228 protein-coding genes, 1 pseudogene and 1 riboswitch (2 of these 230 running past the window's edge) are annotated in these 221,318 nt (G+C 67.6%); of the genes and pseudogenes, 98 read left to right on the top strand and 131 right to left on the bottom strand.

Annotated elements, in window-relative coordinates:
- The 9 genes from ATO6_RS09335 to ATO6_RS09295 all read right to left on the bottom strand — a co-directional run.
- Positions 1-436, bottom strand: partial view of a gamma-aminobutyraldehyde dehydrogenase gene (locus ATO6_RS09335; protein WP_088623719.1) — the 5' end (the start) only. It extends 989 nt beyond the left edge of the window; the window shows 436 of its 1,425 coding nt (coding positions 1-436); it begins with the start codon at positions 434-436; the stop codon falls past the left edge of the window.
- 23 nt (positions 437-459) lie between these two features.
- Positions 460-1,266 carry an ABC transporter permease gene (locus tag ATO6_RS09330; RefSeq protein WP_088623718.1) on the bottom strand — a complete coding sequence of 269 codons (807 nt, stop codon included), beginning with the start codon at positions 1,264-1,266 and terminating at the stop codon, positions 460-462.
- Complete coding sequence (locus ATO6_RS09325; RefSeq protein ID WP_088623717.1) at positions 1,256-2,194, bottom strand: ABC transporter permease; 939 nt, start codon at positions 2,192-2,194, stop codon at positions 1,256-1,258. Before ATO6_RS09325 ends, ATO6_RS09330 begins: the two co-directional genes overlap by 11 nt.
- A complete protein-coding gene (locus tag ATO6_RS09320; RefSeq protein ID WP_088623716.1) occupies positions 2,191-3,183 on the bottom strand; it encodes an ABC transporter ATP-binding protein in 993 nt (330 codons plus the stop codon). Before ATO6_RS09320 ends, ATO6_RS09325 begins: the two co-directional genes overlap by 4 nt.
- 57 nt (positions 3,184-3,240) lie before the next feature.
- A complete protein-coding gene (locus ATO6_RS09315; RefSeq protein ID WP_088623715.1) occupies positions 3,241-4,398 on the bottom strand; it encodes an ABC transporter substrate-binding protein in 1,158 nt (385 codons plus the stop codon).
- Between the two features lie 225 nt (positions 4,399-4,623).
- Positions 4,624-5,538 (bottom strand): LysR family transcriptional regulator, encoded by a 915-nt coding sequence (locus ATO6_RS09310; RefSeq protein WP_088623714.1) that lies wholly within the window; start codon positions 5,536-5,538, stop codon positions 4,624-4,626.
- A 46-nt stretch (positions 5,539-5,584) separates the two neighbouring features.
- On the bottom strand, positions 5,585-5,932 hold the full coding sequence (locus ATO6_RS09305) for a hypothetical protein (RefSeq protein WP_141101957.1): 348 nt from the start codon (positions 5,930-5,932) through the stop codon (positions 5,585-5,587).
- A 140-nt stretch (positions 5,933-6,072) separates the two neighbouring features.
- Positions 6,073-6,909, bottom strand: coding sequence for a VCBS repeat-containing protein (locus ATO6_RS09300; protein ID WP_088623712.1), 837 nt, complete (start codon positions 6,907-6,909; stop codon positions 6,073-6,075).
- Positions 6,909-7,232, bottom strand: coding sequence for a 2Fe-2S iron-sulfur cluster-binding protein (locus ATO6_RS09295; protein ID WP_088623711.1), 324 nt, complete (start codon positions 7,230-7,232; stop codon positions 6,909-6,911). Before ATO6_RS09295 ends, ATO6_RS09300 begins: the two co-directional genes overlap by 1 nt.
- Positions 7,233-7,363: 131 nt before the next feature.
- On the opposite strand from ATO6_RS09295, the gene ATO6_RS09290 reads away from it, so the two are divergent.
- From ATO6_RS09290 to ATO6_RS09280, 3 genes are all read left to right on the top strand, one after another.
- Positions 7,364-7,774, top strand: a complete 411-nt coding sequence (locus ATO6_RS09290) for an OB-fold nucleic acid binding domain-containing protein (RefSeq protein WP_088623710.1) — start codon at positions 7,364-7,366, stop codon at positions 7,772-7,774.
- Between the two features lie 47 nt (positions 7,775-7,821).
- Positions 7,822-8,412: a peptidoglycan-binding domain-containing protein gene (locus tag ATO6_RS09285; RefSeq protein ID WP_088623709.1), complete on the top strand. Its 591-nt coding sequence runs from the start codon at positions 7,822-7,824 to the stop codon at positions 8,410-8,412.
- A 263-nt stretch (positions 8,413-8,675) separates the two neighbouring features.
- A complete protein-coding gene (locus tag ATO6_RS09280) occupies positions 8,676-8,915 on the top strand; it encodes a calcium-binding protein (RefSeq protein WP_088623708.1) in 240 nt (79 codons plus the stop codon).
- A 90-nt stretch (positions 8,916-9,005) separates the two neighbouring features.
- On the opposite strand, the gene blaOXA is transcribed toward ATO6_RS09280, so the two are convergent.
- Together blaOXA and ATO6_RS09270 are read right to left on the bottom strand one after the other, a co-directional pair.
- Positions 9,006-9,818 (bottom strand): class D beta-lactamase, encoded by an 813-nt coding sequence (gene blaOXA, locus ATO6_RS09275; protein ID WP_217898991.1) that lies wholly within the window; start codon positions 9,816-9,818, stop codon positions 9,006-9,008.
- Positions 9,815-10,432 (bottom strand): trimeric intracellular cation channel family protein, encoded by a 618-nt coding sequence (locus ATO6_RS09270; protein ID WP_088623706.1) that lies wholly within the window; start codon positions 10,430-10,432, stop codon positions 9,815-9,817. The genes blaOXA and ATO6_RS09270 overlap by 4 nt, the downstream gene beginning before the upstream one ends.
- Before the next feature lie 226 nt (positions 10,433-10,658).
- Here ATO6_RS09270 and ATO6_RS09265 point away from each other — a divergent pair, with 226 nt between their 5' ends.
- Together ATO6_RS09265 and ATO6_RS09260 are read left to right on the top strand one after the other, a co-directional pair.
- Entirely contained in the window at positions 10,659-11,078 is a 420-nt protein-coding gene (locus tag ATO6_RS09265) for a VOC family protein (RefSeq protein ID WP_088623705.1), read from the top strand.
- A 413-nt stretch (positions 11,079-11,491) separates the two neighbouring features.
- Positions 11,492-12,280, top strand: coding sequence for a phytanoyl-CoA dioxygenase family protein (locus tag ATO6_RS09260; protein ID WP_088623704.1), 789 nt, complete (start codon positions 11,492-11,494; stop codon positions 12,278-12,280).
- A 78-nt stretch (positions 12,281-12,358) separates the two neighbouring features.
- On the opposite strand, the gene ATO6_RS09255 is transcribed toward ATO6_RS09260, so the two are convergent.
- From ATO6_RS09255 to ATO6_RS09210, 10 genes are all read right to left on the bottom strand, one after another.
- Positions 12,359-13,792 carry a Do family serine endopeptidase gene (locus ATO6_RS09255; RefSeq protein ID WP_088623703.1) on the bottom strand — a complete coding sequence of 478 codons (1,434 nt, stop codon included), beginning with the start codon at positions 13,790-13,792 and terminating at the stop codon, positions 12,359-12,361.
- A 261-nt stretch (positions 13,793-14,053) separates the two neighbouring features.
- Positions 14,054-15,418 (bottom strand): metallophosphoesterase, encoded by a 1,365-nt coding sequence (locus ATO6_RS09250; protein ID WP_088623702.1) that lies wholly within the window; start codon positions 15,416-15,418, stop codon positions 14,054-14,056.
- Positions 15,419-15,461: 43 nt separating this feature from the next.
- Positions 15,462-15,659 carry a DUF2065 domain-containing protein gene (locus tag ATO6_RS09245; protein WP_088623701.1) on the bottom strand — a complete coding sequence of 66 codons (198 nt, stop codon included), beginning with the start codon at positions 15,657-15,659 and terminating at the stop codon, positions 15,462-15,464.
- Positions 15,656-16,789, bottom strand: coding sequence for a protease modulator HflC (hflC, locus tag ATO6_RS09240; protein WP_088623700.1), 1,134 nt, complete (start codon positions 16,787-16,789; stop codon positions 15,656-15,658). Before hflC ends, ATO6_RS09245 begins: the two co-directional genes overlap by 4 nt.
- Positions 16,789-17,985, bottom strand: a complete 1,197-nt coding sequence (gene hflK, locus ATO6_RS09235) for an FtsH protease activity modulator HflK (RefSeq protein WP_088623699.1) — start codon at positions 17,983-17,985, stop codon at positions 16,789-16,791. Before hflK ends, hflC begins: the two co-directional genes overlap by 1 nt.
- A 77-nt stretch (positions 17,986-18,062) precedes the next feature.
- Positions 18,063-19,424 (bottom strand): glutathione-disulfide reductase, encoded by a 1,362-nt coding sequence (gor, locus tag ATO6_RS09230; protein ID WP_088623698.1) that lies wholly within the window; start codon positions 19,422-19,424, stop codon positions 18,063-18,065.
- A gap of 223 nt (positions 19,425-19,647) precedes the next feature.
- Positions 19,648-20,028, bottom strand: a complete 381-nt coding sequence (locus ATO6_RS09225; protein WP_088623697.1) for a hypothetical protein — start codon at positions 20,026-20,028, stop codon at positions 19,648-19,650.
- Positions 20,029-20,137: 109 nt separating this feature from the next.
- Positions 20,138-20,926 (bottom strand): ribose-5-phosphate isomerase RpiA, encoded by a 789-nt coding sequence (rpiA, locus tag ATO6_RS09220; RefSeq protein ID WP_088623696.1) that lies wholly within the window; start codon positions 20,924-20,926, stop codon positions 20,138-20,140.
- Positions 20,927-21,043: 117 nt separating this feature from the next.
- The gene (locus ATO6_RS09215; protein WP_088623695.1) at positions 21,044-21,661 is read right to left on the bottom strand and encodes an NAD(P)H-dependent oxidoreductase; all 618 of its coding nucleotides are present in this window, start codon (positions 21,659-21,661) and stop codon (positions 21,044-21,046) included.
- A 98-nt stretch (positions 21,662-21,759) separates the two neighbouring features.
- On the bottom strand, positions 21,760-22,311 hold the full coding sequence (locus tag ATO6_RS09210) for a 2OG-Fe(II) oxygenase (RefSeq protein ID WP_088623694.1): 552 nt from the start codon (positions 22,309-22,311) through the stop codon (positions 21,760-21,762).
- Positions 22,312-22,436: 125 nt separating this feature from the next.
- Between ATO6_RS09210 and ATO6_RS09205 the strand changes: the two genes are divergently transcribed.
- On the top strand, positions 22,437-22,829 hold the full coding sequence (locus ATO6_RS09205; protein ID WP_088623693.1) for a metallopeptidase family protein: 393 nt from the start codon (positions 22,437-22,439) through the stop codon (positions 22,827-22,829).
- Between the two features lie 198 nt (positions 22,830-23,027).
- On the opposite strand, the gene ATO6_RS09200 is transcribed toward ATO6_RS09205, so the two are convergent.
- Positions 23,028-24,686, bottom strand: a complete 1,659-nt coding sequence (locus ATO6_RS09200) for an NAD+ synthase (RefSeq protein WP_088623692.1) — start codon at positions 24,684-24,686, stop codon at positions 23,028-23,030.
- 192 nt (positions 24,687-24,878) lie between these two features.
- On the opposite strand from ATO6_RS09200, the gene ATO6_RS09195 reads away from it, so the two are divergent.
- From ATO6_RS09195 to ATO6_RS09165, 7 genes are all read left to right on the top strand, one after another.
- Complete coding sequence (locus ATO6_RS09195) at positions 24,879-26,264, top strand: MORN repeat-containing protein (RefSeq protein ID WP_088623880.1); 1,386 nt, start codon at positions 24,879-24,881, stop codon at positions 26,262-26,264.
- A gap of 213 nt (positions 26,265-26,477) precedes the next feature.
- Complete coding sequence (locus ATO6_RS09190; protein WP_088623691.1) at positions 26,478-27,101, top strand: TetR/AcrR family transcriptional regulator; 624 nt, start codon at positions 26,478-26,480, stop codon at positions 27,099-27,101.
- Positions 27,101-27,715 carry a dihydrofolate reductase family protein gene (locus ATO6_RS09185; protein WP_088623690.1) on the top strand — a complete coding sequence of 205 codons (615 nt, stop codon included), beginning with the start codon at positions 27,101-27,103 and terminating at the stop codon, positions 27,713-27,715. The genes ATO6_RS09190 and ATO6_RS09185 overlap by 1 nt, the downstream gene beginning before the upstream one ends.
- Before the next feature lie 4 nt (positions 27,716-27,719).
- Entirely contained in the window at positions 27,720-28,184 is a 465-nt protein-coding gene (locus ATO6_RS09180; RefSeq protein WP_254919103.1) for a VOC family protein, read from the top strand.
- Between the two features lie 256 nt (positions 28,185-28,440).
- Positions 28,441-29,535: a TRAP transporter substrate-binding protein gene (locus tag ATO6_RS09175; RefSeq protein WP_088623688.1), complete on the top strand. Its 1,095-nt coding sequence runs from the start codon at positions 28,441-28,443 to the stop codon at positions 29,533-29,535.
- A 150-nt stretch (positions 29,536-29,685) separates the two neighbouring features.
- Positions 29,686-30,264: a TRAP transporter small permease subunit gene (locus ATO6_RS09170; protein ID WP_088623687.1), complete on the top strand. Its 579-nt coding sequence runs from the start codon at positions 29,686-29,688 to the stop codon at positions 30,262-30,264.
- Positions 30,264-31,655 (top strand): TRAP transporter large permease subunit, encoded by a 1,392-nt coding sequence (locus ATO6_RS09165; protein ID WP_088623686.1) that lies wholly within the window; start codon positions 30,264-30,266, stop codon positions 31,653-31,655. The genes ATO6_RS09170 and ATO6_RS09165 overlap by 1 nt, the downstream gene beginning before the upstream one ends.
- A gap of 45 nt (positions 31,656-31,700) precedes the next feature.
- Here ATO6_RS09165 and ATO6_RS09160 read toward each other — a convergent pair whose 3' ends face one another.
- Genes ATO6_RS09160 through ATO6_RS09140 form a run of 5 tightly spaced genes read right to left on the bottom strand, consistent with a single transcriptional unit; the run spans position 31,701 to position 35,482 of the window.
- A complete protein-coding gene (locus ATO6_RS09160; RefSeq protein WP_254919102.1) occupies positions 31,701-32,618 on the bottom strand; it encodes a VOC family protein in 918 nt (305 codons plus the stop codon).
- The gene (locus tag ATO6_RS09155) at positions 32,615-33,580 is read right to left on the bottom strand and encodes a glutathione S-transferase family protein (protein ID WP_088623685.1); all 966 of its coding nucleotides are present in this window, start codon (positions 33,578-33,580) and stop codon (positions 32,615-32,617) included. The genes ATO6_RS09160 and ATO6_RS09155 overlap by 4 nt, the downstream gene beginning before the upstream one ends.
- 12 nt (positions 33,581-33,592) lie before the next feature.
- The gene (gene ygiD, locus ATO6_RS09150) at positions 33,593-34,417 is read right to left on the bottom strand and encodes a 4,5-DOPA dioxygenase extradiol (RefSeq protein WP_088623684.1); all 825 of its coding nucleotides are present in this window, start codon (positions 34,415-34,417) and stop codon (positions 33,593-33,595) included.
- Positions 34,418-34,465: 48 nt separating this feature from the next.
- Positions 34,466-34,885 carry a DoxX family protein gene (locus ATO6_RS09145; RefSeq protein WP_088623683.1) on the bottom strand — a complete coding sequence of 140 codons (420 nt, stop codon included), beginning with the start codon at positions 34,883-34,885 and terminating at the stop codon, positions 34,466-34,468.
- A 21-nt stretch (positions 34,886-34,906) separates the two neighbouring features.
- Positions 34,907-35,482 carry an NADPH-dependent F420 reductase gene (locus ATO6_RS09140; protein WP_088623682.1) on the bottom strand — a complete coding sequence of 192 codons (576 nt, stop codon included), beginning with the start codon at positions 35,480-35,482 and terminating at the stop codon, positions 34,907-34,909.
- Between the two features lie 142 nt (positions 35,483-35,624).
- Between ATO6_RS09140 and ATO6_RS09135 the strand changes: the two genes are divergently transcribed.
- Both ATO6_RS09135 and ATO6_RS09130 read left to right on the top strand, forming a co-directional pair.
- Positions 35,625-36,527, top strand: a complete 903-nt coding sequence (locus ATO6_RS09135) for a LysR family transcriptional regulator (RefSeq protein WP_088623681.1) — start codon at positions 35,625-35,627, stop codon at positions 36,525-36,527.
- Positions 36,528-36,647: 120 nt separating this feature from the next.
- Positions 36,648-37,205 carry an ester cyclase gene (locus ATO6_RS09130; RefSeq protein WP_088623680.1) on the top strand — a complete coding sequence of 186 codons (558 nt, stop codon included), beginning with the start codon at positions 36,648-36,650 and terminating at the stop codon, positions 37,203-37,205.
- A 100-nt stretch (positions 37,206-37,305) separates the two neighbouring features.
- On the opposite strand, the gene proS is transcribed toward ATO6_RS09130, so the two are convergent.
- Positions 37,306-38,643, bottom strand: coding sequence for a proline--tRNA ligase (proS, locus tag ATO6_RS09125; protein ID WP_088623679.1), 1,338 nt, complete (start codon positions 38,641-38,643; stop codon positions 37,306-37,308).
- A 648-nt stretch (positions 38,644-39,291) separates the two neighbouring features.
- Between proS and ATO6_RS09120 the strand changes: the two genes are divergently transcribed.
- The gene (locus ATO6_RS09120; RefSeq protein WP_088623678.1) at positions 39,292-40,659 is read left to right on the top strand and encodes an FAD-dependent oxidoreductase; all 1,368 of its coding nucleotides are present in this window, start codon (positions 39,292-39,294) and stop codon (positions 40,657-40,659) included.
- 248 nt (positions 40,660-40,907) lie between these two features.
- Here ATO6_RS09120 and ATO6_RS09115 read toward each other — a convergent pair whose 3' ends face one another.
- Complete coding sequence (locus tag ATO6_RS09115; protein WP_088623878.1) at positions 40,908-41,732, bottom strand: helix-turn-helix transcriptional regulator; 825 nt, start codon at positions 41,730-41,732, stop codon at positions 40,908-40,910.
- A gap of 160 nt (positions 41,733-41,892) precedes the next feature.
- On the opposite strand from ATO6_RS09115, the gene ATO6_RS09110 reads away from it, so the two are divergent.
- From ATO6_RS09110 to ATO6_RS09095, 4 genes are all read left to right on the top strand, one after another.
- The gene (locus tag ATO6_RS09110; RefSeq protein ID WP_088623677.1) at positions 41,893-42,984 is read left to right on the top strand and encodes an AI-2E family transporter; all 1,092 of its coding nucleotides are present in this window, start codon (positions 41,893-41,895) and stop codon (positions 42,982-42,984) included.
- Between the two features lie 9 nt (positions 42,985-42,993).
- The gene (locus ATO6_RS09105; RefSeq protein ID WP_088623676.1) at positions 42,994-43,683 is read left to right on the top strand and encodes a DnaA/Hda family protein; all 690 of its coding nucleotides are present in this window, start codon (positions 42,994-42,996) and stop codon (positions 43,681-43,683) included.
- A gap of 57 nt (positions 43,684-43,740) precedes the next feature.
- The gene (locus tag ATO6_RS09100) at positions 43,741-45,918 is read left to right on the top strand and encodes an RNA degradosome polyphosphate kinase (RefSeq protein ID WP_088623877.1); all 2,178 of its coding nucleotides are present in this window, start codon (positions 43,741-43,743) and stop codon (positions 45,916-45,918) included.
- 83 nt (positions 45,919-46,001) lie between these two features.
- Positions 46,002-47,546 carry a Ppx/GppA family phosphatase gene (locus tag ATO6_RS09095; protein ID WP_088623675.1) on the top strand — a complete coding sequence of 515 codons (1,545 nt, stop codon included), beginning with the start codon at positions 46,002-46,004 and terminating at the stop codon, positions 47,544-47,546.
- A gap of 39 nt (positions 47,547-47,585) precedes the next feature.
- Here ATO6_RS09095 and ATO6_RS09090 read toward each other — a convergent pair whose 3' ends face one another.
- The 6 genes from ATO6_RS09090 to ATO6_RS09065 form a co-directional block, all read right to left on the bottom strand.
- Entirely contained in the window at positions 47,586-47,960 is a 375-nt protein-coding gene (locus tag ATO6_RS09090) for a hypothetical protein (protein ID WP_088623674.1), read from the bottom strand.
- A gap of 36 nt (positions 47,961-47,996) precedes the next feature.
- Positions 47,997-49,022: an endonuclease/exonuclease/phosphatase family protein gene (locus ATO6_RS09085; protein ID WP_088623673.1), complete on the bottom strand. Its 1,026-nt coding sequence runs from the start codon at positions 49,020-49,022 to the stop codon at positions 47,997-47,999.
- Positions 49,022-49,711: a molecular chaperone DjiA gene (locus tag ATO6_RS09080; protein WP_088623672.1), complete on the bottom strand. Its 690-nt coding sequence runs from the start codon at positions 49,709-49,711 to the stop codon at positions 49,022-49,024. Before ATO6_RS09080 ends, ATO6_RS09085 begins: the two co-directional genes overlap by 1 nt.
- A 31-nt stretch (positions 49,712-49,742) precedes the next feature.
- Positions 49,743-50,240: a GNAT family N-acetyltransferase gene (locus tag ATO6_RS09075; protein ID WP_088623671.1), complete on the bottom strand. Its 498-nt coding sequence runs from the start codon at positions 50,238-50,240 to the stop codon at positions 49,743-49,745.
- A gap of 219 nt (positions 50,241-50,459) precedes the next feature.
- A complete protein-coding gene (scpA, locus tag ATO6_RS09070) occupies positions 50,460-52,592 on the bottom strand; it encodes a methylmalonyl-CoA mutase (RefSeq protein ID WP_088623670.1) in 2,133 nt (710 codons plus the stop codon).
- Entirely contained in the window at positions 52,555-53,508 is a 954-nt protein-coding gene (locus ATO6_RS09065) for a hypothetical protein (RefSeq protein ID WP_088623669.1), read from the bottom strand. The genes scpA and ATO6_RS09065 overlap by 38 nt, the downstream gene beginning before the upstream one ends.
- A gap of 184 nt (positions 53,509-53,692) precedes the next feature.
- On the opposite strand from ATO6_RS09065, the gene ATO6_RS09060 reads away from it, so the two are divergent.
- Positions 53,693-54,145 carry a DUF4174 domain-containing protein gene (locus ATO6_RS09060; protein WP_088623668.1) on the top strand — a complete coding sequence of 151 codons (453 nt, stop codon included), beginning with the start codon at positions 53,693-53,695 and terminating at the stop codon, positions 54,143-54,145.
- A 153-nt stretch (positions 54,146-54,298) separates the two neighbouring features.
- On the opposite strand, the gene ATO6_RS09055 is transcribed toward ATO6_RS09060, so the two are convergent.
- From ATO6_RS09055 to ATO6_RS09035, 6 genes are all read right to left on the bottom strand, one after another.
- Complete coding sequence (locus tag ATO6_RS09055) at positions 54,299-56,344, bottom strand: acetyl/propionyl/methylcrotonyl-CoA carboxylase subunit alpha (protein WP_088623667.1); 2,046 nt, start codon at positions 56,342-56,344, stop codon at positions 54,299-54,301.
- Positions 56,345-56,485: 141 nt separating this feature from the next.
- A complete protein-coding gene (locus tag ATO6_RS09050) occupies positions 56,486-56,692 on the bottom strand; it encodes a hypothetical protein (protein ID WP_088623666.1) in 207 nt (68 codons plus the stop codon).
- A gap of 370 nt (positions 56,693-57,062) precedes the next feature.
- Positions 57,063-57,413 (bottom strand): hypothetical protein, encoded by a 351-nt coding sequence (locus ATO6_RS09045; protein WP_088623665.1) that lies wholly within the window; start codon positions 57,411-57,413, stop codon positions 57,063-57,065.
- Positions 57,414-57,485: 72 nt separating this feature from the next.
- Positions 57,486-57,626, bottom strand: coding sequence for a hypothetical protein (locus ATO6_RS25040; RefSeq protein WP_176440873.1), 141 nt, complete (start codon positions 57,624-57,626; stop codon positions 57,486-57,488).
- 214 nt (positions 57,627-57,840) lie between these two features.
- A complete protein-coding gene (locus ATO6_RS09040) occupies positions 57,841-58,233 on the bottom strand; it encodes a DUF6497 family protein (protein ID WP_088623664.1) in 393 nt (130 codons plus the stop codon).
- Between the two features lie 22 nt (positions 58,234-58,255).
- Complete coding sequence (locus tag ATO6_RS09035) at positions 58,256-59,788, bottom strand: acyl-CoA carboxylase subunit beta (protein WP_088623663.1); 1,533 nt, start codon at positions 59,786-59,788, stop codon at positions 58,256-58,258.
- 143 nt (positions 59,789-59,931) lie between these two features.
- On the opposite strand from ATO6_RS09035, the gene ATO6_RS09030 reads away from it, so the two are divergent.
- Both ATO6_RS09030 and ATO6_RS09025 read left to right on the top strand, forming a co-directional pair.
- Complete coding sequence (locus ATO6_RS09030; protein WP_254919101.1) at positions 59,932-61,191, top strand: multidrug effflux MFS transporter; 1,260 nt, start codon at positions 59,932-59,934, stop codon at positions 61,189-61,191.
- A 72-nt stretch (positions 61,192-61,263) separates the two neighbouring features.
- Entirely contained in the window at positions 61,264-62,661 is a 1,398-nt protein-coding gene (locus ATO6_RS09025; RefSeq protein WP_088623661.1) for a short-chain fatty acyl-CoA regulator family protein, read from the top strand.
- Here ATO6_RS09025 and ATO6_RS09020 read toward each other — a convergent pair.
- A complete protein-coding gene (locus ATO6_RS09020; RefSeq protein WP_088623660.1) occupies positions 62,646-62,897 on the bottom strand; it encodes a YdcH family protein in 252 nt (83 codons plus the stop codon). The two genes, ATO6_RS09025 and ATO6_RS09020, sit on opposite strands and share 16 nt — an antisense overlap.
- 152 nt (positions 62,898-63,049) lie before the next feature.
- Here ATO6_RS09020 and ATO6_RS09015 point away from each other — a divergent pair, with 152 nt between their 5' ends.
- Entirely contained in the window at positions 63,050-64,162 is a 1,113-nt protein-coding gene (locus ATO6_RS09015; protein WP_088623876.1) for a mandelate racemase/muconate lactonizing enzyme family protein, read from the top strand.
- Positions 64,163-64,231: 69 nt separating this feature from the next.
- Here ATO6_RS09015 and ATO6_RS09010 read toward each other — a convergent pair whose 3' ends face one another.
- The 4 genes from ATO6_RS09010 to ATO6_RS08995 form a co-directional block, all read right to left on the bottom strand.
- Positions 64,232-65,194 (bottom strand): ABC transporter ATP-binding protein, encoded by a 963-nt coding sequence (locus ATO6_RS09010; RefSeq protein ID WP_088623659.1) that lies wholly within the window; start codon positions 65,192-65,194, stop codon positions 64,232-64,234.
- On the bottom strand, positions 65,191-67,074 hold the full coding sequence (locus ATO6_RS09005; protein ID WP_088623658.1) for a dipeptide/oligopeptide/nickel ABC transporter permease/ATP-binding protein: 1,884 nt from the start codon (positions 67,072-67,074) through the stop codon (positions 65,191-65,193). Before ATO6_RS09005 ends, ATO6_RS09010 begins: the two co-directional genes overlap by 4 nt.
- Before the next feature lie 25 nt (positions 67,075-67,099).
- Entirely contained in the window at positions 67,100-68,047 is a 948-nt protein-coding gene (locus ATO6_RS09000; RefSeq protein ID WP_088623657.1) for an ABC transporter permease, read from the bottom strand.
- Between the two features lie 135 nt (positions 68,048-68,182).
- Positions 68,183-69,766, bottom strand: coding sequence for an ABC transporter substrate-binding protein (locus ATO6_RS08995; protein ID WP_088623656.1), 1,584 nt, complete (start codon positions 69,764-69,766; stop codon positions 68,183-68,185).
- A gap of 104 nt (positions 69,767-69,870) precedes the next feature.
- Between ATO6_RS08995 and ATO6_RS08990 the strand changes: the two genes are divergently transcribed.
- The 3 genes from ATO6_RS08990 to ATO6_RS08980 all read left to right on the top strand — a co-directional run bounded on the left by ATO6_RS08990 (position 69,871) and on the right by ATO6_RS08980 (position 74,373).
- On the top strand, positions 69,871-70,578 hold the full coding sequence (locus tag ATO6_RS08990) for a DUF1028 domain-containing protein (protein WP_088623655.1): 708 nt from the start codon (positions 69,871-69,873) through the stop codon (positions 70,576-70,578).
- A 167-nt stretch (positions 70,579-70,745) separates the two neighbouring features.
- Positions 70,746-73,880 carry an error-prone DNA polymerase gene (locus ATO6_RS08985; RefSeq protein WP_088623654.1) on the top strand — a complete coding sequence of 1,045 codons (3,135 nt, stop codon included), beginning with the start codon at positions 70,746-70,748 and terminating at the stop codon, positions 73,878-73,880.
- 76 nt (positions 73,881-73,956) lie between these two features.
- Positions 73,957-74,373, top strand: a complete 417-nt coding sequence (locus ATO6_RS08980) for a cytochrome c (RefSeq protein ID WP_254919100.1) — start codon at positions 73,957-73,959, stop codon at positions 74,371-74,373.
- A gap of 84 nt (positions 74,374-74,457) precedes the next feature.
- Here the strand turns inward: ATO6_RS08980 and ATO6_RS08975 are convergent, their stop codons facing one another.
- The 3 genes from ATO6_RS08975 to ATO6_RS08965 all read right to left on the bottom strand — a co-directional run bounded on the left by ATO6_RS08975 (position 74,458) and on the right by ATO6_RS08965 (position 76,610).
- Positions 74,458-75,021, bottom strand: a complete 564-nt coding sequence (locus ATO6_RS08975; RefSeq protein WP_088623653.1) for a hemerythrin domain-containing protein — start codon at positions 75,019-75,021, stop codon at positions 74,458-74,460.
- Complete coding sequence (locus ATO6_RS08970; protein ID WP_088623652.1) at positions 75,018-75,923, bottom strand: DMT family transporter; 906 nt, start codon at positions 75,921-75,923, stop codon at positions 75,018-75,020. The genes ATO6_RS08975 and ATO6_RS08970 overlap by 4 nt, the downstream gene beginning before the upstream one ends.
- Before the next feature lie 69 nt (positions 75,924-75,992).
- Entirely contained in the window at positions 75,993-76,610 is a 618-nt protein-coding gene (locus ATO6_RS08965) for a LysE/ArgO family amino acid transporter (RefSeq protein ID WP_088623651.1), read from the bottom strand.
- Between the two features lie 87 nt (positions 76,611-76,697).
- Between ATO6_RS08965 and ATO6_RS08960 the strand changes: the two genes are divergently transcribed.
- A complete protein-coding gene (locus ATO6_RS08960) occupies positions 76,698-77,606 on the top strand; it encodes a LysR family transcriptional regulator ArgP (RefSeq protein WP_088623650.1) in 909 nt (302 codons plus the stop codon).
- Here the strand turns inward: ATO6_RS08960 and ATO6_RS08955 are convergent.
- The 6 genes from ATO6_RS08955 to ATO6_RS08930 form a co-directional block, all read right to left on the bottom strand.
- On the bottom strand, positions 77,591-78,160 hold the full coding sequence (locus ATO6_RS08955; protein WP_088623649.1) for a DinB family protein: 570 nt from the start codon (positions 78,158-78,160) through the stop codon (positions 77,591-77,593). The two genes, ATO6_RS08960 and ATO6_RS08955, sit on opposite strands and share 16 nt — an antisense overlap.
- Positions 78,161-78,232: 72 nt before the next feature.
- Complete coding sequence (locus ATO6_RS08950) at positions 78,233-78,973, bottom strand: YebC/PmpR family DNA-binding transcriptional regulator (protein WP_088623648.1); 741 nt, start codon at positions 78,971-78,973, stop codon at positions 78,233-78,235.
- An 84-nt stretch (positions 78,974-79,057) separates the two neighbouring features.
- Positions 79,058-79,321, bottom strand: a complete 264-nt coding sequence (locus ATO6_RS08945) for a hypothetical protein (protein WP_088623647.1) — start codon at positions 79,319-79,321, stop codon at positions 79,058-79,060.
- On the bottom strand, positions 79,318-79,731 hold the full coding sequence (locus ATO6_RS08940; RefSeq protein ID WP_088623646.1) for a hypothetical protein: 414 nt from the start codon (positions 79,729-79,731) through the stop codon (positions 79,318-79,320). The genes ATO6_RS08945 and ATO6_RS08940 overlap by 4 nt, the downstream gene beginning before the upstream one ends.
- A gap of 66 nt (positions 79,732-79,797) precedes the next feature.
- Positions 79,798-80,283 (bottom strand): hypothetical protein, encoded by a 486-nt coding sequence (locus ATO6_RS08935; protein WP_088623645.1) that lies wholly within the window; start codon positions 80,281-80,283, stop codon positions 79,798-79,800.
- A gap of 79 nt (positions 80,284-80,362) precedes the next feature.
- Positions 80,363-82,765: a DEAD/DEAH box helicase gene (locus ATO6_RS08930; RefSeq protein WP_088623644.1), complete on the bottom strand. Its 2,403-nt coding sequence runs from the start codon at positions 82,763-82,765 to the stop codon at positions 80,363-80,365.
- Positions 82,766-83,033: 268 nt separating this feature from the next.
- Here ATO6_RS08930 and ATO6_RS08925 point away from each other — a divergent pair, with 268 nt between their 5' ends.
- Both ATO6_RS08925 and ATO6_RS08920 read left to right on the top strand, forming a co-directional pair.
- Positions 83,034-84,806, top strand: a complete 1,773-nt coding sequence (locus tag ATO6_RS08925; protein WP_088623643.1) for an SLC13 family permease — start codon at positions 83,034-83,036, stop codon at positions 84,804-84,806.
- A 218-nt stretch (positions 84,807-85,024) separates the two neighbouring features.
- On the top strand, positions 85,025-86,263 hold the full coding sequence (locus tag ATO6_RS08920; protein ID WP_088623642.1) for an Hsp70 family protein: 1,239 nt from the start codon (positions 85,025-85,027) through the stop codon (positions 86,261-86,263).
- A 161-nt stretch (positions 86,264-86,424) separates the two neighbouring features.
- On the opposite strand, the gene ATO6_RS08915 is transcribed toward ATO6_RS08920, so the two are convergent.
- The 4 genes from ATO6_RS08915 to ATO6_RS08900 all read right to left on the bottom strand — a co-directional run bounded on the left by ATO6_RS08915 (position 86,425) and on the right by ATO6_RS08900 (position 90,546).
- Positions 86,425-88,209, bottom strand: a complete 1,785-nt coding sequence (locus ATO6_RS08915; protein WP_088623641.1) for an SLC13 family permease — start codon at positions 88,207-88,209, stop codon at positions 86,425-86,427.
- A gap of 39 nt (positions 88,210-88,248) precedes the next feature.
- Positions 88,249-89,184 carry a DMT family transporter gene (locus ATO6_RS08910; protein ID WP_254919099.1) on the bottom strand — a complete coding sequence of 312 codons (936 nt, stop codon included), beginning with the start codon at positions 89,182-89,184 and terminating at the stop codon, positions 88,249-88,251.
- Positions 89,181-89,996, bottom strand: a complete 816-nt coding sequence (locus ATO6_RS08905; RefSeq protein WP_088623639.1) for a TIGR00282 family metallophosphoesterase — start codon at positions 89,994-89,996, stop codon at positions 89,181-89,183. Before ATO6_RS08905 ends, ATO6_RS08910 begins: the two co-directional genes overlap by 4 nt.
- 64 nt (positions 89,997-90,060) lie before the next feature.
- Positions 90,061-90,546, bottom strand: coding sequence for a flavodoxin family protein (locus ATO6_RS08900; RefSeq protein ID WP_088623638.1), 486 nt, complete (start codon positions 90,544-90,546; stop codon positions 90,061-90,063).
- A 93-nt stretch (positions 90,547-90,639) separates the two neighbouring features.
- Positions 90,640-90,787: riboswitch (FMN riboswitch) on the top strand.
- A gap of 79 nt (positions 90,788-90,866) precedes the next feature.
- On the opposite strand from ATO6_RS08900, the gene ATO6_RS08895 reads away from it, so the two are divergent.
- Positions 90,867-91,301 (top strand): 6,7-dimethyl-8-ribityllumazine synthase, encoded by a 435-nt coding sequence (locus ATO6_RS08895; protein WP_088623637.1) that lies wholly within the window; start codon positions 90,867-90,869, stop codon positions 91,299-91,301.
- Between the two features lie 43 nt (positions 91,302-91,344).
- Here the strand turns inward: ATO6_RS08895 and ATO6_RS08890 are convergent, their stop codons facing one another.
- Positions 91,345-91,617 carry a DUF4242 domain-containing protein gene (locus tag ATO6_RS08890; protein WP_088623636.1) on the bottom strand — a complete coding sequence of 91 codons (273 nt, stop codon included), beginning with the start codon at positions 91,615-91,617 and terminating at the stop codon, positions 91,345-91,347.
- Between the two features lie 139 nt (positions 91,618-91,756).
- Between ATO6_RS08890 and ATO6_RS08885 the strand changes: the two genes are divergently transcribed.
- On the top strand, positions 91,757-92,713 hold the full coding sequence (locus ATO6_RS08885) for a LysR substrate-binding domain-containing protein (RefSeq protein ID WP_176440872.1): 957 nt from the start codon (positions 91,757-91,759) through the stop codon (positions 92,711-92,713).
- Positions 92,714-92,726: 13 nt separating this feature from the next.
- Here ATO6_RS08885 and meaB read toward each other — a convergent pair whose 3' ends face one another.
- Positions 92,727-93,704, bottom strand: a complete 978-nt coding sequence (gene meaB / locus ATO6_RS08880; protein ID WP_088623634.1) for a methylmalonyl Co-A mutase-associated GTPase MeaB — start codon at positions 93,702-93,704, stop codon at positions 92,727-92,729.
- 98 nt (positions 93,705-93,802) lie between these two features.
- On the opposite strand from meaB, the gene hrpB reads away from it, so the two are divergent.
- Positions 93,803-96,244 carry an ATP-dependent helicase HrpB gene (hrpB, locus tag ATO6_RS08875; protein WP_254919111.1) on the top strand — a complete coding sequence of 814 codons (2,442 nt, stop codon included), beginning with the start codon at positions 93,803-93,805 and terminating at the stop codon, positions 96,242-96,244.
- Here the strand turns inward: hrpB and ATO6_RS08870 are convergent, their stop codons facing one another.
- The 9 genes from ATO6_RS08870 to ATO6_RS08830 all read right to left on the bottom strand — a co-directional run bounded on the left by ATO6_RS08870 (position 96,245) and on the right by ATO6_RS08830 (position 107,261).
- Positions 96,245-97,405 carry an acyl-CoA dehydrogenase family protein gene (locus ATO6_RS08870; RefSeq protein ID WP_088623632.1) on the bottom strand — a complete coding sequence of 387 codons (1,161 nt, stop codon included), beginning with the start codon at positions 97,403-97,405 and terminating at the stop codon, positions 96,245-96,247.
- 213 nt (positions 97,406-97,618) lie between these two features.
- Complete coding sequence (locus ATO6_RS08865; RefSeq protein ID WP_088623631.1) at positions 97,619-99,157, bottom strand: AMP-binding protein; 1,539 nt, start codon at positions 99,155-99,157, stop codon at positions 97,619-97,621.
- The gene (locus ATO6_RS08860) at positions 99,157-100,314 is read right to left on the bottom strand and encodes an acyl-CoA dehydrogenase family protein (protein ID WP_088623630.1); all 1,158 of its coding nucleotides are present in this window, start codon (positions 100,312-100,314) and stop codon (positions 99,157-99,159) included. The genes ATO6_RS08865 and ATO6_RS08860 overlap by 1 nt, the downstream gene beginning before the upstream one ends.
- Positions 100,315-100,398: 84 nt before the next feature.
- On the bottom strand, positions 100,399-101,562 hold the full coding sequence (locus ATO6_RS08855; RefSeq protein WP_088623629.1) for an ABC transporter substrate-binding protein: 1,164 nt from the start codon (positions 101,560-101,562) through the stop codon (positions 100,399-100,401).
- Between the two features lie 30 nt (positions 101,563-101,592).
- The gene (locus ATO6_RS08850; RefSeq protein WP_088623628.1) at positions 101,593-103,422 is read right to left on the bottom strand and encodes a long-chain fatty acid--CoA ligase; all 1,830 of its coding nucleotides are present in this window, start codon (positions 103,420-103,422) and stop codon (positions 101,593-101,595) included.
- Positions 103,413-104,174 (bottom strand): ABC transporter ATP-binding protein, encoded by a 762-nt coding sequence (locus ATO6_RS08845; protein ID WP_088623627.1) that lies wholly within the window; start codon positions 104,172-104,174, stop codon positions 103,413-103,415. The genes ATO6_RS08850 and ATO6_RS08845 overlap by 10 nt, the downstream gene beginning before the upstream one ends.
- Positions 104,175-104,520: 346 nt before the next feature.
- Positions 104,521-105,291 (bottom strand): ABC transporter ATP-binding protein, encoded by a 771-nt coding sequence (locus ATO6_RS08840; RefSeq protein ID WP_088623626.1) that lies wholly within the window; start codon positions 105,289-105,291, stop codon positions 104,521-104,523.
- A complete protein-coding gene (locus tag ATO6_RS08835; RefSeq protein WP_088623625.1) occupies positions 105,288-106,382 on the bottom strand; it encodes a branched-chain amino acid ABC transporter permease in 1,095 nt (364 codons plus the stop codon). Before ATO6_RS08835 ends, ATO6_RS08840 begins: the two co-directional genes overlap by 4 nt.
- 3 nt (positions 106,383-106,385) lie before the next feature.
- The gene (locus tag ATO6_RS08830) at positions 106,386-107,261 is read right to left on the bottom strand and encodes a branched-chain amino acid ABC transporter permease (RefSeq protein WP_088623624.1); all 876 of its coding nucleotides are present in this window, start codon (positions 107,259-107,261) and stop codon (positions 106,386-106,388) included.
- A 141-nt stretch (positions 107,262-107,402) separates the two neighbouring features.
- On the opposite strand from ATO6_RS08830, the gene ATO6_RS08825 reads away from it, so the two are divergent.
- Genes ATO6_RS08825 through ATO6_RS08805 form a run of 5 tightly spaced genes read left to right on the top strand, consistent with a single transcriptional unit; the run spans position 107,403 to position 113,331 of the window.
- Positions 107,403-108,023: a TetR/AcrR family transcriptional regulator gene (locus ATO6_RS08825; protein ID WP_088623623.1), complete on the top strand. Its 621-nt coding sequence runs from the start codon at positions 107,403-107,405 to the stop codon at positions 108,021-108,023.
- Positions 108,024-108,048: 25 nt separating this feature from the next.
- Entirely contained in the window at positions 108,049-109,257 is a 1,209-nt protein-coding gene (locus ATO6_RS08820) for an acetyl-CoA C-acetyltransferase (protein WP_088623622.1), read from the top strand.
- A 20-nt stretch (positions 109,258-109,277) separates the two neighbouring features.
- Positions 109,278-111,425: a 3-hydroxyacyl-CoA dehydrogenase NAD-binding domain-containing protein gene (locus ATO6_RS08815; protein ID WP_088623621.1), complete on the top strand. Its 2,148-nt coding sequence runs from the start codon at positions 109,278-109,280 to the stop codon at positions 111,423-111,425.
- On the top strand, positions 111,422-112,549 hold the full coding sequence (locus ATO6_RS08810; RefSeq protein ID WP_088623620.1) for a CaiB/BaiF CoA-transferase family protein: 1,128 nt from the start codon (positions 111,422-111,424) through the stop codon (positions 112,547-112,549). The genes ATO6_RS08815 and ATO6_RS08810 overlap by 4 nt, the downstream gene beginning before the upstream one ends.
- A gap of 11 nt (positions 112,550-112,560) precedes the next feature.
- Positions 112,561-113,331 carry an enoyl-CoA hydratase/isomerase family protein gene (locus tag ATO6_RS08805; protein WP_088623619.1) on the top strand — a complete coding sequence of 257 codons (771 nt, stop codon included), beginning with the start codon at positions 112,561-112,563 and terminating at the stop codon, positions 113,329-113,331.
- Between the two features lie 22 nt (positions 113,332-113,353).
- On the opposite strand, the gene argF is transcribed toward ATO6_RS08805, so the two are convergent.
- From argF to ATO6_RS08790, 3 genes are all read right to left on the bottom strand, one after another.
- Complete coding sequence (gene argF, locus ATO6_RS08800) at positions 113,354-114,280, bottom strand: ornithine carbamoyltransferase (protein WP_088623618.1); 927 nt, start codon at positions 114,278-114,280, stop codon at positions 113,354-113,356.
- 67 nt (positions 114,281-114,347) lie between these two features.
- Positions 114,348-115,523 carry an aspartate aminotransferase family protein gene (locus ATO6_RS08795; protein WP_088623617.1) on the bottom strand — a complete coding sequence of 392 codons (1,176 nt, stop codon included), beginning with the start codon at positions 115,521-115,523 and terminating at the stop codon, positions 114,348-114,350.
- A gap of 233 nt (positions 115,524-115,756) precedes the next feature.
- Positions 115,757-116,209: a GFA family protein gene (locus tag ATO6_RS08790; RefSeq protein ID WP_088623616.1), complete on the bottom strand. Its 453-nt coding sequence runs from the start codon at positions 116,207-116,209 to the stop codon at positions 115,757-115,759.
- 121 nt (positions 116,210-116,330) lie between these two features.
- Between ATO6_RS08790 and ATO6_RS08785 the strand changes: the two genes are divergently transcribed.
- Positions 116,331-116,912: a peroxidase-related enzyme gene (locus ATO6_RS08785; protein ID WP_088623615.1), complete on the top strand. Its 582-nt coding sequence runs from the start codon at positions 116,331-116,333 to the stop codon at positions 116,910-116,912.
- 136 nt (positions 116,913-117,048) lie between these two features.
- Here the strand turns inward: ATO6_RS08785 and ATO6_RS08780 are convergent, their stop codons facing one another.
- From ATO6_RS08780 to ATO6_RS08765, 4 genes are all read right to left on the bottom strand, one after another.
- Entirely contained in the window at positions 117,049-117,720 is a 672-nt protein-coding gene (locus ATO6_RS08780) for an MBL fold metallo-hydrolase (RefSeq protein ID WP_088623614.1), read from the bottom strand.
- A complete protein-coding gene (locus tag ATO6_RS08775; protein ID WP_088623613.1) occupies positions 117,710-118,216 on the bottom strand; it encodes a MarR family winged helix-turn-helix transcriptional regulator in 507 nt (168 codons plus the stop codon). The genes ATO6_RS08780 and ATO6_RS08775 overlap by 11 nt, the downstream gene beginning before the upstream one ends.
- 289 nt (positions 118,217-118,505) lie before the next feature.
- Positions 118,506-120,695: a primosomal protein N' gene (locus ATO6_RS08770; protein WP_088623612.1), complete on the bottom strand. Its 2,190-nt coding sequence runs from the start codon at positions 120,693-120,695 to the stop codon at positions 118,506-118,508.
- Positions 120,696-120,744: 49 nt separating this feature from the next.
- Positions 120,745-121,245 carry a DUF6653 family protein gene (locus ATO6_RS08765; RefSeq protein ID WP_088623611.1) on the bottom strand — a complete coding sequence of 167 codons (501 nt, stop codon included), beginning with the start codon at positions 121,243-121,245 and terminating at the stop codon, positions 120,745-120,747.
- Positions 121,246-121,359: 114 nt separating this feature from the next.
- Here ATO6_RS08765 and fsa point away from each other — a divergent pair, with 114 nt between their 5' ends.
- The 5 genes from fsa to ATO6_RS08740 all read left to right on the top strand — a co-directional run bounded on the left by fsa (position 121,360) and on the right by ATO6_RS08740 (position 124,930).
- Complete coding sequence (fsa, locus tag ATO6_RS08760) at positions 121,360-122,013, top strand: fructose-6-phosphate aldolase (protein WP_088623610.1); 654 nt, start codon at positions 121,360-121,362, stop codon at positions 122,011-122,013.
- Positions 122,014-122,028: 15 nt separating this feature from the next.
- Entirely contained in the window at positions 122,029-122,400 is a 372-nt protein-coding gene (locus tag ATO6_RS08755; protein WP_088623609.1) for a YigZ family protein, read from the top strand.
- A gap of 102 nt (positions 122,401-122,502) precedes the next feature.
- Positions 122,503-123,210 (top strand): DUF484 family protein, encoded by a 708-nt coding sequence (locus tag ATO6_RS25415; protein WP_088623608.1) that lies wholly within the window; start codon positions 122,503-122,505, stop codon positions 123,208-123,210.
- Between the two features lie 2 nt (positions 123,211-123,212).
- The gene (locus ATO6_RS08745) at positions 123,213-124,127 is read left to right on the top strand and encodes a tyrosine recombinase XerC (protein ID WP_254919110.1); all 915 of its coding nucleotides are present in this window, start codon (positions 123,213-123,215) and stop codon (positions 124,125-124,127) included.
- A gap of 110 nt (positions 124,128-124,237) precedes the next feature.
- The gene (locus tag ATO6_RS08740) at positions 124,238-124,930 is read left to right on the top strand and encodes a phosphatidylcholine/phosphatidylserine synthase (protein WP_088623606.1); all 693 of its coding nucleotides are present in this window, start codon (positions 124,238-124,240) and stop codon (positions 124,928-124,930) included.
- A gap of 8 nt (positions 124,931-124,938) precedes the next feature.
- Here the strand turns inward: ATO6_RS08740 and ATO6_RS08735 are convergent, their stop codons facing one another.
- From ATO6_RS08735 to ATO6_RS08725, 3 genes are all read right to left on the bottom strand, one after another.
- On the bottom strand, positions 124,939-125,658 hold the full coding sequence (locus ATO6_RS08735) for an alpha/beta fold hydrolase (RefSeq protein WP_088623605.1): 720 nt from the start codon (positions 125,656-125,658) through the stop codon (positions 124,939-124,941).
- Positions 125,659-125,772: 114 nt separating this feature from the next.
- Positions 125,773-126,522 (bottom strand): alpha/beta fold hydrolase, encoded by a 750-nt coding sequence (locus ATO6_RS08730; protein ID WP_088623604.1) that lies wholly within the window; start codon positions 126,520-126,522, stop codon positions 125,773-125,775.
- Between the two features lie 48 nt (positions 126,523-126,570).
- Complete coding sequence (locus ATO6_RS08725) at positions 126,571-127,845, bottom strand: MFS transporter (protein ID WP_088623603.1); 1,275 nt, start codon at positions 127,843-127,845, stop codon at positions 126,571-126,573.
- 124 nt (positions 127,846-127,969) lie between these two features.
- Here ATO6_RS08725 and thrS point away from each other — a divergent pair, with 124 nt between their 5' ends.
- A complete protein-coding gene (gene thrS / locus ATO6_RS08720; protein ID WP_088623602.1) occupies positions 127,970-129,916 on the top strand; it encodes a threonine--tRNA ligase in 1,947 nt (648 codons plus the stop codon).
- Between the two features lie 97 nt (positions 129,917-130,013).
- On the opposite strand, the gene ATO6_RS08715 is transcribed toward thrS, so the two are convergent.
- Both ATO6_RS08715 and ATO6_RS08710 read right to left on the bottom strand, forming a co-directional pair.
- A complete protein-coding gene (locus tag ATO6_RS08715; RefSeq protein WP_088623601.1) occupies positions 130,014-130,655 on the bottom strand; it encodes an NrsF family protein in 642 nt (213 codons plus the stop codon).
- Positions 130,652-131,197, bottom strand: a complete 546-nt coding sequence (locus tag ATO6_RS08710) for a sigma-70 family RNA polymerase sigma factor (protein ID WP_088623600.1) — start codon at positions 131,195-131,197, stop codon at positions 130,652-130,654. The genes ATO6_RS08715 and ATO6_RS08710 overlap by 4 nt, the downstream gene beginning before the upstream one ends.
- 161 nt (positions 131,198-131,358) lie before the next feature.
- Between ATO6_RS08710 and ATO6_RS08705 the strand changes: the two genes are divergently transcribed.
- The 4 genes from ATO6_RS08705 to ATO6_RS08690 all read left to right on the top strand — a co-directional run bounded on the left by ATO6_RS08705 (position 131,359) and on the right by ATO6_RS08690 (position 133,927).
- Positions 131,359-131,670, top strand: a complete 312-nt coding sequence (locus tag ATO6_RS08705; RefSeq protein ID WP_088623599.1) for a DUF2282 domain-containing protein — start codon at positions 131,359-131,361, stop codon at positions 131,668-131,670.
- A gap of 66 nt (positions 131,671-131,736) precedes the next feature.
- Entirely contained in the window at positions 131,737-132,591 is an 855-nt protein-coding gene (locus ATO6_RS08700) for a DUF692 family multinuclear iron-containing protein (protein ID WP_088623598.1), read from the top strand.
- Entirely contained in the window at positions 132,588-133,328 is a 741-nt protein-coding gene (locus ATO6_RS08695) for a DNA-binding domain-containing protein (protein ID WP_088623597.1), read from the top strand. Before ATO6_RS08700 ends, ATO6_RS08695 begins: the two co-directional genes overlap by 4 nt.
- Positions 133,329-133,333: 5 nt before the next feature.
- Positions 133,334-133,927 (top strand): DoxX family protein, encoded by a 594-nt coding sequence (locus ATO6_RS08690; protein WP_088623596.1) that lies wholly within the window; start codon positions 133,334-133,336, stop codon positions 133,925-133,927.
- On the opposite strand, the gene ATO6_RS08685 is transcribed toward ATO6_RS08690, so the two are convergent.
- Both ATO6_RS08685 and ATO6_RS08680 read right to left on the bottom strand, forming a co-directional pair.
- The gene (locus ATO6_RS08685; protein ID WP_088623595.1) at positions 133,878-134,246 is read right to left on the bottom strand and encodes a hypothetical protein; all 369 of its coding nucleotides are present in this window, start codon (positions 134,244-134,246) and stop codon (positions 133,878-133,880) included. The genes ATO6_RS08690 and ATO6_RS08685 overlap by 50 nt on opposite strands.
- A 29-nt stretch (positions 134,247-134,275) precedes the next feature.
- Positions 134,276-134,590: an arsenate reductase family protein gene (locus ATO6_RS08680; protein ID WP_088623594.1), complete on the bottom strand. Its 315-nt coding sequence runs from the start codon at positions 134,588-134,590 to the stop codon at positions 134,276-134,278.
- A 172-nt stretch (positions 134,591-134,762) separates the two neighbouring features.
- On the opposite strand from ATO6_RS08680, the gene ATO6_RS08675 reads away from it, so the two are divergent.
- A complete protein-coding gene (locus ATO6_RS08675) occupies positions 134,763-134,969 on the top strand; it encodes a cold-shock protein (protein WP_088623593.1) in 207 nt (68 codons plus the stop codon).
- A gap of 27 nt (positions 134,970-134,996) precedes the next feature.
- Here ATO6_RS08675 and ATO6_RS08670 read toward each other — a convergent pair whose 3' ends face one another.
- From ATO6_RS08670 to thyX, 5 genes are all read right to left on the bottom strand, one after another.
- Positions 134,997-135,281 carry a hypothetical protein gene (locus ATO6_RS08670; RefSeq protein ID WP_088623874.1) on the bottom strand — a complete coding sequence of 95 codons (285 nt, stop codon included), beginning with the start codon at positions 135,279-135,281 and terminating at the stop codon, positions 134,997-134,999.
- Positions 135,282-135,361: 80 nt separating this feature from the next.
- Complete coding sequence (locus ATO6_RS08665) at positions 135,362-135,655, bottom strand: hypothetical protein (RefSeq protein WP_088623592.1); 294 nt, start codon at positions 135,653-135,655, stop codon at positions 135,362-135,364.
- 108 nt (positions 135,656-135,763) lie between these two features.
- Positions 135,764-136,162, bottom strand: a complete 399-nt coding sequence (locus ATO6_RS08660) for a DUF2177 family protein (protein WP_088623591.1) — start codon at positions 136,160-136,162, stop codon at positions 135,764-135,766.
- 292 nt (positions 136,163-136,454) lie between these two features.
- Positions 136,455-137,288 (bottom strand): DUF4238 domain-containing protein, encoded by an 834-nt coding sequence (locus ATO6_RS08655; RefSeq protein WP_088623590.1) that lies wholly within the window; start codon positions 137,286-137,288, stop codon positions 136,455-136,457.
- On the bottom strand, positions 137,289-138,194 hold the full coding sequence (gene thyX, locus ATO6_RS08650) for an FAD-dependent thymidylate synthase (RefSeq protein WP_088623589.1): 906 nt from the start codon (positions 138,192-138,194) through the stop codon (positions 137,289-137,291). It lies immediately after the preceding gene.
- Positions 138,195-138,411: 217 nt separating this feature from the next.
- Here thyX and ATO6_RS08645 point away from each other — a divergent pair, with 217 nt between their 5' ends.
- From ATO6_RS08645 to ATO6_RS08625, 5 genes are all read left to right on the top strand, one after another.
- The gene (locus tag ATO6_RS08645; RefSeq protein WP_141101955.1) at positions 138,412-139,482 is read left to right on the top strand and encodes a hypothetical protein; all 1,071 of its coding nucleotides are present in this window, start codon (positions 138,412-138,414) and stop codon (positions 139,480-139,482) included.
- A 4-nt stretch (positions 139,483-139,486) separates the two neighbouring features.
- Complete coding sequence (locus ATO6_RS08640; RefSeq protein ID WP_088623587.1) at positions 139,487-140,857, top strand: tetratricopeptide repeat protein; 1,371 nt, start codon at positions 139,487-139,489, stop codon at positions 140,855-140,857.
- A gap of 75 nt (positions 140,858-140,932) precedes the next feature.
- Positions 140,933-141,361: a VOC family protein gene (locus ATO6_RS08635; RefSeq protein WP_088623586.1), complete on the top strand. Its 429-nt coding sequence runs from the start codon at positions 140,933-140,935 to the stop codon at positions 141,359-141,361.
- On the top strand, positions 141,328-142,080 hold the full coding sequence (locus ATO6_RS08630; protein WP_088623585.1) for a DUF1194 domain-containing protein: 753 nt from the start codon (positions 141,328-141,330) through the stop codon (positions 142,078-142,080). The genes ATO6_RS08635 and ATO6_RS08630 overlap by 34 nt, the downstream gene beginning before the upstream one ends.
- Positions 142,077-142,955, top strand: a complete 879-nt coding sequence (locus tag ATO6_RS08625) for a DUF1194 domain-containing protein (RefSeq protein ID WP_088623584.1) — start codon at positions 142,077-142,079, stop codon at positions 142,953-142,955. Before ATO6_RS08630 ends, ATO6_RS08625 begins: the two co-directional genes overlap by 4 nt.
- A gap of 40 nt (positions 142,956-142,995) precedes the next feature.
- On the opposite strand, the gene ATO6_RS08620 is transcribed toward ATO6_RS08625, so the two are convergent.
- The gene (locus ATO6_RS08620; RefSeq protein ID WP_088623583.1) at positions 142,996-143,496 is read right to left on the bottom strand and encodes a winged helix DNA-binding protein; all 501 of its coding nucleotides are present in this window, start codon (positions 143,494-143,496) and stop codon (positions 142,996-142,998) included.
- Positions 143,497-143,590: 94 nt separating this feature from the next.
- Entirely contained in the window at positions 143,591-144,064 is a 474-nt protein-coding gene (locus ATO6_RS08615; protein WP_088623582.1) for a GNAT family N-acetyltransferase, read from the bottom strand.
- Positions 144,065-144,154: 90 nt separating this feature from the next.
- On the opposite strand from ATO6_RS08615, the gene ATO6_RS08610 reads away from it, so the two are divergent.
- Positions 144,155-145,384, top strand: coding sequence for an MFS transporter (locus tag ATO6_RS08610; RefSeq protein WP_088623581.1), 1,230 nt, complete (start codon positions 144,155-144,157; stop codon positions 145,382-145,384).
- 10 nt (positions 145,385-145,394) lie between these two features.
- Here the strand turns inward: ATO6_RS08610 and ATO6_RS08605 are convergent, their stop codons facing one another.
- Both ATO6_RS08605 and ATO6_RS08600 read right to left on the bottom strand, forming a co-directional pair.
- Entirely contained in the window at positions 145,395-145,655 is a 261-nt protein-coding gene (locus tag ATO6_RS08605; protein ID WP_088623580.1) for a succinate dehydrogenase assembly factor 2, read from the bottom strand.
- On the bottom strand, positions 145,652-146,047 hold the full coding sequence (locus ATO6_RS08600; RefSeq protein WP_088623579.1) for a helix-turn-helix transcriptional regulator: 396 nt from the start codon (positions 146,045-146,047) through the stop codon (positions 145,652-145,654). Before ATO6_RS08600 ends, ATO6_RS08605 begins: the two co-directional genes overlap by 4 nt.
- Before the next feature lie 88 nt (positions 146,048-146,135).
- On the opposite strand from ATO6_RS08600, the gene ATO6_RS08595 reads away from it, so the two are divergent.
- From ATO6_RS08595 to ATO6_RS08585, 3 genes are read left to right on the top strand one after another with little or no spacing between them, the layout of a single operon-like run.
- Positions 146,136-147,338, top strand: a complete 1,203-nt coding sequence (locus ATO6_RS08595; protein WP_088623578.1) for a pyridoxal phosphate-dependent aminotransferase — start codon at positions 146,136-146,138, stop codon at positions 147,336-147,338.
- 4 nt (positions 147,339-147,342) lie between these two features.
- Positions 147,343-147,753, top strand: a complete 411-nt coding sequence (locus ATO6_RS08590) for a bleomycin resistance protein (RefSeq protein ID WP_217898990.1) — start codon at positions 147,343-147,345, stop codon at positions 147,751-147,753.
- The gene (locus ATO6_RS08585; RefSeq protein ID WP_088623577.1) at positions 147,750-148,163 is read left to right on the top strand and encodes a hypothetical protein; all 414 of its coding nucleotides are present in this window, start codon (positions 147,750-147,752) and stop codon (positions 148,161-148,163) included. The genes ATO6_RS08590 and ATO6_RS08585 overlap by 4 nt, the downstream gene beginning before the upstream one ends.
- A gap of 6 nt (positions 148,164-148,169) precedes the next feature.
- Here the strand turns inward: ATO6_RS08585 and ATO6_RS08580 are convergent, their stop codons facing one another.
- The 3 genes from ATO6_RS08580 to ATO6_RS08570 form a co-directional block, all read right to left on the bottom strand.
- Entirely contained in the window at positions 148,170-149,534 is a 1,365-nt protein-coding gene (locus ATO6_RS08580) for an MATE family efflux transporter (RefSeq protein WP_088623576.1), read from the bottom strand.
- Between the two features lie 84 nt (positions 149,535-149,618).
- Complete coding sequence (locus ATO6_RS08575; RefSeq protein WP_088623575.1) at positions 149,619-150,584, bottom strand: nickel/cobalt transporter; 966 nt, start codon at positions 150,582-150,584, stop codon at positions 149,619-149,621.
- Positions 150,581-151,228 (bottom strand): DUF1007 family protein, encoded by a 648-nt coding sequence (locus ATO6_RS08570; protein ID WP_254919098.1) that lies wholly within the window; start codon positions 151,226-151,228, stop codon positions 150,581-150,583. The genes ATO6_RS08575 and ATO6_RS08570 overlap by 4 nt, the downstream gene beginning before the upstream one ends.
- 217 nt (positions 151,229-151,445) lie before the next feature.
- On the opposite strand from ATO6_RS08570, the gene ATO6_RS08565 reads away from it, so the two are divergent.
- Positions 151,446-152,414, top strand: coding sequence for a cyclase family protein (locus ATO6_RS08565; protein WP_176440871.1), 969 nt, complete (start codon positions 151,446-151,448; stop codon positions 152,412-152,414).
- Positions 152,415-153,148: 734 nt separating this feature from the next.
- On the opposite strand, the gene ppk2 is transcribed toward ATO6_RS08565, so the two are convergent.
- On the bottom strand, positions 153,149-154,114 hold the full coding sequence (gene ppk2, locus ATO6_RS08560) for a polyphosphate kinase 2 (protein ID WP_088623573.1): 966 nt from the start codon (positions 154,112-154,114) through the stop codon (positions 153,149-153,151).
- Positions 154,115-154,267: 153 nt separating this feature from the next.
- On the opposite strand from ppk2, the gene ATO6_RS08555 reads away from it, so the two are divergent.
- The 7 genes from ATO6_RS08555 to ATO6_RS08525 all read left to right on the top strand — a co-directional run bounded on the left by ATO6_RS08555 (position 154,268) and on the right by ATO6_RS08525 (position 157,727).
- Positions 154,268-154,609 carry a helix-turn-helix transcriptional regulator gene (locus tag ATO6_RS08555; protein ID WP_088623572.1) on the top strand — a complete coding sequence of 114 codons (342 nt, stop codon included), beginning with the start codon at positions 154,268-154,270 and terminating at the stop codon, positions 154,607-154,609.
- Entirely contained in the window at positions 154,606-155,031 is a 426-nt protein-coding gene (locus tag ATO6_RS08550) for an SRPBCC domain-containing protein (RefSeq protein WP_088623571.1), read from the top strand. Before ATO6_RS08555 ends, ATO6_RS08550 begins: the two co-directional genes overlap by 4 nt.
- Positions 155,032-155,260: 229 nt before the next feature.
- A complete protein-coding gene (locus tag ATO6_RS08545) occupies positions 155,261-155,467 on the top strand; it encodes a cold-shock protein (protein WP_088623570.1) in 207 nt (68 codons plus the stop codon).
- Positions 155,468-155,572: 105 nt separating this feature from the next.
- Positions 155,573-155,833, top strand: a complete 261-nt coding sequence (locus ATO6_RS08540) for a DUF982 domain-containing protein (RefSeq protein WP_369597063.1) — start codon at positions 155,573-155,575, stop codon at positions 155,831-155,833.
- A gap of 50 nt (positions 155,834-155,883) precedes the next feature.
- The gene (locus ATO6_RS08535; RefSeq protein ID WP_088623569.1) at positions 155,884-156,123 is read left to right on the top strand and encodes a hypothetical protein; all 240 of its coding nucleotides are present in this window, start codon (positions 155,884-155,886) and stop codon (positions 156,121-156,123) included.
- 84 nt (positions 156,124-156,207) lie between these two features.
- Complete coding sequence (locus ATO6_RS08530) at positions 156,208-157,077, top strand: alpha/beta fold hydrolase (RefSeq protein ID WP_088623568.1); 870 nt, start codon at positions 156,208-156,210, stop codon at positions 157,075-157,077.
- Entirely contained in the window at positions 157,062-157,727 is a 666-nt protein-coding gene (locus ATO6_RS08525) for a DUF2461 domain-containing protein (protein WP_088623567.1), read from the top strand. Before ATO6_RS08530 ends, ATO6_RS08525 begins: the two co-directional genes overlap by 16 nt.
- Here ATO6_RS08525 and ATO6_RS08520 read toward each other — a convergent pair.
- The 5 genes from ATO6_RS08520 to hisC all read right to left on the bottom strand — a co-directional run bounded on the left by ATO6_RS08520 (position 157,724) and on the right by hisC (position 162,981).
- On the bottom strand, positions 157,724-158,191 hold the full coding sequence (locus ATO6_RS08520) for a DUF4188 domain-containing protein (protein ID WP_088623566.1): 468 nt from the start codon (positions 158,189-158,191) through the stop codon (positions 157,724-157,726). The two genes, ATO6_RS08525 and ATO6_RS08520, sit on opposite strands and share 4 nt — an antisense overlap.
- A gap of 90 nt (positions 158,192-158,281) precedes the next feature.
- Positions 158,282-159,466 (bottom strand): alpha-hydroxy acid oxidase, encoded by a 1,185-nt coding sequence (locus tag ATO6_RS08515; protein WP_088623565.1) that lies wholly within the window; start codon positions 159,464-159,466, stop codon positions 158,282-158,284.
- A 247-nt stretch (positions 159,467-159,713) separates the two neighbouring features.
- A complete protein-coding gene (locus tag ATO6_RS08510; RefSeq protein ID WP_369597062.1) occupies positions 159,714-160,982 on the bottom strand; it encodes an extensin family protein in 1,269 nt (422 codons plus the stop codon).
- On the bottom strand, positions 160,979-161,896 hold the full coding sequence (locus ATO6_RS08505) for a prephenate/arogenate dehydrogenase family protein (protein WP_088623564.1): 918 nt from the start codon (positions 161,894-161,896) through the stop codon (positions 160,979-160,981). Before ATO6_RS08505 ends, ATO6_RS08510 begins: the two co-directional genes overlap by 4 nt.
- On the bottom strand, positions 161,896-162,981 hold the full coding sequence (gene hisC / locus ATO6_RS08500) for a histidinol-phosphate transaminase (protein WP_088623563.1): 1,086 nt from the start codon (positions 162,979-162,981) through the stop codon (positions 161,896-161,898). Before hisC ends, ATO6_RS08505 begins: the two co-directional genes overlap by 1 nt.
- 179 nt (positions 162,982-163,160) lie before the next feature.
- Here hisC and ATO6_RS08495 point away from each other — a divergent pair, with 179 nt between their 5' ends.
- Together ATO6_RS08495 and ATO6_RS08490 are read left to right on the top strand one after the other, a co-directional pair.
- Positions 163,161-163,466: a putative quinol monooxygenase gene (locus tag ATO6_RS08495; RefSeq protein ID WP_088623562.1), complete on the top strand. Its 306-nt coding sequence runs from the start codon at positions 163,161-163,163 to the stop codon at positions 163,464-163,466.
- 12 nt (positions 163,467-163,478) lie between these two features.
- Entirely contained in the window at positions 163,479-164,237 is a 759-nt protein-coding gene (locus tag ATO6_RS08490; RefSeq protein ID WP_088623561.1) for an AraC family transcriptional regulator, read from the top strand.
- Between the two features lie 48 nt (positions 164,238-164,285).
- On the opposite strand, the gene ATO6_RS08485 is transcribed toward ATO6_RS08490, so the two are convergent.
- Both ATO6_RS08485 and ATO6_RS08480 read right to left on the bottom strand, forming a co-directional pair.
- Complete coding sequence (locus ATO6_RS08485; RefSeq protein ID WP_088623560.1) at positions 164,286-165,707, bottom strand: homospermidine synthase; 1,422 nt, start codon at positions 165,705-165,707, stop codon at positions 164,286-164,288.
- Positions 165,708-165,903: 196 nt separating this feature from the next.
- Positions 165,904-166,746 carry an SDR family oxidoreductase gene (locus tag ATO6_RS08480; RefSeq protein WP_088623559.1) on the bottom strand — a complete coding sequence of 281 codons (843 nt, stop codon included), beginning with the start codon at positions 166,744-166,746 and terminating at the stop codon, positions 165,904-165,906.
- A 127-nt stretch (positions 166,747-166,873) separates the two neighbouring features.
- Between ATO6_RS08480 and ATO6_RS08475 the strand changes: the two genes are divergently transcribed.
- Positions 166,874-167,233: a helix-turn-helix domain-containing protein gene (locus ATO6_RS08475; RefSeq protein WP_088623558.1), complete on the top strand. Its 360-nt coding sequence runs from the start codon at positions 166,874-166,876 to the stop codon at positions 167,231-167,233.
- A gap of 78 nt (positions 167,234-167,311) precedes the next feature.
- On the opposite strand, the gene rpsD is transcribed toward ATO6_RS08475, so the two are convergent.
- From rpsD to ATO6_RS08445, 6 genes are all read right to left on the bottom strand, one after another.
- Positions 167,312-167,932 (bottom strand): 30S ribosomal protein S4, encoded by a 621-nt coding sequence (rpsD, locus tag ATO6_RS08470; protein WP_088623557.1) that lies wholly within the window; start codon positions 167,930-167,932, stop codon positions 167,312-167,314.
- A gap of 242 nt (positions 167,933-168,174) precedes the next feature.
- Entirely contained in the window at positions 168,175-169,245 is a 1,071-nt protein-coding gene (locus ATO6_RS08465; RefSeq protein WP_088623556.1) for a Hint domain-containing protein, read from the bottom strand.
- Between the two features lie 131 nt (positions 169,246-169,376).
- A complete protein-coding gene (locus ATO6_RS08460; RefSeq protein WP_088623555.1) occupies positions 169,377-170,288 on the bottom strand; it encodes a lipid A-modifier LpxR family protein in 912 nt (303 codons plus the stop codon).
- Positions 170,285-171,649 (bottom strand): MATE family efflux transporter, encoded by a 1,365-nt coding sequence (locus tag ATO6_RS08455; RefSeq protein ID WP_088623554.1) that lies wholly within the window; start codon positions 171,647-171,649, stop codon positions 170,285-170,287. The genes ATO6_RS08460 and ATO6_RS08455 overlap by 4 nt, the downstream gene beginning before the upstream one ends.
- On the bottom strand, positions 171,646-172,164 hold the full coding sequence (locus ATO6_RS08450) for a PaaI family thioesterase (protein ID WP_088623553.1): 519 nt from the start codon (positions 172,162-172,164) through the stop codon (positions 171,646-171,648). Before ATO6_RS08450 ends, ATO6_RS08455 begins: the two co-directional genes overlap by 4 nt.
- Positions 172,164-172,586, bottom strand: coding sequence for a PaaI family thioesterase (locus ATO6_RS08445; RefSeq protein WP_088623552.1), 423 nt, complete (start codon positions 172,584-172,586; stop codon positions 172,164-172,166). The genes ATO6_RS08450 and ATO6_RS08445 overlap by 1 nt, the downstream gene beginning before the upstream one ends.
- 138 nt (positions 172,587-172,724) lie before the next feature.
- On the opposite strand from ATO6_RS08445, the gene ATO6_RS08440 reads away from it, so the two are divergent.
- From ATO6_RS08440 to ATO6_RS08410, 7 genes are all read left to right on the top strand, one after another.
- Entirely contained in the window at positions 172,725-173,105 is a 381-nt protein-coding gene (locus tag ATO6_RS08440; protein WP_088623551.1) for a MerR family DNA-binding transcriptional regulator, read from the top strand.
- Between the two features lie 259 nt (positions 173,106-173,364).
- Positions 173,365-173,766 (top strand): MerR family DNA-binding transcriptional regulator, encoded by a 402-nt coding sequence (locus tag ATO6_RS08435; RefSeq protein WP_088623550.1) that lies wholly within the window; start codon positions 173,365-173,367, stop codon positions 173,764-173,766.
- A gap of 34 nt (positions 173,767-173,800) precedes the next feature.
- Positions 173,801-175,579, top strand: a complete 1,779-nt coding sequence (locus ATO6_RS08430) for an acyl-CoA dehydrogenase C-terminal domain-containing protein (protein WP_088623549.1) — start codon at positions 173,801-173,803, stop codon at positions 175,577-175,579.
- A 125-nt stretch (positions 175,580-175,704) separates the two neighbouring features.
- Complete coding sequence (locus ATO6_RS08425; protein ID WP_088623548.1) at positions 175,705-175,917, top strand: hypothetical protein; 213 nt, start codon at positions 175,705-175,707, stop codon at positions 175,915-175,917.
- A 314-nt stretch (positions 175,918-176,231) separates the two neighbouring features.
- Positions 176,232-176,870: a glutathione S-transferase family protein gene (locus tag ATO6_RS08420; protein ID WP_088623547.1), complete on the top strand. Its 639-nt coding sequence runs from the start codon at positions 176,232-176,234 to the stop codon at positions 176,868-176,870.
- A 17-nt stretch (positions 176,871-176,887) separates the two neighbouring features.
- Positions 176,888-178,099 (top strand): acetyl-CoA C-acetyltransferase, encoded by a 1,212-nt coding sequence (locus ATO6_RS08415; protein WP_088623546.1) that lies wholly within the window; start codon positions 176,888-176,890, stop codon positions 178,097-178,099.
- Positions 178,100-178,111: 12 nt separating this feature from the next.
- Complete coding sequence (locus tag ATO6_RS08410; protein WP_088623545.1) at positions 178,112-180,292, top strand: 3-hydroxyacyl-CoA dehydrogenase NAD-binding domain-containing protein; 2,181 nt, start codon at positions 178,112-178,114, stop codon at positions 180,290-180,292.
- Between the two features lie 96 nt (positions 180,293-180,388).
- On the opposite strand, the gene ATO6_RS08405 is transcribed toward ATO6_RS08410, so the two are convergent.
- Together ATO6_RS08405 and ATO6_RS08400 are read right to left on the bottom strand one after the other, a co-directional pair.
- Entirely contained in the window at positions 180,389-181,078 is a 690-nt protein-coding gene (locus tag ATO6_RS08405) for a Hint domain-containing protein (RefSeq protein ID WP_088623544.1), read from the bottom strand.
- Positions 181,079-181,260: 182 nt separating this feature from the next.
- Complete coding sequence (locus ATO6_RS08400; protein ID WP_088623543.1) at positions 181,261-181,905, bottom strand: sulfotransferase family 2 domain-containing protein; 645 nt, start codon at positions 181,903-181,905, stop codon at positions 181,261-181,263.
- Positions 181,906-182,004: 99 nt separating this feature from the next.
- Here ATO6_RS08400 and ATO6_RS08395 point away from each other — a divergent pair, with 99 nt between their 5' ends.
- Both ATO6_RS08395 and ATO6_RS08390 read left to right on the top strand, forming a co-directional pair.
- The gene (locus ATO6_RS08395) at positions 182,005-183,636 is read left to right on the top strand and encodes an AMP-binding protein (protein WP_088623542.1); all 1,632 of its coding nucleotides are present in this window, start codon (positions 182,005-182,007) and stop codon (positions 183,634-183,636) included.
- An 85-nt stretch (positions 183,637-183,721) separates the two neighbouring features.
- Positions 183,722-184,747 carry a hypothetical protein gene (locus tag ATO6_RS08390; protein WP_088623541.1) on the top strand — a complete coding sequence of 342 codons (1,026 nt, stop codon included), beginning with the start codon at positions 183,722-183,724 and terminating at the stop codon, positions 184,745-184,747.
- Positions 184,748-184,825: 78 nt separating this feature from the next.
- Here the strand turns inward: ATO6_RS08390 and ATO6_RS08385 are convergent, their stop codons facing one another.
- The 6 genes from ATO6_RS08385 to ATO6_RS08360 form a co-directional block, all read right to left on the bottom strand.
- Positions 184,826-186,085: an SPOR domain-containing protein gene (locus ATO6_RS08385; RefSeq protein ID WP_141101954.1), complete on the bottom strand. Its 1,260-nt coding sequence runs from the start codon at positions 186,083-186,085 to the stop codon at positions 184,826-184,828.
- Positions 186,086-186,153: 68 nt separating this feature from the next.
- Positions 186,154-186,786: a uracil phosphoribosyltransferase gene (upp, locus tag ATO6_RS08380; RefSeq protein ID WP_088623539.1), complete on the bottom strand. Its 633-nt coding sequence runs from the start codon at positions 186,784-186,786 to the stop codon at positions 186,154-186,156.
- A complete protein-coding gene (locus ATO6_RS08375) occupies positions 186,783-187,772 on the bottom strand; it encodes an adenosine deaminase (protein WP_088623538.1) in 990 nt (329 codons plus the stop codon). Before ATO6_RS08375 ends, upp begins: the two co-directional genes overlap by 4 nt.
- Positions 187,769-188,980 carry a phosphopentomutase gene (locus tag ATO6_RS25410; RefSeq protein ID WP_088623537.1) on the bottom strand — a complete coding sequence of 404 codons (1,212 nt, stop codon included), beginning with the start codon at positions 188,978-188,980 and terminating at the stop codon, positions 187,769-187,771. Before ATO6_RS25410 ends, ATO6_RS08375 begins: the two co-directional genes overlap by 4 nt.
- The gene (locus ATO6_RS08365) at positions 188,980-190,284 is read right to left on the bottom strand and encodes a thymidine phosphorylase (protein WP_176440869.1); all 1,305 of its coding nucleotides are present in this window, start codon (positions 190,282-190,284) and stop codon (positions 188,980-188,982) included. Before ATO6_RS08365 ends, ATO6_RS25410 begins: the two co-directional genes overlap by 1 nt.
- Positions 190,284-190,676, bottom strand: coding sequence for a cytidine deaminase (locus tag ATO6_RS08360; RefSeq protein ID WP_088623536.1), 393 nt, complete (start codon positions 190,674-190,676; stop codon positions 190,284-190,286). The genes ATO6_RS08365 and ATO6_RS08360 overlap by 1 nt, the downstream gene beginning before the upstream one ends.
- 162 nt (positions 190,677-190,838) lie before the next feature.
- On the opposite strand from ATO6_RS08360, the gene ATO6_RS08355 reads away from it, so the two are divergent.
- Positions 190,839-193,118: an NADP-dependent malic enzyme gene (locus ATO6_RS08355; RefSeq protein ID WP_088623535.1), complete on the top strand. Its 2,280-nt coding sequence runs from the start codon at positions 190,839-190,841 to the stop codon at positions 193,116-193,118.
- Positions 193,119-193,121: 3 nt separating this feature from the next.
- On the opposite strand, the gene ATO6_RS08350 is transcribed toward ATO6_RS08355, so the two are convergent.
- Complete coding sequence (locus ATO6_RS08350; RefSeq protein WP_088623534.1) at positions 193,122-193,643, bottom strand: hypothetical protein; 522 nt, start codon at positions 193,641-193,643, stop codon at positions 193,122-193,124.
- A 492-nt stretch (positions 193,644-194,135) separates the two neighbouring features.
- Between ATO6_RS08350 and prpE the strand changes: the two genes are divergently transcribed.
- Entirely contained in the window at positions 194,136-196,034 is a 1,899-nt protein-coding gene (gene prpE / locus ATO6_RS08345) for a propionate-CoA ligase PrpE (RefSeq protein WP_088623533.1), read from the top strand.
- 66 nt (positions 196,035-196,100) lie between these two features.
- On the opposite strand, the gene ATO6_RS08340 is transcribed toward prpE, so the two are convergent.
- The 3 genes from ATO6_RS08340 to ATO6_RS08330 all read right to left on the bottom strand — a co-directional run bounded on the left by ATO6_RS08340 (position 196,101) and on the right by ATO6_RS08330 (position 198,137).
- Entirely contained in the window at positions 196,101-196,298 is a 198-nt protein-coding gene (locus tag ATO6_RS08340; protein WP_088623532.1) for a CsbD family protein, read from the bottom strand.
- A gap of 82 nt (positions 196,299-196,380) precedes the next feature.
- Positions 196,381-197,316, bottom strand: coding sequence for a helix-turn-helix domain-containing GNAT family N-acetyltransferase (locus ATO6_RS08335; protein WP_088623531.1), 936 nt, complete (start codon positions 197,314-197,316; stop codon positions 196,381-196,383).
- A 59-nt stretch (positions 197,317-197,375) separates the two neighbouring features.
- The gene (locus ATO6_RS08330) at positions 197,376-198,137 is read right to left on the bottom strand and encodes an NAD kinase (RefSeq protein WP_088623530.1); all 762 of its coding nucleotides are present in this window, start codon (positions 198,135-198,137) and stop codon (positions 197,376-197,378) included.
- A gap of 183 nt (positions 198,138-198,320) precedes the next feature.
- On the opposite strand from ATO6_RS08330, the gene glyA reads away from it, so the two are divergent.
- Complete coding sequence (gene glyA, locus ATO6_RS08325) at positions 198,321-199,604, top strand: serine hydroxymethyltransferase (RefSeq protein WP_088623529.1); 1,284 nt, start codon at positions 198,321-198,323, stop codon at positions 199,602-199,604.
- A 138-nt stretch (positions 199,605-199,742) separates the two neighbouring features.
- Here glyA and ATO6_RS08320 read toward each other — a convergent pair whose 3' ends face one another.
- Positions 199,743-201,041, bottom strand: a complete 1,299-nt coding sequence (locus ATO6_RS08320; protein ID WP_088623528.1) for a hypothetical protein — start codon at positions 201,039-201,041, stop codon at positions 199,743-199,745.
- Between the two features lie 246 nt (positions 201,042-201,287).
- Between ATO6_RS08320 and ATO6_RS08315 the strand changes: the two genes are divergently transcribed.
- Complete coding sequence (locus ATO6_RS08315; protein ID WP_088623868.1) at positions 201,288-202,169, top strand: DUF817 domain-containing protein; 882 nt, start codon at positions 201,288-201,290, stop codon at positions 202,167-202,169.
- On the opposite strand, the gene ATO6_RS08310 is transcribed toward ATO6_RS08315, so the two are convergent.
- Positions 202,120-202,494, bottom strand: a complete 375-nt coding sequence (locus ATO6_RS08310) for a hypothetical protein (RefSeq protein WP_088623527.1) — start codon at positions 202,492-202,494, stop codon at positions 202,120-202,122. The two genes, ATO6_RS08315 and ATO6_RS08310, sit on opposite strands and share 50 nt — an antisense overlap.
- Positions 202,495-202,616: 122 nt before the next feature.
- Between ATO6_RS08310 and ATO6_RS08305 the strand changes: the two genes are divergently transcribed.
- Positions 202,617-203,378: an alpha/beta fold hydrolase gene (locus ATO6_RS08305; protein WP_088623526.1), complete on the top strand. Its 762-nt coding sequence runs from the start codon at positions 202,617-202,619 to the stop codon at positions 203,376-203,378.
- 17 nt (positions 203,379-203,395) lie between these two features.
- Here ATO6_RS08305 and ATO6_RS08300 read toward each other — a convergent pair whose 3' ends face one another.
- From ATO6_RS08300 to ATO6_RS08285, 4 genes are all read right to left on the bottom strand, one after another.
- On the bottom strand, positions 203,396-203,578 hold the full coding sequence (locus tag ATO6_RS08300; RefSeq protein ID WP_088623867.1) for a hypothetical protein: 183 nt from the start codon (positions 203,576-203,578) through the stop codon (positions 203,396-203,398).
- Between the two features lie 96 nt (positions 203,579-203,674).
- Positions 203,675-204,550 carry a DUF1353 domain-containing protein gene (locus tag ATO6_RS08295; RefSeq protein WP_088623525.1) on the bottom strand — a complete coding sequence of 292 codons (876 nt, stop codon included), beginning with the start codon at positions 204,548-204,550 and terminating at the stop codon, positions 203,675-203,677.
- A gap of 130 nt (positions 204,551-204,680) precedes the next feature.
- On the bottom strand, positions 204,681-204,893 hold the full coding sequence (locus tag ATO6_RS08290) for a hypothetical protein (RefSeq protein WP_088623524.1): 213 nt from the start codon (positions 204,891-204,893) through the stop codon (positions 204,681-204,683).
- Positions 204,894-204,977: 84 nt separating this feature from the next.
- Positions 204,978-205,190 carry a dodecin gene (locus tag ATO6_RS08285; RefSeq protein WP_088623523.1) on the bottom strand — a complete coding sequence of 71 codons (213 nt, stop codon included), beginning with the start codon at positions 205,188-205,190 and terminating at the stop codon, positions 204,978-204,980.
- A 563-nt stretch (positions 205,191-205,753) separates the two neighbouring features.
- Here ATO6_RS08285 and ATO6_RS08280 point away from each other — a divergent pair.
- On the top strand, positions 205,754-206,206 hold the full coding sequence (locus tag ATO6_RS08280) for a hypothetical protein (protein ID WP_088623522.1): 453 nt from the start codon (positions 205,754-205,756) through the stop codon (positions 206,204-206,206).
- A 561-nt stretch (positions 206,207-206,767) separates the two neighbouring features.
- Here ATO6_RS08280 and lepA read toward each other — a convergent pair.
- Positions 206,768-208,570 carry a translation elongation factor 4 gene (lepA, locus tag ATO6_RS08270; RefSeq protein ID WP_088623520.1) on the bottom strand — a complete coding sequence of 601 codons (1,803 nt, stop codon included), beginning with the start codon at positions 208,568-208,570 and terminating at the stop codon, positions 206,768-206,770.
- Positions 208,571-208,680: 110 nt separating this feature from the next.
- Between lepA and ATO6_RS25035 the strand changes: the two genes are divergently transcribed.
- From ATO6_RS25035 to ATO6_RS08255, 3 genes are all read left to right on the top strand, one after another.
- Entirely contained in the window at positions 208,681-208,824 is a 144-nt protein-coding gene (locus ATO6_RS25035; RefSeq protein ID WP_088623519.1) for a hypothetical protein, read from the top strand.
- A gap of 98 nt (positions 208,825-208,922) precedes the next feature.
- Complete coding sequence (locus ATO6_RS08260; protein ID WP_088623518.1) at positions 208,923-209,702, top strand: MBL fold metallo-hydrolase; 780 nt, start codon at positions 208,923-208,925, stop codon at positions 209,700-209,702.
- 236 nt (positions 209,703-209,938) lie between these two features.
- Positions 209,939-210,247, top strand: coding sequence for a hypothetical protein (locus ATO6_RS08255; protein ID WP_369597061.1), 309 nt, complete (start codon positions 209,939-209,941; stop codon positions 210,245-210,247).
- Between the two features lie 4 nt (positions 210,248-210,251).
- On the opposite strand, the gene ATO6_RS08250 is transcribed toward ATO6_RS08255, so the two are convergent.
- On the bottom strand, positions 210,252-210,701 hold the full coding sequence (locus ATO6_RS08250) for a low molecular weight protein-tyrosine-phosphatase (protein WP_088623865.1): 450 nt from the start codon (positions 210,699-210,701) through the stop codon (positions 210,252-210,254).
- A 43-nt stretch (positions 210,702-210,744) separates the two neighbouring features.
- Here ATO6_RS08250 and ATO6_RS08245 point away from each other — a divergent pair, with 43 nt between their 5' ends.
- The 10 genes and pseudogenes from ATO6_RS08245 to ATO6_RS08200 all read left to right on the top strand — a co-directional run bounded on the left by ATO6_RS08245 (position 210,745) and on the right by ATO6_RS08200 (position 219,948).
- Positions 210,745-211,449 (top strand): NAD-dependent deacylase, encoded by a 705-nt coding sequence (locus tag ATO6_RS08245; protein ID WP_088623517.1) that lies wholly within the window; start codon positions 210,745-210,747, stop codon positions 211,447-211,449.
- Between the two features lie 142 nt (positions 211,450-211,591).
- A pseudogene (locus ATO6_RS08240) lies at positions 211,592-212,640 on the top strand (rod shape-determining protein).
- Positions 212,641-212,704: 64 nt separating this feature from the next.
- Positions 212,705-213,610, top strand: coding sequence for a rod shape-determining protein MreC (mreC, locus tag ATO6_RS08235; protein WP_088623516.1), 906 nt, complete (start codon positions 212,705-212,707; stop codon positions 213,608-213,610).
- Positions 213,603-214,151, top strand: coding sequence for a rod shape-determining protein MreD (locus ATO6_RS08230; protein WP_088623515.1), 549 nt, complete (start codon positions 213,603-213,605; stop codon positions 214,149-214,151). The genes mreC and ATO6_RS08230 overlap by 8 nt, the downstream gene beginning before the upstream one ends.
- Positions 214,148-216,091 carry a penicillin-binding protein 2 gene (gene mrdA, locus ATO6_RS08225; protein ID WP_088623514.1) on the top strand — a complete coding sequence of 648 codons (1,944 nt, stop codon included), beginning with the start codon at positions 214,148-214,150 and terminating at the stop codon, positions 216,089-216,091. The genes ATO6_RS08230 and mrdA overlap by 4 nt, the downstream gene beginning before the upstream one ends.
- 10 nt (positions 216,092-216,101) lie before the next feature.
- Entirely contained in the window at positions 216,102-217,250 is a 1,149-nt protein-coding gene (rodA, locus tag ATO6_RS08220) for a rod shape-determining protein RodA (protein WP_088623513.1), read from the top strand.
- On the top strand, positions 217,250-218,185 hold the full coding sequence (locus ATO6_RS08215; RefSeq protein WP_088623512.1) for a glyoxylate/hydroxypyruvate reductase A: 936 nt from the start codon (positions 217,250-217,252) through the stop codon (positions 218,183-218,185). The genes rodA and ATO6_RS08215 overlap by 1 nt, the downstream gene beginning before the upstream one ends.
- A 497-nt stretch (positions 218,186-218,682) precedes the next feature.
- Positions 218,683-218,973, top strand: coding sequence for a 50S ribosomal protein L28 (gene rpmB, locus ATO6_RS08210; RefSeq protein ID WP_088623511.1), 291 nt, complete (start codon positions 218,683-218,685; stop codon positions 218,971-218,973).
- A 103-nt stretch (positions 218,974-219,076) separates the two neighbouring features.
- On the top strand, positions 219,077-219,421 hold the full coding sequence (locus ATO6_RS08205) for a hypothetical protein (protein WP_088623510.1): 345 nt from the start codon (positions 219,077-219,079) through the stop codon (positions 219,419-219,421).
- 35 nt (positions 219,422-219,456) lie between these two features.
- Positions 219,457-219,948, top strand: coding sequence for a copper chaperone PCu(A)C (locus ATO6_RS08200; protein WP_254919097.1), 492 nt, complete (start codon positions 219,457-219,459; stop codon positions 219,946-219,948).
- A gap of 42 nt (positions 219,949-219,990) precedes the next feature.
- Here ATO6_RS08200 and ATO6_RS08195 read toward each other — a convergent pair whose 3' ends face one another.
- Positions 219,991-221,318: the 3' portion of a thiamine pyrophosphate-binding protein gene (locus ATO6_RS08195; RefSeq protein ID WP_088623509.1), read on the bottom strand. The gene runs 334 nt beyond the window's last position; 1,328 of the gene's 1,662 nt are visible here — the last part of the coding sequence; its start codon lies off the right edge, out of view — the gene reads right to left on this strand; the stop codon is at positions 219,991-219,993.

The raw sequence follows: 221,318 nt of genomic DNA, 5'->3' as shown, positions 1-221,318 counted from the left end.
CGATTGACGCGACCACGCCGATCGGGTCGCGCCGGATCATCGAGGTGTGCCCCGCAAGGTATTCCCCCGAGACCGGGCCGTGCACGTTGCGCACGGCACCGGCGAAATAACGGTAGCAGTCGGCGATGGCGGGGATCTCGTCATTGGTGACGGCCCCGATGGGCTTGCCGCAGTTCAGCGCCTCCAGCGCCGCGAACTCGGCGGCGCGCGACTCGACCGCGTCCGCGATGGCCAGCAGCAGGGCCGAGCGTTCGCCCGGCGTGGTGCGCGACCATGTCCGGAACGCCTTGCGGGCGGCCGCGACGGCGCGGTCGACCTGGCCCGCATCCGCCTCGGGCATCGCGACGATCAGTTCGCCGGTGCGCGGGTTCAGCACCTGCTCCTCGGTTTCGGTGCCGGCCTCTCTGGCGCCGCCGATCAGCATCTTCGTCTGCATGGTTATCCTCCGAACCTTTGTCGTCATTTGCCCTGCCCGGCCACCGTGTCGGTGCCGCGGGTCAGGTAGTAGGCACCCAGGATGGGCAGAAGGGTGACCAGGACCACGACCATGGCCACCACGTTTGTCACGGGCCGCTGACGCGGCCGCACGAGTTCCTCGAGCATCCAGATCGGCAGCGTCTGCTGCTGCCCGCTGGTGAAGGTCGTCACGATCACCTCGTCGAACGACAGCGCGAAGGCGAGCATGCCTCCGACCACCAGTGCCGTCGCGATGTTGGGCAGGATGACGAAGCGCAGCGTCTGGAAATACGTCGCGCCCAGATCCATCGAGGCCTCGATCAGGCTGCCGCTGGTGCGACGGAACCGGGCAACCGCGTTGTTGTAGACGATCACCACGCAGAAGGTCGCGTGGCCGAGCACGATGGTCCATGTGCTGAACGGGACATCCGCCAGCGAAAACGCCGATCGCAGCGCGATTCCGGTGACCACCCCCGGCAGGGCAATCGGCAGGATGACCAGCAGCGACACGGTTTCCCGGCCAAAGAATTTCGACCGGCTGACCGCGGCGGCGCAGAGCGTGCCCAGAACCATCGCCACCAGCGTGGCGACGGAGGCGACCTTGAGGCTCAGCATCAGCGCCTGCCAGACGTCCGGCCGGTTCCATGTCACCGCGAACCACTTCAGCGTCAGCCCCGGCGGCGGCCACTGATAGGACTTCTCCTCGGTCGTGAAGGCGTAGACGAAGATCAGCAGGATCGGCAGGTGCAGGAACGCCAGCCCCGCCGCTGCGGCGATCTTCAACCCGAGCGGTGCGCGGTCAGAGTGCATTGAATGCCCCCATCCGTTTCGCGCCCCACAGGTAGAGCCCCATGATCAGGATCGGCACGACCGCGAAGGCCGCCGCCAGCGGAATGTTTCCGGCAACGCCCTGATGCTGGTAGACCGCCTGCCCGATGAACAGCCGCGAGGTGCCGATGATCTGGGGAATGATGTAGTCGCCGAGCGTCAGCGAGAAGGTAAAGATCGACCCCGCCACGACCCCCGGCAAGGCCAGCGGAAACAGGACATGGCGGAAGGTCTGCCCCGGTTGTGCGCCCAGATCGCCCGAGGCTTCGAGCATCGAGACGGGCACACGCTCCAGCGCCGCCTGCATCGGCAGGATCATGAACGGCATCCAGACGTAGACAAAGACGATGAACGTCCCCGTCGGGCTGACCGACAGGGAGTTCCCGCCCACCACCGGCAGCGACAGGTAGGCGTCCAGCACCCATTGCAGGTGAATCCCGTCCAGCGCCCAGTTCAGGATGCCTTCCTTGGCGAGGATCAGTTTCCACGCATAGACTTTGACCAGATAGCTCGACCACAGCGGCATCATGATCCCGAGGTAGAAGGCCGCCCGCCAGCGGCCCCGCGCGTAGCGGGCGGCGTAGTAGGCGATCGGAAAGCCGATGATGGCCGAAGCCAGCGTCACGCAGGCCGCCATGGTGACGGTGCGGACGATGATGTCGAAATTCGCCGGAGTGAACAGCTCGGCATAGGTGCGCAGGGTGAACTCGCGCACCACCATGCCGGTAAAATGGTCGATGGAGAAAAAGCTCTGCAGCAGCAGGGCGAAGAGCGAGCCGAGGTAGATCACCCCCAGCCACAGCAGCGGCGGCCCGAGCAGGATCGCCAGCAGCAGCCGCGGGCTGCGCCACAGCGCATCCGACAGGCGGGCCAGCGGCCCGCCGGCGGCGCTATGCGCGGCGGTGCTCATGCGCTCCCCCGCATCAGGTGCAGATCGGACGGCGCCCATTCAAGGCTGACGGTGTCGCCCTCTGCCGGGCGCGGGGCGTCCTGCGGCAGCAGTGCCGTCAGGCGCGTGTCGCCCGCCTTGAGGGTGACGCGGGTGGTCAGGCCCAGAAAGCTCAGCCCCGTGACCTGCGCGCTCAGCGCGCCGCCGGACCCGGAGCCGAGACGCAGGCGTTCGGGACGGATCGCGGCGGGCTGGCGCCGGCCTGTCAGAGTCTCCACCAGGGCGGCGGGCAATACGTTGGACGATCCCACGAAATCGGCCACGAAGGGCACATCGGGGCGGAAATAGACATCCTCGGGCGTGCCGACCTGCTGGATCCGGCCCTCGTTGAAGACCGCGATGCGGTCAGCCATCGACAGCGCCTCGCCCTGATCGTGGGTGACGAAGACGAAGGTGATTCCAAGCTGGCGCTGGAGGCTCTTGAGTTCCTCCTGCATCTGTTCGCGCAACTTGAGGTCCAGCGCGCCAAGCGGTTCGTCCAGCAGCAGCACGCGGGGGCGGTTCACGAGCGCACGGGCCAGCGCGACACGCTGCCTCTGGCCGCCCGACAGTTCGGAGGGTTTGCGCTGGCCGTAGCCCCCGAGCCGCACCATCTCCAGCGCCGCCGCGACCTCGCGGTCGCGTTCGGCCCTCGGCCGGCCCGCGATCATCAGCCCGTAACCCACGTTGTCGCGCACGTTGAGATGCGGAAACAGCGCATAGTCCTGAAAGACCGTGTTCACCTGACGGCGGTAGGGCGGCAGGTCGCGCACGCTGTCCCCGAACAGCCGGATGTCGCCCGCGGTCGGCCTCTCGAATCCGGCGATCAGCCGCAGGCAGGTGGTCTTGCCCGACCCCGAGGGGCCCAGCATGGCAAAGAACTCGCCCTCGCCAATGTCGAGGTCGACGCCATCCACCGCCCGCACCGAGCCGAAATGGCGCGAGACCTTGTCGAAGCTTACCGCTGGCATGGAATGTCCCGTGTCCGGTCCCGCGCCACCACTGGCGGCGCGGGTGGTTGCATCAGATCAGCGACCGCCGATCACGCCGATGTAGTCAGAGACCCAGCGATAGTAGGGCACGCACTGGTCCTGGCTTTCGCACTGGGCGACGGGGGTCTTCCAGAACTTGATCTCTTCGAACTGCGCCAGACCGTTGGCATCGCAGCCCTCCTGGGTCTGCATGCCGCGCCCGTCCGAGCAGGCCGCCGGAACGGACGGCACCGCACCGAACCAGACCGACAGGTCGGACTGCAGGTTCGAACTGAGCTGATGTTCGAACCACTTGTAGGCGCAGTTGGGATGTTCGCTGTCGGCATGCAGCATGGTCGTGTCGGCCCAGCCGGTCGCGCCTTCCTGCGGGATGACCGAGGCGACGGGCACATTGTCGGCCTTGAGCAGGTTGACCTGGAACGGCCAGGACCCCGAGGCGACCACACCCTCGTTCTTGAAATCGTCGATCTGGATGAAGGCATCGTGCCAGTAACGGCTGACCAGCGTCCGCTGCTGGCGCAGCAGGTCGAGCGCGGCGGCGTACTGGTCGGCGTTCAGCTCGTAGGGGTCCTTGATGCCAAGCTCGGGCTTGTGGAACATCAGGTAATTGGCCGCATCCGCAATGTGGATCGGGCCGTCATAGGCCTGCACCCGGCCCGCGTTGGTCTGCCCGTCCGACAGGGTCGTCTCCTCGAACACCACGGACCACGAGGTCGGCGCCTCGGCAAAGGCTGTGGTGTTGTACATCAGCACGTTCGGACCCCACATGTAGGGCACGCCGTAATGCACGCCGTCCACGGTGTGCCACGGTGCGTCCTTCAGCCGGTCGTCCACGGTGCCCCAGGACGGGACGAGATCGACGTTGATCGGCTGCACGCGCTTGCCCGCGATCATCCGCAGCGACGCATCGCCCGAGGCCGTCACGAGGTCGAAACCGCCCTCGTTCATCAGCGCCACCATCTCGTCCGAGGTGTTGGCGGTCTGGATCGAGACCATGCAGCCCGTGGCTTCCTCGAACTTGGTCACCCAGTCGAAGGCGGCATCGGTCTCGCCGCGCTCGATGTAACCGGCCCATGCGACGATCGACAGGGCGCCCTCGCCCTCTCCGATTGCCGTCATCTGCGCCACCGCGCCCGTCGCGACCGAAGCGGCGGTGATCGCGGTCACCACGGCGGTGATGAAATTGCGTGTCATTGCGGTCTCCCTCTGGCGGGCGCACGGATCCGCTGACCGCGCGGCGGCGCGGTCCGGGACAGGCGGCAACCCGGTTCTGTGTTGGTGTTGATCCCCGGCACGTCTCGGCCGTGACTGGGCGGACGGCACTGATCCGTCCGCTGCACCGGAACTATGGAAAGCGTCCGAAGCGTTCGCAAATCCATAATTCAGAAAAACCCGTTCGGAAAAACCGATAGCCCGGACCTAGTTTCGCAGGTGACGGTCGCTTTGCCCCATGCGCGCAAGGGAAATGAAGTCATGCGCCGCCGGGGATAGCGGAAGCCCGCGCCGCCAGACCATTCCGACTTGCACAATCGGCAGGCTTCCCGACACGTCGCGGCTCTCGATCCGGTCGCCGTCCAGCGACCACGGGCGGTAGACGAGGTCCGGCAAAAGGGCGACTCCGGCCCCGGTGGCGACAAGGCTGCGCACCGCTTCGACCGACCGGGTGCGAAAGGCGATATGCGGCCGCCGCCCGAAGGCCGAGAGCAGCTTGACCGCCTCTTCCTCCATCTCGTCGACGTTGAGCATGATCAGGGGCTCCTGCGCGACCTCGTCCAGCCCGATGCTGTCGCGCGACGTCAGCTTGTGTTCCAGCGGCAGCCACAGACGGAACGGAGAGATGTCGAGGATCTCGCTCTGCAGCGCCATGCGGTCGCGCAGGTTCGACGTGACCATCACCGCCACGTCCAGTTCCCCGCCGATCAGCAGATGTTCCAGATAGTCGCCCGGCTCTTCCAGCGCGGACACCTCGACCGCCGGGTTCATCCGTCGATAACGCGACAGCAGGTCCGACATCACATAGCCCGACATCAGCGAGGTCACCCCGATGTTCAGCCGCCCCTGCGTGGTGCCCGGCGGCTGTTCGAAAGCCCGGCGCGCGCCCGAGACATCCGACAGGATCTTAGTGGCGTGCCGCAAGAACTGGTGCCCGCTGTAGGTGATCGCGAGCCCGCGGGCATGCCGTTCGAACAGCGTCACACCCAGATCGGCCTCCAGCGCCTTGAGCGCCTCGGTCACCGAGGACTGGGATATCGACAGCGTGCGCGCGGCACCGACGACCGATCCCTTTTCGGCCACCGCGACGAAGTAGTGCAACTGCTTGAGGGTAAAGGACATGCGCGTCGCTCCCGGTGCTCTGCCGATAGGACATCGCATTGCGCCGTCAGACAAGTGCGCCCTGCCGGCCTGCCGGCCCGTCGCGGAACCGATGCCCGCGCATTCGGCGGCCGCACGGCCTGTTCCGTCGGGTGGCGGTCTGCACCCCCGGCAAGGCTTTCAGGCCGGGCATGCGAGCACGGGCTTGCGGTTCCCGGCTGGCTGTGTTCCAGGTGCCCGCCGAAAAGCAGATCACGCCATCGGCAAGGTAGAAATCGCGCCCCGAGGCATAGATCCCGGCCCCGCCCCTCTCGAGGTCGTGGCTCGCGATCCCGACGATCTCGCCACCCTCCGGCAGGCCGCCGTTCTCCGGCAGTGCGCCACCGGATATCGACCATAACATTCTGCCGGTCACGCCCTGCACCTGCTCCGGTCGGTCTTCTGTCCTGCCTTCGACCAGAGGTGAAAGGAACGGCTGCGGTCATGGCGCAAGGGTTATCGCGATCGACCGGACACAGGATAACAATGTGCCGCGGCTGCGCTGCCCGCCTGCCGCTAACGGCAGTCCAGGGCGCGGTCCATGGCGCGCGCGGAATAGGCGCCGAGGTCCCGCGCCACGATCCGTCCGTCCCGGAGACGCGTTGCCAGCAGGCGCGACCATGCGCCGTCCGCCGTCAGCACCTCGGCCCCCTGCCCGCAGTCGCGGACGCCGCCGTGGATCACGCGATCGCCGATCCGGTGGTTGGTGAACCCCTCTGCCGCCGCGACCTCGCGCAGCCGCCCGCCCTCCAGCCGCCAGATCCGCAGGACCTTGGCCAGATGGGGCCGGTCGACATAGGCGATCTCGATCCGCCCGTCGCCGTCCAGATCGCCGAAGCCCGCCGGCGCCAGCCAGCGGTTCGCCTGCCCGATCGGCGGGGTCATCGCGACCAGCCGCCCGCGCCGGTCGTAGACTGCCAGCGCCGCGCCGCGCGTCACGCTGCTGACCACAGTGACCACCTCGGGCAGGCCGTCGCCGGTCAGGTCCACCAGCCGGGGCGCGATGTCCTCGAAGACCTGCCCGTCGGGCAGCACCACCCCAGCCGGGCAGGTGATCCGCGCTTCGCCCGGAACGCGGACATGGATGGTCAGCGACTTGCCATGCGCCAGCCCGCCGAAGACATCATGCCCGTATTCACGGCTGAACGCCTCGAAGCCCGCATGCATGACAAGCCGGGTGCCACGCGGCACCCAGTTCTCGTGCCGCCCGCCGCCGGGCGCGCTGTTGGTGAATTCGGCTTCCGTGCTGCGGCCGGACTGGCCATGGCCGCCCGTCACCGCCTCGCAGGCGATGGCCGCCCCCGCACCGAGGGTCAGGAGCGCGGCCGCGATCAGGCGGGCCGCGCCGCGCATCAGATCTGGCGCTCGGGCATCTGGACGACCAGACCGTCCAGCTCGTCCGTGACCTTGAGCTGGCAGGTCAGACGCGACCGTTCCGGGTTCGGCTCGAACGCGAAATCCAGCATGTCCTCTTCCATGTCGCCCTTGGGCGGCAGCTTGTCGAGCCATGCGGGATCGACATAGACGTGGCAGGTCGAACAGGCGCAGGCGCCGCCGCAATCGGCTTCGATGCCGGGGATCCCGTTGTCGCGGGCGCCTTCCATCACCGTCATGCCGTTCTTGACGTCGACGACGTGCTCGGTGCCGTTGTGCTCGATATAGGTGATCTTCGCCATAGCTTCCCCGTAGGTCTCCCTGCCTGTCTCCACGTCTGATCTAGCCGTGCCCCCGCGCCCATGCCACCCCCATTTTCGCCGCAGCGGGGAACGGGCTTGCGACCGGCGCGGAATGTTCTACAATTGTTCTCATGACGCAGCGTCCGCCCCACTGGCCCCGGCCCCCCTCGGCGATCCCCGCCGAGTTGCTCGACCTGCCGCCGGGCAATGCCCGCGTGACGGTCGCGGGGATCGTGATCCTGCGCCAGCGGCCCGGCACGGCCAAGGGGGTGATCTTCGTCACGCTCGAGGACGAGACCGGGATCGTCAACGTCATCGTCTGGCGCAAGATGTACGAACGCTTCCGCCGCGCGGTGATCTCGGGGCGGATGCTGCGGGTCACGGGCCGGGTCCAGCGCGACAACGGCGTGACCCATATGATCGCCGAGGATATCGAGGATATCTCGGCCATGCTCGACGCCCTGCCCGGCCTCGGGGTCGACAAGCTGTGCCTGCGCGCCGACGGTCCGGCGAGGGTTCCGCGCTACGGAAAAAGCGGGTAGAGTGCCGCAAAAGCGGACAACCGCCACGAGCAGACCAAGAGCCTTCCATGCGCCTTTCCCGTTCGACACCGGCCTTCCGGGCCGTCCTGCCGACGCTGACCCTCCTTACCCTCGCCGCCTGCGGCGGCACGGGCACGGCCTCGGACCCGATCGCGCTCGGCGCGCCGGAAATCACCCGGATCCGGGCCGAGGCCCCGCCGGGTGCGACGCCCGGCACCTGCTGGGACCGTGACGCGACGCCTGCGGTGATCGAGACGGTGACGGAACAGATCCTCGTCGAGGCGCCGCAGATCAACGACGACGGCACGGTCGTGAAACCGGCCAGCTACCGGACCGAGACCCGCCAGCAGATCGTCAAGGAACGGCACGAGATCTGGTTCCGCACCCCCTGCGAACCCGAGATGACGCCGATCTTCATCGCCTCGCTGCAACGCGCGCTTGAGGCGCGGGGCCTTTATTCCGGCCCGATCACCGGCGAGATGGACGCCCCCACCCGCCGCGCCGTCCGCGCCTACCAGCGGCCCGAGGGGCTGGACAGCGGCGTGCTGTCGCTGGCCGCCGCGCGCAGGCTGGGCCTTGCGGTGGTCGAGGTGCCGGGTGCGGACGAGGACATGGTGCCCGTCCCGGCAACCGGCTGATCTGGGTCCGATTCCGGCGCACGCCAAGTCCGGCCGTCGCGGTCGGGCGGCCCGCCGCCCAAACACGCCACACGTGCAAGAGCCGTTCCGCCGACCCGCGAGGCGGGCATTTTTCGCGCCATAACCCGCCCACGCCGGACCCCGGTTTTCGCAGACCGGCGCCCAAAACCGGCTGTCCGCATCCTCTCCGGTGCACGCCGTTCCAAGGCATGGCCATATCGGGTCAGCGCCACGCAACGGCGCGCAACAACCGGAGACAATCCATGAAATACGCACTCTTCGCCGCCACCGTCCTCGCCGCGTCCGGCGCCCACGCCATGACCATGGCCGAGGTGGACACCGATGGCGACGGCAGCCTGAGCCTGACCGAGATCCAGGCGGTGCAACCCGAATTCACGGCGGACAGCTTTGCCGTGGCGGACACCGATGCGGACGGCATGCTCAGCGAAGAAGAGGTCGCGGCGGCTCAGGAGGCAGGGGTCTTGCCGGCAGAGGAAAGCTGATCCCCCAGTCAGAACCTCAACAAGACATCCCCTCGTGACGGCGGGCGGCGCGCAATGCGCCGCCCGTTTCCGTGCGTGCCGTCGCTCGGCTCAGCGCCCCAGCCGGGCCGCCAGCCCCGGCCAGTCCGCCAGCAGCCCGTCCCGCGTGACCAGCCCCTGCGACCGCCCGGTCCGTCCCTCGGCCTGCGTCAGCCGGACGAAGATCAGCGCCTCGCGGCCTGTTCCAGCCCAGCCGACATACCAGCCCCAGCCGTGCGCCCTGTCGAAACTGCCGTCCGCGCGGCGGGGATAGGCCGAGCCGGTCTTGCCGTGGATCACCCACTCCCCGGCCTCGCGCCGCTCGGTGATCTCGCGCGTCTTCGCCATCGCCTCGGGCCGCACCGGCAGGGTGTCCATGATCAGCCCGCGCAGGAAGGCCGCCTGCTCCACCGGCGCGATCCTGAGCGAAGACGACAGCCATGCCCGCTCCAGCCCGTTGCCCTTGCCCGGATCGCCCGAGACATCCGCGTTGCCGTAGCCGAACCGGCGCACGTAATCGGCAAAGGCCGCCTGCCCCAGCTCCCGCGTGATCCGCTGCGAATACCAGACGACCGAATGCTGCAACCACGCGCGCGGGCCGGTGTCCCGCCGCCACGCCGCGCCACCCCAGTCCGGATCGCCCGGCTGCCACGACAGGACCGGCGCGTCCGGCCCCTTCAGGATACCCGCGTCGAATCCCATCACCGCCAGCGCCAGCTTGAAGGTCGAGGCCGGCGTCACCCGCGTCCGGCAGTCGCCCTCCTCCAGCAGGATGCGGCCCGTCGCGGCCTCCGTCACCAGCGTGCAGAGCGTCCCGCTCGCCGCCGCACCGGCCAGCGCCAGCCAGACTGCACCTGCGGCCAGAACCCTGTGCAGCACGCTCACTCGCCCCGCGCCCGTGGCAGGCGCCAGCCATAGCGCACGCTGGCCAGCCGCAGCCCGACCGCCAGCAGCACCGATCCCCCGACCGCCCATGTGTAGGGCACGCCGGACCGGAAGCTGACCGCATAGACAGCCGCCCCGCACAGGGCTGCCAGCGCATAGACCTCCTCGTGCAGGACGCGGGGCACCTCGGCGGCCATGATGTCGCGCAGCATGCCGCCGCCGACCGCCGTCATCACGCCCAGCAGGACCGCGCCCGGCGTGTCGAGGCCGTAGAACATCGCCTTGTGACAGCCCGCGACGGCGAACACGCCCAGACCGACGGCGTCCAGCACCATCACCGGGCGCTTCATCTTTTCGATGAGCGGGCCGAAGAAGAAGGCGCAGACCCCGGCCGAGGCGGCGATGGTCATGGGCCACAGGTTCCTGAGCGCCTCGGGCGGCGTGTCCCCGAGCAGCAGGTCCCGGATCATCCCGCCCGCGACCCCGGTGGCCGCCGCCAGCACGAGGATCCCGAACAGGTCCAGCCGCCTGCGGATCGCCACCAGCGCCCCGCTGAGGCCGAAGACGAAGGTCCCCAGCACGTTGAGCGTGACCAGCAGCGTGGCGACGGACATTCCTGGCCTCCATTGTTCCGCCGGGGACCATAGGCGAGGACCGCGCGGGGACCAAGCGCCCTTGACCTGCCGTGCTGGCGCGATACCCTTGGCGCTGTCTGAAACAGGTCAGGTGCGGGACGGTTGGCCCGGCCCCCGCTGCGGCGGGTCCTTCCACTGCAACGGCAGCGGCCCGAGACACTTCCGGCGCAGGCATCCCGCTCGCGCCAGCAGTGAGGGCATTCAGATGCAACACCAGATTTCCGTCATCACGCTCGGCGTCGCCGACCTTGCCGTATCGGCCCGGTTCTACGGTCAGGGCTTCGGCTGGACCCCGGTCTTCGAGAATCCCGAGATCGCGTTCTACCAGATGAACGGCCTCGTCCTCGGCACGTTTCTGAAACCCGCGCTGGAAGAGGATATGGCGCGCCGGGCCACGGGCCACGCGGCCTGCGCCCTGGCCCACAACGTGGGCGACAGGACGGAGGTGGAGCCGCTCATCGCCCGTCTCGCCCGCCACGGCGGCACGGTGCTGCGCCCGGCGGATGCGCCCCCGCACGGCGGCTATCGCGGCTATGTCGCGGACCCGGACGGCCACGCATGGGAAATCGCGTGGAACCCGGCGTGGGAGATCGACGCTGACGGCCACGTGCGGTTCGGGGTCTGACCGTGAGCCGCCGACGGGCGGCGGATGAGGCCCGGTCGGAGATGCTCCGGAGGCGAGCGAAGGCAGAGACCGTCATTACCAGCCCCGCCGCGCGCGGGTGTGGAGGCGGATCATCACCGGGGCGATGAACTCCAGCGCACAGGACAGGTCGATCACCGCGGACAGAGCGACCGGCCCGGACGGACGCCACGCCGTTACGCCTCGCGGGCTGGCAGCACCTCGGCGGCCACCGACCCTGACCGCAACGACGCCGGACGCGCTTGCCGTCGGTCCCGGCACGACTTACGTTTGCCGCATGATGTTCATGTCGACATTCTTCCCGCTGGTCTGAACGGCCCGACCCGTTCCGGCGCACCCGCGCCACCAGATCAGACAGGGCCCCGCACAAGCGGCGGCCCAAAGGAGACCATGACATGTCCCCCACCCATCCGAACGGCCTGAGCGCGGCTCAGGTCGAGAGCTTCATCACCGACGGCTTCGTCCGGCTGGACGATGCCTTCAGCCGCGCCGACGCGGAGCGCTGCACAGACGCCCTTTGGACCCGAACCGGCCTGTCCCCCGACAGGCCCGAGGACTGGACCGCGCCCGTGATCCGGGTCGGCTTCCAGTCCGCGCCGCCCTTCGTCGCCGTGGCGAACACCGCCCGGCTCCACCGGGCCTACGACCAGCTGGCCGGGGCGGGCCGCTGGATCCGGCCCGCCGGACTCGGCACGATCCCGATCCGCTTCCCCTCGGACAGCGCGCCGGGCGACGACGGCTGGCATATCGACGTCAGCTTCGGGACCGACCATCCGGACTTCATGCAATGGCGCGCCAATGTCACCAGCCGGGACCGCGCGCTGCTGATGCTGTTCCTGCTGTCCGATGTCGGCGCCGAGGACGCCCCGACGCGCATCCGCAAGGGTTCGCACCACCAGATCGCGCGCGACCTGCTGCCCCATGGCGAGGCGGGCGCGACGCTGGCCCAGCTGTCAGCCGACGGCTACCGCTCGACCGAGAACTGCGAGACCGTCTTGGCGACCGGACCGGCGGGGACGGTCTATCTGTGCCATCCCTTCCTCGTACATGCCGCGCAGGCGCATCGCGGGAGGAACCCGCGTTTCATGGCGCAGCCTGCCCTGCTTCCCACGGGGCCGTTCGATCCGGCGCTTCCGCCCTCGCCGGTGCAGATCGCGATCCGCAGGGCCTGCGGGCTGGCGTGACGGCCCCACGACAACACCGCACATGAAAAGGGCCCCGCGATGCGGGGCCCCCTCCACGTCCACGATCTGGAGGATCGCTTACTTCGTGCCTTCTTCCACCGGCAGCGCGACGAAGCGCGGATCGCCGGCGCGGCGGACCAGCAGCAGGATCGACTTGCGACCTGCGTCACGCGCCTCCTGCATCCGGGCTTCCAGCTCGGCGAAGGTCGAGACCTTCTGCTGGCCGGCCTCGGTGATCAGGTCGCCCGCGCGCAGGCCCTTGTCGTAGGCGTCGGACATCTCGTCCACGTCCACTACGACCAGACCTTCCGCATTGGCGCCCAGCTCCAGCTTCTCGACCAGCTCGTCCGTGACCGGCGACAGTGTCAGCCCCATGAGCTCCTGCTCTTTCGGAGTCTCGTCCTCGGTCGTTTCGGCGGATGCCGGAACGGCGCTCGCCTCGTCGGTCTCGCGGCGGCCGAGGGTGACTTTCAGCACCTTCTCGGCATCCTCGCGCAGCACCACCACGCGGACGGTCTTGCCGACCTCGGTGTTGCCGACCTGACGGACCAGACCACGGGTGTCGTCGACACGGCGGCCGTCGAACTCGATGATCACGTCGCCAGCGGCCATGCCCGCTTCCATCGCCGGACCCTCAGGCACGTCGGTGACCAGCGCGCCCTTGGCTTCCTTCAGGCCCATTGCCTCGGCCATGTCGGGGGTGATGTCCTGGATGCGGACACCCAGCCAGCCGCGGCGGGTCTCGCCGTATTCCTTCAGCTGGTCGACCACCCGCTTGACCACGTTCGACGCCATCGAGAAGCCGATGCCGATCGAGCCGCCGTTCGGGGACAGGATCGCGGTGTTCACGCCCACGACCTCGCCGGTCATGTTGAACAGCGGACCGCCCGAGTTGCCGCGGTTGATGGCGGCGTCGGTCTGGATGTAGTCGTCGTAGGTGCCGCTCAGCGCGCGGTTCCGGGCCGAGACGATACCGGCCGAGACGGAAAAGCCCTGTCCCAGCGGGTTGCCCATGGCCAGAACCCAGTCGCCCACGCGGGCGGTGTCGCTGTCGCCGAAGCTGACGAAGGGCAGCGGCGCATCGGCCTCGACCTTCAGCAGGGCGATGTCGGTCTTGGGATCGGTGCCCACGACCTTGGCGTCGAGCGTGGTGCCGTTGAAGAACTCGATCGTGATCTCGTCCGCGGATTCGATCACGTGGTTGTTCGTCACGACATAGCCGTCCTCGGAGATCACGAAGCCCGAGCCGAGCGCGGAAGACCGGCGCGGCCGGTTCTCGCCGCGGTTGCGGTCCTGGAATTCGCGGAAGAAGTCCTCGAAGGGCGAGCCTTCGGGAACGATCGGGTTCGGCCCGGCGTTGCCGGCCACGGTGGTGGCGGTGGTGATGTTCACCACGGCGGGGCTGAACTTGTCGGCCAGATCGGCAAAGCTCGACGGCCGGGTCTGGGCCGAGGCCATCTGCGCGGCAACGAGCAGCGCGGTGACCATGGCGGTGAAAAGCGCGCGCAGCATCCACACGAACTGCGCCTCACGTTCTCGGGGTTGAATGGCTCTAGCCTGTGTATTCACTCCCGGTCTCCTCTCTCTTGCATGATGACCGGACCGGGCCTGTCCGGTCCGCATCCGAAACCTGGGGGACGCCAGTGTCGCTGGCGCGGCGTGTCGCCCCTCACCTTCGTTATGTGCAATGTAGGCGCTTTCCTGCGCAACTCAAAGCCCGTCGCGGTGCGTCAAGACGGCGTGAGAGGATTGTAACCTGCGCGCCGCGCACAGTCAGGCGGCGCCCGCGCCGGAATGCGCGATGCCGAGGCCCGTGCCCCGGAACGGCTCGCGCCCGCCGGGCCGCGCGCCGAGATGCCAAGTCGCGGGCCAGTCGAGCCGCTCCAGCCCCCATGAGGCCGCCGAGACGCAGGACGACCACGCGCCTTCGCCCTGTCGCCAGAGGATGCCGCCCGGCCCCATGCCGCCATGCAGGGCAAGGGTCAGATCGAAAGCCCCCTCCAGATCGGGACCGAACCAGTAGTGCGGACTGCGCCCCGCCTGCGGCTGCAGCGTGATCGTCAGCCGCCGGGACGCGCCCGTCAGGCCGATCCAAAGCGGGTCCCACCCGGCCCCGTCGCTGGCGGCCAGCAGGGTCTGCCGTGCGGGGCCCGCATCCGGCGTGACCTCGCCCCGGAGCCGCAGGTGCATCATCCGCGGCGGGTCCGCCGCCGCATCGCAAGGCCCCGAGATCGGCGCGGCCTGTGCGCCCTCCACCAGCGGCGTCCAGCCGTCCGGCCCGGCCAGCGGCCATGCCAGCCGCTCGCGCACCGCGCCTTCGGTGTCGAGCACCTGATACCGCATTCCGCCCGCATCCAGCGCCACCTGCACCGCGTGCAGATACTCGATCCCCTCCGGCATCCGGTGCGCCGTGCCCGCGCCCGCCGTGGTGATCTGGAGCACGCCCTCGCGCGCCTGCACGTCGAAGGCGAGGATGTGGCTGCACAGGTAGGCCGTGACGCCCGCATCCCGCAGTATGCGCCAGAACGGCTCCACGTAGTCCGGCCCGATGGTCCGGGCGTAGGCCCCGGCAAAGCCGTTGACCGTCAGCGCCGGGTGATGGCCGATCACGAACTTCCACCGCGCGTCGTCATGTTCGGCCAGCGCCCGCGCGACCCAGCCGGTGTCCAGATGCCCCTCGCCCCCCAGTCCGCTGTCGAGCGTATGGACGAAGACCATCACCAGATCGCCGCGCCGGACGACATAGGACAGGCCCGCCTGCCCCTCCGGTCCGTTGCGCGGCAGGTGCGGCAGCATCTCGGCAAAGACCGCCTCGCTCTCGGCGCTGTAGGTCGTGTGGTTCCCGGTCGCGTGGTAGACGGGACAGCGCGCGCGGTCGAGCCAGGCCATCTCGTGATCCAGCCAGTGACGCCACTGCGCCCGCAGCGCGTCCATGTCGTCGGTCAGGCCGATGATCTCGTCGCCGGGAAAGACGATGAACTCCGGTGCGGGCCGCAGGCGGGCGACGACGGCGTTCACCGCCCGGTGCGTCGCCTCGTGCGGGGCGCCCGGCACGCCGGAACAGGCGTCGCCATAGAGAACGAAGCTGTGTCCCGCCCCGTCCGGCACCAGCGCCGGTATCTCCGCATCATCCGTCATGTCCCAGCATAGGCCGCAGCCCCTGCGGAACGCCAGCGCGGCCTCAGGCGCCGATCGCCTTGGCCATCCAGACCAGCAGCAGGCCGGACACCAGCGCCAGCAGACCGATGTTGCGGCGGGCGGCCTCGGGCACCTGTTTCAGCGCCTCGAGCAGACGCTCCACAAGCGAAGGGGCCAGCGCATAGGCCAGCCCCTCCACGATCAGCACCAGCCCGAGGGCCAGAAGCGTGTTTGCGATCATTCCGTCGCCGTGCCGGCCGGGGCGGTGCCGTCGGCCGGGGCCGCCGCATCGCCGCCGGTCGTGTTCGACCCGGCGTCATTGGCGGCACCGTCTTCGCCGTTGGTCCGGCCTTCGATCGCGCGCTCCGATTCCTGGTTGCTGCGCTCGATCTCTTCCCGTGCGCTGTCGGGCAGATCGGGCGAAACCTGGCTCTCGGGCGCCAGTTCGCGCAGGCGTTGCACGTCGGTGTCCGAGATGTTGACCGAGGTCAGGCCATCCGCACGGATCGCATCGAACAGCGGGCCGATCAGCGGGCTGTCCGGCGCGATCACCAGCGTCGAGGTATCCTCGGCCATCAGCCGTTCCAGAGCGGACAGCGACCGGTAGAAGGCGAAGAACTCCGGGTTGTCGCCAAAGGCTTCGGCATAGACGCGGTTCCGTTCCGCATCGGCTTCGCCTCGGATGATCTCGGCCTCGCGGTCGGCGTTCGAGGTCGTCTCGACCACGGTCCGGTCCGCTGCGGCACGCACCCGCTGCGCGGCTTCGTTACCACGCGCGATCTCGTCCGCCGCCTCGCGTTCACGCTCGGCCCGCATCCGGGCGAATGTGGCCTCGAGGTTCTGCTGCGGCAGGTTGGTCTGCTTCAGCCGGACGTCGATGATCTCCAGCCCGAGCGATTCAGCGCTGGTGCGCGCCTGGCTCAGGATGCGGGTGGCCAGCGACCGGCGCTCGGTCGACAGGATCGTGTCGGAGGTCACCTGATCCGCACCCAGAACCTCGCGGATCTGCGCGTTCAGGATCGAACTCAGCCGGTCCTCGGCGGCGCGGATGCCGCCGACGCCGACCGCCTGCCGGAACCGCACGACGTCGGCAATCCGGTAACGGGCGAAGGCGTCGACAACCAGACGCCGGTCATCCGACGGCGTGACCTCGATCGTCTCGGTGTCGAGCGACAGGATCCGGCCATCGTATTTCACGACCTCCTGGATGATCGGCATCTTGAAGCCGAGACCCGGTTCCTCGCGCACCTGCCGGATCTGGCCGAACTGCAGGACCAGCGCCTTTTCACGTTCGTCGACGATGAAGATCGACGAGAACAGGACCACGAGCGCCACCACGACGATGACGAGAAGAGCATATGCCTTGCGCATCAGTTCGACCCTCCGTTGCGTCCCGGCTGGCCGTCACGGGACCGGTTCAGTTGATCGAGCGGCAGATAGGGCACGACGCCCTGCCCTGCGCCTGTAGCGGTTTCGTCGATGATGACCTTGTCGACGCGGCTCAGCGTGCGCTCCAGCGTTTCGAGATAGAGACGGCGCTGCGTGACCTCGGGGGCCTGGTTGAATTCGCGCGCGACCGAGATGAAGCGGGATGCCTCACCGATGGCCTCGTTGACGACCTGCGCCCGGTAGGCTTCGGACTGTTCGAGCGTCTGCGCGGCCTGACCGCGGGCTTCTGCCAGAACACGGTTGGCATAGGCGTCCGCCTGACGCTGCAGCCGGTCGCGTTCCTGTTCCGCCGCCTGCACCTCGCGGAAGCTGTCGATCACCTCGGCGGGCGGGTCCGCTCGGTCGAGGTTGACCCGGACGACGTTGATGCCCGAGTTGTATTCGTCCAGCGTCTCCTGGATGTTCTGCAGCGCGGTGTCGGCGATGATGCCCCGGTCGCGGTTGAGGATCGGCGCGAGGTTCGACGCCGCGATGATCTCGCGCATGACGGATTCGGACACTGCCTCGACCGTCAGCTGCGGATCGCGGATGTTGAACAGGGTCTGCGCCGGGTCCTTGATGTTCCAGACGACCTGGAACCCGATGTCGACGATGTTCGCATCGGTGGTCAGCATCAGGCCGCCGCTGTCGTTGTTGCGGCGCACGCCCACGTTTTCCGTCCGTTCCGAGGTGACGTTGATCACTTCGTAGGTGACGAAGGGCCAGGGCGCGAAGTTCAGGCCGGGGCCGCCGGTCGACGAATATTCGCCGAGGAACAGTTCGACCGACTGCTCTTCCGGACGCACGGTGTAGAGGCTGGAGAACAGCCACAGCGCAACGGCGCCGAGGCCGGCCAGAACCAGCGTCGTGCGGGTCAGCAGCGGACCGCCGCCCCCGCCCTGGCCGCCACCGCCGCCATTGCCGTTCGGCTGGCGCGGGCCGCCACGGCCGCCCATCAGGACGCGCAGCTGGTCCTGTCCCTTGCGGACAAGTTCGTCGATGTCGGGGATCTGGTTCCCGCCCTCTGGCCTGCGGCCACCGCCGCCATTGCCACCGGGCCTCTGCCCATTGCCGCCGCCCTGGTCGTCGCCGCGTCCACCGCCGCCTCCGCCCCAGGGCCCGCCGGAATTCCCTGCCATGTCTGTCCTTCCCTTAGTCTCCGGTCCCTTGCCGGATCTCCCCTCTAGCTGGGCAGATCGGGCCGGGGATTCAACCCTTATGCGCTGCGCACGGGCGCCCGCGTGGTCACAAGTTCCTCAGCCATCGTCGGATGGACCGCGACCGTCCGGTCGAAATCCTCCTTGGTGGCACCCATCTTTACCGCGATACCGGCCATCTGGATCATCTCGCCCGCCTGCGGGGCGACGATGTGACAGCCCAGCACCCGGCGCGTCGCCTTGCTGACCACCAGCTTCATCAGCACCCGGTCGGCCCGGCCCGCGAACGCCTGCTGCATCGGCTTGAACGAGGTCGAATAGACCTCGATCGCCTCCTGCTCGCGCGCCTCTTCCTCGGTCAGGCCCACGGTGCCCAGTTCCGGCTGTGTGAACACGGCCGAGGGGATCAGGTCGTGATCCACCGGCGTCGGCTCGCCCTTGAAGACGGTGGCGACGAAGGCCATCCCCTCGCGGATCGCGACGGGGGTCAGGTTCACCCGGTCGGTCACGTCGCCGATGGCATAGACCGACGGCACAGGCGTCTGCGAATAGCGGTCGACGAGGATCTCGCCCCGCCGCCCCAGTTCGATGCCAAGCTCCTCGAGCCCCATGTCGTTCGAATTCGGATCGCGCCCGATCGCGAACAGCACTTGGTCGAAATGCGCCTCGGTCCCGTTCGACGCCTTGACGCGAATGCCGTCGGCGTCGCGCTCCATCTCGAGGATGTTGGTGCCGCAGTGGATCGCGATCCCGCGGCTCTGCATCTCGTCGGCCACCAGCCCGCGCGCCTCGTCGTCGAAGCCCCGAAGGATCTGCGCGCCACGGTAGAACTGCGTCACCGCGCAGCCGAGGCCATGCAGGATGCAGGCGAATTCGCTGGCGATATAGCCGCCGCCGACCACAAGAACCCGCTTGGGCAGTTCCTTGAGGTGGAAAATCTCGTTGGACGAAATCGCCAGTTCCCAGCCCGGAATGTCCGGCACCACGGGCCGTCCGCCGGTGGCGATCAGGATGTGCTTGGCGGTGAATGTCTCGCCCGTCGACAGCTCGACCGTATGCGCGTCCTTCAGCCGGGCGCGCGCGTCATAGGTCGTCACGCCCGCGTTCTTCAGCAGGCTGCGATAGATGCCTTCCAGCCGGTCCAGTTCCGCCTCCAGCTTGGTGCGGAACTTGGTCCAGTCGAATTCCGGATCGTTCAGATCCCAGCCATAGGCGCGGGCGTCCTCGACCATGCCGGGGTATTCGCTGGCAAAGACCATGAGCTTCTTGGGCACGCAGCCCCGGATCACGCAGGTGCCGCCATAGCGGTCCTGTTCGGCCAGCGCGACCTTGGCCCCCGCCTCGCCCGCCGCCACGCGCGCCGCGCGCACGCCACCCGAGCCGCCACCAATGACGAAGAGATCATAGTCGAAGTCGCTCATGCCCGGCTCCCCGTGAAAGGTCGCGGTCCATAGACCACAGGCCCGGACGGATTGCCAGTGCCGAGCGGTCCGCGCGCACGCTGCGTAAAGCGGGCTGGATACCGACGGGACGAACGACCCGTTACCCGAAGCCGGAGAGTCGGTCCCGAGCCCTTTGTCACAGGCTCAGCGACGCCGATTCGCGGCGCGGCCCGTCCGCAGTCCCCGCCGTCTCCTTAGCCCCTCAGGCCGCGTAGCTTGACCGCGCCTGCACGCCCCAGCGTCCGCCGATCCGGGTCACGATCCACAGCGAGGGATAGACCCCGATCACCGAGCCGTCCTTGCGATACCGGGTGAACTGCACGTCTACATGCGCCTTGTTGTCGTCCGCATGCACGATCCGTTTGTGGTCCCACGCACTGTGGTCCCACTCCCCGGTGTCCGCGCGGTTCTTGAAGACCTCGATCCCGTAATCATCAGCCGTTTCATAGACTTGCACGCCGGAGGTCGACAGCCGGTAATGCGGGAAATGGAACGTCGCCTGCATCCCCGCGCTGTCCTGTGCGTTCAGCGCCGCCATGAAGGCGTCCAGCACCCCGAACACGTCCCGTTCCACATCCGCCATCACGCACCTCCCTGCCCTTGCATTGCCCAGACTGCCGCCGGACCGCGCCCGCCGCAAGAATATGCCCGATATTTCAGAGATGCAGGACGGGGGTCACCCCGCCGCCCGTTCAGTCGCCCAGATCGCGGAACAGGTTGTCGTCCTCGAGGAAGTCCAGACGATCCTCCTCGATCGAACCGTCGTTGATGTCGCGCACCTCGACCCGCCCGTCACCGAAGCCGACCACCACCTTGTCACAGATGTCGATGAACAGCCCGTTTTCGACAACGCCCGGTATCTGGTTGAGAACCATGGACAATTGCCGCGCGTTTCCGATCCGGTTCAGGTGCAGGTCGAGGATGTAGTTACCTTCGTCCGTCACGAAGGGCGCCGGACCGTTCATCCGTAGCGTCGTGTTCCGCCCCAGCACATCCATCGAGATCAGCATCTCCTCGATCAGCGCCTGCGACGTCTGCCAGCCGAAGGGAATGACCTCCAGCGGCAGGGGAAACGCGCCCAGCGTCTCCACTTCCTTGCCCACGTCCGCGATCACGATCATCTGGTCCGACGCGGTCGCGACGATCTTTTCCTGCAACAGCGCCCCGCCGCCGCCCTTGATCAGGTTCAGGTCCTGGTCGAATTCGTCCGCGCCGTCGATCGTCAGGTCCAGCCACTTGGCCTCGTCCAGCGAAATCACGGTGATCCCGCAGTCCCGCGCCAGTTCGGCCGTGCGGGTCGAGGTGGGGATCCCCTTGATCTTCAGCCCGTCGTTGCGGACCAGCTCTCCCAGGCAGCGCACCATCCATGCGGCGGTCGACCCGGTGCCCAGCCCCACGCGCATTCCGTCCTCGACGAAATCGACCGCGCGCTTGGCGGCGACGAACTTGGCTTTGTCGATGGGGGAAAGCTCACCGGCCATGGTGCGACTCCGTAACTGCGTCATGCTCTCTATAGGCAAGCGCGGCCCGGAGTCATAGGTCCGTCGGCCCCGAAAGACGGTGTTCCGCCGTCCGGGGCCGGGATTTGTCGCAGCAGGTCAGGCCGCCTTGGCGGCATCGGCCCCGGCGACCAGCTGCGCGGTCAGCGACACCAGCCGCTCGGCCTGGTGCTTGACCGCGGCCTTGCCCTTGTCGTCGAACTGGCCGGCATTCGCGGAATAACCGTAGGGGTTGCCGCCCGCGCCGCTCACGGCCTCATGGGTGTAGCCCGGCGTCACGATGACCGACCCCCAGTGCATGGTCGAGGTGTAGAAGCTCAGCAGCGTCGATTCCTGCCCGCCATGCGCATTGCCGGCCGAGGTCGTGGCGGTGACCGTCTTGTTGGCCAGCTTGCCCTGCTGCCAGATCGGGCCCAGCGTGTCGATGAAGGCCCGGACCTGGCTCGGCGCGCTGCCGTAGCGGGTCGGGAAGGAAAAGAAGTATCCGTCAGCCCAGATCATGTCGTCATGGGTCAGTTCGGGGATGTCCTGCACCTTCTCGACCTGCGCCTTCCAGGCGTCCTGCCCGGCCACCACCTCGGCGGGGGCGGTTTCGGCAAAGCGGCGCAGGCGGACCTCGGCGCCGGTGGCGCGCACGGCCTCGGCGGCGGCTTCGGCGATGGCATGGTTGGTGCCATAGGTGGAATAGAACGCGATGGTGATCTTCGGTTGGGTCATGGGAACCTCCTGTTGTCTGGCAACGGAGAGATAGCCAGCCGGTTCCGGAATGCAGCCTTCACAAAGGCGCAGGTTCTGTGCGCAAACGCGAAGGCACCTCAGCGAAACGCGGGACCGTGCGCCCAGACGGTCAGCGACCGCCGCCGCCCCTGCGTCACCGGCGTGACCCGGTGCAGGGCAAAGGCCGGGAACAGCGCTGCGGTGCCCCGCTCACGCCGCGCGGTCAGCACGGCCGAGGTCGGCATCACCTCCAGCACACCGCCCTCGTAATCCCCGGGCTCGGACAACTGAACCACCAGCGTCAGCTTGCGCCGCGCCGCCAGACGCCCGTCGCCGATATCGGCATGCCAGTCGAAATGCCCGGCCTTTTCAGCGCCGTAGCTGGCGATCTGCGGGCTTTCGCTGAAGTCCGTCAGCGCGAAGTCGAAGACATCCCTGTTCGCTACGCGCACCACGTCGATCAGCCGGTCCATGACCCAGCCGGTGTCCGGCAGATCGTCCAGCCAGACAAGGTCCGCCCGCCGGATGTTGTGATCGCGCTGCGCCCCGACCAGCCGCGCCTCGGCCGACGGCGCGGCCTCGGCCAGCGCGCAGAGACGGTCGCATTCCGCTGCGGAAAAGGCGTCGGGGACAGAGTGAAGGGTCAGCATTGCAGGCTCTCGCAAAAGGGTCCGCGGCCACTAGGGCCATCCCGCGCGCCCTTCGCGCCGGATTGCGACACCCCGGTCGCTTTCCGCCCTTCCAACCGCGCCCGCCCCGCGCCATATCGGCGGACATGAGCAAGGACCCCTCCCTCGACCATTTCGAGACAATCGCGCTGCGCACCATCGCCGCCCTGCCCGCCCCTTTCGCCGCACGCGCGACGCAGGTCCTGCTGCGCATCGCCGACTGGCCGGACGACGATATGCTGGACGACCTCGGCATCGACGACCCGCTTGACCTCACCGGCCTCTACGACGGCATCCCGCTGACCGAGAAGTCGGTCTTCGACATGCCCGCGCAGCCCGACACGGTCTGGATCTTCCGCGAACCGATCCTGGACGAATGGCGCGACCGGGGCGACGTGGATCTCGACGATCTGATCGCGCACGTCGTGGTCCACGAATTCGCGCATCACTTCGGCTGGTCCGACGATGACATCGCCGAAATCGACCCGTGGTGGGAATGACGCGGACCATTCAGCCGCCGCGCAGGTCCCCTGCTTCTTCTGGTCTCAAATACTTTCGGGGGTGAATTGCGGGCACAGCCCGCAAGAGGGGGCAGACAGCCCCCTTCCCTTCCCGACCTGCAAGATCACCGCAGCACGGGACGGCGGGCGGGGCGTCGTGCCGCAGGCACGCGCGCCGTCCCCGTCAACCCGGTCCAGTCAGCCCGGATCGCGCCAGCGGTTCACGATCGGATAGCGGCGGTCCAGCCAGAACGCCCGCTTGGTCAGACGTGTCCCCGGCGCGGACTGGAAGCGCTTGTACTCGCTGATGTAGAGCAGGTGCTCCACCCGCTTGGCATCCTCGCGCGAATACCCCGCCGCGACGCAGTCCGACACCGAACCATCCAGGTCCACGAGGATATGCAGGATCGCGTCCAGCACCGGGTAATCGGGCAGCGAGTCGCTGTCCTTCTGGTCCTCGCGCAGTTCCGCCGAGGGCGGCTTGGTGATGATCCGCTCGGGGATCACCGCACCTTCCGGCCCCATCATCCAGTCCCGGTGATTGGCGTTCCGCCAGCGGCACTGCTCGAAGACCCGCGTCTTGTAGAGATCCTTGATCGGATTGTAGCCGCCCGCCATGTCGCCATAGATCGTGGCATAGCCGACCGCGACCTCGGACTTGTTGCCGGTGGTCAGCAGCATCTCGCCGAACTTGTTCGACATCGCCATCAGCAGCAGACCACGCAGGCGCGACTGGATGTTCTCCTCGGTCAGGTCCGGCCTGGTGCCCTCGAAGACCGGCGCCAGCGCCTCCGTCACCGCCTTGCGCGGGCCCGAGATCGGCACGTAATCGTAATGGCAGCCGAGGTTCTTGGCGACCTGCTCGGCATCTTCCAGCGAATGCTCGGAGGTGTATTCCGACGGCAGCATCACGCAGCGCACGTTCTCCGCCCCGAGTGCATCCGCCGCGATCGTCGCCACGATGGCGCTGTCGATCCCGCCCGACAGCCCCAGCAGGACCTTCCTGAACCCGGTCTTGTCGCAGTAGTCGCGCAGCGACTGCACCATCGCCCGGTAATCCTGTTCCCAGTCGTCGGGGATATGCGCCTTCTCGCCCTCGAGGATGCGCCAGCCCTCCGGCCCGCGCTCCAGGTCGACATGGGCGATTTCCGTATCGAAGACCGGCAGGTGAAACGCCATCCTGCCGCCGGGGTTCAGCCCGAAGGACCCGCCGTCGAAGACCTGGTCGTCCTGCCCGCCCACCATGTTGAGGTAGATCAGCGGCAACCCGGTCTCGACCACGCGGGACACCATGTGGTTGAACCGCGTGTCCATCTTGCCCCGGTAGTAGGGCGAGCCGTTGGGGACCAGCAGGAACTCCGCCCCGGTCTCGGCCAGGGTCTCGCTGACCTCGGGGTGCCAGGCATCCTCGCAGATCGGCGATCCGACCCGCGTGTTGCCGACGGCATAGGGCCCGCCGAGCGGCCCGCTGTCGTAGAGGCGCACCTCGTCGAACACCGTCTCGTTCGGCAGGTTGTGCTTCAGCACCCGGCTAACGACCCGCCCGCCGTTGCAGATGTGATAGGCGTTGTAGAGCGACGCGCCCTCGATCCACGGACCGCCGATGGCAAAGGCCGGACCGTCCGCCAACTCCACCGCCAGGTCCTCGATCGCGGCGATGGCGGCCTGGTGAAAGGCCGGCTTCTCGACCAGGTCCTGGGTGTTGTAGCCGCAGATGAACATCTCGGTGAACGCCACCAGGTCGGCGCCCGCCGCCTTGCCCGCGGCCCAGGCCTCGCGCGCCTTGGCGGCGTTTCCGGCGATGTCCCCCACCGTCGGATTGAGCTGTGCCAGCGTGATACGGAACCTGTCGGCCATGTGCGCGCGTCTCCTCGCTTCCCGGTTCTCATAACTTCACCAGACCGCGAGGGAAAGGCGATTTGGGCGAAAGACATTGCCCGGTCGCGGACGCTCCTTTACGGTCGCGGCACGCCGCCGGGACCACACCGCACGCGGCACGGGAACAACGGGGCAAGAGGGCACGGCATGGTCGTCAGGTGGAACGCAGGCATGGGCACCGGTCTGCGCGGCGCGCTTTTGGGAGCGGCGCTCGCGCTGCCCGCGATGGCGCAGGACGGCGACGTCCGCACCAAGCAATACGACGACGGCGGCGTCTACGAGGGCACCTTCAAGGACGGGTTGCAGCACGGCCGGGGCACCTACCGCCTGCCGAACGGCTACGAATACACCGGCGACTGGGTCGATGGCGAAATCCGCGGCAAGGGCATCGCACGCTTCCCCAACGGCTCGGTCTACGAGGGCGAGTTCCAGAAGGGCAAGCCGCACGGCGTGGGCAAGATCGTCTTTTCCGACGGCGGCACCTACGAGGGCGAGTGGGAAGACGGCAAGATCATGGGCCAGGGCGTGGCGCAATACGCCAACGGCGTGCGCTACGAGGGCGGCTTTTCCAACGCGATGCACCACGGGCGCGGCCGGATGGAGAGCCCCGGCGGCTATGTCTACGACGGCGAGTGGGTGAACGGCGTCAAGGAAGGCCGCGGCACCATCACCTATCCCGACGGCGCGGTCTACGAGGGCGAGATCGTGCGCGGCGCGCGCGAGGGTCAGGGCACCCTGACCATGCAGGACGGGCTGGTCTACGAAGGCACCTGGAAGGACGGCCAGATCAACGGCTCCGGCACGCTGACCCAGCCGAATGGCGACGTCTACGAGGGCGAGCTGGTGGCCGGCCGCCGCGAGGGGATCGGCAAGGTCACCTATGCCAACGGTGATGTCTACGAGGGCGAGTTCAAGGACGACCAGCGCCACGGCCAGGGCGTGTTCACCGGCTCGGACGGCTATCGCTACGACGGATCGTGGATCGCGGGCCGGATCGAGGGCCAGGGCAAGGTCGTCTATCCCGACGGCTCGGTCTACGAGGGCGATTTCCGCGAGGATCTGGCCGACGGCACCGGCAAGATCACCTATCCCGACGGCGCCACCTACGAGGGCGACTGGAAGGCCGGCGTGATCGAGGGCAAGGGCGTGGCCACCTACCCCAACGGGCTGGTCTACGAGGGCGAGTTCAAGAACGCCAAGAACGACGGCTTCGGCGTGATGACCTACCCCGACGGCTACCGCTACGAGGGGGACTGGGTGGCCGGCCAGCGCGAGGGCACGGGCAAGGCGACCTATCCCGACGGCACTGTCTACGAGGGCGACTTCAAGGCCGGTCAGCGGGACGGCACGGGCAAGATCGCGATGCCGGACGGGTTCACTTACGAGGGTGAGTGGAAGGACGGCGCGATTTCCGGACAGGGTATCGCGACCTATGCCAACGGCGATGTCTACGAAGGGCAGTTCCGCGACGGGCGGCGGCAGGGCGAAGGCACCATGCGTTACGCCTCGGGCGAGGTTGCGACCGGTCAGTGGGAAAACGGTGCGCTGAACCAGTAGGTCGGCGACGGACGGCGCCTGCGGCGCCCCGGGGGGCTCTCCCCCCCCGCCGCGGCCCGGGGCCGCGCCCCCCGAAGTATTTGAGACCAGAAGAAGCAGGGGACGTGGATCCCGGACCGGCGGCGTTTCGTGCATCCGGAATGGCGGGGATTTTTTCGGCTTGATTACATACCGACTGGTTGGTATGTAATTTGAAATTGAGGAGAGATGTCCATGTCCGCGCGCGCAATCAGGGGAACGGCCCGCACCGCACTGCTGGATGCCGCGCTCGGCCTGATCCGCACGCGGGGGTTCGCCGCGACCAGCGTCGATGATCTCTGTGCCGCGGCGGGCGTGACCAAGGGGGCGTTCTTTCATCACTTCAGCAACAAGGAAGCCCTGGCCGTCGCGGCCACCGAACACTGGACCGAGGTCACCGGCGCGGCCTTCAACGATGCGCCCTATCACAGGGCCGACGATCCGCTGGAGCGGGTGATCGGCTATCTGGAGTTCCGCAAGGCGATCCTTCAGGGCGAATTGCCGGACTATACCTGCCTGCTGGGCACCATGGTGCAGGAAACCTATGCCGACAGCCCGGCGATTCGCGCCGCCTGCCACACCGGCATCACCGCGCATGCCGCCACGCTGGAGCCGGACATCGCCGCCGCGATGGCCGCGCATGGGGTGACCGGGATCACGCCCGAAAGCTTTGCCCTGCACACCCAGGCGGTGATCCAGGGCGCCTTCATCCTCGCCAAGGCGAAGAACGACACCGCGATCGCCGCCGAGACGATCGACCACCTCATCCGTTACACGCGGTTGCTCTTTGGACAGCCCGCATCACAGGGAGAAAACTGATGCGCACTCTGGATCTTGCCGTTTTCCTGTCGCTCGACGGCGTCATGCAGGCCCCCGGCGGCCCCGGGGAAGACCCCGATGGCGGCTTTGCCCACGAAGGCTGGTCCGTCACCTTCTGGGACGAGGTCATGATGGGCAAGATGGGCTCAAAGATGGGCCAGCCCTTCGACCTCGTCCTGGGGCGCAAGACCTACGACATCTTCGCCGCGCACTGGCCCAAGGTGCCGGACGACCCGATGGGCAAGCTGATCAACGGCGCGACGAAATACGTGGCGACCCACCATGCCGACACGCTGGACTGGGGCCCGGCCGAGGCGCTCGGCGATGATCCCGTCGCGCGGCTCAGCGCGCTCAAGGCCGAGGACGGTCCGCCGCTGCTGGTGCAGGGCAGCTCGACCATGACGCAGCTGATCCTGAACGCCGGGATCTGGGACACGATGCAGGTCTGGCACTTCCCGGTCCTGCTGGGCCGCGGCAAGCGGTTCTTCGGCGATGTCGCCAAACCCGGCGCGCTCAGGCTTACCGACAGCGCCACCTCGGGGACCGGGGTTCAGATGAATGTCTACGAACCGGCGGGCGAGGTTCCGATCGGCACCTTCCGGCTGGAGGAGTGAGGCCGTGCAACCCAACGCGATACGGACCTGCCTGTGGTATGACAACGACGGGCACGAGGCGGCGGAGTTCTACGTCTCGCTCCTGCCCGACAGCGAGATACGGGGACGCTTCGCCCCCGACCCGACAAAGCCGCCGCTGATCGTGGAGTTCACCCTGATGGGCGCGCCCTACCAGATCCTGAACGGCGGCCCGCAGTTTCCCCATACCGAGGCCGCCTCGATCTGCATCACCACCGAGGATCAGGCCGAGACCGACCGGATATGGGCGGCCATCCTCGCCGCCGGCGGAACCGAGGTGCAGTGCGGCTGGATCCGTGACCGCTGGGGCCTGTCCTGGCAGATCGTCCCGGCCGAGGCCGTCACGCTGATGTCGCGCGGCAATGCCGGGGCACAGGCCGCGATGGCGGCCATGATGCAGATGGTCAAGATTGACGTCGCCGCCATGCGCGCGGCGGCCGAGGCGGCATGAGCACGCGCCACCAGGGCGGCCCGGCGCGCTTGCGCGGGCCGAGTCGCTGACCCAGCGGCAACCCCAAAATCGGGTAGGAAAGGAAATTTCGCGGGCAGGATTGCAACCCCTCCCCGCGAAAAATTGATTGCCACGATCAACAGTTCACCTTTGCAACGATGTTGCATGGACTTTCGGCTTTCCGCCCCAGTACGTGCGCTGCGGACGACTGTCTTTCGACTGTCGCGACAGGACGAACACCAAGGGGAGGATATCTATGGATCGCCGTTCATTCATTCGCACGGCTGGCACGCTCGGTGCCGGTGCAGCCGCCAGCACGCTGGCCGCACCCGCGATCGCGCAAGGCAATGTCACCTGGCGCATGGTCACCACCTGGCCCAAGAACTTCCCCGGCCTCGGCGTCGGCGCGCAGCGTCTGGCCGACCGCATCACCGCCGCTTCGGGCGGCCGCCTGACCGTTCAGGTCTATTCCGCAGGCGAGATGGTTCCGCCGCTGCAGTCGCTGGACGCCGTGATCGACGGCACCGCCGAGATGAGCCACGGCGCCGCCTACTACTGGCAGAACAAGTCGCAGGCGCTGTCGTTCTTCACCGGCGTGCCCTTCGGCATGACCTCGCGCGAGCTGACCGCATGGGTCCGCTACATGGGCGGCCAGGAAATCTGGGACGAGATCTATGACCAGTTCGGCGTGCAGGGCTTCCTGTCCGGCGACACCGGCACGCAGGCCGGCGGCTGGTTCCGCAACGAATTGACCGGCGTGGCCGACGTGCAGGGCCTGCGCTTCCGCACCCCCGGGCTGGGCGGCCGTGTGTGGGAGAAACTGGGCGCCACCGTGACCAACATGGCCGCGGGCGAGATCTTCCAGGCGCTGCAGTCCGGCACGCTCGACGCGGCCGAATTCGTGGGGCCCTACAACGACCTCGCGCTCGGCTTCTACCAGGTTGCCAAGAATTACTATTTCCCCTCCTTCGTGGAGCCGGGGCTGGCCACCGAGCTGGTCGTCGACAAGGCCAAGTACCAGGCCCTGCCGTCCGACCTGCAGGCGCTGGTCAAGGACATCTGCCAGGCCGAATACGACCAGGTCGCGTCCGATTTCTACGCCAACGACCCGCGCGCGCTGCAGACCCTGATCAACGATCACGGCGTCAACGTTATGCAGTTCCCCGAGGAAATCCTGCAGGCCGGTGCAGAAGCCGCCAAGGAAATCATGACGGGCCTGCGCGATTCGGACGATCCGCTGGTGAAGAAGACGGCCGAGAGCTTCATCTCGTCGCTCAACATCGTGCGGACCCGCTCCCGCGACACCGACGGCGCCTTTGTCCAGGCCCGCGAGAAGTTCTTCACGATCTGATCGTCGAAGATCGATGCGTGTGGCCCGGCGATTGCGTCCGGGCCATTCCGCATTCTATAGGGCTGCGATATCCCCTGCCCCGCGACGCGGCCATCGCGGCCCGGCGGGACAGCGCGGGATCACGAGACAGCCGCAGGAAAGGGAGAAGCGATGCGCGTTCTAGCCAGGGTGGCCGCCCTGATCTGCGGTCTGAACCTTGTGATCGGCAAGGTGTTCTCGTGGCTCGCCCTCGGCATCGTGCTGGTCTGCTTCACCGTCGTCGTCCAGCGCTACGTCTTCTCGATCAGCTACGTCTGGATGCAGGACCTCTACATCTGGATGAACGGCGCGATGTTCACGGCGGTCGCGGGCTTTGCCCTGCTGCGTGACGATCACGTTCGCGTTGACATATTTTACCGCCCGGCGCGTCAGCGCACGCGGGCGATGGCCGACCTGCTGGGCGTGGTCCTGTTCCTGCTGCCCTTCTGCTGGGTCGTCTTTACCTATTCCATCCCCTTCGTGAAACGGGCCTGGGGCTATGGCGAGGCGTCGGCCAACGTGGGCGGGATGCCGGGGCTCTACATCCTCAAGACCTTCATCATCGCCTTTGCCGTCCTGATCGCCCTGCAGGGGATCGCGATGGCCATCCGGTCGATCCTTGTCCTGTCCGGCCGCGCCGATCTGGTGCCCGAGCCGATCCGCTATTCGCCCGACAAGACCCCGGTCGGCACCCCAGAGGAGGCCGTCTGATGGATCCCGTCCTGCTTGGCGAGATTCTGTCCGCCCTGATGTTCTTCGGCGTGATCGGCTTCCTGCTGATCGGCTTCCCGGTCGCCTTCTCGCTGGCCGGCGTGTCGCTGCTGTTCGGGGCGGCGGGCATGTGGTTCGGGGTGTTCGACCCCTCCAACTTCGGCTCGCTTCCGAACCGCTACATCGGCTTCATGACGAACGAGGTGCTGGTCGCCGTGCCGCTCTTCATCTTCATGGGGGTGATGCTGGAACGCAGCCAGATCGCCGAACAGCTGCTGATGACCATGGGCAAGCTCTTTGGCAACCTGCGCGGCGGGCTCGGCATCTCGGTGATCCTCGTCGGCGCGATGCTCGCGGCCTCGACCGGCGTGGTCGGCGCGACCGTCGTCACGATGGGCCTGATCTCGCTGCCCGCGATGCTGCGGGCGGGCTATGATCCCAAGCTGGCCACAGGCGTAATCTGCGCCAGCGGGACGCTGGGCCAGATCGTGCCGCCCTCGACCGTGCTGATCTTCATGGGCGACATGCTGTCCGGCATCAACAGCCAGGTCCAGATGGCCAAGGGCAACTTCGCCCCCGTCCCCGTCTCGGTCGGCGACCTCTTCGCGGGCGCGCTGCTGCCGGGCGTGCTGCTGGTCGCGCTCTATCTCGGCTGGGTGATCTTCAAGGCGGCCACCGATCCGCAATCCTGCCCCGCCACCCCCGTGGCCCCCGAGGACCGCAAGACGCTGTGGCGCGAGGTGCTGGTCGCCCTCGTCCCGCCGCTGCTGCTGATCCTCGCCGTGCTCGGCTCGATCCTCGGCGGCATCGCCACCCCGACCGAGGCGGCCTCCGTCGGCGCGGTCGGTGCGATGATCCTCGCAGCCCTGCGGCTGCGGCTCAGCTTCGAGGTGCTGAAATCCACCGTCATCTCGACCGCGACCATCACCAGCATGGTCTTCGTCATCCTGCTGGGCGCCTCGGTCTTTTCCGTCGTCTTCCGGATGATGGGCGGCGACAACCTCGTGCACGAATTCCTGTCCAGCCTGCCCGGCGGGCGTCTGGCCGCCGTCGCCGTCGTGATGCTGATCATGTTCTTCCTCGGCTTCATCCTCGACACGTTCGAGATCATCTTCATCGTGATCCCGATCACCGCGCCGGTTCTGCTGGCGCTGGATATCGACCCGGTCTGGCTGGGCGTGATCGTGGGGGTGAACCTGCAGACGTCGTTCCTGACGCCACCCTTCGGCTTCGCGCTGTTCTACCTGCGCGGGGTGGCCCCGGACGACATGCCGACCTCGGCGATCTACAAGGGGATCATCCCCTTCGTGATGCTGCAGCTCGTGGCGATCGCCCTGCTCTTCGCCTTCCCCGGCATCGTCACATGGCTGCCGAGGGTCTTCGCGGGCTAGGCCCGGAACGAATGAGGGGACGGAACCCGTCCCCTCGCCACCTTGTCAGACTATCCGGATCTCGGTGCCCCAGTCGTCGGTCCACCGCCCCGGCGCACCGCCGCCGCTTCGGCGCAGTTCGACGAAGTCGAGCCCCGTCGCCCCCTCGGACCGCCGCCCGGCCCCCGCGCTCATCCATTCGTTGACGGCGATGTGGTGATGGTAGCCGCCGGTGGACAGGAACACCGCCTGCCCACGCGACCGGACGGGATCGAACCCCAGCGTGTCCACCCACCACCGCGCCGCGCGCTCGGCCTCGCCCACCTTCAGGTGCACATGCCCGACGACCGTGCCCGCAGGTGCGCCGGTCCACGGCAGCCGGATGGGGCCGAGCGTGCCGAGGATACCCTCCACGTCCAGCGGATCGGTCGCCATCTCGACCTGCCCGCCGCGCCATTGCCACGTCTCCTGCGGGGTGTCGGCGTAGATTTCCACGCCGTTGCCCTCGGGATCGGTCAGGTAGATCGCCTCGCTCACCAGGTGGTCCGCGACGCCGTCCACCGGCACCTCCTCGTCGATGGCCATGTCGATCCACCGCGCGAGGTCCTGCCGCGACGGCAGCAGGAAGGCCGTGTGGAACAGCCCCGCCTCGCCACGCGAGGCCAGCAGCAGCCCCTCCTGCTGGGTCAGCGTCAGCAGGGGCACGTCCCCCGCGCCCAGCCGGATTACCGCGCCGTCGCGCGACAGTTCGCGCAGGCCGACGGCGGTCTGGTACCAGCGCGACACCCGTTCCGCGTCCCGCACCTTGAGCCCCACCGTCCCGATGTGGATCGGCGCGGACATCGGCAGCGCGTTGGCGGCAGCGGCGGCACGCGGCAGGCCCGTGGCCAGCGCCATGGCACCCGCCCCCTTCAGCAACGTGCGGCGGTGTATCAGCCTGCCCCACGCCCCGTCCTGCGCGGCGGCCTCGTGTCTGCGGTTCATGCGGCGGTCTCCAGCAGCTTCAGGATATGGCCCGGCCCCTCGGGCCGGATGCGCTTGGGGTTCAGCGCCTTGATCGAATAGTAGCCGCGCGTGATGTGATCCATGTTCACGGTCCCGGCCACGCCCGGCAGGCGATAGATCCGCTCCATATACGCCTGCAGCCGGGGATAGTCCGCGATCTGGCGGCGGTTGGTCTTGAACAGCCCGTGATAGGCCGCGTCGAAGCGGATCAGGGTGACGAAGGTGCGGATGTCGGTCTCGGTCAGCCGGTCGCCGAACAGGAAATCGCCGGTCAGCATCGCCTCAAGCTCGTCCAGCATCGCGAAGACGCCCGCGTTGGCCTCGTCATAGGCCTCCTGCGTCGAGGCGAACCCGGCCTTGTAGACGCCGTTGTTCAGCAGGTCGTAGATGCGCGGGTTCAGCGCGTCGATCTCCGCGGCCAGGTCGGCGGGATAGAGCCGCAGGTCCGACGGCACGATCCCCTCGAACGCCGTATCGAGCATCCGCAGGATGTCGGCGCTTTCGTTGTTCACGATCGTCCCGGTCTTTTCGTCCCAGAGCACCGGAACCGTGGCCCGGCCCGACACATGCGGATCGGCCCGCGTGTAGAGCTCGTGGATATGCCGCACCCCGAACAGCGGATCCTCGTCCGCGCCCGGATAGCCGCCGAAGGACCAGCCCTCGTCATCCAGAACCGGGTTCACGACCGTCACCGGAATCACCTCCGTCAGCCCCTTGAGGCTGCGCGCGATCAGCGTGCGCGAGGCCCAGGGGCAGATGAAGGCGACGTAGAGCCGGTAGCGCCCGGCCTCGGCCTTGAACCCGCCCTCGCCCGTCGGGCCGGGCGCGCCGTCGGGCGTCACCCAGTTGCGGAAGGTCGAGACCTGGCGGACGAAGCGCCCCTTCTCGTCCGCCTTCTGCACCGGGTCCCAGTTCCTGGACCACTTACCGTCGACCAGCATCGTCGTCCCTCCTCAGGCCGCGTGGAACACGTAGGACCGCATGGACACCGACCCGAGGTCGATGGCGTCGGTCATGAAGGTCAGCTCGTCACGGGCGTCAGACGCGCCAGCCACGGTCAGCGCGGGCATGTAGTGATCGACCGACGGATGCGCCATCTGCAGCAGCGATCCCAGCTTGGGCCGGTCCGCCAGCGCCGCGAGATCACGCGCCTCAAGCCGGTCGGTGAACAGCCGGTCGAACTCCAGCGCGAAGTCTTGGGGCCGCCCGCCGGGCCGCATGGCGCGCAGGTTGTGCACGACGTTACCCGAGCCGAGGATCAGCACCCCGCGGTCGCGCAGTTCGGACAAAGTGCGCCCGATCTCAAGCTGGTGCGCGAGGTCGCGGCCCATGTCGATCGAGATCTGGAACACCGGCACGTCGGCCTCGGGGTAGAGGAACTTGAGCACCGTCCACGCCCCGTGGTCGAGACCCCAGGTGTCGTCCACGTCGGAATGGTGGCTGGCCAGCAGGGTTGCCACCGTCCGCGCGAGGTCGGGATCGCCATGCGCCGGATAGGTCTGGTCGTAAAGCTCCTGCGGGAAGCCGTAGAAATCGTGGATCGTCTTCGGCATGGCCGAGACATCGACCAGCGTCGTGCCCCGCGTCATCCAGTGGGCCGAGACGACGAGGATCGCCTTGGGCCGCGGCAGGGATTTGCCAAGATCGGACCACGCGCGGCTGAAGGCGGTGTCCTCGATGGCGTTCATCGGGCTGCCATGCCCGAGAAAGACCAGCGGCATCCTGTCGGAGGGCGCCAGCCGGGCACGCAGGCTCTGCAGGTCGTGTGCGATACTCATGTCCGTTGTCCTTGAAGGGGGCCGCGCCGTCAGGCGCGGCCCGGAGGGTTACGCGAACTTGCCAAGGGTGTTCTGCACCACCGGAATGCGCAGGGCAAAGGCCCCTGCACCCAGAAGCGCGACAGAAACCTGCGCGACGGTCCAGAACACCGGGTATTCCCAGCCACCGCCCGCGCCCGAGAAGCTCCAGCCGTTGCCGCCATGCGCCCATGTGGCGCCCAGCAGGACGGGGATCAGCGCGATCGCCACCAGCCGGGTCGCGACCCCGAGGATCAGCAGCAGACCGCCGCCGATCTCGGCCAGGATCACGAGGTAGGCCAGCACACCCGGCAGGCCGAGGCTTTCGAAAAAGCCGACGGTGCCGGGGACGGTGAAGACCATGACCTTCATCAGCCCGTGCGCGAGGAACAGGATGCCCGTGCTGACGCGGAGCAGGAAGGCGGCGAAGTCGGTGCTGGTGGTGTTCATCGGTCAGGTCCTTTCAGGATGTCAGGCGGCAAGCCATTGCGGTGCGACGGTCGGGCCCATGCCCAGCACGTAGCCGAACTGGATGTTCATGAAGCCGAGCGGTTCGAGGTAACGGGCGTTCTTCAGCGGCCCGGCGCTGACGGGGGCGAGGCCGATGTCCTTGGCCAGCGCCATCACCGTGTCCCGCGCCGCGTCGTCGTCTGCGGCGACATAGGTCTGGATCGGCGTCCCCGCGACCTTGAGGCCCGAGGCGTAGTGCTGGGCGAAGACCGTGTTGAAGGCCTTGACCACCGTCGCGCCCGGCAGCAGCGCTGCGATGCTTTCGGCGGCCGAGGTGTCGTGGCCGACCAGCAGGCCCGAGAAATCGGCGGTGATCGGGTTCGACACGTCCACGACGGTCTTGCCCGCGAAATCGGCCAGCCCGGCGATGTCCGCCGCGGCGCCATAGGGGGTGGCGAGGATCACGACCTCTGCGCCTGCGACGGCGGCGGCGATGTCGTCGCCCTGATCGACCGTCGTGACATTGTGGCCGGCCCCGGCGAGGGCACCGGCAAGGCCGGATCCGATGTTTCCGTTTCCGATGATGGTGAGTTTCATGGCTTTTCCAGTTCTGCCGCAACGTGGCGGCCGTTGTGTTGTCTGGAGCCAATCTAGGGCTTGCCATTACCGCCATAAATGGAGGATTTATTCAGTCACTATCTCCGATACGTTCTCAATTGACGCAGGCACGGACACCCGCATGGACATCGTCGACGAACTCAGGGCTTTCGTGGCCACGGCACAGACAGGCTCCTTCACCGCCGCCGCCGATCAGCTGGGCATGTCGAACCGGCTGACGTCGAAATACGTCGCCGAACTCGAAGCCCGGCTGGGTGTCCGCCTGTTCCAGCGCACCACCCGCCGCGTCGGCCTGACCCCGGCGGGCGAAGACCTGCTGGCCCGCGCCCCCGCCCTGCTGGACGACCTCGACGACCTGCTGAGCGGCGTCGCCGCCGAGGAACGCGAACTGTCGGGCGTGATCCGGGTTTCGGCCTCGATCACCTTCGGCGAACTCTACCTCGCCGGAATGCTGGGCCGGTTCGCCGCCGCGCATCCCGGCCTCAAGATCGACCTGCGCCTGTCCGACAGTTATGTCGACCTCGCGCGCGACGGCATCGATCTCGCCTTCCGGCTGGGCCAGTCTGAGATGCTGTCGCTCAAGTCCCGCAGGCTGGGGCGGTTCGCCTCGGTCGCCGTCGCCAGCCCGGCCTATATCGCGGCGCATGGCGGCCCGGCGACGCCGCAGGACCTGACCGGACACGCCTGCATCGTCGACACCAACCGGCGCGTCCCCCGGCGCTGGACCTTTCGTCAGGGCGACACGGAACACGCCGTGACGGTCGACGGCCGGTTCCGCGTGAACTCCGCCCGCGCGGCGCTTGAACTGGCCTCGGCCGGCCTCGGCATCGCCTACGCGCCGCGCTTCGCGATCGGCGAGCGGCTCGACAGCGGCGAACTGGTGCCCGTCCTGCCCGATTACGAAAGCGAGACCGGACCGGTCAGCGCCGTCTATCTCGAAGGGCGGTCGGTCCCGCGCAAGATCCGCACGCTAATCGACTTCGCTTTGGCGGACATCCGGGCGACCTGCGTTCTGGATCAGTGATTAAGAACATTTTGACGAAATTCACTCCATAAAACCAACATTTCGCAGAAAATAAATCCCTCCTAGCTTGAGCCCATCACAGCGCATCCCCGCGCTGAGGGATCAGAAGGAGACACCGCAATGACCCGCACCACCCTGCTCGCCACGGCCCTCGCCGCCGTGATGTCCACCCCGCTCATGGCGCAGGACAACGCCGCCGTGACCGCCGCCCTCTCGGAACTCGCCACCCGGCAGGCCGAGGACGCGCGCATCGCCAGGAACCTCGACACCTTCGACACGCTCGACTTCGAGGTCTTCACCGGCCAGCAATGGGACCGCCTGCACGAGAGCCATGCCGACGACATCAAGGTCCACTGGCCCGACGGCCGCGTCAGCGAAGGGCTGGACACGCATATCGACGATCTGAAGTTCTTCTTCTCCTTCGCCCCCGACACCCGGATCGAGACCCACCCGATCCGCATTGGTCAGGGCGAATGGACCGGCGTGGTCGGCGTGATCGAAGGCACCTTCTCGCAGCCGATGAACATCGGCAACGGCCAGGTCATCGAACCGACCGGCAAGGCCTACAAGCTGACCATGGCCACCGTGGGCCACTGGACCGCAGAGGGCGTGATGGACGAGGAATACCTGTTCTGGGACAACCAGACGTTCTATCGCCAGATCGGTCTGGCCGAATAAGCCGGACCCCGGCTGGCACCGGGGCCTGCGATCCCGGTGCCGTCGGGCGCCAGAGAATACAGATCAGGCGGAGCGGGTCACCCCCTCCGCCATTCGCATGTCAGTGGTCCGCGTAGATCGCCGCGATCCGGGCGACGGCATCCTCGGGCGTCATCTCCTCGCTCTCGCCGGTGCGGCGCGAGGTCAGTTCGACCACCCCGTTCTTCAGCCCGCGCGGGCCCACGGTGATCCGCCACGGCAGGCCGATCAGGTCCATCGACGCGAACTTGCCCCCTGCCCGCTCGTCGGTGTCGTCATAGAGCGGCTCCAGCCCGAGCGCGGTGAAGCTCTTGTAGAGCGCATCACAGGCCGCATCGACCTCGGCATCGCCCTGCCGCAGGTTCACGATGCCGACGTGGAAGGGCGTGACGCCCTCGGGCCAGATGATGCCCTTGTCGTCGTGGCTCGCCTCGATGATCGCGCCCAGCAGACGCGACACGCCGATCCCGTGCGAGCCCATGTGAACCGGGGTCTGCTTGCCGTCCGGGCCCTGAACGGTCGCGCCCATGGGCTCGGAATACTTGGTGCCGAAGTAGAAGATCTGCCCCACCTCGATCCCCCGCGCCACGCGGCGGCGCTCTTCGGGGATCTGGTTGAAGACCGCCTCGTCATGCGTCTCGTCCGTGCGGGCGTAGAGCGAGGTGAATTCCTCCAGCACCGCCTGGCACTGGGCGACGTCGTCATAGTCGATGTCCCGCTTGCCAAGGCTGATGTCCGTCACCGCGCTGTCGTAGAACACCTCGCTCTCGCCCGTATCGGCCAGCACGAGGAACTCGTGGGTGTCGTCGCCGCCGATCGGGCCGCTGTCCGCGCGCATCGGGATCGCCTGCAGGCCCATCCGTTCGTAGGTGCGCAGGTAGCTGACGAGGTGCCGGTTGTAGGCGTGCAGCGCGTCTTCCTTGGTCAGGTCGAAGTTGTAGCCGTCCTTCATCAGGAATTCGCGGCCGCGCATCACGCCGAAACGGGGGCGGACCTCGTCACGGAACTTCCACTGGATGTGGTAGAGGGTCAGCGGCAGGTCCTTGTAGCTTTTCACGTAGGACCGGAAGATGTCGGTGATCATCTCTTCGTTGGTCGGGCCGAACAGCATGTCGCGGTCGTGCCGGTCGCGGATGCGCAGCATCTCGGGACCATAGGCATCGTAGCGCCCGCTCTCGCGCCAGAGGTCGGCGGATTGCAGGGTCGGCATCAGCAGCGGGATATGGCCCGCGCGCTGCTGTTCCTCGTGCACGATCCGTTCGATGTTCTTGAGAACCTTGAAGCCGAGCGGCAGCCAGGAATAGATGCCCGCCGACTGCTGCTTGATCATCCCGGCGCGCAGCATCAGCCGGTGGCTGGCGATCTGCGCCTCGGCGGGGGTTTCCTTGAGAACGGGCAGGAAGTAGCGGGACAGGCGCATTGCGGACCTTGCTGTGGATTGCGGCGTTTCGGGCGGTTTAGGCGAAACGGTGCGGGCAGGCAATCGGGGTTGCGCGGTTGGGCCGTGCTGCGGGTGGCTGTGACCCCGCAGGGTGCTTTGTCCGACCCGGCGCGGAGTCAAGGCGAAGCCGCCGCGCCGAGCGCCTGCCCGTCCCGGCGGGTAGGCGCTGTGTCACCCGCGCCCTGACCTTGGGCAGAAGATGTATGTGGCCGGGATCAAGCGCGCCGTTCCATCGGCGGCTGCGCCCACCCACGGGCACGCTTGCCCGGCCTGTGCGCTTGCGGTGAAGGGCCAGGGCGCGACCGCGTGCCTTCTCCGACGCCGCAACCTTATCCCGGTCGCCCTTCCCGGCCGCGTCCCCTGCCCCGACCGCGCGGAATCAAGGGCGAAGCCCGCCGCGCAGCGCCTGCCCGTCCCGAGGGCAGGCGCTTTGTCACCCGCGCGCAGACCTGTGGCAGAAGCGGTATGTGCCCGGCATAAATCACACCGTTCAGTCGTTCCGCGCGCCTCCCCACGGGCAGGCTTGCCCGGCCAGGGCGCGCGCGCCCACCCCGACCCGAACGTAACAGATTGACGACACCCCCACCCCCGGCGCAGCGTCGCGCGACCGCAACCGCCGAGGCCACGATGACCCGCTCGATCTCCGAACCCGCCCGCCAGACCCCCGTGATCCACGAGACCGACGTGCTCGTCGTGGGCTCCGGCCCCGGCGGGCTGTCCGCCGCGCTGGCCGCCGCGCGGGCCGGTGTCCGGGTCGCGCTGGTGGAACGGTTCGGCTGCTTCGGCGGCAATATCACCGCCGTCGGGGTCGAGGGCTTCGCATGGTATCGCCACGAGCAGACAGTCGAGGCCGGCGGCATCGGGCGCGAGTTCGAGGATCGCGCGAAGGAAATGGGCGCGGCGGTCCCCGAGAGCCAGTCGCTCAGCTACGAGCTGGACAGCGAGGGCTTCAAGCTGGTCGCCGACCGGCTGATCGAGGAGGCGGGCATCCACCCTATGCTGCACCGCCAGTTTGCCGCCCCCATCCTCGACGGTGACGCGATCACCGGCGTGATCGTGGAATCCAAAGCCGGGCGCGAGGCGATCCTCGCCCGCGTGGTGATCGACGCCACCGGCGATGCCGACGTCGCGCACCGGGCGGGCGCGCCAACCCGCAAGACCCCGGTCGAGCACATGCAGGGCGCGTCGGTCATGTTCCACATGGCGGGCGTCGACAAGGCGAAGTTCCTCGAGGGCATCCGGCAGGATCCGCAGACCTATGCCGACTGGCGCGGCTCGGGCGAATGGAACGTCGAGACGGACGGCAAAGAGGACGCGATGTTCTCGCCGTTCCTCGCCAAGCCCTTCGCCCGCGCCCGCGACGAGGGGCTGATCCCCGCCCATCTCAAGACCATCGCGGGCACATGGGGCGCGATGCACGATTCGGGCGAGCTGACCTACATGAACGTCATCCACCTCGACGGCTGCGACGGCACCGACCCCGACAGCCTGACGAAGTTCGAGATCGAGGGCCGCAGGCAGGCGATGCACGCGATCGAGGCGCTCAAGGCCTTCACGCCGGGCTGCGAGGGCGCGCGACTGCGCAACTTCGGCATGACCATCGGCATCCGCGACACCCGCAAGATCGACGCGATCTACAACATGACCGAAGAGGATGTCCGCCACGAGGGCCGTTTCGACGACAGCATCGGCATCTACCCGGAGTTCATCGACGGCTACGGCGTGCTGATCCTGCCGACGACCGGGCGCTACATGCACATCCCCTATCGGTCGATGCTGCCGAAGGGGGTCAGGAACCTGCTGGTCGCGGGCCGGTCCACCGGCGGAGACCGGATCGCGCATGCGGCGACGCGCAACATGTCCTGCTGCGCCGTGGCCGGACAGGGCGCGGGCGTGGCGGCGGCACTGGCGGTCAAGACGGGGCGGGATGCGGACGCGGTCGACATCGGCGCGGTGCAGGCCGAACTGACCCGGCAGGGCGTGCGCATTCACTAGCGAATGGGGCGGCGGCCCGGCGCGAGACCGCGACCGCCACCCCGGACCGGCCGGCGTATGGGGATACTGTGCCGACCGGGGATCGCACGGGGCGAAATCACCCGCGCGCGGACCGGACTGCCCGTGCGGCCGAAATCGCGACCCGGACGAACCCTGCCCCGGTCCGGGCAGAACCGGTCCGGGGTTGCCGGACCCTGCACCGCCGCGCGTCGCGCGGAAAGTGCGGAAACCCGCACCTGTTGCCCGGATCACTCGGCCTCGAAGCAGCCGCGCACGAAGATCTGGTTCAGGAAAGCCGCCTTGGCCACCGCCTGCGCCGTCGTCTCGACCATCAGCGCCTCGCGCGCCCGGCGCAGGGTCTTTTCTATCGCGGAGACGGACCGCCCGGTGATGACCCCGATGTCCTGCAACGTCTTGCCGTCGGCGATCCATTCCAGCAGTTCGCGCTGCCGGACCGTCAGCGCCGCGCGGGCCGAGGGCACCGGCAGGTGCGTCAGCCGGGCATGGGCCGCATGCGCCAGCGCCATGATCCGCGTGCCAGACACCTCCCAGAGGACATCGCATTGGGCCTGCGTCACATCCGGACCGGCGGCGAGCCCCATGGCCCCCTTGGAACGCGGCGCGCCTTCGGGGAACGAGATCGTGTAGCCCGCCCTGCCCCGGCCCGTTCCCATCTCTTCGAGGGTCCGGCATTCCTCGGCCGACAGCCGCCCCGCCGCGCGCTCTTTCCAGACCCAGTCCCACGGACATGCGCCCACGTTCTCGCGCACCCAGCGGTAGTCGGCGCTGCGCAGGTAGACACCGCTTTCGTGAAAGGCCCGGACCCGGTCGAGCGCATGAGTCGACAGGAACAGGACATCGTCGGGGTCACCGATCGACGGACCGGACCGGAACCGGGTGTATCCATAATTGACCCGCTCGAACCCGAACCCGGCCAGCATCCGGGTCAGCAGATCCCACACCTCCTGCACCGTCGCAGCCTCGGGGATCCGGCACAGCGCCTGCATCACGGCGTCGTCGTCCGGATGCGGGGCGGCCCTGCGGACGGTGGGCGCTACGTCCCGATCCGGCATCGGCATCGGCCCGCGCGGTGGCATTCGGTCTTGCAGATCATGCTCCTTCCGATCGTGGCAGTCACTCTGGACCGGCGGCGCGCGGGTGTCGAGACGATGCTGGGGACTTGAATTTCATCGCCGCGGGCGCGAGATAGGCAGGGAAACACGGGATAAGCGCATGACCCTGCCGGTTCGCGACCAACTGAAATACTGGGGGATCGCGGCGGCGATCTTTCTGCTGACGCTGTGGTGGCTGGGCGATGTCATCCTGCCCTTCGTGCTGGGCGGGGCCGTGGCCTATTTCCTCGATCCCGTGGCCGACCGGCTGGAACGGGCGGGCTTCAGCCGGGCGGCGGCGACGGCGACCATCACGCTTTCCGCGATCCTGATCTTCATCCTGATGGCCCTGCTGGTGGTGCCGACCCTGATCAACCAGGCGGTCGCGCTGTTCGACATCGCGCCGCAGGTGTTCAAGGATCTGCAGGCCTTCCTGACGGCCCGCTTCCCCGAACTGCTCGACCAGGGGTCGACCCTGCGCCAGTCTCTGACGGCGGTCGGAGAGACGATCCAGGCCAAGGGCGGAGAGTTGCTGAACACCGCGCTCAGTTCCGCCGCGACGCTGATCAACATCGTGATGCTGTTCGTCATCGTGCCGGTGGTTGCCTTCTACCTGCTCTACGACTGGGACCGGATGGTCGCGCAGGTCGACGAACTGCTGCCGCGCGAACACGCGCCGACGATCCGGCGGCTGGCATCCGAAATCGACCAGACGCTGGCCAGCTTCATCCGGGGCATGGGCACCGTGTGCCTGATCCTCGGCGCCTATTACGCCGTCGCGCTGATGATCGTCGGGCTGCAGTTCGGCCTGATCGTGGGTGCGATCGCCGGACTCGTGACCTTCATCCCCTATGTCGGGGCGGTCTTCGGCGGGGCGCTGGCCATCGGCCTAGCCCTGTTCCAGTTCTGGGGGGACTGGGTGTCGATCGGGCTGGTCGCAGGCATCTTCGTGCTGGGACAGGTGATCGAGGGCAACGTGCTGACCCCCAAGCTGGTCGGCAACAGCGTCGGGCTGCACCCGGTCTGGCTGATCTTCGCCCTGTCGGTCTTCGGCTCGCTCTTCGGCTTCGTGGGCATGCTGGTCGCGGTTCCGGTCGCCGCAGCGCTCGGCGTGATCGCGCGCTTCGTGATCGCCAGCTACAAGGACAGCCGCCTCTACCGGGGCGATCCGACCGAGATGACGCGGATCGAAGCCTCGATCGGGGACGACTGAAGGCCCGTCATGGCACAGCAGCTCAGCTTCCAGCTTCCGGCCCGCCCGGCGCTCGGGCGCGAGGATTTCTATGCCGCGCCCGCCAACGCCGTGGCGCTGGCCGCCGTCGACCGCTGGCCGGACTGGCCCGGCGGCAAGCTGATGATCACCGGCCCGGCCGGTGCGGGCAAGACCCACCTCGCCCATGTCTGGGCCGCCAGGTCCGACGCCCGGATCGTGCCCGCCCGGACGCTGGACACGGCGGATATCGACGCGCTGGCGACCGGCTGCGTCGCGGTCGAGGACGCGCAGCAGGTCGCCGGGAACCGCGCGCTGGAAACGGCACTGTTCCACCTGCACAACCACGTTCTGGCCGAGGGCGCGTCGCTGCTCATCACCGCGGACCGCCCGGCCTCACGCTGGGGCACCGCCCTGCCCGACCTGCTGAGCCGGATGCAGGCCGCCACCTCTGTCGCCATCGACCCGCCCGACGACCAGCTGCTGACGGCAGTGCTGGCCAAGCACTTCGTCGACCGCCAGATCACCCCCGCGCCGGACGTGATCCCCTACCTGCTGACGCGGATGGACCGGTCCTTTGCCGCCGCGCGCGATGTGGTGGCGCGGATCGACGACCTGTCGCTGGCGGAACGCCGCACAATCACCCGACCGCTTGCCGCAAGGGCACTTACGGAACTGGAAGCGCGGGGCGAAGACACGTAGACTGATACGGGCCGAAACCGTCATCAGGTTGTCATGAACACACACGAAAAGGCAGCCATGACACAGGCTGACTTTCTCCACTCGGAACCCGACTCGGGTCAGGATCTCCCCGATCTGGACCTCACCGGCCCCGCACGCTTCTTCAACCGCGAGCTCAGCTGGCTCGGCTTCAACTGGCGCGTGCTGGAGGAGGCCGAGAACACCCGCGTGCCCCTGCTGGAACGCCTGCGGTTCCTGTCGATCAGCGCCACCAACCTGGACGAGTTCTATACCGTCCGCGTCGCCGGCCTGCGCGAGCTGGCGAAGGAAGGCAACACCACCCCCGCCGCCGACGGCCTCAGCCCCGCCGATCAGCTGGTCCTGATCAACGACGACGCCCGCCGCCTGATGGAACATCAGCAGCGCGTCCTCGGCACGCTGACGGCCGAGATGCAGACGGCCGGGATCTCGATCCTGAACGGCGCAGACCTGACCGAAGCCGACCTCGACCACCTCGGCGAAGTGTTCCTGGACCAGGTCTTTCCCGTGCTGTCGCCGCTGGCCGTCGACCCGGCGCATCCGTTTCCGTTCATCCCGAACCTCGGCTTTTCGCTGGCCCTGATGCTGGAGCGCAAGAAGGACCGGCGCACGCTGATGGCGCTGCTGCCGATCCCGCACCAGATCGCCCGCTTCGTCCGCCTGCCCTCGACCCCCGGCAACGTCCGCTTCCTGCCGCTCGAGGAACTGCTGCTGGTGCATATCGAAAGGCTCTTCCCCGGCTACCGCACCATCGGGCACTGCACCTTCCGCGTGCTGCGCGACAGCGATCTGGAGGTCGAGGAAGAGGCCGAGGACCTCGTCCGCGAATTCGAGACCGCCCTGAAACGCCGCCGCCGCGGCGAGGTCGTGCGGATGAAGATCTCCACCGGCGCGCCAAGGGCGCTGCGCGAGGTGATCGAGCGCGAGCTGCACATCCGCGGCGACGAGGTGATCGAGGTCGAGGGGCTGATCGGCATTTCCGCCCTGTCCGAACTGGTGCTGGACGAACGTCCCGACCTGCTCTGGCCGTCCTTCAGCCCGCGCGTGCCGGAACGGGTGCAGGATCACGACGGCGACATGTTCGCCGCGATCCGCCAGAAGGACATGCTGCTGCATCATCCCTACGAGACCTTCGACATGGTCGTCCGCTTCCTCAAGCAGGCCGCCGTCGATCCGAACGTCGTGGCGATCAAGCAGACGCTCTATCGCACCTCGCGCAATTCGCCCATCGTCGAGGCGCTGTGCGAGGCGGCCGAGGAAGGCAAGTCGGTCACCGCGCTGGTCGAACTCAAGGCCCGTTTCGACGAGGCCGCGAACATCCACCAGTCGCGGCGGCTGGAACGGTCCGGCGCGCACGTGGTCTATGGCTTCGTCGACTGGAAGACCCACGCCAAGATCTCGACCGTGGTGCGCCGCGAGGGCGACCGGCTGGTGACCTACACCCATTTCGGGACCGGCAACTATCACCCGATCACCGCCCGCATCTACACCGATCTGAGCTATTTCACCTGCGATGCGGGGCTGGGGCGCGACGCGACCAAGGTGTTCAACTACCTGTCCGGCTACGCCATGCCGGAGGAACTGGAAAAGCTGTCGATCTCGCCCCACTGGCTCAAGGCCGACCTGATCCGCATGTTCGAGGCCGAGGCGGAGCATGCCCGCGCGGGCCGTCCGGCGCGGATCTGGGCCAAGATGAATTCGCTGATCGAACCCGAGGTGATCGACGCGCTCTATGCCGCCAGCCAGGCGGGCGTGCGGATCGACCTTGTCGTGCGCGGCATCTGCGGGCTGCGCCCCGGCATCAAGGGCCTGTCCGAGAACATCCGCGTCAAGTCGATCATCGGCCGGTTCCTGGAACATTCGCGCATCGTCTGTCTCGGCAACGGGCACGGCCTGCCCCACGACAAGGCCCGCGTCTTCATCTCGTCCGCCGACTGGATGAGCCGCAACCTGAACCGCCGGGTCGAGACGCTGGTCCCGATCGAGAACGCGACCGTCAAGGCGCAGATCGTGCGCCAGATCATGGCCGCGAACCTCGCCGATACGGCGCAGAGCTGGGTGATGCAGCCGAACGGACGGTTCCTGCGCGCGACGCTGCCCGCCGATGGCCCCGCGTTCAACTGCCACCGGTTCTTCATGGAGAATCCGTCGCTCTCGGGCCGGGGGTCGGCAGGCGCGAAAGACGTGCCGGAACTGACCCACGACGACAGCCAGTGACGCCACGTGAACCGGTCGAAGGTTGACGCTGCCCCGCAGCGCTGCAAATAAAGGCGCGGAAGTTGCAGCCGCAAGCAGAGCTCATGGACGCCACACCCGACGCCGAAGCGCCTGACTGGGGCCCCTTTGGCCGCCCGCTGTTCGAGGACCCGGAGGCGCGCGCGCTCAGCCGTGTCGGCGTCGTTGACGTCGGCTCCAACTCCGTCCGGCTTGTCGTCTTCGACGGCGCGGCGCGCAGCCCGGCCTATTTCTACAACGAAAAGATCATGTGCGCGCTCGGCAAGGGCCTGTCCGACACCGGCCGCCTGAACCCCGAGGGCCGCAAACGCGCGCTGGCCGCCATCCACCGCTTTCAGCTGCTGGCCCACGGGATGGAGGCGACACCGCTGACCGCGGTCGCCACCGCCGCCGTGCGCGAGGCCGAGGACGGCGCGGAATTCGTGGCCGATGTCGAACGTGTCACGGGGCTCAAGATCCACGTCATCGAGGGCAATCAGGAAGCCCTGCTGTCCGCGCAGGGCGTGCTGCTCGGCTGGCCGGGCTCCTACGGGCTGGTCTGCGACATCGGCGGCTCCTCCATGGAACTGGCCGAGATCGCGGGCGGCACCGTGGGCAAGCGCGAGACCTCGCCGCTCGGGCCGCTGAAGCTCGCGGATGTGCCGGGCGGCAAGAAGGGCCGCAAGGCGTTCATCAAGGAACACGTCGCCAAGCTGCACGAGAAGCTGGGCGAACAGCGCAACCGCCTGTTCCTCGTCGGCGGGTCGTGGCGCGCCATCGCCCGGATCGACATGGACCGGCTGGGATACCCGCTGCACGTGCTGCACGAATACCGCATGTCCGCCAAGGCGATCCGCGACACCGCCGCCTATATCGCCGAACAGGACCCGGATGCGCTGCGCGCCCGCTGCGGCATCTCCAAGGACCGGATGTCGCTGGTCCCGCTCGCCTCCGAGGTGCTGACCGAGGTCGTCCGCAGCTTCCGCCCCCACGACATCGCCGTGTCGTCCTACGGCATCCGCGAGGGCATGCTCTATCGCCAGATGCCGCAGAAACTGCGCGACCGCGATCCGCTGATCGAGGCCTGCCGCTTTGCCGAACGCAAGGACGCCCGCCTGCCCGGCTTCGGCCGGACGCTCTACGAGTTCATCCAGCCGCTGTTCCGCTCGGCAAAGCCGGAACGCATCCGGCTGGTCAAGGCGGCCTGCCTGCTGCACGACGTGACGTGGCGCGCGCATCCCGACTACCGGGCCGAGGTCTGCTTCGACAACGCCACGCGCGCCAACCTCGGCGGGCTCAAGCATTCGGAACGCGTCTTCCTCGGGCTCGCCCTGCTGCACCGCTACCGCAACAAGCGCGAGGGCACCCATTTCGAGGACCTCTACGACCTGATCCCGCCCGAGGACCAGCTTCAGGCCGAGGTGCTGGGCAAGGCGATGCGGTTCGGCGCGATGCTGTGGCTTGACCGGAACGCCGATATCGGCGAATTGCGCTGGTTCCCGAAGAAGAAGGTGCTGGAACTGCGCCTGACCGAAGCCGCATGGCCGCTCTTCGGCGAGGTCGCAGCGTCGCGCTTTGCATCGCTTGCCGCATCGCTCGGTGCGCAGACCGACATCCGCCTGCGCGCCTGATCGTCACTCTGCGGCGACCGCGCCGGAGTCCAGCCCGGTTCAGATCTCGATTTCGGTTCCCGGTTCGACCGTTTCCGGCGTCGCGTCGGGTGGCAGAGGCTCTTTCCGCCGCATGATGATGTCGCCGTTCGGCAGGATCTCGGGCGGGTGGTAGGCGCTGAAGTCCTTGATTTCCTTCATCAGATCGCTCAGCGCCGGTCCCATTTCCCGGACGAAGCTGCGCAGCGCCGGCCCGACCTCCTCCGCCATTTCGCCGAGGTCCCTCAGCGCCGGCTCCATCTCGGACATCAGACCGCGAAAGAACAATTCCGCCCCGCGCTCCATAAGGCTGCGCCCGCCCTCGTCCTGGGCCGCGACCGGTACCGGCGCGGCAAGGGACAGTGTCAGGACAAGGGGCAGCAGAACGCGTAACATGACGTCAATATAGGCGATCGGTCGGCGCAGCCCAAATCACAAGTCGATGTCGATGGTCACCGGGAAGTGGTCCGACGCCGTCAGCAAGGCGTCCCTCAGTTCCGGCTTCTCCCAGCAGGCCGGGTCGTCGAACGGATGCCAGATGCGCCAGACTGGCGCCCGCGCGGCGATGTCGGGCGACACGAGGATGTAATCCAGCAGCGCCTGCAGATACCGCCCCTGCGGCCCGATCAGGAACCGGGCCGAGGTCGGCGCGGCCGCCAGCTTGCTGCTGAGCGCCTGCATGGCATGAGGGTCGGTCAGCGGCACCTCGCCCTCGCCGCCCATGATGATCTCGACCGAGGACCGCCCGAACAGGTGCTCGTATTCATCCAGCCCCGGACCGTCGTTCAGATCGCCCATCAGGATCAGCGGCTCGCCCGCCTCCAGATGCGCCGTCAGCCGCTCGCGCAGCCAGATCGCCTGCGCCAGCTGCTTGCGCCGGTTGGCGATGGACAGGCGCATGATCTCGTCCCGGCCCGTCGCGCCATGCGGGGCCTTCGACTTCAGATGCGCGCCGATCACGCGAAAGGCGAAGCCCTTTGCCGTCGATATCGCAAGCTCGAGCGGCGGCTTGGAAAACCGCACGAGGTCCTCGGTCGCGTCGATGTCGAGGTCGATGCGGAACACCCCGTCGAACCGCGGCGCGGCGCCGGACCCCTTCTTGCCGGTCGGATCGCCCTGCGGATCGTGCCGGACGGTCAGCCGGTCCGGATCGTAGAGAAAGGCGATCTCCTGCTGGGTGTCGTTCGGGAAACCGATCAGCGCCCGCCGCGCCCTCAGCCCGAAGGCCACGGCAAAGCCCTCCAGCGCCGGCACGGTCGCCCGGCGCCCGTTGTGGTCCGGCGCCTCGATGATCATGATCCCGTCCGGATCGAGCGCGGTCATGACGGTCGCGATCGCCTCGGACTGCTGCGACCGCGTGATGTCGCGCCGCGCCGACCAGCGGTCATCCATGTAGAGCTGACCGGCATCGTCGAACAGCGAGTTGAACCACTCGACGTTCCAGGTCGCGAGCCGCATCAGGCCGCCGCGCCCCGGTCCACGCGGATTTCCTCCCACGCCCGGTTGATGTCCGCCATCCGCTTCTCGGCCATCTTCACCGCCTCTTCGGGCAACCCCTGCGCGATCAGGCGGTCCGGATGGCTCTCGCGCACCGCCGCGCGATAGGCCGAACGGATGTCGTCCATCGCCGCATCGCGCTCGACCCCCAGCACGTCATAAGGATCGTGTTCCGCCTCGGGGACGAAACGCGCCCGCAGCCGCCGGAAGGCCCGGTCGTCGAGGCCGAAGATCTCGGCCACGCGCTGCAGGAAGGCGTCCTCGGCCGGATGAAACTCGCCATCCGCCATCGCGATGTAGAACAGGCCCTCGATCAGGTTGCAGAGCATGCCGGGGTTCTGCCCGAACATCTTAACGACCCGTTCGGCATAGACCTCGAAGCCCGCGACGTCCTGCCGGGCGAGGTTGAAGACCCGCGCGGCCTCGCGCTCGTCCTCGGGCGCGATCTGGAAAACCTCGCGGAAGGCACGGACCTCGATGCGGCTGACAGTGCCGTCCGCCTTGGCCATCTTGGCGCCGAGCGCAATGACGGCGATGGCGAAACCGACGCTCTGCTCGCGCGGGCCGCGCAGCTTGTCGAAGACGGCCGCCAGCCCCTCGCCCTTGGCGAGGGCGGCGATGGCTTCGGCGATGCGGGTCCATATCGACATGCGCGCGCACTCTATCCGCTGCGGCGCGGAATCACAGGAGTTTCTGCATCAGGATCAGGTCGATCCACTGTCCGAACTTGCGCCCGGACTGCGGCATACGCCCGCAGGCGGCGTATCCGATGGCCGCGTGAAAGGCGACGGCGGCCGGATTGGCCCCTGAAATGCCCGCCACCATCGTATGCGCGCCTGCCGCGCGGGCATGATCCTCGATCGCCGTCATCAGCGCCCGGCCGACACCCCGCCCCCGCGCCGCTTCGGCCAGGATGACGGTGTGTTCCATGGCATGGACATATCCATCGCCGCCCCGGAACTGGTCGTAGGTGGCAAAGCCCAGCACGGTGTCGCCGTCGACCGCGACGAGAAACGCGCGTCCCTTCGCCACCCGCCCGTCGACATAGTCGGCCAGCGTCTCAGGCGTCTTCTCGACACTGGCGAAGGTCACCAGCGTGTCGCGAAAGATCGGATTCCAGAACGCCAGTATCTGCGGATGATCAGCGGCCACAACGGGCCGGATGGAAAAGCCGGACATCGCCCCTCGCACACGGTTCTGCCCGACTTTCCCGCTTCGCGCGCCATTGGCAAGGGGCACCGGACCGCCTGCTTCCCCTGGCCGCAAATATCCTCGGGGGGAGGCGCCCGAACGGGCGACGGGGGGCAGACGGCCCCCCGACCCGGTCCGCCACCGGGCGCTCTCCGCGCCCTGACGCGCGCGGCTCGCGAGGCCCGCGCGTCAGGGCGGGACGAGCGGTCAGGCCGCCCGCGCCGCGCGGATCAGCTTCAGGATGTCCTGCGCCGCCGTCGGGATGTTGGTCCCCGGCCCGAAGATCGCCTTGACCCCGGACTTCTGCAGGAACTCGTAATCCTGCTGGGGAATGACCCCGCCGCAGATCACGATGATGTCGCCCGCGTCCTTGGCCTTCAGCGCCTCGATCAGCTGCGGCGCCAGCGTCTTGTGCCCTGCCGCCTGGCTCGAGATGCCGACCACGTGCACGTCGTTGTCCACCGCGTCCTGCGCCGCCTCGTCCGGCGTCTGGAACAGCGGCCCCACGTCCACGTCGAACCCGATGTCGGCAAAGGCCGTCGCGATCACCTTGGCGCCGCGGTCGTGGCCGTCCTGGCCCATCTTGACCACCAGCATCCGGGGACGGCGGCCTTCTTCCTCGGCGAAGTCCTCGACCGATTTCTGGATGGCCGCGAAGCCCTCGTCGCCCTCGTAGGCCTTGCCATAGACCCCGGCCAGCGTCTTGACCTCGGCCCGGTGACGGCCGAACACCTTTTCCATCGCCATGCTGATCTCTCCCACCGAGGCACGTGCACGCGCCGCTTCCACCGCGGCGGCCAGAAGGTTGCCGCCCTCCTTCGCCACCCGCTCAAGCTCCGCGAGCGCCGCGTCGCAGGCCGCCCCGTCACGGGTCGCGCGGATTTTCTCCAGCCGCTCGACCTGGCTCTTGCGGACGGCGACGTTGTCGACATCGAGGATGTCGATCGGGTCTTCCTTGTCCTTGCGGTACTTGTTGACGCCGACGATCACCTCTTCGCCCCGGTCGATCATCGACTGCCGGATGGCCGCGCTTTCCTCGATCCTGAGCTTCGGCATGCCCGAGGCGACGGCCTTGGTCATGCCGCCCATCTCGTCGACTTCCTTGATCAGCGCCCATGCGGCCTCGGCCAGTTCATGGGTCAGGCTTTCGACGTAGTAGGAGCCCGCCAGCGGATCGACGACCCGCGTCACATGGGTTTCCTCCTGCAGGATCAGCTGGGTGTTCCGCGCGATCCGGGCCGAGAAATCCGTCGGCAGTGCAATGGCTTCGTCCAGCGCGTTCGTGTGCAGCGACTGGGTGCCGCCGAGAACCGCCGACATCGCCTCATACGCCGTGCGGATGACGTTGTTGTAGGGATCCTGCTCCTGCAGGGAGACGCCCGAGGTCTGGCAGTGGGTGCGCAGCATCTTGGAGCGTTCGTCCTTCGCCCCGACCTCGTCCATGATCCGGTACCACAGCAGGCGCGCGGCGCGCAGCTTGGCGGCCTCCATGAAGAAGTTCATGCCGATGGCGAAGAAGAACGACAGCCGGCCCGCGAACTTGTCGACGTTCATGCCCGCGTCCATCGCGGCCTTCACGTATTCCTTGCCGTCGGCGAGGGTATAGGCCAGCTCCTGCACGAGGTTCGCGCCGGCCTCCTGCATGTGGTAGCCGGAGATCGAGATCGAGTTGAACTTCGGCATGTAATCCGATGTATACCCGATGATATCCGAGATGATCCGCATCGAGGGTTCGGGCGGATAGATGTAGGTGTTGCGGACCATGAACTCCTTCAGGATGTCGTTCTGGATGGTCCCGGCCAGCACCGACTTGTCGTGCCCCTGCTCCTCGCCCGCGACGATGAAGCTCGCGAGGATCGGGATCACCGCGCCGTTCATGGTCATCGAGACCGACACCTTGTCGAGCGGGATGCCGTCGAAGAGGATCTTCATGTCCTCGACGCTGTCGATCGCCACGCCCGCCTTGCCGACGTCACCGACCACGCGCGGGTGGTCGCTGTCATAGCCCCGGTGGGTGGCCAGGTCGAAGGCGACCGAAACGCCCTGCTGACCGGCGGCCAGGTTGCGGCGGTAGAAGGCGTTCGATTCCTCGGCAGTCGAGAACCCGGCATACTGCCGGATGGTCCAGGGCCGGCCCGCGTACATCGTCGCCTTGACCCCGCGGGTGAAGGGCGCCTTACCCGGCAGGCTGCCCATGTGCGGCAGGCTGGCCGTGTCCTCTTCGGTATAGAGCGGCTTGACCTCGATCCCCTCCAGCGTCTGCCAGTTCAGGTCGCTGACCGCGCGGCCACGCATTTCCTTTTCAGCGATGGCCGACCATTCGTCCCACTTCTTCGTCATTTCGTCGTCCTCTCTCACCAATACCGGGCGGCGGCTGTGTCCCGTCCTGCCCGCTGTTCCATCCTGTCGTGTCGGCCAGCCGTGCCAGCCCGTCCGCCCCGGCGCGCAGCCAGAACAGATCGTCCGCATAGCGTTCCTTCAGTTCGGCCTGTGCGGCGCGGGCAAACGGCATCCACCTGCCCGTTCCCTCGGGCAGCAGATCCGGATCCTCGCCCCGTTCGCCCAGGAACGCCCGGAGCGCGCCGAGGCCCGGCGACCGGTTCAGCCATTCCCGCGCATGGGTGTCCGGCGGGTCCGCCCGCCGTCCGGTCATGTGCCACAGCCTGAGCTCCGGCAGGCTGCCGAATTCCTCGTGCGTGAGGATCATCAGCGGCACGCCCGGCGCGGCACAGGCGATGTCCGCGATCACCTCGCGCCAGCCGCGCGGGCTGTCGGTCAGCCGGTTCAGCGTCGCGGCCGAGGGCACCGCATGGCCGCGCATCACCGCGAAGGCAAAGCACGAGGCCCAGTATAGCTCCGGCGAGCGGATCGAGAGCGCGATCTGCGTCACGCCCCCGCCGAAGGCGTCCAGATAGCGCCGCACCCGCGCGCCCGCCTGCGGATAGAGGCTGTCGGCCCTGAGGTTGGCCCGCGGCGCGCCGATCATGTTCTCGTCGCTGACCACCAGCTGCCGGATACCGGCCCGCGCCGATTTCTCGCAGGCCAGCGCGATCCGCCCCGAGGCCCGCAGGTACTGACGTTCGGCAGGGCCCGCGCCCCGGACCGGGATCACCCCGGTCAGCAGCCCCCCGCGCGTGCGCTGCGGCCCCCAGAAGCCGATCCCCTGCCCCTGCAGGACCCGCGTGTTGCCCCGCATATAGGCCTGGAACGAGGTCGAGGCGGTACGGTGCGCCCCGAGGTGCAGGATAACGTCCATGTGCGCGGCTCCCCGCATGGTTCACGCCGGCCGCCGCGCGGCTGCGCGGGGCGAGGGCTGTGCGACGCATCATTGCAAGCCCTCCGTGACCATGTGGTTAAGCTGCGGATTTGCTGAAAATATTTGCGGAACGCAGGTGAATGCCGGGCCGGTGCCGCCTATATTGAACGGGACTGGAGGACAGATGACGCCCATGCTGCGGATCGCACTGATCGCCCTTCTGGCCTGGCCCGCCACGGCCGTGGCCGCGACGGAACCCGAGGAAACGCCCCTGTTCATGGAGGCCGGGGAGCTGACGCTGGACGAGTTCCTGTGGCTCAAACGGCCGGTTATCGTCTTTGCGGACACCCCGGCGGATCCCCGGTTCCAGATGCAGATGAACGCGCTCAGAGACCGGCCCGACGACCTGCGCCTGCGCGATGTCGTCGTCATCACCGACACCGATCCGCGCGCGTCCAGCCCGATCCGCCGCGCACTGCGTCCGCGGGGATTCATGCTGGTGATCGTCGGCAAGGACGGGCAGGTCAAGATGCGCAAGCCGCAGCCCTGGGATGTCCGGGAAATCTCGCGCTCGATCGACAAGTTCCCGCTGCGGCAGGACGAAATCCTGGAGCGCCGCGCCGCGCCCGCCCGGTAAGCACGGGCGACGGCGCGCCCGCCCTGCCGGGTTGCGACGTAGGACGAGTGGTCTCCGGTTGCGGAACATCCGGCCAAGCGCGGCAGGTGACGGACGCCATGGCGCCCGCCCCGCTCGACAGTCCGGAAGATATCCGCGCCCGGCAGGGTCACGTCATTCGAACTCCATGATGATCTCGTCGACGGCCAGGCTCGACCCCGGCTCGGCGTTGATCTTGGACACGACGGCCTTCTTTTCGGCGCGGAGGATGTTTTCCATCTTCATCGCCTCGATGGTGCACAGCGCCTGCCCCTCCTGCACCTCGTCGCCGACCTGGACGTCGATCTTCACGACCAGACCGGGCATCGGGCAGAGCAGCATCTTGGAGGTGTCGGGCGGCAGCTTTTCCGGCATCAGCTTGGCCAGCTCGGCCTGACGCGGGTTGCGGACATGGACCTTGAGGTCCGCGCCACGCGACCGGACACGGAACCCGCCCGAGATCTTGCCGACCTTGATCACCAACGGCGCGCCATCGACTGTCATCGTGGCCAGCGACTTGCCGGGGGTCCAGTCGCCCTCGACCCGCAGGCTGGCGCCGTCGTCAAACTTGACCATCGACCCATCGTGGTCGGCTTTCACGGTCACCGGGAAGTCTACGCCCTGCAGAGTGACGACCCATTCGTCGCCGACCATGCGTTCGTGGTTGTCCATGGTGCCCGAGATCCGGGCGCGGCGGATTTCGCTGACCCGGTTCATCGCGGCGCATGCCGCGGCGATGCCACGCAGCGAGGTTTCGGGCAGTTCGACGCCCTCGAAGCCCTCGGGATACTCCTCGGCGATGAAGGCCGTCGTCATCTCGCCGTTCACGAACTTCGGATGATCCATCACGGCGGCGACGAAGGGCAGGTTGTGGCCGATCCCCTCGACCTCGAAGGTATCCAGCGCCACGCGCATCGCCTCGATCGCCTCGGCCCGCGTCGGGGCCCAGGTGCAGAGCTTGGCGATCATCGGGTCGTAATACATCGAGATCTCGCCGCCTTCGTAGACGCCGGTGTCGTTGCGCACGGCCGTCTTGCCCTCGGGCGCGGCGCCCTGCCACTTGCCGTTGGTCAGCAGCGGCCCGGCGGCCACCTCCATCGGCGGGCGATAGGCGGTCAGGCGGCCGATCGACGGCAGGAAGTTGCGATAGGGATCCTCGGCATAGAGCCGGTTCTCGATGGCCCAGCCGGTCAGCTTGACGTCATCCTGCGTGATGGTCAGCTTTTCGCCGTTGGCCACGCGGATCATCTGTTCGACAAGGTCGATCCCGGTGATCAGTTCGGTGACGGGGTGTTCCACCTGAAGACGGGTGTTCATCTCGAGGAAGTAGAAGTTCTTCGACCCGTCCACGATGAATTCCACCGTGCCGGCGCTGGCGTAGCCGACGGCCTTGGCCAGGGCCACGGCCTGCTCGCCCATGGCCTTGCGGGTCGCTTCGTCGAGGAACGGGCTCGGCGCCTCTTCGACCACCTTCTGGTTCCGGCGCTGGATCGAGCATTCCCGCTCGCCCAGGTAGATGCCGTTGCCGTGGCTGTCGCAGAGCACCTGGATCTCGATGTGCCGGGGCTGGGTCACGAACTTCTCGATGAAGATCCGGTCGTCGCCAAAGCTGTTCGCGGCCTCGTTCTTGGACGACTGGAAACCCTCGCGCGCCTCCTGATCGTTCCACGCGATCCGCATCCCCTTGCCGCCGCCGCCGGCGCTGGCCTTAATCATCACGGGGTAGCCGATCTCGCCCGAGATCTTGACCGCTTCGTCCGCATCCTCGATCAGGCCCATGTAGCCGGGAACGGTCGAAACGCCCGCCTCCTGCGCGATCTTCTTCGAGGTGATCTTGTCGCCCATGGCCTCGATCGCCCCGACCGGGGGGCCGACGAAGGCCACGCCGGCTGCCTCGAGCGCCTGCGCGAATTTCGGGTTCTCGGACAGGAAGCCGTAACCGGGGTGCACCGCCTCGGCGCCGCTTTCCTTGATCGCAGCCATGACCTTGTCGATCACGATATAGGACTGGTTCGCGGGGGGCGGACCGATGTGGACCGCCTCGTCCGCCATCTTGACGTGCAGCGCGTTGCGGTCGGCGTCCGAATAGATCGCCACCGTCGAAATGCCCATCTTGCGCGCCGTCTTGATGACCCGGCAGGCGATCTCGCCCCGGTTGGCGATCAGGATCTTCTTGAACATCAGCTGTCCCTTTCCCGTCCTCCGGCGGTCGTTCCTGCCGCCGGTGATTTCAAAACAAAAGAACCACCCCGGCTGTCCGCCGGAATGGTTCCGTGAAGTCCAGTGTCCGCCTGCGCGGTCAGCCGCGCGGGACGTGCCCTATCAGTTGCAGCGGCTCGGATAGCTGCGGCAATAGACGACGTTGGCCGCTGCCCCCACGACCGCGCCGGTCGCGACGCTGCCGCCGACCGCGGCAGAGGTGAGCGCGCCGCCGCCGGCGCCGATGACGGCCTGTTCGCCAAAGTTCTGCCCGCAGGCCGCAAGTCCGCCGAAGAGGGCTGCTGCGAGGGCAAAGTTACGGATGAGCATGATGTCGTTCCCCTGACATTCTGTTGACTGCTGGGGCCAACATCCGCCAGACCGGCATGTTCCCGCAAGCTCTCATTTCCGTGCGGAACCGTGACTGCAACGCAACGCCGGAAAACGGCAGAAAACCGCCGAGTCTCAGACGCTTGGGGCGTGTGACGGAAAAAAGCGGGCGGTCGCCCGTTGGGGAGGGCCGACCGCCCTTTAGGGGAAGGGTAACGGTATAGACACGCCGGACCGGACAGCTCATCGCCATACGGTCCAACGATCACGATGCTGTGCCCTGCGCCGTGATCCGCCAAGCGGATTGCACGCGCTTTGCGATTTTGGGCGTCTTGCCGCGCAATCTGGAGGTGTGACGGCAAATTCACGCCTATCCCTCCTCGACCAGGCCGGGGAAACCCGCCTGAATCGCCTTCATATCCAGCATCAGCAGGGCGTCGTAACTCGCGGGATCGAAGGGGTCCTCGGCCGGAATCACCTCGCGCCCGAACAGCCAGCTCAGCCGTCCTGCATCGAGGTTGCCGCGCTCGAAGGGCTCCTCTCCGAAATGTTCCCACAGGGCAAGCAGGAACATCTCGTCCGCCTTGCGGTCCACGGATTTACGGTCGCGGAACCGTTCGCGCCGGGTCAGCGGGGTCACGCCCTTGGGATTGGCGCGGCGGATGGTGAACTGGAAATCGGTGCCGGGCAGACGGCCCGGAAAGCCGCGGTGCTTCAGCATGGGTGCCTCCGGTCCGGCAGGCACGAAAAAGGGTCCGGCCCGTGGGCCGGACCCCAGGTCGATGTCTGCGGCTTACTTGTATTTGCCGGTGTAGACGGGTTCCTGAGAAATCGGCTCAGGCTCGACCACGACATATGCTTCCTCTTTCTCGGCGCATGCCGCGAGGAACGCGACGAGGCCGAGCGCGAGTACGCTCTTGACGGTCTTGGACATCTGCTTCTCCTGTCTCGTTGACAGGCCGGTCCGGCCCGGTTGTCGTCCCGGCTTTCGGCCTGCCTGAAGTCGGCCGCCGGAAGGCAACCAGTGCTCACAATACAGGAACTAGGGTTCGAAAAACATCTGGCCACATCCGCGCGCGGGGTTTGTGACTCGAAAGCCTCAAACCCGAATCCGCCACAGGAATCGCCCGCAAGATATTGTGCCATAGTCACAATCCCTCCCAGATGCAGGCGCTGTCCTCGATGCGGAACATCTCGAAGAACTGGGTGACGTCAGGGCTGGCCACACCGAACTCCACGGGCGCGGACGCCATCGAGATCACGACGCGGCGGATCGCATCGTGACCTTCGCGCACCCATGGCACCGCCTGCTTGGCGCAGAGGTCGGGAAAGTCGTTCTCGACCCCCGCGAAGCCGAAGCTCTCCAGGTCCGGCGCGACATAGCGGAACCGCGCAAGGTGCGCGTCCTCCTCGATCAGCACGTCCTGCAGGCTGAGCACGATACCGGAGGGCACGGCCGGGGCCCCCTCCTGCCCCGTTACCGTGGTCGCGGCGCCGCAAAGCACCCCTCCGATCGCGACGAATGCCGCAAGCCTGGTCATCTGCCCTCTCCCGATCACGTGATCACAGCGGGATGTTGTCGTGCTTCTTCCAGGGATTCTCGAGCTTCTTGTTCCGGAGGCTCGCAAAGGCCCGCGCCACCCGCTTGCGGGTCGAGTGGGGCTGGATCACCTCGTCGATGAAGCCCTTCTCGGCCGCCACGAACGGGTTCGCGAAACGGTCTTCGTAGTCCTTGGTCCGCTGCGCGATCTTCTCCTTGTCGCCCAGTTCGGAGCGATACAGGATCTCGGTCGCGCCCTTGGCGCCCATCACCGCGATTTCGGCGGTCGGCCAGGCGTAGTTGAAATCGCCGCGGATGTGCTTGGAGCTCATCACGTCATAGGCGCCGCCATAGGCCTTGCGGGTGATGACCGTGACCTTGGGCACGGTCGCTTCGCCATAGGCGAACAGCAGTTTCGCGCCGTGCTTGATGACGCCGCCGTATTCCTGACCGGTGCCGGGCAGGAAGCCGGGCACGTCGACCAGCGTCAGGATCGGGATCTCGAAACAGTCGCAGAAGCGCACGAAACGCGCGGCCTTGCGGCTGGAGTCGATGTCGAGACAGCCCGCCAGAACCATCGGCTGGTTCGCAACGACGCCCACGCTCCGGCCCTCGATCCGTATGAAACCGGTGATGATGTTCTTGGCGTAATCCTGCTGGATCTCGTAGAAATCGCCTTCGTCCGCCAGCTTGAGGATCAGTTCCTTCATGTCATAGGGCGTGTTGGCGTTGTCGGGCACCAGCGTGTCGAGGCTGTCCTCGATCCGCGCCGGGTCGTCGAAGAACGGCCGGACGGGCGGCTTTTCGCGGTTGTTCAGCGGCAGGAAGTCGACAAGGCGCCGGACCTCGGCCAAAGCCTCCACGTCGTTCTCGAACGCGCCGTCGGCAACCGAGGACTTCCGGGTGTGAGTCGACGCGCCGCCCAGTTCCTCGGCGGTCACCACCTCGTTCGTCACGGTCTTGACCACGTCGGGGCCGGTCACGAACATGTAGGAGCTGTCCTTCACCATGAAGATGAAGTCGGTCATCGCGGGGGAATAGACCGCGCCGCCCGCGCAGGGGCCCATGATGACGGAGATCTGCGGCACCACGCCCGAGGCCATGATGTTGCGCTGGAACACGTCCGCGTAACCGGCGAGCGAGGCAACGCCTTCCTGGATGCGGGCACCGCCGGAGTCGTTCAGACCGATGACAGGCGCGCCGTTCTGCATGGCCATATCCATGATCTTGCAGATTTTCTGGGCATGGGTTTCCGACAGCGAGCCGCCGAAAACGGTGAAGTCCTGGCTGAAGACATAGACCATTCGACCGTTGATCGTGCCCCAGCCGGTCACCACGCCGTCGCCGTAGGGGCGGTCCTGCTCCATCCCGAAATCGGTGCAGCGGTGCGCGACGAACATGTCGAACTCTTCGAAACTGTCCGCGTCCAGCAGCAGCTCGATCCGCTCGCGTGCCGTCAGCTTGCCCTTGGCGTGCTGTGCCGCGATCCGTTTCTCGCCACCCCCGAGCCGCGCGACCTTGCGCCGGCTGTCGAGTTCCTGAAGAATATCCTTCATTGTCGCGTCCCCTGTCCTAGCCCTGGATCTGAGCGGACCATAGGGAAATGCGGTGACGGAACAAGCAGAATCCGGCAAATTTGCAAATAGTTGGCAAGCGTCGATCTGCAAATTGCAAAGCCGCAGATCCGACCCCGCCGCCAATGGACAATCCCACGCCGCCATCCTACCGCCAGAACATGAGCCAGACGCCTGAGATCAGATTCCTCGACCGGCGCACGCCGCCGCGGACGGTGACGCTGGTTGTGCTGACCGGGCTCAGCGCCATGTCGATGACGCTGTTCCTGCCCTCGCTGCCCCGCATCGCCAGCTATTTCGACGCGCCCTATGCGCTCGTCCAGCTGGCCATCGCGGGATACATGGCGGCCAACGCGGTGCTGCAGATCTTCATCGGTCCGCTGGCCGACAAGTTCGGACGCCGCCCGGTCCTGCTGATCGGGCTGGCCATCTTCTGCCTTGCGACACTGGGCTGCCTATTTGCGCCCACCATCGGAGTCTTCCTGTTTTTCAGGACGATACAAGCCGCAATTGTCGTCGGCCTCGCCCTTGGCCGCGCCATCGTCCGCGACATGTATCCCGCCGACGAGGCGGCGGCGCGGATCGGTTACGTCACCATGGGCATGGCCCTGGTGCCGATGGTGGCGCCCGCTTTCGGCGGATGGCTGGACGAAACGGTCGGCTGGCAGGGACCGTTCTGGATGCTCTTCATCCTCGGCCTGCTGGTCTTTGCACTGATCTGGGCCGACCTCGGCGAAACCGGACCGCAGAGCGACCGCACCATCCTTGCGCAGTTCGCGGAGTATCCCGAACTGCTGCGATCGCCGCGGTTCTGGGGCTACTGCATGGCCTCGGCGCTGTCGTCCGGTGCCTTCTTTGCCTATCTCGGCGGCAGTCCCTACGTGGCCGGCACCGTGTTCGGCCTGTCCCCCACTCAGTTCGGCCTGTGGACCGCGATGCCGGGCGTTGGCTATTTCATGGGCAATTTCATGACCGGGCTGGTGGCCGCGCGACTCGGGATCAACCGCATGGTCGTGCTGGGCACAACCACCACCGCGCTCGGAATCGCCGGGGCCCTCGCCGTGTCCTATGCGGGATACGGCGGGCCGATCGTGTTCTTCGGCGGCATGTTCTTCGTCGCCTGGGGCAACGGCATGACGATGCCCTCGGCGACGTCGGGAATGCTGTCTGTCCGCCCGCATCTGGCAGGCACCGCCTCGGGCCTCGGCGGGGCGATGATGGTTGGCTTTGGCGCGGCGCTGTCGGCGACGGCGGGCCTTGTCCTCGGGCCGGGACGGGACGAAACCGCGCTGATGTGGCTGATGATCTCGACCGCGGTGTCGGGTCTGTTCGTCATCCTGATGGTCGTGCGCCGGGAACGCAGGCTGGGTCTCGGCCGCCGATAGTCACCCCTTGTTAACGCCGTTTTGCAAAGTTACCGATGATGCGGGAAACTTTGCAAACCATGGGAGGACGCCTTGGCCCAGAAGCTCTACGCCGGTGCGAAACTGCGCGAGACGCGGCAGCGTCTTGCCCTGACGCAGAAGGATTTCGCGGGCAAGCTCGGCGTGTCCCTGCCCTACCTGAACCAGATGGAGAACAACAACCGCCCGGTCTCCACCACCGTCGTGCTGGCCCTCGCCAACGAATTCGGCTTCGACGTGACCGAGCTGTCGACCGGCGACAGCGAACGCCTCGTCAGCGACCTGCGCGAGGTGATGGCCGACCCGGTCCTCGCCGATGTCGCCCCGCCCCTCGCCGACCTGCGCCTGACCGCCTCGAACGCCCCCGCCCTCGCCCGCGCCTTCCTGCACCTGCACCAGGCCTACCGGCAGACCCACGAACGCCTCGCCTCGCTGGACGAGGCGCTCGGCCGTGCCGACGCCAGCACCCAGCCCTCGCCATGGGACGAGGTGCGCGACTTCTTCCACTACTGCGACAACTACATCGACGCCGTCGACCGCGCCGCCGAACGCTTTGCCCAGCCGGTGCGCGAGGAAACCAACATCCGCGTCAAGGCCGTCTCGGCCCTCGGCAACCTCGGTGTCACGGTCAGTTTCGACGACACCCGCCGCCTGCGCCACTTCGACCGGCAGGCGGACCGCCTGACACTGTCCCTGCGCGCCGCGCCCGAAACCCAGACCTTCCAGTTGCTCCTGCAGGTCGCGCTGCTGACGCAGGACAAGCTGCTTGAAGCGACGCTGGACTTCGCCCGCTTCCAGTCCGACGCCGCCCGCGCCATCGCCAAGATCGGCCTTGCGAACTACTTCGCCGGTGCGGCGCTGATGCCCTACACCGCCTTCCTGAACGCCGCGCAGGAGACGCGCCACGACCTGGAAATCCTCGCCACCCGCTTCGGCGCCTCGATCGAACAGGTCGCGCACCGGCTATCGACGCTCCAGCGCCCCGGCGCCAAGGGGATCCCGTTCTTCTTCGTCCGCGTCGACCAGGCCGGGACGATCACGAAACGCCACTCCGCCACCCGGCTGCAGTTCGCCCGTTTCGGTGGCGCCTGCCCGCTGTGGAACGTGCACCGCGCGTTCGAGACACCGGGCCGCTTCCTGCGCCAGCTGGCCGAAACGCCGGACGGCGTGCGCTACATCAGCCTGGCCCGCGACGTGTCGAAACCGGGCGGCGCCTTCGGCGCGCCGACCCTGCGGTTTGCCATCGCGCTCGGCTGCGAGGTCGCCCATGCCGATGCGCTGGTCTATGCGGACGATCTGGACCTGACCCGCCCCAAGGCGTTCGAACCGATCGGTATCTCCTGCCGTATCTGCGAGCGGGTCGACTGCCACCAGAGGTCGGTGCCGCCGCTGGAGCGGCGGCTGACCATCGACCCCGACGCGCGGGGCGTGCTGCCTTACGAGGTCGGCTGAGCGGCCTTCAACGCGGCAAAGATCTCGTCCTTCAGCCGCGCGCGGTCCTTGCGCAGCTCGATGATGGCGAGGTCGTCCATCGGCTCCACGTTGGTCTCGGCGCGGTGGATCGTGCTGTTCACCTCGTGATACTCCGCCGCGATCCGGGCGAAATGCGCGTCCGAGGTCTTCAGCGCGGTGATGGTCTCGGCGTAGCCGGGGAAGTCTTCGTGTAGTTCGTGGGGTGCGTGGGCCATGAGGCGTCTCCGTTTACACTGTCGCTGCGCCCCTTATCGACGAGTCGCCCGCGCCGCTCCTTGACACGGATCAACCCGCGCGCGGCGCAATGCGGCCTGCGGATGTCGCGATCCGGCAAGCGGTTGCGCAGATGACATGCTGCGATGCGGCCATGAAAATCACCGATCTCCGCATCCGCCCGCTGACCCTGCCCCTCGCCCAGCCCTACCACTGGACGCAGGGCGTGCGCGACAGCTTCTCCGTCAACCTGATCGAGCTGGAGCTGGCCGACGGCACCATCGGCATCGGCGAGGCGACGGTCGCGCCGGACCAGCAGGCCTCGGTCCTGATCCTGAAACGGCTGGCACAGAAGCTGATCGGCGAGAGCGTCTTCGACGCCGCCGTCCTGCGCGACCGTATCCTGTCGCAGAGCTACATGGCCTTCGGCGCGAACACGATCCGGGCGGCGAACCAGATGCTCTCGGGCCTCGACTTCGCGCTCTGGGATGCGCAGGGCAAGCTGGCGGGCCGCCCGGTCACAGCGCTGCTCGGCGGGGCCTGCAGGCGCAAGGTCGGCTACTTCTTCTTCCTGCAGGGCGACACGCCCGAGGAACTGGCGGCCCACGCCGCCGAGGGCATGGCGGCGGGCGAACGGGTCTTCTACCTCAAGGTCGGCCGCCCCGACATGGACCGCGACATCGACATCGTCCGCGCCGTAAGGGCCGAGATCGGAAGCGCCCGCCTGCGCCTCGACGCGAACGAGGGCTGGGATCCCTACCGCGCCATCGCCATGTGCCGGCGGCTGGAGCCCTTCGACATCGACTTCATCGAACAGCCCACGCCCTCCTACTCGCTCGAGGCGCTGCGTCACGTGAAAGAAAGGGTCGGCATCCCCATCGTCGCGGATCAGGCCGCCTTCACCCTCTTCGACGTCTACGAGATCGCCCGGATGCGCGCCGCCGACATGATCTGCATCGGTCCGCGCGAGGTCGGGGGCATCCAGCCCATGCTCAAGGCCGCCGCCGTGGCCGAGGCGGCGGGCCTGTCGATCTGCATCCATTCGAGCTTCACCACCGGCATCACCACGGCGGCAGAACACCAGATCGCCCGGATGATCCCCAACCTCGACGACGGCAACCAGATCATGTGGCAACTGGCCCGCGACAACATCGTCGCCACCCCGCCGCTCGCGCCCGTCAACGGCTGGCTCGACCTCCCCGACGCCCCGGGCCTCGGCATGACGCTGGACGACGCCACGGTCTCGCGCCTCACGGAAACCTTCTAGCGCAGGTTCCCCTGCTTCATCTTGCCAAAAATATGCCGGGGGTCCGGGGGCAGAGCCCCCGGTCCGGCCTCAGTCACCCGCCCCTAACGGATGAATACAGGCCACCCGGTGCCCCTCGTCCGGCAACAGTCCCGGCCGCGCCGCCGCACACTCGTCTGTCGCCCGCGGACAGCGCGGCTTGAACGGACAGCCGGGCGGCGGGTTCAGCGGGTCCGGCAGTTCCGTCTCGCGCCCCTCCGGCGCCGTCAGCGGCCGGCCCACGACAGGCGCAGAGTTGGCCAGCAGGCGGGTGTAGGGATGCTTCGGCGCGCGGAAGATGTCCTCGGCCCGCCCCACCTCGACCACCGAGCCGAAATAGAGCACCGCCACCCGGTCCGACACCGCCTCGACCACCGCCAGATCGTGCGAGATGAAGAGATAGGTCAGCCCCAGCTTCGCCTTCAGATCGGCCAGCAGGTTCAGCACCTGCGCCTGCACCGAGACGTCCAGCGCCGAGACCGGCTCGTCGAGGATCAGGATCTTCGCCTCCGCCGCCAGCGCCCGCGCGATGCCGATCCGCTGCGCCTGCCCGCCTGAGAATTCGTGCGGATAGCGCTCCAGGAATTCCTGCCGCAGGTTCACGCTGTCGAAGATCTCGGCGATCCGCCGGTCCCGGTCGGCCTTGCCCATTCCGTGCAGCCGCTTCAGCGGCGCTTCCATCACCTGCCGGATCGTCTTGCGCGGGTTGAGCGAGGAAATCGGGTCCTGAAAGACATATTGGATCCGCTTGCCGAACTCCGCCGGGTCCGCGTTGTTCAGGGGCTTGCCGCCGATCTCGATCGACCCGGTGCTCGCGGGCAGCAGCCCGACCAGCATCCGCGCCAGCGTCGACTTCCCGCAGCCGCTCTCGCCGACGATCCCCAGCGTCTCGCCCTCCTCGACCACCAGATCGACGGGCTGGACCGCATGGACGATCCCCTTGGGCGCGCCGAACAGGCGCTTGCCGACCGGGAAGGCCTTGGACAGGTTCTCCAGTTTCAGCGCCGCGCTCATTCCGCCGCCTCCTTCAGATCGGTTTCGGGATAGAGGCAGCGCACCGCGCGGCCCCCGACACGGGCCAGCTCGATCTCGCGCGTGACGCAGGCCGCCTCCTTCTTCAGACAGCGCGGCGCGAAGGCGCAGCCGGGGTCGAGCCGGTCGACGGCGGGCGGCAGGCCCGGAATGGCCTCCAGCCTGCGCCGTCCCTCGCCCAGTTCCGGCACGCAGGCGATCAGCCGCTTGGTGTAGGGATGCGCTGGCGCGTCGAGCACGGCCTGCGTCGGCCCTTCCTCGACGATCCGGCCCGCATACATCACCGCCACCCGGTCGCAGAGCTGCGCCACCACGCCGAAATCATGGGTGATGAAGATGATCGCCAACCCGCGCTCGCGCCTGAGGTCATTCAGCAGCGACAGGATCTGCGCCTGCACGGTCACGTCCAGCGCCGTCGTCGGCTCGTCCGCGATGATGACGTCCGGATCGTTGGCCAGCGACATCGCGATCCCGACCCGCTGCCGCATCCCGCCCGACATCTCGTGCGGATAACTCTCGGCCCGGCTCTCGGCGTTCGGGATGCGGACCTGTTTCAGCAGGTCGACCGCCCGCTTCCACGCCTCGGCGCGGCCCACCTTGTGGTGCACCTGTATCGCCTCGACCAGCTGGTCGCCCACCTTGTAGAGCGGGTGCAGCGTCGCCAGCGGGTCCTGGAAGATATAGGCCACCCGGTCGCCGCGCAGCTCGCGCAGGCGGCCGTATTTCATCCCGATCAGCTCCGCATCCTTGTAGCGCACGGACCCGCCGACGATCACCCCCGGCGGCGAGGCGACAAGCCCCATGACCGACAGCGCAGTGACGGATTTGCCCGACCCGCTCTCCCCGATCACGCCGAGGCATTCGCCCGGCGCCACGTTCAGCGACACCTTGTTGACCGCCTTGTAGACCCGCTCGCCGACGTGGAACTGCGTTTCCAGGTCGGTCATCGTCAGCACGCCCTCGGCATGGGCGGCGGGCGGCTGGCTCTCGCGCTCGACCACCGTGGCCGCCATCGGCCGGGTCAGCGCCCCGGACCGCAGGCGCGGGTCCAGCGCATCGCGCACGCCGTCGCCCAGCAGGTTGATGCCCATGACGATTATCAGGATCATCACGCCCGGCACGACCGAGGTATGCGGGTTGGTGATCAGCGCCGACCGCGCCTCGCCCAGCATCGACCCGAGGTCCGCCTGCGGCGGCTGAGAGCCGAGACCGAGGAACGACAGCCCCGCCGTCTCGAGGATCATCCAGCCGATGGTGGTCGACATGGCGATCACGATCACCGGGATCACGTTCGGCAGGATCTCGGTCAGGATGATCCGCGTGTTCGACAGGCCCGCCAGCCGGGCCGCGTCCACGAATTCCTTGTGCGCGATCCCAACCGTCACGCCCCGGATATTCCGGGCAAAGAACGGCACGTTCACGGCCGCCACCGCGATCAGCGCATTGACCAGACCGGGCCCGAGCGCCGCGACGATGGCCAGCGCCAGCAGGATGTAGGGAAAGGCCATCAGCATGTCGACGCCGCGCATGATGATGTTGTCCGTGCGCCCGCCGAAATAGCCCGCGACGATCCCGATCGCCGCCCCGAAGAAAGCCGCAAAGATCGCCGCCGCGAACCCGACGGCGAGGCTCAGCCGCGTCCCCCAGAGCAGCCGCGAGAGCATGTCGCGCCCAAGGTGGTCGGTGCCCAGCAGATGCCCTTCGGAAAACGGCTTCACGAAGCGGTTGGCGGTGTTGGTGACGTTCGGCTCCTGCAGCGGCAGGATCGGCGTCAGCAGCGCCAGCAGCACCACGATGCTCAGCGCCACGCCCCCGGCGGCGGCCAGGCGATTGCGGATGAGGAGTTGGAAGAACTTCTTCATGCCGTGACCTCCATGTCCGGGGCCCTCACGTCTTGATCCGCGGGTCGAGCAGCGATTGCGCCACGTCCACCGCGATGTTGAACAGCACGTAGCAGGCGGCGACGAACACCACGCCCCCCTGCACCAGCAGGATGTCCCGCTTGAGGATGGCATCCACCAGCATCCGCCCCACGCCGGGCCACTGGAACACCATCTCGATATAGACGGCCCCCGACAGCACGAAGCCCGCCTGGATCCCCAGCACGGGGATGATGCTGACCATCGCAGCCTTCAGCGCGTGCCGCCAGACGACCCGCCGCTCGTTCACGCCCTTGGCGCGCGCGGTGCGGATGAAGTCCTGCCGCAGCACCTCCAGCATGGCCGAGCGCGACAGCCGCGCCACAACTCCCGTGGCCACCACGGCGAGCGCCAGCGCGGGCATCAGCAGGTGCCAGAACAGGTCCGGCAGGTCGCCCCCGCCATAGATCGCGTACATCCCCGACACCGGCAGCCACTTCAGGTTCACCGCGAAGATCAGGATCATCATCATCCCGAGGAAGAACGAGGGGATCGAAATCCCCAGCAGGACGGCGAAGGTGATCGCCTTGTCCGCGAACCCGTACTGCCGCGCCGCGGACACGACCCCGGCGGCGATCCCGAAGACGGCGCAGAGCACGAAGGACGTCCCCGCAAGGATCAGCGTGGCCGAAAAGCGGTCCAGCACCTCGTCCAGAACGGGGCGGTTCAGCGCGAAACTGCGCCCGAAGTCCCCCTGCAGCATGTTGCCGAGCCAGATGAAATACCGCGCCACAAGCGGCTGATCGAGGCCGAGATCACGGTTCAGCTTCTCGACATTCTCGGGCGTGGCGTAGGACCCGAGGATCGCGGTCGCCGGATCGCCGGGGATCATCGCCATGATCAGGAACACGATCACCGTGATGCCGAACAGCACCGGGATCGCCGAGATCAGTCTTTTCAGAATATATCCAGTCATGCCGGTCCCTCCAGGAAGCTGGCGTCTCACTGGCGCGGGCCTCCGGCTTCATCTTGCCGGAAATATGCCCGCCGGAGGCACGCGCCGGCCGCAGGCCGGCGCGCTGGTCGGGCCGCCCCCGGCGGCCCGAACCCTTCAGTTCTTCACGACATCGTCGAGCAGCAGGAAGAACGACGGCTCGAGCGTGAACCCCTCCACCCGGTCGGACATCACCGCATTCTGCTTCCAGTTCGCGACGAAAACCCAGGGGGCGTCGTCCTGCACGATGGTCTGCATCTGCTTGTAGAGCTCCGCGCGCTTGTCCTGGTCGGTCGCGACGCGCGCCTCTTCCAGCAGGGTGTCCACCTCGGGGTTCGAATAGTAGCCCGAGTTGAACCCGCCCTTGTCCGGCCAGGCATCCGTGCGCAGCGCGAGATAGGGCAGCGTGTCCGGATCGTTCGTCATCCACGCCATCTCGGCCATGTCGGCCTTGCCCTCCAGACCGGGGTTCACCTGCCCGAGGAAGGTGTTCCACTCGTAGGTCTCGATCTTCACATCGAAGCCGACCGCCTCCAGATCCGCCTGGATCGCGGTGCCCATGGCGATCGGGTCGAGCATGCCCGAGCCCCCTTCGGTGACGTAGAAGGTCAGCTCCGCCCCCTCTGCCCCGGCCTCGGCCAGCAGCGCCTTGGCCTTGTCCGGATCGTAGGGATAGGGTTCCAGGCTCTCGTTGTAGGCCCATGCGAAGGCCGGCGGCGTCGGCCCGGCGGCCACGTCGGCGGTGCCCTCCAGCACGTTGTCGACCAGCGCCGACTTGTTGATCGCGTAGTTCGCGGCCTGCCGGACCTTCTTGTCGGCAAAGGGGCCTTCCTTGGCGTTCAGGATCAGGAACCAGACATGCGGTCCGGCCTGTTCCAGCACCTCGAAGGTGTCGCCCTGGAATTCCGACAGCGCGACGGGCGGCACCTCGACCATCACGTCGATCCCGCCCGCCAGCATCTCGGCGGTGCGGGTGTTGGCGTCGGTGATCGGGCGGAAGACCACGGCCTCCAGCGACGGCGCGCCGTCCCAGTAATCGGCGTTCTTCTCCACCACCACGGCCTCGTTCGACCGCCACTCGGCGAATTTGAACGGCCCGGTGCCCGAGGGGTTGCGGCCGAAATCCGCGCCGTGCTGTTCCACGGCGGCGGGCGACACGATCAGCCCGGTCGGATAGGCGAGGTTCGACAGGAACGGCGCATAGGGGCCGTTCAGCGTGAACTTCACCGTGTAATCGTCGACCACCTCGGTGCTTTCCACGGCCGAGAAGAAGAAGGCCAGCGGAAACGGACCGGTGTCGTGGAACGGGTGATCCTCGTTCAGCATCCGGTCAAAGTTGAACTTCACCGCCTCGGCGTTGAAGTCGGAGCCGTCGTGAAAGGTCACCCCCTCGCGCAGCTTGAAGGTATAGACGCTGCCGTCCTCGCTGATCTCCCAGCTTTCGGCCAGCGCGGGCTCCACCTCCAGCGTGCCGGACTTGTAGCGCACCAGCCCGTCGTAGACGTTCATCAGGATGCGGAAGTCGTTGACGGCGGTCACCGCGGCGGGGTCGAGCGCCTTCGGCTCCGCGATCTGGCCGACGATCAGAACCCCCGGCGGCGTCTGCGCCCCGGCGGGCATCGTGGCCCCGAGGGCCATCGTCATGGCGACCCCGGCGGCCAGAACGCCACGGCGGGTCCAGTTGAGCATACCCTGTTTCATCGGCCTCTCCTTTGCAGCAGGCTCTTCACTTTATTCATCATGATAAATTGAATGAGGGCAAATTTTCATGATAAATTCAAGTCCAAGAAAGACGGAGACCGCCCATGACCTATTCCATCCTCGCCCGTGACGCCGAAACGGGCATCCTCGGCGGCGCTGCGGCGACCGGGTCGCTCTGCGTCGGTGGCTGGGTGCTGCGCGGGCGCGTCGGCGCCGGCATGTCCGCCAGCCAGGGCACCGCGCCCTCGACGCTCTGGGGCGATGCGGTGCTGGACCGGATGCAGGCGGGCGAGACGGCGGAAAGTGCCGTTGCGTCAACGGTTTCCCCGGATGCGGGCCGCGACTACCGCCAGCTCTCCGCGCTGGACCTTTCGGGCGGCACCGGGGCCTTCACCGGCGCGCATTCCGTGCCCGCCGCCTCGCACCGGTCCGAACCCGGCGCCATCGTCGCGGGCAACCTCCTGACGGGCGAAGAGGTCCTCGACGCCGCGCTCGCCGCTTATTCGGGCAGCACCCTGCCCTTCGCCGAACGCCTGCTCGCCGCGCTCGACGCGGGGGCCGCGGCGGGCAGTGATTCCCGCGGCCTGCAATCCGCCGCGCTGCTGATCCTCGGGTCCGACATGGCCCCCCTGACCCTGCGGATCGACATGTCCGACCGCCCCCTCGCCGCACTCCGCGCGCTCTACGAACGGTCGCAGAGCCAGCCCTACGCCGGCTGGTGCGACGTGGTCCCCACGTTCAGCGACCCCTTCCGCGCCCCGCAGCCCGACGAGATGGAGGTCGTGGCGGAACAGGCCTCCTCCAAGGCCTGACGCCGCCTGACGACCGCCCCGCCCTGCCGGATCGCGCCCAGGTCCCCTGCTTCTTCTGGTCAAAAATACTTTCGGGGGGTCCGGGGGGCAGACAGCCCCCCGGCCTCTCCACTGGCGCCACGTCGGGACTCCAAAAAAGAACAAAACGTGAATATACTGCCCCCACCATGACCGCCGAGCTCTGCATCACCTCGAACTTCACCTTCCTCACCGGGGCCTCGCACCCCGAGGAGTTCGTCGCGCGCGCGGCCGAGCTCGGCATCGGCGCGCTGGCGGTGACCGACGAGAACTCGGTCGCCGGGATCGTCCGCGCCCATGCCGCCGCGCGCGAGATCGCGCGGCAGGTGGCCGAACGGCGGGCCTTCGACGCGGCGCACGGCCTTATCGGCCCCCCCGCCCCGCCGGGCAGCCCGCCGCCGCACGACTGGGTGACGCCCCGCCTGATCGCGGGCGCGCGAATGGTGTTCGAGGAGGGGGTGGCCGTCACCCTGCTGGCCGAGACCCGCGCCGGCTGGGGCCGCCTCTGCCGCCTGATCTCGCGCGGGCGGCTGAGGGCGGAGAAGGGCACCTGCCTGCTGCGGATCGGCGATCTGGCCGAGATCGGGACGGAAGGATTGCAAGGGGTGCTGCACGGGCCGGAAGGGGCCGGGACGCTGCGGAGAGGCGCGCTGGCTGAGCGAGGCGGGATCGCGCCCGGCCCCGAGGGCGGCGTGGAACCTGGCACGGCCGGTTCTCAAAAGCATCAGCGGAGCGAAGGTGGCGCGGTTCTCGCCGGATCGCGCCCGCCCTGGGGGTCTGGCACGATCCGGACCGCGAGCGGTCCGGAGGGGACGGTCGGGTCAGCCCCCGGCATCGGCAGCCTGGAGCGACGTCAGGCATGGCTCCCCCACGCCCGCCGCCTGCACGCGCTCTTTCCCGGCCGCCTGCACCTCGTCCTCTCCCCGCGCTACGACGGCGAGGACCCGTCGCGCTTCGCCGCCCTCACCCGGCTGGCCGCGCATCTCGGTCTGCCCACTCTCGCCTCGGCCCGCCCTCTGATGCACCACGGCGCGCGGCGCCGGATGGCCGACGTGCTGACCGCGATCCGCACCGGGACCCGTGTCGACGCGCTCGGCCGGGCGGCGCTCGCCAATGCCGAACAGCGCCTGCGCGGCCCCGCCGAACTGGCCCGCATCTTCCGCGACCAGCCCGAGGCGATCGCCAACGCCACGGCGCTCGCCGCCCGCTGCACCTTTTCGCTGGACGAGCTGCGCTACGAATACCCGTCGGAGATCTCGCCCGGCGAAACCCCGGCCGAGCGGCTCGCCCGGCTCTCGCGTGCCGGTCTCGCCTGGCGCTACCCGCATGGCGCGCCGGACAAGGTGAAGGGCCTGCTGGCCCACGAACTCAACCTGATCGGCAAGCTGAAATACGAACCCTACTTCCTCACCGTCCACGACATCGTGCAGTTCGCCCGATCCCGCGACATCCTCTGCCAGGGGCGCGGCTCAGCGGCGAATTCCGTCGTCTGCTACTGCCTCGGCGTGACCGAGGTTTCCCCCGAGATCGGCACCATGGTCTTCGAACGCTTCGTGTCCGAGGCCCGCGACGAGCCGCCCGACATCGACGTCGATTTCGAACACGAGCGGCGCGAGGAGGTTATCCAGCACATCTACGAGCGTTACGGCCGCCACCGCGCGGGCCTCTGCGCCACGGTCATCCACTACCGCGGCAAGCGCGCGATCCGCGAGGTCGGCGCGGCCATGGGGCTGACGCAGGACACGATCAGCGCCATGTCCTCCCAGCTCTGGGGCTTCTTCTCGGCCGATGCGGTGGCCGAGGAGCGGTTCCGCGAGATCGGCCTCGACCCGCGCGACCCGCGCCTGCGCCAGACCATGCAACTGGTCTACGAGATCGAGGGCTTTCCCCGGCACCTCAGCCAGCATGTCGGCGGCTTCGTCATCACCGAAGGCCGACTCGACGAACTGGTCCCGATCGAGAACGCGACGATGGAGGACCGGACGGTCATCTGCTGGGACAAGGACGACATCGACACGCTGGGGATCCTCAAGGTCGATGTGCTGGCGCTCGGGATGCTGACCTGCATCCGCAAGGCCTTTGACCTGTTGTCGCAGCACGAGGGCGCCGATCACACGCTGGCGACGATCCCGCCCGAGGATGCCCGTGTCTACGACATGCTCTGCCGCGCCGACACCATCGGCGTCTTTCAGGTCGAAAGCCGGGCCCAGATGAACTTCCTGCCCCGGATGCGCCCGCGCCAGTTCTACGACCTGGTGATCGAGGTGGCGATCATCCGCCCCGGCCCGATCCAGGGCGACATGGTGCACCCCTACATCCGCCGCCGCAACGGCGAGGAGAAGGTGGAATTCCCCTCGGACGAACTGGGGGCCGTGCTGGCCAAGACCCTCGGCGTGCCGCTGTTCCAGGAACAGGCGATGCAGATCGCGATCATCGGCGCGGGCTTCACCCCGGACGAGGCCGACCGCCTGCGCCGGGCGCTCGCCACCTTCAAGAAGCACGGCAATGTCAGTGAATTCCGCGAGCGTTTCATGCGCGGGATGAAGCGCAACGGCTATGACGAGGAATTCTCGGCCCGCTGCTTCTCCCAGATCGAGGGCTTCGGCAGCTACGGCTTCCCGGAATCCCACGCCGCGAGCTTTGCCCTGCTGGTCTATGCCAGCGCGTGGATCAAGCGGCATTACCCCGGCATCTTCGCCTGCGCGCTGCTGAATTCCCAGCCCATGGGCTTCTACGCCCCCGCCCAGATCGTGCGCGACGCCCGCGAACACGGGGTCACGGTGCTGCCGGTCGATATCTCGGCCTCCTACTGGGACAACGTGATGGAGCGCGCCGGCTCGGGCGAACTGGCGCTGCGGCTCGGGTTCCGCCAGATCCGGGGGCTGGCGTCCGAGGAGGCGGACTGGATCGCGGCGGCGCGCGGCAACGGCTACCGCTCGGTGGCCGATGTCTGGCGGCGGGCGGGCATCCCGCCGCATATCCTCGAACGGCTGGCCGAGGCGGACGCCTTCGCCTCGCTCGGCCTGACCCGGCGCGAGGCGTTGTGGGAGGCCAAGGCGCTGGCGCCGGGGCGCGAGCTGCCGCTCTTCGCGGGCGACATGGATGGCGAGGGGATCGTCGAACCCGCCGCCGCCCTGCCCCGGATGACACTGGGCGAGGAGGTGGTGGAGGATTTCGTCGCCACCCGCCTGTCGCTCAAGGCGCATCCCGTGGCGCTGCTGCGACACGTGCTGACGCCGGGCATGGGGACCGCGCGGCGGGACGGCGGGGATCCTCCGGCCTGATCGCGCCTTGAGCTACATCATGTCGCCAGCTGCCCTCGGCATGTCACAAGGTTCCGGAACGGCGACAGAGGACGACATGAGCAGACCCATCATCAAGGCGACCCTCGCACTGGCGGCGACACTGACCCTCGCGGCCTGCAACGAACCCGCACCGATGCCCGACCGCCGCGACGGGGCGGCGTTCTTTGCGGAAAACTGCACCGCCTGCCACGGCGACACCGCGCGCGGCGACGGCCCGGCGGCCAGCGGACTGCCCAAGCCGCCGCCCGACCTGACGCGCCTCAGCCGCCGGAACGGCGGCACTTTCCCCGACGCCAAGGCGCTGGCCTATATCTACGGCGGACCGGGACAGGGCCACCTCGCCCGCGTCATGCCCGAGTTCGGCGCGGAGATGGCCGAGGACACCGTCCCCGTCAAGATCGACGGCATCTGGACCCCGACGCCCCGCGAACTGGCCGGGCTGCTGGCCTACCTGAAAAGCATCCAGAGCTGACGGCCCCGAAAGGGCCCGATCCCCTGCTTCATCTGGCCGGATAAACTCCGGGGGTGCGGGGGCTGGCCCCCGCGGCCGTCGGTCTCAGCCGTCGTCCACCCCGTATTCGAGGATCACCGGCACGATCAGCTCTTCCTCGTCCTCCAGATGCCGGTCGAGGAAGCGCCGGAAATCCCGCTGCGCCGCGAGCAGCCGCGCGACTTCGTCCTTCTCGTCCCGCCGCTCGGCGATCAGCCCCAGCACGGCATTCGTCCCCTCGGCCAGCGCGTGGATATGGCCGTCCAGCGCATGGTGATCGTGGTCGAGGATCTCGAACCCCCGCTCCAGCCGCGCATCCAGCGGGATGAACTGGGGGAAGTAATGCTGGTCCTCGATCATGTGGTGATGGTGCAGCTGGTTCAGGAAGAACCCGGTGTAGCGCGACAGTTCCGGACCGAAGCGCGGATCGCCCCGGTCCAGCCGGATCTCGGAGCCCTCGACCAGCTTGTCGATCAGCCCCCGGAACATCATGTGCCGGTCCAGCCAGAACGCCGTCAGCCCGCCGAAATTCGCATGCCCCTGCCACATCTCGCGGGGATACTGCTTCACGAGGACGCGCAGTTCCTCGGGCAGTCCCTTGCGGGTTTCGAGCGCCAGCGGAGCGGTCACAGCTTGGTCGCGTTCGGCGGCGGCGTCAGCACCTGCTTGCGCACCTGCGCCTCACGCCACGTGATGAAGCTGACGGCGGCGATGATCATCCCGCCGCCAAGGATGACGTAGGGATCCACGGGTTCGCCAAAGGCCATGGCCCCCAGCATCACCGCCCACAGAAGCTGCAGGAACGTCACCGGCTGCGTCACGGTTATGGGTGCGCAACTGAGCCCGCGTGTCATCAGGTAGTGCCCTGTGGTGGCCACGCAGGCGACGAGGAACAGGACCACGATCGTCTCCAGATCGGGCATGACCCATTGCGCGATGGCGGCGGGGGCCAGCACGATGGCGACCGAGATCGACAGCAGCGCGACCACGACCATCGGGGGAAGTTCGTCCGACAACTGCTTGGCGATCATGTAGGAAATCGCGAACACGAAGGCCGCGCCGATCATCGCGTAATGGCCCAGCCCCACCTCGCGCACGCCGGGCCTGAGGATCACCAGCGCCCCGAGCAGGCCGATCACGATGGCCGCGATCCGGCGGAAGGCCAGCTTTTCGCCGAGAAACAGCGCCGCACCGATGGCGACGAAGATCGGCGACAGGTAGTTGATCGCCGTCACGTCCGCGATCTCGATCCGCGCCATGGCAAAGAACCACAGCCCCACGCCCATCCCGTGCAACAGCCCCCGCATGCCGACCATGCGCCATTGCCGGCCGGTCAGCCGCGCGGCGAAGATCGGACGGATCGTGGGGATCAGCAGGACGAGGCCCAGCGAATAGCGCAGGAAGGCCGCCTCGGGCGCGGGCACGCGCGGGCCGAGGTATTTGACCCCGGCATTCACGCCGACGAACATGATGCCCGCCGCGACCATGTAGAGGATGCCGGCAACCGGGCGGTTGGACGCAATGTCGTTCATATCTCCACCAAGCATGAAGCCTGCCGGTCGGCAAGTGGCGACCGGTCATCTGCACGTTTGCGCAAAACGTCAGAAGCCCAGGATCAGCCGTCCCGCGATGCTCCACATCACCGCCGTGACGATGCCGTCCAGCACCCGCCACGCGGCGGGTCGCGCGAAGAGCGGCGCCAGCAGGCGCGCGCCGTAACCGAGCAGGGTGAAGAAGATCAGGCTGGCAGTCATGCCCCCCGCCGCGAAGGCGCCCTTCGCCTGCCATTGCGCGCTGACGGCCCCCATCAGCACCAGCGTGTCGAGGTAGACATGCGGGTTGCCCCATGTCAGCGCCGCGCAGATCAGCAGCACCCGCGCCAGCGGCTGCCGCTCCGCCCCCTCGGCCGCCGTCAGCGCCCCGCTGCCGCGCAGGGCCGATCGCAGCGCCATCGCCCCGTATAAGACCAGGAACGCCGCGCCGCCGTAGCGGAACACCGGCTCCAGCCAGGGCAGCCGCGCGGTCAGCGCGCCGAAGCCCAGCACCCCCGCCGAGATCAGCAGCGCGTCCGACAGCGCACAGAGCGCGACGACCGGGCCGACATGCTCGCGCCGGATCCCCTGCCGCAGCACGAAAGCGTTCTGCGCCCCGATCGCGAGGATCAGCGAAAAGCCGAGCGTGAAGCCCGCCGTCGCGGCGGCGATGGTTGCGTCCTGCATGGTCTGCCTCATGTCGTTCAGAGGGTGACTAGCCGCGCCCTATCCATTAGACAAACGCGAAACTCTTGCCCTGCATAAGCACCTCTAATGTTAGACCATGCCCAGCTCGCCACCCTCGCCGCCGTTCTTCGGCTTGGCTCCTTCGACGGCGCCGCCGCGCGCCTCGGGATCACGCAGTCCGCCGTGTCCCAGCGTATCCGCGCGCTGGAGGTGCAGGTCGGCCAGCCACTCGTCCTGCGCGGCAGCCCCTGCACCGGGACGGAAACCGGCCTCCGCCTCGCCCGCCATGCCGAGGACGTGGCGCTGATGGAGGCGCGGGCGCTGGCGGACATCGGCGCGGACCAGCCGGGCCCGGTGACGTTGCGGCTGGCCGTGAATGCCGACAGCCTCGCCGCTTGGCTGATCCCGGCGCTGTCACAGGCCGAGGCGGCGCAGCCGGGGCTGCTGTTCGACGTGGTGGTGGACGATCAGGACCATTCCGCCGACTGGCTGCGCCGGGGCGCCGTCATGGCCGCGATCACCGGCACCGCGACACCGCCGCACGGCTGCGACGCGATCCCCCTTGGCAGCATCCGCTACTTCGCCACCGCTTGCCCGGCGTGGATCGCGCGGCACTGTCCCGACGGTGTGACCGGCCCCGCGCTGCGTGCCGCGCCCTGTCTCACCTATGACCTGAAGGACCGCCTGCAAGCCATCTGGCTGCAACGACATTTCGGCGAGGGGCCGCCGCCGCCAACGCACTACATCCCCTCGACCGAAGGCTTCATAGACGCCGCCAGCGCGGGTCTCGGCTGGGGCATGAACCCCGAACCCATGTTGCGCGATGCCTTCGCCACGGGACGTCTCGTCCCGCTGCTGCCCGACGCTCATCTCGACACGCCGCTCTACTGGCAGGTCTCGCGCCGGATGGCTCCCGCGCTGGCCCCGGTCACCGCCGCGATCCGGGCGGAGGCAGCGCGGGTGCTGCACCCTGCGGAGCGTCACGAGGCGAGGTAATCCTCGCTCCACCCCAGCACCGCCATCTGGTCGGCGCGGACATTGCCCTCGCCCCGGCAGATGAACTCGTCCAGCTGTGGCGGCGCGACGCTCGTCCCCGCCAGCATCGCATGGGCCTGCCCCCGGTGATGGACCGCGTGCAGGCCGATGTGCAGCAGCAGTTCCGGCAGCGCCTCATACTGGAACCCGCCGGGCCGGTGGACCTCGACCACCCGGTCGAGGTCGGGCGGCGTCAGCGCGTCGCAGAAGGCCACCAGCGACAGGTCCGCCCTGCGCTGTTCCCGCGCCAGATCGGCGAGGTCCGGCCAGGGCACCGGGTTGTCCCGATGCGCATAGCCGGTGGTCCCGCCATGCAGCGCGTCGAGATAGAAGACATCGACCGTCCACAGGTGGTTCAGCGTCTCCCTGATCGAAGGGAAAAAGCTGACCCGCTCCGCCTCCCACTCACCCGGCGCCAGCTGTGCGCAGGCGGCATGCAGCGCGACATTGGCCAGCGCGTTCTGCCGCGCCATCAGGCGGTGCGGGCGGCAGGGATCTCGGGGATCGGGAGTCATGGGGCCTCGCGGAACGAAAATGGGCGGCTTGCGCCGCCCACCCTAAGCCCGCGATACGTGACGGCAAGCGCCTCAGAGCGCCTCCATCACCTCGTCGGCCGCCTCGAAGTTCGCCGTGACGCGCTGGACGTCGTCGTCGTCCTCCAGCGTGTCGATCAGCTTCATCAGCTTCTGCATGCCTTCGAGGTCCATTTCGGTCGTCGTCATCGGCTTCCAGATCAGCTTGGTCGATTCCGACTCGCCCAGTTCGCCTTCCAGCGCCGTCGCCACCTCGTTCAGATCGGTGTCGGCGCAGTAGATGACATGCCCCTCGTCCGAGCTCTCGACATCCTCGGCGCCCGCCTCGATCGCGGCCATCATGACCGTGTCCGCGTCACCGGCGTCCGGCGTGTAGACGATCTCGCCCTTGCGCTCGAACATGAAGCCGACCGACCCGGTCTCGCCCAGGTTGCCGCCGTTCTTGGCAAAGTAGGACCGGACGTTGGACGCGGTGCGGTTGCGGTTGTCGGTCATCGCCTCGACGATGACGGCGACGCCGCCGGGGCCATAGCCCTCATAGCGGATCTCTTCGTATTCATCGCCCTCGCCCTGCACGGATTTCTTGATCGCACGCTCGATCACGTCCTTCGGGCAGGAGGCCGCCTTGGCTTCCTTCACCGCAAGGCGCAGGCGCGGGTTCTTCTCGGGATCGGGGTCGCCCATCTTGGCGGCGACGGTGATCTCTTTCGAGAGCTTGGAAAACAGCTTGGACCGCGCGGCGTCCTGACGACCCTTGCGGTGCTGGATGTTGGCCCATTTGGAATGGCCTGCCATGGCTCTTTCCTCGGTTCTGAAGTGGGGTCTGGATCGGTCGCGCCGCTATATCTCAAGAGACACGCGCGCCGCAAGCCATGGCGGTCAGAGAAGCGCCGCGATCAGCTGTCCGCAGCGCCATACGAGGCCAACGATCAGCACCGCCAGCATCCACGAGGGCAGCAGCGACGAGAAATCCTTGAGCGTCCGCGCCCGCTGGCGCAGCATCGTGACCTCGGCCGCATCGCCCTGCCGCGCCTCGAGCCGGTCGGCGCGGATCTCGGTCACGCGGGACCACGCCAGATGCGCCGCGCCCCAGACTGCCGGGATCATGACGATCAGCGCGGCCAGCGCCTCGGACCGGGTCATGTGCGCTTGGTCACCTTCAACTCGATGTCGAAGCCGAGCGCCTCGGCCAGCGCGAAGAGCCGCCACAGCGTCGGGCCGGAGACGGACTTCCCGTTCGCCGTCCGCGACAGCGCCGCGTGGTCATAGCCGAAGCGCGCGTCGATCTCGCGCCCGCTCATACCGCTGTCGCGCAGCATATGCCCGAGGGCCTCGGCCCCCAGCACCCGCGCCACGTCCTTGCCGATGCCGTCAAAGACCTCCTTGCGGGCCTCGGGCGACATCGCCTCGAACGCCGCGTCCATCCCGGCCGCGTCGCCCGACTTCATCAGCCTGGCCGCGTCCGGGGCCGCCGTTTCCTGCCGCTTGCCGCCCCGCGCGCCCTTGCGGGGCTTGGGCGTCTTGCCGCTGTCGTGGGTTTCCGCGTAGGCCATGGGATCCTCCGTTGTCTTGCAAGACACCATATAGGGTCCGTTGCCTTGCAAGTCAACGCAAGCAGCTTATAGCCGCCGGGCGCCCGCGATCAGTTTCCGCGCCTCGGCGGCGGATTTCATCTGTCCGATCAGGGTGGAGATCGCCGTCTTGCCGTCCACGGCAAAGAACACCATCCGCGCCGAGGGCGCGCACGTGAACAGCGCCGCGCAATGCAGGTCGCCCGCGCCCGCGTATCGTGTCAGGTAGCCCTCCTCGTCCGCATCCTTCAGACCCACAATGTCCCGGAACCGCACGAGGTCTTTCCCCGCGTCCAGCGCCGACAGGAAGGCACCGAATTCCGCCGGCGGATAACCCGCCCGGACATGGGCGGCGGCGTCGAGATGAGACAGCGTCAGCCAGCGCGGATCCGCCGCCCGCTCGATCCGGCGCAGGGCGCGGTAGAGCCGTTGGTGCGCGGCCTCGAGCTCCGCTTTGCGGCTCGGCCCCGCCGTCGCGGCGGCGGGCGGTCCGCTCAGGAACGCCTGCGTGAAATGAAACCCGACCTTTGCCATGCACCTCCGACCCCTGCCGGGACACTAGCCCCGGTCCGCACGGGGTCCAAGTCCCCGCGCCGAATGGCCGGATATGCGGTTACGACCTGGGTCGGCGCGGCGGCTGCATGCCGCCATCCGGGCGCTTGCCGGCGGGTTTGCCGCCCGGCTTGCCGGGGCCCTTGCCAAAGGGTTTGCCACCGGGTTTCCCCGGCCCCTTGCCAAAGCTCTTGCCCGCCGGACGCCCGCCGGGCTTGCCCGGTGCCTCGAACCGCTTGGAGGTGTCGGAGGCATCCGCCCGCCGCGCCGCAGGGGCGCCCTGCGGACGGGCATCGCCGCCCTTGAACCCGCCACGGGCAGGCTTGCCGCCCGGACCCGAGGACTCCTTGCGGGCATAACCGCCCTTGCCGCCCTCAGGCCGTCCGCCCTCGCCCCGGTCGGGACGCGCGCCATAGGGCTTGCCCGCAGGCCGGTCGCCGCGCGGCTTCGGCCCGTCGCCATGGCTCTTGTAGCCTTCGCTCCTGCCGCGACGCGGTCCGCCTTCGCCCGCATCGGAGCGCGCACCGTAGGGCTTGCCCCCCGGCCGGTCGCCGCGCGGTTTCGGCCCGGCACCGTGGCTCTTGTAGCCTTCGCTCTTGCCGCGACGCGGCGCGTCCTCGCGCTTGTCGCCATAAGGCTTCCGCGGACGGTCATCGCCATCCTCGCGGCGCGGCTTGTCACCATCCCACACCCGCTTGGGCCGCCCGGAGGTCTCGCGCGGCGCGTCCTCCACCGCCGGGATCTCTCCGATCTCGGCGGAGGGCGCGGCGACCTCGGCGGGCGCATCGCCCCGCTCCGGCGCAAAGGCCTCGGGCTCCACCCGCGGCTTCGGCTCAGACCGCCGCTTGGGCGGGGCTGGCCGGTCCTCGCGGCGCTGCGGCATACGCTGTTCCGGCTCGCCGTCGAGCAGCTTCAGCTTCACGCCGCCTTCCAGCTCGCCACCCGCGCCCAGCTTTTCCATCAGCAGCGGCGCGGCGGCCTCGGCGATCTGCACGTAGGTCTCGTTGGGCTGGATGCGGATCGCGCCGATCGCGTCCTTGTCCATTCCGCCCGCATTGCAGATCAGCGGCAGCAGCCAGCGCGGCTCGGCCCGGTCGTTGCGGCCCACGGACAGGGCGAACCACACGCTCGGCCCGAAGGGCGGACGCTCGCGCCGCTCCTCGCGCGTATCCGGGTCCGACAGGTCCTCGGGCGCCGAGAGCTTGGCACGGTAGAGCCGCAGGTAGGCCGCCGCGATGACCTCAGGCGTATGCAGCGCCAGCAGCTTGTCGGCGAAGACGGCCGCGTCCTCGGTGATCTCTTCTTCCCAGACCGGATCGGCCAGCAGCCGCTCCTCGTCCCGGCGCAGGATCTCGTCCGCGCCCGGCGCGGTGGTCCATTCCGCCTGAACCCGCGCCATCTTGAGCAGCCGCTCGGCCCGCTTGACGATCTTCGGCGTGACTATCAGCGCCGAGATCCCCTTGCGCCCCGCCCGCCCGGTCCGCCCGGACCGGTGCAGCAGCCCCTCGGAGTTCGTCGGCAGTTCCGCGTGGATCACCAGTTCGAGGTTCGGCAGGTCGATCCCCCGCGCCGCGACATCGGTCGCCACGCAGACCCGCGCCCGCCCGTCCCGCATCGCCTGCAGGGCATGCGAGCGTTCAGTCTGGCTCAGCTCGCCCGACAGGCAGACGACGGAAAAGCCCCGGTTCGCGAACCGCGCCATCAGCCGGTTCACCGCCGCGCGGGTGTTGGCGAAGACGATCGCGTTCTGCGCATCGTGATAGCGCAGCATGTTGATGATCGCGTTCTCGGCATCCGACTGCGCCACGCGCAGCACCTGATAGGCGATGTCGGCATGCTGCGACCGTTCGGACACCGTGGTCACGCGCACGGCGTCGCGCTGGTAGTTCTGCGCCAGCGTCGCGATCATCGGCGGCACGGTGGCCGAGAACAGCAACGTGCGCCGGTCCTCGGGCGCCTCGGCAAGCATGAACTCCAGATCCTCGCGGAAGCCGAGGTCCAGCATCTCGTCCGCCTCGTCCAGAACCACGGCGCGCAGGGCGCTCATGTCCAGCGATCCGCGCTGGATGTGGTCGCGCAGGCGGCCGGGCGTGCCGACGACGATATGCGCCCCCCGCTCCAGCGCGCGGCGTTCGTCGCGCATGTCCATCCCGCCGACGCAGGAGGTCACCCGCGCCCCCGCCTTGGCATAGAGCCAGCCGAGTTCGCGCATCACCTGGAACGCCAGTTCCCGCGTCGGGGCCACGATCAGCGCCAACGGCGCGCCCGCCGGGCCCATCATCTCGTCATCACCGAGCAGCGTGTGCCCGATGGCGAGGCCGAAGCCCACGGTCTTGCCCGACCCGGTCTGCGCGGACACGAGGAGGTCCGCATCCTGCAGCTCGGGGGCGGTCACCGCCTCCTGCACGGCGGTCAACGTCTCGTAACCGCGCTCGGACAGCGCATCTGACAGGGCTTGGATCATGGGGAAACCGATCTGAGTTAGGCATGCGGCGCAAGCGGGCCGCGCTGTCCGACGGGACAGGGTTGGGAAAGCGCCCTCCTACAGCAGTCGCGCGGCCCTGTATACAGGGGAATTCGCGTGAATCGCGGGCGCAGGCGGCGACCCGCAGGCGAACGCGGTGGCCTGCCCCGCCGCGCACAAACCCGGCCCCGAAGCGATCATGGGACAAGTGTCTGACTTTTTTCAGTTCCGGCTGTAGCCGCGGCCAATCCCGCGCTAGATGTGCCAGATGACATTCGATCAGATTTCGCTCTTCGCGCTCTTCATCGGCGTGTTCGCCATGCTCCTCTGGGGCCGCTTCCGCTATGATGTCATCGCCTTTTCGGCGCTGCTGATCGGGGTGGTCCTCGGCGTCGTGCCTGCGGACGACGCGTTCTCGGGCTTCGGCCACCCGGCCACGCTGGTGGTCGCGCTGGTGCTGATCGTCTCGGCGGGCCTCGTGCGGTCGGGGGCGGTCTACCTGATCACCCGGACGCTTGTGGACAGTTCCCGCTCGCTCGGCGCGCATATCGCGCTGATGGGCGGGATCGGCGGCGTCCTGTCGGCCTTCATGAACAACGTGGCCGCGCTGGCGCTGCTGATGCCGGTCGACATCCAGACCGCGCAGAAGGCCGGGCGCGCGCCGGGCCTGTCGCTGATGCCGCTCAGCTTCGCCACGATCCTCGGCGGCATGGCCACGCTGATCGGCACGCCGCCCAACATCATCATCGCCACCTTCCGCGCCGATGCGCTCGGCGAACCCTACCGCATGTTCGACTTCGCCCCTGTCGGCGCGGTCGCCGCGATCGCGGGCCTCGCCTTCGTCGCCACCGTCGGCTGGCGGCTCATCCCGCAGCGTGCGGATGCCACCGGCCTCGGATCGGAGTTCCAGAAATACGTGGCCGAGCTGACGCTGCCCGAGGGCAACGACCAGATCGGCAAGCGGGTCGGCGAGTTGTGGGAAACGGCGGAAAAGGCCGACATCGCGATCATCGGCCTGATCCGCGAGGACCGCCGCCTCTACGGCAACGCCCGCAACAACGTGCTGCAGGCGGGCGACGCGCTGGTCCTCGAAGGCTCGCCCGAGGCGCTGGACGAATTCCGCACCGCCCTGTCGCTGGCCTTTTCCGACGAACGCCGCGAGGAACTGCTGACCGCCACCGGCGAAGGGCTCGACATCCTCGAGGTCGTGGTGCCCGCCGAAAGCCGCCTCGTGGGACGTTCGGCGCAGGGCGTCGGCCTGTCGTGGCGTCAAAGGGCGCTCCTGATGGGGATCTCGCGCAAGGGCACGCGCATCCGCTCGCAGGTGCGGCGCACCTCGATCGAGGCGGGCGACATCCTGCTGCTGCTGGTGCCCAAGGACACCGGGCCCGACGTCGCCGAATGGATTGGCGGGTTGACCCTCGCGGACCGTGGCCTGACGGTGACCGAGAACTCCAAGACCTGGCTCGCCATCGGCCTCTTCGGCGCGGCCGTGCTGATCGCCTCGCTCGGTCTGCTCTACCTGCCCGTCGCGCTCGGCATCGTGGTGGTGGGCTACGTGCTGTTCAAGATCCTGCCGCTGCAGGAACTCTACGACCATGTCGAATGGCCCGTGGTGGTCCTGCTCGGCTCGATGATCCCGCTCGGCGCCGCGCTCGAGACCTCGGGCGGCACGCTGCTGATCTCGGACGGGCTGGTCTGGCTGACCGACGGCTGGCCGGCATGGGCGATCCTGACCGCGCTGATGGTCGTCACGATGACGCTGTCGGACGTGCTGAACAACACCGCCACGGCCATCGTCGCGGCCCCCATCGGCGTGCAGATGGCCCGCTCGCTCGAGGTGTCGCCCGATCCCTTCCTGATGGCCGTCGCGGTCGCCGCCTCGGCCGCCTTCCTCACGCCGATCGGCCACAAGAACAACACGCTGGTCCTCGGCCCCGGCGGCTACCGCTTCGGCGACTACTGGCGCATGGGCCTGCCGCTGGAGATCCTCGTCATCGCCGTCTCGATCCCCGCCATCCTGATCTTCTGGCCCCTCTGACCCCGCGGCCGCTGGCCACACCTGACGGCATGTCTCGCAGGTCCCCTGCTTCTTCTGGTCTCAAATACTTTCGGGGGTGAATTGCGGGCACAGCCCGCAAGAGGGGGCAGACAGCCCCCTCACCCCGCTCACCGCACACGCTCCCCCACATACATCTTGCCGCCCCCGCCCGCCGCCGCTATAGCCCGCGCCTTTCCGCACCGCGACCGGAGGCCCCCATGTCCGACATCCTCGCCATCGACTTCGGCACCTCGAACTCCGCCGCCGCGATCCTGCAGGACGGCCGCCCGCACCGCATCCCGGTCGAGGCCGGGTCCGAAACCCTGCCGACCGCGGTGTTTTTCCCGGCGGACCGCGGCGCGATGCGCATCGGCTCCGCCGCCGGCCGGGCGCTGACGGCGGGCGAGGAAGGCCGCTACATGCGGGCGCTGAAATCCGTGCTGGGCGATCCGCTGCTGCACGAGGAGCGCCTGATCGAGAAGAAGCGCCGCACCCTGTCGGATGTCATCACCGCCTTCCTGACCGCCATGCGCGAAAGGGCCGAGGCCGAAACCGGGCGGCGCTTCAGCCGCGCCCTGTCGGGCAGGCCGGTGCAGTTCCACAGCAAGGATGCGGACAAGGACCGGCAGGCCGAGGCGGACCTGCGCGCCTGCTATGCCGCCGCAGGGTTCGAGGAGGTTCGATTCCTCTACGAACCCGAGGCCGCCGCGCTGGCCGCGCGGGGGCTGAACGACACTGGCGGGACCGGGCTGATCGTCGATATCGGCGGCGGCACCTCGGACTTCTCGGTCTTCCGCAATGCCGGCGCCTCGGTCGAGATCCTCGCCAGCCACGGCATCCGGCTGGGCGGCACGGATTTCGACCGCATGGTCTCGCTCAGCCACGCCATGCCGCTCCTGGGTTACGGCGGCACCCTGCGGCGCGAGATGGGCGAAGGGCTGCTGCCGGTGCCGAACGCGCTGTTCGTGGACCTGGCCACATGGGCGCGGATCCCGTTCGCCTATACCGCCGATACCCGCCGCGAGGTCGCCGCGATGGCGCGGCTGGCCACCGACCGCGCCGCCTTTGCCCGTCTCGCCACGCTGCTGGAGGCGGAACTGGGCCATGACCTCGCCTTCGCCGTGGAGAGCGGCAAGATCGACGCCAACATGGGAGCGGCCGATCCCCGGATACGGATGGGGCTGATCGAGCGCGGCCTCACCGCTGAGATCGACGCCGCCAGCCTGAACGCGGCGCTGGAGCGATACCGTGGCGACCTCCGCGAGGCGGCGGCCGAGACACTTTCACGGGCCGGGGTGGCACCAGGCGACGTGGCCGTGATCGTGCTGGTCGGCGGGTCGAGCCTGATGCGGATGGTCTCGGAGGAGATGTGCGCTCTGTGCCCCTCGGCGGGAGTGCGGATGTCGGAGGCGTTCACCGCCGTGGTCGACGGGCTCGCCCTGGCCACGGCGGAGTGAGGGGCGGACAGGCCGGGGGCGCTGCCCCGCGCCATCGAACTTGAGCGATGGCGCAGACGGATAGGCCGGGGGCTCTGCCCCCGGACCCCCGAAGTATTTGGAACCAGAAGAAGCAGGGGACCTGCGAGACACGCCGGCAGGCGTGAAGAGCGGCTTCCGGTTCAGGGCGTGAGCGGCCAGATCAGCGGGATCATTGCCGAGGCCAGGAGGCCGGTGGTGAGGTTGAGCGGAATGCCGACCTTGAGGAAATCCGTGAAGCGGTAGCCGCCCGGGCCGTAGACCAGCATGTTGGTCTGGTAACCGATCGGCGTGGCGAAGCTGGCCGAGGCGGCGACCATCACGGCGACGACCAGCGGGCGCGGATCGACCCCCATCGAGGTGCCGAGGCCGATGGCGATCGGTGTGACGACCACCGCGACGGCGTTGTTGGACACAAGTTCGGTCAGGATCGAGGTCAGCAGGTAGATCGCCCAGATCACGAAGAAGCCCGGCAGGCCCATCAGGTAGGGCGCGACCGCCTCCACGATCAGGGTGACGGCACCGGAATGCTCCAGCGCCGCCCCCACCGTCAGCATCGAGAAGATCAGGGCGAGCAGCCGGCCGTCGACCTGGCTGAACGCCTCGTCCGCGTCGATGCAGCGGGTCAGCAGGACGATCGCCACGGCAAAGACCGACAGCATCAGGATCGGGGCGATCCCGAGGCCGGCCAGCAGCACCACGCCGAAGAGCGCGGCGATGGCGACCGGTGCATGGCTGCGGCGGAAGGCGCGCGCGGTCGGGTGGGACACGTCGACGAGGTTCATCTCGGCCGCCAGCCGCTGGATGTCGTCCGGCGCGCCTTCCAGCAGCAGCGTGTCGCCGACCCGCACCACCAGCTCATCGAGCTGCCGCCCGATGTTCTGGTTCCGGCGGTGCACCGCCAGCGGATAGACCCCGAACCGGCGGCGCAGGCGCATGGAGCCGAGCGAGCGCCCCACCATGCCGCAGTCGGGCGTGATCAGCACCTCGACCGTCGTCGTCTCGACCGCCGAGATCTGGTCCACACGTTTCAGCGACTTGTTCCGTTGCAGGCTCAGCAGTTCCGTCATCTGGGTCCGCAGAACCACCCGGTCGCCGACCTGCAGCTTGACGCCCGACAGGTCACGCCGCAGCGACAGGTCGCCGCGCAGCACGTCGATCAGCCGCACGCCCTCGCGCTTGAAGAGCTGCACCCCCGTGACCTCGCGGCCCACGAGGTTCGATTCCGGCGGGATCACCGCCTCGGTGAAGAACTTCATCCGGCTGCGGTCGCTCAGCAGGTTGGCCATGCTCGACCGGTCGGGCAGCAGCCAGCGGCCGAAGAAACCGAGGTAGAACATGCCCCAGATCACGAGGATCAGGCCGAGCGGCGTGACCTCGAAGATATTGAACGGCTCCAGCCCGCGCGCCCGCGCCACACCGTCGACCAGCAGGTTGGTCGAGGTGCCGATCAGCGTAACCGTCCCGCCGAGGATGGCCGCGTAGCTGAGCGGGATCAGCAGCTTGGAGGCCTTCACCCCCAGCCGTTGCGAAATCTGCACGAAGACCGGAATCATCACGACGACGACCGGCGTGTTGTTCACGAAGGCCGAACAGGCCACGACGAAGACCATCAGGGCCGCGATCGCCATCTTGGGGTTCGACGCCGCCTGCCGTTCGGCGGACTTGGTGAAACCCTCCAGCGCCCCGGTCCGCACCAGCGCCCCCATCACGATGAACATCGCCGCGATGGTCCATGGGGCGGGGTTCGACAGAACCTCCAGCGCCCGGTCGTAGGGCAGCAGCCCGAGCGCCAGCATCAGGCAGGCGCCCGCGATGGCCACGACCTCGGTCGGGTAATATTCCCGCACGAACATGGCGAACATCACGCCGACGACCGCAAGGGTCGCGATCGCCTGCCCCGTCTGGGAAAGTTCAAATAAACCCATCAGTTCCGAAGTTCCGCCTGTGCCAGTCGCGTTATCTACTCAGACCGCCCCGGACGGGGCAAGCACGCCCTTGGGCCGGGGCTGCACCAGCAGCATTCCAGCCACGATCAGCGCCATGGCTGTCCAGATCCAGGGCGAATATGTCTCGTTCAGGATCAGCATCGCCCAGATCACGCCGAACCCGGTAACGAAATATCCGACCTGCACGGCGAAGACGGGCCCGGCCCGGCCGATGATCCAGACGTATCCGGTGTAGACCACGGCATGGATCAGCGACGAGCCGATCAGTGCCCATTCCGGCGCGCCCCACGGCCCGCGCGGATCGACCCATTCGCCCGTCATCAGCGACAGCGGCAGGGCCAGACCGGCGCCGAGGATCGAGGCCGCGCAGAGCAGTTCCAGCGGGTCGAGCCCCGCCGTGCCCCAGCGGGCGACCACGTTGCCCTCGCAGGCATAGAGGAACGGCGCGACGAGGCCGAGGGGCACCCAGACCGCCATCGCCGGGTCCGGCAAGCTCGCTTCCGGCACCACCAGCAGCAGAACGCCGGACAAGCCGAGCCCGAGCCCGGCCAGCCGCGTGAAAGAGAAGCGCTCCGCCCCCAGCATCAGCGCCATGGGAAAGGCCATCAGCGGCACCAGCGAGACCAGCACCGACAGCACGCCCGAGGGCAGGTGCGCGGCGGCGTGGTAGGAGGCCGTATTGGGCAGGATCGTTCCCAGAAGGGCGACCGCGAGGCAGATCGCGACCTGCGCCCCTCCGCGCGGCCATAACCGCCGGCCCGTGGCCAGGCAGATCGCCCCGAGGATCAGGATCGACAGGATCAGCTGCCAGAACACCATCCCGAGCGGCCCCAGGCCCCCCGTCACCGCAATCTTGCCGAGTGGCTGAGTCAGCCCCCAACCGGCCCCCATCACGGCCAGCGCCAGCGCCAGTCCAGCCCGTTCGCGCCCCTCGGACATCACGCTCGCGCTCAAGCAGGGCCCGCCTGCGCCAGCCGCCCGCCCTGGCGAACCATCTCGATCCGCGTGGCCTTGCCGGTGCGGTCGTCGGTCTCGACATAGAGCCCCGACAGCGTCGCCTCGCCCAGCGAGGGCGAAAACCGCGCCTTGGCCATGCCGGTCACGAAGCGGCGCATCGGCTCGGCCTTGTCCATGCCGATGACGCTGTCGTAATCGCCGCACATCCCGGCATCGGACAGATAAGCCGTTCCGCCCGGCAGGATCATCGCGTCGGCGGTCGGCACATGGGTGTGCGTGCCCACCACCATGCTCGCCCGCCCGTCGCACCAGTGGCCCATGGCCATCTTTTCCGACGTCGCCTCGCAATGCACGTCGACGAAGCTCGCCTGCACCAGCCCGCCCAGTGGATGCCGCTTCAGAACCGCTTCCATGTGGCTGAAGGGATCCTCGAAGGCGCGTTTCATGAAGACCTGTCCCAGCACCTGGGTCACCAGCACCTTGCGGCCCTGCGTCGCCTCGAACACGCCAAAGCCGCGGCCCGGCGCGCCCTTGGCGAAGTTCACGGGCCGGATGATCCGCGGCTCGGTCTCGATGAACTGCAGCATGTCCTTCTGGTCGAAAGCGTGATCGCCCAGCGTCACCACATCCGCCCCCGCCGCAAGGATGCCCTTGGCGTGATCGCCGGTCAAACCGGCCCCGTTCGACGCGTTCTCGCCGTTGACCACGACGAAATCCAGCCGCCAGTCCTGCCGCAGCCGGGGCAGATGATCCGCCACCGCCTGCCGCCCCGCGCGGCCCATGACATCGCCTAGAAAGAGTATACGCATTGGAACGTGCTATGCCCCGTCCGCCGTCGTGGCAAGCAAAACCCGATCCGGGCCCGCGCGAGGCTCAGAACACCCCCATGCTCAGCCCGGCGCCAAGCGCCTGTCCCAGCTCGCGGCACTTCTCCAAATCGCTCTCGGGAATGACCTTCTCGGCCAGGATCTTCTCGGGCGTCTGCGCATGGGTGCAGACGATCAGCGGTGGCTGCACCTCGCGCAGCCGCCAGCCGGTGGCGATCCGCGCGGTCTGGCGCGCCGCGTTCTCGCCATCCGACCCGGCACAGACCATCTGGGCATAGGGCCGCCCCTCGATCCGGCCCAGCACCGGGTAATAGCTGCGGTCGAAGAAATCCTTCATCACCCCCGCGATCGCGGCGAGGTTCTCGGGCGCGCAGAACAGATAGCCCTCGGCCTCCAGCAGGTCGTCCGGCCCGGCCTCGGCAGCCGTCCTGAGCACGACCTCGCATTCCCCGCGCGCGGCCTCGGCGGCGGCCTCGGCCATCTGGCGCGATCCGTTGGTCAGGGTGTGATAGACGATCAGCAGGCGGGCCATGCCCGGCATCCTAGCGCCCCGCCCCGGCGGGACCAGCCCAAAGCGGGCGGCGCGAAACGGAATTGACAATCCCATTCCCATCGGAAAACCTGCCGCCGTTCTCAGGGCGGGGCGAAATTCCCCACCGGCGGTATGCGGACCCTCTCCGCGAGCCCGCGAGCGCCCCGGCGGATGCCGGGGGTCAGCAGACCAGGTGCGAGGCCTGGGCCGACGGTCATAGTCCGGATGAAAGAGAACGTGCGGCCTCCCCCGTCCTCGCGGACAGGGTCGGCGCATGTGATCGCCTTGGGTGACGTGTCACTTATGAAAGGAGATCACAGATGACACACGCCCGTTACGCCTTCGTCAAAGCCGGCTGGCACGCAGAGATCGTGGACCAGGCCCTTGTCGGCTTCACCGAACTGATCCCCGCCGCGCAGGTCGATGTCTATGACGTGCCCGGCGCCTTCGAGATGCCGCTGATGGCCCGCGACCTCGCCCGCACCGGGCGCTACGCCGCCGTCGCCGCCGCCGCGCTGGTGGTGGACGGCGGCATCTACCGCCACGACTTCGTCGCGCAGGCGGTGGTGAACGGCCTGATGCAGGCGGGGATGGAGACCGGGGTGCCGGTCCTCTCGGTCTCGCTGACGCCCCATCATTTCCAGGAGACGCCGCATCACATGGCGATCTACCGCGACCATTTCGTGGTCAAGGGCCGCGAGGCCGCCCGCGCCGCGCTCGCCGTCACCGGACGCAGCCTGAGCGCGGTCGCCTGAGTGCCGGGTCCGGCGGCCGCGCCGTTTTGCGTGTCGCCGGACCTCAGCCCGCCGTGGTCGGGTCGATCACCGCCTTGACCTCGTGGATGCGGGTGGCGGGGAAACCGCTCAGCTCCGCGTGGCGGCGGATCGTAGCCTCGTCCTTGGCAAGGTAGACGCAGAAGGTCTGGTTGTCGGCGGTGTAGGAATGCTGCCACTGCACGTCCTTGCCGATCTCGGCCAGCGCCGCATTCGACGCCGCCGCCGCGCCGCACAGTTCATCCCCCGACATCGCGCCCACGCCGGGTATCTCGCGTTCGATCACATAGCGTTTCATGTCCTGTCTCCGCTCCGCGCCACGGGGAAAGTCCATCTTTCCCCCTCTGGACGCCCACTTTCAGCAGAACAGGAATTTTCCGACGCATCACGGCAGATTTTCTGGCAATGTGGAAAGGAAATCTTTCCGCAGGTGCCGGATGAAGATCGACCATCTCAACGCCCTCCGCGCTGTCGAGGCGGCGCAGCGGCTCGGCTCCATCCGCGCGGCGGCGGAGGAAATCGGCGTCACCACCGCCGCCATCGGACAGCGCATCCGGGGGCTGGAGATCTATGTCGGCAGGCCCCTCTTCGACCGCACCCCGGACGGCATCCGCCCGACCGAGGCGCTGCTCCGCGCCGCCGGGCCGCTGGCCGAAGGGATGCGCCTGCTCGCCGCCGCCCATGCCGAGATGACACGGCCCGAGGCGGACAACCGCGTGTCGGTCACGATGACCCAGAGCCTTGCCGAGAACTGGCTGTCGCGCGAACTGGGCAGTTTCTTTGCCCGGATGCCGGGCCTCGATCTGCGCGTCGACACCTCGGCGGCCCTCGCGCCGCTTGGTCCCGACGGCTTCGACTTCGCGGTCCGCCACGTGCGCGCGCCGGGCAAAGGCCAGGCCGCGCTGCGCCTGTTCGGCAGCGGGGTCGTGCCCGTCTGCACCCCCGATTTCGCGGAACGCTACGGCCTCGACCCGGCCCGTCCGGCGCTGGACGGCGTGCCGCTGTGCCATTTCGACACGCCGACCACCGATCCCGGCTGGGTCGACTGGCCGGAGTGGTGCGCGCATTTCGGGGTGGCGTTCGACCCTTCGGCGATCCCCCATTTCTCGCATTTCAGCAGCGGCCTCAGGGTCGCACGCGCCCGGCTGGGGCTGGTGCTGGGCGGGGTGATGGAATCGCTGCCGCTGCTCAAGTCCGGCGAACTGGTGATGCCCTTCGGCCGCGGGGCGGCGGTGCCCGGCGACTACGACTTCTGGCTGCTCTGGCCGGCCGAGCGGCGGCTCAGCCGCGCACAGAAGGCGTTCCGCGACTGGATCGAGGATCGAGCCGCAGCCGCGCGGCGCGACCTTGCCGCGATGTTCCCGGAGCTGGCCGTTCCGGCGGAACCGACCTGAAGTCCACCCGACCTCAGCCGTTCCGCAGGCTCTCCAGCATCTCGCGCGCCGCCGCCGCCGGCGCGGTCTCGCCCCGTGCCACGGCCTCGGCCAGAGCCGTCATCCGCTCCTTGGCGGCGGGCGCGTCGAGCTGCGACAGCAGGCCGTAACGCACCTCCTCGCGGAACCAGAACCGGGCCTGCGCCGCCCGTGTGCTGTCGAAGAACCCGGCCTCGCGACGCCAGTCCACCAGCGTCTGCATCGCCTCCCATGCCGCGCCGAGGCCGCTTTCCTCGACCGCCGAAACGGTCATCGCCTTGGGATAGCCATCCGGATCCTGCGGCCTTTTCCGCAGCAGTCGCAGCGCGCCGGAATAATCCGCGCAGGTCCGCGTCGCCGTCTCCTTCAGCGCGCCGTCGGCCTTGTTGACGAGGATCAGGTCCGCCATCTCCATGATCCCGCGCTTGACGCCCTGCAGCTCGTCCCCGCCCGCAGGCGCCAGCAGCAGGACGAAAAGGTCGGTCATCTCGGCCACCATCGTTTCGGACTGGCCGACGCCCACCGTCTCGACCAGCACCACGTCGAACCCCGCCGCCTCGCACAGCGCGACCGCCTCGCGGCTCCGCCGCGCCACGCCGCCAAGCTGGCTCTGGGATGGCGAGGGGCGGATGAAGGCATTGGGATCGCGGGACAGTTTCTCCATCCGGGTCTTGTCGCCAAGGATCGAACCGCCCGACCGGGCCGAGGACGGATCGACCGCCAGAACCGCCACCCGCTTGCCCTGCGCGGTCAGCATGGACCCGAAGCTTTCGATGAAGGTCGACTTGCCCACGCCGGGCGTGCCCGACAGCCCGATCCGCACCGCCTCGCGGCCCGAATTGCGCAGGCGTTCCATCATCTCGGCGGTCATCGCGCGGTGGTCCGCGCGCGAGCTTTCGACCAGCGTCACCGCCCGTGACAGCGCCCGCCGGTCGCCCGCGATCACCTTGTCCGCCAGTTCCGCCACATCCATCGCCACACCTCTTTGCCTGTCGCCGCCTGAATGCCCGCCCCGTCCCGCGGAGTCCAGTGGACGCGCCGCCCCCGCTGCCGCATAACCCGCCCATGCCCCTGCCCCGCCTGCCGATCCACGACGCCCTGCCCGACCTGATCGCCGCCCTGCGCGACACGGGCCGCGCCGTGCTGGAAGCGCCGCCGGGCGCGGGCAAGACCACGGTCGTGCCTCTGGCGATGCTGGAGGCCGGGCTGACCACCGGTCGCATCGTCATGCTGGAGCCCCGCCGCCTTGCCGCCCGCGCGGCCGCGGCGCGGATGGCGGATACGCTGGGGGAAAAACCCGGCGAAACAGTGGGCTACCGGGTGCGGGGCGAGGCAAAGGTTTCGTCGCGCACCCGGATCGAGGTGGTCACGGAGGGCATCCTGACCCGGATGATCCAGTCCGATCCCGGTCTCGAGGGGATCGGCGCGGTGATCTTCGACGAATTCCACGAACGCTCGCTGAACGCGGATTTCGGCCTCGCGCTGTGTCTGGAGATCGCGGGCGCGCTGCGCGACGACCTGATCCTCGTCGCGATGTCCGCCACGCTGGACGCAGCCCCCGTCGCCGCGCTGATGGAGGCGCCGCGCGTCACCTCCGAAGGCCGCATGTTCCCGGTCGACACCCGGTGGCTCGACCGCCCCCTCGCGCGGGCGGCTCGCATGGAACTGGCGCTCGCCGACCTGGTCATGCAGGCGGCGGCCGAGACCGAGGGCGGCATCCTCGTCTTCCTGCCCGGCGAGGGCGAGATCCGGCGGGTCGAGTCGCTGCTCAGGGACCGCCTGCCCCCCGGCCATCACATTCGCCCGCTCTTCGGCGCGATGGACCTCGCCGCGCAAAGGGCGGCGATCCGGCCCGAGACGGAGGGCCGCAAGGTGGTGCTCTCGACCTCCATCGCTGAAACCTCGCTGACGATCGAGGACATCCGCGTGGTGATCGACGCGGGTCTCGCCCGGCGGTCACGGTTCGATCCCGGCTCGGGCATGGCGCGGCTGGTGACGGAGCGGGTGACCCGCGCCGAGGCAGACCAGCGGCGCGGCCGCGCGGGGCGCGTGGCCGAAGGGGTCTGTTACAGGCTCTGGACCAAGGGCGAGGAAGGCGCGCTGGCCGCCTACCCGCCCGCCGGGATCGAGGTGGAGGACCTCGCCCCGCTTGCCCTCGACCTCGCCCTCTGGGGGGCCGAACCCGAAGCGATGCCCTTCCTGACCCAGCCCAACCCCGGCGTGATGGCCGAGGCGCGGGCGCTGCTGACGATGCTGGGCGCGCTGGACGGCGCGGGCCTGATCACGGCGCATGGCCGGCAGCTGGCCACGATGCCGCTGCATCCCCGGCTGGGGCACATGGTGCTGAAGGGCGGCAGGTCGGCCCCGCTCCTCGCCGCGCTGATGCAGGAGCGGGACATCCTGCCGCGCGGCGCGGCCTCGGACCTGACGTTGAGGATGGAAGCCGCGCGCGATCCCGCCCGGTTCGAACGGGCCAAGGGCTGGACCGTCCACCGCGGCGCGCTGGAGCGGGCGCGGGCCGAGGCGCGGCGGCTGGACCGGCTGGCGGGCGGCACCGAGGGGCCGGACAGCGTGCCGGAGCTGGCGGCGCTGGCCTATCCCGACCGTGTCGGCCTGCGCCGTCCGGGCGATGCGCCGCGCTACCTGCTGTCGGGCGGCAAGGGCGCGGTGATGGAGCCGGGCGATCCGCTGGCCGGATCGCGGCTGATCGTGGCGACCGACCTCGACGGCGACCCGCGCGAGGCGAAGGTGCGGCAGGCCGCCGCCCTGTCGGAAAGCGCGCTCAGGGGGCTGTTCGCGGAGCAGATCGGCTGGGCGGATGTCTGCGAGTGGTCCCGCCGCGAGCGCCGCGTCGTGGCGCGGCGGCAGGAACGCTTCGGCGCCATCGCGCTGGATGACCGGGTCTGGACGGACGCCCCGCAGGAGGCCGTCGCACGCGCGATGCTGGACGGCGTGCGCGAGCTTGGCCTGCCCGCGCAGGAGGCCGCCCGCCTGTTCCGCGCCCGCGTCGCGCTGGCGCGGGCGGCGGGGCACGACCTGCCCGACATGTCCGACGCGGCGCTGATGGCGGGGCTTGAGGACTGGCTGCTGCCGCATCTGGGCAAGGTGCGGACGGCGGACCAGTGGAAGGGCTTCGACCTGATGCCCGCCCTGCGCGGGATGCTGGACTGGGACGCGATGCAGCTGCTCGACCGGATCGCGCCGTCGCGGTTCACGACGCCCCTGGGCCGCGAGATCCCCATCGACTATTCCGGCGAGGCCCCGGCGATCGAACTGCGGCTGCAGGAGCTTTTCGGCCAGACCGCGCATCCGCAGGTCGCGGGCCAGCCGCTCCGCATCACGCTGCTGTCGCCGGCAGGCCGGCCGGTGCAGGTGACGATGGACCTGCCGGGCTTCTGGGCCTCGTCCTATGCCGACGTGCGCAAGGACATGCGCGGGCGCTATCCGAAACACCCCTGGCCCGAGGACCCGACCGAGGCCGACCCGACGCTGCGGGCCAAGCCGCGCAAGTGATCAGCGCAGCTCGCGGTCGCCGAGGCCGAGGCCCCGGCCGATGATCTCCTTCATGATCTCCGAGGTGCCCGCATAGATGCGCGCGATCCGGGCGTCGCGGAACATGTGGCTGATCTCGTATTCGTCCATGTAGCCCGCCCCGCCGTGGAACTGCAGCCCGGCATCCACGACCGCGCCCTGCAGTTCGGAACACAGCAGCTTGGCCCCCGCCGCATCCTCGGGCGTCAGCCGGTCGGCATTGGCCAGCATCACGCACTGGTCGAGATAGGCCTGCGCGGAATCGAGCCGCGTGCGCAGGTCGGCCATCACGAAGCGCGTGTTCTGGAACGCCCCCACGGGCCGCCCGAAGGCGCGCCGCTCCTTGATGAAGTCCAGCGTCACGTCGAAGGCGGCCTGTGCATGGCTGAGCGAGGAAATCGCGCTCATCGTCCGTTCGACGGCGAGGCATTCGGCCATGTAGGAAAAGCCCATGCCGGGATCGCCCAGCAGGTTCTCCCTGGGCAGCTTCACGTTGTCGAAGCGGATCTCGGCGGTGTCCTGAACCGGCAGGCCCATCTTCTTAAGGTGCCGCCCGCGGGAGAAGCCAGCCATGTCCGCCGTCACGATGAACAGGCCGATCTGGCCGCGCTTGTCGCCCGTCCTGGCGGCGACCACGAAGAGGTCGCCGATGATCCCGTTCGAGATGTAGGTCTTGGAACCGTTCAGCAGCCAGTGATCGCCCCGGTCCTCGGCCTTGGTGCGGATCGCGGCGAGGTCGGAGCCGGTGTCGGGCTCGGTCATCGCGATGGCCATGATCGTCTCGCCCGAGACCGCGCCGGGCAGGAAGCGCGCCTTCTGTTCGGGATTGGCGAAACGGTCGAGGTAGGGGCCGACCAGCATGGAATGGGCGTTGTGGAAGAAGCCGATGTCGGTCCAGCGGATGGTTTCCTCCTGCAGGACCTGATCGTAGCGGATGTCGCGGATGCCGGGGCCGCCGTAGTCCTCCCCGGCCCAGAGGCAGAGCCAGCCGTTCGCGCCGAACGCGGCGAAGTCCTCGCGGTCGACATGACCCTGTTCGCGCCACTTGGGCACCTTGGCCTGCATGTTGTCCTTGAGATAGCGGCGGACCTGGTCGCGGAACATCTCGTGTTCGGGGGCGAGGTGCGGGCGGGGGAACGGCATGTCAGGTGTCCTCGGAAAGTGCTGCGGTAGCCGGGCGGCCGCCGTCCCGCGGGGTGGCGACCAGAGGCTTGGGCGGGTGTGCTTGATCGTGCCACATGCCTCTTCGCTCCAAGGTCCGCGCCAGCGGCAGCCAACCGCCGCCCCGGGGGGCGGGACGGCGGTCGCCCGGCGCCTTCGGCTTGATTCCGGGCGGGTTGCGCACCACCTGCCGCGTCACGACAGCTCCGCCCGCAACACGTGTTTCAGCACCTTGCCCGCGGGCGACAGGGGCAGTTCCGTCACGACCGAGATCGACCGCGGCGCCTTGTAGCCTGCGATGCTCGCCTTGCAGTGGTCGCGCACGGCGTCCAGCGCGATCTGCGCCCCCGGTGCGGGGACGATCACCGCGTGGACCCGTTCGCCATAGACCTCGTCCGGGGCCGCCACCACGGCGCAGGCGGCGATGCCGGGCATGGTGGAGAGCGCATTCTCGACCTCGGCGGAGTAGACGTTCTCGCCCCCCGTGACGATCATGTCCTTCACCCGGTCGACCACGTGCAGATAACCCGCCGCGTCCATGAACCCGGCGTCGCCGGTGAAGAGCCAGCCGCCCGACAGCGCCTTCGCCGTCTCCTCGGGGCGGTTCCAGTAGCCCAGCATCTGCTGCGGCCCCTTCACCGCGATCTCGCCAACCGTTCCCACGGGCACCGGCTGACGGTCCTCGTCCACGATCCGCACTGTCGCCGTCGGCAGCGGCCGCCCGGCCGAGGTCAGGCGGCTTTCGGCGCCGGGGCCGAAGTGATCGTCCGGCGGCAGGCAGGTGACGACTGGGGCGAACTCGGTCTGGCCGTAGACCTGCATGAACCCCGCCGTCGGGATCGCCTTCATCGCACGGGCCAAGAGCGCCGTGTCGATGGGGGCCGCGCCGTAGCGGATCGACACCAGAGAGGACAGGTCGCGCCGGGCCATGTCGGGATGGTCCAGCAGCCAGCGCAGCATGGTGGGGACGACGAAGATGTCGCCGATCCGTTCGGCCTCGATCAGCCGCAGCGCCTCGCCGGGATCGAAGGCGGGCATGATGACTTGCGGCGCGCGGCGGAAGGCGAACTGGAAGATCACCCCCACCCCGCCGATGTGGAAGAACGGCGCGACATGCAGCCCCGGCGCGTCGCCGCCATTGGGCGCGGCGGCGGTCAGCGACAGCGCGCAGGTGGCGATGGCCGCATGCGACAGCATCACCCCCTTGGGCCGCCCGGTCGTCCCGCCGGTGTAGAGCAGCGCGGCCATGTCGTCGCCCGACCGGCCCGCGTCCGCGACCGGGTCATGCGCCGCGATCAGCGCCTCCCAGCCTTCCATGCCTTCAGGCGCGGCCCCGTCACCCGCATGGATCACATGCGTCAGGTTCGGCGCGAGGCCGCGCAGCTCCGCCACCATGGGGGCGAAGGCATCGTCCACGATCAGCACACGGGTGTCGCTGTCCGTGAACGAAAACGCCATCTCCTGCGCGGACCAGCGGGCGTTGACCGGGTTGATCACGCCGCCCGCCCAGAGGGTGGCGAAGACGTATTCGACGAAGCGGTCGGAATTGGCCGCCAGCATCGCCACCCGGTCGCCCGGCCCGACACCCCGCCCCTCCAGCGCGCCCGCCAGCCGGGCGATCCGGTCGACCGCCTGCGCGTTGGTCCGCCGCCGGTCGCCGAAGACGGTGAACAGCCCCTCGGGCCGCTCGTCCCGCGCCTTTTCCAGCGGCTGTGTCAGGCTGAGCCCGGCCATCAGTTCCGCTGCCGGTCGTCGAGGCCCAGACCGCGCCCGATGATCTCGCGCATGATCTCCGACGTGCCCGCGTAGATTCGGCTGATCCGGGCATCGCGGTAAAGGCGGCTGATCTCGTATTCGTCCATGTAGCCCGCGCCGCCGTGCAGCTGCAGGCATTCATCCACCACCCGGCCCTCGACCTCGGAAGTGTAGAGCTTGGCCTCGGCGGCCATCTCGGCGCTCAGGCGGCCCGCCATGTGTTCGCGCACGCAGTGGTCGGTCAGCGCCCATGCGGCATCCAGCTCGGTCCGCATCGACGCCATCTTGAAGCGCGAGTTCTGGAACGTGCCGATCGCCCGGCCGAAGGCGCGGCGCTCCATGATGAAGTCCATCGTGATGTTGAAGGCGTGTTCGGCCCGCGCGACGAAGCCGACGGCGCCGATCAGGCGTTCCTCGGCGAGGTTCATCATCATCGTCTTGAAGCCGCCCCTGGGGTTGCCCAGCACGTTGGCCTTGGGAACCTTCACGTCCTGAAAGAACAGCTCGGCCGTGTCCTGGCTTTCCAGCCCGACCTTCTTGAGGTTGCGGCCACGCTCGAACCCCGGCGTGCCGTTCTCGACCCAGAACAGCCCGACCTCGTGGCTGGCGTCGGGATTGGTCTTGGCGGCGACCAGCACGAGATCGGTCAGGAAGCCGTTCGAAATGTAGGTCTTGGAGCCGTTGAGGACCCAGTGATCCTCGTGCTCGACCGCGCGGGTGCGGATGCCCGCAAGGTCCGACCCCGTTCCCGGTTCGGTCATCGCGATGGCGAGGATCGTGTCGCCCGAGACGACGCCCGGCATGTATTTCTCGCGCTGTTCGTCGCTGGCGAAATTCTGCAGGTAGGGGCCGACGATCCGGTTGTGCAGCCCGAGGAACAGGCCCGGTTCACGCGGCCCGATCTCTTCGCACAGGATCATGTCGTAGCGGAAATCCTTCAGCCCCAGCCCGCCATACTGTTCGTCGGCATACATGCAGAGAAAGCCCTGCGCGCCCGCGCTTTTCCAGACGTCGCGGCTGACGCAGCCCGCCTCGCGCCACGCCTCGTTGTGGGGAAACACCTCCGCCTCGGCCCAGGCCCGGACGGATTTCCGGAAAATCTCGTGTTCTTCGTCATAGATCGTTCGGTTCAGCATCGGGGCCTCCGGCTGATGAGGGTGGAAAAACTGTTCGGAAACTTGGGGTTGGCAGGGCGGCACGGGGCCGCCCCGCCGGATCGGTCACTCGATGGTCTGCACCAGCTTCCACGAGCCGTTTTCGATCTTGTTGACGAAGATCTCGTCGGCGGCCTCGTGATCCTCGGCGCTGAAGTCGACGTGGTTGCCCGCGATCTTGTCCTCGTAGTCCAGCGTCTCCATCGCCTTGATGAAGCTCTCGCGGGTCAGGTCGGGACCGGCCGCTTCGAGTGCTGCGACCATGATGCCCGCGCCCGCGCGGCCAAGCAGTGCGCCGGTGCCGGGATAGGCTTCGCCGGTCGCGGCCTTGTAGGCCTCGACCCATGCGGCCACCTCGGGATCGCCCAGACGGGCCTCCAGATCCTGCCAGCCGGCGGCGGAATAGACGCCGTCCATCACGCCCTGCTGGGCCAGGCCCTTGGCGACGACGGTGTGGAAACCGGCGCTCGACAGCATGAACTTCAGATCGTCCATGCCCAGCTTGCGCGCGGTGGCGATGGCGTTGATCATCTGGCTGATGCCAAGCGCCATGCCCACGGTGTCACAACCGGATTCCCTGACCTTGCCGAGCGCGCCGGTGAAGTCCGCCTCGTCCGGCTTGTGCCCGATCTCGGCGCCCAGCTCGATGCTGCCGCCATCTGCCAACTCGTGAACCGCGGCCTCGATCTCCTTGCCGAAGTCGGTCGGCAGGATCATCAGGCAGACCTTCTTGGTGCCCTCGTTCTCCTGCATGTAGGCGATCGCCGCCTTGACCGCGTCGTAGTAGGACGCGGTGCCCGCGAATTTCCACGGTGCGGGCGGGTCGATCATCTGCCGCGCGGCGGTGATCGGCGACACGTTCGGGATGCCCTGCGGCTCCATCATCTGGAACATCGCGAGGTTGTGCGGCGTGCCGAGGTTCAGCAGCATCGCGAAGACCTGGTCGCGGTTGATCAGCTTGTTCGCGGCCTGCGCGGCGCGCGGCACCTGATAGCCGTGATCCTCGACGATATAGGTGATCTTGCGACCATGCACGCCGCCCTTGGCGTTCACCTCGTCGAAGTACTGCTTGGCCGCGGCGACAGCCGGGACCGAGAACGGGGCAAAGATGCCGGACAGGTCATGCGCGCCGCCCAGCTTGATCTCGGTGTCCGTGACACCCGGTGTCTGCGCCAGCAGCGGCGACGCGGCCAGCGTCGCGGCGGCGGCCAGTGATTTCAGGTATTTCATTCGGTCCTCCCTTATGTGACCTCGTTCGGGTCAGTACATCTCGTCGATCAGCGCCGCGTGGCGCTGGTTCACGAAATTCCGTTTCAGCTTCATGGTCGGCGTCAGCTCCTCGTCCTCGGCCGTCAGCAGGATGTCGATCAGGCGGAAATCCTTGATCTGCTCGACCTGCGCGAAGGCCTTGTTCGTCTCGGCCACGACGCCGCCGATCAGCTCCCGCACCTCGGGCGCGCGGGTGAGCGAGGCGAAGTCCGAGAACGGGATCTGCCGGTCCTGCGCGAATTTCTCGACGTTCTCCTGGTCGATCATCACGAGGCAGGTCAGGTATTTCCGCCGGTCCCCGATCACCACCGCGTCGCTGACGTAGGGGCTGAACTTGAGCTTCGACTCGATCTCGGCGGGCGTGATGTTCTTGCCTCCCGCCGTGATGATGATGTCCTTGAGCCGCCCGGTGATCGTCAGCGATCCGTCGTTGCCGATCCGTCCGACGTCGCCGGTGCGCAGCCAGCCGTCCTCGGTCATCGTCTCTGCGGTCTTTTCCGGCTTGTTCCAGTAGCCGCCAAAGACGCAGGGGCCGCCGACCAGCAGTTCGCCGTTGTCGTCGATCTTCAGTTTGACACCGGGCAGCGCCGGGCCGACCGTGCCGATGCGGTTGTCGCGGACGGTGTTGATCGTCGCCACGCCCGAGGTTTCGGTCATGCCGTAGCCCTCGATCAGCGGCACGCCGAGCGCGGCGAACCACTGGATCAGGTCGGGCGAGATCGGGGCGGCGCCCGACGTCACCCGCCGCGCGTTGGCAAAGCCCAGCATCCGGCGCAGGTTTGACAGGACGGCGAAATCCGCGACCGCGTGGGCCAGCTTGAGGCCGAAGCCGGGGTTCTCAGCGCGCGCGTAGCGGTCGCCGGTGGCCAGCGCCCAGTCAAAGGCCCTTGCCCCGATGAACCCGGCCTCGGACCGCAGGATCATCACGCGGGAATAGACCTTTTCCCAGATCCGCGGCACGCCGGAGAAGCTGTCGGGACTGACCTCCTGCAGGTTGTCGAAGACCGTCTCCGGGCTCTCGGCAAAGTTCACGATGCAGCCGTTGGCGATCGGCGCCTCGACCGAGACCAGCCGTTCCAGCACGTGGCACAGCGGCAGGAAGCACAGCAGGTTGTCGGTCTCGTAGAACTCGAGGCACTGCTGCCCCGAGGCCAGCTGGAAGATCATGTTCCGGTGCGTGATCATCGCGCCCTTGGGCGGCCCGGTCGTCCCGGAGGTATAGATCAGCATCCGCGGATCCTCGGGGCGGATCGTCTGCATCGCCGCCTCGAACAGCCCCGGCTCGCGCCGTTCCTCGGCCTCGCCCAATGAATAGACCTGGTCGAGGAAAACCACCTGCGGGTCCGAGAAATCGGCCAGCCCTTCGCGGTCCATGACGACGACCGTCTCGACACCCGGCATGTCGGCACGGGCGGCGAGGTATTTGTCCAGCTGTTCGTCGTTTTCCACGAACAGAACCCGCGCGCCGCTGTCGTTCGCCAGATAGGCCAGCTGCGACGCGCTGTCGGTGGTGTAGACGCCCGCCGGGATCGCGCCGATGGCGGCGGCGGCAAGGTCGACATACAGCCACTCGCGCCGGTCCTCGGCGAGGATCAGCACCGGCTCGCCCTTGCGGACGCCCAGTTTCATCAGCGCCCGCCCGATCTTGCGGGCGCTGTCGTAATAGTCGCGCCAGGAATAGGCCTGCCAGATCCCGAGCTCCTTTTCGCGGTGCGCGACCCGGTCGCCGTATTTCGCGCAACGGTCGGCCCAGAGCGAGGTGATCGTCTCATGCCCGTCGAAGCTGAGAAGGTCGGCGGGGTTCACGCGGCTCATCTCCATGTCTTGCGCCTCTTCCAGCGTTTCTGGTCGCGCTGCGTCTCGCCCGAGCGTCCGAGGTAGAATTCCTGGATGTCGTCCGAGGCGCGCAGCTTTTCGGTCGGGCCCGCCATGACGATCCGCCCCATTTCCAGCACGTAGCCCTTGTGGGCCGTCGCCAGCGCGATATGCGCGTTCTGCTCGACCAGCAGCATGGTGACGCCCTGTTCGGCGTTCAGCCTTGCGATGATGGCAAAGATTTCCTGCGTCAGCAGCGGCGACAGGCCGAGGCTGGGTTCGTCCAGCATCATCAGCTTGGGCCGCGCCATCAGGCCGCGCCCGATGGCCAGCATCTGCTGCTGCCCGCCGGACAGGAAACCCGCCGCCTGCTTGCGGCGCTCCTTGAGGATCGGGAAGTAGGAATAGACCAGTTCCAGATCCTCGGCCGTGCTGTCGCTGCGGGTGAAGGCGCCGAGCTTCAGGTTCTCCTCGATGGTGAGGTAGGGAAAGACCTCGCGCCCCTCGGGGACGAGGGCGATGCCCTTGCGGACGACGCGGTCGGGGTCGAGCCCGGCGATCGGGTCGCCCATGAAGCTGATGGTGCCCTTCTCGGGATCCATCAGGCCGGCGATGGTCTTCATCAGGGTCGTCTTGCCGGCCCCGTTCGCGCCAAGGATGGTGACGATCTCGCCCTCGTCCACGTCGATGGAGACGCCCCGCAGGGCCATGATCGCGCCATAGAAGGTTTCGAGGTTGCGGACGGAGAGGACGGTCATCGCTGGGCCTCCGTTCCGGTACGGTCAAACGCGAATGCTCTCCGTTCGCTCCATGGCGCGGGCGACCAGCCCGCGCCGCGCCCTCCCCTCCCCCCGGGAGGGCGCATTGGCGATGTCACTCGCCGCTCGGCCGTAGCCCTGGGCTTTTGAGATAAAGCGCCGACCAAGGCCGTTCCGAAGCGCCCACCCAAGGGAAGGGCGCGACGATTATCGCCTACCACGATCGGCGTCGCAGCTGCCGCCCGGTCCGGCGATACGCGCTCTTGCGACGATGCCCCGGCCACCAACCATCCAAAGCGCGCAACCAACGGACGTGGCCTCCGCTCATCGCTCCTCACGACCCGCATCATGCCGCCGCCCCCGTCCCGAGGTAGGCCGCCATCACGTCCGGATGCGCCTGCACCTCCGCAGGCGAACCGAGCGCCAGCGGCTGACCGTTCGCCACCGCCAGCACCCGGTCGGAGACCTGGTTCACGAGGCTCATGTCATGCTCCACCATCAGCACCGTCAGACCCATGTCGCGGCGCATGTCCTCGATCCAGAAAGCGACGTCCCGCGTCTCCTCGACCGAGAGGCCCGAGGCCGGTTCGTCCAGCAGGATCAGCCGCGGCCCGATGGCCAGCGCGCGGCCGATCTCGACCACCTTGCGGACCCCGTAGGGCAGACCTGCGATCATCTTCTTGCGGTAGGCTTCAAGCTCGAGGAACTCGATCACCTGCTCGACCCGGCGGCGATGCTCGCGCTCCTCGCGCCGGACCTTGGGCAGGAACAGGATGTCCTGCACAAAGTTCGTCGCCCGGTGCGTGTGCCGCCCCATCAGCAGGTTGTCGAGCACGGTCGAATGATCGAACAGCTCGATGTTCTGGAACGTGCGCGCGATCCCCAGACCGGCGATGTCATGCGCCTTGAGCCCGGTGATGTCCTGCCCGTCGAACCGGATCGTCCCCCGCGTCGGGTTGTAGACCCGGCTGATCAGGTTGAAGATCGTCGACTTGCCCGCCCCGTTCGGGCCGATGATGGCAAAGACCTCGCCCGGCGCGACGTCGAACGACACCCCGTCCACCGCCTTCACCCCGCCGAAGTGGATGGCGAGATCCTGAACTTCCAGAAGGCTCATCGCATCCGCTCCGTCTTGAGGTAGGACTTCTGGCGGCGGAACATGTCCTTGCGCGCCAGCGGGAAGATCTCGAACCACGTCCGGATCTTCAGCCAGCGGCCGTAGAGGCCGGTCGGCTCATAGATGATGAAGCCGATCAGGATCAGCGAGAAGATCATCGTGTCGAGGCCGGGAATGCCCGACAGGTCGATCCCAACCGATACGAGGTTGTCGCGCATGATCGAGATCAGCTGCGGCACCGCCGTGATCAGGATCGCCCCGAGGAACGCACCCTGGATGAAGCCGAGACCGCCGATCGTCACCACCAGCAGCAGGTTGATCGAGATGAAGATCGAGAACAGCTCGTAGTTGAAGAACCCGATGTAGTGCCCCATCAGCGCCCCGGCGAGGCCGGTGACACCGGACGACAGGCCGAACGCCAGCGCCCGCGTCCGCGTCACGTTGATGCCCAGCGCGCGGGCCGACACCTCGCTGTCGCGCACGGCAAGGAATGACCGGCCCGTCGGGCTGCGCATCAGGTTCGCGTAGCCCCACGTCACCAGCGCCACGATGGCCAGGCACAGCCAGTAGAAGTGATCGAGCGCCCCGTAGCGGTCGAAGCTGATCCCGAGGATCGTGATCGACGGCGCCATGATGCCCCCCACCCCGCCGGTGATCGGCTCCAGCAGGATCACCAGTTCCTCGACGATGGCAAAGACGGCCAGCGTCGCGATGGCGAGGTATATGCCCGACATCCGCACCGCCGGCACCGCGATCAGCGCCCCGAAAAGGCCGGTGATCAGCCCCGCGACCGGAAAGCTGATGACGAAGGGCAGGCCCGCGTTCATCAGCGCCGAGTCCGCATAGGCGCCGATGGCAAGGAAGGCGGCATGGCCAAGGCTGACCTGCCCGGTATGGCCCACCGCCACCATCAGTCCCATGCCCGCCAGCGCCCAGATCAGGGTGTTGGCGGCCTCGGCGAGGTAGTAGTCGCCGACGAGGAACGGCAGCGCGATCATGATCGCGGCCAGCAGGGCGATCTTGCCCCGGCTCTGCCCGTGTTCGTGCAGGTCGATGTCGCGGTTGTAGCTGGTCTTGAAGACGACTCTCATGGCTCAGACCTTCTTCATCTGGATCTGGCTGAAGAGACCGCCGGGACGGGTCACGAGGACGATCAGCATGATGATGTAGGGCGACATCTTGGCCAGTTCGCCCGGCGCGTAGCGGCCCGCGACCGGCTCGACCACGCCGATGATCAGCCCGCCGAGCAGCGCGCCCGGCAGCGACCCGAGGCCCCCGATCACGGCGGCGGCGAAGGCCTTGATGCCCAGCAGGCCGATGTTGGGATCGATCGCCCCGCGCGTGGCGTAGAGCACGCCCGCAACGGTGGCCACGGCCCCGGACAGCCCCCATATCAGCGAGTTGATGCGCATGACCGGCACGCCGACGATATAGGCCGCCATCTGGTTCTGCGAGGCCGCCTGCGCCGCCAGTCCGATCTTGGTGAAGGCGAAGAAGGCCCAGAGCGCGATGGTCAGCACCAGCGTGACGCCGATGGTCACGAGGTCGGCGAGCGATATCACGATGCCGCCGCCGCGCAGGTTCTGACCGGCAAAGGGCGTTTCCAGCACCAGCGGCGTGTAGCCCCAGATCGAGCCCGCGACGAAACGGAAGACGAAGCCGAGCGCGATGGTCAGGATCACCAGCGCGAATTGCGGCTGGCCGAAGATCCGGCGGACGACGACGCGTTCCACCCCCCAGCCGATGCCGAACATCAGGACCATCGCCAGAATCACCGCGATGAAGAAGGGCAGACCCATTTCGTCGGAATTGCCGAAGCCGAGCGCGATGAACGCGCCGAGCATCATCATGTCGCCCTGCGCGAAGTTCACGCCTTCGCTGGCCTTGTAGATCATGACGAAGCCAAGCGCGACGAGGCCGTAGATGCACCCGTTGGCAAGTCCGCCGATGATGAGTTGAAGCAGCTCCATCAAAGGAGCCAGGGCGCAATCGCGCCTCCCTTGCGGGTCCTCATGCCGTCTCCTCCCCTGCGGCGATGAACGCTGTTGACACGATTTAAACACTCGTGTTCAATTTCAGTCAACAGTGATTTTAATGGTGACCCCGAGGCAATGAACACGGCGACGCTCCGCATCCATCAGGCCGCCATGCGCCTGTTCGCCGTGAACGGCGGGACGAGCGTCGCGGTCAGCGACCTCGCCCGCGAGGCGGGGCTGTCGCGTGGCACGATCTACAACAATCTCGACGATCCGACCGCGCTCTTCATCTCCGTTTGCGACACGGTGTCCGAGGAATTCGCGAGCTCGATCACCGAGGCCACGGCCGCGATGAAGGATCCGGCCGAGAAGATCGCGGCGTCGATCCGGCTCTGCGTCCGGCGGGTGCACGAGGAACCGCACTGGGGCCGCTTCATCGCCCGCTACGCGATGCTGGAGCCGCGACTCGGCCAGTTCTGGGGCACCATGCCCGCGGACGAGTTGCGCCGCGGCCTCGCCTCGGGCCGGTTCACCTTTCACCGCGACCAGATCGCGTCGATCACCGCCAGCGCGGGCGGCGCGACCTTCGGTGCGATGACGCTGGTGCTGGACGGGCACCGGACATGGCGGCAGGCCGGCAGCGACACCGCGGAAATCATCCTGCGCGGGCTCGGCATCGACCGGGCCGAGGCGCGCGACATCACTCAGAAGGAACTGGACCCCCTGCCCAGAATGACCGTGTTCGACGCGGCCTGACAGCAGGGTTTCATGGGAGGAAGCCATGGCTGAAGCAGCCTATATCTACGACGCAATCCGCACGCCGCGCTCCAAGGGCAAGCCCGACGGGACGCTGCACGAGGTCAAGCCGATCAACCTCGTGACCACGCTGCTTGAGGAGATGCAGCAGCGCCACGACCTCGACACCAGCCGCGTCGACGACGTCATGCTGGGCTGCGTGATGCCGGTCATGGAACAGGGTGCGGTGCTGCCCAAGATCGCGCTGCAGAAGGCCGGCTGGGACGAAAAGGTACCCGGCGCACAGGTCAACCGCTTCTGCGCCTCCGGCCTCGACACCTTCAACACCGCCGCAGCCAAGGTCGCGTCGGGGTGGGAGGATCTGGTCTGCGCGGGCGGCTACGAATCAATGTCCCGCGTGCCCATGGGCGCCGATGGCGGCCCCTTCGCCGAGGATCCCGAAACCGCGATCAAGACCGGCTTTGTCCCGCAGGGCATCGGCGCCGACCTGATCGCCACCATCGAGGGCTGGAGCCGTGACGACGTCGACGCGTTCGCGCTGGAAAGCCAGAAACGCGCGGCCCATGCCCGCGACTCGGGGTGGTTCGACCGCTCGGTCGTGCCGGTGAAGGACGAGAACGGGATCACGATCCTGCAGCGCGACGATTTCATCAAGGCCGACACCGACATGCAGAAGCTGGGCGCACTGAAGGCCAGCTTCGAAATCCCCGGCTCCATGGGCTTCGACGCCGTGGCGCTGGCCAAGTATCCGCAGGTCGAACGGATCAACCACGTCCACACGCCGGGCAACTCCTCGGGCATCGTGGACGGCGCGTCGCTGGTGATGGTGGGCAACGAACGGGCGGGCAAGGATCTGGGCCTGACGCCGCGCGGCCGTGTCGTGTCCATCGCGCTGACCGCGACGGATCCCACGATCATGCTGACGGGCCCCGGCCCCGCGTCGGAAAAGGCGCTGGCCAAGGCCGGGCTGACCATCGACGACATCGACCTTGTCGAGATCAACGAAGCCTTCGCCTCCGTCGCCCTGCGCCTTCAGCGCGACCTGAACGTGCCGGACGAAAAGCTGAACGTCGTCGGCGGCGCCATCGCCATGGGCCACCCGCTGGGCGCCACCGGCGGCTGCCTCGTCTCGACCATGCTGGACGAGCTGGAACGCCGGAACCAGAAGCGCGCGCTCATCTGCATGTGCGTCGGCGGCGGCATGGGCATCGCGTCCATCATCGAACGCCTGTGACGGACCGGAGGGAGGACCACATGGAAGATTTCATCTACGAAAAGGATGCCGACGGCATCGTCACGGTCACGCTCGACATGCAGGGCCAGAACGCCAACACGATGAACGACCGGTTCGAACCGGGCATGCGCGCGGTCTGCGAACGGCTGGAGGCCGAAGGGGGCCTGACAGGCGTCGTCTTTGCCTCGGCCAAGTCGACCTTCTTCGCGGGCGGCGACCTGAACAACATCCTCGCCACGACCGAGGCGACCGAACGCGAATTCGCCGCCATTGAGGCCAGCAAGGGCACCTACCGGCGGCTGGAAAAACTGCCGGTCCCGGTCGTCGCCGCGATCAACGGCGCGGCGCTCGGCGGCGGATACGAGCTGTGCCTGTCGTGCAACCGGCGCATCGTCGTGGACAGCCCCAAGGCCGTCGTCGGCCTGCCCGAGGTCACGCTGGGCCTGCTGCCCGGCGCAGGCGGCGTGGTGCGGCTGACGGCGCTTCTGGGGCTGGAAAAGGCCCTGCCCTATCTGCTGGAAGGCAAACAGGCGCAGCCCGCCGAGGCGCTCAAGGCGGGCATGGTGGACGAGATCGTGGCGACGAAAGACGATCTGATCCCCGCCGCCAAAGCATGGATCAAGGCCAACCCCGATGCCGCCGTCCAGCCGTGGGACCAGAAGGGCTTCCGCTATCCCGGCGGCGACGCGCTGCATCCCAAGGTGCGCCAGATCATCCAGGTGTCGTCGGCGATGCTCTACCAGAAGACGCGCGGACGGCTTCCGGCGCCCGAGAAGATCCTCGACGTCGCGGTCAACTCCATGCGGATGAACTTCGACGCGGCGCTGCGGATGGAGACGCGGCGGTTCATCGGGCTGATGGCATCGAAAGAAGCCAAGGCGGCGATCTCGACCTTCTTCTTCGGCATGCAGGCGATCAAGTCCGGCAAGGTGCGCCCGGCGGGCGATCACTGGAAGGCCGGCAATGCCGTGGTCCTCGGCGCGGGGATGATGGGATCGGGCATCGCTTATGCCCATGCCAAGCGCGGCCTGCCGACCCGGCTGAAGGACACCGAGATGGCCAATGCCGAGAAGGGCAAGGGCTATTCGGAAAAGCTCTGCGACAAGGCGATCAAGCGCGGCCGCATGGACGATGCCGCCAAGGTCGCCCTGCTGGACCAGATCACCCCCGCGACGGAGAATGCCGAACCCGGCAGCGTGGACATCGTGATCGAGGCGGTGTTCGAGGACATCGACCTGAAGGAAAAGGTCATCGCCGACACATGGCCAATGCTGTCGCCTGACGGGATCTACGGGTCCAACACCTCGACCCTGCCGATCTCGATCCTGGCCGAGGCCTGCCCGGATCCGACCCGCTTCATCGGGCTGCATTTCTTCAGCCCCGTCGACAAGATGAAGGTGGTCGAGATCATCATGGGCGAGAAGACCAGCGAAGAGACGCTGCGCAAGGCCTACGACTACGTCCAGCAGATCGGCTACATGCCGATAGTGGTGAATGACTCCCGCGGGTTCTTCACCTCTCGCGTGTTCGGGACGTTCATGGACGAAGGCTGTCAGCTGCTGGTCGACGGCATGGCGCCTGCGGCCATCGAACGCGCGTCGTGGCTGGCGGGCATGCCGGTCGGGCCGCTGCAGGTCTTCGACGAGGTCTCGCTGATCCTCGGCCAGAAGGTCCGTAAGACGCACGAGGCGCTGGACCAGCGGCTCGGGGTCGACAGCGGCTTCGGCCATCACAACACCGCCACCCGCGAGGTCACCGACCGGATGATCGAGATGGGGCGCGGCGGGCGCCAGTACGGCGGCGGCTTCTACGACTACGACAGCGCGGGCAAGCGGACGCTCTGGCCCGATCTGGCGCAGTTCGCGCGCGGCAATGTCGATGTGCCGCTCGAGGACGCGGTCGACCGCATCCTCTACCGTCAGGCCATCGAGACGCTGCGCTGCCTCGACGAAGGCGTGCTGAACACCGAGGTCGAGGCGAACCTCGGCGGCATCTTCGCCATCGGCTTCCCGGCATGGACCGGCGGGGCGATCCAGTTCATCCGGGGCGAAGGCGTGGACGCGTTCAAGGCCCGCGCGAAGGAGCTGGCGGAGCTGTACGGCGACCGCTTCGCGGTGCCGGATGCCATCTATGACCGGCTGCGCGACAGCACGGCAAAGGCGGCATGAGCGGGCCGCTTGCCGGTCTGAAGGTCGTCGAAATGCAGGGAATTGGACCCGCGCCCCTCGCGGGCCAGTTCCTTGCCGACCTCGGGGCCGAGGTGGTTCTGATCGCCCGCAGGTCGGGCGATCCGGATCCGACCGACATCAACAACCGGGGCAAGCGGTCGGTTGCCCTGAACCTCAAGACGCCCGAGGGGATCGCGGTGGCGCAGGCGCTGATCGCCGGGGCCGACGTGCTGATCGAGGGCTTCCGCCCCGGCGTGATGGAACGGATGGGTCTGGGACCGGAGGTCTGTCACGACCGGAACGCGGGGCTGATCTATGCCCGCATGACCGGCTGGGGTCAGGACGGGCCGCTGGCGCAGACCGCAGGGCACGACATCAACTATCTTGGGCTGACCGGTTTCCTGAACGCCATCGGGACCGCCGACGGCGCCCCGCCGCCGCCGCTGAACATCGGCGCGGATTACGGCGGGGGGACGATGTTCCTGCTGTTCGGGATCATGGCCGCGCTCTATGAACGCCAGACCTCCGGGCGCGGTCAGGTGGTCGACGCGGCGATGGTCGACGGCGCCTCGGCGATGATGGCGCTGGTCCACAGCTTCCTCGCCAAGGGACACTGGTCGGAACGGCGCGAGACGAACCTGCTGGACGGCGGCGCGCCGTTCTACCGGACCTACGCCTGCGCGGACGGCAAGTTCATCGCGGTCGGGCCGATCGAGCCGCAGTTCTTTGCCGAACTCGTCCGCCTCGCCGGGCTGCCCGAGGATCACCTCGCGACGCAACTGGACGCCCGGCAGTGGCCCGACCGCCGCGACGCCTATGCCGAGGTGTTCCGCCAGCGCACCCGCGACGAATGGGCGGCGATCTTTGACGGCACGGATGCCTGCGCGACGCCGGTCCTGACATGGTCCGAGGCGCCCGCGCATCCGCACCTTGCCGAGCGCGGCACCTTCGTGACGCTCGACGGCGTGACGCAGGCGGCCCCTGCCCCGCGTTTCAGCCGTTCCGCCCCCGCCCTGCCCGGCGCGGCGCCCGCGCCCGGCGCGGACACCGTTCAGGTGCTGGCGGAACTGGGCTACGACGACACACGGATCGCGGCCCTGCGCGATTCCGGCACCCTGACCTGAAGGACCACACGATGTCTGATCCGCTGCTTCTCGAACTCGACGGCGCCATTGCCCGCGTCACCCTGAACCGGCCCGAGGCGTTCAACGCCATGAACGGCCCGATGCGCGAAGGGTTCCGCGACGCGCTGTCAAGGATCCACGCCGACCCGGATGTCCGGGTGGTGATCCTGTCGGGCAACGGCCGCGGCTTCTGCGCGGGGACGGACCTGACCGAACGCTTCCCCGGCCCGATCTCGCAGCTGCTGGACCGGGAATACCGCCCGATCCTGAACGGGATCACCGCGTCCTCCCGCATCTGGATCGCGCAGGTTCACGGGTCCGCCGCAGGGATCGGCGCGGCTGTGGCGATGAACTGCGACCTGATGACGATGGCGGACGACGCGACGATCTACATGGCCTTCGCGGCGATCGGCCTCGTGCCCGACGGCGGCAGCACATGGCTGCTGCAGCGCGGGATGGGATCGAAACGGGCGCTGCAGGCGATCCTCGAAGGCCGCCGCATCCCGGCGGCCGAGGCGGTCGACCTCGGGCTGGCGAACGCCACGCATCCGGCGGGCGACCTTGCCGCCGCGACAACCGCGATGGCCGAACGGATCGCCGCGGGCGCGCCGCTGGCCGCCGCCGCTGCGAAACGGCTGATCCGCCGGATGGACGGGCTGAGCTATGACGAGGCGATCACGCTTGAGGGCGACGAGCAGTCGGCGCTTGCGGTCAGCGCCGACGCCGCGGAAGGCATCGGCGCCTTCCTCGAAAAGCGCAAGCCGGTGTTCAAGGGCAAGTAGGCCCCGCGCGGGTATCCGGGGGTCAGACCCCGAGGCACCAGCGCATGACGGCCTTCTGCGCGTGCAGGCGGTTCTCGGCCTCGTCGAAGACCACCGACTGCGGGCCGTCCATGACCGAGGAGGTCACTTCCTCGTTCCGGTGCGCGGGCAGGCAGTGCATGAACAGCGCGTCCTTGCCTGCTGCCGCCATCAGGTCGTCATTGACCTGATAGGCGCGCAGCAGATTGTGCCGCCGTTCGCGCGTGGACTGGGCATCGTGCATCGACACCCATGTGTCCGCGACGATCAGGTCCGCGCCCTCGACCGCGCGCCACGGGTCGCGCTGGATGGTGAAATCGACGCCCTTCTCGCGCGCCTCGTCCACGTAGTTGCGGTCCGGGTCCAGCTGCTGCGGTCCCGAGAAGGTCAGCGAGAAATCGAACTGGCCCGCCGCATGCAGGAACGAGGCGAAGACGTTATTGCCGTCGCCGACCCAGACCACCTTCTTGCCCTTGATCGGACCCCGGTGTTCCTCGAACGTCATGATGTCCGCCATGATCTGGCAGGGGTGGCTGCGGTCGGTCAGGCCGTTGATGACCGGGACGCTGGCGTTTTCCGACATTTCCTGCACCACGGCCTCGTCGAAGGTCCGGATCATGATCATGTCGACATAGCGCGACAGGACGCGGGCGGTGTCGGCGATCGTCTCGCCATGGCCCAGCTGCATGTCCTGCCCCGACAGCACCATCGTCTGGCCGCCCATCTGGCGCACGCCCACGTCGAAGGAGACGCGCGTCCGGGTCGAGGGCTTTTCGAAGATCAGCGCGACCATGTGGCCCGCCAGCGGCTGTTCGTCGTCCGGCGCGGCGCGCGGACGGCCTTCGCGCGCGGTCTTCATCTGCCGGGCGTGGTCGATCATGTGCCGGAGATCGCCCGGCGCGGTGGTGTGGATGTCGAGGAAATGGTTCATCGTGATATCAATCGAAAGGGGCCGCCCGGCCCCGGAGGGGCGGGCGGCGCTGCGGGTCTGGTGCGGATCAGCTGGTCGCGACGGTCAGCGCGGCCTTGTCGAGACGGTGGACCGCCTCGCTCAGCTCGTCGTCGGTGATGGTCAGCGGCGGCAGGATCCGGATGACGTTCTCGGCGGCGGGCACGGTGATCAGCTCGGCCGCATAGGCGGCCTTGACCACGTCCGCGTTCGGCTTGACGCATTTCAGGCCCAGCATAAGGCCCTGACCGCGCACCTCCTCGAAGACGCCGGGATGGGTGGCGACCAGACCTTCCAGCTTCTGCCGGAAGAGCGCCGCCTTGCGGTTCACCTGCGCGAGGAAGTCCGGGTCGGCGACCATCTCCATCACCGCCAGGCCGACGGCGCAGCCCAGCGGGTTGCCGCCATAGGTCGAGCCATGGGTGCCCGCCGTCATGCCCGACGCCGCGTTCTCGGTCGCCAGCACGGCGCCCAGCGGGAAGCCGCCGCCGATGCCCTTGGCGACCATCATGATGTCGGGCGTGACGCCCGCCCATTCATGGGCGAAGAGCTTGCCGGTCCGGCCGACGCCGCACTGCACCTCGTCGAAGATCAGCAGCGTGCCGGTCTCGTCGCAGAGCTCGCGCAGCGCCTTGAGGAAGGCGTCGGAGGCGACGTTGATGCCGCCCTCGCCCTGCACCGGCTCGATCATGATCGCGCCGGTCTGGTCGGTCATCGCGGCCTTGACGGCGTCCAGATCGCCGAACGGCACCTGCCGGAAGCCGGGCAGCAGCGGGCCGAAGCCCTTGACCATCTTCTCGGTGTTCACGGCGGCGATGGCGGCCGAGGACCGGCCATGGAAGGCGCCGTGGAAGGTGATGATCTCGATCTTCTCGGGATGTCCCTTTTCGTACTGGTACTTGCGGGCCATCTTGACCGCCAGTTCACAGGCCTCGGTGCCCGAGTTGGTGAAGAACACCGTGTCGGCGAAGGTCTCGGCCACCAGCTTGTCGGCCAGCGCCTGCTGCTGCGGAATCTCGTAGAGGTTCGAGACATGCCAGAGCTTCTGCGCCTGGTTGGTGATGGCCTCGACCAGCTTGGGATGGGCATGGCCCAGCACGTTAACGGCGATGCCGGACCCGAGGTCGAGGAAACGGCGCCCGTCCTCCTCGATCAGCCAGGAGCCTTCGCCTTTGACGAAGTGCAGCGGCGCGCGGGCGTAGGTCGGAAGGACGGAGGAGATCATTCGGGATACCTCGGATATAAGGAGCCATGACTGAGCATGAGGCTCGGGACCAAGTCAAGTTTGTGCGGGGTGTTTTCGGGGCTGTGCGACGGGCGCACGGATCACGGGACGTCAGGCGCGAGTGCGTCGGCGTCGGATGGAGGCGAAAGGAGCGGCCTTGGTGATCATGGCCGCGCTATAGCCCGGAACGCGGGGTTTGGGAAGAGACTTCGTCGCGCCCTGACGCGCGCGCCTCAGCCCCGCTCCGCGAAGGCGGCCATCAGGTCGGGGAAGTCGTCCGGGCCGGGAAAGCCCGAGAAGCTGCGCTGCGCGCCGGTCTGCGCCCAGTCGAGTTTCTCGGCCGTCATCGTCTCCATGTAGGGACGCGACCACGCAGGTTCGTCGAACATGGTGGGGCGGACGTTCACGAAGGGCTGGCCGTCGATCCGGGTGAACATCCACGTCATGCACTCCGGGCAGAACCGGTGATCGAGCGGCGGCTGGCGCAGGCCGCCGCGCACCGTCTCGCCCTTGGTGACGGACAGGGCCTGCGCCATGAACATCGCGGTCAGCGAAAAGGCGCTGGAGGTCATTTTCTGACAGCCCGTGCAGTGGCAGGCGGCGGTCATGAAGGGTGCCTGCGCGACCGTGATTTCCACCGCGCCGCAGCGGCAGCTGCCTGTCCTCGTCTCATCTGCTCCGGTCATGTCGGTCCTCCCTTGCGACATCGGGGCCATGTGTGACGCGGCAGGGCGGGCATGGCAAGCGCGCGGACCGGTTTGCAAAGCCCGCGCCCCGGTGGCAGTGTCGCGGCGCAATGCATGAGGAGTGACGCGCATGAGCGAGGCCAGGGTCAGCCGGTTCCCGGTTCCGAAGCTGGAAGAGATGCCAGACGACATCCGCGAGCGGATCGAGGCGGTGCAGGAGAAGTCGGGCTTCATCCCCAACGTCTTCCTCGTGCTGGCGCATCGCCCGGACGAGTTCCGCGCCTTCTTCGCCTATCACGACGCGCTGATGGAGAAGCCCGGCAACCTGACCAAGGCCGAACGCGAGATGATCGTGGTGGCCACCAGCGCCCGCAACGAATGCCAGTACTGCGTGATCGCGCACGGGGCGATCCTGCGGATCCGGGCCAAGAACCCGCTGATCGCGGACCAGGTGGCCACGAACTACCGCAAGGCCGACCTGACCGACCGCCAGAAGGCGATGATCGACTTCGCGATGAAGGTCTCGCAGAACGCGCAGGCGGTCGGGGATGCGGATTTCGACGTGCTCAAGGGCCATGGCTTCGACGAGGAGGACATCTGGGACATCGCGGGGATCGCGGCGTTCTTCGGCCTGTCGAACCGGATGGCGAATGTCACGACCATGCGCCCGAACGACGAATTCTACGCCATGGGGCGCGGGTAAGGCCGGGGTCGCCCGGACGATAGCGGCAGTGTTCCATGTCCGGGACACTGCCGCCTTCCGTTGCCGCCCGGTTGCGCCGACACCCGTGCCGGGTCAGACGGCGCCGGGCCCGGCACGCGACCTCTTCCGGTGAGCCTCAGGCCGATTGTCCGGCTTCGAGGCGGGCAATGATCCGGTCCAGGTTCGCGATCGCCTCCTCGCGTGTCACCGCGTAACCGTAGGGTTCCCCGGACTCGACGCCCCAGGGCACGAGGACGTCGAACTCCACCTCCTTCAGCAGTGCCAGACTGGCGAGGTAGGCCGCGCGGTCGCTGTCGCCTAGCAGAACCGCCTTCCACTCCCCGCCCTGAACCCACAGGCTGTCGCCCGGAAAGAGCAGGCGGTGGTCGCCGTTGTCCCAGAGAAAGCTCGTGGTTCCGGGGGTGTGGCCGGGCGTCGGGATGATCTCCAGATCGTCGCCGATCATCTGGCGCCCGGAAAAGGTGCCGGCGATCCCGAGGTCCACGCGCGATGCGTCGGCTTCGTGGAGCCAGACAGGCACGTCGAGGCGCGGCGCGCCATACATCGCCTCGTGATGGTGGTTCATCAGCAGGCGGTCGGGCGCGCCCATCCCGCGGATCTCGTCCGCGGCCGCGCTGATGCCCGGCGCGTTGTAGATGATGAAGTTGCCCTGCGGCCGTTCCAGCAGGAAGGCGCGCACCACGACACCGTCAAGAAACGGCAGTGGCGCGGTCGGGGTCCCGTACAGCCCGCGGATCGCGGGGTGCAGTCCCCTGGTGTCGTCGGTGAAATAGAGATCATCCGGCATCGGTCGTTCTCCTTTGGTGTCGGTTCTGGTCTGGAGGCGCCTGTTGCGTTTCGAAGGCCCCGTCGGTCGGCGCGTCCGAGAGATGTGCATCGATCCGGCGGAGCGCGGTGGTCACGGCGACGATGGTGTCGCGGTCCAGCCCGGCACCGCCGAGCACGGCGGTCCAGGCGTCGCGCATCCGCGCGGTGTTCCTCATCGCCATGTCGGTCGCATGAAGATGCGCGATGCGCGCGTCGTTCGGATCGGTCCGCCGCTCGACGAGGCCCTTCGCCACGAGCGCCTTCAGCACGCGGCTGAAGTTGCTGGTCGGCAGCCCGCAGGCATCCGCTGCCCGCCGGGCGGATACGCCGGGGTTGCGCCCGATGATCCGCATCACGTTGATCTCGATCGGGGTGCAGGGCCCCGGCTCCAGATCGACGGGCGCCGGGAGGCGCCGCGCCACGGCGTGGACAAGGTCGGCCAGTTCGAAAAGAGCATCGGATCGGGTTTCGTGCATGGGGGCTCTGTTTGCTATCACTTGATAACTGTCATCTAATAGGTGAATGCTGCGTTTCAAGGGTGGCGCACGGCCACGATGCGGCGCGGCGTGGTGCCGTCGTGGTGCCCTCGTGCGTCAGGAGGACCGGGGTGCGGGGTTCCGGCTCCGGGCGGCGACACCTGCGGATAACCGCGGGGTGCACGTGGCGGACAGGCATGATGGGGGCTCTGCCCCCGTCACGGCCCCGCGGGCCGCGACTCCCCCGAAGTATTTTTGACCAGAAGAAGCAGGGGGACCTGCGCGATCCTCAGAGGAAGCTCTGGGGGTCGATGTCGACCGAGAGGCGGAAGTCGCGCGGCAGCGTCAGCGGGGCGAGCCAGCGGGCGATGGCGTCCTGCACCGGGGCGCCCTTGGGGGCCTTGACCAGCAGCCGGACGCGGTGGCGGCCCCGGACGCGGGGGATCGGCGCGGGGGCCGGGCCGAAGACCTGCGCGCCGATGGCGCGGAGCGCGGCATCGTTGCGGGCGAGCGTGGTGCCGATCTGCATCGGCTCCTGCGCGTCGGTGGAGGACAGGATCAGGCCGGCGAGGCGGCCGTAGGGCGGCATGCCGAGGGCACGTCGGGTGTCGGCCTCGGTCTGCCAGAAGGTTTCCTCCTGCCCGGTCAGGATCGCGCGGATCACCGGGTGTTCGGGCTGGTGCGTCTGCAGCAGCGCGGTGCCGGGGCGGTCGGCGCGGCCCGCCCGGCCCGAGACCTGCCGCATCAGCTGGAACGTGCGTTCGGCGGCGCGCAGGTCGGCGCCCTGCAGGCCGAGGTCGGCGTCGATCACGCCGACGAGGGTGAGGAGCGGAAAGTTGTGCCCCTTGGCCACAAGCTGGGTGCCGATGACGAGATCCGCCGCCCCCGCCGCGATCGCCTCGATCCGTTCCTTGAGCGCGCGGGCGGAGCCGAAGAGGTCCGAGGACAGCGTCGCGATGCGGGCGTCGGGAAAGACCTCTTGCGCTTCTTCCGTCAGGCGTTCGACACCCGGGCCGACCGGCGCGAGACGGCCCTCGGCCTCGCAATGGGGGCAGATCTCGGGCATGGGGCGGCTTTCGCCGCACTGGTGGCAGACGAGGCGCTTGAGGAAGCGGTGTTCGACCATCGCCGCGTCGCAGTGCTCGCAGCCGATCTTCTCGCCGCAGGCCCGGCAGAGCGTCACCGGCGCATAGCCCCGGCGGTTGAGGAACAGCAGCGCCTGTTCCCCGGCCTCGATCCGTTTCATCACCTCGGCGCGGAGGGTGGGCGAGATCCAGCGGTTCGACTCCAGCTTCTCGGCCCGCATGTCGATCGCCCGCATCTGCGGCAGGCGCGAGGGGCCGAAGCGGCTTTCCAGATCGAGGCGGCGGTATTTCCCCGCCTCGGCGTTCGACCAGCTTTCGAGCGAGGGCGTGGCCGAGGCCAGCACCACCTGCGCCCCGTTGATCGAGGCGCGCAGCACCGCCATGTCGCGGGCGTTGTAGAGCACGCCCTCCTCCTGCTTGTAGGAGCTGTCGTGTTCCTCATCCACCACAATGAGGCCGAGGTCACGGAACGGCAGGAACAGGGCCGAGCGCGCCCCGACGACCAGTTCCGCCCCGCCCTGCCCGACCATCTTCCAGATGCGGCGGCGTTCGGTCATCGTGACGCCGTGGTGCCATTCGGCGGGGCGCGCGCCGAAACGGGCCTCGACGCGGGAGAGGAATTCCTGCGTCAGCGCGATCTCGGGCAGCAGGACCAGCGCCTGCCGACCGGCGGAGAGGCAGGCGGCTACGGCTTCCAGATAGACCTCCGTCTTGCCGGACCCGGTGACGCCGCGCAGGAGCGTGGTGCCGTAGGTTCCGGACTTCACCGCCTGCGCCAGCGTTCCGGCGGCGGCGGACTGGTCCGGGGTCAGGTCCTTGCCCGACAGGCCGGTGTCGAGGCGCGGGAACGGCAGGTCGCGGGGGGCGCTTTCCTCGACCACGGCGCCGGACTTGACCAGCCCCTTGACCACGGAGGACGAGGTGCCGGCCGCGTCGCAGATCTCCTTCATCGTCAGCGCCGCGCCGCCGTGCTCGGCCAGCGCGTCCATCACGCGGGTCCGGGCGTCGGTCATCCGCGACGGCTCGCCATCGCCCGCGCGGTAGACGGTGCGCATCCCCGGCGGATCGCCGAGGCCCGGCGCGCGGGTGGCGAGGCGCAGCATCGCGGGCAGCGGGGTCAGCGTGTAGGTGCCCGCCTTTTCGAGGAAGTCGCGCAGTTCGGTGCGCATCGGGGCGACGTTCAGCACGCGGGATACGGGCCGGATCTTGGAGAGGTCGAAATCGCCCTTCCCCGGCCCCCAGACGACGCCCAGCACCTGGCGCGGCCCAAGGGGCACCTGAACGAAGGCCCCCGGCACGCAGCCCCCCTCGGGCGCGCGGTAGTCCAGCGTCCGGTCGAGCGGCTGCGTCGTCAGGACGGCGACCAGTTCGCCTTCGTCGAAGAATTCCTGCATGGCCTGTCCGTTTCGGGGAGCCCCTGTGTCCCCCTCCTGCGGGCGGGGGTCAAGCGCTGTCCTGCGGCCCGGTGCGGATCATGTCCTCGTGCAGCCAGACCATCCGGTCGACGAACCACGCCTTGGACCCCATGGACAGCACGAGCCCGGCCAGCGTCACCCCCGGATCGAGGTGCCACAGGCCGAAGAGCAGCACCGCCATCCCGACCCCGCCGAGGCCCGCCAGCACATGGCATATCGCGACATGCCGCTCCGGCACCGGCCGCGTCCGGCGGTCGAGCCAGAGACGTTCACCCGCCGTGCCCTTCCCGGCCCAGCCCCGAGGCGCGCCGGCCACTGGCGCGAAGAGGCGCGGGTTGACGAAGGTGAACACCAGCACGGCGAGGACCGGCACGGCAGCGCCCCAGCCGATCCAGACGCGGCTCCAGACCGCCAGCGCGAAGAGCGGCAGGATCGCGAAACGGCTAAACACGCTCCACGGGTTTGCGTGTCGCGCCCAGGCCCGGTCGTCCATCGCCATCGCGCGTTCTGTCAGCCGGTAGAGGTCCATGGCCACCTCGGACGCTGTCTCGGACGGGCCTGTCGGGGGGCGACTGCGCACCCTTCCGGCCCCAGACATTATGCGCTAACAGGGGCGGGAATTCCAATCCGGCGGGAGGACCCCATGAAATTCTTCGTAGACACGGCCGAGATCGACGCGATCCGCGAACTCCATGCGCTCGGCATGGTGGACGGGGTCACGACGAACCCCTCGCTGATCATGAAATCCGGCCGCGACATCAAGGAAGTCACCAAGGAGATCTGCGATCTGGTCGACGGTCCGGTCAGCGCGGAGACCGTGGCGCTCGACGCGGACGGCATGATCGCCGAGGGCCGCGAACTGGCGAAGATCGCCGAGAACATCGCGATCAAGGTGCCGCTGACATGGGCCGGGCTGAAGGCCTGCAAGGTGCTGACGGACGAGGGCCGGATGGTCAACGTCACGCTCTGCTTCAGCGCCAACCAGGCGCTGCTGGCGGCCAAGGCGGGGGCAGCCTTCATCAGCCCCTTCATCGGGCGGCTGGACGACATCAACCTCGACGGGATGGAGCTGATCCACGACATCCGGGTGATCTACGACAATTACGGCTACGAGACGCAGATCCTCGCCGCCTCGATCCGCACCGTGAACCACATGACCGAGGCCGCCAAGATCGGCGCGGACGTGGCGACCGCCCCGCCCGCCGTCATCAAGGCGATGGCGAACCACGTGCTGACCGACAAGGGCCTCGACGCCTTCATGGCCGACTGGGCCAAGACCGGGCAGAAGATCCTCTGATCCCGCGCCGTCCGCGTGGAGATACTCGAGAACGTCATCAGCGACCGGGGGTCGCGCTATGCCGTGTCGGGCGGGCCCTGTGCCACGCCCGATGACGCGGCGGCCTTCCTGAAAGAGCTGAAGCGCAACAAGAAATTCGCGAAAGCCACCCACAACACCTGGGGCCTGCTGACCGATGACGGTCCGGCCAAGAACGACGACGGCGAGGCGGGCGCGGGCATGGTCATCCTGCGGATGCTGGAACGGGCGGGGCTGACCGGGCACATCGTCGTGGTGACCCGCTGGTACGGCGGCAAGCACCTCGGCGGCGACCGGTTCCGGCATGTGCAGGAGGCGGTGCGGCTTTACCTCGACCACATCGGGCGGGACCCCGGCGGCGGGCGATAAAGCAACACTCGCCGCACGCTTTCCCCGCGGGACCGCATTTGCCCTGCCCTGTCCGGTGCCCGGTCTGCTACCGTCCGGACAAAACAAAGACCCAGGCAGGCAATGAGCAAATCACTGAAAATCGAGGATGATCTGCGCGCGCGGATCATCGACCAGCCCGACGTCATCCTGAACGACAAGGACCTGATGCGTGCCCTCGTCACCGCGAACGAGCGGTCGATGGGCGGCAATGTCGTCGATCTGCGCGGCATCGCGATGGAGCGGCTGGAGGCCCGGCTGGACCGGCTGGAAGACACCCACCGGTCGGTGATCGCCGCGGCCTACGAGAACCTCGCCGGCATGAACCAGGTGCACCGCGCGGTGCTGCGGATGCTGGACCCGATGGATTTCGAGGTCTTCCTGCGCGACCTGGGTGGCGAAGTGGCCGAGATCCTCGGCGTCGACTTCGTGCATCTGGTGCTTGAGACGAAACAGGACGAGGAAGCCCCCGCCGTCCGCCGCCTCGGCGATGTGCTGCGCGTGGTGGAGCCCGGTTTTGTCCAGGGCTACGTCGACCGCGACCGCGCGGGCCCCGCGCGGCAGGTGGTGCTGCGCCAGCTCGGCAACGGCCCGGCGCACGTCTATGGCGACAATGCCGAATGGGTGAAATCCGAAGCCTGCCTGCGGCTCGACTTCGGCCCCGGCCGCCTGCCCGGCATGCTGGTGCTCGGCTCCGAGGATCCGCACATGTTCTCGCCGCAGCAGGGCACCGACCTTCTGGGCTTCTTTGCCGGCGTCTTCGAACGCGCCATGCGCCGCTGGCTGTCGTGAGCCTGATCGCGCCCGCCGCCCGCGACGCCCTTCAGGGGTGGCTCGAGGCCGAGCGGGCGCTCAAGGACGCCAGCGCCAACACGATCACCGCCTATTCCCGCGACCTCGCCGATTTCCTCGCCTTCATGGGCGAACACAAGGGCGCGGCGCAGGGCATGGCGCCGCTGCAACGGATCACCGTGTCGGACATGCGGGCGTGGATGGCGCACACCCGCGCGGGCGGCGTGTCGGCCCGGTCGCTGGCGCGCAAGCTGTCGGCGGTCAAGACCTTCTACCGCTGGCTGGCCGAACGCGACGGCTTCGACCCGACCGCCGTCCTGTCGGCCCGCGCGCCCAAGTACCAGCGCAAGCTGCCGCGCCCCCTGCCCGAGGATGCGGCGGTCGAGATGATCGACACCGTCGCCCTGCAGTCCGAGGTGAAATGGGTGCAGGCCCGCGACATGGCGGTGCTGACCCTGCTCTACGGCTGCGGCCTGCGGATATCCGAGGCGCTGTCTCTGACCGGCGCGGACCTGCCGCTCGGGTCCTCGCTGCGGATCACCGGCAAGGGCGGCAAGGAACGCGTCGTGCCGCTGATCGCCCCGGCCCGCGACGCGGTCGAGGCCTACCTGACCCTCAGCCCCTACCCCTGTGAAAAGGCCGATCCCGTCTTTCGCGCGATCCGCGGCGGCGCGCTGGCGCCGCGCACGATCCAGAAGGTGATGGAACGCGCCCGCAACCAGCTGGGCCTGCCCGCCAGCGCCACGCCGCACGCCATGCGTCATTCCTTCGCCACGCACCTGCTGAACGCGGGCGGCGACCTGCGCGCGATCCAGGAACTGCTGGGCCACGCCAGCCTCTCCACCACCCAGGCCTATACCGCCGTCGACACCGCCCGCCTGATGGAGGTCTATGCCGCGGCCCACCCCCGCGCCTGATCCCCCGTTCATCTGGCCCGGCAAACTCCGGGGGAGCGCGGCCACCGGGCCGCGCGGGGGCAGCGCCCCCGGACGTTGAAACGCAATCACAAATCCTGCATGACTGGCAAATGACACCACATCTCAAGGCGCTCTCCGTCCACCTGCTGACCGCCACCGGCGCCGTTTTCGCCATGCTCGCCATGCTCGCCGCCGTCGATCAGAAGTGGAGCCTCATGTTCCTCTGGCTGGTCGTCGCCTTCTTCGTCGACGGCATCGACGGCCCCCTCGCCCGGAAATACGACGTCAAGACCAACGCCGCCGAATTCGACGGGGTCCTGCTGGACCTGATCATCGACTACCTGACCTATGTCTTCATCCCGGCCTTCGCGCTGTTCAAATCCGACCTGCTGCCCGGCTGGACCGGCTGGATCTGCATCATCGTGATCACCTTCGCCTCGGCCATGTATTTCGCCGACACGCGGATGAAGACCAAGGACAACTCGTTCTCCGGCTTTCCCGGCTGCTGGAACATGCTGGTGCTGGTGCTCTTCGCGCTGGCACCTAACTTCTGGTTCATCCTCGGGATCGTGACGCTGCTGGCCGCGGCGATGTTCACGCCGCTGAAGTTCGTCCATCCCGTCCGCACGAAACGCTGGCGGATCGTGACGCTGCCGATGGCGCTGGTCTGGACCTATTTCGCGGGCTGGGCCGCGTGGGTGGATTTCGACCCGGAAAGCTGGGCGCACTGGGGGCTGGTGGTGTCCTCGCTCTACCTGCTCTTCGCCGGGATCGCGCAGCAGATCATTCCCGCCCGCGACTAGATCCTCCGTCAGATCACCGGCTGCGGCACCGGCGGCGCGGTCAGCCAGCCACGCAGGGCCTCGGTCAGCGCGGCGGGCTGTTCGATGGGCAGCAGGTGCCCGGCCTCCGGCATCTCGACGAACCGGCTGCCGCGGATCAGTTCCGCCATGAATTCGTGCCGTTTGACCGGCGTCATCTGGTCATGTGTTCCGCAGGCCAGCAGGGTCGGCACCTTGATCTTGCGCAGTGTCGCCTGCTGGTCGCGCCGCCGCTGCAGCGCCCGGATCTGCCGCTCGAACGCGGCGGGCCCGAGCGCGAGCCCCATCTCGACATAGCGCGCCTGAATGCCCAGCCGTCCCGGCCCCGGCGCCAGCACGTCCACCGGCATCACGGCCTTGAGCGCCTCTTCAAGCTGCCCCGAGCGCGCCTTGACGATCACCGTTTCGCGGTCTGCCGCCTGCTGCGGCGTGTCGGCCAGCGGCGAGGTCGAGATCAGCGCCAGTCGCTGGACCCGTTCCGGCGCGCGGCGCAGGATCTCCATCGCCACGCCGCCGCCGATGCAATGGCCGATGAGCGCAAAGCGATGCGGCAGCTGGTCGAGCAGGTTCGACGCGATCTCTTCCATCCGCTCGCCCTGCGTGGGCAGCGCGACGGTGACGGTCCGGTCGGGCGCACACGCGGCGATCTGGTCGGCGAACAGACGTGTGTCGCACATGAGTCCCGGTATCAGAACCAGAGGTTCGGCCATGCTCGTGCCTCCTGTCCGCGCCGTTATGATCGCGCGTGACGAAACAAGAGTGCCATCCCCGCCGTCAAATACAAGACATCCTTTGCCGCTTTGCCATTTCCCGCCAAAGTTGCGTCAAACGCGCGTCAGGACCTCTTCGATACGCGCGCCCAGAACGCCGAGGCAGGCCGGGTCGGAAAACCGGTGATCCGCGCCCTTCACCAGTTCGAGGTGAATGTCGCCACCCTCCGCCCGCTCCATCAGCCGCAGCGCGACCGACAGCTCCACATCCGCATCCGCCGTGCCCTGCAGGAACCGCACCGGGAACGGCAGCGGCAGCGGGTCGCGCAGGATCAGGTGGTCGCGCCCGTCCTCGATCAGCCGCTGCGTGATGACATAAGGGTCGCCATAGTCCGAGGGCAGTTCGACGTGGCCGACCATTTCCAGCGCCAGCCGCTGCGCCTTGTCGAACCCGGCCCACATGCTGTCCTCGGTGAAATCGGGCGCCGCGGCGATGGTGACAAGCCCCGCGATCCGGTCGGGGATGCGTCGCGTCATCAGCAGCGAGATCCAGCCGCCCATGGACGAGCCGACCAGCACAAGCGGCCCGTCGGTCAGCGCCTCAAGCGCCGCCTCGGCATCCTCGGCCCAGTCCCCGATACAGCCGTCGGTGAACGCGCCCGAACTCTGCCCGTGGCCGGAATAGTCGAACCGCAGGAACCCCTGCCCCCGCGCCTTGGCCCAGTCCTCGAGGTAGACCGCCTTGGTCCCCTCCATGTCCGAGGCGAAGCCGCCGAGGAACACGACCGTCGGACCGGTCCCTTCGGTCCGGTGATAGGCGATCCGGCGCCCCTGCGGGCTGTCGAGAAACTGCGTCGCGGCCATGGCTGCCTCCGTGCTTTTGCGCCTTTCTGGCATCCATGGGCCGGATTGTCAGCCCGCCTCGGCATCCTCCAGCGTCATCGCCAGTCCTCCGCCGAGCGCGGCCATCGCGGCGAAGCCCGCGACGGCGACCGAGGGCGACATGGACGACAGCACACCGCCTGCCGCGCCTGCCGCCAGCAGGATCAACCCGATCGCGGTGTTGGCGACGGCGGCATAGCTGGCCCGCGCATCGTCCGGGGCGTAATCCACCAACCAGACCGACCGCGCCTGCCGGACGCCGTGGTAGGCGATCATCAGACCGAACAGCACGGCGGGCGCGACCCATCCCGCGCCCATGATCCCGCCCGCATCGAGCACCAGGGCGATCACCAGCGCGCCGGACGCGGCGGCCCCCGAAAGCGCCAGAACGAGCCGCGAGGACCGGTCGGACAGACGCCCCCAGACATAGGAGCTGAGGAACGACGCAGCCGCCGAGGCCAGAACCAGCGCCCCGAGCTGCTTCAGCGCCGCATCCCCGCCCGAGGCGGCGAGCAGGACGATGTAGGGCGGCGCCAGCGCGGTCGAAACCAGCAGCCCGCGCACCAGAACGAAGCGCCGCAAGCCATTGTCGCGCAGTGCTTTCCTGAACGGCAGGGTCGCGCTCTCGTGTCGCTCTTCGACCGGGGTTTCCTCCAACGTCGAAAAGATCGCCGCCGCCCCCAGCCAGCACAGCCCCGCCAGCGTGATCGCGATCAGGACCGGCCCCTTTTCTTGCAGCAGCCCCGACATCAGCAGCAGCGCAAAGACAACCACCGCCAGCGAGGCCGCCGATCCGGCCAGCCCCGTCACCGCGCCCCGGCGGCTTTCGCCCACCGTCCGGCCCAGCACGTCCTTGTAGCTGACCGAACAGGCCGCCCGCGCCAGCGCCAGCACCGCGAGTGCCGCGCAGATGGCCAGGCCTGCCGCCAACCCCTCCAGCAACAGCCCCGCCGCCGCGATGGACAGCGCAGCCATCCCCTGCACCGCCGATCCGGCCACCCACATCCACTTGCGCCGCCGCATCCGTTCGACCCAGCCCGCCAGCGCGATCTGCGGGATCAGCGCCCCGGCCTCGCGGATCGGCACCAGCGCACCGATCACCCATGCGGGCGACCCGAGCGCGGTCAGCAGCCAGCTGAGCACCAGCTTGGGGTCGATCAGCCCGTCCGAGACCTTGGTCAGCGACAGCGACGTGACGTGCCGCAGCCCGTTGCGCCCTTCGGCGGCGTCCTCGGGCGGCGATCCGGCGATGCGCTCGAACAGGCCCCCTGCGGCCGCCTCGGGCCGTGTCTCGGTCACGCTCATTGTTATTCCATCTCCTGTCTGGCGTCTGGTGCTTGACAGTCTCGCGACCCGGGATCAGTTAGGGCGCACGACATAACCCGCAACCGGGCGTTCCGTGGGCGCCAAACCGACGAGGAGGACTCCGATGTCCCAGATCACCCTCACCTTTCCTGATGGCAATACGAAACAGGTCCCCGCAGGGATCACCCCGGCCGAAGTGGCCGAGGGGATTGCCCCGTCGCTCGCCAAGAAGGCGATCAGCGCGACGGTGAACGGCGCGCATTACGACCTGGCCTGGCCGATCGACGCCGACGCGAGCATCGCGATCAACACGATGCAGGACGACGAACCGGCGCTGGAGCTGATCCGCCACGACCTCGCCCACGTGATGGCGCGGGCGGTGCAGGCGCTGTGGCCGGACGTCAAGGTCACCATCGGCCCCGTCCGCGACAACGGCTGGTTCTACGACTTCGACCGGGCCGAGCCCTTCACGCCCGAGGATCTGGGCGAGATCGAAGCGAAGATGAAAGAGATCATCAACGCCCGCGACCCCGTCCGGACGGAGGTCTGGTCGCGCGCCGATGCGCTCAAGTATTACGAAGAACAGGGCGAGCCCTACAAGGTCGAGCTGGTGAACCGGATCCCCGAGGATCAGGACATCCGCATGTACTGGCACGGCGACTGGCAGGACCTCTGCCGCGGTCCGCACCTGCAGCACACCGGCCAGCTGCCCGCCGACGCCTTCAAGCTGACCCATGTCGCGGGCGCCTACTGGCTGGGCGACAACACGCGCCCCATGCTCCAGCGGATCTACGGCGTGGCCTTCAAGAACCGCAACGATCTGAAGGCCTGGCAGGTGATGATGGAGGAGGCCGCCAAGCGCGACCACCGCAAGCTGGGCCGCGAGATGGACCTGTTCCACATGCAGGAAGAGGCCCCCGGACAGGTGTTCTGGCACCCGAACGGCTGGACGATCTACACCACCCTGCAGGACTACATGCGCCGCCAGCAGGCGCGCGGCGGCTATGTCGAGGTGAACACCCCGCAGGTCGTGAACCGCAAACTGTGGGAGGCCTCGGGCCACTGGGAGAACTATCAGGAGAACATGTTCATCGTCGAAGTGGACGAGGATCACGCGCGCGAAAAGACGATCAACGCGCTCAAGCCGATGAACTGCCCCTGCCACGTCCAGATCTTCAACCACGGTCTGAAGTCCTACCGCGATCTGCCTCTGCGCATGGCGGAATTCGGATCCTGCAACCGCTATGAACCCTCGGGCGCGCTGCACGGGATCATGCGGGTCCGCGGCTTCACGCAGGACGATGCGCATATCTTCTGCACCGAGGACCAGATCGAGTCGGAAACCAAGAAATTCATCGACTTCCTGGCGCAGATTTACGCGGATCTCGGGTTCGAGAAATGGACGATCAAGCTGTCCACCCGCCCCGAGAAGCGGGTCGGGACCGAGGAAAGCTGGGACCGGGTCGAGGCGGCGCTTGGCAATGCCTGCAAGGCGGCCGGGTATGATTTCGAGATTCAGGAAGGCGAAGGCGCGTTTTACGGGCCGAAGCTCGAGTTCACGCTGACCGATGCGATCGGCCGTGAATGGCAGTGCGGCACCCACCAGGTGGACCCGAACCTGCCCGAGCGGCTGGATGCGAACTATATCGGGCAGGACGGTGAAAAGCACCGGCCCGTGATGCTGCACCGCGCAGTTCTGGGTTCCTTCGAGCGGTTCATCGGCATCCTGATCGAGAACTCCGAAGGCCGCCTGCCGCTCTGGCTCGCGCCCCGTCAGGTGGTGGTGGCGGCCATCGTCTCGGACGCCGACGACTACTGCCGCGAGGTCGCGGCGGCGTTGCAGGCCAAGGGGATACGGGCCGAAGCTGACCTGCGGAACGAGAAGATCAACTACAAGGTCCGCGAGCATTCGGTCGGCAAGGTGCCCTACATCCTCGCCTGCGGCATGAAAGAGGTCGAGGAACGGACCGTATCCGTCCGGAAACTCGGGGAAAAGCAGACCTTCGGGGCGACGCTGGACGAGATCGTGGAGCGTCTGACCCAGGAGGCGCTGGCGCCTGACCTGCGCTGACGGTTCAGGGGTGCGTGCGGAGCACGCACCCTACCACCATGCGAAACGGTGGAGCCAAACGTAGGGTGCGTGCTCGTCACGCACCGCCGACCTTCCATTACCACCGCAGGAAGCGCGCCCCCGCGACCGCGCCGATTCCGGTCGCGATGAGGATCCCCAGCACGTACCAGGTCGCGTAGAACAGCGGCGAATCCTCGATGCAGAACGTCGAATAGATCGCCGTGGCGAGCCCCGCCGCGACCAGCCCGGCCAGCGCGCCCTCGCGCAGCGGATTGACCGGCGCGCCGCGCTTGAGCGCCGCGATCAGGCCCGCGAGGATCGGCGCGGACAGCGTCACGATCATCGGCAGGCAGACCGGGATCGAATGCCCGATCCAAAGCGCCAGCCGCTCGGACGGCACCGTGGTGACGAAAGCCCCGGCCAGCAGCGCGCAGGACGCAACCGGCAGCGCCCAGATCACCCGTGCGGGCAGCCCCGGCGCGACGCCCGGCCGCGCGCCCCGCAGCGCCAGCGGCAGGGCCAGCAGCGCCAGCGCCAGCGGCAGGACCGTCTTAGCCAGCACAACCGGGTCGGACAGCGCCGCCCCGAGGTCGGGCCGCGCCCCGAGCAGCACGAGGAACAGCACCACCGTCACCGCGCCCCCCGCCAGCAGCGCAAGCCCCGTCCGCCGCTCCAGCGTGTCGGCCGGTGCGGGCGCCGGGTCGGCGGCCAGTTGGGCTATCAGGTCCTCGGTCTTCATTCCCGTGTCGCGTCTTTCGTCTCTGCCATCTCTTTCAGGCGCTGCATGGCGCGGTGATAGGCCACCCGCACCGCGCCCTCGCTCATTCCGAACCGCGCCCCGGCCTCGCCGGCGCTCAGCCCCTCGATCCCGACCGCGCGCACGATCTCGGCCGCGCGGTCGTCGATCCGGCCCAGCATCGCCGACAGATCCCGTGCCGCGGTGACATCGACCGGATCCTCCGGCAGCACCTCGGCCAGGTCGTCGATCGGCACCGCCGCCCCGCCCCTGCGCCGCCGCCAGATGTCGACGGTCTTGTAGCGGGCGATGGCATAGAGCCACGGCGTTACCGGGTCCGCCTCGCGCCATGTATGACGCTTGGCGTGGATCGCAAGCAGAACCTCCTGCAACACGTCCTCGACCTCGTCGCCATCCCCGCCGCGTCCACGCACCACGGTGCGCAGGACGGGGGCGATCTCGGTCAGGAACGCCGCGTAGGCCTGCCCGTCGCCGCGGTTCGCGCGGCGGAGCAGATCGCCCCAGCGGTCGTTGCGATCGGTCATGCCCTTCTCCATACGCGCCAATTGGCGGAACGTTACAACCCGACGCGTAAAATGCGAGAAATCTTCACCAGTTCGTGAGCGGTGTAACATCTCCGCCCCGCCCGCCGAATGGATTGGCACGGACGCCACGACGGCGACGCAACCAACCCGGAGGACATTCCATGAAGACCACGAACACCGCGCTGATCGCAACCGCCTTTGCCGCAGCCACCGCATTCATCGGCGCGACCACCGCCGCGACCGCCGCCGAGCAGGAGAAGTGCTTTGGCGTCGCGATGGCCGGCAAGAACGACTGCGCGGCCGGCCCCGGCACCACCTGCGCCGGCACCTCCAAGGTCGACTACCAGGGCAACGCGTGGAAGCTGGTCGACAAGGGCACCTGCGAAACCATGATGCTGCCCAAGATGGAAAACGGCGAAGAGCGCATGGGGTCGCTCGAGGCGCTGGAGCGCGACCTGCCGATGGAAGGCTGAGACCGCACCGACGGCGCGCCCTCCCCTCGGGGGCGCGCCGCAACGTTTCCAGGGGGAGGACCCGCCATGCTCGACCGCACGTTCCCGAACGACCTGCCCGCCCTGCCGGGCGTCGGCTACAAGCCGCAGCATTACACGTCGATCATCGCCGATCCCGCCCCCGTCGGCTGGCTGGAGATCCATGCCGAGAACTACATGGGCCAGGGTGGCCGCCCGCTGGCGCAGCTGCGCCACCTGGCCGAGCGGTTCCCGATCTCGGTCCACGGGGTCGGCCTGTCGATCGGCGGCGAGGGGCGGCTGGACGCCGACCACCTCGCGCGGCTCAGGCATCTCTGCGACTGGCTGAACCCCGCGAGCTTTTCGGAACACCTCGCGTGGTCGACCCATGACGGGGCCTTCCTGAACGACCTGCTGCCCCTGCCCTATACCGACGCCACGCTGGCCCGCGTCTGCGATCACATCGACGCGGTGCATGAGGCGCTCGGCCGCCGGATGCTGCTGGAGAACCCGTCGAGCTACCTCGCCTTCGACGAAAGCACATGGAGCGAGACGGATTTCCTGCGCGAGATCGCGCGGCGGACGGGCTGCGGGCTGTTGCTTGACGTGAACAACGTCTTTGTCTCGGCTGTGAACCTCGGGATGGACGCCCGCGCCTATATCGCGGAGTTCCCGCTGGATCAGGTCGGCGAAATCCACCTCGGAGGCCATGACGAGGATCACGACGACGCAGGCCGTCCGCTGCTGATCGACAGCCACGGGCGCGAGGTGGCCGATCCGGTCTGGGCGCTGCTGGACGAGGTGCTGACCCTGTCCGGCCCGCGCCCGGCGCTGATCGAATGGGACAACGACGTGCCCGACTGGCCGGTTCTGGCCGCCGAGGCCGGGCGCGCGGCGGACGCGCTGGCGCGGGTGCCGGCATGAGCGTGACGCAGACAGAGTTTCGCCGGTCCGTGCTGGACCCCGAGGCGCCCGCGCCGGGCGGACTGTCGGACGGACGCGGCGGCGCGGCAGACCGGCGGTTCGCGGTCTATCGCAACAACGTCACCGTCTCGCTGACCGACGCGATGGAGAGCGCCTTTCCCACCGTCGCCAAGCTGATCGGGCCGGAGAGCTTCCGCTCGCTCGCCCGCCTCGCGTTGCGGGCACATCCGCCCCGCTCGCCGCTGATGATGGAGTTCGGCGCCGATTTTCCCGCCTTTCTCGAAGGGTTCGAACCGCTCGCACATCTCGGCTATCTGCCCGATGTCGCCCGGCTGGATCACGCGATGCGGTTGTCCTACCACGCCGCCGACGCCGACCCCCTGCCCGCCGCGGTTCAGTCCATGCCGCCCGACCAGCTTGCGACCGCTCGCCTGCAGCTCGCCCCGGCCTGCCGCATCCTGCGCTCGCGCTGGCCGCTCCATGGCATCTGGCGATTCAATCACGAGGACGGCGCACCGCAGCCGCAGGCCCGGCCCGAGGACGTGCTGATCGCCCGCCCCGGCTACGACCCAGCGCCGCATCTGCTGCCCCCCGGCGGCGCGGCTTTTCTGACCGCCGCCGCCTCGGCCCCGCTCGGCAACGCCTACGAGGCCGCCCTGACCGAAACCCCGGACTTTGACCTGACCGCCCTGCTGTCGCTGCTGATCGGCACGGGCGCCATCACCGCACTGGAGTGACCGCCATGTTCCTGCCCGACCGCCTTGTCGCCACCGGCGACCGTCTCGCCGCGCCCGTATCCCGCCTGGACACGCACCTGCCGACGCTCGCACGCTTCGTCTTTGCCGCTGTGCTGCTGCCCTACTTCTGGGCATCGGGCGCGACCAAGCTGGGGGACGGGCTGTTCGGATTTCTCCAGCCGTCGCTTGGCGCCTACGCGCAGATATTCCCCAAGGCGATGGAGGCGGTCGGATATGACGTCTCGCAACTGACGATCTATCACTGGGCGGTGGTCACGGCGGGCACATGGGCGGAATTCCTGTTGCCGCTGGCCATCGTGCTGGGCCTCCTCACAAGGCTCGCGGCCCTAGGGATGATCGGCTTCGTCACGCTGCAAAGCCTCACCGACCTCTACGGACACGGCGGAATCGAGCACGCGGAAACCCTCGGCGCATGGTTCGACCGGGCGCCGGACGGCGTGATCCTTGACCAGCGGGCGTTCTGGGTGTTCGTCCTGATCCTGCTGGTGGTCAAGGGCGGCGGCGCGCTGTCGCTCGACCGCCTGCTCTTCAGAAATGCGCCTTCGGCTCGTCCGGCTGCCCCGCAGCCAGCGCCATGAGGCCCGCGATGGCGCAGAAGCCCATCGGGAACAGGGTGAAGACGTTCACGCCGTAGCCCACGAACATCCCGAGCGCCGCCAGCAACAGCAGGCCCCCGCCCCACAGCGCCCGGACCTTGGCCATCCCGGCCCCGGCGATCGCCAGCAGCGGCGACAAGAACGACACCACGCGGATCATCTCCACGTTGGCGACCTGCTCGAACAGGCCCTCCACCTCGCCATAGCGCTCCACCGCCTCGGTGTAGCCGTAGCTCGCGAAACCGACCAGCAGGCCCATGAGCCCGCCGATCAGGCCCAGCATCAGTGCCGCATTGCGCATTCGCCCGTCCTCTTCACTGCCGCCACACCCTAGACGCCGAGCGCGTCCTGCGTGGCCTTGGTCCATCCCAGATAGAGACGATCACCCGTTTCGATAAGGGGACGCTTCATCAAAGTCGGGTGCGCCGCGATCAGGTCCAGCATCGCTCCCTCGCGCTCTGACTCGGACAAGTCGCGCCAGGTGGTAGAGCGGGTGTTGAGCAGATCCTTGCCGAATTCACGGGCAGCACGGGACAACAGATCGCCGGGGAAACCATCGGCCCGCACATCGTGCAGCCGCGCATTCGGCAGGGATTTCAGTGCCTTCCGGCAGGTATCGCAGGTCTTGATCCCGTAGATGACCATTCGGCCCTCCTCAGATGGTTCGGATGAAATACTAGGCAGCCATTCCCGCGGCCGGCCCTTTCGCTTGCTTTTTACATGAGTGCTGCAATCCTTTCGAGGCATCGTGGATGCGCATTACGGCCTCTGCGAAGCGCCCCCGACAGGGGGAAGGAGACAGGAAGGAGATGACGGCATGCCAACCGGCACCGTGAAATGGTTCAATACCACCAAAGGCTACGGGTTCATTGAACCCGAAGAAGGCGGCAAAGATGTTTTCGTTCATATTTCCGCCGTAGAACGGTCGGGCCTCACCGGGCTCGCGGACAATCAGAAGGTCGGATACGAGCTGCTCGACGGGCGCGACGGCCGCAAGATGGCGGGCGATCTCAAGCTGCTCTGACGCAGTCGCCCGCACCACACAAGGCGATCAGGCCGGGTCCCGGCCGAACGCCTGCCAGTCCTCGCCCATGGCGACGATGCAGGATGTCCCGCTGGCGTAGGTCACGACCAGCGTCCAGCTGCCGTCCTGCCGGGTCCAGAGCTCCATCACCTGCTCTGGCCCCTGGATCCCCATGGCCTGCCGCTCGACCCCCATCGTGCGGGTCAGCCGCGCCTGCATCCGGTCGCTGGCGTCGCAGAGGATTTCGGCCACGGGCGAGGCCGCCGTGGCGGGCGTGGCCAGGAACAGCAGGGAAATCAGAACCTTGCGCATCATGCCTGTCGCGGGTGTTGAACCTCTGACAGGCAATGTAACAGATAGATGACAGAAGCGGAACGGCTTCCGTCACCGGATCAGCCGCGCGTGGATTTGGAGCCGTCCCAGTAGCCCTCGGGCGATTTCGACCCGTCCCAGTGCGGGCGGGCGTAGCTGCGCCGGGTCTGGACCGGGTGCTGCTTCATGTACTCGTAGGACACGGTCTGGTTCGGCACGCCGCAGCAGATCACCCCGCCGATGACGATGGGCTGCAGGCCCGCGGGGCAGTAGTTGGCGCCGGCATAGGGATAGGCGGGCATGACGTCCTGCGCCATGGCGGGCGCGGCGGACAGGGCGAGGCCGGTCAGGCCTGCGAGAACTGCGAATTTCATTGTGGAACCCCCGAATGCGAAAGCCGCCCCCAGCGGACGGCAGAATGCACGCCGCAGGGTAAGTCGTTGATTCAACGGATCAAGTGACGTTCGGGAAACAGAGCGTTTTCAGGTGAACCGTGCGGCAATCATGACACCCGCCCAGGCCGAAAGGCCGGTCAGGATGGTGCCCCACGTCAGGTCGAGCGCGACCATGCGCAGGGTCCAGTCGCGCAGGGTGGCGTAGTTGGTGAATTCGTAGGTCCCGTAGGCCAGAGCGCCGAGGATGGCGCCGTTGAGGAAGGCGTGGCCGGGGTTCCCGTCGCGCAGGGCGGGGAGCGAGACGAACCAGCAGACGCCGCCCACGTAGAACAGGTAGAACACCGCCGCCGGCCCGATCCGCAGGCTTTCGGCCAGGCTGGAGCCGATGTGTTCCTCGAAAACCGGCTTGATCACGTTGCGCAGCATCAGGGCGTCGAGCCCGAGAAAGACGATGGCCGTGGAGAGGTAGAGGACGACGAGTTGCATGGCGGCTCCGGGTGATCGTTACGGAGGGTATACGGGCGGGGGTGGGGGTTGGATCAGGGGTGAGGTTACCGATGGCCACTCTTGGACCTGCCACAGCGTGCAGTAGCCCAGGGTATTTGTTTGCCACGCATCCAAAGTGCGGGGTAAAGGACACTGAGCGGTGCGATGGACCATAGCATGTTGCGGCGAAAATGCATTCTATGCATGCTGGGCCTGAAATTTAATTCGACCAACCCCTGAAGATTAATAGAAACAAATTATCAACGGATGGAAATAAATAGTTATTCTTACACTATGATGATCGGCCCCTGATTACGGATCGAAGCAGCTCTCTGGAATGTGAAGCAAGTGCTTTACTTTGTTTTCGCATTTCCGAGTTCACATTTTTAACCATGCCTCGCGAATATTCCATGCGCAACGGTACGCCAACAAAACGCGGCGTCAATACCGCAGCCTTTTTAGGGGAAAGAGGAAAAATGATGTCGGAGCCACCCGACATTGCATTCAATGCCCCACCCGAGATCAGCACCATCCGGCTCCCCAAGACAAATGAATCTTTGGCCCCAGCGAGCGCCCATCTCAACTCGTAGCTTCTCAGTGTATTGAGTATTCGCTCAGACCTATGGGCGATAGCCACCGCTCTGATGTGCCTTCCAAAGCGCTCAAACTCCTGTGGCGAATAGGCATCCAAAACTGAAACTGCTCGCGCATCACCTAAGATCCTATCACGAAGCTCATTGCCGATATCAGTTGGAGAATAACGTCCACCAATATCTATAGATCGCTTCAAAAATGCTGCGACCAGCTCTTTAAATCCAGCTAAGCTTGCCCCTCCTAAAGACGGCGTCCGTCCCGCTTCAAATATTTCCTCAATTTCCGTGAGGAACTCGCCAAGTTCACTATCTACAGGAGCCCAGAAGTCGCGCTCGATCTGGTCGCTGGGCAGTCCATCTATGACTGTGGTGTTATAGTTTCGCTCCCAGAACATGCCCTGCGGAGTGCGTTTGGCCGGCTTGGAAAAGGCAGCCTGATCAATCCGTTCGGAGTACCAAAGCTTGCCATGTACATCTAGGAAGCGTCGAGACAGAACTTGAGGAACGTAGTGATGTCTCTTTGATCGCGCCACTCACCCCAAACTCCCCATCAACTCCCGCCATTCCCGCTTGCTCATACCACAATTCTCCTCCGTCACCGCCTCCCCTTTCAGCATCCGCCGCACGCAGTCCATCATCTGCGCCGACATCGTGACGGCCCCCAGCCGGTAATCCTCGAAGGCGCGGTAGGCGTAGGGCACCCAGTCGGCCACGACCTGGCAGATCGCGTCGGCGTAGACCCGGATCTCGTATTGCGCATGCGCATCCGCGCGAAGCCGCAGGAAATGGAACAGGTTGTGCAGGTCCACCTTCCAGTACCATTGCGTGTAGATGTTCGCGGGCAGGTTCATCCGCGCCAGTTCACGCGCCAGACCCTGCTGCCCTTCCTGCGAGATCATCGCCTCGTAATGGTCGTAGGCGCGCATCGAATCCGTCTTGAGCCAGTCCAGGACACGGGCGGCCTCCTCGCCGGTCAGCAATTCGCCCCGGCCCTGGTTGTTGACGACGGACTGGGCGTTCAGCGCGTCCTCGTGCGGGATGTAGAACTCGCGGTCGAGGATCGAGTAGCGGGCGGAGTATTCGTTGACGTTGGCGGTGCGGTGGCGGATCCACTGGCGGGCGACGAAGACCGGCAGCTTGACGTGCAGCTTGACCTCGCACATCTCGAACGGGGTCGAGTGCCAGTGCCGCATCAGGTAGCGGATCAGACCCTCGTCGTTCTGCACCGACTTGGTGCCGCGGCCATAGGAGACGCGGGCCGCCTGGCAGATCGCCGCGTCGTCGCCCATGTAGTCAATGACCCGCACAAAGCCATGATCCAGAACGGGAATTGCGGTGTAGAGGTGCTTCTCCATCCCCGGCGCCACGGCGCGCAGAGTGGGCTGCGGATCGGCGCGCAGGTCTTCGATTTCGGAACGGGCCTCGGGCGAGAGGGGCATGGCGAATCCTCGGGTCTGTGTCTGCTCAGGGGGACACCTTATCTTGTGGGGTCCGCCGCGCAAACTGCTATATCGGGTAGGGACATTTCTGCCGCTATGAACGCGCATTTGCAGCGGTCGGGGTGCGGCGGAATTGACTTTGAGGCAGCGCAGCGGAATTCTGCCGCAAAACCCGCGGCCGCAAGAAGTCGCGACCATGATGGCATGGGGCAGAGACATGAGCTATCGCGCACTATTTCCGGCCCTCGTGGCCCTTTCGCTGGCCGCCTGCGGCAACGGCACCAATCCCTTCGACGTGGACGACACGGGCACCGAGACGCCTTCTACATCGCGCGATGGTCTGCTACCGGGCACGACGAACCCGTCGGCCTCGGGCGCGATCCAGCGGTACGAGGACAGCACGGGCGGCGGCGGCGCGGGATCGGCGACCGGGTTCGAATACCGCAGCGCGTCGGACACGTTCTATGTCGACAACCTGCCCTTCGACGGCGACAACACCTACGCACGCAGCGCCCGCGTCTCGACGCTGGGCGGCGGGGCCTACCAGCTCTACGAAAGCGACGCGACCTACACGGATCCGACCACGGGCAACGTCGAGAACAACTTCGACTACCGCGCGATCTACGGCAAGAGCACCTCGGGTGGCAGCCAGTTCGCCATCGTGCGGTCGGGCGATTACGCGGGCTATGGCTTTGGCGGGTTCATCTATCAGCGCAACGCGCAGGACAACGCCGGCAACTCCACGGCGCTGGTGGTGCCGACCTGTACCGGCGACTGCACGGCGAGCTACTCCGGCGCCTATGCCGGCCTGCGGGTGTTCCAGGGCCGCGGCGGGATCGAATACGTCCAGGGCGACGCTTCGATGACGATCGACTTCGAGGATTTCAACGACGGCCAGGCGGGGGCGGTGCTCTATGTCCGCAACCGGCGGCTGTTCGATTCCAACGGCAACGACGTGACCGGGACCTACCTGACCGCGCTCGAAGCCCTGGACGCGACCACGACGATCACCAACACGGGTGGCGGCACGCGGCTGCCGAACATGGTCTCGACCACCTCGGCGGATACGGGCGACACGAATGGCGAGTTCACCAATACGATCGGATCGCAGATCAACAATTCGAACGGCACGGTGACGGCGCTCGATTCCGGGAACTACTACGCGATCCTGAGCGGTGCGGGCTCCGCGCAGGAAGTGGTGGGCGTGCTGGTGGTCGAATCCGCGGACCCGCGCGTCGAAGGCACCTTCGTGCAGGAAACCGGCGGCTTCATCCTTTACCGGAACTGACGCGATGCAGGCGCTCAGGCGCATCTGCACGGCCTTCTGGCTGACGGCCCTGCCCCTTGCGGCGGGGCCTCTGCATGCGGCGGGTCAGGAACTGACGCCGGACGAGATGCGCGCGGCGGCGGCGGCGATGGTCCAGAGCGGCCGGACGGAGACCGCGCTCGGGATGACGCAGGCGCTGCTGGGGCGCGATCCGGACGATGTGCAGGCGCTGCTGATCCGCTCTCGGGCGCTCAGGGACTCCGGGGACACGGGCGGCGCGCGCGACGCGGCACGTCGGGTTCTGGCGCTGGCGGACGGGGACCGTGCGCTGGTGCACGCGGCCTCGCTGGCGATGGCGCAGGCGTGGTCGACGGACGGGCACCGGACGCTGGCTCAGGTCTGGCTGCGCCGGGCCGCCGAGAATGCGCCGGACGAGGCCGCACGGGCGCAGGCGGAACGCGATTACCGCTACGTCCGCAGCCGCAATCGCTGGTCGACCCGACTGGCGTTCTCCGTCGCGCCGAAATCGAACGTGAACAACGGCTCGGTCCATGACAGCGCGCAGCTCTACGGCCTGCCCTTCCAGTTGGCCCTGCCCGGCGCCACGCAGGCTCTGTCGGGGCTGGAAATCGCGGGCGGCGGCACGTTGCGCTACCGGATGGCCGAGACGCGGACACGCGCGACCGATTTCGTCATCGCCGGCTGGCACCAGACCTACGTGCTGTCTGACGCGGCCAAGGCCAAGGCGCCCGGCAGCAAGGGCAGCGATTTCGCCACCACCACCCTGTCGCTGGGGCTGGATCACCGGTTCCTGCTGGAGAACGGCCGGTCCGAGGTGAGCCTTGGCGCACGGGCCGGACGTCATTGGCTGGGCGGCAGCCACTACGGCGACTTCGTGCGTGGGACGACCGGCCTGCGCTATCGGCTGGACCCTGCCCGGAGCATGACGGTGGGCCTTTCGGCGGAGCGCACCGGCGGGCCGCGGGCCCCGCATGCGACGGCGATCGAGGTGACGGCCAGTTTCAGCCAGCAGGTGCAGACGGGGCTGGTGCAACTGAGCATCGGCGCGATGGACAGCAGTTCCTCCATCGACGTTGCGGACTATCGCCAGATCAAGCTGGGCCTCGACTACGTGCACGGCCGCCCGGTTCTGGGCACCGAACTGCGCGCCGGGATCGACTGGCGGCTGCGCGACTACCCGGTGTCGAGCTTTGCCCCCGGCCAGGGACGCGAGGACACTGAGGTGTCGGGCTATGTCGACGTCGCCTTTCCGCAGGTCGACTACTACGGGTTCAACCCGACCGTCACGGTGCGGGCCAGCCGTCAGGACAGCTCGGTCGGGCTGTTCGACATCGACCGCCTTGGCGTTCAGCTCGGCTTCCGCTCGGCCTTCTGATCGTTCCGCTTTCGACAGCGGCCCCTCGACAGACGTCCCGCGTTCGCTATCCTCGGTCTGAACGGAGGTACCCGAATGACAATACGTTACCTGCACACCATGGTCCGCGTGAAGGATCTGGAAAAGAGCATGGCGTTCTATGAACTTCTCGGCCTGAAGGAGACGCGGCGCATCGACAGCGAACAGGGCCGCTTCTCGCTGATCTTCATGGCCCCGCCGGGACAGGAAGAGTGCCCGGTCGAACTGACCTACAACTGGGACGGGGACGAGGGGCTGCCCTCGGACAGCCGTCATTTCGGGCATCTGGCCTATTCGGTCGATGACATTTACGCGATGTGCGACCACCTGCAGAAGAACGGCGTGACCATCAACCGGCCGCCGCGCGACGGGCGGATGGCCTTCGTCCGCTCGCCCGACAACATCTCGGTCGAACTGCTGCAGGCGGGCGAGGCGCAGAAGCCGGCCGAGCCATGGGCCAGCATGGAAAACACCGGACATTGGTAAAGGCCGCGCGCATCCTCGCGGCGCTCGCTCTCGCCGCAGTGACGGCGGTGGCGACCGCCGCGGGGGCGCGTGCGGAGTGCCGGCTGGCGCTGGTTCTGGCGCTGGATGTCTCGTCTTCGGTGGACCAGCGGGAATACGACCTGCAGAAGCTGGGGCTGGCGACGGCGCTGAACTCGATCGAGGTGCGCACGGCGCTGCTGCACGGGATCGGCGGCCATGTGGAGCTGACGGTCTATGAATGGTCGGGCCGCTACCAGCAGGAAATCGTGCTGGAATGGACGCGGCTGGACACGCCCGCCGCCATCGACCACGCGGTATCGGTGATCGCGCAGGCGCAGCGCAGCCATTCGCGGTTTCCGACCGCCATCGGCTATGCGCTCGGATATGGCGCGATGCTGTTGCAGCGCGGACCCGCCTGCAAGCGGCAGGTGATCGACGTCTCGGGCGACGGGGTGAACAACGAAGGGTTCGGCCCGGATCTCGCCTATCGCAACTTTCCGATGAAGGACGTGACGGTGAACGGGCTGGTGATCCTCGGCGCGGATTCCGAGGTGCTGCCGTTCTACCGGCGCGAGGTGCGGCGCGGGCCCGGTGCCTTCGTGGAAACGGCACGCGGGTTCGAGGATTTCGCCGCCGCGATGACCCGCAAGCTGTGGCGCGAGTTGAACGACGTCATGGTCGGCGGCGACTATGCCCTGCCCGAGGACGGTCAGGGATGAAGCGGCTGGCGCTGGCCTCGGCGCTCTGGGCCGGTCTGTCGGGTGCGGCGGCGGCGGAGTGCAGGCTGGCGCTGGTGCTGGCGCTGGATGTGTCGGGATCGGTGGACGGGGTCGAATACCGGCTGCAACTTGACGGGCTGGCGGCGGCGCTGACCCATCCCGAGGTGGCGGCGGCGGCCTTTGCCGCGCCCGGCAACCCGGTGGCGATCTCGATCTTCGAGTGGTCCGGTCCCGCCGAACAGCGGGTGCTGGTGCCCTGGGTCGAGGTCGCGGGTCCCGCGGAACTGGCGGCGGCGGCCGACCGTCTGCGTGCGACGTCGCGGCGACCGGCGGAACCGTCGACGGCGATCGGGTCGGCGATGTTCTACGGCCAGGCGGTGCTGGGGTCCGCGCCGCCGTGCTGGCGTCAGGCGATCGACGTGTCGGGCGACGGCAAGTCGAACACCGGACCGCATCCCGGCGATGTCTTCGTCGCGCCGGGCGTCACGATCAACGCGCTGGCCATCGGCGGCGAACTGATGGATCCGGGCGAGCTGCGGCACGTGTCATTGGCCGAACTGTCGGCCTATTTCCGGGCCTACGTGATCCGGGGGCCGGAGGCTTTCGTCGAGACGGCCGCGAACTTCCGCGAGTTCGAAGACGCGATGATACGCAAGCTCAAGCGCGAGATGATGGTGCTGAACTTCTCGGCCCCCGGCACGCGCGCCCCGGATGCCGCCATGCCCGGTCAGCCGCCCGCAGGGGCCTCGGTCGTCCCGGCCTCGCGCCCCGCCCCGCGCCTGTCCCCCTGGAAACCCGGAGAGGCGGCCGAGGCGGAACCGGCGGGCAGACAACCGGGCGCGGCGCGGGCCCCTTCACCCCCGACCGGCGGCTGACGCATCCGCGCAGGCCGTCAGGGCGCACCGGCACCCGGTTTCAGTAGATGTAGCGGATCTGGTCGGTCCAGAACCGTTCCACCCGTTTGAGCGTCGTCGTCACCTCGTCCAGTGCCGACAGGCTGACGACGCCGCGTTCCTCCATCCCCTCGGCGTGGCGGGCAAAGAGCGCGGTGACCAGATCGCGGATTTCGCGGCCCCGCGTGGTCAGCCGGACGCGGACCGAACGGCGGTCGATCTCGCACCGCTGGTGGTGCATGTAGCCCATTTCGACCAGCTTCTTCAGGTTGTAGCTGACGTTCGAGCCCTGGTAGTAACCGCGCGATTTCAGCTCGCCCGCCGTCACCTCGTTGTCGCCGATGTTGAACAGCAGCAGCGCCTGGACCGCGTTGATGTCCAGCACGCCGACCCGTTCGAATTCATCCTTGATGACGTCCAGAAGCAGCCGGTGCAGCCGTTCCACCAGTGCCAGACTGTCGAGATATGTGGCCATGTAGCCAGAGCGCTGGCCGAGTGGCGCCGCCGCGTCATGAATGGTCATACCTGTCTCCGTCCGATACTGCTCGGGCGGGACAATCGCCGACAAGTCCCAAATTTCCGTTAAAAGCGTGAAGCCTCCGCGCGTTGCGTGGCGGTCAGTCGGTGTCGAGCCGGAATTTCAGGAAAGTCGCGCCGTCATAGTCGACGGTCCCGACCTGTCGCGCCCCCAGCCGGGCCAGCGCGCCGAGGTTGCGGCGGGACGGCGGCAGCAGGAAGGTCACGTAGGGGATGCGCGGGTCGGAGCGCGCGAAATCCAGCGCCCGCCGGGTGATCCGCTGGCCCGCTCCGAACCGGCCGGGGCGCAGGACAAGGCCATAGTCCCACTCTGCCCCCTCCTTCTGGAATCCGCCCCATCCGAGGTAGTCCGCACCGTCGAAGAAGGCCCAGTGACCCAGCCCGTCGCGGGCCCATGTCGCCTCTTTCATCGCGACGAAGGCGGTGCAGCGTGCCGCGTCCCATACACCGGAGGCGAGCGGCATGTGGGCGACGGTCCGGGCGTCGGACATATGCGCCGCGAGGTCCGCCGGGGCGACCTCGGTCAGGCGGGCAAAGCGCAGGGTTTCGTGCATCGGGCGTTTCCGGTTGTGGCCCTGACGGGCGCCGCATAGCGTGAACGGCGATTTACGGCCCCCGCGGGGCGGCAGGCAAGGAACAGGATCGTGCGCGCAGGGCTTTTGCGGACCAACCGTGACTTTCGCCTCATGTTCGGGGCGGCCAGCCTGTCGAACCTCGGCGACGGGATCGCCATGGTCGCGATCCCGTGGCTGGCGACGCTGCTGACGGACAGTCCGCTGCTGATCTCGGCGGTGGCGATGGCGCAACGGCTGCCGTGGTTCCTGTTCGCTCTGCCCGCCGGGGTCTGGACCGACCGGGCCGACCGCCGGGTGCTGATGATCCGGGCCGACATCGCGCGGGCGGGGCTGATGCTCTGCACCCTCGGGATGGTGCTGGGCGGCACGTCGGGCGGGCCCGCCGCCGTGCTGCCGCTGGCGCTGATCGCCTTCCTGCTGGGCACCGCAGAGGTGATCCGGGACAACGCGGCGCAGACGGTGCTGCCCTCGATCGTCCCCAAGGACGATCTGGAGGATGCCAACGGCCAGATGTGGAGCGCCGAGCAGGTCACCGGCCAGTTCATCGGCCCGCCGCTGGCCGGGCTGCTGATCGCGGCGGGGATCGCCCTGCCCTTCGGCCTCGACGCCGGGATATACGCCCTGACCGCGGCGATGATCTGGCTGATCGCCCTGCCCCCGCGCCGCGTGGTCGCCCACGCCCGCTTCTGGCCCGCCCTGCGCGAGGGTCTGGGCTGGATGATGCGGCACGCGACGATCCTGCGGCTGGCGGTGATGCTGGGCGCGATCAACGCGGTCTTCACCGGCGGGATGACGATCCTCGTCCTCTACGCGCAGGAGGTCCTGGAGCTGTCGGCCTCGTCCTATGGCCTGCTGCTGACCTTCGGCGCGGTCGGCGGGGTTCTGGGCGGCCTCGTCGCGCCCGCCCTGTCGCGCCGGATCGGGATGCGGCGCAGCCTGCTGGCGGCGCTGGCGGTCTTCACCCTGTCGAATGCGCTGATCGGCTTCTTCTCCGGCCTGCCGCTGGTGGCCCTGTCGCTGGCGCTGGAGGCGGCGGCGGGGATGCTGTGGAATGTGGTGACGGTCAGCTATCGGCAGCGGCTGATCCCGGACGACCTGCTGGGCCGGGTGAATTCGGCCTACCGGTTCTTCGGCTGGGGGGCGATGCCCTTCGGCGCGCTTGGCGCCGGGGCGCTGGTGACGGTGGTGGAGCCGTCGCTGGGCCGCGACGCGGCGCTGCACGCGCCCTACGTGCTGGCCACGGCGGTCTGCGCGGCACTGGTGGTCTATGCCGCCCTGCGTCTGCGCCCGGTCGACTGAACGCCCGGCCTCAGCCGGGCGTGGCGACCCGCGCGATATGGGCGATCATGCCCGCATAGCGATCCGGCGCGGGCTGCTGGCCCGTCACCCAGATCAGCAGGTCCTGATCGTTTTCCCACAACAGCGCGTCGTAGAGATCGAGTTCGGCCGCGGACAACCCGGCCAGTTCGGCATCCGCGTAGCGGGTCAGGAGAATGTCCATCTCCTTGATCCCGCGCCGCATCGACCGCATCCGCAGCCGCTTGATCCGGTCCTCGGGCGTCTCGCTCATGCCTCTTCCCGCACCGCGCGGCGCAGGCGCTTTTCCAGCCGCCCGATCTTCTCGGCCATCTGGGTCATCTGCCCGCGCATGTCCCGCATCTCGGTCAGGATGGCGGCGACCTCCCTGTCCTCGGGTTCGGCGGCAAAGCCGGTGACCCCGTCGCCCTCGCCCGTCAGCAGCCATGTGAGCGAGACGTTCAGCAGCCCTGCCATCATCTGCAGCTTGTTCGCGCGCGGTTCGTTCAGGTCGTCTTCCCAGCCCCGCAGGGTGGTCAGCCTGATCCCCAGCCGCCGCGACAGTTCGCTCTGGCTCAGCCCCGCCGCTTCACGCGCGCCGGCGATGCGGTCCCCGAACGTCGAGGTCTCGGGATCGAACCAGCCTGCGTCCATTTCGTCGGTCATCTCTGCCCTTTCCGCCGTTCGCGCTTGAACGGCCCTGACCCTCTATCTATGACAGAGCCGCACGGATCTCAAACCAAAGGCCCCGGCCATGTCGTTCCTCTCCGACACGCTTGCGCGTGTTAAGCCGTCCCCGACCATCGCAATGACCAACCTCGCGGCTGACCTGAAGGCGCAGGGCAAGGACGTCATCGCGCTCTCTGCCGGTGAGCCGGACTTTGACACCCCCGACAACATCAAGGCTGCGGCGATTGCGGCAATCAATGAGGGGAAAACGAAGTACACGCAGGTGGACGGGATCCCCGAACTCAAGGCCGCCGTCTGCGCCAAGCTGAAACGCGACAACGGGCTCGACTACACGCCCGCGCAGGTGACCGTGGGCACCGGCGGCAAGCAGGTGCTCTACAACGCGCTGATGGCGACGCTGAACCCCGGCGACGAGGTGGTGATCCCCGCGCCCTACTGGGTCAGCTATCCCGACATGGTAAAGCTGGCGGGCGGCGAGCCGGTGATCGCCGAGGCGTCGATCCAGACGAACTACAAGCTGACGCCCGACCAGCTGGAGGCCGCGATCACGCCAAAGACCAAGTGGCTGATCTTCAACTCGCCCTCCAACCCGACCGGCGCGGGCTACACCTGGGATGAGTTGAAGGCGCTGACCGACGTGCTGATGCGGCACCCCCATGTCTGGGTGATGACCGACGACATGTACGAACACCTGGCATATGACGGGTTCGAGTTCTGCACCCCCGCGCAGGTGGAACCGGGGCTCTATGACCGGACGCTGACGGTGAACGGCGTGTCCAAGGCCTATGCGATGACCGGCTGGCGGATCGGCTATGCCGCAGGCCCCGAGGCGCTGATCGGCGCGATCCGCAAGATCCAGTCGCAGTCGACCTCGAACCCCTCGTCCATCGGACAATGGGCGGCGGTCGAGGCGCTGAACGGGCCGCAGGATTTCATTGCGCCCAACAACGCGCTGTTCAAGCGGCGGCGCGATCTGGTCGTGTCGATGCTGAACGAGATCGAGGGAATGACCTGCCCGGTGCCCGAGGGGGCGTTCTACGTCTATCCCTCGATCGGCGGACTGATCGGCAAGACCTCGGCCGGGGGCAAGAAGATCGACAACGACGAGGATTTCGCGACGGCGCTGCTGGAGGAGACCGGGGTCGCCGTGGTGTTCGGCGCGGCCTTCGGCCTGAGCCCGAACTTCCGGATTTCCTACGCGACCTCCGACGAGGAACTGACGGACGCCTGCACGCGGATCCAGACCTTCTGCGCGGGGCTGAGCTGATCCGGTGACCGGGGGCGGCAAGAGCGACAGCGATCTGCGCATCACGGCGAACCTGCCCGCACGCGACTTCGACGCGACCGAGGCGTTCTACGGGCGGCTCGGTTTCGCCACCGCCTTCAAGGACGAGGGCTGGATGATCCTGACGCTCGGCGCGACCTCGGTGGAGTTCTTTCCCCATCCCGAGGTGGACAAGCGGACAAGCTGGTTCTCGGCCTGCCTGCGGACCCGCGACCTCGAAGCGCTCTACGAGACGTTCCGGGCGGCGGGACTGCCGGAGGACACGACCTCGATCCCCCGACTGACTGGCATCTTCCGCCCCGGTGCGCGCGCACCGCGCATGTTCGCGCTGGTGGACGAGGACGGCAGCCTCTGGCGCTGCATCGACGAAACGAGCCTTGAGCAGGAGACGCCATGAGCACCGAACTCCCTCCGTATTTCTTCCGCGTCCGCGACAACGGCGCGCTGGTGTTCCGGGTCGAGGCCGCCGATCGCATGCGCCGGATCGAGATGGAGCAGATCGCCACCGTCAACATCCGCAACGGCGAGATCAAGCCGAACGGCGACCGCGCGCTGTCGGACGAGGACGTGACGGCGATCAAGGAATGGATGCAGGAACGCATCCTGCTGCTGGCCGAGCGGGACATCGACGACATCCTGCGCACCGTGGATCACCTGAACACCACCGCCCACTGGGCGCAGGCGCGGGCGACCGAGGAACAGCTGGAACTGGTCGAGGACGCTCTGCTGCTGGCGATGCACGACCTGCGGACCGTACTGGTGCGCAAGAAGGCCGAGCGGATGATGCGCGAACGCGGGATGGCCTGAGACGGCTCAGACCGCGTCCGGGATCGCCCGCGGCAGCACGTGCCGCCAGAACCGGATCATCATCGTGACCCCCGCCGCCCCCAGCCCGGCGGCCAGCCCCAGCCACAGCCCGACCCCGCCCCAACCGGCCACGAATGCCAGCAGATAGCCGCAGGGCAGCCCGATCACCCAGTAGCTGACCGCCGCCAGCACCATCGGCACCCGCGTGTCCTTGGCCCCGCGCAGCAGGCCGAGCGCCATGACCTGCGCCGCATCCGCTGTCTGGAACAGTGCCCCCGCCACCAGCAGGTAACGGCCCGCCGCGATCACCTCGTCCCGGACCGGGTCATTGGGGTCGACGAACAGGCCGATCAACCACCCTGGAATGGCGAGGAAGAAGGCCACCGTCACCAGCGCGAAGACCCCGGACAGCATGACCGCCGCCACCGCCCCGTCACGCAGCCCTTGGCGGTCGCCGCGTCCGATGGCCCGCCCCGCGCGGATCGTGGCGGTATTCGCCAGCCCCAGATGCACCATGAAGGTCAGCGAGACGATCTGGATGGCGATCCCGTGCGCGGCCAGCGGCAAGGTCCCGATCCAGCCCATCATCAGGGCCGAGGCGGCGAACAGTCCGACCTCGGACAGCGTCGTCAGCCCGATCGGCCAGCCGAGACGGAAGATGGTGCCGAACGCCTCCCAGTCGGCGCGCCAGAAACGGCGGAACAGCTCCTGCTCGGGCAGGGTCCGCTGGATGTAGAGCACCAGCCCGCCAAGCGACACGACCTGTACGATGATCGACGAGATCGCTGCGCCGCGCACGCCGAGTTCGGGCACGCCGTAGTTGCCGAAGATGAAGACGTGGTTGCCGAGCGCGTTCACCCCGACCGCCAGCAGCGTGATCCAGAACACCACCCGCGTCCGCTCCAGCGCCGACAGGAAGCTCTTCAGCACCATGACGCCGAGCGCCGGAAAGATGCCCCAGCCGTAGATGGCCAGGTAGTCGCCCGCCATCGCGGCCAGCTTGGGGTTCTGCCCCAGCAGCAGCATCACCTGTTCCGCCATCAGCAGCACCGGCAGGACCGCCAGCGCATAGAGGATGGTCAGCCACAGGCTCATCCGGGTCATCCGGCGCGCGGTGGTGGTGTCGCCACGGCCCTCGGCCTCGGCCACCAGCGGCGTTACAGCCCAGGCGAAACCGCAGCCCGCGATGAACAGGATGAAGAACAGGGTCGAGCCCAGCACGACACCCGCCAGCGCCTCGACGTCGTACCAGCCCAGCATGATCGTATCGACGACCTGCACGCCGACCTGCGCGATCTGGCTGCCGACCAGCGGCAGGCCCAGCGACAGGATCGCGCGGGCGTGTGTGCGATATGCTGAAAAATTGGTCATGCCCGGCCATTACTGTCGGCCCGCGCCCGCGGCAAGATCGCCCGCGCTACGCCTGGGCGCACAGATCGCGCGCCGCTCTGCGCGTCAGACCAGCGGCAGCAGCAGCGACAGGGCGACGGTGGCGATCAGCAGGCCCGCGCCCGCCTCGATCAGCGCGCCCGCGCGGGCGATGCCCCGGCCCGAACCGGCCTGCCCGAACCGACCGAGCGCCGCACCGCGCAGCAGGACCGCCAGCACGGCGACGACGACCGTCACGCTCGCGGTGCCCAGCGACATCGCCATCGTGCCCGCGATGCCGACGGGAAAGATGTCCATCCCGCGGGTGATGACCAGCAGGAACAGCGCGCCGGTGCAGGGGCGGATGGCGATGGCCGCGATCAGCGCCGCGCCTTCGCGCAGGCTGGTAATCCGCGCGGCCTCCTCCGCCGTCGGTCCGTGGCGGTGGCCGCAGTCGCAGTCGGCGTCGTCGTGGTGATGATGATGCGCGTGGTCGTGGCCCCGCGCCACCGGACGCGCCAGCCGCCACAGCCGCCGGGTCGCGCGCAGCACCAGCCACAGACCGATCAGCGCGATCGCACCCCACGAGGCGGGGGCGAACATCGTCTCGGCGGCGTCCGTCATCTCGGTCCGGGTCAGGCCGAACAGCCAGAAGCCAAGCCAGACCAGCAGCACCGCGCTCAGCCCCTGCCCGAGGCTGGACAGCAGCGCCAGCACCGCCAGCCGCAGCGCGGTGCCGCGCCCGGCCAGACCCATGCCGCCGACCAGCACTTTGCCATGGCCCGGCCCCGCCGCGTGGAAGAACCCGTAGGCGAAGCACAGGCCAAGCAGCGCCGACAGCGCGCCCGCCTGCCCCGCCTTCAGCCCGCGCAGCCCGCCCGCCATGGCGTTCTGCACCTCGCGCTGGCCCTCGGCCGCCCAGACCGACAGGCGGGCCATGCCGCCGAAGCCGAAGAGCCAGACCGCCGCACCGGCGACCAGCAGCAGCGGCAGGACGGCCAGCACCGCGCCGGGGCCGGCCGCGCGCGCGGGATGATGCGCGTGATCGCTCATGACCCCGCCTCGCAGGTCAGTGTGACGGTATCGGCAAAGGCATCCCCCACCTCGGGGAAATCGTCGGTATCGGCGGCTTCGGAGCCGAGTTCCTTCGCCAGACGCGCCTGCGCGGCCTCCACATCGGCCTTTTCGATGGCCACGGTGCAGCCGGCGGGCGCATGGACGCCCCCGGTCAGGTCATAGGCGGTGTAAAAGGTCGGATCGTAGGCCCGGATCGACAACTCGCGCGGGGCGGTCGCGGCGAAGGGGCGGAAATGACGGGTTTCGATCCGCCCGCCGTCGACCGTCGTGGAGATGGGTTCGGGCGGGCCGAAAGCCAGACGGCCATCCGAACCCGAGGCATAGAGATCGCCCTCGAACCCTTCGATCCAGTGCATGTCGAAGCGCTGGATCTCGGCCAGTTCCGGCGCGGTCAGAACGCCGTCGTAATCGGGGTCGAGGCCCATGTCCTCGAAGATCAGCAGCGAGTAGAGCTCGTCGTATTTCCACGTCACCTCGATGCCGACCGGCAGGCCGGAGGCATCGACCCGGACCGACAGCGCGGTGTCGACGAAGATATGCGGATGCGCAAGCGCCACGGGGGCCGCCAGCGACAGCGCCGTGGCACACAGGGTCAGGACGGGGCGGCGGAGCATGCGCATGCGCCGGTTCTATCCGGGCGCCGACGCCGTGAAAAGCGGTCGGATGCCCCCCTGTCGCCGGTTGCACACGGAATGACCGGAGTCAGGCGGGAATCCGCCCCCGTGCCGACCTGCGCGTCGAATGCTGCACCGCGTCGTGACTCAACCTGAACCTGCGGCATAAGGTCACAAAATCGTGCGCCTGCCCAACAAGACGCACGACAACGGGAGGAACTGCATGAAAACGTTGATGAAACCGGCCCTGGCCGGACTGGCCGCGCTATGCCTGTCGACCGGCGGCGCGCTTGCGGGCAGCCATGCCGACATGAGCTGGACCGAAAGCCCCTACGGGCCGGATGACGAAATCGGCGCGGCGAACAAGCTGACGCCGGAGCTGGCCAAGGCCGCCGCCGGGCTGGTGACCGAGGGCAAAACCTATTCGCTGGGCCTGACGCTGGACAACACGGTGCCCGCCTTTGCGCCGCGGTCCATGTCGATCGCGATTCTCCAGCCGGGCCAGGTGAACAGCCCCGGCCTCGGGCCGACGAACACGACCTACAACGACGACATCTTCATGGGCTGGCTCGGCATCGGCAGCCAGATCGACGGGCTTGGGCACATCGGGGTGGATCACGTTTACTACAACGGCCACAACGACAAGGATTTCGTCATGGGTGACGGGATGACCAAGCTGGGCATCGAGAAGGTCCCGCCGATCGTCGCCCGCGGTGTCCTGCTGAACATGGCCAAGTTCTACGGCAAGGACATCCTCGACGAAGGCACCGCCTACACGCGCGAGGACATCACCGCCGCGGCAGAGCAGCAGGGTGTCGAGATCCGAGACGGCGACGTGGTGCTGTTCCATTCCGGCTGGCTGGACCTGCTCAAGGAGGAAACCCGCGACGCCAAACGCTACGGCTCGGTCGAGCCGGGGCTGGGCAAGACCGGGGCGGAATACCTCGTCGAGAAGGGCGTGATCGCCATCGGCGCGGACACCTGGGGGCTGGAAGCCGTGCCCTTCGAGGAAGGCGTCGGTGTCTTCGAGGTGCACCAGATCCTGCTGGCCAAGAACGGCATCTACATCCTCGAGAACATGGTGACCGAGGAGATGGCCGCCGACGGGGTGACGGAATTCATGTTCGTGCTGGGCCAGGCCAAGGTGCGTGGCGCGGTGCAGATGATCATCAATCCGGTGGCGATCCGCTAGAAGACCGGCACCGGCGGAGCGGGCGGGTCTGGCCGACGTCCGCCCGCTCCATTTTCCGGGTAGGTCGACACTCGGGGCGAGACCGGGCGGCAGCCTGCGAATCCGGTGCCGGGAAAGGGCCGGAGCAAGGCAGGACAGACCGATCCGCCTTCTCGGGAAAGAAATTTCGTTCTGATTTGATGTAGATAGCACGCGCCTGACGACTGCATCAAAAAAGCAATCGTTGATTTGCATTTTTTGCAGATTCTCGCTGCAGCGCGTCGTGACAAGGGCGAATCCGACAGCATAAAGTCGCCAGACCTAGCGGCAGCATAACCAGAAAGCCGCAGGGATCGGGGAGTGTCCCACCACCAGTTCTGCAGCACCCGGCCCCGGCCGGACCGGTCATGTACGGACCGCGCTCAGTTCCGGCCGTCTGAGCGGCCGGGTGGAGGATGCCACGACCGTTGCGCTGCCTGGCTCCCGGATGGGGCGGTGAGCCGGCGGCGACACCCGATCCGGCGGCGATCCGGCAGGAGGCTACGGAGCGCAGCCGGGGGACGGGCGGGCCTCATCCCGGTCCGCTCGTCCCAACCGAAGACCAGCCTCCAGTCCCCGGAGCCTTCGGGCTTCGGGGACAATCCATCGCGGCGCGCCTGGCGGGCAGCCGGGTTGGGGGCTCTGCCCCCGTCGGCCTGCGGCCGCCTCCCCCGAGGTATTTGGAACCAGAAGAAGCAGGGGACCGGCGCGCCGGGTCAGCGTGTGCGGCGCTGGTCGGGGTGGAGCGCGGTGCCGAGGATGTGTTCCGAGCTGTGCACCACGTGCTGCGCGGTCGAGACGATCAGCGGATCGGGCCCGTGCACCAGCCGGCGGTCCTTGCCGGGATAGTCGAGCCCGCCCAGGAAATGGAGCATGCAGTTCAGCCGGGCGCGTTTCTTGTCGTCGGACTTGATGACCGTCCAGGGCGCATCGGCCGTGTCGGTGTAGAAGAACATCGCCTCTTTCGCCTCGGTGTAGTCATCCCACTTGTCGAGGCTGGCCTTGTCGATCGGGCTGAGCTTCCACTGTTTCAGCGGGTCGGTTTCGCGCGACAGGAACCGGGCGCGCTGTTCGGCCTGCGTGACCGAGAACCAGTACTTGTAGAGCCTGATGCCGGACCGGGTCAGCATCCGCTCAAGTTCCGGCGTCTGGCGCATGAATTCGAGATAGTCGTTCGGCTCGCAGAACCCCATCACCCGCTCCACCCCGGCACGGTTGTACCATGACCGGTCGTAGAGCACGATTTCCCCCGCCGTCGGCAGGTGTTCGATGTAGCGCTGGAAGAACCACTGGCCCTTCTCCTGCTCGGTCGGCTTGTTCAGGGCGACGACGCGCGCGGTGCGGGGGTTCAGGTGTTCGGTGAAGCGCTTGATCGTGCCGCCCTTGCCCGCCGCGTCGCGGCCCTCGAACAGCAGGACGAACTTCTGCCCGGTCTCCTGCGCCCAGAGCTGGACCTTCAGCAGTTCCGCCTGCAGCCGCGCCTTCTGCCGCTCGTAGGTGCGGCGGGACAGGCGTTCCTCGTAGGGATAGTCGCCGTTCTCGAACGCCCGGCGCAGGGTGTCGACCGTGGCCGGGGCCTGGGTCGCGGTGTCCGGGGCCGCAGCGGCCGGGGGCGGCGGCGTGTCCGAGACCGCGCCGGTCGCGGCGTCGGTGAGGGGTGCGGCGAGGTCCTGGGGAGGCATGGGCACTGTCCTTGGCTGTTTTTGGTTTGCGTCAGTATCCCACACCCGCCCGTCCCGCGCCTTGATCCGTCGCAAGGTCATGCCAAGAGGCTGGGCATAAGATCATTCACCCAAGTGGTTGACTGAAGCGCGAGAATCGGATTATTCACCCTTATGGATGAACGAGAAGACACAGAAAGACTGACGGAGATACTCAAGGCGGCGTCCGACCCGACCCGGCGCGAGATCCTGACCATCCTCGTGCAGGAGGGTCCGTTGCGCGTCACCACGCTCGCCGCGCGGTTCGACATCAGCCTCAACTCGGTCTCCAAGCACATCAAGGCGCTGGAACGGGCCGGGCTCGTTACACGCCACACGGACTGGCGCGAGCACCTCATCGCGCCGGAAATGGGGCCCCTGCGGCTGATCGACGAATGGTTCGCTCAGCTTCGGTCGGCCTGGGATCTGCGGCTGGATGCCCTGGCCGACATCATCAACAAGGATACGGACGAATGACCCTCGAACTCGCTCTCAAGGTTTCCCGCACCATCCCCGCCGCGCCGGACAAGGTGTTCGACGCATGGCTCGATCCGCAGGTCATGCAGCGCTTCATGTGCCCCGGCGCGCAGCGCGCCCTGCGGGTGTCCAATGACCCCCGCGTCGGCGGCCGGTTCGACATCCTGATGGTCGGATCGGACGGCAAGGAGATCCCGCACTGGGGCGAATATCGCGAAATCTCAAGGCCCTCGCGACTGGTCTTCACCTGGAACTCGCCCCATGCGGAGCCGGACAGCGTGGTCGAGCTGACCTTTGCGCGCGACGGCGCGGGCACGCTGGTGACGCTGGTCCACGACCGCTTCCCGTCCGAAGGATCGCGCAACGGGCACGAGCAGGGCTGGACCGGGATACTCGAAAAACTGGACGCGGTCTTCGCCTGACCGAACCGGGCGCGTGGCCCCTCCGCGCGCCCTGCCCCGCCCGTCACCGGGCGGGGTCCGGCCGGCCGGCAGAGATGATCCTTGTGAGAATCCTCCACAGCCCCTATGTAGGTCGGGCGAACCCTCTTCTTTCGACCTTCTGTTTCCTAGCGGCTCCAGTTGATCTTACGACGACAGTGAGCCGGGCCATCGCGTTCTGTGGATGGCATTCATAAAAGGAAACATCACGATGGCTAATGGCACCGTGAAATGGTTCAACGCCCAGAAGGGCTTTGGCTTCATCGCTCCCGAACATGGCTCGAAGGACATCTTCGTGCACATCTCCGCAGTCGAACGTGCGGGCCTTCAGCGGCTCGAAGACGGCCAGGCCGTGACCTTCGACGTGGAAGCGGGCCGCGACGGCCGCGAATCCGCAACGAACCTCGCCCTGGCCTAAGGCCAGGGACGGTCAGCGGGACCGGACGGACGGGATCGTCCCGTCCTCCCGGCGCGCCCGGACACCGGGCGCGCCTGCGCTGACACCCCAGAACTGGAACATGACTTGATCGAACTCGACTGGGGGCATTCGATGACCCTCGTCCTTTCCGATGCTGGCGACACCAAACGGATCACCACCATCGAACAGGCCCATCACTGGCTGAAACGGAAATGGCCGGTGGCCGACCGCGCGCGTGAAACGGCGCTCGTCCAGGTGGAGGCCGCAATGGAATGCCTCGTCTCCGTGACGTCTGCGCGCAAAGCCTTCCGCCTCGCCGCCGACAGCGCCGGTTTCGCACCGCGCATCGCAAGCGCCGCGACCTGACGGCGCGCCAGCCCCGCCCTCCGGGGCACAACCCCGAAAAGGTCTGCCCAATGGTCCGCCCCACCAAGGAAACACTCCTGTCCCAGCCCGTTCCGACGGCGAACAACGCCACCGACCGGATGGACAAGACCACCCGCCTCGCCTGGGAAATCGTCGACGCCGAGCAGGAGGAGCACAAGAACAAGACCGCCCGCCTGCGCAAGGCGCGCCTGGAACGCGAGGACTCTGCTGCGGATACGGCGGAGGCCGAGGCCGCGCCCAAGAAGACCCGCAAGCCCAAGGCAAAGTGACGGCGCGCCGCGCCGCGCTGCACAGACCGGTTTCCCCCCTGCCACCGGCGCGTTAGGCTCCTCTCGCAACGGGAGGAGACCACGATGCGCGAACGGACCGTCAGCCTGAACGGACAGGATTTCCACATCCGCGAATGGGGCGACCCGTCGCTGCCGCCGCTGCTGATGCTGCACGGCTTTCCCGAATACGGCGGCGCGTGGGAGGAACTGGCCGGCGCCCTGTCCCACCGGTTCCGCTGTGTCGCCCCCGACCAGCGCGGCTATGGCCAGAGCTGGTGCCCTGAGGGGGTCGAGAACTACACCGTGCCGGAACTGGTGTCCGACATGGTGGCGCTGGTCGGTGACCTCGGCGGCCGCGCCACGCTGCTCGGCCACGACTGGGGCGCCTCGGTCGCCTACAACCTCGCGCAGCGGCATCCGGAGCTGTTCGACCGGCTGATCATCCTGAACGGCGTCCACACCGGGCCATTCCGCAGGGCGCTGGCGAAGGGCGGTGCGCAGACGCAGGCCTCGCAATACATCTCATGGCTCCAGCGCGAGGGGTCTGACGAGAAGCTGATGGAGAACGACTTCGCAAAGCTGCTCGTCCTCTTCGGCGACACGATGGACATGGCCTGGTTCACGCCCGAAAAGCGCGAAGCGTATTTCAAAGAATGGTCCCGCCCCGGCCGGATGAAGGCGATGGTGAACTGGTATCGCGCCTCGCAGCTGATGCGCGACCGCGCCGGGCCGCAGCCGGACGCCGATCCGAAAACCGACCCCCGCCGCGTCACCATTCCGCACCTGCTGATCTGGGGCATGGGCGACACCGCGCTGCTGCCCGAGGCGACCGAGGGGCTGGAGGACTGGTGCGATGACCTGACCCGAGTGGAGTTTCCCGACGCCGACCACTGGATCGAGCATCAGAAACCGCAGGAGGTGGCCGGGACCATCCTCTCATGGATCGACCGGTAGGCGCGATGGCCGACAGTTTCGCCGGTTTCATCCCCTCGGCCCGCGCCTTCCTGACCCGCCTCCGGGCAGAGAACACGCGCGACTGGTTCACCGCGCACAAGGCGGAATACGACGAGACGATCCGCCGCCCCGCCCTGCTGCTGCTCGAAACCATGCAGCCCGAACTGGAACGGATCACGGGAACCAGCGTCAGCCAGAAGCTCTTCCGCCCGCAGCGTGACATCCGGTTCTCGGCGGACAGGACGCCCTACAAGGACCATTGCCACATGCTCTGGCACGCGCCGTCGGGAACGGAGGTCGGCTATTACTTCGGCATCTCGCCCGATTACGTGCGGATCGGTGCCGGGGTGATGGGTTTCGAGAAAAAGGCGCTCGACCGGTGGCGCAGGCTGGTGGACAGCGACGACGGCGCGGAGATTGCCGACGCCCTCGCCGCGCTCCGCGCCGCGGGCTGCGACCTCTCCGAACCGGAGCGCGCCCGCGTCCCCGCCCCCTACGACCGCGACCACCCGCGCGGCGACCTCCTGCGACGCAAATCGCTCACCGTCTGGCGGGACGCCGACCTGCCGGTGTCGGACCTGCCGGCCACGCTCGCCACCGCCTTTGCGGAATTCGCACCTCTCTGCACCCGGCTCGCCGCCGTGGCCTAGGCCGACAGCCGTTTGCGCGCGTCCTCGCGGTTGCCGGTCGCCGGGACCAGGTCGCCTGCGCGGCCCAGCCCCTGCCGCGGCATCCCGGAATAGACCGCCTCGTACTGCCCGGCCTTCACGAGAAAGGTCTCGTGCCAGATCCCGACATCACCGCGCGAGCCTTTCATTCGGCGGTTGAAGTCGACCCAGGCCGGCCAGTGCGCCGCCTCGGGCGACCGGGCGTAGCGCTCCAGATGCTCGAAGCTCCGCCAGTATTGCACGATCGTGCCGAACATCCCCGTGTGTCCCAGGAACCCGGTCTCCTCGCGCGGGGCACGTTCCAGTTCGTTCAGCATGCGCGGCATCGCCATCATCACGGGCAGCCATTTCGCCGGTTTCCAAATCCGGTTGATCCGCATCCCGATCAGGAAGACGACGAAGTCGCCCTCGATCTCCGCCGCCATGCGTTCATCAATCACCGCCATCGCGCTCCCCCCTTCCAGCCGACCCCGCCACGCAGGTCGGCGGAAAGCAAACCATGCACCGGGGAACCGATCAAGCGCCGCGCGGGCCGGTCACATCCGGCTGGGCAGATGCGGCGTGTCCACCGTCCGCACCATGTGACGCGCCAGCTGGTCGACCGAGGTGCAGCCGAGATAGCTGATCGTCCGGCTCATCTCGGCCTCCAGTATCCCGATCGCATGCCGCGCACCGGCTTCGCCCCCTGCCGTGATCCCCCACAGCGTCGGCCGCCCCACCAGAACCATGTCCGCGCCGAGCGCCAGGCCCTTCACGATGTCGCTGCCCCGCCGGAACGCGCTGTCGACGATGACCGTGGTCCGCGACCCGACCGCGTCCACGATCTCGGGCAGGACCGTGATCGGCGCCATCGAACTGTCGAAGTTCCGCCCCCCGTGGTTCGACACGATCACCGCGTCACAGCCCGCCTCCAGCGCGCGCTCGGCGTCCGTGGCGGTAAGCACGCCCTTCAGCATCAGCTTGCCCGGCCACATCTCGCGCAGGCGCTTGAGGTCCTCCCACGACACGCTGTCGTTCTTGCGCACGCGCGAGGTCGTGGTGGGCCGCGTGATGCTCTCGGTCTCGCCCTCGGGGTAGTTCGCGCGGGTCGGCAGGCCGCCGTCCCTGACGTAGCGCATCAGCACGCCCGCGAACCAGCGCGGGTGCAGCAGCACCTGTGCGGTGTTGCGCCGGGTGTAGCGGAAGGGCAGCTCGAACCCGTTGCGGACATTGTATTCCCGGTTCGTCGGCACCGGCCCGTCGACGGTGACCACCAGTGCCTCGAAGCCCGCGTTCTTCGCCCGCTCCACCAGCTTCAGCGACAGCGCGAGGTCCGACCAGATGTAGAGCTGGAACCACAGCGTCCCGCCCACGTCCCGCGCGATCTCCTCCATGCTGGTCAGCGACCCGGTCGCCAGCGTGAAGGGTATCCCCGCCGCCTTGGCCGCCCGCGCCAGCTCCAGCTCGCCCTTGTACCACAACAATCCCGCCGCCCCGGTCGGCGCGATGCCGATCGGCAGCCGGTGCCGCTGGCCCAGCACCTCGGTCGACAGGTCGCGGGCCGAGACATCGACCAGCACCTGCGTGTCCAGCTTCAGCCGCTCGAAGGCCGCGCGGTTGTTCCTGAGCGCCACCTCGTCCTCGGTCCCCCGGTCGACGAACTCGAACAGCCAGCGCGGCAGCCGCCGCCGCGCGATCTCGCGCAGTTCGTGGATGTTCAGGGCGTCGGGTGGTCTGGTCATCGGGCGCGCTCCCACTTCGGGCCAGCCTTTGGCCTCGTCGGATGCTAGTGGCACCCGCCCGGCCCAGCCAAACCCCGGCACGCAATCGCTCAGGATGTGGCGCGTGCCCTCCGCCCCGCGCCGGTCCCCCGCTTCTTCTGGTTCCAAATACCTCCGCCGGAGGCAGGGCACCGTCCGGCCTCGATGGCCGGGCGGAGCCCTTCCCCGCGCGACGTCGCCAGACGGCGCAATCCCGGCAGGTCAGCGCCTAGCGGCAGTAGGACCCGCTGCGATACCGTGCCGTGTCGAGATGGAAATGATCCTTGTGGAACCGGTCCGAATTCGGCCCCAGAACCGTCCCGAAGGGCCCGCAGGCCGTGCGGTGGAGGTTGCGCAGGATCTGGCCCTTGGTCCCGTTGCCCCAGTCCTTCAGCACCGAAATCTCGGTCCCGTCCCGCAGGCGGAAGGCCGAGATGTCGATCGCGCGGCCCTTGCCGTGTTCGGAAATCCGCGCGCCCTTCTGGTTGTTGCGCCCGCGGCAGGCGTAATGGGCGGCGACCCGCAACTGCGCCACCCCGCCGCCATGGCGCCCGACCGAGGGCCGGAGCCCCGAGTCGACCCAGGCCCGCAGCGTCTGAGCGGTCTTGCAATCCATCACCGCATGCGTCGACAGGCCAATACCGGCCACCGACTGGATCCGCACCGCATCGACCACACCGCAGCCCTTCAGCGTGCCGGCCACCTTGCCGACCGCCACGCCCTGTATCTCCGGATCGCCGCAGACCGAGCCCTGCCGCCGCGCCGCGCCCTGTCGCCGGGCCTTGTCGTCCACAGCGGGCGAACGCTGTTTCGGACGCAGCAGGGCCAGCAGACCGCGCGGCTTCGGCTCCGCCTCGGGCTTCACCCCCAGCGTTTCGGGGGTGATGGCCCGCGCCGTCTGCGGCCGGGCAGGCTCCGCGGCCCGCGGCTCTGCCGCCGGCGCGGGTTCCGGTGCAGGCGCGGGCGCAGGTGCCGCCGTGACATCCAGATCGCGCGGCCGCGACACCGGGCGCAGCGACCGGTCCAGCCCGGCCTGTTCCCTGACCCCGGCGTCAGACTCCGGCACGGCATCCCCGCGCCCGGACTCCGCGCCGCTTTGCCCGGCCCCGGCCAGCACAGCCGGGCGGGCACCGGGCCGCAACGGGGGCGCACCTTCCGTGACGACGACCGCAGGTTCAGGCATCGGATCGGGTTCTGCCTCGGGCACCGGCTCGGGGTCCGGCGCCGTCTCAGCCCCGGTGCCGGCGAGGCTTTCCACCGCCGCGACGTCCGACAGGGCCCTGCCCCGCGCGGTGAGTTCCAGCACCGTGATCGTCGCCACCGCCGCCGCAGCCCCTTCGGACCCGGCATCCTCGACCACATCGGACTCCGCAGCGTCTGGCGTCACGGCCGGAGCCGTGGCCACGCGCGCCACGGGCCGCAGGGACTGTTCCGGCGCCTTGGCCGCGACAGGCCCGGCTGCAAGCGCCAGCGCCAATATCGCGGCCAGCCGCGTCACGCGCGGCCCCCGATCCGTCCGAAGTCGGGCTTGTCCGTGTCCTGCCCGGCCTGAACGATCCCGCGCCGGATCGCGCGGGTGTGGGTGAAATAGTCGAACAGCAGGTCGCCGTCCCCGGTCCGGATCGCCCGCTGCAGCGCGAACAGTTCCTCGGTGAAGCGCCCGAGGATCTCCAGCGCCGCGTCCTTGTTGGACAGGAACACGTCGCGCCACATGGTCGGGTCCGACGCCGCGATCCGGGTGAAATCCCGGAAGCCCGCCGCCGAGAACTTGATGACCTCCTGGTCCGAGACGCGCCGCAGGTCGTCGGCCACGCCCACCATCGTGTAGGCGATCAGGTGCGGCACGTGGCTGACCACCGCGCAGACCAGATCGTGGTGCCCCACCTCCATCCGCTCGGTGTTCGCGCCGAGCGCCTGCCAATAGGCCTCCACCGCCGCGACTGCCGCCTCGTCCGCATCCCCCGGCACCACGAGGCACCAGCGGTTGTCGAAGAGCTCGGCAAAGCCGGATTCGGGCCCCGAATGCTCGGTCCCCGCCATCGGGTGGGTCGGCACGAAATGCACGCCCTCGGGGATATGCGGCCCGACCGCGTCGATCACCGACTGCTTGACCGACCCCACGTCGATCACCGTCGCCCCCGGCTTGAGATGCGGCGCGATCGCCTCGGCCACCGGCCCCATGGCCCCGACCGGCACGCAGAGCACCACCAGATCGGCGCCCTCCACGGCCTCTTCCGCGCTGTCGAAAACCCGGTCGCACAGCCCGATCCGGCGCGCCGTCTCGCGCGTGGCCTCGGACCGCGCATAGCCCGTCACCTCGCCAGCGACGCCGCCGCGCTTCATCGCCCAGAACATCGAGGACGCGATCAGCCCCAGCCCGATCAGGGCCACACGCCCGTAAACCTGCGCCATCAGCGCACTCCCTTCTGCTGGCCGATCACGTGGATCACGCGGCGGCAGGCGGATTCGTCGCCCACCGTGATCCGCAACGCCTCGGGAAAGCCATAGCCCCCGACCCGGCGCACGATGATCCCCTCAGCCTTGAGCGCGGCATCCACCGTCGCCGCCTCGTCCGCATCCGCGAACCGTGCCAGCACGAAATTCGCATGACTTTCGTCGCACCCGACGCCCATCTGCACCAGAGCGTTGCGCAACCAGTCCCGCCAGCGGGCGTTTTCCTGCCGACACCGGCGCGTGAACGCGACGTCCCTGACCGCCGCCTCGGCCGCGGCCATCTGCGGCTCGGACAGGTTGAACGGCTGGCGCAGGCGGTTCAGCACATCGATCACCTCGCGACGCGCATAGCCCCAGCCGATACGGAGCCCGCCGAGGCCGTGAATCTTGGAAAACGTGCGCGTCATGATGACGTTCGGATGCGCCTCGACCAGACCGGCCCCGCCGTCGAAGCCCTCGACGAATTCCGCATAGGCCCCGTCATGCACGAGAAACGCGCGCCCCTCCAGCGCCGTGGCCAGCCGCGACAGGTCCGCCTCGTCCACCATCGTGCCCGTCGGGTTGGCGGGGTTGGCGATGAACACGATCCGCGTCCGCTCCGTCACGGCGGCGAGGATCTTGTCCACGTCCACCCGCCGCTCGGTCTCGTCCACCGTCACCGGCACGGCGCCGACCGCGCGGGCGAGGATCGGGTACATCGAGAAGCCGTGCGCCGTGGTGATCACCTCGTCCCCCGGCCCGGCGTAGGCCTGCGCGATGAACTGCAGCACCTCGTCCGAGCCGACGCCGCAGATGATCCGGTCCGGGTCCAGCCCGTGGATCTCGCCGATCGCCCGGCGCAGGGGGGCGTGGTCGGTGTTGGGATAGCGGTGCAGGTTCGTGACCGCGCGCTGAAACGCCTCGCGCGCATGGTCGGAGAAGCCATAGGGGTTTTCGTTCGACGACAGCTTGAGCACGTCGGAACGGCCCGCGATACCGCTCTCGCCCGAGACGTAGAGCGCGATGTCCATGATGCCCGGCTGCGGCGCGATCTGGTCAGACATTTGTGGTTCCCCAAGGTGTTGCCCCCTCATAGCGAAGCGATCCGCCTTAGGCCATAGCCCGTGCCACCCCCCTGCACGCCGCCGGATTGTCCGCCCCGCGCCGGTTTTCGTCCGCCCGGCGCAAGCGCGACAGGTCCCGCCCGCGCCATTCTGCCTCCTGTGCAAACCACGAGGACCCCATGTATATCGCCATCGTCACCTTTCCCGTCGCCCCCGCCGACCGGCCCCGCGCCACCGCGCTCTTGGCCCGTGACGCCGCCGAGGCGCGTGCGATGCCCGGCAACCTGTCCTTCGACGTCCTGACCGCCGCCGCCGCCGAGGACAGTGTCACCGTCCTGCACCGCTGGCAGGACAAGTCGGGCCTGGCCGCCTACCTCGCCTCGCCCGCCTTCGCCCGGATCGGCGCGGAGGTCCGGCCCTTGATGACCGGCGCGCCCGTCTCGCTGCGGCTGATCGCGGAGGACGACGAGACCCTGACAGGCTGATAGCCTGCGCCTATGTCCGCGCCCGCCTTCGTCATCCACCGCGATTTCGCGCCTGCTCCGCCGCAGCCGTTCCGGATGGATCGGCACTACCTTCTCTACGCGGCGCGGGGCGCCATGCGGCTGGAGGCGGAGGGACGGACGTGGTCCTTGCCCCCGGCCCGCGCCGCCCTGATCGCGGCGGATCACGCGATCACGGTGGAACTGCCACAGCCATTGACCGCGCTCTCGGTCCTTTTCGCGCCCGAAGCCACCCCGCAACCGCCCGCCACGCTCTCCGTCTTCGACATCTCGCCACTGGCGCGCGCCCTGCTGACAGCCCTCCGCGACAGGACGGACCCGGAGGCGCCCGGAGATCCCCGATCAGATGCCCTTTTCGCCGCGCTCACGCAGGAGGTCTGGCATCTCGCCCGCGCGCCATCGCCCGCACACATGCCGTCCGGGCACAGCCCGATGATCCGCCGCGCCCTTGCGCTGACCGCCGTTGCGCTGGAGGATCCTCCCAGCTTCGACGCCCTCGCCGCCACGCTGGCCGTGACCCCGCGCACTCTCGCCCGCCGGTTCGCATCCGAGATCGGCATGCCGTGGCGCGCCGCGCTCCGCCGCATGCGCATGATCCGTGCGATCGAACTGCTGGCCGAAAACGACGCCTCGATCACCGAGGTCGCCCTGGCCGTCGGCTATGCCTCCCTGTCCGCGTTCACCTCCGCCTTTCGCGACATGACGGGGCAGAGCCCCGCCGAATATCGACGCAGCTTCAGGCAAGACCTCTAAGATCAGGTAAATCCAAGCGCCAACGTGACGCCGACGTCGCTCTTGAATCTAAAGCCGCTCCAGAACGTTCCGGAATGCCCAGGGATTTGCCTCGTCCAGATCCTCGGGAAACTGGGTCTGGCGGTCCGTCAGCGGCGTCCAGTCGGTGTAATGCCCCTCGACCGGCCCGAGATAGGGCAGCTGCACCTCCAGGCACCGCTTGTGGTCCATCTCGTCCGTCTCGACGATCCCGGCTTCCGGGTTCTCCAGCGCCCAGACCATCCCAGCGAGAACGGCCGAGGTCACTTGCAGACCGGTCGCGTTCTGATCCGGCGCGAGCGACTTGGTCTCTTCATTCGACAGGCGAGAGCCGTACCACAAGGCATTCTTTTCATGACCGAAAAGCAGGACACCCAGCTCGTCGATCCCGCCCGGTTCGATCTCGTCCACGTCGAGGATGTGATGCACCTCCTGGATCTGGTTGGAGCCGAACATCTCGTGCAGGCTCAGCACCGCGTCGTCGCAGGGGTGATAGGCGTAGTGGCAGGTCGGCCGGTAATCGGGCGCATCGGGCGCGCCGACGGTGTAGTAATCGGCAATGGAAATCGCCTCGTTATGGGTCACGAGGAAGCCGAACTGTGGACCCGGCGTCGGGCACCATGTCTTGATCCGGGTGTTCGCGCCCGGCTGCTCCAGCCAGATCCCGGCCATGCAACCTTTTGAGTGTGAATGCGAATTCTCGGGCCGCCACGTCTCCTTGCTGCCCCAGCCCAGTTCCGCGGGCTGAAACCCCTCGGCGATGAAGCCCTCGACCGACCATGTGTTCACGAAATGACCCGGCTCGCGCGGAGTCAGCCGGACCTGCGTGTCCCGCTCGGCGATGTGCACGCCCCAGACGTCGAGGTCCTGCATCAGCTTTGCCCAGCCCTCGCGGGTCTCCGGCACGCTTTCACCGCGCCCCGTATCCCGTTGAAGCATAAGCAGAGCTTCCTTGACGAACCACGACACCATGCCCGGATTGGCCCCGCAGCAGCTGACCGCCGTGGTGCCCCCCGGATTGGCCGCCTTTTCGTCCCGCACCGCCTGGCGCAGCGCGTAGTTGGTGCGCGCGGCGTTGTCTTCGGTCCCGAAATAGTAGCCGGCCCATGGCTCCACGACAGTGTCGATGTACAACACCCCGTTTTCCCGGCAGAATTTCATGATGTCGAGCGATGATGTATCGACGCTAAGGTTCACCACGAACCCGCCACTGCCCTGGAACAGCCCGCCAAGAATGTCGCGATAGTTCGCCTCGGTCAGTGCCTCGGTCACGACATTTGGCACCCGCGCCTTCAGTTCGTCGGTCAGAGCCGGGTTCGGCTCGATCACCGTGAGTTTCTCGCGGTCGAAATCGAAGTGCCGCTCGATCAGCGGCAGCGTGCCACGGCCGATCGAACCGAAGCCGATCAGGATCACGGGTCCTTCGATCCGGGCGTAAACAGGGTGCGTCATGGGACTTCGGCCTCCTTCTATTGTGGAACAGACTAATGCCGCCACGGGCAGGGTCCATGCCAATTCCCGGCTTTCGCTGCAAGTGCAAAGCGCGCGGGCCCGCTTTGCAGGCGATTTCGGGGGCCTTGTAGGGTGCCCCGACGCGGAAAGGCCCCCGCATGATGCGAGGGCCCGTCAAGGCGCCGGTTCGGACGATTCAGGCGGCCAGAGCGGCCTTGACGACCTGCGGCAGCGGCGTCGTCGGGCGGCCGATCAGCGTCGAGAGCGTGCGGTCGGAGGAGTAGAGCGCACCACCGGCGGCGTCCACGTCCCAGCCCGCGATGGCAGCGGCCAGTCCGCCGTCGAGACCGATCTTTTCCAGCACGGCCGCGTAATCCTGCGCCGGCATGTCGACATAGCCGATGTCCTTGCCGGTCTGCAGGCTCGCCTCGGCCGCCAGGTCGGACAGCCGGAAGGCCGCGTCGCCCGCCAGTTCATAGACCTTGCCCTCGTGTCCCGACCCGGTCAGCACGGCCACCGCCGCATCCGCGAAATCCTCACGCGCGGCGCCCGAGATCAGGCCCTCGCCCGCGCTGCCGATGACTGCGCCGTTGGCGACGGCGGCGGGGAGGCTTGCGGCGTAGTTCTCGGAATACCAGCCGTTGCGCAGGATGGTGGTGGTCAGGCCGGACGCGGCCAGCGCGGCCTCGGTCGCCCGGTGTTCGGCGGCCAGCGAGATCGGGTTGTCCGGCGCGTTGAGGATCGAGGTATAGACGATATGCCCCACGCCCGCCGCGACCGCCGCGTCGATGACGGCGGCGTGCTGGGCCGCGCGCTTGCCGACCTCGCTGGACGAGATCAGCAGGAGGGTGTCCACGCCGGCCAGCGCCGGTGTGAGGGTCTCAGGCCGGTCGTAATCGGCCAGTCGGGTTTCGACGCCCAGATCCGCGGCTTTCGAAGGATCGCGGGCCAGTGCGACGGGTACGACACCCGCCTGCTTCAGTTTCCCGACGACCTGTCGGCCGAGTTGTCCGGTTGCTCCGGTCACTGCGATGGTCATGTCTGTCTCCTTAAGGTGATAATCTCTGGATGCGACTGATCTGCACCCTTTACTTACGAAAAGTAAGAACTTACATTTTCGTAAGCATAAGATTTCCCGGCATACCCCCTTCTGCAGGAGCGCACAGATGCCCGAAGATGCCCTGACCCCGGACGTCATGTCCGCGAATTGCCCGTCGCGTCTGGTCCTGCGGCAACTGACGAGTCGCTGGGGATTCCTGGTGCTGCTGGCGCTTAAGGACGGCACGATGCGCTTTGCCGAGATCCGGCGCAGGATCGACGGGATCAGCGAGCGGATGCTGTCGGAAACGCTCGGCAACCTCGTGGCCATCGGGCTGATCCGGCGGCAGGACCACAACGAGGTGCCGCCGCGCGTGGATTACACCCTGACCCCACTGGGCGAGGAAGCGGCGCGGCGGCTGCGCCACCTGGCCGACTGGATCGAACACAGCCTGCCCGACTTCGCGCCCGGACCCGCCGAAGCCTGAGCGGCCGCCGAGACCCTGAGCGCAAACGAAAAGGGCCGCCCCGATCGGGACGGCCCTGCAATGCGCGCCGCGGAACGATCAGTTCTGCGCGTAGTATTCGATCACGAGGTTCGGTTCCATCATCACCGGGTAGGGCACGTCGCCCAGGGCCGGGGTCCGGACGAAGGTCGCGGTCATCTTGGAGTGGTCGGCCTCTATGTAATCGGGCACGTCACGCTCCGGCAGGCCGGTCGCTTCGATCACGACGGCCAGCTGCTTGGACTTGTCGCGGACCGCGATCACGTCGCCTTCCTTGACCCGGTAGGACGGGATGTTGACGCTCTGGCCGTTCACGGTCACGTGGCCGTGGTTCACGAACTGGCGGGCGGCAAAGACGGTCGCGACGAACTTGGCGCGGTAGACGACGGCGTCCAGACGGCGCTCGAGCAGGCCGATCAGGTTCTCGCCGGTGTCGCCCTTGACCCGTGCGGCTTCGATGTAGATGCGCTTGAACTGCTTCTCGGTCAGGTCGCCGTAGTAGCCTTTCAGCTTCTGCTTGGCGCGCAGCTGCAGACCGAAGTCCGACATCTTGGCCTTGCGGCGCTGGCCGTGCTGGCCGGGGCCGTATTCGCGGCGGTTCACCGGGGACTTCGGGCGGCCCCAGATGTTTTCGCCCATGCGGCGGTCGATCTTGTACTTGGCAGAGGTGCGTTTGGTCACCGTCTGATCTCCTTCTGTCGTGGCGCCGCGCATCCGCCCTGACGGGCAGCCTCGCGGCATATGAAGGGCGTTGTCCTTTGCTTTCCCCGTCCGAGACCGTCCGCAAGGACGGAAGAGGGGTGCGGCCGACAGGCATCCCCTTGCGGGGGCCACCAACACCAATGAAGGCGCGCTTATACGGGTGCGGGCGCGGAAGTCAACACTCCCGCGCCCGCCAATGTCGTCATTCCGTTTCCGGCCTCTCAGGCCGCTTCGTGCATCAGGATCGCCGCCTCGGGCGCGGTCAGGTTGCGCCGGGCGAAACCGCCGTAGGCATAGGCATCCGTCGCGATGGCCGGCATCCCCGACAGCAGGCGCCGCCGGTCGTCCTCGGTCAGCGTGTCCAGCGAGGCATTGGCCGGATGGAAGCTTTCCGTTTCGACCCCGTTCGCCCAGACTATCTGATGTGCGGGCAGCAGCAGGTGCACATAGGTGACCTCGCGCACCTTGGTGTCCTGCACGATGGATGTCCCGTGGATCAGGTCGCGCGCCGCAACCAGCACCTCGCTGGTGTTGAACAGCGCCCGCGCCACGGGGCCGCGCACCAGCATCCGGTGTTCCGGCGAGACGAGGAACTCCTCGTCCGGCTGCGCGATCCCGAAGGCGCCCGTCCGGATCCGGATCGGCCGCAGCCATGGCATCGAATAGAGCCGCGCGCCCGACATCCGGCGGGCCCCGGACCAAAGCACCGGCTGCGGGCCGTTGTCCTTGGTCAGGACGTAATCGCCTTCGCGCAGCTCCTCGACCCGCGTCACGCCATGCGGCGTGCGGATCCGGGTGCCCGGCGTGAAACAGATGAAGCCGCTGTTCTGGTTGCCATGCGGGATCCGCGGTTCGCGCCGCGGGGTCAGCATCACGTGCACCACCCACAATTCGCTGTCGCGCGGCGGCAGTTCGTCGAGGAACATCAGGAGCGGCGGTGTGCCCTGCCCCGTCTCGATCACCGTCGCCTGATAACTGCGCGCGCCATTTGTCACGACAAAACCGGTGTCACGCAGGGTGTCGTCGACCTCCACCTCGTCCAACCGCGTCGTATGCGTCATGGCCGCGCCCACGAGACGGCGCACGCTGCGCACCGCCCTTTTCCGCAGATCGACCTGTTCGTCCGCCATTTCCAGTTCCAGCAGCCCGGAAGGACCGTCCAGCCTCACGACCTCGCCCCGCCAGGACCACGCGGATCCGACGGAGAGCGACTGGATCGGAGAGGCCGGGAGGCCATCCACTTCCGTCTGCGACCAGGAAAACACGAACGTGCCTCGATAGCCCGTTCTCATTGCCTGTGCTCTGCCCTACTAACTCGTTATGTTTGTTTATTATTTTTATCGCCCGACCGTTGACCGGCCGTGACTGTTTCCAGAACGGTAACAGATCAGATTAGAAAAACCAAATGTTTCTTTGGGCTTAGCTAAAAGGCGTAATCCAGCCGCAACGCCCCGACGACCTGCCCCTCGGGCTGGGAGCTGAATTCGGGCGTCAGCCAGGACAGGCCATAGTAAACGGCCGCACGCCGGCCCTGCCAGTTGAAGCCGACCCGCAGGCGCATCCGGTCCTCGGTCCCGTAGCGCGGTCCGGGCAGGAAGACGCTGTCGGCCACGTGGGCGATGTCGCCGCCGAAGATCAGGCTCAGCCCCGGCGCGGCCTGCCCCGCGGCGCGGTAGCGGTGGCCGGAGACAGGGTCGCGGACCATCAGCGTACCGGTCCCGAACGTGCCAAGTGTCAGGTCGAACCCGGCGCGGATCAGTGTCTCGACCCCGTAGCGCCCCTCGACGAAGGGCCGGATCCGCGCCTCGCCGAAATCGAAGCTGTGCCCGGCCTCGATCACTGCCGTCGGATGCAGGCCGTTGCCGATCCCCGCCGCGCGGGTTGCAGGCGCTGGCCCCGGCACGCCGATCACGTCATGCAGCTCGCTCTGGAACCGGTGCAGGCCGGTCTGGTCGCCGGTGATCACCAGATCACCGCCGGCCGCGATTTCAATACCTTGCAAGTCGAAGTGCGTGTGCAGCCCGAAGGACACCGCATTGGCATAGGGCCGGTCCAGCGGATGCGGCCGCCGCAGGTTGTCGGGCGCAATGACCTGCGCGAGGAACCGCAGTTCGATCACCTGCCCCGGCATCGTGGGCAATGTGCCGGTCCACTCGGGGCCAAACGTCAGGCTGACCGCGGCCGAGCCGGTCTGCCACCGGTCGTAGGTCCCCGCGAAGGCGTCGTTGATCATGATGCGGCCAAGGCCGAGATAGCGGAATTCCTGCGCCCCGACCGGCAGCGCGGCCATGGCGAGGCCGAGGCCAAGCGTGATCCGGTGCGCCAGCCGCCTCATGTCGCGGGCCGCGCGGCCGACGCTTCCAGCGCGGGATAGCGGGCCAGAAGCGTGACGCCGCGCATCAGGAAGGAGATGTGGAACGCCAGCCACAGCCCGTGATTGCCCCAAAGCGGCATCAGCGCGTAGGCGGCGGCGAAATAGACCGGGGCCGAGACGATCATCATGTTGCGCATGTCCCGCGACCGGGTCGCGCCGACGAAAATGCCGTCCATCATCCAAGCCAGCCAGCCGGTGAGCGGGGCCAGGACCATCCACGGCAGGAAATCGCGCGCCGCCTCGCGCACGCCGGGGGCGGTGGTCATCAGGTCGATGATCGCCCCGCCCGCCAGCGCGAAGGCCAGCGCCATCGCCAGACACGACACCGCGCCCCAGGCCGAGGTCAGGATCGCGGCCCGGCGCAGCGTCGCCCGCGCCTTGGCGCCATGCGCCTGCCCGACCAGCGTCTCGGCCGCATAGGCGAAACCGTCGAGTGCATAGGCGGTGATGTGCAGGAACTGCAGCAGCACCTGGTTCGCGGCCAGGTTCACGTCTCCGAACCGCGCGCCGAAATACATGAACGAGGTGAAGATCGCGAGCAGCAGCATCGAGCGGATCATGATGTCGGTGTTCACCACCGCCATGTGCTTCAGCCGCGCCCGGTCGAAGACGCGCGGCCAGTCGCGCCATGCGGGCACGCGGAACGCCGCCCGGCACAGCCACAGGCCAAGCGCGGCACCCAGCATCTCGGACAGCAGCGTGGCGAAGGCCACCCCGCCGACGCCCCAGCCGAGACCGAGGACGAACCACAGGTCGAGGATGATATTGGCCCCGTTCATCACGACCTGTATCGCCAGCATCCCGCCGGTGCGTTCCTGCGCGATCAGCCAGCCGGTCAGCACATAGACCGAGATCGCGAAAGGGGCCGAGAAGATGCGGATGGTCAGGTAATCGCGTGCCATGGCCTCCACATCGGCCGAGGCCGGGGACATCCACAGCGCCCCGGCAATCAGCGGCACCTGCAACAGGATCAGCAGCAGCCCGCCCGCCATCGCGATCATCAGGCCGCGTGTCAGCAGCGCCGCGACCTCGCCCCGGTCCCCTGCCCCGTGGGCCTGGCTGACAAGGCCGGTGGTCCCCATCCGCAGGAACCCGAAGGCCCAGTAGATCGAGGTGATCGTCACCGCGCCGATGCCGACCGCACCGATCGGTTCGGCCGCGCCGAGCTGGCCGACGACGCCGGTGTCGACAGCGCCGAGGATCGGCACGGTCGCATTCGACAGAACGATCGGAAAGGCGATCTTCAGCACGCGGCGGTTGGTCAGCACCGGTGCTGCGACGGGTGCGTCTGCGGGCGCCTCGGCGCCGGAGGCGAGGCTCATCCGGCGTCTCCGCTCTGCGGCATCACGAAATGGCCCATGGCATGGGCGAAGGGCCGGCCGCGGTTGTCCTGCCATGCCTCGACCAGCACGCTGGCATAACGGCGGCCCGAGCGCGTCACCTCGGCCCGCGCATAGGCGTCGCGCGGCAGGCCCGAGCGCAGGTAGTCGACGGTAAAATCCACCGTGCGCGGCAGGCGCGGCAGGTCCCGGCCATCCGCCAGCGCCATCGCGTCGACCTCGCCGCTTTCGATCCGGTCCCAGAGCGAGGACCAGGCCAGGCCGATCTGCGCCGTCACCTCAAGGAACGCCCCCGTCGCCCCGCCGTGCAGGGCCGGCAGGTGCGGATTGCCGATCAGCATCTCGCGATAGGGCATGACGGCGGTCAGTTCGTCCCCCCGCCGTTCAAAGCTGATCCCCAGAAAGCGGATATAGGGCACCCGCGCGACAAGGGCCGCCAGAGCCGCGTCGCGCCGTTCCTTGACCACCTGGACCGGTTCCGGTTTCGGACGCGCCATCAGCCCCGCTCCACCGTGAACGCGCCCGAGGCGCGGGCGACCGGCCGGTCGTCATCCCCGTCCGTCGCCACGGCCTGCACGAAAGCCACCGTGCGGGTGACATGATGGCAGGTGGCGCGGGCGGTGATCGCCTGCCCCGGTGTCGCGGGCCGCATGTATTCGATGCGCAGGTCGATGGTCGCCGTCCGCCCGGCTTCGGGATGGCTCATCACCGCGGCGCCGGAACAGGTGTCGATCAGCGCATAGACCGCGCCGCCGTGAATCACGCCTGTCTCGGGATCGCCCACCAGATCCTCGCGCCACGGCATCGACATGACGGCCTCGCCCGGCCCGATGTCGTCCAGCCCGATCCCGAGCGCCACCGCATGGGGCAGCGCCGTGATGAACATCTGCGCGATCGCCTGTTTCTTTGCTTCGTCCATGTCGGCCTGTCTGCGCCCGTGGTGCGGGCCCCGTCGTTCCGCCGCATAACATCCGCATTTCGCGACGAGGGCAAGGCAGGGAACTTGCCCGCCCCGATTGAAATGCCTAACCTTGCGGCACCTTGCGGGAGGGCAGCCATGAGCGACGAGCGCGTGAGCTTCAAGGATATGTGCGCGCGGTTCGACGTGACCCCGCGAACGCTTCGTTATTATGAATATATCGAATTGCTCCAGCCCGAGCGGGTCGGCCGCGCGCGCTATTACGGCAAGCGCGACATCGCGCGGATGAAACTGATTCTGCGCGGCCGCAAGTTCGGCTTCCCGCTGGAAGACATCCGCCAGTGGCTGCAGGTCTACGACAACGAGGGCAGCAGGGCGCAGCTGCTGGAATGGATCGGCCACGCCGACCGCCAGCTGGCCGAGCTGAACGATCAGCGCGCCCAGCTGGACGAGGCGATCGAAGAGCTGAAGGGCCTGCGCAACAACACGGCCCGCGACCTCGGCGTGCCCACGATCTGACGCGCAGATCATCGCCTTGCCGGGCGTCATATGCGCCCCATTTATGGGGATATTCGGCGCCCGAAACCCGATGACCCCGGGTAAGGATATTTCGCGTTACGTACGGGAAACTTGAAGGAAGTTACGTCACCCTGGAAGTGACGCAGCGTAGCCATTACGTAAACGTCAATTATCGTTGTATCGAGAAAGCGTCTGTATCATCTCCCCGGTCACAAAGCCAATCTTTGACCGAGTGGTCAGAAAAATACGGACAGATGACATGACCGAAGACACACTGACGATCCGCGAGATGTGCGACGCCTTCGAGGTGACCCCGCGCACCCTGCGGTTCTACGAAGCCAAGGAGCTGCTCTTTCCGATCCGCATCGGCCAGAAACGCCTCTTCACCCGTCGCGACCGTGCACGGCTGAAGCTGATCCTGCGCGGCAAGCGGTTCGGGTTCAGCCTCGAGGAAATCCGCCAGCTGCTCGACCTCTACTACATCGGGGACCAGCAGAAGACGCAGATCGAAAAGACCTACGAGATCGCGCAGGCGCGGCTCGACGACATGAAGAAACAGCGCGCGGAGCTGGATGAGGCGATCGCGGAGCTGGAACAGCAGATGCAGTGGGGCCACCAGATGATCGCCTCGCTGAACGACGACATGAAGGCGGCCGAATAATCACGCCGCAGTAACGACGCATTGGGAGAGAGAGATGCCGAGCTACACCGCACCCGTCAAGGACATGCAATTCCTCCTGCACGATGTCCTCAAGGTCTCGACACGTGACATTCCGGGCTATTCCGACCTGGACGACGGCTTCACCGTCGCGATCCTCGAGGAATCCGGCAAGATCGCGTCCGAGGTGCTGGCGCCTCTCAACCCCGTCGGCGACCAGCAGGGCTGCCGGCTGGAAAACGGCGTCGTCTACACGCCCGACGGGTTCAAGGCGGCCTTCGACCAGGTGCGCGAAGGCGGCTGGACGGGGCTCGACTGCGATCCCGAATACGGCGGCCAGGGCATGCCCTATGTCCTCGCCACTGCCGTCGGCGAGATGTTCACCGGCGCCAACATGGCCTTCACCATGTACCAGGGCCTGACGCACGGCGCCTATTCCGCGATCCACGCGCACGGCACCGACGCGCAGAAGGCCAAGTGGCTGCCCAAGATGGTCAGCTGCGACTGGACCGGCACGATGAACCTGACCGAACCGCACTGCGGCACGGACCTGGGCCTGATGCGCACCAAGGCCGAACCGCAGGGCGACGGCACCTACAAGATCACCGGGCAGAAGATCTTCATCTCGGCCGGCGAACACGACATGTCCGAGAACATCGTTCACCTCGTGCTGGCCAAGATCCCCGGCGGCCCCGAGGGCATCAAGGGCGTGTCGCTCTTCATCGTGCCCAAGTTCCTCGTGGATGACGACGGCAACATCGGCGCCCGCAACGGCGTCGCCGTCGGCAACATCGAAGAGAAGATGGGCATCCACGGCAACGCCACCTGCGTCATGAACTACGACGGCGCCGAGGGCTACCTGCTGGGTGAGGAACACAAGGGCATGCGCGCCATGTTCACCATGATGAACGAAGCGCGTCTCGGCGTCGGCATGCAGGGCCTCGCCGTGGCCGAAGCCGCCTACCAGAACGCGGTGGATTACGCCAAGGACCGCCTGCAGGGCCGCGCCATCACCGGCGCCGAGAACCCGGACGGCCCCGCCGATCCGCTGATCGTGCACCCGGACATCCGCCGTTCGCTGATGGACCAGAAGAGCTTTGCCGAGGGCGGCCGCGCGTTCACCCTCTGGGGCGCGACGATGATCGACGAGGCGGTGCGCAAGGACGACCACGCGGCCGAGGGCATGATCTCGCTCCTGACGCCCGTGCTCAAGGGCTTCCTCACCGACGAAGGGTTCGACATGACCGTGCTGGCCCAGCAGGTCTATGGCGGCCACGGCTACATCGAGGAACACGGCATGTCGCAGTTCGCGCGGGATGCGCGGATCGCGATGATCTACGAAGGCGCGAACGGCGTTCAGGCGCTCGACCTCGTGGGCCGCAAGCTGGCCGCCGACGGCGGCAAGCCCGCGATGGCCTTCTTCGAGATGGTCAAGTCGTTCTGCAAGGAGAACGGCGGCGACGAGGAGATCGCGACCGGTTTCATCGAGCCGCTCAAGACCGCCTCCAAGCACCTGCAGGACGCCGCGATGTTCTTCATGCAGAACGGGATGAAGAACCCCAACCACGCGCTGGCCGGGTCCTATGACTTCATGCACCTCTTCGGGCATGTCTGCCTCGGCCTGATGTGGTCGAAGATGGCAATCGCCGCCAAGGCCAAGCTGGCCGAGGGCACGGGCGATGCCGAGTTCTACCAGTCCAAGATCGCGACGGGCCGCTACTACATGGCCCGCCGCCTGCCCGCGACCTCCATGCACCTCGCCCGGATCACCTCCGGCGCGGACACGGTCATGGCGCTCGACGCGGCCAACTTCTGAGCCGGGGACCAACCCGCGCCCTGACACGACCACAGGGGGTGCCGTCCGCGGCGCCACTCACGGACAGCCGCCCGGCGCATGGGGATGTGCGCCGGGCGGCGACCCGGAGAAGGAGGAGAAAGAGGATGCCCAAACGCTTCCGCCTGACCCGCCGTTTCCCGGCCGCGATGACCGAGGACGGCTACCGGCGCCTGAAACGCTTCGCCGACGAAGCGGGCCTCGACGAGGGCGAGGCGCTGTCCTTCCTGTTCGAGAACTTCGACAGCGTCACGCACGAGGACAACCTGCCCCACCGTCTGCGCCTGTTCCAGGCCGAACTCGCGGATCGGAAGCGGTGATGAATGTGTCGGCGCCTCAAAGCCCCGGAGTCGCGGCGGCTGGACCGGACCAACGCCTCCGGCGGGAGTTTATCCGGCCAGATGAAGATCGGATCAGATCCACCCCGCACCGTCAGGCCCGGTTGCAATCGGGCACGGACGGCGCCGGGCTTCACCTGGCACGCCGCTCAACTCTCCAGTCTGCGACGCAGATCGACTTTCACACAAAGGTGGTTGATGAGGGCTTAACGATCCATCTTCATCTGGCCAGATAAACTCCACGGGGGTCCGGGGGTGTGAAACCCCCGGTCCGCCGTCAACACCGGGAGGACCCCATGACGATCAAGCTCCACTGCTTCGGCGAAAGCGGCAATGCCTACAAGGCCGCCCTGCCCCTCGAACTGTCCGGCCTCGACTGGGAGCCGGTGAAGGTCGACTTCTTCAACGGCGGCACCAAGACCGAGGACTACCTCGGCCGCAACGTGATGGGCGAAGCGCCGGTGATGGAGGACGGCGATGTCGTCCTGTCCCAGTCCGGCGTCATCCAGCTCTACATCACCGAGAAGTCCGGCAAGTTCGGCGGCGCGACGCCCGAGGAGACGCGCGAGGTCATGCGCTGGATGTTCTTCGACAACCACAAGATGTCGAGCCAGTGCGGCACCCAGCGGTTCCTGATGAACTTCCTGCCCGAGGACAAACGCCCGATGGAGGTCATCGGCTTCATGGGCGGCCGGCTCAAGGCGGCGTTCCGTGTCCTCGACACCGCGCTCGCGGGCCGCGACTGGCTGGTCGGCGACGGCCCGACCAACGCCGATTTCTCGAACTGCGGCTACCTCTTCTACCCCGAGCCCTTCGGCTTCGACCGCAAGGAGTGGGTTAATATCGACCGGTGGCTTTCGAACATCGAGAGCCTGCCCGGATGGAAACACCCCTATGACCTGATGCCCGGTCGGCCTTCCGACCGCGGCCTGTAAGACCAAGGAGGCAGAACATGTCAGACGCCTATATCTACGACGCCGTGCGCAGCCCGCGCGGCAAGGGCCGCCCCGACGGCTCGCTGCACGAGGTGACCGCGGTGTCGCTCGGCAAGCAGATGCTGAACGCGCTCAAGGACCGCAACGGCTTCGAGGGCCACGCGGTCGAGGACGTGATCTGGGGCAACGCAACCCAGGCGATGGAACAGGGCGGCTGCCTTGCCCGGACCACCGTGCTGGCCAGCGACCTGCATGAATCGATCCCCGGCCTGTCGATCAACCGCTTCTGCGCCTCCGGCATGGAGGCCGTGAACCTGGCCGCGAACCAGGTCAAGGGCGGCGCCGGCGAAGGTTACATCGCCGGCGGTGTCGAGATGATGTCCCGCGTGCCCATGGGCAGCGACGGCGCGGCCGTGGCGGTCGATCCGACCGTCGCGCTCGACCGCTATTTCGTGCCGCAGGGCATCAGCGCCGACATTATCGCGACCGAATACGGGATCACCCGCGACGAGGCCGACGCCTTCGCCGTCCGCTCGCAGCAGCTGGCCAAGAAGGCCTGGGATGAGGGCCGGTTCGAGAAGTCGATCGTCACCGTCCGCGACGTGAACGGCCTGCCGATCCTCAGCTATGACGAATTCATCCGCCCCGGCACCGACATGCAGGCGCTCGGTGCGCTGAAGCCGTCGTTCAAGGACATGGGCGAGGTGATGCCGGGCTTCGACAAGGTCGCGCGGCTCAAGTACCCGCATCTGGAAAAGATCAACCACATCCACCACGCCGGGAACTCGTCCGGCATCGTGGACGGCTCGGCCGCCGTGCTGATCGGGTCCAAGGAATTCGGCGAGAAATGGGGCCTCAAGCCCCGCGCCCGTATCCGCGCGACCGCCAAGATCGGCACCGATCCGACGATCATGCTGACCGGCCCCGTGCCCGCGACGCAGAAGATCCTCGGCGATGCCGGCATGGGCATCCAGGACATCGACCTGTTCGAAGTGAACGAGGCGTTTTCCTCGGTCGTCCTGCGCTTCGTGCAGGCCTTCGACGTGGACATGGACAAGCTGAACGTGAACGGCGGCGCGATCGCAATGGGCCACCCGCTGGGGGCCTCGGGCGCGATCATCATCGGCACCCTGCTGGACGAGCTGGAGCGGTCCGACAAGGAGGTCGGCCTGGCCACCCTCTGCGTCGCCTCCGGCATGGGCGCGGCCACCATCATCGAACGCGTGTAAGGAGAGACTTAAATGGCTGACTTCACGATGGAAAAAGGCGCCGACGGCGTCGCGGTCATCACCTGGGACCTGCCGGGCAAGAGCATGAACGTGCTGACCATGCAGGGCGCGCAGGAGCTGAGCGATCTGATCGACGACGCGCTGGCCGATGACGCGGTCAAGGGCGTGGTCATCACGTCCGGCAAGGACACGATGGCCGGCGGCATGGACCTGAACGTGCTTCAGGGCATGAAGCAACAGGGCGCCGAGGGCGTGTTCGAGGGGGTCATGACGCTCCACCACCTGCTGCGCAAGATTGAGCGCGCGGGCATGGACCCCAAGACCAACAAGGGCGGCAAGCCGATCGCGGCCGCCGTTCCCGGCACCGCCATGGGCATCGGGCTGGAACTGCCGCTGGCCTGTCACCGCATCTTTGTTGCCGACAACCCCAAGGCCAAGCTGGGCCTGCCGGAAATCCAGGTCGGGATCTTCCCCGGCGCGGGCGGCACCACCCGGCTGGTGCGCAAGCTGGGCGTGATGATGGCGGCCCCCTTCCTGCTGCAAGCCAAGATGTCCGATCCGACGGCCGCCAAGAAGGCCGGGATCGTGGACGAGGTCCTGGCCGATCCGGTCGCGGCGGCGAAGGAATGGGTCCTGTCCGGCCCCGCCATCGTCAAGCCCTGGGACGAAAAGGGCTACAAGATGCCCGGCGGCGCGCCCTATCACCCGGCGGGGTTCCAGACCTTCGTCGGCGCCAACGCGATGATCAACGCCGAGACATGGGGTGCCTTCCCCGCGGCCAAGGCGCTGCTGTCGGCGGTCTACGAAGGCGCGCAGGTGCCGTTCGACACCGCCCTGAAGATCGAGGCGCGGTGGTTCACCTCCGTCATCATGAACCCGTCGTCGGGCGCGATGATCCGGTCGCTGTTCCTGAACAAGGAAGCGCTGGAGAAAGGCGCGAACCGGCCCGAGGCCCCCGACCAGCGCGTGAAGAAGCTGGGCGTCATGGGTGCGGGCATGATGGGCGCGGGCATCGCGCTCGTCTCGGCGCAGGCCGGGATGGAGGTCGTGCTGATCGACCAGAAGCAGGAGGCCGCCGACAAGGGTAAGGCCTATACCGAGAGCTACTTCGACAAGGGCATCAAGCGCGGCAAGGCGACCGAGGAGAAGAAGGCCGAGGTTCTGGGCCGGATCACCGCGACGACCGATTACGACGCGCTGAAGGGCTGCGACCTGATCATCGAGGCCGTCTTCGAGGATCCGGGCGTGAAGGCCGAGGTGACCAAGAACGTCGAGGCCGTGGTGGGCGAGGACTGCATCTATGCCTCCAACACCTCGACCCTGCCGATCAGCGATCTGGCCAAGGCCAGCAAGCGGCCCGAGCAGTTCATCGGCATCCACTTCTTCTCGCCCGTCGAGAAGATGCTGCTGGTGGAGATCATCAAGGGCAAGGAAACCGGCAGCCGCGCGGTGGCCAAGGCGCTCGACTACGTGCGCCAGATCCGCAAGACGCCGATCGTGGTGAACGACGCCCGCTTCTTCTACGCCAACCGCTGCATCATCCCCTACATCAACGAAGGGGTGCGCATGGTCGGCGAAGGCGTGGAGCCCGCGCTGGTCGACAACGCGGCGCGGATGCTGGGCTTCCCGGTCGGACCGCTGCAGCTGAACGACGAGACCTCGATCGACCTTGGCGTGAAGATCGCCAAGGCGACCAAGGCGGCGCTCGGCAATGCCTATGACGGCGGGGCTGCGGATGACGTGCTGTTCTGGCTCTACGACGCCGGACGGCTCGGGCGGAAGTCGAACGCGGGCTATTACGACTACGACGAAAAGGGCAAGCGGCTCGGCATCTTCGAAGGCATCCGCGAAAAGTTCGGCACCCGCGACACCGAGCAGCCCGAGGTGGACGAGGTGCAGGACCGGCTGATGTTCAGCCAGGTGCTGGAGGCCGTCCGCGCGCTGGAGGAAGGCGTGCTGGAGGACATCCGCGAAGGCGATGTCGGCGCGATCCTCGGCTGGGGCTTTGCGCCGTGGTCGGGCGGGCCGTTCAGCTGGCTGGACATCATCGGCGCGGACGAGGCGGTGAAACGCTGCGACCGGCTGACCGAGAAGTTCGGCGCGCGGTTCGAGGCGCCCAAGCTGCTGCGCGAGATGGCTGAGAAGGGTCAGACCTTCTACGGGCGGTTCGGCGAGCAGGCGAAAGCCGCCTGAGGCCCCGTCATCCACGGGACCGCGCCATGCGGTCCCGCCAAAACAAAAAAAGACCGCGCCGAGGCCTGGCGCGGTCTTTGCACGTCGCCGAGTGGATCAGGCGACGCGCGCAGTCTCTGCAATAGCGGCGGCGGGCATCTTCTCGATCCATGCCTCGCAGATTTCGAACCGGATTTCCTCCAGCAGGGCACCGTCCGAGTCCTCGGACAGCAGACGGTATTCGGCACCGTCGGACCCGCCGAACAGCCGTGCGATCATGTCGCCGCCCGCCGCGCAGACGCACAGCGCGCCCTCGGCGGTAAAGACGATCTCGTCCTCGTCAAACTCCAGCACGAACACCTCGATCGGGCGGCGCATCTCGATCCGCTCGATCCCGCAGATGCCTTCCAGATCCTCGGCGCGGACCAGCGCGAAGGGATCGCCGGTCATGTCCTCGGCGGCATCGCTTTCGACCATGATCGCCTGACGCGGCAGAACGGTCATCGGCTCGCGGTTGTCCAGAACGCCCGCGGGGACGTGCAGCGGGCGGAACCGGCGCGGGCAGGCCCCGTGGCCCTGCCACAGCGGCATCCGGCGGATGGAGCGCACGGGACGCAGACCGTTGTCGAAGGTCAGGACGCGGTCACCGGTGGCTACATCGTCGATCCGCTGCCAGCCGCGCGCCGTGGCGACGCGTGTGCCCGAGGCGATCCCGGACATCACACCGGTCGGCGCTTCGTCGACAGCTACCTGGCGGTCTTCGTGACCCGCGCGGCGTCCATAATCCTGTTTCAGAAAATCCAGCATCAGAATTCTTCCCGTGTCCTTCGCAGCTTTTTGCCGCCTTGTCCGATGCAGACACAAAGCCGGGGATTCGCGTCCCGCATTTGCCTCAAAAGGGGCTGAATTCAGGCATAGTTCGCGGTTTGCAGACAAACTGGCCGGATCGGTCGGATTGGATCGGAAACGGCCTGAAAACCCGGAAATTCTCAGAATTCGTAGCCGAAGCGATCGATATCCTCGGCGCAATCCTGGGCAATAATTTGCTCATCCCCCGGCTGGTAATAGGCGCGGTAATCGCGTTTCCGCCCGGAAATGTTCACTTTTTCCAGCTCCAACGCGAATCCCAGATGCGCCCGGAGCGGTGCCGAATCCGCCTGAAATTCTTCCAGCCGAATGTAGAGGTCGCACAGGTCCACCCCGTCCGAGGCGCTGACATAGCTCCGGGCCGGGTTTGACCGAAATGCGGCACGGGTCTGCGGATGCCGGATGAATTCCGGAAACGGCAGGTCCAGCGCCAGCCGCACCGCCGGGTGGTCGAAGCTCTGCACCCTGAGCCAGTGATAATAGCTGACGGCCCGGTCCCATGGATTGCGGACCAGCGTAAAGACGAAGCTCTGCTCCATCTCCTCGCGGCTGACGATCCCTTCGATGTCGGACAGCCGGGAGTGCTTCCAGAGCCGGCCCCGCGCGGCGCCGGGGTCGAGCTTGTGGCGCCGCCGGACAGCCTTGGGCGTATCGCCCAGCATCAGGTCGTCCTTCATCGCGCGGGATTCCAGCGCCAGCGCCATGGCCGTGCCGCCGGTCTTGGGGATGTGGACAAAGATATAGCGGCGCCCGCGCGAGACGATCATGGCGGCAGGATATATGCCGCATCGGCCCCGGCAAGCGCCGCTTGCACGTGTCCGGGTGGCGCGGCAAAAAGGACACCTGCACGCAATGAGGGGAGCATCATGGGCTGGCTGAAGGACGAAACGGGGCTGGAGCGCAACAAGGCGAACCATGTGCCCCTGACACCGTTGTCGAACCTGAACCGTGCGGTCGGCATCTGGCCGGACCGGCTGGCCGTCGTCTATGGCCCGCACCGCAAGACCTATCGCGCGTATCATGAGCGTGTGACCCGCCTCGCCTCGGCGCTGGCGAAACTGGGGGTGGAACCGGGCGACGTGGTCGCGACCGTGATCCCCAACCTGCCGCCGCAGGTCGAGGCGCATTTCGGCGTGCCCGCCTGCGGGGCCGTGCTGAACGCGATCAACACCCGTCTGGACGTGGACACCGTCAGCTACATCCTCGACCACGGCGGGGCCAAGGTGGTGCTGGCCGACGCGCAGTTCCTGCCGATGGTCGTCGAAGCGGTCGAGCGGATGGAGGGCCCTGCCCCCGTCATCATCGACGTGCCCGACCTGCACGCGGGTGTGCATGCGGTCGGCGATCACATGACCTACGAGGAACTGCTGGAAACCGGCGATCCGGACTTCCGGTGGATCATGCCCGAGGACGAATGGGAGAGCATCGCGCTCAACTACACCTCCGGCACGACCGGCAAGCCCAAGGGCGTCGTGTCGCATCACCGGGGGGCCTACCTGAACCCGATGGGGCAGATCCTGTCATGGCGGATGCAGCTCTATCCGAAATACCTGACCATCGTGCCGCTGTTCCACTGCAACGGCTGGGGCCACGCCTGGATGATACCGCTGCTCGGCGGGACCGTGGTCTGCTGCCGCGACATCACCGCGCCCGCGCTCTACAGCGCCTTCGCGGACGAGGGCGTGACCCATTTCGGCGGGGCGCCGATCGTGCTGAACATGCTGGTCAACGCCCCCGAGGATCAGCGCCGCCCCTTCGATCAGACGGTCGAGGTCTTCACCGCAGGCGCGCCCCCTGCCCCGGCGACGCTGGCCAAGATCGAACCGATGGGCTTCAACATCACGCAGGTCTACGGGCTGACGGAAACCTACGGGCCCGCCACCGAATGCGCATGGGACGATGATCTGTGGGGCGACCTGAAGGGCGACGACCGGGCCGCGATCAAGGCCCGTCAGGGCGTGCCGATGCCCGCCTACGAGGACATCACCGTCCTGAACCCCGAGGACATGAGCCCGGTCCCCCATGACGGCAAGACGCAGGGCGAGATCATGTTCCGCGGCAACGGCGTGATGAAGGGCTATCTGAAGAACCCCGAAGCGACGGCCGAGGCGTTCCGTGGCGGCTATTTCCATTCCGGCGACATCGCCGTGCAGCATCCCGACCGCTACATGCAGATCCAGGACCGGGCCAAGGACATCATCATCTCGGGCGGCGAGAACATCTCGTCCGTCGAGGTCGAAAGCGTCCTGATGGGCCATCCCGACGTGATGCTCTGCGCCGTGGTGGCCAAGCCGGACGAGAAATGGGGCGAAGTGCCCTGCGCCTTCGTCGAGCTCAAGGACGGAAGGTCTGGCGACGAGGCAGGCCTGATCGCCTTTGCCCGTGAACGGCTGGCCGGGTTCAAGACTCCCAAGAAAGTGGTGTTCTGCGAACTGCCCAAGACCTCGACCGGCAAGATCCAGAAGTTCGAGCTGCGCAACCAGGCGCGCGGGCTCTGACGGGCTGGTATACTGCGCAATTGCCGGACAGGGCGCGAGCGACTAGACTGTCCGGCAAAAGTCCGAGCAGAATGACCCAAGGCACATGACGGCCCTCAGCGAATACCAGCGCCTCGAAGCGCGCGGGCTGTGGCGTGAGCGCGCCGATGCCCAGCGACGCGACGTGGTCGTCTCGCTTGGCGACGCGACGCTGGTGCTGTCGGACACCGGCGACCGGGCCGTTGCGCACTGGTCGCTGGCCGCCGTCATCCGTCTGAACCCCGGCGAGACGCCTGCGCTCTACAGCCCCGACGGGCTGGATGACGAGACGCTCGAACTCGACCGTGACTCCCCCGAGATGGAAGCGGCGATCGAACGCATCCGCCGGTCGATCGACAACAGCCGGCCAAAGCCGGGACGGCTCAGGTTCGGCCTGCTTGGGGGTATGACGCTGGGGGCATTGCTGCTCGGGGTGTTCTGGCTGCCCGGCGCTCTGGAACGTCACGCGCGCGGCGTGATCCCCGACGTCAAGCGGACCGCGATCGGCGAGGCGCTGCTGGCGGAGGTCCAGACCGTCACCGGACCGCCCTGCACGGAGGCCGAGGGCCTGTCCGCCCTGACCCGCCTGGCCGAACGGCTGTCGGGGCCGAACGGGCCGCCCCGGCTCTATGTCATGCGCGATGGCGTCAGGGGGGCCGCGCATCTGCCGGGCCGGATCATCCTGCTGAACAAGGCCGTTGTCGAGGACACCACCGATCCGGATGTCGTCGCGGGCTACATCATCGCCGAACAGGTCCGCGCCAGCCAGTCCGATCCGATGGGCCCGCTGCTGGAACATGCCGGGCTGATGGCCACCGTTCGCCTGCTGACCACCGGCACCGTTCCGGATGCCGCCCTTGAAAGCTACGCCAAGTCGTTTCTGACCCGTCCGCCCCAGGCCGTATCCGACCCGGACCTGCTGGCCCGTTTCGCGACCAACGGCGTGCGGTCCACCCCCTATGCCTATGCCCGCGACATCACCGGCGAAACGACCATCGGCCTGATCGAGGCGGACCCGGTCAAGGGTCAGGAAATCACGCCGGTGCTGCGGGACGCGGACTGGCTGCGTCTGCAGGCGATCTGCGGCGGGTGAGCCGGGCCTGACGGCAAAAAAGGGGGCCCGCGGCCCCCTCTTCTCTTCACGCCGAAGCGTTGTGCGCCCGCCGCCCGTTCAGCGGGTGAAGGCGTCGCGGAACCCGGCCTTCCGGGCCACAGACAGCGCACGGTTCAGCGCGGCCTGATCCGCGAACGGCCCGGCCAGCACGACCTTCAGCGCCTTGCCGCCCTTGGAATAGGTCGAATACCGCACCGGCAGCCCCGAGGCGCCAAGCCGCTGCGCGGCACGCGTGGCATTGCCCGGCTCGCCGAACATCCCGACCTGCACATAACGGTGCCCCGTGGCCGTCGCGCGGGGGGCCGAGCGGGACGAGACGACGGGCTGTTTCGCCTTGGCCCCGCCCTGGACGGTGCTGCCGCTGGACGACACGAAGGGGTTCTTGAAGTTCGGGAACAGCGCGGTCACGTCCTTGCCCGTCCGCCTGTCGACAAGGCGGCGCGGGACGGTGTTGGTCCAGACCAGTTCCATCTGGCGCTGACCTGCCGCCGTGCCCTCGGCCCGGCGCGGGTTCAGACGGTCGTCCTTGAACGCCTTGACGTAGCCCTTGGGGACCGGCGTGCGCACGGTATTCAGCTCGCGCTGCGCGGCGACATGGGCGGGATAGCTGCGCTGACCGCCGCCCTGCACGACCTGCGGGGCCTGCTTGACGCGCACGCACCGCAGGAGGAGCTGGCCGTCGCGGCGGACGTATTGCCCGGTGCTTTGGGTATTGGCGGGGCAGACCGCCCGGCCCTGCGGCACGGTCACGGTCGGGCCCGGCACGGCCACGGCACGCGGCGCGGGCCGGACGGCCGCCGGGGCGGACGTGACGCGGACGGCTTCGGTCCGGGGGGCCGGTGCGGCAGTCGTGCCCGTCCGGCGTGCTGTGGTGACGGGCGCGGGCTTGGACGGCACCATGGAGGGACGGGCCTGTGCCGCGGCGACCGGCTTCACGGTCACCGGGGCGGGCTTGGGCGCAGCCGCGACTCGCGGCGCAGCGGCGGGGGGCGCACCGTTCTCGGGCTGGGCCGGAGTGATGACCACGACCTGTTCAGTCGCCACCACCGGGCCGGTGCCGCGCGGCGCCGTCTCGAACGTCGGGCGATAGCCGCAGACCACCTGCCGGTTGCGCGCCACGCGCGGCACCCATGTCACGGTCCCGCCGACGCCCGCGCGGATATAGACACAGCCCTTGCTGTCCACATACTGCGTGCCCTTGTAGGACGCAGGCGGATATTCCGACGGGCCGTCATTGCCGCGCAACGACTGCGCTTGTGCCGCTCCGGCACCGATCCCCAATATAAGGGCGGCAGCCCAGAATACCTTGCTCGACATGATCGAACCCCCAATATGTTGGGTCGCATACTGCCTGAGCTGTAACTTTGAGTAAACCGTGAATCCGGTTATTTCGTGCCGAACATCCGGTCCCCGGCATCGCCCAGACCGGGAACGATATAGCCCTTCTCGTTCAGCTTGGTGTCCACCGCCGCCGTCACGATCGGCACGTCGGGATGTGCCTCCTTCATCCGCGCGATCCCTTCGGGCGCGGCCAGCAGACACATGAAGCGGATGTTCGTCGCCCCGGCCTCTTTCAGCAGGTCGATGGCCGCGGCCGAGGAATTGCCGGTCGCCAGCATCGGGTCCAGCGCGATCACCAGCCGGTCGGCCAGGTCCTCGGGCACCTTGAAGTAGTACTGGATCGGCTGCAGCGTCCGCTCGTCCCGGTAGAGCCCCACGAACCCGACCCGCGCCGCGGGCACCAGTTCCAGCACCCCGTCGAGCAGCCCGTTGCCCGCGCGCAGGATCGACACCAGCGCCAGCTTCTTGCCCGCCAGAACCGGCGCGTCCATCGTCTCGAGCGGCGTCTCGATCCGCTCGGTCGTCATCGGCAGTTCGCGCGTGACCTCGTAGGCCAGCAGCAGGGAGATCTCGCGCAGCAGCTGGCGGAAGGACTTGGTCGAGGTCGACTTGTCCCGCATGATCGTCAGCTTGTGCTGCACGAGGGGGTGATCCACGACGGTCAGATGCTCGGTCATGCGGCGGGCTCCAGTTTCTTGGCGATACGCGCCTTGGTTTCCGCGTCGCAGAAGGCCGCGTCAAGTGCGGTGCGGGTGATTTGGCCGAAAACCTCGTCGTCCCAGCCGAAGGCGCGCTCCAGTTCCTCGAATTCGCGGGTCATCGTGGTGTGGAAGAACGGCGGATCGTCGGTCGATACGGTGATCTTCAATTCCCGCTCGCGCAGCTTCTCGATCGGGTGCTTCTGCCACTTCGGGTAGAGCCCAAGCGCGATGTTCGACCCCGGACAGACCTCCAGCACGGTGCCGCGCTCCGCCAGTTCGTCGACCAGCGCGAGGTCCTCGATGGCGCGGACCCCGTGGCCGATCCGCTCCACCCCCAGGTCGCGCACCGCGTCCCTGACCGACTGCGGCCCGCCCCATTCACCCGCATGCGCCGTCAGCCGCAGCCCGGCCTCGCGCGCGCAGTCGAAGGACCAGATGAAATCCTTGGGCTTGCCCTTGCCCTCGTCCCCCGCGATGCCGAAACCGGTGATGAAATCGCCCGCCGTCTCGGCGGCGCAGAGCGCGGCGTCTTTCGCCATGTCGGGGCCGAAATGGCGGATGCAGGTGACGATGCCCTTGAGCGTGACGCCCATCTTCGCCTCGGCCTCGGCCGCCGCCGATTGCATCGCGGCGAGGTAGTCACGCCACGCGGCCACGTCGCCGCCACCGCAGAAATCGGGCGAGACGAAGGTTTCGGAATAGACGACGCCGTTCTCGGCGCTCTGTTCGGCCACGGCGAGGACGAGGCGGGCGTAGTCGTCGGGCGTCTTCAGGACCGAGGTCGCGGCCTCGTAGACCTGCAGGAAATGCACGAAGTCGCGATAGGCGTAGTGGCCGCGTTCATTGAAGACCTTGTGGATGTCGATCTTCTTCTCATGCGCCAGCCCGCGGATGAACTGCGGCGGCGCGGCGCCTTCGAGGTGTAGGTGCAGTTCCACCTTGGGATAGGTCTTCCAGCTCACAGAAACGATCTCCCCGGTCCTTGGGTTGGCACGCCCAGATGCGCCGCGACGCTCGCCGCGACATCGGCAAAGGCGACCAGCCCCGCCTGCCCCGCGCCCCGCCCCGCGACCAGCACCGGCACCCGTTCGCGTGTGTGGTCGGTGCCGGTCCATGTCGGATCGTTGCCGTGGTCGGCGGTGACGATCAGCATGTCGCCGCCCTTCAGGCGCGGCAGCAGCGCGCCCAGTTCCGCGTCGAACCATTCGAGCGCGCGGGCATAGCCCGACACGTCGCGGCGGTGGCCGTAAAGGCTGTCGAACTCCACGAAATTGGCGAAGGTCAGGCTGCCGTCCTCCGCCGTGTCCAGCAACTGGCCGAGGTCGCGCATCAGATCCGCATCCGCGCCCTTGGTCACGTCGTCGATCCCGCGCATGGAGAAGATGTCGCCGATCTTGCCGACCGCGTGGACCTTGCGGCCCGCGCCCTGCACCCAGTCGCAGAGTGTGAGTGCGGGTGGTGCGACGGCAAAGTCCTTGCGGTTGGCCGTGCGGGTGAAGCCGGTGCCGGGCGTGCCGACGAAGGGACGTGCGATGACGCGCCCGACGCGCATGTTGTGCAAAGTTGGCGCGATAGCTTTGCAAAGCTCCATAAGCCGTTGCAGACCAAAGCTTTCCTCATGCGCCGCGATCTGGAACACGCTGTCGGCGGAGGTGTAGCAGATCGGCTTGCCGGTCCGCATGTGCTCGGCCCCGAGGTCGTTCACGATCACCGTGCCCGATGCGTGGCAATTGCCGAGGATCCCGTCTGTCCCCGCCGCCTGCGCGACCGCCGCGATCAGGTCGGGCGGAAAGGACTTCTCCTTGTCCGGGAAATAGGTCCAGTCCCACGGCACCGGCACACCCGCCAGTTCCCAGTGGCCGGAGGGCGTGTCCTTGCCCCGGCTCACCTCGGTCGCGGCGCCCCAGAAGCCCTGCGGCGTGGCGTCCAGCCCCGGCGTTGCGTCACCCGACGCCAGCCGGATCGCCGCCCCCAGCCCAAGCCTGTCGAGATTCGGCAGACGCAGGGGCCCGGTCCGGCCCTCCTCCGCCCGTCCCGCCGCGCAGGCCTGCGCGATATGGGCCAGCGTGTTCGCCCCGGTGTCGGGCACATCGTCATTGAAGAACGCCCCCGCATCCGGCGCGCCGCCGCAGCCGACGCTGTCGATGACGATCAGGAACGCGCGGGGCATCAGCCGACGAAGCCCCGGATCGGCGCGGGCAGCTTCGGCTTGCGGTCGGACAGCGTGACCGCAGCACGGACCGAGGCCACCGCCTGATCCGCCGCATCCAGCCGCGCGGCATGGACCCGCGCCAGCGGCTGGCCCTTTTCGACCTTCGTCCCGAGCGGCACGACATCGGACAGCCCGACCGAAGGGTCGACCACGTCGCCCTCCACCTGCCGCCCGCCGCCCAGATCGACCACCGCCAGCCCGAGCGCCTCGCCGTCGATGGCCGAGACATAGCCGCCCTCCTCCGCCGTGACCTCGCGGATCACGTTGGCTTCGGGCAGGAAGCGCGACCAGTTCTCGACGAATTCGACCGGTCCGCCCATGGCGGCGACCATGCGACCGAAGCGGTCGGCCGCGCGGCCCGTCATGATGGCATCCTTGACCGCGGCGGCGCCCGCCTGTGGATCGTCCGCCAGCCCGGCGCGGGCCAGAACCATCCCGCCGAGCGCCGCCGTGATCTCGGCCAGCGGGCCCGACGCCGTGCCGGTCAGCACGCGCAAGGACTCCGCCACTTCCAGCGCGTTCCCCAGCGACGGGGCCAGCGGCTGGCTCATGTCGGTCAGAACGGCGGATGTCGGGCACCCCGCCGCGTTCGCGGTAGACACCAGCGCATCGGCCAGCTTGCGGGCGTCCACCTCGGATTTCATGAACGCGCCCGAGCCGACCTTGACGTCCAGCACCAGCGCATCGAGGCCCGCCGCCAGCTTCTTGGACAGGATCGAGGCGGTGATCAGGTCGAGGCTCTCGACCGTCGCCGTCACGTCGCGCACCGCGTAGAGCCGCCGGTCCGCGGGCGCGATCTCGGCATTCGCGGCGACGATGGCGCAGCCCGCCCGGCTGACCACGTCGCGGAACCGCGCCTCGTCCAGCAGCGTCGTCACGCCGGGGATCGCCTCCATCTTGTCCAGCGTCCCGCCGGTATGCCCCAGCCCGCGCCCCGAGATCATCGGCACGTAGGCCCCGCAGACGGCCAGCGCGGGGGCGAGGATCAGGCTGACGCAATCGCCCACCCCGCCGGTCGAATGCTTGTCGATCGCCGGTCCCGGCAGGTCCCACTTCAGCGTCCGTCCACTGTCGCGCATGGCCAGCGTCAGGGCGACCCGGCCCTCCTCGCTCAGCCCGTTCAGCAGCACGGCCATGGCAAAGGCCCCGGCCTGTGCGTCGGTGACGTGGCGGTCGGCCAGCCCCTCGGAGAACCATGTCAGTTCGGCGCGCGTCGGGGTCTTGCCGTCGCGGACCTTGGCGATGATGCGTCGGGCGTCCATCAGGTCCGGTCCATGTGGCTCGCGTCGAAACGGCCGGGCAGCAGTTCGTTCAGCGTCATGGTCAGCGATCCGCCGTCGGTGGTGCACATGGTGACGCGGGTGTCGGATGCGCCGAACTCCACCAGCTTTTGCCGGCAGCCGCCGCAGGGCGGGACCGGCGCGGGGCTGTCGGCGATCACGCAGACCTCGGTCAGCTTCGTCTCGCCCGCCGCGACCATGGCCGCGATCGCCCCCGCCTCGGCGCAGGTGCCTTCGGGATAGGCCACGTTCTCGACGTTCACGCCGGTATAGACGGTGCCGGAGGCCGCGCGGATGGCCGCGCCGACCTTGAACCGAGAATAGGGCGCATAGGCGTTTTCGCGGACTTTCGTCGCGGCTGAGAGCAGATCCATTCCGGGCCTCCTTCGATAGCGGTTTGGCCACTCTCGGAAAGCCGTCGCAAAGTTGCAAGGGTTCCGCGATAGTGGGAACAGGCATTACCCTGCGGCACAAGCCCGCTGGATGCCGCGACAGAAGTAGTTTAACGCTAAACTATTCGATTCAGGGAGAGCCCAATGTCCGACAGCGCAAAGGAAGCGTTCCGCCAGGCCGCGCTGGCCTATCACGAACTGCCGAAACCCGGCAAACTCGAGATCCGCGCGACCAAGCCGCTGGCCAACGGGCGCGACCTGAGCCTCGCCTATTCGCCCGGCGTGGCGGAGGCCTGTCTGGACATCAAGGCCGACCCGACCAGCGCGGCCCGTTTCACGGCGCGGGGCAACCTCGTGGCGGTGGTTTCGAACGGCACGGCCGTGCTGGGCCTCGGCAACATCGGGGCGCTGGCCTCGAAACCGGTGATGGAGGGCAAGGCGGTGCTCTTCAAGAAATTCGCGGGCATCGACTGTTTCGACATCGAGGTGAACGAAAGCGATCCCGAGAAGCTGGCCGACATCGTCTGCGCGCTGGAGCCGACCTTCGGCGCGATCAACCTCGAGGACATCAAGGCGCCGGACTGCTTCATCGTCGAAAAGCTGTGCCGCGAGCGGATGAACATCCCGGTCTTTCACGACGACCAGCACGGCACGGCCATCGTCGTCGGCGCGGCGGCGACCAACGCGGTGCGCGTCGCGGGCAAGTCGTTCGAGGACATCAAGATCGTCTCGACCGGCGGCGGGGCGGCGGGGATCGCCTGCCTCAACATGCTGCTGAAACTGGGCGTGAAGCGCGAAAACGTCTGGCTCTGCGACATCCACGGCGTGGTCTACGAAGGCCGGGCCGAGGACATGAACCCGCAGAAGGCGTTCTATGCCCAGGCGACCGACGCACGGACACTGGACGACGTGATCGACGGGGCGGACCTGTTCCTCGGCCTGTCGGGCCCCGGCGTGCTGAAGCCGGAGCAGGTTGTGCGGATGGCCAAGCGCCCGATCATCTTCGCGCTGGCCAACCCGACGCCCGAGATCATGCCGGACGAGGCGCGCGCGGTGGTGCCGGACGCGATCATCGCGACCGGCCGGTCGGATTTCCCGAACCAGGTCAACAACGTGCTCTGCTTCCCCTTTATCTTCCGGGGCGCGCTGGACGTGGGCGCGACCGAGATCAACGACGAGATGAAGATCGCCTGCATCGAGGGCATCGCGGCGCTGGCCCGCGCGACAACCTCGGCTGAGGCGGCGGCGGCCTATCGCGGCGAGTCGATGACCTTCGGCGCGGATTACCTGATCCCCAAGCCCTTCGACCCGCGCCTGTCCGGCGTCGTGTCGACCGCCGTCGCCAAGGCGGCGATGGAGACGGGCGTGGCGACGCGCCCCCTGCCCGACCTCGTGGCCTATCGCGATCGGCTGAACTCCTCGGTGTTCCGTTCGGCCCTGCTGATGCGCCCGGTGTTCGAGGCCGCGCGCACCGCGTCGCGCCGCATCGTGTTCGCCGAGGGCGAGGATGAACGGGTGCTGCGCGCCGCGCAGGCGATTCTGGAGGAAACCACGGAACAGCCGATCCTGATCGGCCGGCCCGAGGTCATCACGCATCGCTGCGAACGCGCCGGCCTGAAGATCCGGCCGACGCAGGACTTCCACATCGTGAACCCCGAAAGCGATCCGCGTTACCGGGATTACTGGGGCACCTATCACGACCTGATGGCCCGGCGCGGCGTCACCCCCGACCTCGCCCGCGCGATCATGCGGACGAACACCACCGCCATCGGCGCGGTCATGGTGCACCGGGACGAGGCCGACAGCCTGATCTGCGGGACCTTCGGGGAATATCGCTGGCATCTGAACTACATCGAGCAGGTCCTCGGCACCGGCGGGTTGCATCCCGTCGGCGCGCTGTCGCTGATGATCCTCGAGGACGGGCCGCTGTTCCTCGCTGACACGCATATCCACAACGAACCCTGCGCCGAGGAACTGGCCGAGGTCATCATCGGCGCGGCGCGGCACGTGAAGCGGTTCGGGCTGATGCCGAATATCGCGCTGTGTGGCCGGTCGCAGTTCGGCAACCAGGACAACGAGACCGCCCGCCGCCTGCGCGGCGCGATCGAGATCCTCGACAGCGCACCCCGCGACTTCGTCTACGAAGGGGAAATGAACGTGGACACCGCGCTCGATCCTGCGTTGCGGGAAAGCGTGTTCCCCGGCAACCGGATGAAAGGCGCGGCGAACGTTCTGGTCTTTGCCCATGCCGATGCCGCGTCAGGTGTGCGCAACATCCTCAAGATGAAGGGCAACGGGCTGGAGGTCGGGCCGATCCTGATGGGCATGGGCAACCGCGCGCATATCGTGACCAACTCGATCACCTCGCGCGGGTTGCTGAACATGGCCGCCATCGCGGGCACGCCGGTCGCCCAGTACGGCTGAGCGTCAGGGCGTCAGCGGTTCGGCCGAGACTTCGTCCAGACCGGAGGCGGAGACGCGATAGGTCACGCTGCAGCCCTGAAAACCGGGGACGCCGCAGTGTGCGCCATGCGCGTCGATGACGATTTCGCTCTCATGAGCGCCTGCCGCCACGTTCCAGCCGGGGCCCTCGTAGATCTCGCGATAGTCGCCACGTCCATCCGACAGCCAGATCGAGCGGATGCAGCCGCCGGTGCCGCACCATTCCATCATCGGCTCGCCGTCGCAGGTCGCCTCGCCGTAGTCGAAGACGATGTCGCTGCCGGCCATGCCGTCCAGTTGGGTGCTGCTTTCGAAAAACTCGCCGGTCGCGAAACTGCCGGCGCAGGATGCGGCCAGACGGTCCTTCACGACCTCGGTCGGGGTATCGACCTGCATGCCCTGCGGCAGGGCAACGGGCGTCGGGCGCAGGCCCTCGGCGGCATGGGCGGTTCCGGCCGCCAGAACGGCGCCAAGTGCTATCGTCAGGGTGGTGGAGCGAAGTTTCATCTGCATCATCCTTTCAAGCGGACAACGCAAAAGCGGCGGAAAAGGTTCAATTTTCGGGCCGACGTCCAATGCGCGCCGCCGCCGAGGGACGGCGGCGCGCGGCTCCTCCCGTCCTATTTCTTGACGGTCTTGTCAGCCGGCTTGGCCGGCTTCGGCTTCTTGTCGCCCATGGGCGTGCATCCCTGAATAAGGGGCCGCGGCATGCGGTCCCTGCCGAAATCCAACTGCCTGCCAGACGAGATTCGCAAGCGACTTTCGCGACCTGTCACGAGTTGTGATCACAGCTCTGGCCGACAATTCCGGGGCGCAAAGCGCGAGAAGAAATTTTCAAGCAAAGTCAGTGCTTGTAAAAACCTGTGACCTTACGTCAAAAACCCGCTGAAAACACGCTGCCTGCGGCGTGAGGGCGCGGGCAGACGGCTTGAACGACCGACTCGCGCAGGTCTAACAGACGTGTCAGATTGCACGCACGCGGGATGGAGGAGCATGCGGATGAGCTACGCGGACGTCTACCAGAGCTGGAAGTCGGACCCCAACGGGTTCTGGATGCAGCAGGCCGAGGCCATCGACTGGATCGAGAAGCCGTCGAAGGCGCTCTTTGACGAGAACGCACCGCTGTACGAATGGTTCGTGGACGGCAAGGTCAACACTTGCTGGAACGCCGTGGACCGGCATGTCGAGAACGGGCGCGGCGCGCAGGTCGCGATCATCCACGACAGCCCGATCACCGGCACCGTGCAGAAGATCACCTTCGCCGAACTGCGCAACCGCGTCGCGATGCTGGCCGGCGCCCTTCAGGCCAAGGGCATCGAAAAGGGCGACCGTGTCATCATCTACATGCCGATGGTCCCGCAGGCGATCGAGGCGATGCTGGCCTGCACCCGGATCGGCGCGATCCATTCGGTCGTCTTCGGCGGTTTCGCCGCGCATGAACTCGCCGTCCGCATCGACGACTGCCAGCCCAAGGCGATCATCGCCGCCTCCTGCGGGTTGGAACCGGGCCGTGTGGTCCACTACAAGCCGCTGCTCGACGGCGCGATCGCGCAGGCCGAGCACAAGCCGGATTTCTGCGTGATCTTCCAGCGCGAACAGGAAGTCGCCAAGCTGGAAGAGGGCCGCGATTTCGACTGGCACGCCTTCCAGTACGGTGTCGAACCTTCGGAATGCGTTCCGGTCGAGGGCAATCACCCCGCCTACATCCTCTATACCTCCGGCACGACCGGCCAGCCCAAGGGCGTCATCCGCCCGACCGCCGGGCACCTCGTCGCGCTGAACTGGTCGATGAAGAACGTCTACAACGTCGATCCCGGCGACGTCTTCTGGGCGGCCTCGGATGTCGGCTGGGTCGTGGGCCACAGCTATATCTGCTACGGGCCCCTGATCCACGGCAACACGACCATCGTGTTCGAGGGCAAGCCGGTCGGCACCCCCGATCCGGGCACCTTCTGGCGGGTGGTCCGCGACCATGGCGTCCGCAGCTTCTTTACCGCTCCGACCGCCTTCCGCGCTGTCAAGCGCGAGGATCCCAACGGGGAATACCTGAAGAAATACGATCTGACCTGCCTCGAAACGGTCTACCTGGCCGGCGAACGCGCCGATCCGGACACGATCCACTGGGCGCAGCGGATGCTGGACAAGCCGATCATCGACCACTGGTGGCAGACGGAAACCGGCTGGTCCATCGCCGCCAACCCGGTCGGGATCGAGCTGCTGCCGGTCAAGGTCGGCTCCCCTTCCGTCGCGATGCCGGGCTACGACGTGCAGATCCTCGACGAGGCCGGGCACCAGATGAAACCGGGCGAACTGGGCGCCATCGCGGTCAAGCTGCCGCTGCCGCCGGGCACGCTGCCGACGCTCTGGAACGCGGAGGCGCGCTACAGGAAAAGCTACCTCAACACCTTCCCCGGCTACTACGAGACCGGCGATGCGGGCATGATCGACGAGGACGGCTACCTCTACATCATGGCGCGCACCGACGACGTCATCAACGTGGCGGGCCACCGCCTGTCCACCGGCGCGATGGAGGAGGTTCTGGCGAACCACCCGGATGTGGCGGAAACGGCGGTGATCGGCGTCAGCGACCCGCTGAAGGGCCAGATGCCGGTCGGCTTCGTCTGCCTGACCAAGGGCGTGAACCGGCCGCATGCGGACATCGTCAAGGAATGCGTGGCGATGGTCCGCGACCAGATCGGCCCGGTGGCGGCTTTCAAGTCGGCGGTGGTGGTGGATCGCCTGCCCAAGACCCGCTCGGGCAAGATCCTGCGCGCCACGATGGTCAAGATCGCGGACAGCGAAGACTTCAAGATGCCCGCGACCATCGACGATCCCGCGATCCTCGACGAAATCCGCGAGGCGCTGAAATCCATCGGGCTGGCCAAGGAAACCGCCTGATCCGACCCGCAGACACGGAAAGGGCGCCGGAAAACCGGCGCCCTTCCTTCATTCGAAACTCGTAAATCACATACGGTTGGCGAAGTCGTCGACCTGGCGCTCGGCTTCGTCCTTTGCGATGCCATAGCGTTCCTGAACACGGCCCACGAGCTTCTCGCGGTTGCCCTCGGCCACGTCGAGGTCGTCATTGGTCAGCTTGCCCCATTGGGACAGGGCCTCGCCTTTCAGCTGCTTCCAGTTGCCTTCGATACGATCCCAGTTCATCTCGGATCTCCTTCCTTTGTCTCCGGCGGGACACATCGTCCCGTCTTGCAGGAAAAACGCGCAGGTCCGAGGCGCGGTTCCCTCACAAATCGAGACCCCAGAATTGTCCGTTCAGGTCCTTGCCAAAGCTGTGGTGCGCCTCTTCGCGCATCAGCTGAAAGCCCGCCTGGATGTAAATCCGCCGCGCCGCGCGCAGGACGTCGTTGGTCCACAACTCAACCCGCTGATACCCCGCCCCGCGCGAAAACGTGATGACCTGATCGACCAACTGACTGCCGACACCCCGGCCCCGCGCCGCGCCTTCCACATGCAGCAGACGCAGTTGCGCGGTCCGGTCGTCCTTGCGCACCACGAATACCGCGCCAACCGGATCGCCGTCGATCTCGGCGATCCATCCGCGCTCGCAGGACGGATCATGCTGGCTCGCGAAATCGCCGAGGATCCGCGTGACCAGCGCCTCGTACTCGTGATTCCATCCATATTCCGCTGCATAAAGGCGGGACTGCTGGCGGATGACCCATCCAAGGTCGCCCGGTTCAAGCGCCCTCAGTTCGACCGGAACCGCCGGATGCGGCCGGTTGCCGAGCAGCCGCGTGATCAGCCGCATCGCCCGGATCAGCCGCGTCCGGTCCTCAGGCGTCAGAACGCCGAGCGCCGCGCTCATCTGGCGCGTCGACATGCCGTCCAGCGACCGGAACGCAGCCTGCCCCGTCTCGGTCAGCGCGATCCGCAGACGTTTCGCATTGGCCTCGGTCGGCTCACGCTCGACGACGCCCGCCTCCTCGAGCGAGGCCAGCACCCGCGACAGCTGACCGGCATCCATCCGGAGCGCGCGGGCGATGTCCGCGGCCTGCACCTGCCTGGGCCCGGTGGCGATCTCGTGGATCACGCGCGCCTGCGGCAGCGAGAAATCGCTCCGGAGCATCCGGTCGGACAGGGCATCGACGAAGCTGGTGTAGAACCGCGTGAAACGACGGGCTTCGGAGACGGCGCGGGGGAGTGATGTTGACTCGGTCATGATTGACTAAATCAACATATTCCCGAACCTGTCAAGCGGTCATCTGACGCCGAAAGGCGTCACACGAATTGTTCGGAGATCAGCCGTTCTTCGAGGCCATGGCCCGGATCGAACAGGATGCGGTGCGAGATGCTGGGCTCGGACCGTATCTCGACCTTGACCACCTCGCGCACCGACCGGCTGTCCGCGTCGGCCATCACCGGTCGCTTTTCAGGCTCCAGCACGTCGAAGGTCACATGGGCGGTCTTGGGCAGAAGCGCCCCCCGCCAGCGGCGCGGGCGATAGGCGGCCATTGCCGTCACCGCCAGCACATCCGCCCCGATCGGCAGGATCGGCCCGTGCGCCGAGTAGTTGTAGGCCGTCGACCCGGCCGGCGTCGCCACAAGCGCCCCGTCGCAGACCAGTTCCTCCAGCCGCACCTTGCCGTCCACGCTGATCCTCAGCTTGGCCGCCTGCGGCCCGGCGCGCAGCAGCGACACTTCGTTGATCGCCAGCGCCCGCCGCTCGGTCCCGTCGGTCTGCGTCGCCACCATGGACAGCGGATTGATGACCTCTTCCTCGGCCAGCGCCACCCGTTCCAGCAGCCCGTCCTCGGAATATTCGTTCATCAGGAACCCGACCGTGCCGCGGTTCATGCCATAGACCGGCGCGATCAGGTCCTGCGTCCGGTGCAGCGTGTGCAGCATGAAGCCGTCACCGCCAAGCGCGACGATGACATCCGCCTCGGCCTCGGGCACGCTGTCATAGCGCGCCAAGAGTGCGGAAAGGGCCGCCTGTGCCTCAACGGCATTGCTCGCCACGAGGGCGACTTTCAATCCCATGCTCAGCGATCCTGTTTCCCATGGCGCCCATCCGGTTCCGAAAGAAGCACATCCGCCCCGGACGCGCCAGCCCGAGTGCCGCCGATACCGTTTTCATGAAGATTATGTCGCTTACCGATCTTTTGTGGCGGCCTGTTTCCCGTTAGGAAGCGGCAACGAAACGCCCACGGAAGGACCATTCCCATGAAGGATGTCGGCTTCTTTTCCACCCCCCTCGCCGAGCGCGATCCGGAAATCTTCGACGCGATCACCAAGGAGCTCGGCCGCCAGCGCGACGAGATCGAGCTGATCGCCTCGGAAAACATCGTCTCCGCCGCCGTGCTCGAGGCGCAGGGCTCCGTCCTGACCAACAAGTACGCCGAAGGCTATCCGGGCAAGCGCTACTACGGCGGCTGCCAGTATGTGGACATCGCCGAGACGCTCGCCATCGAGCGCGCGAAGGAGCTGTTCGGCGCAGGTTTCGCCAACGTGCAGCCGAACTCCGGTTCGCAGATGAACCAGGCCGTGTTCCTGGCGTTGCTGAAACCGGGCGACACCTTCATGGGCCTCGACCTGAACTCCGGCGGGCACCTGACCCACGGCTCGCCCGTCAACATGTCGGGCAAGTGGTTCAACGTCGTGTCCTACGGCGTGCGCCAGCAGGACCAGCTCTTGGACATGGAAGACATCCGCGCCAAGGCGCTGGAGCACAAGCCCAAGCTGATCCTCGCGGGCGGCACCGCCTATTCCCGCGTCTGGGACTGGGCCGCCTTCCGCGCCATCGCGGACGAGGTCGGCGCCTACCTGATGGTCGATATGGCGCATATCGCGGGCCTCGTGGCCGGCGGCGTGCATCCCTCGCCTCTGCCCCACGCCCATGTCTGCACCACGACCACGCACAAGTCGCTGCGCGGCCCGCGTGGCGGGATGATCCTCACCAATGACGAGGAGATCGCCAAGAAGGTGAACTCCGCCGTGTTCCCCGGCCTGCAGGGCGGCCCGCTGATGCATGTCATCGCGGCCAAGGCCGTGGCTTTCGGCGAGGCGCTGAAGCCCGGCTTCAAGGACTACGCCGCGCAGGTCGTCAAGAACGCGCAGGCGATGGCCGACCAGCTGATGAAGGGCGGGATCGACGTCGTCTCCGGCGGCACCGACAACCACCTGATGCTGGCCGACCTGCGCCCCAAGAAGGTGACTGGCAAGGCCGCCGAGGCCGCGCTCGGCCGTGCGCACATCACCTGCAACAAGAACGGCGTGCCGTTTGACCCGGAAAAGCCCTTCGTGACCTCCGGCATCCGCCTTGGCACGCCCGCGGGCACCACCCGCGGCTTCGGCGAGGCCGAGTTCCGCCAGATCGCCGACTGGATCGTCGAGGTCGTCGATGGCCTCGCCGCCAACGGTGACGACGGCAACGCCGAGGTCGAGGCCAAGGTCCGGGCCGAGGTCTCCGACCTCTGCGGGCGCTTCCCGCTCTACCCCGACCTCTGATCCCCGAGAACTTTTCCGACCGGAGCAGCGTTTGTTGCTCCGGTCGAACGTCCGGCACAGGGAGCAAGAGCCTGCGCCGGACCTCCCGACAACGGTTGGGCCGGGCCCTTCACCCCTGTCGGTCGCGGCACGCCGATCTCAGAAATCGACGCTCTTCTGTTCCGGCTCGATCGCGATCAGGCGGTCGTGTTCCCGCACCATGTGCGACACCAGCAGTTGCGTGTTGCGCGACACAAGCTTGGCCCACCTGACTCCGGCGTTGTTTTCGCTCACATCGACCCTGAGCGTCAGATAATCCGAGCGGGGCAGATCCGCGCGATCTTCCACGATATGTTTCCAGACATCGTAGACGTTCGCATGGTCGCCGTCCGCGCGCGGGGACATGTCGAAATTCAGGACGTAAAGCCCGCTGTCCCCGCTCTTCCGGGGCTCCCCATCCCACTTGCTCTGGCGCGGCGTGACATTGGCGACGCGCTCGCGGACCAGGCGCTTGATATCGTCCGGATTGCCGTAGGGCCCGTTCACCGGGAAACTGATGCCGAAATAGACCTGCCAGATGATCCCGTCGTCCCGAAGGTACAAGCTGACGAGCTGGTTCGGCTGGTCGCCGCCGGGAGTCTTGTGGAAATCGACCTTGGTCAGCGTCTGCGACACCCCCAGCCCGGCCCTCAGCTTGAAGGCCTCGACGCGCTTGCTCCGCTTGAATCCCCGCTCCTCCAGCATCGGCGCGGCCTCTGACCACCCCATGCCCGGCGCGACGCCCTGCAGGGCGATACCGGGCGCGGATTGCACATCATAGGCCGGTGTGGCCTCCGCCGCCTCGGGCGCCAAGTCTGACGTCTGAAGTTCGGCCGCCAGCCGGTTGTCCTGCAGCGAGAAAAGCCCGAGCTCCGGCTGCACCGCGCCGAAAATGGCCGTGTAGCGTGGCGCATCGGGGGCGGAAAGGTAATTGAGCGCCGCCTGCGGCATGCCCTTGGTCGGGTTGGACAGCTCCACCGCGCAGTTCGCCCGGTCCGCGGACTGCCATTCCGCATCGTAGCGGAAATCGGAATCGTCGCAGGCCGGCTGGCCGAAATTCGCGATGATCTCGGGCGTCAGCGGCGATGCGGCACCCAGCGGAAAGAAGGCGGACACCCGGTAGACGGGCGCCATCTCGGTCTGGGCAGCCTCGACGTGGATCAGGTCGCCGTTTGCCGGATTCCCGTAGGCATAGGAGGTGGCAAAGACACCGACACCCGCCCCCTCGACCTCGATGTTCTTTCCATCGAGCCGGACCATGCCCCTGGCGTTCAGGGCGGTCTCCACCTCTTCGAGCGTCATGCCCGGGGCGACGCCGGACACCTCGCGCGGGGCCTTGGTCAGATCGATCTCGGCCAAGGCAGGCGAAGCGAGGAGGCTGAATAGCAATGGCAGGGCGAGCCCGCAGGCCGTTTTCATGATTTCATCCTTGTCTTCTTTTTCGGACCTCCGGACCTATCGGCAGGACATGACGAGACTTGGGCCGGCATGTGTCCGGTCCGGGACCACGGGAACAACGCCACACAACACATTGATCTGAATAGGTAAAAAATATCGCGCGGCAGTGACCCTGCAAGCAGCAGGACCCGCGACGCCACGGCGTCACGCGCCGACCCCTCTGGACAATGCGCCGCGCCGGTGGCCTGATCGCCCGCGAAAATGCCGATGGACAAACTGCAGATCGAAACCCGCTCGGATGCGTGGCTGCGCGGGCACCTTCCGCGCGGACTGCGCGGTGCCGTGCTGTTCGTCGCGCATCAGCTCTGGGCCGGGCTGTTCGGTGTGATCATCCTGGCCGCCCTGATCGTGACCAAGGCGATATGGCAGCCCGACTGGGCGCTGGCCCGCTACGACGCGCTGGTCGTGATCGCCGTTGTCACCCAGATCCTCATGCTCGCCTTCCGGCTGGAGACGCTGGACGAGGCAAAGGTGATCCTGCTGTTCCACCTGACCGGCACCGTCATGGAGTGGTTCAAGGTCGGCGCGGGCAGCTGGTCTTACCCGGAACCCGGGCTCATCAAGGCCTTCGGCGTGCCGCTCTTCACCGGGTTCATGTATGCCTCGCTCGGCAGCTACATCGCCCGCTCGCTCAGGCTCTACCGGATCGTGCTGGCACCGTTCCCGCCCTTTCCGCTGGTGGCAGTGCTGGCCGGGGCGATCTACGTGAACTTCTTCGCCCACCACTATCTGCCGGACATCCGGCTTGTCCTTTTCGCCGCGACGGTTGTCCTGTTCTTCCGCACCCGCATCTGGGTCCCGCGCCCGGACGGCCACCGCTCCGTCCCGCTTGTGCTGGCCGTGCTGATGGTTGCCGGGTTGCTCTGGATCGCCGAGAACATCGGAACGCTGACCGGAACCTGGGCCTACGCCGGTCAGGCCCGATGGGATGCCGTCAGCTTCCGCCTTGCGGGGTCGTGGTATCTGCTGGTCTACGTGGCACTGGCAACGGTGCTGCTGGTGTTCCGCGACGCCTGTCGCCCCGCCCCGCCGACCGCGCCTAAAGCCAGCCCTGCCACAGCGCGAACCCCAGGAACAGGCCGCCCATAAGCAACAGGTTGAAGGCCACGGAGCCGAGGACGGACAGGATCATGCCCTTGCGCCGGTCCGCGGTGTCGATCGCCTCCAGATGGGCCGCCAGCCGCTCGGCTTCTGCCGATACCCGGGCGGTGTCGATCTGGTGGACCAGCCGGGGATGGCCCGCGACGCGCTGCGCCTCGACCACCGCGCGGCCGGACCTGCGCAGGCGGCGCGGAATGCGGCGCCCCGCCTTGCGGAGCCCCTGCTCCAGCCCGACGTCCCGAATGCCGTACTTCGCCGCCAGCAGCTTCTCAAGCCGCTGGACATGAGCGGAAATTTCCTTGCCCCCGGTCAAGACACAGCCCCGTATTGCCCGTCTTTCCTGATAGGCCGCAGCCCGGCGTGTAACAATCGCGGGATCGGCAACAGTCTGTCGACACACTTGCGCCGGTCCCGGACCGGGTTTACCCAGTTCCCATGCTGAACACCGTCACATATGGCGCGCCCGACGGCCGTCCGCCCCTGCTGATCGCCCACGGTCTCTACGGCTCGGCCCGCAACTGGGGCGTGATCGCCAAGCGCCTGTCGGCGGACCGGCACGTGATCGCAGTCGACATGCGCAACCACGGCGACAGCCCATGGTTCGACACCCATGGCTACCGCGACATGGCCGGCGATCTGGCCGAGGTGATCGCCCCCCACGGCCGCGCCGATGTGATGGGCCATTCGATGGGCGGCAAGGCCTCGATGGTGCTGGCGCTGACCCGGCCGGAGCTGGTGAACCGGCTGATCGTCGCGGACATCGCGCCGGTCGCCTACGGCCATGCCCAGATGCAGAACATCGACGCCATGCGCGCCGTCGACCTCTCCACCATCGAGCGGCGTTCGGATGCCGATGCGCAACTGGCGCCGACGATCGACGATCCGACCCTGCGAACCTTCTTCACGCAGTCGCTCGATCTCAAGGAAAAGCGCTGGCGGCTGAACCTCGACACGCTGGCGCGCGAGATGGAAGGCATCGTCGGTTGGCCGGAAGACCTGGATGGCGCCTTTGACCGCCCCACCCTGTTCCTGACCGGGGCCGAGTCCCACTATGTGAAGCCGGAGTATCGGGACCGCATCAAGGCCCTGTTCCCCAAGGCGATCTTCCTCAAGATCCCCGGCGCCGGACACTGGCTGCATGCCGAGAAACCGCGGGAGTTCGAGGCCGCCGTTTCGGCCTGGCTGGGCCGGGACTGAACCCGGACGGGCGGGGCCTATCCGTTCACGATCCGCCGCGCGACGATCCAGGTCACCGGCAGTGCGATCACGAACCCCGCCGCAGCACCGGCAAGGATCGGCCCCAGCGTGCCGTATCCCATCGTGAGCACGGCGATCACCGCCGTCCCGGCCAGCGTCGTGCCGATCAGGCTGTAGAGGATCGAGGCAAGTCGCAGCATCGTGGTCTCCATCGCGGTCGTGGACCTGCCTTTTACATAGCAGATCCGGAATGCGATGCCTTGATCCAGATCACGCGCGGGCGCTGTCCGTCCCGGTCAATCTGCGCGATTGTAGAACTCTCCGTCGTAGGGATACTCGGTCTCGGGTTCGGGCTCCTCGACCGGCGCCGGTTCCTCGCCAATATCCACCCCGCCCTGATGTTCGTTCACCATGGCCTCGGCGATCGAGACGCCTTCCTGCGTCGTGATATAGGCTTCGATCGCGCCGATCGGGGGATTGTCGCGTTCGATATAGGCGATGGTCGCGCGCAGGATCCGCTTCATCCCCGCCTCGTCCACCGTGCCGAGCGCCTGACCGCTCAGCCCCCGCGTGCGCACCGCCCCGGTGCCCTGCGTCGAAATGCGCGGGTCGGACGCGGCCAGCTGGCGGATGTCGAAGGTCTTGTCACCGGGGATCCAGCGCGGCCCGCCCAGGTAGACGGCGGCGAACATGATCTTGGCCCGCTTCTCGTCCGTGCCGCCGACCCGCAGGGCGTCGTAGAACATCCGGTGCGTGGATTCCCATGTCGCCGAGTGGAACCCTGGCAGTTCGGTGTTCCCGATGCCGCACATCGCGTCGTGCAGCGCGGCAGCGTTGACGAATTCTGGGCTGGTCGGGCTGCCCACGATGGACGCGAACATCACCGGGATCGACGCCCCGTCCGTCAGCGTGCCGACCGGCGCGACCCATGGCCGGCCCGACCCGTCGACAAAGTTCAGGCGGCGCGAGATCGGGTAGAACCTGTAGGGCCGCCCCGGCAGCCTGACCTCCTCGTTGGACAGCCTGACAGGCGCATCGAGGAAACGGCAGACAGGCGAGGTCGAGACAGCGCAGAAGTTGCGCCCTTCGGTGGGATCGGTGCCGCCGGGTTGCAGTGTGGCGGCACATGAGGACAGGGCGAAAAGCGCCGTTGCCAGTGCAGGAAAACGCATGGGACAATCCGTGTAGGTAAATCGAACTTCAATTCACCCGACATTGCAGTTTGCCCGTCCGCCTTTCAAGCCCGACGGGCCGGAGTCCCGCTCCCATCACGCGGTTTGCCCCGCGCGGCGGCACTCTGCGTCAGGCCCTGCTGGGCGGCCAGTCCGGGTCTTCGCGCTTGATCCGCTTGGACAGGTAGACCCCGAGCGGCGTGCCTAGGACCAGGCCGACAAGGCCCGAGACGAGGATCGACGGTACAGAATAATAGCCGAGCGCGAAGGCCACGATCAGCGCCGCGCCGGCGATGCAGGCGACCGAAAGGACGCCCAAGACCCAGCTGAGACGTGTGTGCATGATGCACCTCCTTTGCCCCTGCAAAACGCTTGGGCAGGAGGCGCGGTTCCCGGCGGGGCGCCTTGCCCGCCCGGACCGTGCGCCTCAGCGCTCGAGCCGGAAGCCGAGTTTCACGCCGACCTGGAAATGCGCGACCTTGCCGTCCTCGCCGACATGGCCGCGGACCTGCGTGACCTCGAACCATTCGACGTGGCGGATCGACTCGCTGGCCGTGGAGACGGCGTTGCGGATGGCGTCGTCGATCGAGGTGGCGGACGAGCCGTAGACCTCGGTGACGGGATAGACGTGTTCTGACATGGGAAGCTCCTCCTGCGTCGGGTTTCCCTCAGCAGGTAGGGCGAAGCGGGTGGAGGTGTAGGGCGGAGGCCGGTCGCGACGGCGGGGGAGCGCCGAGGGGCGTGGGGCGTGGGGCGTTCCGGTGTCGGAGGCTTGTGGCGAGAGTGAAGCCAATCGGGGAGGGCTGCGCCTGCCTGGGCTGGCGCCAATGCGCCTGCCGGGGTGAGACGGGACAGTCGCGACATTGGCACGGCGAAAGCCGGTCGAACGGCAGCTGCAGCCCGGCCTTGGGGGCGGGCGGGGGAGGCCGGAAAAGAAGAACTTCCGCAAATATGGACGACTTAGACCCCAGAAGAATACGGCGAGACTGCGGCAAACCGGAACACATCATAAACATCCCCCCAAAAGAAAATGATCAATCGAAACGGAGTATCGGAGCAAAACTACCACATATAGACATTGAGTCGTCGCGAGTCAGCATTTGAACTACTATATATGGTAATGGAGTCCAAGACAGAGCCACTCACTGACAAGACTTGCACCGCCCGGCAAGACCGACTACATTTGGCTAAAGGAGGCTAGTGATGCCCGAAGAACTCGACATCTGGACTTACTTCGAAAAGCGGGAAGAGGAGATCGTCCAACAAAGGGCGCGGCTTCAAGAAGAGCTGTCGGCTCTTAGGCTTGCTCGAACCGCGCTTGAGACCGGTCAACGTCAAAAGCTGCAGGCCCCCGAAAGTGAAGGGCGGCTAACGATTAAGGATATGATTCGCAGTGTGCTTTTGAAGCAAAATCGCGGAGGAACATCCGATCAGATCATCAATTGGATCAACGATGCTCATGGGACTGAAGTTGCAAGGACCAGTCTGTCACCCCAGCTCTCTCGCCTCAAGGCGGATGGGGAGGTGGCACTGAACGAAGAGACAGGGCTTTGGTCGCTTACCGAAAAGTGCCGTTCAGTGATGACCTTATCGGCAGCGCCAAGTCGAGCTGCGACATCAGCATTCAAAATTCGGGACGAGTGGAAAAGGAGATAGCGAAGACGAGACACAATACATGAGAAAAGGCCAGCATTAGCTGGCCCTCCCCATCAACTCGCAAGGGTTTCCCCGAGAGCCGACTCACATCCAAACTCTCACTGAAATCCTTGCGGTAATCAATGCCATGAATCATGAGGATTTCGATATGGCGCGTTACTACGTGAACATGAACGCTCAAGCGAACGGCGACCACGAAGTGCACAAGACCGGTTGTGCGTGGATGCCCAGCGAACAGAACCGGCGATACCTTGGTGAGCATAGCAGTTGTTGGTCCGCCGTAGTGGAGGCCCAACGGCACTACCTTCAATCGAACGGCTGCTACTACTGCAGCTACACCTGCCACACCAGCTAGGATACCAAGAGATGGCTACAAACCCGCCGTCGGGAGACGGACATCGAAATGGAATGGTGAAAGGTCGTTCACAGACCAAAACACCTTCAGGTCACTTCGTTAAGCGCGACACGAAATCTGGTCGCTTCATGGACGTGAAGACCTCGAGCAAGACACCCTTTAAAGGTGTCCGAAAAGAGAAGTGAGCGGTGAGCGGCGCAAGCCGCTCACCCATCCATCTTCAACGCCGAGATAAACGCCTCCTGCGGAATATCCACCTTCCCGAACTGGCGCATCTTCTTCTTACCAGCCTTCTGCTTGTCCAGCAATTTCCGCTTCCGCGTCGCGTCGCCGCCGTAGCACTTCGCCGTCACGTCTTTTCGCAGCGCCGCCAGCGTCTCCCGCGCGATCACCTTGCCGCCTATGGCCGCCTGGATCGGGATCTTGAACATGTGGCGGGGGATCAGCTCTTTCAGCTTCTCGCACATCGCCCTGCCCCGCTGCTCGGCCCGGTCGCGGTGGACCATGATGGACAGCGCGTCGACGGGTTCGTCGTTCACGAGGATCTGCATCTTGACCAGCTTGTCCTCGCGATAGCCGACCAGCTGGTAGTCGAAGGAGGCATAGCCCTTGGTCACCGACTTCAGCCGGTCGTAGAAGTCGAAGACCACCTCGTTCAGCGGCAGGTCGTAGACCACCATCGCCCGCGCGCCGGCATAGGTCAGGTCCATCTGGATCCCGCGCCGGTCCTGGCAGAGCTTGAGCACGTCGCCGAGATACTCGTCGGGGACCATGATGGTCGCCTTGATCCGCGGCTCCTCGATATGCTCGATATGGGTGGGATCGGGCATGTCGGCGGGGTTGTGCAGCTCGATCATCTCGCCGCCGCGCATGTGGATGTGATAGATCACCGACGGCGCGGTGGTGATCAGCTCGATGTCATACTCGCGCTCGATCCGGTCGCGGATCACCTCGAGGTGCAGCAGGCCGAGGAAGCCGCAGCGGAAGCCGAAGCCGAGGGCGGCCGAGGTTTCCATCTCGAAGGTGAAGGAGGCGTCGTTCAGCGCCAGCTTCTCGATCGCGTCACGCAGGTCCTCGAATTCCGAGCTGTCGACGGGGAAGAGGCCGCAGAACACCACGGGGATCGAGGGCTTGAAGCCCGGCAGCGCGACCTCGCAGCCCTTCTTTTCCGTCGTGATCGTGTCGCCGACGCGGGTGTCGCGGACCTGCTTGATCTGCGCGGTGATATAGCCGATCTCGCCCGGCCCCAGTTCCTTGACCTCGACCATGGCGGGTTTGTAGACGCCCAGCCGGTCGATCTCGTAGACGCCGCCGGTGCGCATCATCTTGATACGCTGGCCCTTTTTCAGCACGCCGTCGATGACGCGCACGATGACGACGACGCCGAGGTAGGGGTCGTATTTCGAATCCACCAGCATCGCCTTGAGCGGCTTGTCGGCCTCGCCCTCGGGCGGCGCGGGCAGACGGGTGACGATGGCTTCCAGCACGTCGGGAATGCCGAGGCCGGTCTTGGCGGAAATCGGCACCGCTTCGGAGGCGTCGATGCCGATGACGTCCTCGATCTGCTCCTTCACCCGGCCGGGTTCGGCGGCGGGCAGGTCGATCTTGTTCAGGACCGGGACGATCTCGTGATCCGCGTCGATGGCCTGGTAGACGTTGGCGAGCGTCTGCGCCTCGACGCCCTGAGTGGCGTCGACGACCAGCAGCGAGCCTTCGACGGCCTGCATCGAGCGCGACACCTCGTAGGCGAAGTCGACGTGGCCGGGGGTGTCGATCAGGTTCAGGACGTAGGTCTTGCCGTCCTTCGCCGGGTAATCGATGCGGACGGTGTTCGCCTTGATGGTGATCCCGCGCTCCCGCTCGATATCCATCGAGTCGAGAAGCTGCTCCTGCATGTCGCGTTCGGCGACGGTGCCGGTGAGCTGGATCAGCCGGTCGGCCAGGGTGGATTTCCCGTGGTCGATGTGGGCGACGATGGAGAAGTTGCGGATCAGGGATCTGTCGGTCATGGGGCGGTGCATTATCAGAGCCGGGGTGCCTCTGGAAGATGGCTTGACGCGGGCCGCGCGTTTGATTTCGCGGCCCTGCGCGGCTAGCCTCGGGGCAGGAGGATTTCGCCTTGAACATCGCATCCTGGACTGCCGTCGGTATCGGCATCGGCACGGCCGTCGGCGTGGCGACGGACAACCTGGCCATCGGCATCAGCGTCGGGGCGGCGGCCGGGGCGGCGATAGGGGCGGCCCTGTCGGGGCGTGGCGACTGAACGGGCGGGCGCAGGACACAAACGCAAACGTGAACGCGACATCCGGTCACCCAACCCTAACGTATAGGGAAGGTGTGACACGACAGGGAGCTGCCACAATGATCACCAGACGCCATTTCATCGGAACGGGCGCCGCCGCCGCGGGCGCCACCGTCTTTCTGCCCTACGCCGCAATGGCCGCGGCCCATGCCAGCGATATGTTCAGCGCGACCGGGGGCGATGTGACGGTGCACCCCGTCGCCCATGCGTCCTTCGTGATGGAGACGCCGGTCGGCACGATCTACAACGACCCGGTCGGCGCGGCCGAGCAGTATTCCGACTTCCCCGCCCCCGACCTGATCCTGATCACCCACGAGCATGGCGATCACTACAGTGCCGAGACGCTTGAGGGCATCGTCGGGCCGACGACACAGATCGTCGCCAACCCCGCGGTGTTCGAGATGCTGCCGGACGGGCTCAAGGCGCGGGCGACCAGCATCGGGAATGGCGAGGAAACGACGGTCCTGGGTCTCAAGATCAGCGCGATCCCGGCCTACAACCTGACCGAGGACCGCCTGCAGTATCATCCGCAGGGCCGGGACAACGGCTATATCCTGAGCTTCGAGGGTCTGACCGTCTACATCGCGGGCGACACCGAGGACATCCCCGAGATGCGCGCGCTGAGCGGCATCGACGTGGCCTTCGTCCCGTTCAACCTGCCCTACACGATGGACGAGGAACAGGCGGCTTCGGCCGTGGCCGAGTTCGCGCCGAAATACGTCTATCCCTACCACTACCGCGATCTCGACGTGGACAAGTTCGCGACTCTGCTGTCCGACGCGGGCGCCTCGACCGAGGTCAAGCGCGGTCCGTGGTACGGGGAACAGACACAGGGCTGACCGTTCCTTCCCTCGGGACCGGCCAAAGATGGGGCGTGGCGCAGGCCGCGCCCCATCATCTTGTGGGCTGTGCCGGACCGCCACGGCGGGCAACCTGCGCCGCTCTGACAAATTGACTTTTCCACAGATTTATGGCGATTTACGCGCATCAAGGGTGGCCACAGGCAAGGGTCGCCCGACCAATAGATCGGCCGCGTGACAGGCGCTTCAGGCCGACAGGAGCAGAAGAAGGGGCAATGATGAAAGCCTTTACCGTTGCGGCCGTTTTCGCCGCGAGCACGTTTACTGCGGGTGCCGCCCTTGCGGGCCCGATCGACAACGCCTGCATGCGTTCGGACCGGGCCAGTGCGTCGCGCAGCCTGTGCGGCTGCATCCAGAACGTGGCGAATGCCATGCTGACCGCGCAGGACCAGCGGCTGGCGGCCAAGTTCTTCACCAAGCCGGACATGGCACAGGAAGTGCGGATGTCGAAATCGGCCTATCACAACGAATTCTGGGGCCGCTACAAGTCCTTCGGCGCCAAGGCCGCGGCCAGCTGTTCCTGACGGATCAGAGGGACGCGATCAGGCCACGGGCGCAGGTTTCCACCAGGTCCAGCGCCCCGTCGAAATCGCGCGTGTAATAGGGATCGGGCACCGCCCTGGCGCCCGTTTCCGGCGCGAACTCGGTCATCAGCCGCACGGGCACATGGTTGCCCTCCGGCCGCTGGCGCTCCACCTCGCGCCGATTGTCGGCATCCATCACCACGATCAGGTCGAACTGCAGGAAATCGCCCGGCACGAACTGCCGCGCCCTGAGCACGGACAGATCGTAACCGCGCCGCGCCGCCGCCTGCTGCATCGGCCCGTAGGGCGGCTCGCCCACATGCCAGCCGCCGGTGCCCGCACTGTCCAGCGTCAACCCCCTGCCCTCGGCCATCGCGCGGGTGACGCCTTCGGCGGCGGGCGAACGGCAGATGTTGCCCAGACATACGAATAGGATGCGGCGGGGGCTGGTCATCGGCGGCACCTCCATGCTTTGCTGAATGCCCGAGGAGGTGCCAATGGACAAGATCGTCATCCTGACCGGCGCGGGGATTTCCGCCGAAAGCGGGCTCGGCACATATCGCGGCCCCGGAGGATTGTGGAACGACAAGCGCATCGCCGCGCTGGCCACGCCCGAGGGGTTCGCGAACGACCCCGAGACATTCGCCGAATTCCACAACACCCGCCGCCTGAAGCATCTGGAGGCGCAGCCGAACGCCGCCCACGAGGCCATCGCGCGACTGGAGGCGGAATATCCCGGCGAACTGATCCTCGTCACGCAGAACGTCGACCGGCTGCACGAACGCGGCGGGGCGCAGGCCGTGCTGCACATGCACGGCGTGTCCGACGACATGAAGTGCAACGTCTGCGGCGTGAAATATCCCCAGCCCTTCGAGGTGCCCTGGGACGTGGCGAAACGCTGCGACGACTGCGGCGGCCGGCTCAGGCCCGACACCGTCTGGTTCGGCGAGATGCCCTATCACATGGACGAGATACAGGAACACCTCGCGACCTGCGACCTGTTCGCGGCCATCGGCACCAGCGGCAACGTCTATCCGGCGGCGGGCTTTGTCCGCATTGCCCGCCACGTCGGCGCGCGGACGATCGAGATCAACCTCGAGGCGTCGGAAGTCACCAGCGATTTCGACGATGTCATCCGGGGCCCGGCCAGCGAGGTCGTGCCGATGTGGGTGGACGGAATCCTGGCCAACGTGGGGCTCTGATGCTGCGGATGCGGCAGAATCACGCTGATTTGCTGGGTACGCCCCCTTTCGCCCCATTGGGCCCAAGCCTATAACTCAGGCCTGCCTGCGATCGCCGAGTCGCGGGCCTATGGGGATTCACTCGGGCAGGATCAATCACGACATGGGAATTTTCGACAAGATGCCGGGGCTTTTTTCGTCTGACATGGCGATCGACCTCGGAACTGCGAACACGCTTGTCTACGTGAAAGGCAAGGGCGTCATACTGTCGGAACCCTCTGTCGTCGCCTATCACGTCAAGGACGGCGTCAAGAAGGTGCTGGCCGTCGGTGAAGACGCGAAGCTGATGCTGGGCCGGACACCGGGCAGCATCGAGGCCATCCGCCCGATGCGCGAGGGCGTGATCGCGGACTTCGACGTGGCCGAAGAGATGATCAAGCACTTCATCCGAAAGGTGCACAAGCGCTCGACCTTCTCCAAGCCCAAGATCATCGTCTGCGTCCCGCATGGCGCGACCCCGGTTGAAAAGCGCGCGATCCGCCAGTCGGTTCTGTCGGCGGGCGCCCCCGCCGCGCGGGCCTGATCGCGGAACCGATCGCGGCGGCCATCGGGGCCGGCATGCCGATCACCGATCCGACCGGCAACATGGTCGTCGACATCGGCGGCGGCACCACCGAGGTGGCCGTCCTGTCGCTGGGCGACATCGTCTATGCCCGCTCGGTCCGCGTCGGCGGCGACCGGATGGACGAGGCCATCGTGAACTACCTGCGCCGCCAGCAGAACCTGCTGGTCGGCGAATCCACCGCCGAACGGATCAAGACCTCGATCGGCACCGCGCGGATGCCCGACGACGGGCGCGGCGCGTCCATGGAGGTGCGCGGCCGCGACCTGCTGAATGGCGTGCCGAAGCAGACCGAGATCACCCAGGCCCAGGTGGCCGAGGCGCTGGCCGAACCCGTCCAGCAGATCTGCGAGGCGGTGATGACCGCGCTCGAAGCCACCCCGCCCGATCTGGCGGCGGATATCGTCGACCGGGGCGTCATGCTGACCGGCGGCGGCGCGCTTCTGGGCGATCTGGACCTTGCCCTGCGCGAGCAGACCGGCCTGTCCGTCTCCATCGCTGACGAAAGTTTGAACTGCGTGGCGCTCGGCACCGGCAAGGCGCTGGAGTACGAAAAGCAGCTGAGGCATGCGATTGACTACGACAGTTAAGCCGTAGAGGCTGACGTCAGGTCACACCCGGAACGGCGCGCTGCGCCATCGCCAAGGGACGTTCATGGCACGCAACCGTGGACAGGACGAGGATTTCGTTACCCCGCTCCGCCGTCTGCTGGTCGGGGTGCTGGTCCTGTGTCTTGTCGCGATCTTCATCGTCTGGCGCATCGACAGCCCGCGCGTCGAACGGTTTCGCGCGCAGGTGATCGACCGTGTGATGCCTTCGTTCGACTGGGCCATGGCGCCGGTGACGGGCACGCTGAACATCCTGCGCGATTTCCAGAGCTATCACCGCATCCACGAACAGAACCGGGAGCTGCGGCGCGAGTTGCAGCAGATGAAGGCGTGGAAGGAAGCGGCACTGCAGCTGGAGCAGGAAAACGCCCGGCTGCTGGACCTGAACAACGTCCGGCTGGATCCGCGCCTCACCTATATCACCGGCGTGGTGCTGGCCGACAGCGGCTCGCCCTTCCGGCAGTCGGTGCTGCTGAACGTCGGCACGCGGGACGGGATCGTAGACGGCTGGGCGACGATGGACGGCATCGGGCTGGTCGGGCGCATCTCGGGCGTGGGCGGGGCGACCAGCCGCGTCCTGCTGCTGACCGACACCTCCAGCCGCATCCCGGTGACGATCCAGCCTTCGGGCCAGCGGGCGATCCTGTCGGGCGACAACTCGGCCACCCCGCCGATCGAGTTCATCGAGGACCCCAGCCTCGTGCGGCCCGGCGACCGGGTGATCTCCTCCGGTGACGGCGGGGTGTTTCCGGCCGGTCTGCTGATCGGTCAGGTCGCGCAGGATCCGGGCGGGCGGCTGCGCGTGCGGCTGGCGGCGGATTACGAACGGCTGGAATTCCTGCGCGTGCTGCGCCACCTCGGGACCGAGGACATCGACGATCCGGGCAGCCTCGTCTCGCCGCGTCTGATGCCCGCCGACACCGCCTCTGCGGGGGATCCCGGCAATGGCTGAGGTGGCGGGACGCCAAGGGGCCGCGCGGCGCTGGTCGATGCGGATCGCCTTCCTCGGCATCGGGCTGGGGGTGATCCTGTTCAACCTCCTGCCGCTGGAAACCACGCCACGTCGCTGGGCGGGGCCCGACCTGCTGCTGACGCTCGCCTGCGTCTGGACGCTGCGCCGCCCGGACTACGCCCCCGCGCTGGCCGTCGGGACGCTGGTCTTTCTGGCCGACCTGATGTTCCAGCGCCCGCCCGGCCTGATGGCCGCACTGGTGGTCGTGGGCTGCGAATGGCTGCGCGCCCGCGCCCGCACGACGCGCGAGATGAACTTCCTGACCGAATGGGCCGCCGCCGCCGCCGTGATGGCTGGTGTCCTGCTGGGCTACCGGGTGGCGCTGGCGATCTTCCTGACGCCGCAACCGCCGCTGGTGCTGAACCTGATGCAGCTGGTGGTCTCGGTCGCGGTCTATCCGCTGGCTGCGGTGTTCTTCGGCACCTTCATGGGGGTCCGCCGGATCTCGGCCAGCCACGACGAACTGGGACGCACGGCATGAGACGCACACCCAAGGACAGCGCCGAAAGCAGCCGCCGGATCACCCGCCGGGGCCTACTGCTCGGCGGCGCGCAGCTTGGCGTCATGGGGCTGCTCGGGGCGCGGATGCGCTACATGCAGGTCGACCAGGCCGACGAATTCCGCCTGCTGGCCGAAGAGAACCGCGTCAACATCCGCCTGATCCCGCCCGCGCGGGGCGAGATCTTTGACCGCAACGGCCGGCTGGTCGCGGGCAACGAACAGGCCTATCGCATCGTGATCACGCGCGAGGATGCGGGCGACGTGGACGCCGTGATCGACCGGCTGTCGCGGATCGTCAAACTGGACCCGGACGAGCTGGAAAAGGCCCGGACGGAAATGGCCCGCTCGGCCCCCTTCCTGCCGATCACGCTGGCCGACCGGGTCAGCTGGGACGACATCAGCCGCGTCGCCGTCAACGCCCCCGCCCTGCCCGGCATCACCCCCGAGGTGGGCCTGAGCCGCATCTATCCGCTCGGCAAGGACTTTGCCCATGTCGTGGGCTATGTCGGTCCGATTTCCGACTACGATCTGGAGCGGATGGAAGAACCCGACCAGCTGCTGCGCATCCCCCGGTTCCAGATCGGCAAGGTCGGGATCGAGTCCAAGCTGGAGGACAACCTGCGCGGCAAGGCGGGCGCCCGCCGTGTCGAGGTCAACGCCACCGGCCGCGTCATGCGCGAACTCAGCCGCCGCGAAGGCCAGCCGGGCGCGAACCTGCAGTTGACCATCGACCACATGCTGCAGAACTACGTGCAGGCCCGGATGGGCGATGACAGCGCCAGCGCGGTGGTGATGGACTGCCAGACGGGCGATCTGCTGGCCATCGGCTCCTCGCCCTCCTACGACCCCAACCTCTTCGTGCGCGGGATCTCGGTCGCGGATTACAAGGCGCTGACCGAAAACGACTATCGTCCGCTGGCGTCGAAAACCGTGCAGGGGACCTATCCGCCCGGCTCGACCTTCAAGATGGTCGCGGCGCTGGCCGGGCTCGAAGCGGGGATCATCACCGCCGAGGACACCTATTACTGCCCCGGCCACCTCGAGGTCGGCGGACGCCGTTTCCACTGCTGGAAAGGCGGCGGGCACGGGCATATGAACCTCGAAGGCTCGCTGCGCGAAAGCTGCGACGTCTACTACTACGAACTGGCGCTGGAGGTCGGGATCGAACGGATCTCCGACATGGCGCAGCGGCTCGGCATCGGCGTGCGCCACGACATACCGATGTCCGCCGTCGCGCAGGGTCTGGCACCGGACAAGGCGTGGAAAAAGGAAATCCGCGGCGAAGACTGGCTGATCGGGGACAGCGTGAACTCGGCCATCGGCCAGGGCTTCGTGCTGGCCTCGCCGCTGCAGCTGGCGGTGATGACCGCGCGGATCGCCACAGGTCACGCGGTGTCGCCACGGCTGCTGAAATCGGTCGACACGGTCGAACAACCAGATGGCAGGGGGCCGAGCCTCGGCCTGAACGAGAACCACCTGCGGCAGGTGCGCAAGGCGATGTACCAGGTGTCGAACAACCGGCGCGGCACCGCCTATTCCAACCGCATCGCCGAAGACGCTTTCCGCATGGCCGGCAAGACCGGCACCAGCCAGGTCCGCAACATCACCGCCGCCGAACGGGCGCGCGGGGTAACCCGGAACGACCAACTGCCGTGGAACCGGCGCGACCATGCGCTGTTCGTAAATTTCGCGCCCTACGACAATCCCAGGGTCGCGGTGGCCGTGGTGGTGGAACATGGCGGCGGTGGCTCGACCGCCGCGGCGCCGCTTGCGCGCGACATCACCCTGCAGGCGCTTTATGGCGACGACCCGCCGCTGACGGCCTATCCCGAAAAGGACCGCGGCCGCATCCGGTCCCAGCAGGAACGCCTGCGCGCCCTGCGCCCGGCCGACGAATCCTCGGCCAAGAGCCGGGCATGAGGGCGGCGGCATGAGTTACCTAGAGTATTCCGTCCAGACCACCCCGTCCGGGCCGCGCAAGATCCTCTACCTGAACTGGCCCCTCGCGCTGCTTCTGCTCGCCGTGGCCAGCGTCGGGTTCCTTATGCTCTACTCGGTCGCCGGCGGCTCCTTCGCGCCATGGGCCGAACCGCAGATCAAGCGCTTTGCTGCCGGTTTCGTCGGCATGGTGCTGATCGCCATGGTGCCGGTCTGGTTCTGGCGCAACGTGTCCGGGGTGGCCTATCTGGGCTCGCTGGCGCTGCTGCTGGCGGTGGAGCTGTTCGGCGCCATAGGCATGGGGGCACAGCGCTGGATCGACCTCGGGTTCATCCGCCTGCAGCCGTCCGAGCTGACGAAGATCACCATGGTGATGCTGCTGGCCGCCTATTACGACTGGCTGCCGGTGCGCAAGGTATCCCACCCCGTCTGGGTCGCCGTGCCGGTGTTGATGATCCTGCTGCCGACTTTCCTCGTCCTGAAACAGCCCGACCTCGGCACCGCGCTGCTCCTGCTCTGCGGCGGCGGGGCGATGATGTTCTTCGCCGGTGTCCACTGGGCCTATTTCGCCGCCGTCATCGCGGCGGGCAGCGGGCTGGTGGCGGCGGTCTTCAAGTCGCGCGGCACGGACTGGCAGCTGATCAAGGACTACCAGTTCCGCCGGATCGACACCTTCCTCGACCCGTCGAACGACCCGCTGGGGGCGGGCTATCACATCACCCAGTCCAAGATCGCGCTCGGCTCCGGCGGCTGGACCGGGCGCGGCTTCATGCAGGGCACGCAGTCGCGGCTGAACTTCCTGCCGGAAAAGCACACCGACTTCATCTTCACCACGCTGGCCGAGGAATTCGGCTTTCTCGGCGGAGCGTCGCTGCTGGTGCTTTACGCGCTGATCATCGTGTTCTGCTTCCACTCGGCCCTGACCAACCAGAACCGCTACGGCGCACTGCTGACGCTCGGGATCGGGACGACCTTCTTCCTGTTCTTCGCGGTGAACATGGCGATGGTCATGGGCCTCGCCCCCGTCGTGGGCGTGCCGCTGCCGATGGTCAGCTACGGCGGCTCGGCCATGCTGGTGCTGCTGGCGGCCTTCGGCCTGGTCCAGAGCGCCCATGTCCACCGTCCGCGGGGCCGCCGCTGATGGTCAATATCCTCTTCGCCGGCGGTTCGCACCGCTGGCCGCAGTATCAGGCCCCCCTGCGCCACGCCCTCGACGCGGCGGGCCTGAGCGAGGCGGTGCTGGCGACCGACCTGCCGCCCGCCGAGGTCGACTATATCGTCTACGCTCCCACCCCCGACGGTTTCACCGATTTCACCCCCTACACGCGCTGCAAGGCGGTGCTGAGCCTCTGGGCCGGGGTGGAAAAGATCGTCGGCAATGCCTCCCTGACCATGCCGCTGACCCGCATGGTCGACGACGGCCTGCGTGCGGGCATGATCGAATGGGTCACCGGCCAGGTCCTGCGCCACCACCTCGGCATCGACCGGCTGCTGGCCAACCAGTCCGGCGATTGGCGCCCCGAGGTGCCGCCGTTGGCCAGGGACCGTCCGGTCACCATCCTTGGCCTCGGGGCGCTCGGCGCCGCCTGCGCCGGATCGCTGACCGCGCTCGGATTTCCCGTGACGGGCTGGAGCCGCCGCCCCAAGGACCTGCCCGGCCTCACCTGCCTCTCCGGCCCCGACGGCCTGACCGAGGCGCTGCGCCGGGCTGAAATCCTCGTCCTCCTGCTGCCCGCGACGCCCGAAACGGACAGCCTGCTCGACGCCGCCCGCCTGTCGCTGCTGCCCGAGGGCGCGGTCATCCTGAACCCCGGCCGCGGCACGCTGATCGACGACGACGCCCTGCTCGACGCCCTGGACAGCGGCGCGATCGGCCACGCCACGCTCGACGTCGTCCGGCAGGAACCGCTGCCGCCGGAGCACCGCTTCTGGGCGCACCCCCGCGTGACGGTCAGCCCGCACGTGGCCTCCGAGACCCGCCCCGACACGGCCTCCGAGATCATCGCCGAGAACGTCCGCCGCGCCGAGGCGGGCGAGCCGCTCCTGCATCTCGTGGACCGCGCCGCGGGTTACTGACAGGCGAATCGACCTTGCCGACAGCACCGCGCCTGCGTCACGGGCGGACCGGGGCTCTGCCCCGGACCCCGAAGTATTTCCCGCCAGAGGAAGTAACGGAACCTTAACTCTGATGGGTCACGGTGGACCCGCGGTACAGGCAGAAGTGTCGATGACCGTGCCAGGGGAAGGCCCCTTGCCCTCGCGCAAGGGGCCGGAACCTGCTCCGGCGTTCCCCTGCTTCCTCTGGCCGAAAATACTTCCGCCGGAGGCACCGCATTTTCTTTCCGCAGGAAAGGAAATGCCCACTAAAGGCGTGCGCGCGGCACGCGCGCTCCGTGTGGTCGCGCAGGTCTCCGGGCAGCCCCGCGCCGGGTCGGATCCCTTCCGCTCTTGCCTCTTGACCTCTCCCCTCGATCGCCATACAGAGCGCGGACGGAATTCGGTGGCGCTGCATCAGGCGGCGCCCATTCATATGTATCAGGGCCCCGCCGCCCGCAGAAGATCGAGGACGAGCCATGTCGCGCCGCTGCGAACTGACCGGAAAAGGCCCGATGACGGGCAACAACGTGAGCCACGCCAACAACAAGACCCGGCGTCGCTTCCTGCCGAACCTGAACGACGTGTCCCTGCGTTCCGAAACGCTCGGCCGCAACATCAAGCTGCGCATCAGCGCCTCGGCCCTGCGCACCGTCGATCACCGCGGCGGTCTGGACAAGTTCCTCGCCAAGGCGAGCGATGCGGACCTCTCCGTGAACGCGCTGAAGGTCAAGAAAGAGATCGCGAAGGCCCAGGCCGCAACCGCCTGATTGCGCCCCGATCTTCCGTAAGATCACAGCCCCGCGCCGCAAGGCCGGGGCTGTTTCCATTTGACGCGCTTGCGCCCTGCCCGCCGCTGCCTAGTTTGCCCGCATGACGCTGCGCCCGATTCTCGCCCTCGCGCTGGCCCTGATGATGGCCGTGACCGCCCAGGCGGCGGCGATCGCACGCGGCATGCCGGGCGCTGCGGGCTACGCGGAACTCTGCACCGGCACCGGCCCGGTGATGGTGGCGATCGACGCGGACGGGCAGCCCATTGGCCACGCCCACCTCTGCCCCGACAACGCCTTCCTGATCCTGCAGGCCATCGCCCTGCCCCCGGTCCTGCCCGTGCCGGTCGCCCGCATCGGCCGGCTGGAGCGCACCCCCTACAGCACTTCGGCCCACGCCCGTCTGAGCCCCACGGCCATCGCGCGGGGGCCCCCTGTTCCGTCCTGATCCGCACACAAAGCTTCAGATTCAAGGACAGACAGATGACCGACACCATGTTCCGCCGCGCGCTGACCGCCGCGGTTTTCACCCTCGTCCCCGCAACGCTCCTCGCCGGGGACATCACCGTCGAGGATGCCTATGCCCGCACCTCGGGCATGATGGCGCAGTCCGGCGCCGCCTTCATGACGATCCACAACGCCGGCACCGAGGACGACCGGCTGACCGGCGTCGCCTCGGAGGCCGCCGCGCGGGTCGAACTGCACACGCATATCGACGCGGGCAACGGCGTCATGCAGATGCGCGAGAACGAGGACGGGTTCGAGATCCCCGCGGGCGGCACCCATGCGCTGGCCCGTGGCGGCGACCACGTGATGTTCATGGGGCTGACCGGTCCATGGGCCCAGGGCGACACCGTCACCGTGACCCTGACCTTCGAGAAGGCGGGCGAGATGACCGTCGAGATCCCGGTCGATCTGGAGCGCCAGCCGCAAGCGGCGGGCCAGATGAAACACGGCCACAAGGTGTCGAACTGAGCGTCCGCAGGCGCGGCCCCGAAAGGCCGCGCCTTACCCGGCTCAGCGGTTGCGCAGGCCGGTGATCGTCGCGGTCGGCGACAGCGCCTCGGGGTCGAGGATCAGGTGCAGGATCGCGGGCTTGCCGCTGGCCTGCGCCGCCTCGAAGGCCGCCGGGAAATCCTCCGCCGTTTCCACCCGCATCCCGAACCCGCCATAGGCCTCGGCCAGCGCGGCAAAATCCGGGTTGGTCAGGGCCGTCGCGCTGACGCGGTTCGGGAATTCGCGTTCCTGGTGCATGCGGATCGTGCCGTACATGCCGTTGTCCACCAGCACCACGATTACCGGGATGTCGTGGTGGATGCAGGTCGCGAATTCCTGCCCGGTCATCAGGAAATCCCCGTCACCGGCGAGGCAGACGACCGTCCGGTCGGGATGGGCCCGCTTGGCCGCGACCGAAGCCGGGAAGCCGTAGCCCATCGAGCCGGAGGTCGGTGCGAGATGGGTGTTGAAGCTGCGGAACCGGTAGTAACGGTTCAGCCAGATGGCAAAGTTCCCGGCCCCGTTGGTCAGGATCGCATCGTCCGGCAGTTCATCGCGCATCCATTTCAGCACCTGCCCCATCTGCAGCTTGCCGGGGTTCTCGCGCGGAACCTCGGACCAGTCCATATAGGCGGCGCGGGCCTCGGCCACCGCCTCGCCCTGGCGGGGGTTGTCGGGCGAGAGGCCGTCAAAGACCGGCGCCATGCCCTTGGGCGTCGCCACGATCCCAAGCGTCGGCTGGTAGACGCGCCCGATCTCCTCGGGGTCCGGATGGATGTGGATCAGCGTCTGCGGCCCCGAGGGGATCGGCAGCAGCGTGTATCCCTGCGAGGGGCTTTCCGACATCCGCCCGCCCATGAGCAGGATCACGTCGGCATCCGTCACGGCCTTGATCAGTGCCGGGTTCGCGCCGAGGCTCAGGTCGCCCGCGTAGTTCGGATGCTGCGAGGGCACCTGCCCCGCCCGCCGGAACGAGGCGGCGAAGGGGATGGCGTAGCGCTCGCAGAGCCCGGTGAAGCTGGCGACCGAGGCCGCGTCCCAGCGGGAGCCGCCGAAGATCGCGAAGGGCCGTTCGGCCCCCGCCAGCAGCTCGCCCAGCTTCGCCGCGTCGGTGGCGGTCGGGGCCATCTCGACCGGCGCGGCGGCAGGCGCGTCGGCGACCGTCACGACATCGGCCAGCATGTCCTCGGGCAGCGCGATCACCACCGGGCCGGGGCGGCCCTGGGTCGCCACGCGGAAGGCGCGGGCGACGAGTTCGGGAATCCGCGCGGCGTCGTCGATCTCGAACGCCCACTTGGCCATCGTGCCGAAGACCGCACCGTAGTCGAGTTCCTGGAACGCCTCGCGAT

The organism is Oceanicola sp. 22II-s10i (assembly GCF_002210105.1).
In the GTDB taxonomy this organism is placed as follows: Bacteria; Pseudomonadota; Alphaproteobacteria; order Rhodobacterales; family Rhodobacteraceae; genus Pseudooceanicola.
The sequence above is the reverse complement of the archived record's forward strand: the minus strand, read 5'-3'. Positions and strand labels throughout refer to the sequence as shown.

Bases quoted from the DNA above. Each gene is read 5' to 3' on its own strand.
- ATO6_RS09330 (WP_088623718.1), bottom strand. From the start codon at position 1,266: ATGCACTCTGACCGCGCACCGCTCGGGTTGAAGATCGCCGCAGCGGCG.
- ATO6_RS09325 (WP_088623717.1), bottom strand. From the start codon at position 2,194: ATGAGCACCGCCGCGCATAGCGCCGCCGGCGGGCCGCTGGCCCGCCTG.
- ATO6_RS09320 (WP_088623716.1), bottom strand. From the start codon at position 3,183: ATGCCAGCGGTAAGCTTCGACAAGGTCTCGCGCCATTTCGGCTCGGTG.
- ATO6_RS09315 (WP_088623715.1), bottom strand. From the start codon at position 4,398: ATGACACGCAATTTCATCACCGCCGTGGTGACCGCGATCACCGCCGCT.
- ATO6_RS09310 (WP_088623714.1), bottom strand. From the start codon at position 5,538: ATGTCCTTTACCCTCAAGCAGTTGCACTACTTCGTCGCGGTGGCCGAA.
- ATO6_RS09300 (WP_088623712.1), bottom strand. From the start codon at position 6,909: ATGCGCGGCGCGGCCCGCCTGATCGCGGCCGCGCTCCTGACCCTCGGT.
- ATO6_RS09295 (WP_088623711.1), bottom strand. From the start codon at position 7,232: ATGGCGAAGATCACCTATATCGAGCACAACGGCACCGAGCACGTCGTC.
- ATO6_RS09290 (WP_088623710.1), top strand. From the start codon at position 7,364: ATGACGCAGCGTCCGCCCCACTGGCCCCGGCCCCCCTCGGCGATCCCC.
- ATO6_RS09285 (WP_088623709.1), top strand. From the start codon at position 7,822: ATGCGCCTTTCCCGTTCGACACCGGCCTTCCGGGCCGTCCTGCCGACG.
- ATO6_RS09280 (WP_088623708.1), top strand. From the start codon at position 8,676: ATGAAATACGCACTCTTCGCCGCCACCGTCCTCGCCGCGTCCGGCGCC.
- ATO6_RS09270 (WP_088623706.1), bottom strand. From the start codon at position 10,432: ATGTCCGTCGCCACGCTGCTGGTCACGCTCAACGTGCTGGGGACCTTC.
- ATO6_RS09265 (WP_088623705.1), top strand. From the start codon at position 10,659: ATGCAACACCAGATTTCCGTCATCACGCTCGGCGTCGCCGACCTTGCC.
- ATO6_RS09260 (WP_088623704.1), top strand. From the start codon at position 11,492: ATGTCCCCCACCCATCCGAACGGCCTGAGCGCGGCTCAGGTCGAGAGC.
- ATO6_RS09255 (WP_088623703.1), bottom strand. From the start codon at position 13,792: ATGCTGCGCGCGCTTTTCACCGCCATGGTCACCGCGCTGCTCGTTGCC.
- ATO6_RS09250 (WP_088623702.1), bottom strand. From the start codon at position 15,418: ATGACGGATGATGCGGAGATACCGGCGCTGGTGCCGGACGGGGCGGGA.
- ATO6_RS09245 (WP_088623701.1), bottom strand. From the start codon at position 15,659: ATGATCGCAAACACGCTTCTGGCCCTCGGGCTGGTGCTGATCGTGGAG.
- hflC (WP_088623700.1), bottom strand. From the start codon at position 16,789: ATGCGCAAGGCATATGCTCTTCTCGTCATCGTCGTGGTGGCGCTCGTG.
- hflK (WP_088623699.1), bottom strand. From the start codon at position 17,985: ATGGCAGGGAATTCCGGCGGGCCCTGGGGCGGAGGCGGCGGTGGACGC.
- gor (WP_088623698.1), bottom strand. From the start codon at position 19,424: ATGAGCGACTTCGACTATGATCTCTTCGTCATTGGTGGCGGCTCGGGT.
- ATO6_RS09225 (WP_088623697.1), bottom strand. From the start codon at position 20,028: ATGGCGGATGTGGAACGGGACGTGTTCGGGGTGCTGGACGCCTTCATG.
- rpiA (WP_088623696.1), bottom strand. From the start codon at position 20,926: ATGGCCGGTGAGCTTTCCCCCATCGACAAAGCCAAGTTCGTCGCCGCC.
- ATO6_RS09215 (WP_088623695.1), bottom strand. From the start codon at position 21,661: ATGACCCAACCGAAGATCACCATCGCGTTCTATTCCACCTATGGCACC.
- ATO6_RS09210 (WP_088623694.1), bottom strand. From the start codon at position 22,311: ATGCTGACCCTTCACTCTGTCCCCGACGCCTTTTCCGCAGCGGAATGC.
- ATO6_RS09205 (WP_088623693.1), top strand. From the start codon at position 22,437: ATGAGCAAGGACCCCTCCCTCGACCATTTCGAGACAATCGCGCTGCGC.
- ATO6_RS09200 (WP_088623692.1), bottom strand. From the start codon at position 24,686: ATGGCCGACAGGTTCCGTATCACGCTGGCACAGCTCAATCCGACGGTG.
- ATO6_RS09195 (WP_088623880.1), top strand. From the start codon at position 24,879: ATGGGCACCGGTCTGCGCGGCGCGCTTTTGGGAGCGGCGCTCGCGCTG.
- ATO6_RS09190 (WP_088623691.1), top strand. From the start codon at position 26,478: ATGTCCGCGCGCGCAATCAGGGGAACGGCCCGCACCGCACTGCTGGAT.
- ATO6_RS09185 (WP_088623690.1), top strand. From the start codon at position 27,101: ATGCGCACTCTGGATCTTGCCGTTTTCCTGTCGCTCGACGGCGTCATG.
- ATO6_RS09175 (WP_088623688.1), top strand. From the start codon at position 28,441: ATGGATCGCCGTTCATTCATTCGCACGGCTGGCACGCTCGGTGCCGGT.
- ATO6_RS09170 (WP_088623687.1), top strand. From the start codon at position 29,686: ATGCGCGTTCTAGCCAGGGTGGCCGCCCTGATCTGCGGTCTGAACCTT.
- ATO6_RS09165 (WP_088623686.1), top strand. From the start codon at position 30,264: ATGGATCCCGTCCTGCTTGGCGAGATTCTGTCCGCCCTGATGTTCTTC.
- ATO6_RS09160 (WP_254919102.1), bottom strand. From the start codon at position 32,618: ATGAACCGCAGACACGAGGCCGCCGCGCAGGACGGGGCGTGGGGCAGG.
- ATO6_RS09155 (WP_088623685.1), bottom strand. From the start codon at position 33,580: ATGCTGGTCGACGGTAAGTGGTCCAGGAACTGGGACCCGGTGCAGAAG.
- ygiD (WP_088623684.1), bottom strand. From the start codon at position 34,417: ATGAGTATCGCACACGACCTGCAGAGCCTGCGTGCCCGGCTGGCGCCC.
- ATO6_RS09145 (WP_088623683.1), bottom strand. From the start codon at position 34,885: ATGAACACCACCAGCACCGACTTCGCCGCCTTCCTGCTCCGCGTCAGC.
- ATO6_RS09140 (WP_088623682.1), bottom strand. From the start codon at position 35,482: ATGAAACTCACCATCATCGGAAACGGAAACATCGGATCCGGCCTTGCC.
- ATO6_RS09135 (WP_088623681.1), top strand. From the start codon at position 35,625: ATGGACATCGTCGACGAACTCAGGGCTTTCGTGGCCACGGCACAGACA.
- ATO6_RS09130 (WP_088623680.1), top strand. From the start codon at position 36,648: ATGACCCGCACCACCCTGCTCGCCACGGCCCTCGCCGCCGTGATGTCC.
- proS (WP_088623679.1), bottom strand. From the start codon at position 38,643: ATGCGCCTGTCCCGCTACTTCCTGCCCGTTCTCAAGGAAACCCCCGCC.
- ATO6_RS09120 (WP_088623678.1), top strand. From the start codon at position 39,292: ATGACCCGCTCGATCTCCGAACCCGCCCGCCAGACCCCCGTGATCCAC.
- ATO6_RS09115 (WP_088623878.1), bottom strand. From the start codon at position 41,732: ATGCCGGATCGGGACGTAGCGCCCACCGTCCGCAGGGCCGCCCCGCAT.
- ATO6_RS09110 (WP_088623677.1), top strand. From the start codon at position 41,893: ATGACCCTGCCGGTTCGCGACCAACTGAAATACTGGGGGATCGCGGCG.
- ATO6_RS09105 (WP_088623676.1), top strand. From the start codon at position 42,994: ATGGCACAGCAGCTCAGCTTCCAGCTTCCGGCCCGCCCGGCGCTCGGG.
- ATO6_RS09100 (WP_088623877.1), top strand. From the start codon at position 43,741: ATGACACAGGCTGACTTTCTCCACTCGGAACCCGACTCGGGTCAGGAT.
- ATO6_RS09095 (WP_088623675.1), top strand. From the start codon at position 46,002: ATGGACGCCACACCCGACGCCGAAGCGCCTGACTGGGGCCCCTTTGGC.
- ATO6_RS09090 (WP_088623674.1), bottom strand. From the start codon at position 47,960: ATGTTACGCGTTCTGCTGCCCCTTGTCCTGACACTGTCCCTTGCCGCG.
- ATO6_RS09085 (WP_088623673.1), bottom strand. From the start codon at position 49,022: ATGCGGCTCGCGACCTGGAACGTCGAGTGGTTCAACTCGCTGTTCGAC.
- ATO6_RS09080 (WP_088623672.1), bottom strand. From the start codon at position 49,711: ATGTCGATATGGACCCGCATCGCCGAAGCCATCGCCGCCCTCGCCAAG.
- ATO6_RS09075 (WP_088623671.1), bottom strand. From the start codon at position 50,240: ATGTCCGGCTTTTCCATCCGGCCCGTTGTGGCCGCTGATCATCCGCAG.
- scpA (WP_088623670.1), bottom strand. From the start codon at position 52,592: ATGACGAAGAAGTGGGACGAATGGTCGGCCATCGCTGAAAAGGAAATG.
- ATO6_RS09065 (WP_088623669.1), bottom strand. From the start codon at position 53,508: ATGGACGTTATCCTGCACCTCGGGGCGCACCGTACCGCCTCGACCTCG.
- ATO6_RS09060 (WP_088623668.1), top strand. From the start codon at position 53,693: ATGACGCCCATGCTGCGGATCGCACTGATCGCCCTTCTGGCCTGGCCC.
- ATO6_RS09055 (WP_088623667.1), bottom strand. From the start codon at position 56,344: ATGTTCAAGAAGATCCTGATCGCCAACCGGGGCGAGATCGCCTGCCGG.
- ATO6_RS09050 (WP_088623666.1), bottom strand. From the start codon at position 56,692: ATGCTCATCCGTAACTTTGCCCTCGCAGCAGCCCTCTTCGGCGGACTT.
- ATO6_RS09045 (WP_088623665.1), bottom strand. From the start codon at position 57,413: ATGCTGAAGCACCGCGGCTTTCCGGGCCGTCTGCCCGGCACCGATTTC.
- ATO6_RS25040 (WP_176440873.1), bottom strand. From the start codon at position 57,626: ATGTCCAAGACCGTCAAGAGCGTACTCGCGCTCGGCCTCGTCGCGTTC.
- ATO6_RS09040 (WP_088623664.1), bottom strand. From the start codon at position 58,233: ATGACCAGGCTTGCGGCATTCGTCGCGATCGGAGGGGTGCTTTGCGGC.
- ATO6_RS09035 (WP_088623663.1), bottom strand. From the start codon at position 59,788: ATGAAGGATATTCTTCAGGAACTCGACAGCCGGCGCAAGGTCGCGCGG.
- ATO6_RS09030 (WP_254919101.1), top strand. From the start codon at position 59,932: ATGGACAATCCCACGCCGCCATCCTACCGCCAGAACATGAGCCAGACG.
- ATO6_RS09020 (WP_088623660.1), bottom strand. From the start codon at position 62,897: ATGGCCCACGCACCCCACGAACTACACGAAGACTTCCCCGGCTACGCC.
- ATO6_RS09015 (WP_088623876.1), top strand. From the start codon at position 63,050: ATGAAAATCACCGATCTCCGCATCCGCCCGCTGACCCTGCCCCTCGCC.
- ATO6_RS09010 (WP_088623659.1), bottom strand. From the start codon at position 65,194: ATGAGCGCGGCGCTGAAACTGGAGAACCTGTCCAAGGCCTTCCCGGTC.
- ATO6_RS09005 (WP_088623658.1), bottom strand. From the start codon at position 67,074: ATGAAGAAGTTCTTCCAACTCCTCATCCGCAATCGCCTGGCCGCCGCC.
- ATO6_RS09000 (WP_088623657.1), bottom strand. From the start codon at position 68,047: ATGACTGGATATATTCTGAAAAGACTGATCTCGGCGATCCCGGTGCTG.
- ATO6_RS08995 (WP_088623656.1), bottom strand. From the start codon at position 69,766: ATGAAACAGGGTATGCTCAACTGGACCCGCCGTGGCGTTCTGGCCGCC.
- ATO6_RS08990 (WP_088623655.1), top strand. From the start codon at position 69,871: ATGACCTATTCCATCCTCGCCCGTGACGCCGAAACGGGCATCCTCGGC.
- ATO6_RS08985 (WP_088623654.1), top strand. From the start codon at position 70,746: ATGACCGCCGAGCTCTGCATCACCTCGAACTTCACCTTCCTCACCGGG.
- ATO6_RS08980 (WP_254919100.1), top strand. From the start codon at position 73,957: ATGAGCAGACCCATCATCAAGGCGACCCTCGCACTGGCGGCGACACTG.
- ATO6_RS08970 (WP_088623652.1), bottom strand. From the start codon at position 75,923: ATGAACGACATTGCGTCCAACCGCCCGGTTGCCGGCATCCTCTACATG.
- ATO6_RS08965 (WP_088623651.1), bottom strand. From the start codon at position 76,610: ATGCAGGACGCAACCATCGCCGCCGCGACGGCGGGCTTCACGCTCGGC.
- ATO6_RS08960 (WP_088623650.1), top strand. From the start codon at position 76,698: ATGTTAGACCATGCCCAGCTCGCCACCCTCGCCGCCGTTCTTCGGCTT.
- ATO6_RS08955 (WP_088623649.1), bottom strand. From the start codon at position 78,160: ATGACTCCCGATCCCCGAGATCCCTGCCGCCCGCACCGCCTGATGGCG.
- ATO6_RS08950 (WP_088623648.1), bottom strand. From the start codon at position 78,973: ATGGCAGGCCATTCCAAATGGGCCAACATCCAGCACCGCAAGGGTCGT.
- ATO6_RS08945 (WP_088623647.1), bottom strand. From the start codon at position 79,321: ATGACCCGGTCCGAGGCGCTGGCCGCGCTGATCGTCATGATCCCGGCA.
- ATO6_RS08940 (WP_088623646.1), bottom strand. From the start codon at position 79,731: ATGGCCTACGCGGAAACCCACGACAGCGGCAAGACGCCCAAGCCCCGC.
- ATO6_RS08935 (WP_088623645.1), bottom strand. From the start codon at position 80,283: ATGGCAAAGGTCGGGTTTCATTTCACGCAGGCGTTCCTGAGCGGACCG.
- ATO6_RS08930 (WP_088623644.1), bottom strand. From the start codon at position 82,765: ATGATCCAAGCCCTGTCAGATGCGCTGTCCGAGCGCGGTTACGAGACG.
- ATO6_RS08925 (WP_088623643.1), top strand. From the start codon at position 83,034: ATGACATTCGATCAGATTTCGCTCTTCGCGCTCTTCATCGGCGTGTTC.
- ATO6_RS08920 (WP_088623642.1), top strand. From the start codon at position 85,025: ATGTCCGACATCCTCGCCATCGACTTCGGCACCTCGAACTCCGCCGCC.
- ATO6_RS08915 (WP_088623641.1), bottom strand. From the start codon at position 88,209: ATGGGTTTATTTGAACTTTCCCAGACGGGGCAGGCGATCGCGACCCTT.
- ATO6_RS08905 (WP_088623639.1), bottom strand. From the start codon at position 89,996: ATGCGTATACTCTTTCTAGGCGATGTCATGGGCCGCGCGGGGCGGCAG.
- ATO6_RS08900 (WP_088623638.1), bottom strand. From the start codon at position 90,546: ATGGCCCGCCTGCTGATCGTCTATCACACCCTGACCAACGGATCGCGC.
- ATO6_RS08895 (WP_088623637.1), top strand. From the start codon at position 90,867: ATGACACACGCCCGTTACGCCTTCGTCAAAGCCGGCTGGCACGCAGAG.
- ATO6_RS08890 (WP_088623636.1), bottom strand. From the start codon at position 91,617: ATGAAACGCTATGTGATCGAACGCGAGATACCCGGCGTGGGCGCGATG.
- ATO6_RS08885 (WP_176440872.1), top strand. From the start codon at position 91,757: ATGAAGATCGACCATCTCAACGCCCTCCGCGCTGTCGAGGCGGCGCAG.
- meaB (WP_088623634.1), bottom strand. From the start codon at position 93,704: ATGGATGTGGCGGAACTGGCGGACAAGGTGATCGCGGGCGACCGGCGG.
- ATO6_RS08870 (WP_088623632.1), bottom strand. From the start codon at position 97,405: ATGCCGTTCCCCCGCCCGCACCTCGCCCCCGAACACGAGATGTTCCGC.
- ATO6_RS08865 (WP_088623631.1), bottom strand. From the start codon at position 99,157: ATGGCCGGGCTCAGCCTGACACAGCCGCTGGAAAAGGCGCGGGACGAG.
- ATO6_RS08860 (WP_088623630.1), bottom strand. From the start codon at position 100,314: ATGCTGAACCGAACGATCTATGACGAAGAACACGAGATTTTCCGGAAA.
- ATO6_RS08855 (WP_088623629.1), bottom strand. From the start codon at position 101,562: ATGAAATACCTGAAATCACTGGCCGCCGCCGCGACGCTGGCCGCGTCG.
- ATO6_RS08850 (WP_088623628.1), bottom strand. From the start codon at position 103,422: ATGGAGATGAGCCGCGTGAACCCCGCCGACCTTCTCAGCTTCGACGGG.
- ATO6_RS08845 (WP_088623627.1), bottom strand. From the start codon at position 104,174: ATGACCGTCCTCTCCGTCCGCAACCTCGAAACCTTCTATGGCGCGATC.
- ATO6_RS08840 (WP_088623626.1), bottom strand. From the start codon at position 105,291: ATGAGCCTTCTGGAAGTTCAGGATCTCGCCATCCACTTCGGCGGGGTG.
- ATO6_RS08835 (WP_088623625.1), bottom strand. From the start codon at position 106,382: ATGAGAGTCGTCTTCAAGACCAGCTACAACCGCGACATCGACCTGCAC.
- ATO6_RS08830 (WP_088623624.1), bottom strand. From the start codon at position 107,261: ATGGAGCTGCTTCAACTCATCATCGGCGGACTTGCCAACGGGTGCATC.
- ATO6_RS08825 (WP_088623623.1), top strand. From the start codon at position 107,403: ATGAACACGGCGACGCTCCGCATCCATCAGGCCGCCATGCGCCTGTTC.
- ATO6_RS08820 (WP_088623622.1), top strand. From the start codon at position 108,049: ATGGCTGAAGCAGCCTATATCTACGACGCAATCCGCACGCCGCGCTCC.
- ATO6_RS08815 (WP_088623621.1), top strand. From the start codon at position 109,278: ATGGAAGATTTCATCTACGAAAAGGATGCCGACGGCATCGTCACGGTC.
- ATO6_RS08810 (WP_088623620.1), top strand. From the start codon at position 111,422: ATGAGCGGGCCGCTTGCCGGTCTGAAGGTCGTCGAAATGCAGGGAATT.
- ATO6_RS08805 (WP_088623619.1), top strand. From the start codon at position 112,561: ATGTCTGATCCGCTGCTTCTCGAACTCGACGGCGCCATTGCCCGCGTC.
- argF (WP_088623618.1), bottom strand. From the start codon at position 114,280: ATGAACCATTTCCTCGACATCCACACCACCGCGCCGGGCGATCTCCGG.
- ATO6_RS08795 (WP_088623617.1), bottom strand. From the start codon at position 115,523: ATGATCTCCTCCGTCCTTCCGACCTACGCCCGCGCGCCGCTGCACTTC.
- ATO6_RS08790 (WP_088623616.1), bottom strand. From the start codon at position 116,209: ATGACCGGAGCAGATGAGACGAGGACAGGCAGCTGCCGCTGCGGCGCG.
- ATO6_RS08780 (WP_088623614.1), bottom strand. From the start codon at position 117,720: ATGCCGGATGATCTCTATTTCACCGACGACACCAGGGGACTGCACCCC.
- ATO6_RS08775 (WP_088623613.1), bottom strand. From the start codon at position 118,216: ATGCACGAAACCCGATCCGATGCTCTTTTCGAACTGGCCGACCTTGTC.
- ATO6_RS08770 (WP_088623612.1), bottom strand. From the start codon at position 120,695: ATGCAGGAATTCTTCGACGAAGGCGAACTGGTCGCCGTCCTGACGACG.
- ATO6_RS08765 (WP_088623611.1), bottom strand. From the start codon at position 121,245: ATGGACCTCTACCGGCTGACAGAACGCGCGATGGCGATGGACGACCGG.
- fsa (WP_088623610.1), top strand. From the start codon at position 121,360: ATGAAATTCTTCGTAGACACGGCCGAGATCGACGCGATCCGCGAACTC.
- ATO6_RS25415 (WP_088623608.1), top strand. From the start codon at position 122,503: ATGAGCAAATCACTGAAAATCGAGGATGATCTGCGCGCGCGGATCATC.
- ATO6_RS08740 (WP_088623606.1), top strand. From the start codon at position 124,238: ATGACACCACATCTCAAGGCGCTCTCCGTCCACCTGCTGACCGCCACC.
- ATO6_RS08735 (WP_088623605.1), bottom strand. From the start codon at position 125,658: ATGGCCGAACCTCTGGTTCTGATACCGGGACTCATGTGCGACACACGT.
- ATO6_RS08730 (WP_088623604.1), bottom strand. From the start codon at position 126,522: ATGGCCGCGACGCAGTTTCTCGACAGCCCGCAGGGGCGCCGGATCGCC.
- ATO6_RS08725 (WP_088623603.1), bottom strand. From the start codon at position 127,845: ATGAGCGTGACCGAGACACGGCCCGAGGCGGCCGCAGGGGGCCTGTTC.
- thrS (WP_088623602.1), top strand. From the start codon at position 127,970: ATGTCCCAGATCACCCTCACCTTTCCTGATGGCAATACGAAACAGGTC.
- ATO6_RS08715 (WP_088623601.1), bottom strand. From the start codon at position 130,655: ATGAAGACCGAGGACCTGATAGCCCAACTGGCCGCCGACCCGGCGCCC.
- ATO6_RS08710 (WP_088623600.1), bottom strand. From the start codon at position 131,197: ATGACCGATCGCAACGACCGCTGGGGCGATCTGCTCCGCCGCGCGAAC.
- ATO6_RS08705 (WP_088623599.1), top strand. From the start codon at position 131,359: ATGAAGACCACGAACACCGCGCTGATCGCAACCGCCTTTGCCGCAGCC.
- ATO6_RS08700 (WP_088623598.1), top strand. From the start codon at position 131,737: ATGCTCGACCGCACGTTCCCGAACGACCTGCCCGCCCTGCCGGGCGTC.
- ATO6_RS08695 (WP_088623597.1), top strand. From the start codon at position 132,588: ATGAGCGTGACGCAGACAGAGTTTCGCCGGTCCGTGCTGGACCCCGAG.
- ATO6_RS08690 (WP_088623596.1), top strand. From the start codon at position 133,334: ATGTTCCTGCCCGACCGCCTTGTCGCCACCGGCGACCGTCTCGCCGCG.
- ATO6_RS08685 (WP_088623595.1), bottom strand. From the start codon at position 134,246: ATGCGCAATGCGGCACTGATGCTGGGCCTGATCGGCGGGCTCATGGGC.
- ATO6_RS08680 (WP_088623594.1), bottom strand. From the start codon at position 134,590: ATGGTCATCTACGGGATCAAGACCTGCGATACCTGCCGGAAGGCACTG.
- ATO6_RS08675 (WP_088623593.1), top strand. From the start codon at position 134,763: ATGCCAACCGGCACCGTGAAATGGTTCAATACCACCAAAGGCTACGGG.
- ATO6_RS08670 (WP_088623874.1), bottom strand. From the start codon at position 135,281: ATGCGCAAGGTTCTGATTTCCCTGCTGTTCCTGGCCACGCCCGCCACG.
- ATO6_RS08665 (WP_088623592.1), bottom strand. From the start codon at position 135,655: ATGAAATTCGCAGTTCTCGCAGGCCTGACCGGCCTCGCCCTGTCCGCC.
- ATO6_RS08660 (WP_088623591.1), bottom strand. From the start codon at position 136,162: ATGCAACTCGTCGTCCTCTACCTCTCCACGGCCATCGTCTTTCTCGGG.
- thyX (WP_088623589.1), bottom strand. From the start codon at position 138,194: ATGCCCCTCTCGCCCGAGGCCCGTTCCGAAATCGAAGACCTGCGCGCC.
- ATO6_RS08645 (WP_141101955.1), top strand. From the start codon at position 138,412: ATGAGCTATCGCGCACTATTTCCGGCCCTCGTGGCCCTTTCGCTGGCC.
- ATO6_RS08640 (WP_088623587.1), top strand. From the start codon at position 139,487: ATGCAGGCGCTCAGGCGCATCTGCACGGCCTTCTGGCTGACGGCCCTG.
- ATO6_RS08635 (WP_088623586.1), top strand. From the start codon at position 140,933: ATGACAATACGTTACCTGCACACCATGGTCCGCGTGAAGGATCTGGAA.
- ATO6_RS08630 (WP_088623585.1), top strand. From the start codon at position 141,328: ATGGGCCAGCATGGAAAACACCGGACATTGGTAAAGGCCGCGCGCATC.
- ATO6_RS08625 (WP_088623584.1), top strand. From the start codon at position 142,077: ATGAAGCGGCTGGCGCTGGCCTCGGCGCTCTGGGCCGGTCTGTCGGGT.
- ATO6_RS08620 (WP_088623583.1), bottom strand. From the start codon at position 143,496: ATGACCATTCATGACGCGGCGGCGCCACTCGGCCAGCGCTCTGGCTAC.
- ATO6_RS08615 (WP_088623582.1), bottom strand. From the start codon at position 144,064: ATGCACGAAACCCTGCGCTTTGCCCGCCTGACCGAGGTCGCCCCGGCG.
- ATO6_RS08605 (WP_088623580.1), bottom strand. From the start codon at position 145,655: ATGAGCGAGACGCCCGAGGACCGGATCAAGCGGCTGCGGATGCGGTCG.
- ATO6_RS08600 (WP_088623579.1), bottom strand. From the start codon at position 146,047: ATGACCGACGAAATGGACGCAGGCTGGTTCGATCCCGAGACCTCGACG.
- ATO6_RS08595 (WP_088623578.1), top strand. From the start codon at position 146,136: ATGTCGTTCCTCTCCGACACGCTTGCGCGTGTTAAGCCGTCCCCGACC.
- ATO6_RS08585 (WP_088623577.1), top strand. From the start codon at position 147,750: ATGAGCACCGAACTCCCTCCGTATTTCTTCCGCGTCCGCGACAACGGC.
- ATO6_RS08580 (WP_088623576.1), bottom strand. From the start codon at position 149,534: ATGACCAATTTTTCAGCATATCGCACACACGCCCGCGCGATCCTGTCG.
- ATO6_RS08575 (WP_088623575.1), bottom strand. From the start codon at position 150,584: ATGAGCGATCACGCGCATCATCCCGCGCGCGCGGCCGGCCCCGGCGCG.
- ATO6_RS08570 (WP_254919098.1), bottom strand. From the start codon at position 151,228: ATGCGCATGCTCCGCCGCCCCGTCCTGACCCTGTGTGCCACGGCGCTG.
- ATO6_RS08565 (WP_176440871.1), top strand. From the start codon at position 151,446: ATGAAAACGTTGATGAAACCGGCCCTGGCCGGACTGGCCGCGCTATGC.
- ppk2 (WP_088623573.1), bottom strand. From the start codon at position 154,114: ATGCCTCCCCAGGACCTCGCCGCACCCCTCACCGACGCCGCGACCGGC.
- ATO6_RS08555 (WP_088623572.1), top strand. From the start codon at position 154,268: ATGGATGAACGAGAAGACACAGAAAGACTGACGGAGATACTCAAGGCG.
- ATO6_RS08550 (WP_088623571.1), top strand. From the start codon at position 154,606: ATGACCCTCGAACTCGCTCTCAAGGTTTCCCGCACCATCCCCGCCGCG.
- ATO6_RS08545 (WP_088623570.1), top strand. From the start codon at position 155,261: ATGGCTAATGGCACCGTGAAATGGTTCAACGCCCAGAAGGGCTTTGGC.
- ATO6_RS08535 (WP_088623569.1), top strand. From the start codon at position 155,884: ATGGTCCGCCCCACCAAGGAAACACTCCTGTCCCAGCCCGTTCCGACG.
- ATO6_RS08530 (WP_088623568.1), top strand. From the start codon at position 156,208: ATGCGCGAACGGACCGTCAGCCTGAACGGACAGGATTTCCACATCCGC.
- ATO6_RS08525 (WP_088623567.1), top strand. From the start codon at position 157,062: ATGGATCGACCGGTAGGCGCGATGGCCGACAGTTTCGCCGGTTTCATC.
- ATO6_RS08520 (WP_088623566.1), bottom strand. From the start codon at position 158,191: ATGGCGGTGATTGATGAACGCATGGCGGCGGAGATCGAGGGCGACTTC.
- ATO6_RS08515 (WP_088623565.1), bottom strand. From the start codon at position 159,466: ATGACCAGACCACCCGACGCCCTGAACATCCACGAACTGCGCGAGATC.
- ATO6_RS08505 (WP_088623564.1), bottom strand. From the start codon at position 161,896: ATGGCGCAGGTTTACGGGCGTGTGGCCCTGATCGGGCTGGGGCTGATC.
- hisC (WP_088623563.1), bottom strand. From the start codon at position 162,981: ATGTCTGACCAGATCGCGCCGCAGCCGGGCATCATGGACATCGCGCTC.
- ATO6_RS08495 (WP_088623562.1), top strand. From the start codon at position 163,161: ATGTATATCGCCATCGTCACCTTTCCCGTCGCCCCCGCCGACCGGCCC.
- ATO6_RS08490 (WP_088623561.1), top strand. From the start codon at position 163,479: ATGTCCGCGCCCGCCTTCGTCATCCACCGCGATTTCGCGCCTGCTCCG.
- ATO6_RS08485 (WP_088623560.1), bottom strand. From the start codon at position 165,707: ATGACGCACCCTGTTTACGCCCGGATCGAAGGACCCGTGATCCTGATC.
- ATO6_RS08480 (WP_088623559.1), bottom strand. From the start codon at position 166,746: ATGACCATCGCAGTGACCGGAGCAACCGGACAACTCGGCCGACAGGTC.
- ATO6_RS08475 (WP_088623558.1), top strand. From the start codon at position 166,874: ATGCCCGAAGATGCCCTGACCCCGGACGTCATGTCCGCGAATTGCCCG.
- ATO6_RS08465 (WP_088623556.1), bottom strand. From the start codon at position 169,245: ATGAGAACGGGCTATCGAGGCACGTTCGTGTTTTCCTGGTCGCAGACG.
- ATO6_RS08460 (WP_088623555.1), bottom strand. From the start codon at position 170,288: ATGAGGCGGCTGGCGCACCGGATCACGCTTGGCCTCGGCCTCGCCATG.
- ATO6_RS08455 (WP_088623554.1), bottom strand. From the start codon at position 171,649: ATGAGCCTCGCCTCCGGCGCCGAGGCGCCCGCAGACGCACCCGTCGCA.
- ATO6_RS08450 (WP_088623553.1), bottom strand. From the start codon at position 172,164: ATGGCGCGTCCGAAACCGGAACCGGTCCAGGTGGTCAAGGAACGGCGC.
- ATO6_RS08445 (WP_088623552.1), bottom strand. From the start codon at position 172,586: ATGGACGAAGCAAAGAAACAGGCGATCGCGCAGATGTTCATCACGGCG.
- ATO6_RS08440 (WP_088623551.1), top strand. From the start codon at position 172,725: ATGAGCGACGAGCGCGTGAGCTTCAAGGATATGTGCGCGCGGTTCGAC.
- ATO6_RS08435 (WP_088623550.1), top strand. From the start codon at position 173,365: ATGACCGAAGACACACTGACGATCCGCGAGATGTGCGACGCCTTCGAG.
- ATO6_RS08430 (WP_088623549.1), top strand. From the start codon at position 173,801: ATGCCGAGCTACACCGCACCCGTCAAGGACATGCAATTCCTCCTGCAC.
- ATO6_RS08425 (WP_088623548.1), top strand. From the start codon at position 175,705: ATGCCCAAACGCTTCCGCCTGACCCGCCGTTTCCCGGCCGCGATGACC.
- ATO6_RS08420 (WP_088623547.1), top strand. From the start codon at position 176,232: ATGACGATCAAGCTCCACTGCTTCGGCGAAAGCGGCAATGCCTACAAG.
- ATO6_RS08415 (WP_088623546.1), top strand. From the start codon at position 176,888: ATGTCAGACGCCTATATCTACGACGCCGTGCGCAGCCCGCGCGGCAAG.
- ATO6_RS08410 (WP_088623545.1), top strand. From the start codon at position 178,112: ATGGCTGACTTCACGATGGAAAAAGGCGCCGACGGCGTCGCGGTCATC.
- ATO6_RS08405 (WP_088623544.1), bottom strand. From the start codon at position 181,078: ATGCTGGATTTTCTGAAACAGGATTATGGACGCCGCGCGGGTCACGAA.
- ATO6_RS08400 (WP_088623543.1), bottom strand. From the start codon at position 181,905: ATGATCGTCTCGCGCGGGCGCCGCTATATCTTTGTCCACATCCCCAAG.
- ATO6_RS08395 (WP_088623542.1), top strand. From the start codon at position 182,005: ATGGGCTGGCTGAAGGACGAAACGGGGCTGGAGCGCAACAAGGCGAAC.
- ATO6_RS08390 (WP_088623541.1), top strand. From the start codon at position 183,722: ATGACGGCCCTCAGCGAATACCAGCGCCTCGAAGCGCGCGGGCTGTGG.
- ATO6_RS08385 (WP_141101954.1), bottom strand. From the start codon at position 186,085: ATGTCGAGCAAGGTATTCTGGGCTGCCGCCCTTATATTGGGGATCGGT.
- upp (WP_088623539.1), bottom strand. From the start codon at position 186,786: ATGACCGAGCATCTGACCGTCGTGGATCACCCCCTCGTGCAGCACAAG.
- ATO6_RS25410 (WP_088623537.1), bottom strand. From the start codon at position 188,980: ATGCCCCGCGCGTTCCTGATCGTCATCGACAGCGTCGGCTGCGGCGGC.
- ATO6_RS08365 (WP_176440869.1), bottom strand. From the start codon at position 190,284: ATGGACGCCCGACGCATCATCGCCAAGGTCCGCGACGGCAAGACCCCG.
- ATO6_RS08360 (WP_088623536.1), bottom strand. From the start codon at position 190,676: ATGGATCTGCTCTCAGCCGCGACGAAAGTCCGCGAAAACGCCTATGCG.
- ATO6_RS08355 (WP_088623535.1), top strand. From the start codon at position 190,839: ATGTCCGACAGCGCAAAGGAAGCGTTCCGCCAGGCCGCGCTGGCCTAT.
- ATO6_RS08350 (WP_088623534.1), bottom strand. From the start codon at position 193,643: ATGAAACTTCGCTCCACCACCCTGACGATAGCACTTGGCGCCGTTCTG.
- prpE (WP_088623533.1), top strand. From the start codon at position 194,136: ATGAGCTACGCGGACGTCTACCAGAGCTGGAAGTCGGACCCCAACGGG.
- ATO6_RS08340 (WP_088623532.1), bottom strand. From the start codon at position 196,298: ATGAACTGGGATCGTATCGAAGGCAACTGGAAGCAGCTGAAAGGCGAG.
- ATO6_RS08335 (WP_088623531.1), bottom strand. From the start codon at position 197,316: ATGACCGAGTCAACATCACTCCCCCGCGCCGTCTCCGAAGCCCGTCGT.
- ATO6_RS08330 (WP_088623530.1), bottom strand. From the start codon at position 198,137: ATGGGATTGAAAGTCGCCCTCGTGGCGAGCAATGCCGTTGAGGCACAG.
- glyA (WP_088623529.1), top strand. From the start codon at position 198,321: ATGAAGGATGTCGGCTTCTTTTCCACCCCCCTCGCCGAGCGCGATCCG.
- ATO6_RS08320 (WP_088623528.1), bottom strand. From the start codon at position 201,041: ATGAAAACGGCCTGCGGGCTCGCCCTGCCATTGCTATTCAGCCTCCTC.
- ATO6_RS08315 (WP_088623868.1), top strand. From the start codon at position 201,288: ATGGACAAACTGCAGATCGAAACCCGCTCGGATGCGTGGCTGCGCGGG.
- ATO6_RS08305 (WP_088623526.1), top strand. From the start codon at position 202,617: ATGCTGAACACCGTCACATATGGCGCGCCCGACGGCCGTCCGCCCCTG.
- ATO6_RS08300 (WP_088623867.1), bottom strand. From the start codon at position 203,578: ATGCTGCGACTTGCCTCGATCCTCTACAGCCTGATCGGCACGACGCTG.
- ATO6_RS08295 (WP_088623525.1), bottom strand. From the start codon at position 204,550: ATGCGTTTTCCTGCACTGGCAACGGCGCTTTTCGCCCTGTCCTCATGT.
- ATO6_RS08290 (WP_088623524.1), bottom strand. From the start codon at position 204,893: ATGCACACACGTCTCAGCTGGGTCTTGGGCGTCCTTTCGGTCGCCTGC.
- ATO6_RS08285 (WP_088623523.1), bottom strand. From the start codon at position 205,190: ATGTCAGAACACGTCTATCCCGTCACCGAGGTCTACGGCTCGTCCGCC.
- ATO6_RS08280 (WP_088623522.1), top strand. From the start codon at position 205,754: ATGCCCGAAGAACTCGACATCTGGACTTACTTCGAAAAGCGGGAAGAG.
- lepA (WP_088623520.1), bottom strand. From the start codon at position 208,570: ATGACCGACAGATCCCTGATCCGCAACTTCTCCATCGTCGCCCACATC.
- ATO6_RS08260 (WP_088623518.1), top strand. From the start codon at position 208,923: ATGATCACCAGACGCCATTTCATCGGAACGGGCGCCGCCGCCGCGGGC.
- ATO6_RS08255 (WP_369597061.1), top strand. From the start codon at position 209,939: ATGATGAAAGCCTTTACCGTTGCGGCCGTTTTCGCCGCGAGCACGTTT.
- ATO6_RS08250 (WP_088623865.1), bottom strand. From the start codon at position 210,701: ATGACCAGCCCCCGCCGCATCCTATTCGTATGTCTGGGCAACATCTGC.
- ATO6_RS08245 (WP_088623517.1), top strand. From the start codon at position 210,745: ATGGACAAGATCGTCATCCTGACCGGCGCGGGGATTTCCGCCGAAAGC.
- mreC (WP_088623516.1), top strand. From the start codon at position 212,705: ATGGCACGCAACCGTGGACAGGACGAGGATTTCGTTACCCCGCTCCGC.
- ATO6_RS08230 (WP_088623515.1), top strand. From the start codon at position 213,603: ATGGCTGAGGTGGCGGGACGCCAAGGGGCCGCGCGGCGCTGGTCGATG.
- mrdA (WP_088623514.1), top strand. From the start codon at position 214,148: ATGAGACGCACACCCAAGGACAGCGCCGAAAGCAGCCGCCGGATCACC.
- rodA (WP_088623513.1), top strand. From the start codon at position 216,102: ATGAGTTACCTAGAGTATTCCGTCCAGACCACCCCGTCCGGGCCGCGC.
- ATO6_RS08215 (WP_088623512.1), top strand. From the start codon at position 217,250: ATGGTCAATATCCTCTTCGCCGGCGGTTCGCACCGCTGGCCGCAGTAT.
- rpmB (WP_088623511.1), top strand. From the start codon at position 218,683: ATGTCGCGCCGCTGCGAACTGACCGGAAAAGGCCCGATGACGGGCAAC.
- ATO6_RS08205 (WP_088623510.1), top strand. From the start codon at position 219,077: ATGACGCTGCGCCCGATTCTCGCCCTCGCGCTGGCCCTGATGATGGCC.
- ATO6_RS08200 (WP_254919097.1), top strand. From the start codon at position 219,457: ATGACCGACACCATGTTCCGCCGCGCGCTGACCGCCGCGGTTTTCACC.